Source organism: Xanthomonas sp. NCPPB 3959, assembly GCF_056675575.1.
Window position 1 is genome coordinate 1 of sequence record NZ_JBWWVR010000001.1, and the last position, 230,686, is coordinate 230,686.

Below are 230,686 nucleotides of genomic sequence, written 5' to 3' on the forward strand. Positions count from 1 at the left end.
TGCGATGGTGGGCGGGCAAGGGCCCTGCAGCCAAGGTGGGTGGGCAGGGGGCCCGCAGCCAAGCCCCAGATCATCGGCCCTACAGACAAGCCGAAAATCATCCGCTCCGCCCTACACACCGGCGCGCAGTCGTTTTGCCAACCGCTATCAGCCAACGCGCCTAATCAGCGCCCGTCGCGCAGACGGCTGTGGCGATAGCCGTAGCCGAAATAGACCACCAGCCCGACCAGCGTCCACACCCCCATCAACATCCAGTTGTGCAGCGTCATCGCCGACAGCAGGGCCAGACAGCTCAATACGCCGGCGCTGCAGATCAGCCAAGCCACCGGCATGCGGAACGGACGCGGCAGTTCCGGGTGGGTGCGGCGCAGGATCAACACGCCCGCGCACACCGCCGCGAACGCGATCAGCGTGCCCATCGAGGTCAACTCACCCAATACATCCAGCGGGAACACCGCCGCCAGCAAGGCAATGCCGACACCGGTGATGACGGTATTGATATGCGGGGTGCGGTACTTGGGATGGATGCGGGTGAAGATCGATGGCAGCAGCCCATCGCGCGCAATGATCATGAAGATGCGCGGCTGCCCGATGATCATCACCAGCACCACCGACGACAGCCCGATCAACGCACCCACTTCCACGATCACCCGCAACCAGGCCAGCTGCGGATGCGCCGCCACCGCGGTCACCACCGGCTCGTCGGTACCCAGCAAGGTGTAGGGCACCAGCCCGGTCATCACCGCGGCCATCGCGATGTAGAGCACGGTGCAGATGACCAGCGACAGGATCATGCCGATCGGCAGATCGCGTTGCGGGCGGTGCGATTCCTGCGCCGCCACCGACACCGCCTCGAAGCCGATGTAGGCGAAGAACACCATCGCCGCACCGCGCAGCACGCCTTCCATGCCGTACTTGCCCGGGCCTTCGTTGGCCGGGATGAACGGGTGCCAGTTGGCGGTGTCCACGTATTTCCAGCCCACCCCGATCACTAGCAGGATCAGCCCGGTCTTGAGGATCACCATGGCCATGTTCATCGCCGACGACTTACGGATGCCCACGTAGCACAGCCAGGTCAGCAGCAGCACGATACCGGCCGCGGGCAGGTTGGCGATCGCACCGGTGCGCTGCAGCTTGCCGTCCAGCGGTGCGCTGACCAGGGCGGCCGGCAGATGAATCCCGAAGTGTTCCAGCAGGCTGAGGAAATAGCCGGTCCAGCTGACCGCCACGGCTGAGGCGGAGACGCCGTATTCCAGCACCAGCATCCAGCCGATGAACCAGGCCGCCAGTTCGCCGAAGGTGGCGTAGGTATAGGTGTAGGCGCTGCCGGAGACCGGCACCATCGCGGCGAATTCGGCGTAGGCCATCGCGCAGAACGCGCAGCACACGGCCGCCAGCACGAACGACAGCATGATCGCCGGGCCGGCATGGTCGGCGGCTGCCTGGCCGGTGATGACGAAGATGCCGCCGCCGATCACTGCGCCAATGCCCAGTGCAGTCAATCCCCACGGCCCGAGCGCGCGTTGCAGGCCCAGCCCGTCGGCCGCCTCATGGCTGGCGTGCGGGTGTTTGGTGGCCCAGAGTTGCTTGAACATGCAGCGGTTCCTGTTGAATCCCTGCACATGGCGGTGCGGGCGTTTGCGAGGGGTTCGCATTACCAAATCCCCGCACGTGGAGGTGCGGGCTCTTGCGAGGGACTCGCAATTACACCTTACGGGCCAGACGGCTATGGCGGATGCCGTAACCGAAATAGATAAACAGACCGATCACGGTCCAGCCCACGAACACTTTCCAGTGCTCCTGGAAGGCCTGGAAGAACAGGAACAGGCAGGCCAGCGCGCCCAGCGGGCAGATCACCATCGCCAGCGGCACCCGGAACGGGCGCTCCAGCTCGGGCTTGGTGAAGCGCAAGACCATCACGCCGGCGCACACGGTGGCGAAGGCGAGCAGGGTGCCCATCGACACCAGTTCGCCCAACACGCTGAGCGGGATCAACCCGGCCAGCAGCGCCGCGACCACGCCGACGAAGATCGTACCGACATAGGGCGTGTGGAACTTCGGATGCACCCTGCCGAACAGTTTGGGCATCAACCCGTCCTTGGCCATGGTGTAGAAGATGCGCGGCTGCGCCATCAGCATCACCAGCACCACCGACGACAGGCCGGCGATCGCACCGATCTCCACTGCGGTCTTGAGCCAGGTCAGTTGCGGGTGCGCTTCCAGTGCGGTGGCCACCGGCTTGGCGGTGCCAAGCTGGGTGTAGGGCAGCAAGCCGGTCAACACGGCACAGACAATGATGTAGATGACGGTGCAGACCGCCAGCGACACCAGGATGCCGATCGGCATGTTCTTCTGCGGATCCTTGGTCTCGCCGGCGGAGGTAGAGACCGCGTCGAAACCGATGTAAGAGAAGAATACGATGGACGCCGCGCGGAATACCCCGTCCCAGCCGAACTTGCCCGGCCCGGTGTTTTCCGGGATGAAGGGGTGCCAGTTGGCCGGGTCGATATACGAAATGCCGAAGCCGACGAACAGGCAGATCACCACCACCTTGATCGCCACCACAATTGCATTGGCGAACGCCGACTGGGTGACGCCGACGTAGCACAGCATGCTCACTGCAGCCACGATCAGCACGGCCGGCAGGTTGATGAGGTTGCCGGAGCTGACGAAGTTATGGCCGTCCCAGGACAATGGCGCACCGGCCAGTTCCGCCGGGAACGGTAATCCGAGCGTGCCGGTCAAAAAGCTGATCAGGTAGGCAGACCAGCCGACGGCGACGCTGGAGCCGGCGAACAGGTATTCCAGCACCAGACACCAGCCGATGAACCAGGCGATGCCCTCGCCGAGCGTGGCGTATGAATACGAATAGGCGCTGCCGGACACCGGCATCATCGCGGCAAACTCTGCGTAGCACAGGCCGGCGAACGCGCAGGCGATGCCGGCAAACACGAACGACAGCATCACCGCCGGTCCTGCGTGGTTGGCAGCGGCCTGGCCGGTCAGCACGAAGATGCCGGCGCCGATCACCGCGCCGATGCCGAGCATGATCAGGTGCTTGGCGGTAAGGGTGCGTTGCAGCGTGGCCTCGCCTTGCAGGCTGCCTTCGACCGGTTCGCCCGCATCGACACGTCCGGCGGGTTCGATCGGTTTGACCCTCAACAAAGACTTCAGCATTCGGTACATCCCTAAGTGGCAAAGCTAAGGCGCAGGCGCCCGGACAAAGGTGGTGCGCCGCATCCCGGTGGGACAGGCAAGCGGCCTACCTTGCCAAAGCTACACGCTCACGACAAGCACGTACGCAGCATGAACGACGATAATGGTCGCTTGGCCCGCAACGGGCGACCGAGAACGACAGATGGTGGATGCGACGCTGCAACAGCAATTGGCTGCCTACCGCGCACGCTGGCCGGACGAAGCCGAGCTGGCCGAGCAATTCGCGCAACTGCTGGACGATGCCAGTAATCCATTCGTGCGCGAGCGTGTCGAAGGTCATTTCACCGGTTCTGCGTGGGTGGTCAGCGCCGATGGCACGCGCACGTTGCTGACCCATCACCGCAAGCTGCAGCGTTGGCTGCAACTGGGCGGACACGCCGACGGCGACCGCGATCTGGCGCAGGTCGCTTTGCGCGAGGCGCAGGAGGAGTCTGGATTGAGCGGGCTGCGCCTGGCCGAGACGGCAATCTTTGACCTGGACCGGCACTGGATTCCTGCAAGGGGCGAGGTGGCCGGGCATTGGCATTACGACGCGCGCTATGTGGTAGTGGCCGGCGCGGACGAGGCGTTCGAAGTCAGCGAAGAGTCGCTGGCGTTGGCGTGGCGGCCGATCGCAGAGCTGCTTGCCGAGCCGGAGCTGGATCCGTCGATGCGGCGCATGGCAGAGAAATGGGTGGCGCGCGCGAGTTAAGCGGCTTATTAAAGCCTCTCCCACCGGGGCGATAAGGTGCTGCCCATGCGCTACGCGCGCGCCTTGGAGCGCCCGCACCGCAGCGCGGGCAGGGGCGCGGAGCGGGGTTGGGGAGTGTGCGAACTCAGGCGCGGCCTAGCCGGCCTATTGCTTACTGGCTTCGGTGAGGGGCAGCAGCGCGGCCGGGGATCGGCTCCTCGGCTCGGTCAGACATCCTGTCTGACTCGCCGCCGCGGCACATCCATGTGCCGCTCTCCGCCAATCCCCAGCCACGCTGCTGCCTCGGCAAGTCGTTGCCATGACCTTTGTAAGGTCTTGAGTGAGTTAATGGGGCGTTGCTTGAAGCCCCTCTCCCTTTGGGAGCACTGCTCGTCAATTGCTGGCTTCGGTGAGGGGCAGCAGCGCGGCCGGGGATGGGCTGCTCGGCTCGGTCAAACATCCTGTCTGACTCGCCGCCGCGGCACATCCGTGTGCCGCTTTCCGCCAATCCCCGGCCACGCTGCTGCCTCGGCAGATCATTTCAATGACCTAAAGAGGTCTCGAAGAAACTCATTGACGCCTTGCTTTAAGCCCCTCTCCTGCGGGAGAGGGGTTGGGGTGAGGGTACGGCGAAGCCGTTGCCTGTCAGGTCGATGATTCACCCTTGTTGGCGCGTGGCGACGCGTTCGTCATGGCCGACCTCTGAAGCTGCCCGTGGCGCCCCTCATCCGGTGCTGCACGCTCTTCTCCAGATGGAAGAAGGGATCAACTCAATACAAAATCCGCGTCCGCAACGTCCCTTCGATCAACGCCAATCCTTCTTTCAACGCAGTGGCCTGCGCCTCGCTGGCGCTGACATCGATCACCACGTAACCCACTTTGGCGTCGGTGCGCAGGAACTGGCCGTCAATGTTGACGTTATGGCGCGAGAACAGCTCGTTGATCTTGGACAGCACGCCCGGCACGTTGCGATGGATATGCAGCAAGCGCAGGCTGTCGGGATGTTCGGGCAGGGTGACCTCGGGGAAATTCACCGCCGACAAGGTGCTGCCGTTGTCGCTGTAGCGCACCAGTTTGGCCGCCACTTCGACACCGATATTGTCCTGCGCTTCCAGCGTGCTGCCGCCCACGTGCGGGGTCAGGATCACGTTGTCGTGTGCAATCAACGGGGACTCGAACGCATCGCCGTTGCCCTTGGGCTCGATCGGGAACACGTCCACTGCCGCGCCGCCGATCTGGCCGGAGGTCAGCGCCGCATCCAGCGCGCCGATGTCGATAACGGTGCCGCGTGAGGCGTTGATCAGATGCGCGCCATGCTTCATGCGGGCAATTTCTGCGGCGCCGATCATGTCCTTGGTGGACGGCGTTTCGGGCACGTGCAAGGTCACTACGTCCGAGCGTGCCAGCAGGTCGTTCAGATCGATCGCCGCACGCGCGTTGCCCAGCGACAGTTTGGTTTCGATGTCGTGGAAGATCACCTGCATGCCCAAGGACTCGGCCAGCACACCGACCTGCGTGCCGATGTGCCCGTAACCGACGATGCCCAGCACCTTGCCACGCGTTTCGTGGCTGCCAGCGGCCGACTTGGACCAGCCGCCGCGATGGCATTCGGCGTTTTTCTGCGGAATGCCGCGCAACAGCAAGATTGCCTCGGCGATGACCAGTTCGGCCACGCTGCGGGTATTAGAGTAGGGCGCGTTGAAGACCGGGATGCCGGCCAGTTCGGCCGCATCCAGATCGACCTGGTTGGTGCCGATGCAGAAGCAGCCAATGGCGATCAAGCGCTTGGCATGCGCCAGCACCTCGGCACTCAGTTGCGTGCGCGAGCGGATGCCGACGATGTGCGCTTCGGCGATGCGCGCCTTGAGTTCGTCTTCCGGCAACGACTTGGCATGCAGTTCGATCTGCGAATAACCGGCGGCGCGCAGCACATCCACGGCGGTCTGGCTGATGCCTTCCAGCAACAGGACGCGAATGTCCTGCTTGGGAAACGAGGTTCTCTTCGGCGACATGAGGGGCGTACTGCAGCAATCGGGTCGGCAACTATGCCAGATGGGGTGCCGGATTTGGCGGCCGCAACGCAGTGTTTGCGCAGGCAAAGTCCTTGCGGTGCAACGGTTTCAGCTGAATCCAACACTGCAGCGTCAGTACGTGCGGCTGCTGGACGAGGCTGGCGCACACTGGCAGGCTGTGCGGTTCCTACCGCAGCGCCGCGTGCCATGACCGATCCCCGCATCCTTTCGTTGCAACAGGCCGTGCCCGCGTTGCGTTTGAAGACTGAGCCAGCCGACCTGGAGCATTACGGCCGCGACTGGACGCGGCGCTGGACGCCCAACCCGCTCGCGATCGCCTTGCCCGGTTCAGTGGACGAAGTGCAGGCCGTGGTGCGCTGGGCAAATGCGCAAGGCGTGGCAGTGGTGCCGTCGGGCGGGCGCACTGGGTTGTCCGGCGGCGCGGTGGCGGCTAACGGCGAGCTGGTGCTGAGCCTGGAGCGTCTGAACAAGCCGCTGGAGTTCAACGCGGTGGACCGCACGCTCACCGTGCAGGCCGGCATGCCGCTGGAAGCGGTGCACAATGCCGCACGCGAGCATGGGCTGGTCTACCCGGTGGATTTCGCTGCGCGTGGGTCGTGTTCGATCGGCGGCAATATCGCTACCAATGCCGGCGGCATCCGGGTGATTCGCTACGGCAATACGCGCGAATGGGTGGCCGGCTTGAAGGTGGTCACCGGCGCGGGCGAAGTGCTCGAGCTCAACAATGCGCTGGTGAAAAATTCCAGCGGCTACGACTTCCGCCATCTGATGATCGGCTCCGAAGGCACGCTCGGCATCGTGGTCGAAGCGACGCTGCGGCTGACCGACCCGCCGCCGCCGAGCAACGTGATGCTGCTGGCGCTGCCGTCCTTCGATGTATTGATGCAGGTGTTTGCCGCGTTCCGCGCGCAGCTGCGTCTGGAAGCGTTCGAATTCTTCACCGACCGCGCGCTGGAACACGTGCTGGCGCATGGCGCACAGGCGCCATTTGCGGAAGTCCACCCCTATTACGTGGTCACCGAATTCGCTGCCGGCGACGAGGTGCAGGAAGCCGCCGCGATGGCCGCGTTCGAGACCTGCATGGAGCAGGGCTGGGTCAGCGACGGCGTGATCAGCCAGAGCGATGCGCAGGCCGCGCAACTGTGGCGCTTGCGCGAAGGCATTACCGAAGCATTGGCGCGCTACACGCCCTATAAAAACGACGTCTCGGTGCGTATCTCGGCAATGCCGGCGTTTATGGCCGAAACGCAGGCGTTGTTGCATGACGCCTATCCGCATTTCGATGTGGTGTGGTTCGGCCATATCGGCGACGGCAATCTGCACATCAACGTGCTCAAGCCGGATGACATGACGCAGGCCGATTTCGTTGCTGCCTGCGACCACGTCACCAAGCTGCTGGCGCAGGCCTTGCAGCGTTTTAGTGGCAGTATTTCTGCCGAACACGGGATCGGGTTGGTCAAGAAGGCGTACCTGTGGAGCACGCGCTCTGCGGCGGAAATCGCCTTGATGCGCGGCATCAAACATGTGCTCGATCCTCATCTTTTGCTGAATCCCGGCAAGCTGTTCGAGATGGACGAGCTGCCCGGCACCACGCGCGCCGGTTAGTCTCTCACCACCTTCACATGGAATCGATACGCCGATGATGCGCTCTCTCGTGTTTTGCGCTTTGACGCTGCTGCCGCTGGCAGCTTTCGCAACCAGCCTGGCCGGTACCTCGGCGGGTGCATCGTCGGCCGGTTCGTCCGACAGCAGTAGTTCGGGTGACGACAAAGTGGTTGCCGATGCGCGCGAAGACGCGGCCGGCTTCGTCGCCAGCGATGGCGCCATCCGTGGCGCGCGTCTGGAAGCGGCGCTGCTGCAACTGCGTAGCCGCAACGATGCGGCGCGGCTGTCCAGCGACCTGCAACTGGCTCAGTCCATCCTGGCCCAGTGAGTTTGCGCCGCTGGTGCGGGTGGCTGTGGTTGGCCGCCGTGATCGCACCGGCGGCGCAGGCCGAGTTGCATGTTGAAGTTGTTCCGTTGGACCTCAGTCCTGCGCAGATCGCAGCAACGCATGTCTTAGTTGAACAGGTGGCGCAGCGTCTGCCGTCAGGGTGGACGCAGCGCATCACCGCACCGATCCAGCTGCAATGGCGCATGGATCTACCGGCGCACGTGCATGGTCGTGCGATAGGTCAGCGCGTTCTGCTCGATCGCGCATTGCTGCAGGCGTGGAGCGCGCAATCGGCGACGGCGCAGGCGGATATCGGCGCACCGGCCACGCGCGCGGCAATGGCCGCCGTGGTGCACGAGCTGGCACATGTGCTCGATCGTGGCCCGCAAGGCGGGTTGTCGCGCGATCCGCGTCTGCGCGATCTGGCTGGCTGGCAGGTGCGTCCATGGCGGCTCGGGCGTGGCGAAAATCAATTTAGCGATCGCAGCCCCGACGACTACGAACGGCGTAGCCCCGCCGAGTTTGTTGCGGTGAATCTCGAACATTACGTGCTGGATGCCGACTATCACTGCCGGCGCCCGGCGCTGTCTGCCTGGTTCGGCGAGCAGCTTGGCGCGCCACGCGAGGTGGTCGCCTGCGACACGACGCTGCCGTACCTGCAGGCTGATAGCGATGCCGGTGCGATGTCGCTGCTGAAACTGGATCCGTCGCGCGTGTATGCGGTGGATTATCTGCTTGCTGAAGGCAACGAGCAGCCGATGAGTCGCTGGGGCCACAGCATGTTGCGTCTGGTGATCTGTGCGCCTGGCCGTATACCTGGTCCGGATTGCCGCATGGATCTGCAGTATCACCGCGTGCTGTCGTTCCGCGCCTTTGTCGGCGATGTGCAGATTTCCAGCTGGCGCGGGCTGACCGGCTCCTATCCGTCGCGGTTGTTTGTACTGCCGTTGAATCAGGTCGTCGACGAATACACCAAGGTCGAACTGCGCGCTTTGTCGTCGGTGCCGCTGAAGCTCACGCCCGAGGAAATCGCCGCGCTGCTCGCCCGCGTGGCGCAGGTGCATTGGAGCTACGACGGGCGCTACTACTTCATCGGCAACAACTGTGCGGTGGAGACCTTCAAACTGCTGCACGACGGCGTGCCACGCCTGGCCGCAGCCAGGTTGTCGTCGATCACCCCGCGCGGTGTGCGGCATCGCCTGCAACGCGCCGGCATCGCCGACATGCAGGTGCTGGACGACCGTGCGCAGGCGATCCGCCAAGGCTATTACTTCGAATCGGTAGCCGCGCATTATCAGACCATGTTCGAGGTGATCCGCCGCGGCATGCCGGTGCCGCAGACGAGCGTGGAGCAATGGCTGGATGTGCGACCGGATGCACGCGCGCAATGGGTCGACCAAGGCGGTTTGCGCGAAACCGCAGCGGCCTTGCTGCTCGAACAAGCTGCATTGCGGCGACAGGAATTGCTGGCGCGCGATGCGCTCAAGCGCCTGCTGCAACCGGGTGCTGCCGGGCGTGACGTTGTGCAAGGCCAACTGCAGGCGTTGTTCGCGCGGCAGGCGCAACTCAGTCACCCGGCCACGCTGCTGGGCACTTCCGGTTACGGAGTGCCTCAGGCAGACGAGCAGCAACAACTGACCGCACGCGTGGCGCAAGAAAGTGGCGTGTTGATCGATGGTTGGAAGCAGCTGCAAGCGCTGGGCCGGCAGCAATTGCCGGCCGACGTGCGCATTGGATTGGAGCAGGGCGAGGCGAATGTGGAGCGCTTGCGCGCGCGACTGCGCGTGCTTGCGCGCGGCGACGCGGCGGCCGACAAGGTGCAGTCGGATATGGGCATGCCGCTGGAAGCGCAATAGTGACCCGGACTCCCGGGTTAGCTGAGCAGTACAAGCCCCTCTCCCCTCGGGAGAGGGGTTGGGGTGAGGGTACGGGGCGAAGCTCTCGTGTCGGTCCAGCTGCACGAGGCTCCCGTACCCTCATCCGCCCCTGCGGGGCACCTTCTCCCGATGGGAGAAGGGCTACACCGGCATACCTCAGCCGGCTGGTTTCAGATCCGCTTGCACCGAATACCTGCGCAGCCACTGGCTGATCTGCGCATCGCTGCGGTACTGCCGCATTAGCTTGGCCAACCGCGCCGGTGCCGGTGTGCAGAACTGCGCAATCGCCACTTCTATCTCGTGTCGACGATCGGCGTCGTACGGCTCTTCCCCAGCGAAGTGCTCGCAGGTGTCGTAGTCCTCCACCAGCGTGCGCACATCCTCCGGCATGCCGCACAGGCCCGGGGGATGTTGCAGCCATTCGTCGTCCACCTTGGCGTCGGTGCAGGCCACCGGCGTGGGCTTGGATGCGGATGTCGGCGCCGGGGCGGGTTGCTCCGTGCAGGCGGTCAGCAACCCCAGCGTCAAGGCAACCACCAGCGTGCGCATCAGTCGGCGCGGCCTGCGAATTCGCCGGTGGTGGTGTTGACCAGCACGCGCTCGCCGTTGGTGATGTACTCGGGTACCATGATTTCCAGGCCGGTGTCGAGCTTGGCCGGCTTGGGGCGCTTGGTGGCGGTGCCGCCCTTGAGCTCGGGTGGAGTTTCGATCACTTCCAGCGTCACCGTCTGCGGCAACTGCACCGCCACCGGCTGGTCGTCGATCACCTGCACGTAGATGCCGGTCAGCCCGTCGGTGATGTAGCCGGCATCGGTGCCGATCACATCCGCATCCAGCGTGTACGGGGTGAAGTCCTCGTCGTCCATGAACACGAACGCCTCGCCGTCCTTGTACGAAAACGTGGACAGACGACGCAGCAGCTCCACTTCCGGGAGGTTGTCGTCGGCATCGAAGCTGGCGTCTGTTTTCACTCCGCCCGGCACGCTGTACATGATGAAGCGGAAGCGCACGTTGCCGCCGCGGCCCTGTGGCGAGCTGCGTTCGATGTCGCGGATCTGGTAAATGCCGCCGTTGTATTCGACGACGTTGCCTTTCTTGATGTCGTTGGCTTTCATGGATTGAGTCGGAGATTAGTGATTGGGGATTCGGGATTGGCAAAAACAGGATTGCGGCAGGCGGGCAGGGTGTGGCGATACGTGCTGTTACCAATCCCCAATCCCGACTCACTAATCCCTGCTACTTGGGCGCCAATCGCACGCCGCCGTCCAGGCGAATCACTTCGCCGTTGAGATAGCGATTGCGCAGGATGAAGGCGACGGTGTCGGCGTATTCGTCGGGTTGGCCCAGGCGCGAGGGGAACGGGATCGACGCGGCCAGCGATTGCTGCACGGCCTCGGGCATGCCGTCCACCATCGGGGTCCAGAACACACCCGGCGCGATCGTCATCACACGGATGCCGAAGCGCGCCAGTTCGCGTGCCATCGGCAAGGTCATGCCGACCACGCCACCCTTGCTGGCAGCGTAGGCAGCCTGACCGATCTGGCCTTCATAGGCGGCCACTGATGCGGTGTTGATGATCACTCCGCGCTCGCCGTCGTCGCCGGCGGCGTTGTGCTGCATCACATCGGCCGCTGCCTTGGCCACATTGAAGCTGCCGACCAGGTTGACCAGCACAGTGGTGCGGAAGGTCGCCAGCGGCATCGGTGCTTCCTTGCCCAACACGCGGCCCGAGCCCAGGATGCCGGCGCAGTTCACCGCAAGGTTGAGCCCGCCAAGCGCCTGCGCGGCCTGCGCCACGTTGGCGGCAACCTGCGCCTCGTCGGTGACATCGGTGGCGAAGTAATGCGCGTTGCCGGCACCGAGCAGCGCCAGAGCCGTCTCGGCCTTGTCGGCATTGACGTCGAACAAGGCGACCTTGCCGCCGTCGGCAACGATGCGCTGCGCCACGGCCAGGCCCAGGCCGGACACGCCGCCGGTGACAATGGCAAGAACAGAAGATGGCTGCATGCGGTGGTTCCCCGGGAAACGTTGGATGCCGATGGAGGCGGGCGGCGATCGGTGGGCGAAGCGGTCGGCAATTCTAGCCGAAGCGTCCAGGCGATCGCCCTGGCGGCAGGGGGAGTGAGTAGGCCGTGGGCGAGCTGTTGCGTCAACGCCTCAGCCAGCCGCCGCCAATGCCTTGCCGACCTTGCTGCCGGTCTCGCGGCCGAGCAGTTGCGCCAGCCAGCGGCCGGTGCGGGCGAGGGCAGCCAGATCGATGCCGGTTTGCATGCCTAATCCGTGCAGCAGATAGACCACATCTTCGCTGGCCACATTGCCGCTGGCGCCCTTGGCATACGGGCAGCCGCCGGCGCCGGACACCGCCGCATCGACCACGCGCACGCCTTGCTCCAGGCAGGCGGCGATATTGGCCAGCGCCTGGCCGTAGGTGTCGTGAAAATGCACCGCCAATGCCTGCATCGGCACGGCTTGCGCCACGGCGGCCAACATCTGGCGCGCCTTGACCGGCGTGCCGACGCCGATGGTGTCGCCCAGCGAAATTTCATAGCAGCCCAACGCGTACAGCCGCTGCGCGACATCGACCACGTCGGCCACCGGCACGGCGCCTTGATACGGGCACCCCAGCACGGTGGAGACGTAACCGCGCACGCGCACACCGTCGAGCGCGGCCTGTTCCAGGACCGGGCGAAAGCGCTCGATCGATTCGTCGATACCGGCGTTGGTATTGGTGCGATTGAAGGCTTCGGACGCCGCAGTGAACACCGCCACTTCCTGCGCGCCGGCCGCGCACGCCCGCACATAGCCCTGCAGGTTCGGCACCAGCACCGGATAGGCAATCCCCGGCGCCTGCGTGATGCCGGCAAACACCTCGGCCGCATCGGCCAGTTGCGGCACCCAGCGCGGGCTGACGAAGCTGGTTGCTTCGATGCTGCGCAGGCCGGTGGCCGAGAGTTGATCGATCAAGGCGATCTTGTCGGCGGTCGCGATCGGTTGCGCTTCGTTCTGCAAGCCATCGCGCGGGCCGACTTCGACAATGCGCACGAACGCGCTCATGCCATGTCCTCCGGCACCCAGGCCGGCGCGCGCTTGTCGAGAAAGGCACTCAGTCCTTCCTGCCCCTCGGGCGAGACGCGCAGGCGCGCGATCCACGCGGCATTGGCCGCATCGATGGCATCGCGGTCGGCAGGCGGCAACACCGAACGCACCAGGGATTTGGCGCTGGCCGCCGCCAGTGGTGCGGCCGCCAGCAGCAAGCGGACCTGCCGCTCCACCGCGATGTCCAATTGATCGGCGGCAACCAGTTGATGCAACAGGCCCAGCAACTGCGCCGTGCTGGCGTCGAAAATTTCGGCAGTGGCGAACCAGCGCCGCGCCTGGCGCGCGCCGATCGCTGCAATCACATACGGCGAAATCACGGCCGGCAGCAGTCCGAGCTTGCTCTCGGTCAGGCCGAAGCGCGCCTCGGTGCAGCCGACGGCGATATCGCAGCACGCCACCAGGCCCACACCGCCGCCGAACGCGGCGCCATTGACGCGTGCGATGGTCGGCTTGGGCAATTCGTCGAGCGTGCGCATCAAACGTGCGAGCGCCAGTGCATCGGCAGCATTCTCGGCCTCGCTGGCGCTAGCCATGCCGCGCATCCAGTTCAGGTCCGCGCCGGCGGAGAAGGCGCCGCCTGCACCGGTGATCACGACCACCCGGATCTGCGCCGCCTGGCCGGCTTGCTGTAACGCCTCGGTGAGCGCGTTGATCAAGGTCGCGTCGAAGGCGTTATGCACCGCCGGGCGGTTCAGACGTAGCGTGCGGACCGCTCCCCGGTCCTCCACGATCAAGCCGGTGTCCTGCATTGCGTCAACGTCCATGAATGGGATGCGAACCATGATAGCGGCACCGCTCGCCCGAGCCATGACGCGGTGCGTCGATGCTAGAATTGAGAACCATTCCTAACAATCAGGCCGTCTTTGTGACGTTGTCCGACATGCCTTTGCATCGCGCTGCCATCGTGGACTCGGTAGAGGATCGTCAACCCAACGACACGATCGCCCGGCGCCTGCGCGAACTGGGCTTTGTCGCCGGCGAAGAAGTGACGGTGCTGGCGACCGGGCCGGTTGGACGCGAACCGTTGCTGGTGCAGGTCGGTTACACGCGTTTTGCATTGCGTCGCAGCGAGGCCGCGCGCGTGCAGGTGCGCATCGAAGGAGCACTGGCATGAATGCGGCAAGCGCTCCGCTGCGCCTGGCCTTGGTCGGCAACCCCAACAGTGGCAAGACCGCGCTGTTCAATCAGCTGACCGGTAGCCGGCAGAAGGTGGCCAATTACACCGGCGTCACCGTCGAGCGCAAGGAAGGGCATTTCCGTGCGCCGTCCGGGCGCGACTTCGCGGTGCTGGATCTGCCCGGCGCCTACAGCCTGCAACCGGCCAGCCTGGACGAAGCGATCACCCGCGATCTGTGCCGTGGTTTCTATCCGGGCGAGCCGGCGCCGGACGTGTTGGTGTGCGTGATGGACGCGACCAACCTGCGCCTGCATCTGCGTTTTGCGCTGGAGCTGCGCGAGTTGGGCCGGCCCATGATCGTGGCCTTGAACATGGTCGACGCCGCCCAGCGCCGCGGCATCGTCATCGATCTGCCGGCGCTGGAACAAGCGCTCGGTGTGCCGGTGGTCGAAACCGTGGCGGTACGCCGCGGCGGCGCCAAGGCGCTGGTGGAGCGCATCGATGCGCAGGCCGCGCATCTGGCCGCACCGACCGCGACGCCGCCGGCCGGCGGTAACTATCACGCGCAGGTGCGGCAGATCCTGAGCGCATCGGTGACCATGCCCACCCGCACCTCGCGCGTGGACGACGCACTGGACCGCTGGTTACTGCATCCGATCTGGGGGTTGGTGACGCTGGCGGTGGTGATGTTCCTGATCTTTCAGGCGGTATACGCCTGGGCCACTCCAGTGATGGACCTGATCGATGTCGGCACCGCGATGCTGGGCGAGTGGGTGGGCACCACCCTGCCGGAGGGCCCGCTCAACAGCCTGCTCAAGGACGGCATCGTCACCGGCCTGGGCGGGGTGATCAAGTTCCTGCCGCAGATCCTGATCCTGTTCGCCTTCATCCTGGCGTTGGAAGAATCCGGTTATCTGCCGCGCGCGGCGTTTTTGCTGGATCGCATGATGGCCGCGGCCGGCTTGTCCGGGCGCTCGTTCATTCCGTTGCTGTCGAGTTTTGCGTGTGCGGTGCCGGGCATCATGTCCACGCGCAGTATCCAGGACCCGCGCGACCGGCTCGCCACCATCATGGTCGCGCCGTTGATGACCTGTTCGGCGCGCTTGCCGGTCTACGCGTTGTTGATCGGCGCCTTCATTCCGCAGAAGACCGTGTGGGGCATCTTCAATCAGCAGGGGCTGATCCTGTTCGCGCTGTACGCCGCGGCCATCGTCAGTGCCTTGCTGGTGTCGTGGACGATGAAGAAGTGGCGGCGCGACAAGAGCGAGCATCCGTTGATGCTGGAGCTGCCGTCCTACCGGGTGCCGCAATTGCGCGATCTGGCGCTGGGTTTGTGGGAACGTGCGGTGATCTTTCTCAAGCGCGTCGGCGGCATCATTCTGGCGCTGACCGTGCTGCTGTGGTTTCTGCTGTCGTTTCCGGCAGCGCCAGCCAATGCGACCTTGCCAGCAATCGACTACAGCTTTGCCGGCCGCATCGGGCATGCAATGTCGACCTTCTTCGCGCCGCTGGGCTTCAACTGGCAGATCTGTATCGCGCTGATCCCGGGCCTGGCCGCGCGCGAAGTGGCGGTGGCATCCCTGGCCACGGTCTACGCACTGTCGGCCGCAGATGACGATGCTGCCGCGCAAGCCTTGTCGCCGCTGATCAGCGATGGCTGGTCGCTGGCCACCGCACTGTCGCTGCTGGTCTGGTACATCTACGCGCCGATGTGCATCTCCACGCTGGCGACCATCAAGCGCGAAACCAACTCGTGGAAGCAGATGACCATCAGCGCGGTGTACCTGTTCGCGCTGGCCTATCTGGCCTCGCTGGTGACCTACCAAGTGGCCGTGCTGCTCGGAGCCGGCTGAGATGGATCTCTCGCTCACGCTGCAATACGTGGTCATCGCATGCGCAGTGCTGCTGAGCCTGTGGGTGGTGTTGAAGAAGCAGTTCCCCAGCGTCTTGCGGCGCATGCGTGGCGCGCTGGCGATCGGTCTGCTGCGCGAGGGGCGACCTGCGTGGATGCACACCTTGGGGCGTCGCGTTGCACCACCGGCGACGCAGGGCGCTGCGGCCTGCGGTGGTTGCGACAGTTGTGGGCCCACGCCGCCACGTAGTCACTAACGCGCCTGGTCCTCTACACTTGCGCGGCCGCAGGATGCGGCGGTACAGGGGATAGGCGATGCGTTTGTTGGTGTTGTTGGCAATCTTGGCCGCCGTTGCGGGCATCTATAACTACGGCGGCAATGCGCTGGACGAAACGCAGGTGCGCGATTTCTACGCTGCGCACGATAAAGCGATGCTGAGCCAGGACGGCGAGGCGCTGTGCGCGATGACCGCGCCGGAATTCGAAATGGTGGTGTTGTACCGCATGGACTCGCACCAGAAGCGGCAGACCGCCACACGCGAGAAATACTGCAAATCCAATGGCGAATGGGCGCAGGTGCTGGGTCAGATGCGCCATGTGGCACCTCCGGAAGAGTTGATCGACTACAAGCATTCGATCACCAAGATCGAAATCGCGCCCGATGAGGCCTCGGCCATGGTCGAGACGCGCGCCACGCTCGGTTTGCCGGGCCTGCGCATGACCTTCCGCTCGCGCGACAAGGTGATCCGCAAACGCTGGAAGACCTTGATCGAACGCAGCGAAGGTACTGCCTGGGTTGGCCCGGCGTACGAATAAGCGCAGCTGGCAACATCGCCTGCCATCGTCGGGCCGGCGCCATCGCTGCGCGCGTGACGATTGCCTTGGTGGCTGGCGCGAACGCGTGTACATCGGCGTCGCCGCAGGACGATGTCGCTAGCGCCAGCGCAACGCGAGAAGGCGCATCGCGACACGTGGCGAGGGTGGATGCACCGGTAACGCCGGCATTTGCCGAGTGCCGTCGTCAACGCTGCAGTGCACAGCGCCTCGGCCACAGGCCTTCGCTATGCTTGACCGATGACGACCTCCTTCCAGATCTCCCGACGTGCGCAGGCGCTGACCAGTTCGGCGATTCGCGAAATCCTCAAGATCACCGAGCGACCGGAGGTGATTTCCTTCGCCGGTGGCTTGCCGTCGCCGGCCACCTTTCCGGTGGAGCGCATGCGTGCGGCCAGTGATCAGGTGCTGCGCGATGCGCCGCAGGCGGCATTGCAATACGGCCCCACCGAAGGCTATGCGCCGCTGCGCGAATGGGTTGCCGCACGCCTGAGTCGCGACGGCGCCAGTATCCGGCCCAGCCAGGTGCTGATCACCACTGGCTCGCAGCAGGGTCTGGATTTGCTCGGCAAAGTTTTTATCGACGAAGGCAGCAAGGTGCTGGTGGAAACGCCGAGTTACCTGGGGGCGTTGCAGGCATTTTCGTTGTTCCAGCCGGCGTTCGTCGGCATGCCGTCGGACGAGGACGGCGTGGTGGTGGATGCGCTGGATCCGGCGATGCTGGCCGATGCGCGCTTTCTGTATTGCCTGCCGAATTTCCAGAATCCTACCGGGCGCCGCTTGCCGTTGGCGCGGCGTCAGGCCTTGGTCGCACGCGCAGCTGAAGCGGGCGTGCCGATCGTCGAAGACGATCCGTACGGCGAGCTGTACTACAGCGGCCAGCCGTTGCCGAGCCTGCTCTCGCTCAACCCGGAGGGCGTGATCTATATGGGCTCGTTCTCCAAGGTGCTCGCGCCCGGGCTGCGACTGGGCTATGTGGTCGCACCGGAGGCGGTGCTGGGCAAGCTGATCCAGGCCAAGCAGGCGGCCGATCTGCACACCCCGTCGTTTACCCAGCGCCTGGTCTACCAGACGCTGCAGGACGATTTTCTGGAGACGCACATCCCGCAAATTCGCGCGCTCTACGCGCGCCAGTGCAGCCTGATGCTGGAAGCGCTGGATCGCCATTTCCCGCCACAGGTGCAATGGAACCGTCCCGAAGGCGGCATGTTCCTGTGGGTGACCCTGCCTCCCGGACTGGATGGCACCGCACTGCTGGCGCGTGCGATCGCGCGCAATGTCGCTTTCGTGCCTGGTGCGCCGTTCTACGCCACCTTGCCGCAGACCAATACCTTGCGGCTGTCGTTCGTCACTGTGCCGGGCGAGAAGATCGATGCCGGCATCCGTATCCTGGGCGAGGTGCTGCGCGAAGCGCTGGCCGAGTTACCAGGGCAAGGCGCATAACCTCGGCCAGCACGCCGCTGCAAAGCCCACCGATCGCGACAACGCCGGCCCTGCTCGGCGCTTTTGCGATTTTCGACTCCCCAATCCCGACTCCCCAATCCCGGCTATCTTGTACAACCCACATCGCCTAGCTAGCCTGCCGCCATGACAACGTCTCCTGTGAAAGTTCTGATCCACGGCGCCTCCGGGCGGATGGGCAAGGCATTGCTGCGACTGGCCGCTGAAGACGAGGGCTTGCACGTCGTCGGTGCGGTGGTGGGGCGTTCGCCGTCGCAACGCGTGGTGGATGGTGTGCCGTATTTCGCCGCCAGCGAACTCGGCGGCGCGCCGGCTTTCGATGTGGCGATCGACTTCAGCCTGCCGCAAGGCTTCGCACCGATCCTGGCCTTGTGTGCGCAACGCGGCAAACCGCTGGTGTCCGGCACCACCGGGCTGGACGATGCGCAGCGTGCCGCGTTGCTCGACGCTGCAGGCAAGATCCCGTTGGTGTGGGCGTCCAACTTCAGTCTAGGTGTCGCGGTGCTCACCGAGCTGGTGGAGCGTGCCGCCGGCAGCCTGCCGGGCTGGGATTGCGACATCGTCGAGGCGCATCATGTGCACAAGCAGGACGCGCCATCCGGCACCGCACTGACGCTGGGCGAAGCGGCCACCGGTAGCGGCGCGCAGCCGCGCTTCGCCAGCCTGCGTGCCGGCGATATCGTCGGCGAACACACGGTGCAGTTCACCGGGCTGGGCGAGCGGGTGGAACTGATTCACCGCGCCAGCAACCGCGACATCTTTGCGCGTGGTGCGCTGCATGCGGCCAAACGGCTGATCGGCAAGCCGGCCGGCAGCTATCGGGTGCGTGACCTGGTGCTGTAACCCGGCGCGCAACCGCGCATGAATGGCGAGCTGCTCTAGCAGCGCATTCACCTCGCTGTTGCGATGTCACTGCGGCATCGGGCGCTCTTCAGGCTGGCATGCCGGGGCACTTGCCTTTACAATTCTCGCTTGCCCGAACCAGCGTCGGACCGGTCCTCAGCACCGCGTCCGCGCTTTGCTGCAACCGGAATTTGGCCGGAAGCGCATCGGAGTCCCAGGCAGCCAGAGCGAGACCCCACGTGACCCAACCCGCAATCCTTGTCCTCGAAGACGGCACCGTGTTCGAGGGCGAATCCGTAGGCGCCAACGGGCTTTCCGTCGGCGAAGTGGTGTTCAACACCGCCATGACCGGTTATCAGGAAGTCCTGACCGATCCGTCCTATGCCCGCCAGATGGTCACGCTGACCTATCCGCATATCGGCAACACTGGTTTCACCGATCAGGACGACGAGGCCACAAAGATCTGGGCCGCCGGCCTGATCGTGCGCGATGTGCCGCGTCGTCCCAGCAGCTGGCGTAGCGAAGTGGCTTTGCCGGAATGGCTGCAGGCCCGCGGTGTGGTGGCCATTTCCGGCATCGACACCCGCAAGCTGACCCGCCTGCTGCGGCAGAAGGGCGCTCAGAACGGCGCGCTGATGGCCGGCGAGATAGACCTCGAAAAGGCGCTGGAAGCGGCGCGCAGCTTCCCCGGTCTGAAGGGCATGGATCTGGCCAAGGTGGTTTCCACCGAGGCCAGCTACAACTGGCAGGAAGGCTCGTTGGATCTCAATTCCGACACCTTCGCGCGGGCCGAGCTGAAATACAAAGTTGTCGCGTACGACTACGGCGTCAAGCTCAACATCCTGCGCATGCTGGCCGATCGTGGTTGCGACGTCACCGTGGTGCCGGCACGCACGCCGGTGGCCGAGGTGCTGGCGATGCAGCCCGATGGCGTGTTCCTGTCCAACGGCCCGGGCGATCCGGAGCCCTGCGATTACGCAATCGCTGCGATCCAGGAATTGATCTCCAAGAAGGTGCCCACCTTCGGCATCTGTCTGGGCCATCAGCTGCTGGCGCTGGCCGCCGGCGCCAGCACGGTCAAGATGACCACCGGCCATCACGGCGCCAACCATCCGGTGCAGGATCTGGACGGCGGACGGGTGATGATCACCTCGCAGAACCATGGTTTCGCGGTTGACGAAAGCACGTTGCCGGCCAATGTGCGGGTGACCCATCGTTCGCTGTTCGATGGCACCAACCAGGGCATCGCACTGACCGACGCCCCGGCGTTCTCGTTCCAGGGCCACCCGGAAGCCTCGCCAGGCCCGCGCGACGTGGGGCCGTTGTTCGATCGGTTTACTGCGTTGATGGCCGAGGCAAAGTCTTGATGCGGGTGTGCCTGCTGCTGGCGCTGTCCTGCACGGTGGGCGCAGTGCATGCTGCGCCGGCCAGCGATGGCGCGGTCAAGACCCTGGTGACCCGGTTGGGTATGGGCGGGCTTGGAACCGACATGGCCGAATTGACGGTCAAGAGCACGCCATCCTTGAGCGCGCTGAATGATGCGCAGCGCGTCTGCGCGCGCAAGCCGATCCAGGACATGATCGACCAAGGCTTTCGCAGCTCGATGATCACCGGTCTCGGCGACGACGGCGAGCAGGTGGTTGCCGATTGGGCGCGGTTTCTGGATACCTCCGCAGGCAAGTCGCTGGCGAGCGCGTTTGCCGGGTCCAACGCGCAGACGATCGCCGACAGGGCCGGTGCAGGCCTGGACCAGAAGGCACGTGCCGAGCTGGACACGTTCCTGCGCAGCCCCTCCGGCGCCCGTCTGATGGCCGCGCTGGATGCCGCCTCGCCGATGCCCGACGACCACGAAGCACGCATGGCGAAAGACCTGAAGGCGCAGTGCGGAATCGTGCTGACCGCCGATGACGTTTCCTGATCGACAGCGTCCGATCACTCCCCATATTTGTCACGCTGTCCAGACTTAGAGAAGACAATGCCAAAGCGCACCGACCTAAAAACCATCCTGATCATCGGCGCCGGCCCGATCGTCATCGGCCAGGCCTGCGAGTTCGATTACTCCGGCGCGCAGGCGTGCAAGGCGCTGCGCGACGAGGGCTACCGCGTGGTGCTGGTCAACAGCAATCCGGCCACGATCATGACCGACCCGGACATGGCCGATGCGGTCTACATCGAGCCGATTAACTGGCAGACGGTCGAGAAGATCATCGCCAAGGAAAAGCCCGACGCCCTGCTGCCGACCATGGGCGGGCAGACCGCGCTGAATTGCGCGCTGGATCTGGCTGACCACGGCGTGCTGGAGAAGTACAACGTCGAGCTGATCGGCGCCAAGCGCGAAGCGATCCGCATGGCCGAGGACCGCGAGCTGTTCCGCGTGGCGATGGGTGAGATCGGCCTGGATTGCCCCAGGGCCGAAGTGGCGCACACGCTGGAAGAAGCGCTGGATATCCAGACCCGCGTCGGCTACCCGACCATCATCCGCCCCAGCTTCACGTTGGGCGGCAGCGGTGGCGGCATCGCTTACAACCGCGAAGAGCTGATCGAGATCGTCGGCCGTGGCCTGGAGCTGTCGCCGACCACCGAAGTGCTGGTGGAAGAATCGGTGCTGGGCTGGAAGGAATTCGAGATGGAAGTGGTCCGCGACACGGCGGACAACTGCATCATCGTCTGCGCGATCGAAAACCTCGATCCGATGGGCGTGCACACCGGCGACTCGATCACCGTCGCTCCTGCGCAGACCCTTACCGACAAGGAATATCAGCGCCTGCGCGATGCCTCGATCGCGGTGCTGCGCAAGATCGGTGTGGATACCGGCGGCTCCAACGTGCAGTTCGGCATCAGCCCGACCAATGGCCGGGTGGTGGTGATCGAAATGAATCCGCGTGTGTCGCGTTCGTCGGCGCTGGCCTCCAAGGCCACCGGCTTCCCGATCGCCAAGGTTGCCGCCAAGCTGGCGGTGGGCTACACGTTGGACGAGTTGAAGAACGAGATCACCGGCGGCCTGACCCCGGCCTCGTTTGAGCCGTCGATCGACTACGTGGTCACCAAGATTCCGCGCTTTGCCTTCGAGAAATTCCCGCAGGCCGATGCGCGTTTGACCACGCAGATGAAGTCGGTGGGCGAGGTGATGGCGATGGGCCGCACCTTCCAGGAATCGCTGCAGAAAGCGCTGCGTGGCCTGGAAACCGGCAAGATCGGGCTGGACCCGACCGGCCTGGATCTGAGCAGCGAAGACGACATCGCCGCGCTCAAGCGCGAGCTCAAGGCGCCGGGCCCGGAGCGCCTGTTCTACGTCGCCGATGCGTTCCGCGCCGGTATGAGCGTGGCCGATATCTACGCGCTGTCGTTTATCGATCCGTGGTTCCTGGATCAGATCGAAGAACTGATCAGCCATGAGCAGCAGCTCGCCGACGACGGTATGGCTTCGCTGGATGCCGCGCGTCTGCGCACGCTCAAGCGCGCCGGTTTCTCCGATGCGCGCCTGGCCGAGTTGACCGGCACCAACGAAGAATCGGTGCGCACGCTGCGCCGCGCGCTCAAGGTGCGCCCGGTCTACAAGCGCGTGGATTCGTGCGCGGCCGAATTCGCCACCAGCACCGCATATCTGTATTCGACCTACGAGGACGAATGCGAAGCGCTGCCGACCGATCGCGACAAGATCATGATCCTGGGCGGTGGCCCCAACCGCATCGGCCAGGGCATCGAGTTCGACTACTGCTGCGTGCATGCGGCGCTGGCGCTGCGCGATGACGGTTACGAGACCATCATGGTCAACTGCAACCCGGAAACCGTCTCTACCGATTACGACACCTCCGACCGACTGTACTTCGAGCCGTTGACGCTGGAAGACGTGCTGGAAATCGTCGAGCTGGAAAAACCCAAGGGCGTGATCGTGCAGTACGGCGGCCAGACTCCGCTGAAGCTGGCGCGTGCGCTGGAAGCCAATGGCGTGCCGGTGATCGGCACCTCGCCCGATTCGATCGATCTGGCCGAAGACCGCGAGCGTTTCCAGCAACTGGTCGACAAGCTGGGCCTGAAGCAGCCGCCGAACCGCATCGCGCGCAATTCGGAAGAAGCCTTGGTGCTGGCACGCGAGATCGGCTATCCGCTGGTGGTGCGCCCGAGCTATGTGCTGGGCGGTCGTGCGATGGAGATTGTTTACGGCGAGTCCGACCTGGCGCGCTATGTGCGCGATGCGGTCAAGGTCTCCAACGATTCGCCGGTGCTGCTGGACCGCTTCCTGGATAACGCGGTGGAAGTGGACGTGGACATCATTGCCGACAAGGACGGCAACGTGCTGATCGGCGGCTTGATGGAACACATCGAAGAAGCCGGCGTGCATTCGGGCGATTCGTCGTGCTCGCTGCCGCCGTATTCGCTCTCGCCCAAGACCCAGGCCGAGCTGCGCCGTCAGGTCGTCATGCTGGCCGAAGGCTTGAACGTGGTCGGGCTGATGAACACGCAGTTCGCGGTGCAGGTCGATGAGGCCGGCGACGATGTGGTGTTTTTGCTGGAAGTGAACCCGCGTGCCTCGCGCACGGTGCCGTTTGTGTCCAAGGCCACCGGCATGCCGCTGGCCAAGATCGCCGCACGCTGCATGGCCGGCAAGACGCTGGCCGAGCAGGGCGCCACCAAGGAAATCGTGCCGGACTACTACTCGGTGAAGGAAGCTATCTTCCCGTTCGCCAAGTTCCAGGGCGTGGACCCGATCCTCGGGCCGGAGATGCGCTCCACCGGTGAGGTGATGGGCGTGGGCCGCAGCTTCAGCGCCGCGTTCGCGCGCGCGCAGGAAGCCGGCGGCATCAAGGCGCCACCAGTGGGCAAGGCGTTCGTGTCGGTGCGCGACCCGGACAAGAAGCGCGTGCTGCCGGTGGCGCAGGCGCTGGTGGAGCGTGGCTATACGTTGGTCGCCACACGCGGCACCGGCGCCTGGCTGCAGGAAAACGGGTTGAGCTGCGAAATCGTCAACAAGGTCGCCGAAGGGCGCCCGCATATCGTCGATTCGATCAAGAACGGCGAGATCGTGTACATCGTCAACACCACAGAAGGTCGCGCCGCCATCTCCGACTCGTTCTCGATCCGGCGTGAAGCGCTGCAGCATCGCGTGACCTATTCGACCACTGTCGCCGGCGCCAAGGCGCTGGTGCATTCGCTGGAATTCCGCGGCACCGGCCCTGTGTGGTCGCTGCAGGAACTGCACAAGGAGCTGCAAGCATGAGAGCACCCATGACCGCGAAGGGCGCCCAGCGTCTGCGCGAAGAACTCGATCAGCTGAAGTCGGTCAAGCGCCCGGCGGTGATCAGCGCGATCGCCGAAGCGCGTGCGCACGGCGATCTGAAAGAAAATGCCGAATACCACGCCGCGCGCGAGCAGCAGAGCTTTATCGAAGGCCGCATCAAGCAGCTGGAAGGCGAGCTCTCGCATGCCGAGATCATCGACATCACCAAGCTGTCGGCCGGCAACAAGATCGTGTTCGGCGCCACGGTGACGCTGGCCGACACCGAGACCGACGAAGAGAAGCGCTACCAGATCGTTGGCGATCTGGAAGCGGACATCAAGCTGGGCATGATCGCGATCTCCTCGCCATTGGCACGTGCGTTGATCGGCAAGCTGGAAGGCGATTCGGTCACCATCGACGCGCCGGCCGGCCAGCGCGAGTACGAAGTCGTCAGCGTTGCCTATCTAGATTGATTGCCTGGACTGATCCACTGCCATTGATCGACGCCACCGACCGATGACGACCGCAACGCTGCTGCTGCCGGAAACACGCCGTCTACCCGGCGAGTTGGGCGACACGCCGGTGGCGCGTGCGCTTGCGCGTGCCGACCAGCAAAGCACCGAGTCCGGCGAGGTGGCGCAGTTGCAACGCCACTTCAGCTTGACGCCTGCGCAGTGGCCGGTGGCCGCGCTGACCCGTCAGCTCGATGCCGGCGATGCCGCCGGTGCGACCTGGGTACGTGCCGATCCGGCCTATGTGGTGCCGGACATGCAGGGCGCGCGGTTGATGGGGTATGGCGAGGCGCTTGGTCCCACGGCAGAAGATCTGGAGGTGTTGTTGCCGATCCTCAAGCCGATGTTCGGCGATGCCGGGTTTCTGCTGGATGCGCCAACGCCCTCGCGCTGGTATCTGCGGCTGTCGCCGGATGCCAAGCTGCCGGAATTCGCGCCGCCGGATCTGGCGATCGGCGACGACTTGTTCGAGCATCTTCCCGCCGGCGATGTCGGCCGGCGCTGGCGCGCGCTGTTGACCGAAGCGCAGGTGCTGCTGCATCAACATCCCTGGAACGAAGGCCGCGTGGCCAGTGGCAAACCGGCGATCAATTCGCTGTGGTTCTGGGGCGGCGGCGTTCTGCCGCATGCGGTGAGTTCGCCGCATCGGCAAGTGCGCAGCCGTGAGTCGCTGCTGCGTGCGCTGGCCCTGGCGGCCGGTGCCGATGCGCAGGGCGAACAACGCGTGGATGCCTTGGTGGATCTGCGTCATCTGCGCTCGCTGCAGCAATTCAGCGACGACGCGGTTGCCCCGTTGCTGGCGGCGATGGCGCGTGGCGAGTTGGATCGGCTGGTGCTGGATTTCCAGGACGGGCAAACCGTCTCGCTGACGCACGCGCAACGCTGGCGTTTCTGGCGCAAGCCTCGCTTACAGCTGGCGCAATGACGTCCACTCTGCAGATCGTCCGGCGCCCGCCCGGGCAGGCCGGCAGTTGGCCCGATGCCATGTTGCCGCTGTTGCGCCGCATTTATGCCGCGCGTGGTGTCACCGATACGCACGGCGCGCATCCGCGGTTGGGGCAATTGCTGTCGCCGGAGTTGTTGCATAACAGCGACGTTGCCGCCGAGCTGCTGGCCGATGCGATCGCACACCAGCGCCGCATCCTGGTAGTGGGCGATTTCGATTGCGATGGCGCCACCGCGTGCGCGGTTGGCGTGCGCGGCTTGCGCATGCTCGGCGCGCTGGATGTTCATCACGCAGTGCCCAATCGCATGGTGCACGGCTATGGCCTGTCGCCTGCGCTGGTGGACGAACTGGCCGCGTTGCAGCCGGATCTGCTGGTCACCGTCGATCACGGCATCGCCTGTCACGCCGGTGTGGCCGCAGCCAAGGCGCGCGGTTGGACCGTGCTGGTCACCGACCACCATTTGCCCGGCGAGGTGTTGCCGCCGGCCGATGCGATCGTGGATCCGAATCTGGCCAACGACACCTTCCCGAGTAAATCCCTGGCCGGCGTCGGGGTGATCTTCTACGTGCTGCTGGCATTGCGCAGTGTGTTGCGCGCGCGCGGCGCATTTGCCGAGCGCGCCGAACCGGATCTGTCGGTGTTGCTGGATCTGGTCGCGGTCGGCACCGTCGCCGATCTGGTGCCGCTGGACACCAACAACCGTGCGCTGGTCTCGGCCGGCTTGCGCCGCCTGCGCGAGGGCAGGGGCTGTATCGGACTGCGCGCCCTGATCGATGCCAGCGGTCGCGATGTGGCGCGCCTGAGCGCCAGCGACATCGGATTCGCGCTCGCCCCACGCCTCAATGCCGCGGGCCGGCTCGAAGACATGGCCTTGGGCATCGAGCTATTGCTCAGCGAAGACTGGAGCCGCGCACGCGAGATCGCCGGCACCTTGGAGGAGATCAACGCAGAGCGCCGCGCGGTGCAGCAGTTGATGACCGACGACGCCGAGCAAGCCGTCACCAAGGTGGTGCTGGATGCCGATGGCGCATTGCCGATCGCGGCCTGCCTGTTCGATGCCGAGTGGCATCCCGGCGTCATTGGATTGGTCGCTTCTAAACTCAAGGACCGCCTGCATCGCCCGGTGATCGCGCTGGCGCCGGCCGAGCCGGGCAGCAGCCTGTTGCGCGGCTCGGCGCGGTCGATTCCCGGCCTGCATATCCGCGATGTGCTGGCGGCGGTGGATGCGCGCCACCCGGGCCTGATCCAGAAGTTCGGCGGGCATGCGATGGCGGCCGGGTTGAGCATGGATCACGCCGCGCTGGCCACGTTTGAACAGGCATTCCGGTCGCAAGTGCAATCGATGGTGGATGCCTCGCTACTGCACGCCGAACTGCACAGCGATGGCGAACTGGCCGCGCACGAACTCGATCACCTGCATGCCGAAGCACTGCGCGTGGCCGGGCCGTGGGGGCAGGGCTTTCCCGAACCGTTGTTCGATGGTCGGTTCGAAGTGCTGCAGTGCCGCGTGCTCAAGGAGCGCCATCTCAAGTTGACGCTGCGTTGCCCCGGGCGCGCCGAACCGCTCAATGCGATCCACTTCAATGGCTGGCGCGGCAGTGAGCCGGGTCGCATGGTGCGGCTGGCCTATCGCCTGGTCAGCGACGATTATCGCGGCGGCACGGCGGTGCAATTGATCGTCGAACATTGCGAGCCGGCAACCGTCACTGGCTGATCTGCGGGCTCAGCGTTCTTTCTACGTTTTGTTGGCTGCACCTGGCCTCATCTGGAGGTTTCCAAGCCGCGTTGGTCGAGGGCGCGGTGTCCTCACCGCACCGCTCGCGGGACACGCCGTGAATCCGTCCGTGTAGGGCGCTGAGGGTACGGTTCTAAGCGCGCGGCTGTCAGTCGCTGGCTTCGGTAGGGGCGGCAGCGCGGCCGGGGATCGGCTCCTCGGCTCGGTCAGACATCCTGTCTGACTCGCCGCCGCGGCACATCCCTGTGCCGCTCTCCGCCAATCCCCGGCCACGCTGCCGCCTCGGCTTGTCGTCTCCATGACCTGATCAAGGCAAGCCGATTGGTCATCTTGTTTTCCAGTGACCCACGCGATTCGCGATGGCAAGTCTGTAGGTGCTTTCTCGAAGGCCTGTGGGAAGCTGATCGGACGCGCCGTGATCCGAGAAACACGCGTCATGCTCTGCTAGCAACCACGCACACCGACCATCTTCGATGGTCCTTGCCCGCCCACCGTCGCGGGACCTTATGCGGCATGGATGCCGCATAAGAGCCTACACGGATGTACTTGCGGCGTGTCCTGCGATGGTGGGCGGGCAAGGGCCCCGCAGCCAGACCGCAGCCCAGCCGCTCTGCACTGGAAGGCGCAGTCACAGGTGGCATGTGCGCGGTGGTGTGCGGCAAGTGGCGCACGCCTGATAGCTGCGAAATAGTGTCGTTCGCCGCTTCAAAGCGTCTTGCAAGACAGTGCAAGCGCACACGCGCACTGTCCTCGCCTCGATCAAGGTGACTTCTTGACCTCGGTCACCAGCGTCGGCAATTCCCACGCGCCGCCCGCGGCCACCAGCCGGCACAGGCCGGAGGTGGATTTGGAGGTCGGCACAAACCGGCGGCCGTCCCAGGTCCAGCTGGCCTGGCTGTAGCAATCGCCCAGACCTCGCCCCTTGTGCGATGCGAGGATGGTCGCCTCATCCAGATCGCTGGCCTGGGTGGTGATCAAGGTGGGCGCGAACGGCGTCCGTGCGTTGATGACCCAGTAGCCGGTGCCGACGTTGTAGGCGCCCATCCAGCAATCGGTCGAGACCAATAATTTGTCGCTGCTGAGCCGGGTGATGGTCAATGGCTCCGCTGCATCGCTGGCTTCCAGCCCCTTGCATTCGTCGTTGGCCGGCAAGCTGGCACGCAGCGCCTGATAGAGCGCCGGCAGTTTGCCCAGGCGCGCATCGGCCGCTTGCGGCGCGGCGAGTTTGGCTTCGCGCACCTGCGGTACCGGCACGGCCGGCAGCACGGCGGCTTCGTCGCGATCGCCCTTGCGCACCAGCGCACCACGCGTGCCCAGCCGGCCCTGGAATTCGTCCATCTTCAGCAGCACCGCCGCCGCGCCGCGATCGGACAGCTGCCAGCGGCGGCCATCGTTGCCCACCGCCACGATCGTGCTGCTGCGGGTCAGCGCGGCCAGCAGTGCGGTGACCTGCGCGTTGGTCAGCGGCGCGGTGCCGCTGTCGCGATTCAGCGCCAGCTTGCCCAGATCGCGCTGGTCGATGCGCAATGTGAGCGACGCCGGCATCTTGACCTCGTCGTACTGGCCCAGCATCAACTCGGCCGTCACCGCTTGCCCGGCGCCGGCCTTGCGGGTCAACAGCACCGACACCGGCGTGCTGTCGCCTTCGTCCCGCTGGTAACCGGCAGCGCGGCAGGTGCGGGTGTTGTCGCAGGCGATGGTCCAGTCTTCATGGTCGAAGGCGATGCCGACCGGGGCCTCGGCAAGGGCGGCGACGGGCGTCAGCAACAAAGCGGCGGCAAGCAGGGTGGGGCGCATGGTGTTCTTCGAAAGAGCGTGTCCGGCGCGCATCTTGCGTTGCTGCGGATAGGCCGTCCAGTCCATCGCGCGCCAAACAGCGCCATCGGTGCGCAATGCGTTCATGACGGCATCGGCATGACGTCGACCTGCCTCGCCGAACGCTGCGTGCGCCCACGCAGTCCGAACAAGGGGCGTAGCCAGCGCACGCGGCGGATCGCACATTCATGCAGTGCCAGACAGCCGATCACGGTAGCGGCAATCACCAGCGCCGGCTCCAGCCAGGCATTCAAGTGCAACGGCATCAGCCAGTAGAGCACCACGATGATCAGGCTCTGATGCAGGATGTACCAGGGAAACACGGCTTCGGTGCAGTACGGCAGCCAGCGGAACGGACGGTTCAAACTGTGCCTGGCCCAGCCAAGAATCGTCAGCAGCGCCAGCCAGGTGTAGGCGGCACGTGCGCTATGTTCGATCGTCTCCCACGGCAAAAACGCAGTCAGCGTTGCACCCAGTTGCGCCGGTTGTCCATGGATGCCGACATAACGGATTGCCAGTTCGGTGCCGATCGCCAATAGCGCGGTGCCGAGTGTGAGCCACCGCAGCCGCACCGCCCAAGCCCAGAAGCGCTCGCGACGTGCCAGCAGGTACCCCAGCACAAACAGCGGGAACGATTCGGCATGCACGAACCAGTCGCCGACCAGCGCGTGGGTCGGCGGGTGGCGCGGCATCACCCACAGCACGCAGAACGCTTCCCACAGGATCGGCAACAGCAGCAGTGCCGGTACCGCCAGCGCAGCGGGCAAGCGAGGCAACGCGGCCAACCGCAGCCGCGTTGTCAGCGACACCAGCGCCATCAACGCGACGGTATAGGGCAGCAGATAGGCCAGATACCACAGATGGTTCCAGGTGATGCCGTGCTCCCAGCCATCGAAGCTGCCGGCCGGCCACGGCCGCACCTGCCAATAGCGCAGCAAGAAGGTTCCGAATCCCGGACTGACCTTGCCGTTGCTCACGCCCTGGCAATAGGCCTGCACCGCAACCACCACGAACATGCCGAACAGCAACGGCGGCAGCAACCGCCCGCAGCGCTGCAGCGCGAAACGCCAGGGCCGGGCCTGCGGCCGCGCCAGCCCGATCGCAATGCCGGAGATCATGAACAGCAACGGCATCCGCCAGCGATTGAGCACGATCATCGGCCACTGCAACCATTGTGCGGTGTGCACGCTCTTGAGGTGGAAATCCCAGTCGGCCACATAGGCCATGCCCACGTGATAGAGGATCAGCAGTGCAAAGGCGAAGACGCGCAAGGCGTCGATATCGTGGCGGCGCTCGGTCATGGTCGTGTCGGTTGAAGGCATGCCTGCATCCTCGGCAGATCCGGCGCTACCCAGCTGTACCAAGGGTGGCAACGCTGTCCCTGAGTGACCAGTTGCGGTACTGCAGGGACGAACCGGGGACGGCAGGCGGGCGGTTTGCCTAGAATGCGCGGATGAATTCACCAGCATCCGGGGCCATTCCACCCGATACCGGCAGCAACGCCAGCGCGGGCAAGCGCTGGGTGGCGTTGATCTGGCTGCTGGTTTTCTATGGCAGTGCGCTCGGCAACACCGCGACCGCATGGCTGGCGGCGCGTCGCGATGGTCAGCCGTTGCTGCTATGGCAGGTGCTGACCTGGGAGCTGAGTAGCGCAACCGCCTCGTTACTGCTCCTGCCGCTGTTGCTCTGGCTATGCCGGCGCTGGCCGTTGCATGCCGATGTCTGGCAGCGGCGCATTCCGCTTTATATGGCGGCCGGGCTGGTCTGGTGGTTGCTGCACGTCAGCGGCATGGTGCTGCTGCGCAAGCTGGTCTATCTCGCGGTGGGGGCGCACTACGACTTCGGTGGCTGGCGCTTGCAGTGGGTGTACGAACTCTCCAAGGATCTGCGCACCTTCGCCTTGCTGGTGGCGCTGCAACACACGCTGGCCTGGTATGGGCGGCGTCGGCAGGGCGAGGCGCATCTGCTGGCCGCGCCGGACGAAGGCGCGCCGGTGGAGCCGCTGGATCGCCCGCGACGCTTTCTGGTGCGTAAGCTGGGACGCGACTTCCTGGTCGCCACCGCCGATATCGAATGGGTCCAGGCTTCGGGCAACTACGTCAATCTGCACGTACGCAGCCACGACTACCCGCTGCGCAGCACCATGGCCGCGATTGAGGCCAAGCTCGATCCGGCCGTGTTCGTGCGTATCCACCGCAGCTACCTGGTGAAGCTGGCACGTGTGCAGGCGATCGAACCGCTGGAATCCGGCGATGCCCGCGTGCACCTGACCGATGCAACGGTACTGCCATGCAGCCGCCGCTATCTGGCTGCGTTGCGGACAGTGGCCGGGCAGGCGCCCGTCGCGCAACGTGTCGAGGCTGCACCGGCTGGCTGAGTGGAGCGGCGCCGATCGTATGCAATGCCGCCTTTGTCCGGCCTGGGTCAGTCAGCGCCCCGGCACCTGACCTGTGCGCCGGCCCGGCTGCCGACTGCAGCGGCCGGCGCTTATCGATGCTTGCTGTGCCCGCAGAACGCTGCGACCCGGCATGGCCACCGCCGCGTTCCGCCGCCGCCGCCCGCTTGCTAAACTACCGGGCTTGTTTGCCGGAAGTCCGTCATGATCGAAACCAATCCGATCCGCCAGCGCATCACCGATCTCAACGATCGCGTGCTCTCGCTCAGGGGGTATCTTTGACTACGACGTCAAGAAAGAGCGTTTAGAGGAAGTCACCCGGGAGCTTGAAAACCCCGATGTGTGGAACGATTCCGAGCGCGCGCAGGCCCTGGGCCGCGAGCGCTCGATGCTGGAAAAGACCGTCATCGGCATTGCCGACGTGCTGGCCGGCCTGGCCGACGCCGCCGACCTGCTGGAGCTTGCCGAAAGCGAGCAGGACGAAGACACCGCAGTGGCGGTGCTTGCCGACCTGGACAAGTATCAGGTGCACGTCGAGAAGCTGGAATTCCAGCGCATGTTCTCCGGCCAGATGGACGGCGCCAATGCGTTCGTCGACATCCAGGCTGGCGCCGGTGGTACCGAGGCACAGGACTGGGCCGAAATCCTGTTGCGCATGTATCTGCGCTGGGCCGAGTCGCGCGGCTGGAAGACCGAGCTGATGGAAGTGTCCGGCGGCGAAGTCGCGGGCATCAAATCGGCCACCATCCGCATCGAAGGCGAGTTCGTCTATGGCTGGTTGAAGACCGAAATCGGCGTGCACCGGCTGGTGCGCAAGTCGCCGTTCGATTCGGATAACCGCCGGCATACCAGCTTCACCTCGGTGTTCGTGTCGCCGGAAGTGGACGACAACATCGAGATCGACATCAACCCGGCCGATCTGCGCACCGACGTGTATCGCTCCTCCGGTGCCGGTGGTCAGCACGTCAACAAGACCGAATCGGCGGTGCGTATCACGCATATTCCGACCAACACCGTGGTGGCCTGTCAGACCGGCCGCAGCCAGCACCAGAACCGCGACAACGCGATGAAGATGCTGGCCGCCAAGTTGTACGAGCTGGAAGTGCAGAAGCGCAACGTCGAACGCGACGCGCTGGAAGCCACCAAGTCCGACATCGGCTGGGGCAGCCAGATCCGCAACTACGTGCTCGACCAGAGCCGCATCAAGGATCTGCGCACCGGCATCGAGCGCAGCGATACGCAGAAGGTGCTCGACGGCGATCTGGATGAATTCGTCGAGGCCAGCCTGAAGGCCGGTCTGGCGGCAGGCTCCAAACGCCTGGATGCCTGATCGCTGTGCGAGGTCGATGTGACTGCGCGCATCGACCTCGCACAGCCTGCGGCCGCAATGCGTCCTGATCGTGCAGCGGCTGCAGATTGCCCAACAGTCGACACCGCTGCACCGCGCAGTCGTCACAGTCCCACCGTAAAACAAAGCAGGAACCGGCAAGCCGGTTCCTCACTCCCCACCGGGCACGCGCCCGACCCACAGCAGATCGATTCCCGCCATGACCGAGCAGACCCCCGCGCCGCAGATCCCCGCCGACGAGAACAGCCTCATCGCCGAGCGTCGCGCGAAACTGGGCGCGTTGCGCAGCCAGGGCATCGCCTATCCCAACGATTTCGTGCGCGAACAGTTCGCCGGCGACCTGCAGGCCGAATTCGCCGATGCCGAGACCTGGACCCCCGAGGCGTTGGAAGCCAGCGCTCGCACGGTCAAGATGGCCGGCCGCCTGATGGCCAAGCGGGTGATGGGCAAGGCGAGTTTTGCGCAGATCCAGGACGAATCCGGGCGCGTGCAGCTGTTTCTGCAGGGCAATGTGCTCGGCGATGCCTACACCGCCTTCAAGGGCTGGGATGTTGGCGACATCGTGGCAGTGGAGGGCGGGCTGACCCGCACCAAGACCGGCGAGCTGTCGGTCAAGGCCACTGCGCTGCGCTTGCTGACCAAGTCGCTGCGCCCGCTGCCGGACAAGTGGCACGGCCTGTCGGACGTGGAGCAGCGCTACCGGCAGCGCTATGTCGATCTGATCGTCACCCCGGAAGCGCGCGAGGTCTTCATCAAGCGCTCCAAGATCATCCGCGCCATGCGCGCCTGGCTGGACGCGCGCCGCTTCCTGGAAGTGGAAACGCCGATGATGCATTACATCCCCGGTGGCGCCACCGCCAAGCCGTTCACCACCCACCACAACGCGCTGGATCTGGATCTGTATCTGCGCGTGGCGCCGGAGCTGTATCTCAAGCGGCTGGTGGTCGGTGGGCTGGAGCGCGTCTACGAGATCAACCGCAATTTCCGCAACGAGGGCGTGTCGACCCGGCACAACCCCGAGTTCACCATGCTCGAACTCTATGAGGCCTATGCCACGTACCACGAGATCATGGACCTGACCGAGCAGGTGATCCGCGACACCGCGCAGTCGGTGCTGGGCACCACCCAGGTGAACTGGGATGGCGCCGACATCGACCTGGCGCCGGCTTTCCGGCGCTGGCGCATGGATGAGGCCGTTCGCCATCACAACCCGGACATCAGCGCGGCCGATTGTACCGATCGCGCTGCGCTGCTGCGCCATTGCGAGCGCCTGAAGATCAAGGTCAAGCCGTCGTACGGCTGGGGCAAGCTGCTGCTGGAAATCTTCGAAGCCACCGTGGAGCACACCTTGGTGCAGCCGACCTTCATTACCGATCATCCGGTCGAAGTGTCGCCGCTGGCGCGTTCCAGCGACACCGAGCCGGGGTACACCGATCGCTTCGAGCTTTTCATCAACGGCAAGGAACTGGCCAACGGCTTCTCCGAGCTCAACGACCCCGAAGACCAGGCCGCGCGCTTCCAGGCGCAGGTGCAGGCCAAGGAGGGTGGCGACGACGAAGCGATGCATTACGACGCCGATTACATCCGTGCGTTGGAGTACGGCATGGCGCCGACCGGTGGTCTGGGCATCGGCATCGACCGCCTGGTGATGCTGCTGACCGGCAGCACCTCGATCCGCGATGTGCTGCTGTTCCCGTATATGCGTCCGGAAGCCTGATGCTCTGCGCCGTCGGCTCGCCGACGGCACAGATACTGCATATGCTTGAGCGGAGCCCCGAATGGCGTATCGTCGGGGGAGTCGGCAGTACCGTCGGCGTTATCGCTTTCCCGTTCTCGAGACAGAGGAGCAACGGCTATGCAGGATGTTTTAGGGAATCCGGTCGGTGTATCGTCGACGGATACATGGGGAAGCTGGTCGGAAAAGGCGGATCTGGGATTGAACATCGTTATTGTCGATGACCAGATGTCTGCGCGGACGATGCTGCGTCACGTCATCGAAGACATCGCACCGGAGTTGAAGGTCTATGACTTCGGTGACCCGCTCGACGCGCTTGCCTGGTGCGAAGCCGGACGCGTGGATCTGCTGCTACTCGACTATCGCATGCCGGGCATGGACGGCCTGGAGTTCGCCCGCCGGCTACGGCGGCTGCCAAGCCATCGCGATATTCCGATCATCCTGATCACCATCGTCGGTGACGAACCGATTCGTCAGGCCGCACTGGAAGCGGGCGTGATCGACTTCCTGGTCAAGCCGATCCGCCCGCGCGAACTGCGCGCGCGCTGCGCCAATTTGCTGCAGCTGCGTCAGCAGAGCGAAAGCGTCAAGCAACGCGCGCTGTCGCTGGAACAGCGCCTGCTGGCCAGCATGAACGAGGTCGAAGAGCGCGAACGCGAAACCTTGTCGCGGCTGGCGCGCGCCATCGAGTACCGCGACTCGGGGACCAGCGCGTTCCTGGAGCGCATGTCGCATGTGGCCGGCCTGATCGCCGAGCAACTCGGCCTGTCGGAAGAAGAGGTGCGCATCATCGAGATGGCCGCACCGCTGCACGACATGGGCAAGATCGCCATTCCCGATTCGGTGCTGCTCAAGCCGGGCAAGCTCACCGACGACGAGATGAGCATCATGAAGCGGCATCCGCGCATCGGCTACGAGCTGCTCAGCGGCAGCCAGAACCGCTTCATCCAGGTCGGCGCCCTGATCGCGCTACGTCACCACGAACGCTACGACGGCACCGGTTACCCGGACGGACTGGTGGGAGAGGCGATTCCGCTGGAAGCGCGCATCGTAGCGGTGGCCGACGTCTTCGACGCCCTGCTGTCGCCGCGCCCGTACAAGGAGGCCTGGACCATGGACGCTGCGCTTGCGTATCTGTACGCCCAACGCGGCCGCCTGTTCGACCCGCGCTGCGTGGATGCGCTGCTACGCGGCCGCGCGCAGCTGGATCAGATCTGCGGGGAGTTCTCGACCGCATCGGCACGACCCGGGGTGTGAAGTGAAGGCGGTGCTTGGCCAGCTGCGCGCTCGACTCGCCCGGCGTGCCGACAGCGAGCATGGTCAGGCGCTGGTGCGCATCGTGTTGATTCTGCTGATCCTGGTCTATGCGCTGACCTTCGCTCAGCAGTGGCAGGTCTCCAGGCACCAGCTGCAGCAGCTGTTCTGCCTGATCGCCATCGGTCAGGGGATGGCGCTGGTGCTCTTTGGCTGGATTGTTGCAAACCCACAGCGCTCGCATCTGCGTCGCACGCTAGGGATGCTGTCCGATTACGGCTTGATCGGGCTGGCGATGACCTGGATGGGGGCGCCAATGGCATTCTTGTATGTCGTGTTGCTTTGGATAACGATCGGCAATGGGCTGCGGTTCGGTAGCGAGGCTCTGCACAACGCAGTGGCCATGGCCACGCTCAGCTTCGGCACAACGCTGGCCAACAGTAGCTATTGGCAGGGTCGGCTTGGCTTGGCGATCGCGCTGCTGGGTGCGTTGATCGTCATTCCTATGTCATTGTTGCGTACGCTGCGCGAGCACGACCAGGCGATCATTGAGCCACCGCCCGCTGCAGGTGTCGACGCTGCGACGCAGCACGGAAGGATCCCAACCCCATCGACGCCACCGCGCGTCTGAGGCGTCTATGAAGTTTCCACTGCCATGGTTGAAGCAACGTCTGTCAGGACGGGCGGACACGGAGCACGCGCAAAATCTGGTCCGTATCATCATCACCACCCTGTTTATTTCTTACCTGGGCTGGCGCTACCAACATACGCACGGCGACACGCTGGTTGCCACTTGGTTGATCCTGGTGGGCGAGCTGGTGGTGTCGCTTGGCCTGATGGTGGCGATCCTGCTGCGACCGCAGGTGTCCCACACGCGGCGCCTGATCGGCATGCTGCTGGATTACACCTGCACCGGTGCCATCATGGCGATCCAGGGCGAGCCTGCCTCACCGTTGTACGCAGTGTGCATGTGGGTGACCATCGGCAACGGTCTGCGCTACGGCAGCAACTATCTGCGCGCCGCTACGGCAATGGGCAGCCTGTGCTTCCTCAGCGCCATCCTGATTTCACCTTATTGGAAAGCCAATCCATACCTGAGCTGGGGCTTGTTGCTGGGCCTGATCGCCGTGCCGCTGTACTTCGATTCGCTGTTGCGTGCGATGACACGGGCGGTGCGCGAGGCGCGTCATGCCAATCAGGCCAAGAGCCGTTTTCTGGCCAATATGAGTCACGAATTCCGCACGCCGCTCAATGGGCTGTCGGGCATGACCGAAGTGCTGGCAACCACGCGCCTTGATGCTGAGCAGAAGGAGTGCGTCAACACCATCCAGGCGTCGGCACGCAGCCTGCTGTCCCTGGTCGAAGAAGTGTTGGACATTTCAGCGATCGAGGCCGGCAAGATTCGCATCGACCAGCGCGATTTTTCGCTGCGTGAGCTACTCGGCGCGATTGGACTGATCCTGCAGCCGCAGGCCAGGGCGCGAGGCTTGCACTACAGCACCCAGGTTGCTGCCGACGTTCCCGATTTGCTTAAGGGTGACAATGGTCATCTGCGGCAGGTACTGCTCAACATCGTGGGCAATGCCGTCAAATTCACCGAGCAAGGCCATGTGCTGCTGCGGATCACGCGAGTGTCCGCCGGCAGTGCACTGCGACTGCGGTTCGATGTGGAAGACACCGGCATCGGGGTGCCGCTGGATATGCGGTCGCGGCTGTTCGACGCGTTCGAGCAGGCCGACGTTGGCCTGTCGCGGCGTTATGAGGGGACCGGGCTTGGCACCACCATCGCCAAGGGGTTGGTGGAGGCAATGGGCGGCAGCATCGGGTTCAAGGAGAACCAGCCCAGCGGTAGCGTGTTCTGGTTCGAACTGCCGATGGCGATCCGCGCACCTGTGCAGGCGGCACCCGCACAGGTGTCTGGCGGCGCACTCGTGGGAACGCAAGACGAACTGGAAGCCTCCAACGTCATCGCGTTCTCCAATCCATTTCTGCGTCATCGCGCGCGCGTGCGCAGCATGCGCATGTTGGTGGCCGACGACCACGAAGCAAACCGCATGGTGTTGCAGCGGTTGCTGGAAAAGGCCGGGCACAAGGTGAGGTGCGTCAACGGCGCCGAGCAGGTGCTGGACGCAATGGCTGAAGAAGATTTCGATGCGGTCATCGTCGATCTGCACATGCCGGGCATGAGTGGTCTGGACATGCTCAAGCAATTACGGGTAATGCAGGCCAGCGGAATGCGTTATACCCCGGTTGTGGTACTGAGTGCCGATGTCACGCCCGACGCGATTCGTACATGCGAACAAGCCGGCGCGCGTGCGTTCTTGGCCAAGCCGGTTGTTGCAGCGAAGTTGCTGGATACCTTGGCCGATCTGGCTGTCAGTACGCGGCTCTTGGTCACGCCGACAACAAGTGTGCAGATCCCGGACATGTTCGATGGTGTGCTCGATGCCAGTGTGCTGGACGAGCTGGCTGCACTGGGTATGGGAGATGAGTTCGAACACCAGTTCGTGCGTCAGTGCCTGGAAGACGCGCAGAACTGCGTCGGTGCGATCGAGCGTGATGGAACCCGTTCGGATTGGGAGCAGTTGCGTGAGAGCGCGCATGCATTGCGTGGCGTTGCCAGCAACCTGGGTCTGGCGCAGGTTGCCGGTAGCGGGGGCGAATTGATGCGCATGGCCGACTGGCAATTGCAGGCAGAGTGGCGGCAGCGGCTGTCTGCGTTGCGCGGCCAATTGCAGGCCGGAAAGGACGCACTCGACGCACGCGTGAAGCGCGCCAAGGACGAAGAGTGCTCCCCCCGTAATAGCGAATAGGGCGGCCGGCGCATCAGCCGGCATCGAGTCCCGAGCGGCGCGACTGCGCTCGTACCAGTCGGTCCATCGTGCGCAGCGATTTTTCGCCCAACTGCATCGCTGTATCTACCCAGATCTCGGTGATGCGCATCATCTCTTCCAGCGGTACGGCGGTGGTCATTTCGCGTACCTGCTGCATCGCTGCCCATGCGTGCGGCGTACGCTTGCTCTCACGGATCACCTGTTCCACTGCAGCCACACCCTGGCCGCGTGGGACCACGCGATCGATCAGCCCCATGGCGAGCAGTTCTTCAGCCGAGTACAGATTGCCATTGAGCATGATCCGCTGCGCCAATTGCGGGCTGACGCGCTGGCACATAAAAGAGTAGGCACCCATGCCCGGGAACAGATCGAACAGGACTTCGGGCAGCCCCATCATCACGCCTTCCTCGGCAATGATGGTATGGCAGCTCAATGCCGCCTCGAAACCGCCGCCCAGCGCATTGCCCTGGACCAGAGCGATGCTGTGCGCACGTGCGCCGAGGCCAACGTGAAACGCGTGCACCCCGCGCACGCAACGCTGCGCGTAGTCGAGCAAGCGGGCGCGATCGCCTTCGCGAATCAACTGGCAGAACAGCGCCAGATCACCGCCAAGGTTGAAAACGTCGCTGTCCGATGCCAACACCACGTGTGGGGACGTCGCACCGGCATGGAGAAGGCGCTGGCCGAGCTCGACCTGGTAGCCGGTGATGTCGTCGACCAGGCGCGAAGAGAAGCAGGCGCGACCTGGATTTATGGCCAGATCGGCATGCATGTGAATCCAGTAGACGTCGCGTTGCAGTTCTTCGATGACGCGTAGGGTGGAACCGATCGTGGTGCGAACAAAAGGTTGAACTGCAGACATGGTGGTTCTCCGTGAAGACCGTCCGGCCGGCCGCCTTACGGACGGAGAGTGAGAGGAACGAGGAGCGTGCGCCGACAGCTGATTCTATGCGTGCAAAAGCAAGCGCCCGCAAGGCCTTGCGGCATTGCGGGCGCGAGATGATGGCTGAACGGCCTCGATCCTGCGATGGCAGGTAGGATTACCCCTTCGGCGCGTCCCGCAGCTCGCGACGCAGAATCTTGCCGACGTTGGTTTTCGGCAATTCCTTGCGGAATTCGATCACGCGCGGCTGCTTGTAGCCGGTCAGGTTGGCGCGGCAGTGCGCCTTCACGGCCTCGGCGGTCAGGGCAGGGTCCTTCTTGACGATGACGGCCTTGACGATCTCGCCGGACTTCTCGTCCGGCACGCCCACGGCGGCCACTTCCAGTACGCCTGGCATCTCGGCGATCACGTCTTCGATCTCGTTCGGATACACGTTGAAGCCGGAGACCAGAATCATGTCCTTCTTGCGATCGACGATATAGACGAAGCCTTGCTCGTCCATACGTGCGATATCGCCGGTGTGCAGCCAGCCCTCGGCGTCCATGACCTTGGCGGTTTCTTCGGGTTTCTTCCAATAGCCCTTCATCACTTGAGGGCCCTTGATGCACAGCTCGCCGATCTCGCCGATCGCCAGCTCCGCACCGGCGTCGTCCTTGATGCAGGCATCGGTGGACGGAATCGGCAGGCCGATCGAGCCGTTGTAGTCCTTCAGATCCATCGGGTTGATGCAGGCGGCCGGCGAGGTCTCGGTCAGGCCGTAGGCCTCGACCAGGGTCAGGCCGGTGACCTTCTTCCAGCGTTCGGCGACCGAGCGTTGCACCGCCATGCCGCCGCCGAGGGACATCTTGAGCGAGGAGAAGTCGACCTGATCGAAACCGGGCGTATTGAGCAGGCCGTTGAACAGCGTGTTGACGCCGGTGAAGGCAGTGAAGCGGGTCTTCTTCAATTCCTTGACGAAGCCGGGCATGTCGCGCGGGTTGCTGATCAGGTGATTGCAGCCGCCGATCTTCATGAAGACCAGCCCGTTCGCCGTCAGTGCGAAGATGTGATACAGCGGCAGCGCGGTGATCACCACCTCGTGGCCTTCTTCCAGCTTGCCGGTGCTGGCCAGCCACTGGTGCGCCTGCTGCATGTTGGCGACCAGGTTGCGGTGGGTCAGCATCGCGCCCTTGGCCACGCCGGTGGTGCCACCGGTGTATTGCAGGAAGGCGATGTCGTCGGACTCGATCTGCAGCGTCGGAACTTTGTGTTTGCGGCCCAGCGCGAGCGCGTCACGGAAACGGATCGCGCCCTTGAGGCGATACTCCGGCACCAGCTTCTTGACGTACTTGACGACGAAGTTGACCACCGCCGCTTTCGGGAAGCCGAGCATGTCGCCCAGGCCGGTAGTGATCACCTGCTTGACCGGGGTGTCGGCGATGACCTGCTGCACGGTGGTACCGAAGTTGTCGATGACCACCAGTACGCTGGCGCCGGAGTCGATCAGCTGATGCTTCAGCTCGCGCGGGGTGTACAGCGGATTGACATTGACCACGGTCAGGCCGGCACGCAGGATGCCGAACGTGGCGACCGGGTACTGCAGGCAGTTGGGCATCATCAAGGCGACGCGATCGCCTTTTTTCAACTGCAATTCGCCAAGCAGATAGGCGGCAAACTGCTCGACCAGCTGATCGGCTTCGCGGTAGGTGATGGTCTTGCCGAAGCTGTGATACGCGGGGCGATCGGCGAAGCGCGCGACCGACGTGGCGAACACTTCCGCAACGGTGCGGAACTGCTCAAGATCGATCTCGGCGGCGACGCCGGCCGGATAACTCTGTAACCAAGGACGTGCCTGATTCATCTGCCCCCCTCCAGGGTGTTCGGTGCGTGACGCGGTGTGTTCCACGGCACGACTGCAAGTGGCAGCATACCGTCATGCATGTAAAAGGCGAAGTGTGATGCAGGGCAGCATTCAACTGCGATGGCGATACTGGCTCGCCGTACTGTGCATGCTTGCGCTCATCGGTTGCGCACGGCCTGCGCCGGAACAACGTTTGCGCGCGACGCTGGAGCAACTGCATCAGGCGATCGAAGCACGCGAGATCGGCGATGCGATGGCGCCGGTGGCCGAGGATTTCGTCGGCGAACAAGGACTGGACGCAGCCGGTCTGCGGCGATTGATGCAGCTGCAGATGCTGGGCAATCAACAGATCGGCGTGACCTTGGGGCCGGTGGATGTGCAACTGCGCGGTGACACCGCAAGCGTGCGTTTCACTGCGTTGCTGACCGGTGGCAGCGGGCGCTGGCTACCCGAGCAGGCACAGACGTATCAGGTGACCACCGGCTGGCGATTGCAGGGCGGCGACTGGCAGCTGTATCACGCGCAGTGGGAGCCGACCGGGCCTTGAGCGCTTGCCTGAAACGACACTCCCGCCAAGCGGCGGGAGTGTCGTTGAACGTGTGAAGCGCAATGCGCTGGGCGATCAGGCCGCTTTGCGTGCAGCCAATTGGCGTAGCACGTACTGCAACAAACCACCGTGCTTGAAGTACTCCACTTCCTTGGGCGTGAGCAGCAGTACCTTGACCTGGAACTGCTTGACGCTGCCGTCGGACTTCTTGGCATCGACGGTGGCGCGACGGCTGGCGCCATCTTGCAGGCCGGTGATGTCCAAGACCTCGGAGCCATCCAGACCCAGCGTCTGCGCGTTTTCGTTCTCGAGGAACTGCAGCGGCAGCACGCCCATGCCGACTAGGTTGGAGCGATGGATGCGCTCGAAGCTCTCGGCAATCACCGCCTTGACGCCGAGCAGGTTGGTGCCCTTGGCCGCCCAGTCGCGCGATGAGCCGGTGCCGTATTCCTTGCCGGCCAGCACCACCAACGGCACGCCATCGGCCTTGTACTTCACTGCCGCGTCGTAGATCGCCAGCTTTTCCGGCTGGCCACCGTTGGCGGGGTAATACAGCGTGTTGCCGCCTTCTTCGCCGCCGAACATCAGGTTCTTGATGCGGATGTTGGCGAAGGTGCCGCGCACCATGACATCGTCGTTGCCGCGACGGCTGCCGTAGCTATTGAAGTCGGCCGGCTGCACGCCGCGCTCCTGTAGGAAGCGACCCGCCGGCGAATCCTTCTTGATGTTGCCGGCCGGGGAGATGTGGTCGGTGGTGATCGAGTCGCCGAACAGGCCCATGATGCGCGCGCCGTGCACGTCCTCGACGTGGCCGACCTGCATGGTCATGCCGTCGAAGTAGGGTGGGTTCTTGATGTAGGTCGAGGCCGCGTCCCATTCGTATAGCGCACCGTCCGGGGAGGCGATGGTGGTCCAGCGGCTGTCGCCCTTGAACACGTCGGCGTAGTTCTGCTTGAACATTTCCGGGCCGACGGTGGCGGCGATGGTGTCGCCGATTTCCTTGTTGCTCGGCCAGATGTCGCGCAGATACACCGGCTGTCCGTCGCTGCCGGTACCCAGCGGCTCGGTGGTGAGGTCGATGTCGGTGGTACCGGCGATCGCATACGCCACCACCAGCGGCGGCGAGGCGAGGTAGTTCATCTTCACTTCGGGATGCACGCGGCCTTCGAAGTTGCGGTTGCCCGACAACACCGAGGACACCACCAGATCGTCCTTGGCGATCGCTGCCGAGACGTCGTCCGGCAGCGGGCCGGAGTTGCCGATGCAGGTGGTGCAGCCGTAGCCGACCACGTAGAAACCGAGTGTTTCCAGATCGGCGAGCACGCCGGCCTTGGTCAGGTAATCGGTGACCACACGCGAGCCAGGCCCGAGCGAGGTTTTCACCCATGGCTGCGCCTTCAGGCCCTTGGCCGCCGCATTACGCGCGAGCAGGCCGGCGCCGAGCATCACCGCCGGGTTGGAGGTATTGGTGCAGGAGGTGATCGCGGCGATCACCACCGAGCCGTCGCGCAGCTGCCAACCGGCGCCGCTGTCGGTGGCGCTCTCGGCCTGAGCGGCCTTGGCACCAACTGCGGTCCCGCCGCCGCCTTCGTTCTTCAGGCGGTCTTCCTGCTTGATATCGGTTGCGCGCTTGCTGCGCGCATCCACGAACGGCTTGAGGCTCTCGCGGAAGTTGGTCTGCATGTCTTCCAGCAGCACCCGATCCTGCGGCCGCTTGGGGCCGGCCAACGACGGCTTGACCTCGCCCATGTCCAGCTCCAGCGTGGCGCTGTATTGCGCCTGCGGAGTATTGGCGTCGTGCCACAAACCCTGCGCCTTTGCATAGGCCTCGACCAGCGCAATCTGTTCCTCGCTGCGGCCGGACAGGCGCAGATAGGTCAGCGATTCTTCGTCGACCGGGAAGATGCCGCAGGTGGCGCCGTATTCCGGTGCCATGTTGCCGATGGTGGCGCGGTCGGCCAGCGGCAGATGCTGCAAGCCTTCGCCATAGAACTCGACGAACTTGCCGACCACGCCGGCCTTGCGCAGCATCTGGGTGACGGTGAGTACCAGGTCGGTGGCGGTGGCGCCTTCAGGCATCTTGCCGCTGAGCTTGAAGCCGACCACCTGCGGAATCAGCATGGACGACGGCTGCCCAAGCATTGCCGCCTCGGCCTCGATCCCGCCAACGCCCCAGCCCAACACGCCGATGCCGTTGATCATGGTGGTGTGGCTGTCGGTGCCGAACACGGTGTCCGGATAGGCAATCTGGGTCCCGTCCTTGTCCGCGCTCATCACCACGCGCGCCAGGTTTTCCAGGTTCACCTGATGGACGATGCCGGTGTTGGGCGGCACCACCTTGAAGTTTTCAAAGGCCTTCTGACCCCAGCGCAGGAAGCCGTAACGTTCCTGATTGCGCTGGAATTCGATTTTGCCGTTGAGGTCGAGCGCATCGGCCGAGCCGAACACATCCACCTGCACGGAGTGGTCGATGACCAATTCAGAGGGAATCTGCGGGTTGATCTGGTCGGCGTTGCCGCCGAGCTTGACCACGGCATCGCGCATCGCGGCCAGGTCGACCACGCACGGCACGCCGGTGAAGTCCTGCAGCACCACGCGGGCCGGCATGAAGGCGATCTCGATATCGGGCTCGGCCTTGGGGTCCCATTTGGCGACCGCCTCGATGTGGTCCTTGCCGACGGTGACACCGCCGTCTTCATGCCGGAGCAGGTTCTCCAGCAGGATCTTCATGGAATAGGGCAGGTGGCCGATATCGAAGCGCTCGCCCAGCTTTGGCAGGCTGTAGTACTCGTAGCGCTTGCCGTGGACCTCAAGCGAGGTGCGGGTGGAAAAGGAATCGCTCATGCATCACTCCTATGGCAGCAGGCTTTAGGTTTCTTCTGAACAGTGTGACTAATTCAGTGTGTACGTTCGGTTGCAAGACTCGGTATGTGGCCTTGAGTACGACAAGTCAAGTATGTAGAATCGCTGCATACTTTATGCCGGGGCCAGCTTCATGGAAGCCACAGTTGCCGAACGCGGGCAGATCACGCTGCCCAAAGCCGTACGCGATGCCCTGGGCCTGACCAAGGGCACCACGCTCAAGATCGAGCTCGACGGCGGCCGCATCATCCTGCGCAAGGACGTCAGCGAGGCGCTGCGCAAGGTGCGCGGCAAGTTCAAGCTGGTCGACGGCCTGACCAACACCGACGAAGCCATGCGCGCCATCCGTGGCCGCGCGCCCGGGGATCCGTTCGACCCATGATCGCCCTGGATTCTTCGGTGCTGCTGGACATCCTGATCGGCGATGCGGTCTACGGCGAGGTGTCGGAGATCTGCATCGGTGATGCGCTGGCGCGTGACGAGGTGGTGGTCTGCGATGCGGTGGTGGCCGAGGTGCTGGCCATGCTCGATACCCAGGTCGACCTGATGGAAACGCTGGCCTCGATCGGAGTGCGTTACGAAGCCACCCAGGAAGCGGCGGCGGTACGCGCCGGCCATATGAACAAGCGCTTCCGCGCTCGTGGCGGCAAGCGCGAGCGGGTGGTGGCCGATTTTCTGATCGGCGCCCACGCGATGCTCCAGTGCGATGGGCTGATCACCCGCGACGAGGGCTTTTTTCGCGACTACTTCAAGGGTTTGAAGATCGTTGTTCCCAAACCCGCAAGCTGATCCGCACGCATCCACGTTTCGCATTTACACATTCACGTTTTACACATTCACACGTTGTCTTTTCGGAGAATCCGCATGTTGGAAGCCTATCGCCACCACGTTGCAGAGCGCGCCGCGCTCGGTATCCCGCCGCTGCCGCTGACCGCGCAGCAGACCGCCGAGGTCATCGAGCTGCTCAAGGCCCCGCCTGCGGGTGAAGCGGAGTTCCTGGTCGAGCTGCTCAGCCAGCGCGTGCCGGCCGGCGTCGACGACGCTGCCAAGGTCAAGGCCTCGTACCTGGCCGCGCTGGCGTTCGGCACCGAGACCACCGCACTGATCAACCCCACGCGTGCGACCGAGCTGCTCGGCACCATGCTGGGCGGCTACAACATCCAGCCGCTGATCGATCTGCTCGACAACGCCGAGCTGGGCGCCACCGCCGCCGAAGCGCTCAAGCACACCTTGCTGGTGTTCGATGCCTTCCACGACGTGCAGGAAAAGGCCGAGGCCGGTAATGCGCACGCCAAGGCCGTGCTGCAGAGCTGGGCCGAGGCCGAGTGGTTCACCAGCAAGCCGGAAGTGCCGCAGAGCCTGACCGTCACCGTGTTCAAGGTGCCGGGCGAAACCAACACCGACGACCTGTCGCCGGCCCCGGATGCGACCACCCGCCCGGACATCCCGCTGCATGCGCTCGCGATGCTCAAGAACGCGCGCGACGGCGCGGCGTTCGTGCCGGAAGAAGACGGCAAGCGCGGCCCGATCCAGGCCATTGCCGATCTCAAGGACAAGGGCCATCTGGTCGCCTATGTGGGCGATGTGGTCGGTACCGGTTCCTCGCGCAAGTCGGCGACCAACTCGGTGCTGTGGTGGACCGGCGAGGACATTCCGTTCATTCCGAACAAGCGCTTCGGCGGCGTGTGCCTGGGCGCGAAGATCGCGCCGATCTTCTACAACACGATGGAAGATGCGGGTGCATTGCCGATCGAGCTGGACGTGTCGCAGATGGAGCACGGCGATGTGGTCGAGCTGCGTCCGTACGACGGCAAGGCGCTGAAGAACGGCCAGGTGATCGCCGAGTTCGCGATGAAGTCGGACGTGCTGTTCGATGAAGTGCGCGCCGGTGGCCGCATTCCGCTGATCGTGGGCCGCGGCCTGACCGCCAAGGCGCGCGAATTCCTGGGCCTGCCGGCGTCGGATCTGTTCCGTCTGCCGATGGTGCCACCGGATACCGGCAAGGGCTTCTCGCTGGCGCAGAAGATGGTCGGCCGCGCCTGTGGCTTGCCGGAAGGCGAGGGCATGCGCCCGGGCACCTATTGCGAACCGAAGATGACCTCGGTGGGCTCGCAGGACACCACCGGCCCGATGACCCGCGACGAGCTGAAGGACCTGGCCTGCCTGGGCTTCTCGGCCGACCTGGTGATGCAGTCGTTCTGCCACACCGCCGCTTATCCGAAGCCGGTGGACGTCAAGACCCACCACACCTTGCCGGAGTTCATCTCCACCCGTGGCGGCGTCTCGCTGCGTCCGGGCGACGGCGTGATTCACAGCTGGCTCAATCGCATGCTGCTGCCCGACACCGTCGGCACCGGCGGCGACTCGCACACCCGTTTCCCGATCGGTATTTCGTTCCCGGCCGGCTCCGGTCTGGTGGCCTTTGCCGCCGCCACCGGTGTGATGCCGCTGGACATGCCCGAGAGCGTGCTGGTGCGCTTCAAGGGTGAGATGCAGCCGGGCGTGACCCTACGTGACCTGGTCAACGCGATCCCGCTGTATGCGATCAAGGACGGTCTGCTGACCGTGGCCAAGCAGGGCAAGAAGAACATCTTCTCCGGCCGCATCCTGGAGATCGAAGGCTTGCCGAATCTGAAGGTGGAGCAGGCGTTCGAGCTGTCCGATGCCTCGGCCGAACGTTCGGCCGCAGGTTGCACCGTGCACCTGGACAAGGCGCCGATCATCGAATACCTGACCAGCAACATCACCCTGCTGCGCTGGATGATTGCCGAAGGCTACGCGGATGCGCGCACGCTGGGCCGCCGCATCAAGAAGATGGAAGAATGGCTGGCCGATCCGCAGCTGCTGCAGCCCGATGCCGACGCCGAGTATGCCGCCGTCATCGAGATCGATCTGGCCGATATCCACGAGCCAATCGTGGCGTGCCCGAACGACCCGGACGACGTCAAGACGCTGTCCGAGGTTGCCGGTGCGGCGATCGACGAGGTGTTCATCGGTTCGTGCATGACCAACATCGGTCACTTCCGTGCCGCTGCCAAGTTGCTGGAAGGCAAGCGCGATATCCCGACCCGCTTGTGGGTTGCGCCGCCGACCAAGATGGACGCCTCCGAGCTGACCAAGGAAGGCCATTACGGGACCTTCGGTGCAGCCGGCGCACGCATGGAAATGCCGGGCTGCTCGCTGTGCATGGGCAACCAGGCACAGGCACGCGAGGGCGCCACGGTGTTCTCCACCTCCACGCGTAACTTCCCGAATCGTCTTGGCCGCAACACCAACGTGTATCTGGGTTCGGCAGAGTTGGCCGCGATCTGCTCGCGTCTGGGTCGCATCCCGACCAAGGACGAGTACATGGCTGATGTGGGCGTGATCAAGACCAGTGGCGATCAGATCTACCGCTACATGAACTTCGATCAGATCCAGGAGTATCAGGATGTCGCCGATACCGTCGCGGCCTGATCGAGCTGCTTGATCTCGTGTTCGAAAACGCCCGGCAATGCCGGGCGTTTTTCGTTATTCGGGCGGTCACTTCGCTTTGCCTGCACGATGCCGGAAATTAAAGCCAATAGCAGTTAACTCGCCTGTCGCGTTGCAACAAAAATCTGAAGTGCAGGGGACTAGAGTGGCGCCGCTCCCATGGCTCTCATGATTTCCAATGCCTATTTGCACGATCGCTGGTCAAACGCTGCACTACGCACAATACGGTCAAGGGTTTCCGGTTCTGCTTGGCCACAGCTACCTCTGGGATGCGGCCATGTGGGAGCCGCAGATTCACGCGCTCTCGCAGTACTATCGGGTCATCGTTCCCGAGCTGTGGGGACATGGGCAATCGGCGGCACTGCCAGCCGGCACGCAGACGGTTGGCGATCTTGCCGAACAGATGCTGCTATTGCTGGATGCGCTGGAACTGCCGCAATGCGCGGTGGTCGGTTTGTCGGTCGGTGGCATGTGGGGCGCGGAGCTTGCGTTGCTTGCGCCGGAGCGTGTGCGCAGCCTGGTGCTGATGGATACGTTTCTGGGTGCCGAGCCGCAGGCGACTCAGACGCGTTATTTCGGCTTGCTGGATGCGATCGAGGCGGCGGGGCAGGTGACGCCTGCGTTGATCGAGGCAATCGTGCCGATCTTTTTCCGTCCCGGTATCGATCTGAGCTCTGCGTTGCCGGCTGCGTTTGCGCAGCGCCTGGCGGCGATGTCGGCCGAGCAGCTGCGCGCATCGGTGGTGCCATTGGGCCGGTTGATCTTCGGGCGTGCCGATCGGTTGGAGGCGATGTCGGCGCTGAATCCGGCAAACACGTTCTTGTTGGGTGGCGAATACGATATTCCGCGCCCGCCGGAAGAGCTATGGCTGATGGCCGAAGTGATCGGCTGCGATTACGAGTTGGTGCCCGATGCCGGGCATATCGCGTCGCTGGAGAATCCGGCGTTCGTCACCGCACAGTTGTTGGGATGGTTGAAGCGGACAGTGGGGCAAGGTGTTGGCATGGTCGCTGAGAGCTACGCTTGAAGGCAGCGCTTAGACGAAGGCGTCGGTCAGTGCAGCAGTGCATGGATGAAGCCCGTACCCTCACCCCAACCCCTCTCCCGCAGGGAGAGGGGCTTTAGTTCCCTTCTCCTACGGGAGAAGGTGGCGCGAAGCGCCGGATGAGGGTACGAGTTACTTGAGTGCCACCAGCCCAAGCGCGATCAGAACTTCAACGATTACGGTCTACGCAACGGCCGAGGCTGAAACAGCTGTCAAGGTTGAGGCAGCAGCGAAGGCTGAAGTAAATCGCTGAGGCTTCAATGCTCTAAGGCTGCGCACCCAACCAGGCTTCCAACGCCGCAGCCGGCAACGGCCGTGAGAACAGATAGCCCTGCAGCACTTCGCAGCCCAGGTCGGCGAGGAACAAGCGCTGCGCCTCGTTTTCCACGCCTTCTGCAACCACGTGCTTGCGCAGATGTTCGCCGATGCGCAACACCGAGGTGGTGAGCGCGCGAGCGTCTTCGCTGTGTTCGATGTCGCGCACGAAGCTCATGTCCAGCTTGAGTTCGTCGATCGGCAGGCGGTGCAGATGGCTCAGGCTGGAATAGCCGGTGCCGAAGTCGTCCAGCGACAACGAGATGCCGGCCTCGCGGATGGCGTGCAGGTTTTCCAGCACGCCGGGTTGCCCGGAGAGCATCACGCTTTCGGTCATTTCCAACGTGAGATCGGAGGGCAGCACGCCCATGTCGGCGATGAGTCTGAGCAGGTCGCTGAGCATGCGCGGACTTTCGAAACTGCTGGCCGACAGATTCACCGATACACGGGCCACCGGCACGCCGCGTTGGCGCCAGTCGGCGACCTGCTGGCAGGCGCGGCGCAATACCCAATCGTTGAGCTGCGGCATCATGCCTTGTTCTTCGGCCACGGGCAGAAACCGTGCCGGCGACACCGCGCCGAGTTGCGGGTGGTTCCAGCGCAGCAGTGCTTCCACGCCATACAGCGCGTGCGGTGCGGCGCTGTGCAGCTGCGGTTGATAGTGCAGTTGCAACTGGTCGCGGCCGATGGCCTGGCGCAGCTCCGCTTCCAGCGCAACGCGCTCCTGCGCCATGCGATTCATGTCGGCGCTGAAGAAGCGGAAGCGTCCGCCGCCTTCCTGCTTGGCGCGATTCATCGCCAGATCGGCATGCCGCAACAGGATGTTGATGTCGCGACCGTCCTCGGGAAACATCGCCACGCCCACGCTGGCAGACGGATGCACGGTCATGTGGCCGACCGGCAACGGCACGGCGATGGTGCAGAGCAGACGCTCCGCGGCGGCGCTGGCCTGTTCGGCACTGCATTGCGGCAGGGCGAGCGCGAATTCGTCGCCGGCCAGGCGCGCCAGCATGGCGGTGGCGGTGAGTTGTTCGCCGATGCGTAATGCGATGTCGCGCAACAGGCCATCGCCTGCGGCATGGCCCTGGCTGTCGTTGATCAGCTTGAAGCGGTCAATGTTGATGAACATCAACGCGGCCGGTTCGCTGGCGTATTCGGCCTGCGTCAACGCCTGCTCGGCGCGTGCGCTGAACATGATGCGGTTGGGCAGGCCGGTCAGCGCATCGTAGAACGCGAGCTGATGCACGCGTTGGCGGATCTGTTCGCGTTCCAGCGCCAGCGTGCACAACTGTTGGCACAGATCGGTGAGCCGCACATGCCAGGTATCGGCACGTTGCGCCTTGCGGTAATACAGCGCGAAGGTGCCGAGCACGCGCGAGCTGTTGGAGCGGATCGGCGTGCTCCAGCAGGCGCGCAAGCCCATCGGCAGCAGCAGGTCGCGGTACGGTGCGAACAGCGGGTCGGTGGCGATATCTTCCACCATGACCGCGCGGCCACGCCAGGCGGCGGTGCCGCAGGCGCCCGCACCGGGCGCGATCTTCAACCCGTTGACCGCATCGGCGTATTCGGGCGGCAGGCTGGGGGCGGCCAGCGAATGCAGGCAGCCCTGGTTGTCCGCGCTCATCACCGTGGCCAGCACGTCCGGCGCGATGCGTTCGACCTCGGTGCAGATCAAGGTCATCACGTCGATCAGCGGACGCTCCTGCACCAGCGCCTCAAGCACGCGGTGCTGCAGCACCTCGTGCATCTTGGTGTCGGTGATGTCGGTCAGCACCGCCACGTAATGCGATGGGTTGTGCCTGGCGTCGTAGATCGGATTGAAGTTGAGCGAGATCCACAGCGGCGTGCCGTCCTTGCGATAGACCAGCAGGTCGGCCTGGGTCTGCTGCAAGGCGTCGGCGCGATCGCGGATGCGCGCCACCTCGCTCTGATCGCTTTGCGCGCGGGTGAGCACGTCCGAGGGACGCTTGCCGACCAGTTCGGCCTCGGTATAGCCGAACATGCGCTGGAAGCCGTCGTTGGCATACAGCAGATGCGATTGCAGATCGCAGATCAGGATCGCACTGCTGCTGCCATCCAGCGCTTCGGCCAACAGGCGCGAGCGCGTGGCATCGGGGCGTTCGTCGGGTTTGACCATGCCGGCAGTGACCGGGCCGGCCTTGATCGACGGTGTGTCGAGTGCGCCAAGTGCTGTCGCGCTATCTACCGTTGAATCCGCAGCAGCGACCGGCGTGGTTCCCGGTGCGCCGGGAACCTCCGCCTGGTCGGTCGGAGACGGGGGCAGGGCGCTCATGCCGGATCAACGTGCCTGCGCCGACAGCGCGATCAAGCGCTCGGCAACGCGGTCCAGCGGCACCACTTCCTGCGCGGCGCCAAGCTTGTAGGCGGCACCGGGCATGCCCCACACCACGCTGCTGGCTTCGTCCTGCACCAGCGTGGGCGCGCCGGCCTGCAACATTTCCAGCAGGCCGCGTGCGCCGTCGTCACCCATGCCGGTGAGGATGGCGCCGACCGCGTTCGGGCCGGCGTTGGCGGCGACCGAGCGGAACAGCACGTCCACCGCCGGCTTGTGGCGATTGACCGGCGGGCCGTCGTCGATGCGGCAGCGCCAGCGGGCACCGTCGCGGATAATGCGCAGATGCTGGCCGCCGGGCGGCAGATAGGCGTGGCCGGGCAGGATCGCTTCGCCATCGCTGGCTTCGCGCACCGACATGGCCGAGTGACGATTGAGACGCTCGGCAAAAGCGGTGCTGAAGCTGGCCGGCAAGTGCTGGGTCATGACCACCGCCGGTGCATCGGCGGGCATGTGTTCGAGCACCACGCGCAGGGCTTCAGTGCCGCCGGCCGAGGCGCCGATGGCGATCAGGCGGTCGGTGGTACGGAAGCGCAGGGCGCTGCCGGCCACCGGCGCAGCCTGCATGTCCAGGGTGACCTTGGGCGCGCTGGGGCGATTGAGCGCGCTGACCTTGGCCTTGGAGGCCATCTTGACCTTGCTGACGATTTCTTCTGCATAGCCTTCCAGCCCGCGTGCGACATCGATCTTGGGCTTGGAGATGAAATCCACCGCGCCCAGCGACAAGGCCTGCAAGGTGGTGTCGGCGCCACGCTCGGTCAGCGATGAAATCATCACCACCGGGGTGGGGCGCAGGCGCATGAGGTTTTCCAGGAACACCAGGCCGTCCATGCGCGGCATTTCCACATCCAGCGTGATCACGTCCGGATTGAGGCGTTTGATCTTTTCGCGCGCCAGGATCGGGTCGGCGGCCGAGCCGATCACTTCGATGCCGGCATCGCGCGACAGGATCTCGGTCAGCATCTGACGCACCACCGCCGAGTCGTCGACGATCAATACGCGAACAGGGGTTTCCAGCGTCATTCGAACAACTCCACTCCACCGGTGACCGGTGCTTTGGACAGACGGGCGCGCACGGCAGATTCGGTAGCGGCGACTTCGGCTTCGTGTGCGTGCGGCAACCGCTGCACGACAACGCGTCCGGTCGTCGGGAAGAACCAGACCTTGCGCGGATGGATGCCGCACAGATCTTCGGCAATGATGGGGATGTGCTCGGCCAGCAGGTATTGGCGCACGAACTCGGCGTTGCGGGTGCCCACCGGGTTGCTCGTGAAGCCCTTGAGCACGTTGGCGCCACCGAAGACCTTGGCTTCGATCCGCTTGCGATGCGCGCCGCGCTTGAGCATGTCGTTGATCAGCAACTCCATCGCATAACTGCCGTAGCGCGCGGGTGCGCCATCGCCAACCTGGCCTTCCGGCAGCAGGAAATGGTTCATGCCGCCGATCTTCAACACCGGGTCGCGAAGACAGGCCGCAACGCACGATCCCAAGGTGGTCGTCAACGCGGTGTCGTCGTCCACCACCAGGTATTGGGTGGGCAGCAGCTTGGCGGTGATGGTCTGGAACCGCGAATCGCGGTAGCGCATGACATCGTCGACCTGCGCAGCGGTACTCATGTAGCGGCTCCCGCGCGCGGAGCACGCCGATACAGCGTGCGCCCGCACGGCTGGATCAGGTCGGCCGCGTGCAGGTAGTTCTCCGAGTGCCCGGTATAGAGCAGGCCGTCATCGCCCATGTGGCTGACCAGACGCGACAGGATGCCGCGCTGGGTGGGCTTGTCGAAATAGATCATCACGTTGCGGCAGAACAGCGCCGCATACGGGCCGCCGACGTCGTAGCGCGGCGACAGCAGATTCAACTGCTTGTATTCGATGAGCTGGCGCAGCGCCGGAATGACCCGGCACTTGCCTTCGTTGGGGCCGCTGCCGCGCTGGAAATACTTGCGCTTGATCGATGCATCCAGCGAGGCGACGCGGTCGATGGCGTAGACGCCGCGCGAGGCGGTTTCCAGCACCTGGGTATCGACGTCGGTGGCGATGATGCTCACCGGTGGCGTCAGCGAGCCGAAGGCTTCGCAGGCGGTGATGGCGATGGAGTAGGGCTCCTCACCGGTGGAGGCCGCACACGACCAGATCTTCAGCGGTGCCTGCGAGGCACGCTTTTGCAGTTCTTCGCGCAGCTTGTCGAAGTGATGCGGCTCGCGGAAGAACGAGGTCAGGTTGGTGGTCAGCGCGTTGGTGAACGCCTGCCATTCTTCCTCGTCGTTGCCTGCTTCGAGCTGGTCGATGTAGTCGCGGAAAGAGCGCAGACCGAGCACGCGCAGACGACGCGACAACCGGCCATACACCATGTCGCGCTTGGCCGGAGCCAGGGCGATGCCGACACGCTGATAGATCAGATCGCAAACGCGTTTGAAATCGCGGTCGCCAAAATCAAATTCGCGTGTGTCTGAAGCGGAAGTCGAGGTGGTCGTCATATCCGTACGCGTCGTTAGCTAGTACTGGATATCGGCCATGTGGTCATGCAACTGAAGCACCAATCTGCGCCGTCGCGGAAGGTTGGGGCCGGTTGCCGAGTATTTGTCCCGCATGACGCTGCGGCTTGGCGCCGGCAGCAGGGGATGACGGCGCAGATGCGCGTCGCAACAGAGGCAGAAATACACCGTAGAAACACACCGCCCCGGCTTGGCCGGGGCGGTGTGGGTGACAGCGGTGAATCAGAACTCTTGCCAGTTACCGTCGGCCAGTGCGGCCTGCGGCTTGGCCTGGCGCGAAGGCGCGGCCGTTGCACGCGCAGCCGGTTTGGCAGCGGGCTTGGCTGCGACCGGACGTGAGGCCACGGCCACCGGGCGCGCGCGTGCGACCGGTGCGGCAGGCTCGTCCAGCTTGAACACCGAGACTGCTTCGGCCAGGTGACCGGCCTGCTCTTCCATCGAGCGTGCGGCGGCAGTGGCTTCTTCCACCAGCGCGGCGTTCTGCTGGGTGGTTTCGTCCATCTGGGTGATGGTCTGGTTGACCTGTTCGATCCCGGCCGACTGTTCCTGCGAAGCGGCAGAGATCTCGCCCATGATGTCGGTCACGCGCTGCACGCTGGCCACGATATCGGCCATGGTCGCACCGGCCTTGCGCACCAGTGCCGAGCCTTCGGCGACCTTGTGCACGGAGTCGTCGATCAGTCCCTTGATCTCCTTGGCCGCACCGGCCGAACGCTGCGCCAGCGTGCGCACTTCCGAGGCCACCACGGCAAAGCCGCGGCCCTGTTCACCGGCACGGGCGGCTTCCACCGCTGCGTTCAAGGCCAGGATGTTGGTCTGGAACGCGATGCCGTCGATGACGGAGATGATGTCGGCGATCTTCTTGGACGAGGCTTCGATGCCGGACATGGTGGCGACCACCTGCGAGACCACTTCACCGCCTTGCGAGGCCACACCGGTGGCGCCGATGGCAAGCTGGTTGGCCTGACGGGCGCTTTCGGCGTTCTGCCTGACGGTGGAGGTGAGCTCCTCCATGGAGGCGGCGGTTTCTTCCAGATTGGCTGCCTGCTGCTCGGTACGATGCGACAGATCCTGATTGCCCGAGGCGATCTCGCCAGCCGCCGAGTTGATGGCGGTGGAGGAGACCTTGATGCGCCCGACGATGTCGGCCAGCTGCTCGGCGGTGGCATTGGCATCGTCACGCATCTGCGCGAACACGCCGCTGAATTCGCCGTGCATGCGCACGGTCAGATCGCCACGCGACAGCGCCGACAGCAGCGAGGAAATCTGCTCCAGGCTGGCAGCGTTGGCATCCAGCAAGCCGTTGAGTTGCTGCGCCAGCTGCAGGAAGAAGCCCTGCTTGCCGTCGGTTTCCACCCGGCCGCTCATGTCGCCGCTGGCAGCGGCACGCACGATACGGGCGACTTCTTCTTCGACCTGGACTTCGATGGTGCGGTCGCGCCATTCGCAGACATCGCCGGTGCTTTCGTCCTGCTCGTTCTTGATGACAGTGACGGTCTGCATCATCACGAACTCGCCGTAGCGTTCTTCAAAGCTGGTGATGCCGTCGCGTTCCAGTGCTGCGATGGCCTTGCGCACGGTCGTCTCGGGCAGGCCGAGATAACTGATGTGCTGACCGATGATCTTGCTGGCTTCAAAATCCGACGATGCCAGACGGATGCTGCCTTCGTAATGCGCGACGAGCTTCATGAACGCTTCGTTGGCGTAGATGATGATGCGATCGGTATCGGTGATGAAGGTGGCGGTGGAGGACTTGTCCAGCGCGGTGCGAATGCGCAGGTTTTCGTCGGCAATCTTCTGGTCGCGTTCGATGCGTTCCTTCAGATCGCGCTGCATGCGCTGCATGGAGCGCATCAGTTCGCCCACTTCGTCCTGGCCCTGCACGTTGATCTGACCATCGAGTTTGCCGCCGGCGATTTCGGTGGCGGTGGAGACCGCGCCGCGCATGCTCTTGACGATGGAACGGGCGAACAGAAACGCCAGACCCAGGCCACCAGCGATGCCGAGCAGCAACACCACCATGCTCAAGGTGACCGAGGTGGCGTGGACCTTCTCGGCCTTGCTCTTGGCCGCCTGCGCCAGGCGGTTGTCTTCGACGATCAACGCGGCCAGCGAATCCTTGGCCTTGTTGTGCAGGGTGCGGGTTTCGCCGACGAAGGTGTCGACGGCATCGTCGGGCAGATTGAGTTCGAGCATTTCGTTGACGCTGGCGTAGGAAGCCGAGGCCTTCTTCCAGTCTGCCACGAAGCTCGCAAACAGCTTCTTCTGCTCCGGGCTTTCGATCAGGCGGGGATAGCCCTTGATCGTCGCTTCGATTTCGCCATCGAGCCGCTTGGCGCGGAGCTTGGCTTCCTGCTTCACCGCGTCGCTTGCGCGCACCAAACTTTGATAAGAAGCATTACGGTATTCGCCGAGCATGCCGCGCAGGTCGCCTGCTTCGCGCACGCTGGACATGGTGTTGCCGGCCAGGTCACTGGTGACGTTGTTGAGCGAGGCCAGACCCGAATAAGCGATGATCCCCTGCACCAGCAAGATCAGCAGCACGATGCCGAATGCCAGCATCAGCTTGGGCATCAATTTCAGATTGTTGATCCATTGCATTGACACGATTCCCCGTAGAAGTCAGTCCGCATAAGCGCAAACAGCAGATCGCCACGCGCGAGGGCGTGGCGATGTGCGAGGCGATTACTTGATGGTGGCGAGCTTCAGGCTGGCCGGCGAGCTGACTTCGATTTCGGCACGCGAGCTGTCGCGCTGGATCTTGCCGAGGACACAGACGTCCTTGCCTTCCAGGGATTCGGGAGCAAAGCTGAACTTGCCGCGGTTGGCGCCGTCGATGCGGGCCGAGAAGGTGTGGCGCGGGAACATGCCACCCATGTAGAGGAAGGTGGGTTCGCCTTCCGAGCTCTGCGCGTACTTGGCCTTTTCGACCTTGCCGCACACCATGCCGTCCTTGCCGACGAAGCGGGTGGCCATTTCCGGCGGAATCATTTCCTGCGACTGAGCCGAAAGCGTGGGAGCAACGATGACGAGAGCAGCGACGGGGAGGAGCGAGAGCAGGAACTTCATTGGGATTCTCCAGAATCAAAAGTCGAACGGTGACCCGTTTAAGTGCGCGGGCTTCTATTCAGCTATCGGCTAGCTGCCGTTCAACTTGAATCTAAAAAACGTGATTCCTATCTCACTTCACTCTAGGCGCACGTCTCGTGTCGGGAAGCTCCCGACACCAGATGGTCGTAACCGCGACTGCCGGCACCACTGCAGCCCCCAGGCGGGTTTGCTGCGTGCAGAAAGTCGTCGTGTAGCGCGCTACACGACGACTTTCGTGCTCTGACTAAGCATGCATAACGAGCGCTTGTTACGTGCCTTGATCGCTATACGTCAGGCGGCTTCTTCGGCCAATTGCTGCTGACCGAGTTCGGCGCTGTCCAGCAAGGTTTCGATATCCAGCAGGATCAGCATGCGATCGTCCTGGGTACCGATGCCCGAGATGAAACGGGTGTCGACGGCGGCACCGAATTCCGGCGTCGGGCGGATCTGGTCGTCGTTGAGCGGGATCACGTCGGAGACGCTGTCCACCACGATGCCGACCACGCGGTCTTCGACGTTGAGCACGATCATCACGGTGAAGGCGTCGTAGCGCGCTTCTTTCAGCCGCAGCTTCAGGCGCAGGTCGATCACCGGCACGATGGTGCCACGCAGGTTGATCACACCCTTGATGTAATCGGGAGCGTCGGGCAGACGGGTGACCGAATCGTAGCCGCGGATTTCCTGCACTTTCAGGATGTCCACGCCGTAGTGTTCTTCGCCCAAGGCGAAGCTGAGGAATTCACCACCGGTGCCGGTGGCAGTGCTTTTGTCGTTCATGGAAACTCCGGGCGTTGCGGCTGAGTGTCAGATTGCTGAAGAAATGCGGCAGAAGCGTGCGAAAAAGAGTGTGGAAGAGGTTGCCCTAGCAACATCGGCGCAGCGCACGGCAACTTTAGCGGTGCGCTGTGCACGGTACGGGCGGGTTCAGAACACGCCGCTCTTGCGCGCGTTGCGCTGGCGGTCGACGCGAAAAATATAGCGTTGAATGGTTTCGTCGGCGCCACGCGGCAGATCGCTGAACTGCATGCCGACACGGAAGCCTTCGCTGCCGTTGGGCAGGGACTGCTTGTATTGGCTGCAGACGGTGAGCGGTAGCGTGATCGGCGCGGTGTCGGGCAATTGCAGCGTGCAATTGCGGTAGGTGCGTTGCGGTTCGAGCAGCGGCATGCCGTCCGTGATCGCTACCGCCAGGCCGCCGCTGCTGATGTCGATCACGCGCAGCTGCAAGTTGAGCGTGCCGCCCTGTGCGTCGTCTTGACGAATGGTGCAGATGGGCGAATCGGTGATCGGCGTTTCCAGCCGGTACGATTCGCGGCGCTGCATGTGATACATGGCGTCGGGCAATGCAGCGCGGAAGGCGACGTGGATGTCGCGTTCCAGCCGGTCGGGCGTTTCCAGACGGAAACGAATATTGACCCGTTCCAGTTGCGCGTAGCACAACAGATACTTGGCATCTTCGATGGCGCGGTTGGAAGCCTCGTTATGGCTGCCGTCCAGAATCACACAGTCGTCGTCTTCGTCCACTTCGAGCACGGCGGTGGGCACGGCCATATCGCGGCCGGCCACGTGCATGGTCACCACGGCGCGTTGGTCGAGCAGCTGGCGCAGCAAGCCACGGATCTGCCGTTTGTTGCGCAGCAGATAGCGCTCGTCGCCTTCGGCAAGGTGATCGGCGTCGTGGTCCAGCTCTGAGGTATCGCCTTGGGACATGAGCACCAGCACAGTGGATGCGGGAATGCGCCCGGACGGTTGTCCCGGCGTCGCCTTGATATCGGCGGCAAAACCAAATCTTTAAGAGCGGCTCATAAATCGACTGCGGCTTGGTTGCAGGGGCCTTGCCCGCCCACCGTCGCGGGACACGCCGCAAGTACGTCCGTGTAGGCTCTTACGCGGCATCCATGCCGCGTAAGGTCCCACGACGGTGGGCGGGCAAGGACCAGTGGAGATGGTCGGTGCGCATGTTTTCAAGCAGCCGACCAACTTTCTGGTGCGGTGTCCTCGCCGATTGCGGGACCATGTGGCGGCATGGATGCCGCCACTGAGCCTCCAGGGACGGATTTACGGCGTGTCCCGCGAGCGGCGAGGGCACCGCGCCCTCGACTGACTAGGCTTGGGCGCATTTAGACGCCGCCACAACTCGAAACTTTGGTTGTCTCGCTAAGTGATTGGACTGTGCAGACAGGTCGTGCTGAGCGGCGAGGGCACCGCGCCCTCGACTCACCGAGCGTTTGACTTACATCAGTGGTAGGCGTGGCGTGCATTGGCCAGCAGGGTGCTCAACTGGTCCTGCTGTTCCAGACGGAACACTGCCACTGCGTCCACCAACTGCGCGGCCTGGTCTTCCATCGAGCGCGCTGCGGCAGTGGCTTCTTCCACCAATGCGGCGTTCTGCTGGGTGGTTTCGTCCATCTGAGTGACGGTCTGGTTGACCTGGGTGATGCCGGCGGCCTGCTCGCGCGAGGCGCTGGTGATCTCGCCCATGATGTCGGTGACGCGCTGCACCGAGCTCACCACCTGCTGCATGGTGTTGCCGGCCTCGGAGGCGAGTGCGGCACCGCTACCGATGCGTGCGACCGAGTCTTCGATCAGGTGCTTGATCTCCTTGGCGGCGCCGGCCGAGCGCTGGGCGAGGCTGCGCACCTCGGAGGCGACCACCGCGAAGCCGCGGCCCTGTTCGCCGGCACGTGCGGCTTCCACTGCGGCGTTCAAGGCCAGGATGTTGGTCTGGAAGGCGATGCCGTCGATGACGGAGATGATCTCGGCGATCTTCTTGGACGAGGTGTCGATGTCGGCCATGGTGGTGACCACGCGGCCGACCACATCGCCGCCCTTGGCCGCCACGCCGGCTGCGTCCAGCACCAGGCGGTTGGCCTGGTCGGCGTTGTCGGCGTTCTGCTTGACGGTGGCGGTGAGCTCTTCCATCGAGGCGGCGGTTTCTTCCAGCGCAGCGGCTTGTTGCTCGGTGCGACGCGACAGGTCGCTGTTGCCGGTGGCGATTTCGCTGGCGGCGGAGTTGATCGCCAGCGAGGAGTCCTTGATCCGGCGCACGATGCCGGCCAACTGGTCGGCGGTGGCATTGGCGTCGTCGCGGATGGTGGCGAACACGCCTTGCAGGTCGCCGTCCATGCGCGCGGTCAGATCGCCTTGCGACAGCGACGACAGCAGCGCGGACACGCGCGACAGGCCATCTGCATTGTTGTCCAGCAGCACGTTGAGTTGCTCTGCTAGAAGCAGCAGGAAGCCTTGCTTGCCCTGGGTGCCGACGCGCTCGCTCAGGTCGCCAGCGGCGGCCGCCTGCACGATACGCGCGACTTCTTCTTCGACCTGCACTTCCTGGGTGCGGTCGGCCCACTCGACCACAAAACCCATGCGCTCGCCGGCCGCGCCCAGCACCGGGTTGACCACCAGCCGCATGGTGCGGCCGCCGACATGGATCTGCGCGGTATGCGTGCCGGTGAGTTGATCGAGCATGCGTGCCTGATGCTCGGGCTTGCGATGGAACTGGTCGATGCTGGCATTGATCAAGGCATCGGCATCGAAGTGGGGCAGGTCGCGGCGCAATTCGTCCTGCACGCTCTTGAGCATGCGCTGCAGCGGGCGATTGACGTAGATGATGCGGCGATCGGCGTCGGCGATCATCACGTTTGTGCTGACGTCGTCCAGTGCGGTGCGCACGCGCAGCGCTTCGCTGGCAATCAAGTGGTCGCGTTCCAGACGTGCGCGCAAGTCGTCGCGCATGGTGCGGGCGCTGAGCAGCAGGCGGCCAAGTTCGTCGTGCCGGTCGATCTCGATCGGGTTGTCCAGGCGGCCGGCCGCGACATCGCCGAGCACGCGCTCCACCGCCAGCAACGGGCGGGTAACCATCTTGCGTGCCGCCACAAAGACCACCGCGATGCACAGCGCCAGCACTACCAGCGAGAACAGCAGCATGCTGCCCATCAGCTCGTCCAGCGGGCCGTCGATGGCGCTGCGCGGCTGGGTGCCGATCACCGCCCACTGCCACGGCGCATAGCGCTGGGCGGTGACTTCGAATGCCTGTGCAGTGCCCTTGGCGTCGCGCAACTGCAGGTTGGCGCTGGGCTGCTTGCCATCCAGTACCGATTGCAACAGCGCCTGCTGCTCGGCCGGTACCAGTGCCGCCAGGGTGGCCGGGGTGCCCGGCGGGGCGGCGATGACCTGGCCCTGATGTTCGCCCGGGGCCATGTCGACGATGACGAAGTAGCCATCCTGGCCGAGCTTGGTGGTGCCGACCTGCGCCTTGAGCGCGGCCAGGCCCTGGGTGTAGTTGCGACCGACGAACAGCGCGCCGATCACCTCGCCGGCGGCATTGCGCAGCGGCTGGTAGTGGGTCATGTACTGCTCGCCGAACAGCTGCGCCTGGCCGGTGAAAGGCTTGCCTTGCGACAACGCGGCGTAGGCCTTGCCCTTGCGGTCGAGCAGGGTGCCGATCACGCGTTCGTTCTGCTTGTTGCGCAGCGAGGTGGTGATACGCACGAAGTCCTCGCCGGTGCGCGCGAAGATCGTGGCGACACCGCCGGTGGCCTGCGCAAAGCGGTCCACCGCGTTGACATTGAGGTTGAGCGCCTGCTTGCCGGCGCGCAGGGACGGGGTGGCCTGCTCGCCGATGGTGACGGTGCTGGCGGTATCGAGCGTGCGTGCGCCGCTGGGGAGCATGTCGTCGAACACGCTGCCCAGGCGCTGGGTGCTTTCGGTCAGGGTGACGTCGTACATCGCCACCGACTGCTGCATCAGCCGGGTGCTGGAGCGCAGTTCGGCCTTGACCTGGGATTCGATATCGCCAGCGGACTGGCGGTAGATGGTCAGGGCCAGCAGGCCCAGCGAAATAGCGATGACCAGGGTCAGCAGCGCGGAGAGCCGGGTGCCAACAGAAAGCCGGTTGAAGGAATGCATGAGGAATCGACCTTGCCCGGGGGAGGGCGTTACGGATGCGTGAAGTCGATAGCGGCCGTCTATGCTCAAAATTGATGTTTTATGTTGAATTAGGCACAAATTGTCGCGTTCGCTTGGTTCCAGAGCAGGGGTGCAAGATTGCTATTTGTTAAGAATCGGTGAGTTTTCACGATGAGGAAGCGTCTGCATCCAGCATGGTCAGGCGTTGATGTGAAGAACATCTCGGCACAAAAAAAGGGCCGCCTCCCTCGCAAGGAAGCGACCCTCAAGATTCGTTGACCACGAATCAAACTACTCTCGAATGGTGTTCTTGGATGCGGCGTGTGTTGCGGGTTGCGGTGTGTGTGTCTTAGAACTCCTGCCAGTCGTTCGGCCCGGCCGCCGCGGTCGCCGTGCCGATGGCGGTGCGACGTGGCGGGGCGATGCTGGTGGCACCGACAGCCGGACGCGCAGCGAAGCGTGCATTGACCGGCGCAGCGACCATCGACGATGGCTGACGTGCCACCGGGCCTTGCTCGACGATCTTGAACACGGCCACCGCTTCGGTGAGCTGCTGGGCCTGTTCTTCCATCGCGCGGGCGGCGGCGGTGGCTTCTTCCACCAATGCGGCGTTCTGCTGGGTGGCTTCGTCCATATGGGTGACGGTCTGGTTGACCTGCTCGATACCGGCCGACTGCTCCTGCGAGGCGGCGGAAATCTCGCCCATGATGTTGGTGACGCGCTGTACGCTGGCGACGATCTCGGCCATGGTCTTGCCGGCCTGGTCCACCAGCTGCGAGCCGTCGGCCACACGCTGCACCGAGTTGTCGATCAGGCTCTTGATCTCCTTGGCGGCGGCGGACGAACGCTGTGCCAGCGTACGTACTTCGGAGGCGACTACCGCAAAGCCACGGCCCTGGTCGCCGGCACGCGCCGCTTCCACCGCCGCGTTCAAGGCCAGGATATTGGTCTGGAACGAGATGCCGTCGATGACGCTGATGATGTCGGCGATGCGCTTGGACGAGGCTTCGATGCCGCTCATGGTGTCGACCACCTTGCTGACCACGGCGCCGCCCTGTGAGGCCACGCTTGCGGCGCCGATGGCGAGCTGATTGGCCTGGCGTGCGCTTTCGGCGTTCTGCTTGACGGTGGAGGTGAGCTCTTCCATCGAGGCGGCGGTTTCTTCCAGGTTGGCGGCCTGCTGTTCGGTACGCTGCGACAGATCCTGATTACCGGCCGCGATCTCGCTGGCGGCGGCATTGATCGAGGTCGCCGAGTGCTGGATGTGCCCGACGATGCCGGCCAGCTGGGTGGAGGTGGCGTTGGCATCGTCACGCATCTGGGCGAACACGCCCTTGAAATCGCCGTCCATGCGCGCGGTCAGATCGCCTGCGGCGATGGACCGCAAGATGCCCGACAGCGACTGCAGGCTGCCGTCGGCGGTGGCCATCAACTGATTGAGGCTCTCGACCATCACGCGGAAATCGAACTGGAACTGCGCCGCATCGCCGCGTGCGCTGAAATCGCCATTGGCCGCGGACTGCGCTAGCTGCTTGATCTGCTGATTCATCGACGCCAGGTTTGTTTTCACCTGCGCCATGGTGTCGGTCAGCATGGCTTTTTCGCCGGGCAGCGCGTCCATGTCCTGGCTGAGGTCGCCGATCGCATAGCGGCCCATGATCTGCGCCAGGCGCTGTGTGAGCTGGATGTGGCTGTCGACCAGCGCGTTGGTGTCGCCGGCCATACGGCCGTAGTCGCCCGGGAATGCGCCGGCATCCATGCGGAAGCTGATCTGGCCGCTGTCGTGGCGCTTGGCCATGTCCAGCTGCGCCGTGATCAGGTTGCGTACCTGCGATTGCATCTTGTCCATCGCCTGCAGCAGGCGGCCGGTTTCGTCGCTGGCCTCGCTGTGCACTGCGTTATCGAGCTTGCCCTCGGCAATGGCCTCGGCAGCGCGGGTGGCACGGTTCAACGGGCCGGTAAGGCTGCGGGTGATCATCCAGGCCAGCAGGGCGCTCAGCAGCACCACGGCAACGCCGCCGCCGATCAGCATGCTGCGGCCACGCGCCATCGAGGCGCTGGCCTGGTCATAGGCCAACTGGCTGCTCTTGCGCTGCGCGTTGGAGTAGGTGCGGATCGCATCCTGCCAGCGCTGGGTGGCCGGCGCTGCGCGTTCGAGCAGGATCGGCATGGCCTGGTCGACCTTGCCGGCCATCCCCAGCTCGCGGACCTGCTGGTTGTGCGACAGCGCCTGCTCGCGGGTCAGATCCAGCGCGTTGCGCAGTTGCTGGTCGTGCGCATCGGCAGGAAACGCGTAGAGCTTTTCGCGCAGATCCTTGTAGCGGATGCGCTGGGCATCGATCACTTCGGCGAACTGCCGGTTTTGCTCGTCGGTGGTGGGCAGCACGATGTTGCGCAGATTCAACGAGATGGTGGCATTGGCGTCCAGCATGTCGGTGGCGTACTGGATCATCGCCATGTTGCGGTTGACGATGGTGTCCAGACGCTCGCGCGCCTGGCTGAGCGTATACAGGCCGGCGGCCACCAGCGCGCACGAGAGAAGGATCAAAACGCCAAAGGCCAGCGAGAGGCGCTTGCCGACGTTGAAGCGGTGCAGGAAGGAGTTCATTGAGGGACCTGAGCGGATGTGCCGTTGGGGTGGCATGACGTACAACGCAGCGCTGGAGCATTGCGTCAGGCGTCATGCCTTGTGTGATGCATCGGTCAGATAACGGCGTTAGGCGCGCTGCATTGAGGCAAGCAGAACTTGCTGGTAAAGCCCGGTCTCAGCCACGTGATCGCCATGTGTAGAGCGGGTAGGGAATTGGTGGGGAGGTGTCAGGAATACCCTGAAAAAGCAGCCGTAAATGGCGGTTTTGACCCCAGCTTGGCGCGGGGTGATGTGTACGATGTGAAGTACGATTTCACGCTTGCCGCAGTGTCTGCGGGTTGCGTGCAGGCAGCGATGTCGCGCATAACGCAAAACGGCACCGCAAGGGCGGTGCCGTGGTGAACATCTTGCAGATGCAGATGCAGATGCAGATGGTGCAGATGCAGACTTACGTGAGCGCGTGCTTGAGACGTTTGCGCAAGGCGCAACCGTCTCAAGCGCGTTGTGGCAGCGCTGAGGCGCACTTAAAACCGCATTGCCGCCAGCGGTGGGGCGTGGCTCAGAACTCCTGCCAATCGCTCGGGTCGGCCGCTGCTGCCGAGGCGCCAGTCACGCTGCGACGCGGCGGAGCAACGCTGCCGGCACGTGCGGCCGGACGCGCAGCGAAGCGGGCATTGGCCGGTGCCTTGGCAATGGCAGAGAGCTGACGCGCCACCGCGGTGTGCTCGGCGACCTTGAACACTGCAACCGCTTCCGTGAGCTGCTGGGCCTGTTCTTCCATTGCGCGTGCGGCGGCAGTGGCTTCCTCCACCAGTGCGGCGTTCTGCTGGGTGGTTTCGTCCATCTGGGTCACGGTCTGGTTGACCTGTTCGATGCCCGCGTACTGCTCCTGCGAGGCCGACGAAATCTCACTCATGATGTTGGTGACGCGCTGCACGCTGGCCACGATTTCGGCCATGGTGGTGCCGGCCTGGTCGACCAGGGTGGCGCCCTGGGTGACCTTGCTGACCGAGTCGTCGATCAGGTGCTTGATCTCCTTGGCCGCACCGGCCGAACGCTGCGCCAGGGTGCGCACTTCGGAGGCCACCACTGCAAACCCGCGGCCTTGTTCGCCGGCGCGCGCCGCTTCCACCGCGGCATTCAAGGCCAGGATGTTGGTCTGGAAGGCGATGCCGTCGATGACGCTGATGATCTCGGCGATCTTCTTCGACGAACCCTGGATGTCGGCCATGGTGGTGACCACCCTGGCCACCACATCGCCGCCTTGCGAGGCCACGGCAGCGGCGCCGATGGCGAGCTGATTGGCTTGACTTGCGTGTTCGGCGTTCTGCTTGACGGTGGAAGTGAGTTCTTCCATCGAGGCGGCGGTTTCTTCCAGATTGGCGGCCTGTTGCTCGGTACGCTGCGACAGATCCTGGTTGCCGGAGGCGATTTCGCCCGATGCCGACCCAATCGCATTGGCGGCCAGCTGGATGCGGCCCACGATGCCGGCCAGTTGTTCGGCGGTGGCGTTGGCGTCGTCGCGCATCTGGGCGAACACGCCCTGGTACTGGCCGGTCATGCGGGCGGTGAGATCGCCGGCAGCGATCGACTGCAACAAGCTGGAGAGCGACTGCAGATTGCCGTCGGCGGTGGCCATCAGGTGGTTGAGGCTTTCCACCATGATGCGGAAATCGAACTGGAACTGCTCGGCATTGCCGCGTGCGCTGAAGTCGCCATTGGCGGCGGCCTGCGCCAGCTGCTTGATCTCCGCATTCATTGTCGACAGGTTCAACTTGACCTGATTCATCGCGGTGGTAATCGCCGCCTTTTCGCCCGGCAACTGCGGCATGTCTTCGCTCAAATCGCCGATCGCGTAACGCTCCACCAGGTGGATGGTCTGCATCTTGACCTTGATGTGCGCGGCGACCAATTCGTTGGTGTCGGTGGCCATGCGGCCGTAGTCGCCGGGGAACGCGCCGGCATCCATACGGAAGCTGATCTGTCCTTCGTCGTGGCGCTTAGCCATGTCCAGCTGTGCGCTGATCAGATTGCGTACCTGGCCCTGCATGCGATCCATGGCCTGCAACAGGCGGCCGGTTTCGTCGTTGGACTGCGTACGCACATCGTTATCGAGGTTGCCGTTGGCAATCGCTTCAGCGGCGCGGGTGGCCTGGGTGAGCGGGCGCACCAGGCTGCGGGTGATCAAAAAGCCCAGCAATACGCTGAACAGCACCACCGCCAGACCGCCACCGATCAGCAGGGCACGGCCGCGCGCCATCTCGGCAGTGGTTGCGACGTAGGCCTCCAGGGTGCGTTGACGCTGCAGCGCCGAATAGTCTGCCAACGCGTTCTGCCACTGCTCGGTGGCCGGTGCGGCCTTTGCCAGCAGCAGCGTGAGTGCTTCATCGGGCTTGCCGGTCAGGCCCAGCTGCGCGACCTGCTCGTTGGCCTTGGCGGCTTCTGCGCTGGCCAGGTCGATCCGGTTGCGGATCTCGGTGGCTTGCGGCGAGGCGGAAAATTCGTACAGCTTGTCGTGCGTGTGCTGATAGCTCTCGAGCTGCTTCTTGATGATGGCGTAGAAGCGCAGATTGTCTTCCTGCGTGGTCGGCAACACGATATTGCGCAACTGCACGGCGATGACCGAGGTGGCATTGGTCATGTCCTGCGCGTGCTGCATGATCGTGATGTTGCGATTGACCACGGTGTCCATGCGGTCGCGCGCCTGCGCCAGCGTGTAGAGGCCTGCGGCGACCAGCCCGCATGACAACAGGATCAGCGTGCCGAAAGCGAAAGTCAGGCGCTTGCCGACGTTATACCGTTGAAGAAGAGCGATCATTGTGGGGTCTCGAGGCAGTGGCAAGAAGGACAAGACGCGTCGGCGCGGACGCGTTGGGCACTAGGTGAGGTAACGCGAGGCTGGGCATGGAGCGAGCCGATCGTCGGTGCATGTGATACGTCGTCACGACGCGACCGAGTGCAGGGCAGGTATGCATGCTTGGGATCTGTAACGGCCGGCTTGCTTGCCGCTTGATTCGCAAGGCCCATTACGTATGGGTGGCCGTCATTGAAGTGACGTGGATGTGCACAACCTGCCCGGAAAGCCCGGTGGGGCGCGATATCCAGACACGCGCCGATGGCAGCGGATTCACTTCGTGATCACGCTTTCAAAAAGCACTGCGAAGGTGCCGAATTGCAAAAAGCTGTGTAAAAGCACCGATTGAGCGTGGATGCACGCTAGCTGTTTCGGCGTACTGGCGTGCGGCATCAGACCGATGGATGCAAGACCGCGTGCAATGGACTCACGCCGTCACGCCGTCACGCGGCGCGACCAAGCCGGGCGGGTGTGGCGGCTGCCTGTAACTGAAACACCGAGACAGCATCGCGCAGCTGCTGCGCCTGTTCTTCCATCGAACGTGCGGCGGCGGTGGCTTCTTCCACCAGCGCGGCGTTCTGCTGGGTGGCCTGGTCCATCTGTGCGATGGTCTGGCCCACCTGCTCGATGCCTTGCGACTGCTGCTGCGAGGCTTCGCTGATCTCGTGCATGATCTCGGTGACGCTGCGCACCGAGTTGACGATGTCCTGCATGGTGCGGCCGGCCTGGCCGACCAACTGGTTGCCGTGTTCGACCCGGCTCACCGAATCGTCGATCAGCTGCTTGATCTCTTTTGCAGCACCGGCCGAACGTTGTGCCAGCGTGCGCACCTCGGAGGCGACCACCGCAAAACCGCGCCCCTGTTCGCCGGCACGCGCCGCTTCAACCGCTGCATTCAAGGCCAGGATATTGGTCTGGAAAGCGATGCCGTCGATGACGCCGATGATGTCGGCGATCTTCTTGGAGGCGGCCTGGATGCCGGCCATGGTGCCGACCACTTGCCCGACCACCTCGCCACCTTGCGAGGCCACGGTTGCTGCGCCAACCACCAGCTGATTGGCGCGGCGTGCATGCTCGGCGTTGTTGCGCACGGTGGAGGTGAGTTCTTCCATCGAGGCGGCGGTTTCTTCCAGATTGGCCGCTTGTTGCTCGGTACGCTGCGACAGATCCTGGTTGCCGGAGGCGATTTCGCTGGCGGCATCGTTGATCGCGTCGGTGGAATGCTGGATGCGCCCGACGATATCGGCCAACTGCATGACGGTGGCATTGGCATCGTCGCGCATGCGTGCGAACACGCCGTGGAAGTCGCCATGCATGCGGGTGGTGAGATCGCCGGCGGCGATCGCCTGCAGCACGCTGGAGAGCGAGGTCAGATTGGCGTCGGCGGTGGCCATCAGTTGATTGAGGCTGTCCACCATTGCGCGGAAGTCGTATTGAAAGCGCTGCGCATCGCCACGCACGCTGAAATCGCCGTTGGCGGCGGCCTGCGCGAGCAATTTGATCTCGCTGTTCATCGCCGCCAGATTGCCCTTGACCGTGTCCATGGTGTCGCTGAGCACGGCCTTTTCGCCGGGCAGGCGATCCATGTCCTGGCTCAGATCGCCGATGGCGTAGCGCGACATGATCTGCGCCAACTGCATCATCACCGCGATGTGCGAGCCGACCAACGTGTTGGTCTCGCGCACCATGGTGGCGTAGGCACCGGGGAAGGTTTCGGACTGCATGCGATAGCCGATCTGGCCGGCGTCGTGGCGCTGCGCCATCTCGCTCTGTGCGGCCAGCACGGCCTGCAGCTGTTCCTGCATCTGACGCATGTTGTCGAGCAACTGGCCGGTTTCGTCGCGGCTGGGCGCGACGATGCCCTCGTCCAACCGGCCTTGCGCGATGTTGGCGGCCACCGCGGCGGCGCGGCGCACATTGCGGGTGAGCTTGGACAAGGTGTACCAGCCCAGCGCTGCAATCAGCACGGCCAGCACCGACAGGCCGGCGATCGCTTGCCACATCGCAGTGCGGGCTTCGACCAGGTGACGCTCGGACTGGCGCTGCAAGGCCTGCAACGACACGCCGCTCAAGTCCTGCATGGCCTGGCCGAGATCGTCGAGCGCGGCATTCCAGCGCGTATCGGCCTGTGCATCGCTGCCTTCCAGCGCGCTGCGCAGTACAGCCAATGCCGCGTCTGCACGCGCCGCTTCGGTTGTTGCTGCTGTGGCCAGGGCGGGGTCCGGGTGTTCCAGCAAGCCCATCGCCTTGTCCAGCTCATGGCGAAAGCGCAGATGGTTGCGTGCGAGCTGGCCCAGTTGTTCGCGCAGCATGGCGCGGCTGTCGGCTGCCTGCGACGGGTCGTTGGCGGCGTCCAGCCGGGTCAGCGACTCGGTGGCATCGGGGCTGTAGATCAGCGTGGAGACCACCAGGTGGTAGCTCTCGATATACGGGGTGTAGACCAGTTGGCTGTCGTCGCGCAGTGCGTCGAGTGCGGCAAACGCCTGCTCGCTCACTGCGGCATAGCCGTCCGCGGCAACGCCAGCGACATGGCGTTTTTGCAAGGCAAGCAATTCTTTCTGGCTGCGTTCGAAACCGGGCATGCGCGCGGTGGTAGCGAGCAGCTGTTGCAGATCGCGATTGGCGCGTTGCGCGGCGCTACTGGCGGCGCTGCCGCTGTCCACATGTGCGGCGTGCAGGTCGGTGATCAAACCCAGCATCTGCCCGAGCGGGGCATAGCTGCGCAGTTCGTTGCTGCTGATGGCCACACTTTCATTGAGCTTGCCGCGATAGAGCAGCACCGGGATGACCATGCCTGCCAAGGCGAGCACACCGATCGCGCCGAGCTTTCTTGCGATTGCCAGATCGTCCCAGCGGCTGCTCCAGCGGCGCGGGGAGGGGTGGGCAGTCTGAGTCGACAGCGCGGGCGAAGTGGTCATTGATGCTTCTCGAAGGCGTACGCAACCTATCGGCCAATAGCTGCTATGCCTTGAGCCGGCCGGCACGATGGCCGGCCGGCTCCATTCAGTCAAAATTCCTGCCAGCTGCTGTCGTTGCTGGGTGCGGTGACCACGGCACGCGGCTTGGACGCGGCGCTGCGACCGGCTGCGGCGACCTTGGCCTTGACGGCCGTGGTCACTGCCGGGCGCAGCACCGCAGCGCGTACCGGTGCCTGGGCATAGGCGGTATCGGTCTTGAACACCGCCACTGCGTCGGTGAGCTGGGTGGCCTGGTCTTCCAGCGCACGTGCGGCGGCAGTGGCTTCTTCCACCAATGCGGCGTTCTGCTGGGTGGTTTCGTCCATCTGGGTGATGGTCTGGTTGACCTGTTCGATCCCGGCCGACTGTTCCTGCGAGGCGGCGGAAATCTCGCCCATGATGTCGGTCACGCGCTGCACGCTGGCCACCACTTCGCCCATGGTCTTGCCGGCGGTGTGCACCAGTGCCGAGCCTTCGGCGACACGTTCGACCGAATCGTCGATCAGGCCCTTGATCTCCTTGGCCGCCGCAGACGAACGCTGTGCCAGCGTGCGGACTTCCGAGGCCACCACCGCGAAACCGCGGCCCTGTTCGCCGGCACGTGCCGCTTCCACCGCTGCGTTCAACGCCAGGATATTGGTCTGGAAGGCGATGCCGTCGATGACGGAGATGATGTCGGCGATCTTCTTGGACGAGGCTTCGATGCCGCTCATGGTCTGCACCACCTTGCCGACCACGTCGCCGCCTTGCGAGGCCACGCTAGCCGCGCCGATGGCGAGCTGGTTGGCCTGGCGCGCGCCTTCGGCATTCTGCTTGACGGTGGAGGTGAGCTCTTCCATCGAGGCGGCGGTTTCTTCCAGGTTGGCGGCCTGTTGTTCGGTGCGCTGCGACAGATCCTGGTTGCCGGCGGCGATCTCGCTGGCGGCGCCCTTGATCGAAATCGCCGAGGCCTTGATCCCGCTGACGATCTCGGCCAGCTGCGTGGCGGTGGCATTGGCATCGTCACGCATCTGCGCGAACACGCCGCGGAAATCGCCGCTCATGCGTGCGGTGAGATCGCCTGCAGCGATCGACTGCAACAGGCCGGACAACGCCTGCAGGTTGCCGTCGGCGGTGGACATCAGGTGATTGAGGCTTTCCACCATCACACGGAAGTCGTACTGGAAGCGCTCGGCATCGCCGCGGGCGCTGAAGTCGCCATTGGCGGCCGATTGGGCCAGGTGCTTGATCTCGGTATTCATCGCACCGAGATTGACCTTGACCTGCGCCATGGTGTCGCTGAGCACGGCCTTTTCGCCGGGCAGCTTTTCCATGTCCTCGGACAGATCACCGATCGCGTAGCGGCCCATGATCTGCGCCAGACGCATCTTCACCGCGATGTGCGAGCCCACCAGGTTGTTGGTGTCGTGCGCCATGCGGCCGTACTCGCCGGGGAAGGCTGCCGCATCGATGCGGAAGCTGATCTGGCCGTCGTCGTGACGCTTGGCCATGTCGGTCTGCGCGCTGAGCAGGTTGCGCAGTTGCAGCTGCATCTTGCTCATGGCCTTGAGCAGGCGGCCGGCTTCGTCATTGGCCTGCGTGTTGACGTCGTTGTCCAGGTTGCCGCCGGCAATTGCTTCTGCGGCGCGGGTGGCGCGGCTCAACGGCTGGGTGAGGCTGCGGGTGATCAGCAGGCCCAGTGTACCGCTCAGCAGCACCACCAGCAGCGAGCCGCCAATCAGCAGCTTGCGTGAGTCGTCCATGGATTGCAGCGCGTCAGCGGAGGCCTCGCCGGCCAGCTTGTCCTGCAGATCGATGTTTTCGCCAATCTTGTCCTGCCATTGCTGCATTGCCGGTGCGGCCTTGGTCAGCAGCAGGGGCAGTGCCTCGTCGCTGTGATTGGTCATGACCAGATCGATGACCTTGTCGTTAAATCCCTTGGCGATCTCACGGCGACGATCGATTTCCGCCCGGATGGCCTTGCCTTCTTCGGAGGGCGGAATTGCATACAAGGTTTCGCGTGCCTTGAGGTAATCGGCGCGCGCACCTTTGATGATCTCGATGAATCGGAGGTTGTCTTCGTTGGAGGTCGGCAGCACGACATTACGGATCTGCATCGAAATGATGTAATTGGCATTCATCATGTCGTTGGACAGCCGGATCTTCTCCATGTTCTGGTGCACCAGATGGTCCACGAGTGCGCGTGCAGAGGTCAGCCCACGATAGCCGATGAAGGCGATAATCCCTGACAACACGATCAGCACAGCAAAAGCCGCCGCCAATCGAGGGCCGACGTTGTAGCGTTGGAGAAGTGCGGTCATGACAGATCCTGGATGGCGTTATGCGATGAAAGGGAGCGACCGAGTAGCGCCGACCACTTGCTGTATGCCGTGTCGCTATGCGCAGTAACGGCTCGCCATGCCAATTACTTAATACCTCAATAGCGTAAATATATAAGTCAAGTCATGCTTGTGAAAATGGCGTCGCCAACTAAATCGTTTTGCGGCCCGGATTAAAGGTTTCCAATTGTCGATCACGCCGAACGCGACCGTCGGCTAATCAATACATAAGTAAAATATTATTATCGATATGCGTTTATTCTCGCCTCATGGCTGAGTCTGCTTATGAAAAATTGCGGCAATAAAAAAGCCGCGCTCCCGAAAGAGCGCGGCTTGGACTGCAGCGACTTGTATGTCGACGATCTGCGCGTTTAGAACTCCGCCCAATCCGACTCGTTGGACGGCGCCGCTGCGGCGGCAGTACGTGCGGTCGACCGTGCGGTAGCCGGCTTGGAGGCAGCCAGCTTGGACACCGATGACCTGGCAGCGGGCTTCTTGGCAGCAGGCGCAGTGCTGGCAGCCGGGCGCTTGGCGGTGATGTGGCGCACCACCGGGGTGGCGCGTGTCACTGCTTCCAGCTCGGCCGACAGCCTGAACAGCGCGACCGCTTCGGTGAGCTGCTGCGCCTGCTCTTCCATCGAGCGTGCGGCGGCGGTGGCTTCTTCCACCAGCGCGGCGTTCTGCTGGGTGGCCTCATCCATGTGGGTCACGGTCTGGTTGACCTGCTCGATGCCGGCCGACTGCTCCTGCGAGGCGGCGGAAATCTCGCTCATGATGTCAGTGACGCGCTGCACCGAAGAGACGATCTCGCTCATGGTGCTGCCGGCCTGATTGACCAGTGCCGAGCCTTCGGCCACCTTGCTCACCGAGTCGTCGATCAGGCTCTTGATCTCCTTCGCTGCGCCGGCCGAACGCTGTGCCAGCGTGCGCACTTCCGAGGCGACCACCGCAAATCCACGGCCCTGCTCACCGGCACGCGCCGCTTCCACCGCCGCATTCAAGGCCAGGATATTGGTCTGGAAGGCGATGCCATCGATGACGCTGATGATCTCGGCGATCTTCTTGGACGAGGTCTCGATGCCGGACATGGTGGTGACCACCTGGCCGACGACGCTGCCGCCATGCGAGGCCACGCCTGCCGCGCCGATCGCCAGCTGATTGGCCTGGCGCGCGTGTTCGGCGTTCTGCTTGACGGTGGAGGTGAGTTCTTCCATCGAGGCGGCGGTTTCTTCCAGATTGGCCGCCTGCTGCTCGGTGCGCTGCGACAGGTCGTTGTTGCCCGCGGCGATTTCGCCTGCGGCAGTGTTGATGGCCAAGGTGGAATGCTTGATGCGGCCGACGATGTCGGTCAGGCGCTGGGTGGTGGCATTGGCATCGTCGCGCAGGCGCGCGAACACGCCGTGGAACTCGCCATCCATGCGCGCGGTGAGATCGCCCTCGGCCACTGCGCCGAGCAACTGCGACAGCTTGCCCAGATTGCGGTCGCTGACTTCCATCATCGAGTTCAGATCCGACACCATCACCGCGAAGTCGTACTTGAAACGTGCTGCGTCGCCACGTGCGCTGAAATCGCCGGCGGCGGCGGCCTGCGCCAATTGTTTGATCTCGGTATTGATCGACAACAGGCTGGCCTTGGCCGCATCCATCGCTTCATGCAGGATCGCGCGGCTGGCCGGCAGACGGCGTGCGTCCTGGGTCAGGTCGCCCTGCGCATATTGATTGAGGATGCGCACCGAATCGGTGATGGCATCCAGATGCTCGAAGATCATCGTGTTGATGCCGCCGGCCAGGTTGCCATACACGCCTGGGAAATCTTCCGGCATGCGGTGGGTGATGTCTTCGGCCGCATGCAGGTGCGACATGCGGGCGGTTTCGTCGCTGAAGCGGCGCAGCATCTGCGTCATGCCACCGGTGGCCTCCAGCATCTGGCCGATTTCGTCGTTGCTGGTCTTGCTGACCTGCACGCTCAGATCGCCACGCGAGACCGCCTTGATCGCGCCCAGTGCCTTGGACAGCGGGGTGGTGATGCTGCGTGCGATCAACCAGCCGAAGGTGACCGACAACGCCGCCATCAGCAGCGTGCCGAGCAGCAGTACCGCGCTGGTGAGTTTGAACGAGGCTGCGCTGGCGGTCACCATATCGCTCAGTGCCTTGGACTGCTGCGCATAGAGCTTGTCGACCGAGGCGAACAGTTCCTTGCGGATCTCGCCGGACTGCTTGCGCGAAAATTCCATTGCCGCGGCACGGTCTGGATCTGTGTAGAGCTTGCGCAGTTGCTGGTTGGCCGCGAAGTAGCGTGCGCTGGCATCGGTCAGCTTGGCGTACTCGGCCTTCAACGGCGAGGCGGCGCCGATCTTGGTATCCAGGACCTTTTGCGTTTCGACGTATTTGGCCTGGATCTCGTCCATGCGCTTGAAGAACATCGCATAGCGTTCCGGATCGTCGAGATTGACGAACTGGCCCACTTCATAGACGCGGAATTCGCCAGCGAAACCACGCAACTCGGACAGGCGGCTCAGCACCGGCACCACGTCCTGATTGATCAGGTCGGTTTCCTGCTGCATCTGCTTCATGCGTGAAAAGCCGAGTCCACCCAGCAGGGCAGTCAGCACGGCGCTCAGGCAGAAGGCAAACATCAGTTTGCGGCGGATCGGCCAGTCGTTGAACTTGTTCATTATTTACCTCGGAGTTACGCAGAGACGTTGTCCAGCACGCTAGCGGCCCGGCCGGAAGATTCTTTATTCATGAAGAAGAACCGGTCATGCGGCACGCGCTGTTTCCATAGTCCAGGCTGCTGCAATACGCAGTTTCGATAGGGCAGGGCATGCGTTACGGTCGCGCGCGCAGCGCAGCGCACGCGACCGGTGCAGGGGTCAGAAGTCCTGCCACTGACTGTCGTTGCCGGCGGTTGCCGCAGGCGTACTGTTCGATCGACGTGACGAGGCCGGTGCACGCGTCGCGGTAGCGGTTGCGCGCTTGGCTGCGGCGCTGGCCGATTTTTTCGTGAGCGCGACAACGGCAATGCCGGGCGTCGTCTCCAGCGTGAAGCGCGCCACTGTCAGCGCCAGTTGCCCGGCCTGCTCTTCCATGGTGCGTGCGGCGGCGGTGGCTTCTTCCACCAGCGCGGCATTCTGCTGGGTGGCCTCGTCCATCTGGGTGATGGTGCGGTTGACCTGTTCGATGCCGGACGACTGTTCCTGCGAAGCCGCTGCAATCTCGCCCATGATGTCGGTCACGCGCTGCACGCTGGCCACGATATCGGACATGGTGGTGCCGGCCTGGTGCACCAGCAGCGAGCCTTCGGTCACCTTGCCGACCGAGTCGTCGATGAGGTGTTTGATCTCTTTTGCCGCGCCGGCCGAACGCTGCGCGAGCGTGCGCACTTCGCTGGCGACGACGGCGAATCCGCGGCCCTGTTCGCCGGCACGCGCGGCTTCCACTGCCGCGTTCAAGGCCAGGATATTGGTCTGGAAGGCGATACCGTCGATGACGCTGATGATCTCGGCGATCTTCTTGGATGACACCGCGATTGCCGACATGGTGGTCACCACGTTCGCCACCACCGCACCACCTTGCGAGGCGACACCGGCTGCGCCGATGGCCAGCTGATTGGCCTGGCGCGCGCTTTCGGCATTCTGCCTGACGGTGGAGGTGAGCTCTTCCATCGAGGCGGCGGTCTCTTCCAGATTGGCCGCTTGCTGCTCGGTGCGCTGCGACAGATCGTTGTTGCCGGCGGCAATTTCGCTGGATGCGGTATGGATGCTGCCGGCGGCCTGCTGGATGTGTCCGATCACCTGCGCCAGTTGCTCGGCGGTGCTGTTGGCATCGTCGCGCATGCTGGCGAACACGCCTTGAAAATCGCCATGCATGCGTGCACTCAAATCGCCCTCGGCCAGTGCGCTGAGCAGGCGCGAGACCTCGGCGATGCTGCCTGCATTGGCATCGAGCAAGGCATTAAGCTGCTGCGCCAACTGCAGGAAGAAGCCATGCTTGCCGGCACTGTCGATGCGCTTGGACAGGTCGCCGGCGGCCGCGCTGCGTACCACGTCGGCAACGGCGATTTCGACCTGCGCTTCGGCGCTGCGGTCGCGCCATTCGCAGACAAACCCCAGGTGTGCGCCGGCCGCGTCGCGGATCGCCGAGACATCCTGCACGATGCAGGCGGCGCGATACTGCACTTCGCGCTGCGCCGAGCCCTGGCGGTCCAGGCGTTGATAGATTTCCGCGTCCTGCGCGTTGCCCACTTCCAGCTGCGACACCGGTTGGCCGATCAATGGTGCAGCGCGGTCGAAGGCGGGCGCGCAGGCGTGGATATCGTCGGCGTAGGTGTGCAGCAAGGTCTTCAGCGCGTTGTTGGTGTAGATGATGGTCAGATCCGGATCGGCGATGTACATGCCGGTGGAGGCGTTGTCGAGCGCGGTGCGGATGCGCAGGTTTTCGGCGGCGATGCTGCGCTCGCGCTCCAATCGTTCGCGCAGATCGCGCTGCATGCGTGCCAATGCCGCCATCAGACTGCGTGCGTGTTTGGCGGCGACCGGAATCGGTTGGTCCAGGCGGCCCTCGGCGATGTGTTGTGCGGCGGCCATGGCCAGCTGCGGCTCGCCGCCGAGCAGGCCGAACACCGAGCGCAGAATCCAGCCAGCCGCCAGCGCCAGACACACGAACGCGAGCACCACCGCGCCGCCTTGTTGCCACATCACCCGCTGGCTGTAGTGCTCGGCCTGGCTGCGGTTGGCCGCGTTCAAGGCCAGGATGCGCTCGCTGATCGCGCCCATGCGGGTTTCGAGCTGGCCGAATTTATCGTTGAAATCGGCGTAGGCCGCGCCGCTGTCGGCATGCGTTTCGGCCAGCGTCATCACCTGATCGGCCGCGGCGATGTAGGCCTGCAAGGTCGGCGTCACCGCTTCCAGCTCGCTGCGCAATGCCGGATCGAGCGGCAACGTGCGGTTGGCCTCCAGCGACTGGCGAAATTCTGCTGCGTGTTCGCCCAGCGAGGTGCGTGCGGCGGCAATGGCGGCATCGTCCTGCCTGGATGCGGCAAGCAGCGCGGCAGTGACATCGCCGCGCAAGGCGTCATGCATCATGTCCGCCTGCATGTGGTTGCGCAGTGCATCGGAAGAGATCACCTGCGCGGCGATCGCCGCAAGCAAGCCGCGTTGGCCGTTGTAGCCGACGCCACCCAGGGCGAGCAGCGCCAGCGCAGCCACCAGTACCAGAATGCCCAACATGTGCATGATTTTCATTGTGCGGCCTGTTTCAGAAGCGGAAAGACAAACCCACGCCGAGTGCGTGATCCGGTGAGCGCTGGTTGAGCCCGCGGCTGTACACCGCGTCCAATTGCACATCGTTGCTCAGCAGCCAGGCCGAGCCGACATCGAGCAGTGCGACGGTGCCGCCGTTCTCGCTGCTGGCGATTTGCGGCAATGCCACTTCGACGAAGGAGCGCACGCGGTCATTCCAGGCCTTGCCGAGCACCGCGCCGAAGATGCCGGCGGTGTAGCCATGGCCTTGCCCGTCGTCGTCCCGGATCACGCCGGGCATCATGCCGGCCGAGATGCTGTCGCTGAGATCCCACTCGGCCACCAGCCGGAACGATGGCCGCGCGCCATGCCCGCGCAGGGCGCGTGCGCCGCTGGGCAGATCCACATGCAGCAGCCAGGCCAGCGAGGTCTTGCCGCTGTCGGAACTGGCCAGATGGTGTTTGATGCCGAGCGCGACATCGGACATGCCGCTGAGCTTGGCTTCGCCGGGTGCGTCGATGCGCTGCCAGCCATCGGTTTCCAGCCGCAATTCCCAGGTCTGACCCAGGCCGTAGCGGAACAAGGTGGGCGTGGCGTAGCCATCGACCGCGTCATCGCGTTCCCACGCGACGCTGGTTTCCACCTGCAGCCGGCGGTCGCCGACGGTCAGGCTGGACTCGACGAAATCGGGGCGGTCGGTGGCGATCGGATCTTCGGCGCGGGCATGGCCGACGACGCCGAACAGGATGAGGCAGCTGGCAAGAATACGTGGCTTCATGGCGACCCCTGAAACGCGCGAACATCCGGAACGCATACGTCTGCTTGCACTGTCTGACAACAGCGCGCATGCGGTGCTAGAGCGGCTGTTGCGGTGGGGCGCAGGCAGTCGATGTCCTCCTCGCTAGCGGCAACGGCGGATGAATCTTGATGCGTGGCCGATGGACGGAGCTGTAGTCGGGGAGGGCGTCTGCCACGTGCCGGCCGTGCAGCGTGCGCGCTGCCTGGATCAATCCATGCTGCGGCATGCATCCAGTTGACGAGTGCAACCGGATGTCGCTACGCACACGCGTGTGCGCATGCACCGAACGCCGGTCTCAGAATTCGTGCCACTGACTGTCGTTGCCTGCGTTGCTGGACGTCTTGCCTGCCGCGTGAGGCTGCGGCGCTGCCATGTGCTTGCGGGCTGTTGGCGCACGTTTGGGCGATGGCGCAGCGCCGACGGCCGGTTTGACGCTCGATTTGACGCTCGATGTGCCGACCGATTTGGTGGTGGATGCAACCGGCTTGGGCCTGGCTGCCTGCGTGAGCTTGAACACCGCCACCGCGTCGGTCAGCTGGCCGGCCTGTTCTTCCATTGCACGCGCGGCAGCGGTGGCTTCTTCCACCAGCGCCGCATTCTGCTGGGTGGCTTCGTCCATCTGGGTGACGGTGAGGTTGACCTGCTCGATCCCGCTGGATTGTTCCTGCGAAGCGGCCGAAATTTCGCCCATGATGTCGGTGACGCGCTGCACGCTGGCCACGATTTCACTCATGGTGGTGCCTGCCTGGTGCACCAGCGACGCGCCCTGCGCAACCTTTCTCACCGAGTCGTCGATCAGCTGTTTGATTTCTTTTGCCGCGCCGGCCGAACGCTGTGCGAGCGTGCGTACCTCGGAGGCCACCACCGCAAAACCACGGCCCTGTTCGCCGGCGCGCGCCGCTTCCACCGCCGCGTTCAAGGCCAGGATATTAGTCTGGAAGGCGATGCCGTCGATGACGCTGATGATCTCGGCGATCTTCTTGGACGAGGTCTGGATACCGGACATGGTGGTGACCACCTGCGCCACCACCGCGCCGCCATGCGAGGCGACATCGGCTGCGCCGATGGCCAGCTGGTTGGCCTGACGCGCACTTTCCGCATTCTGCTTGACGGTGGAGGTGAGTTCTTCCATCGAGGCGGCGGTTTCTTCCAGATTGGCCGCCTGTTGTTCGGTGCGTTGCGACAGATCGTTGTTGCCGGCGGCAATTTCGCTGGCGGCCGCATTGATCTGCGTGGCAGAGGTCTGGATGCCGGAAACGATCTCGGTCAACTGCGCCACGGTGGCATTGGCATCGTCGCGCATGCGCGCAAACACGCCCTGGAAGTCGCCATCCATGCGCACGCTGAGGTCGCCTTCGGCCAGCGCGCTGAGCAGGCTGGAAATACGCTCCAGTCCTTGCGCGGTGGTGTCCAGCAAACCGTTGAGCTGACGGCCGAATTCCAGATAGAAGCCGTGCTTGTCGTCCAGTGCCAGGCGCTGCCCGAAGTCGCCCATCAAGGCGGACTGCACCACTGCAGCGACTTCTTGTTGCGTGCTGACCTCGGCGCTGACATTGCGCCACAGCAACATGCTGCCGCTGCGATGGCCATCAGCCGCGTATAGCGGGGTCATGGTCAGGTCCAGCGTCACCGGACCGAAGGTGTAGCGTTCCAGGGAGGTGGACTGCAACTGCTGCAGGCGCTGCAAACGCGCCTTGCCGTCAGCGTCGGTGCCGAACACATAGTCCAGCGGTTTGCCGACCACCGCATCGGCGCTGAAGCCCTGCTGGCCCTTGGCATGAAACGCCGCTTCGCCGCATTTCAACGAGGTATGCAGCGCTTCGGTGATGAACACCGCGTTGTGCTGTTCGTCGGCGAGCAGCACTTCCATCTCCGAATGCTCCAGCGCGGTGCGGATGCGCAGGTTTTCGTTGGCGATCTGCGCCTCGCGCTCGATGCGCTGGCGCAGGTCGGTCTGCATGCGCTGCATGGCGCCCATCAGGCGGCCCACCTCATCCTGGCGCTGCGCGGCAATCTGGTTGTCCAGCTTGCCGGCGGCAATGGCACCTGCCACCTTTGCGGCGGCATCCAGCGGCCCCACCACCTGACGGCGCAACAGTGCAAACAGCGCAATGCTGAGCACCAGCGCCGAGCCCAGGCCGACCGCCAGAATGGTCCACAACAGGCGATGTGCCTGCTGCATGATCGCCGCATACGGCACCACCACACCCAGCGCAAAGCGCTCCTGTGCCTGGCCGATCTGCAACGGCACATAGGCGCTGACCGTGCCGGCTGCATCCGGCGTGAAATCCAGATAGTCCTTGCCGGCCCTGGTCGCCTCCAGCATTGCGCGATAGTCGGCGCCGTCGGCCGGCTTGCCGATCCGCGCAGCGTCACGCGAGGCCAGAATCACCCCGGCAGGCGAGATCAGCTCGACATACCCGTCGTCCATCGGACGTAGCGCACTCAGGCGTTTCTGCAGCGCGGCCAGGGCGAAATCCACCGAGACCACGCCCACATACCTGCCCTGATCCATGATGGGCGTGGACAAGGTGGTCATCAGCACCGGCTTGCCGCCGATCTGGTAATCGTAGGGGCCGGCAACGATCTGCCGGCCCAGCTCGCGGGGTTTGAGGTTCCAGTCGCCGTCGCCGGGTTTTTCGTAACCGACCAACGGTTCGCGGATCAGCGACTGCCCGTTATAGGCCCAGTAGGTCATGAAACGACCGGTGTTGTCGTGACCCTTGGCATCGACATAGTCGCCGTCCTTGCCATCGAAGGCCTGCGGTTCCCACAACGTCCCCATGCCCACCCATTCAGGATGGTTCTGCAACTGGTCGTGCACGATCGCCGCCGCCGCATCGCGGCTCACCCCACCATGGGCACGCTGCGCCAGCAAGGCGCTGGCGACCGACTGGCCGGTGGTGAACGCCTGCCCCAGCTCGTTGCCGATCTGCTCGGCCTGATAGCGTGCCGCGTTCTGCATCGTGGTCTGTGCCGAGGCGATCAACGCGCGACTGCTTTGCCAGTAGCTGATCGCCGCAGTCAGACCGAAACACAGCAAGGCAGCCACTGCGGTGCCCAGCATCAGGCGGTACGCCAGACTGCCGCCGGAGCGAGATTGCGTGGAAGACACGGTCATGGGAGTCGCTGCGAAAGAAAGGGGTGACTGCTGAAGGCGACGATGTGGATGTTGCTCAGCCGGTGGCGAGCAGGGCTCCTGCGCGTGCGTCAACGCGGCTGTGGCTGCGCTGTGCCGGAACCGCTGCGCTCACCCGGAAGCTGGACACCGCCTCATCGAGCTGCTGCGCCTGCTGCTGCATGGCATTGGCAGCGGCGGTGGCTTCTTCCACTAGCGCTGCGTTCTGCTGGGTGCTCTCGTCCATCTGGGTGACGGTGAGATTGACCTGCTCGATGCCGGCCGATTGTTCCTGCGAAGCGGCAGAGATCTCGCTCATGATGTCGGTCACGCGCTGCACCGAGGACACGATCTCGGCCATGGTCTTGCCGGCCTGATCCACCAGCGCCGAGCCCTGTGCCACCTTGCCGACCGAATCGTCGATCAGATGCTTGATCTCTTTCGCCGCGCCGGCGGAACGTTGCGCCAGCGTGCGTACTTCGCTGGCGACCACCGCAAACCCGCGGCCCTGTTCGCCGGCACGCGCCGCTTCCACTGCCGCGTTCAAGGCCAGGATATTGGTCTGGAACGCGATGCCGTCGATGACGCTGATGATTTCGGCGATCTTCTTGGACGAGGTCTGGATACCGGACATGGTGTCCACCACCTGGCTGACCACGTGTCCGCCTTGTGATGCCACCGATGCCGCACCGATCGCCAGTTGATTGGCCTGACGTGCGCTCTCGGCGTTCTGCTTGACGGTGGAGGTGAGTTCCTCCATCGAAGCGGCGGTTTCTTCCAGATTCGCAGCTTGTTGCTCGGTACGCTGCGACAGGTCGTTGTTGCCGGCAGCGATCTCGCTGGCCGATCCGGTGATGGAACTGGCCGCTTGCTGGATGCGTCCGACGATGCCGGCCAACTGGGTTGCAGTGGTGTTGGCGTCATCGCGCATGCGTGCAAACACGCCGTGGAACTGGCCGTCCATGCGCGCGGTGAGGTCGCCCTCGGCCAGCGCGGCCAGCAGCTCGGACAGCTTACCCAGGTTGCGGTCGCTGACCTCCATCATCGCGTTGAGGTCGTTGATCATGCGTGCCGAATCGTGCTTGAAGCGTGTGGCATCGCCGCGCTGGCTGAAGTCGCCATTGGCCGCAGCCTGGGCCAGGCGCTTGATCTCGGTGTTGATCGCCAGCAGGCTGGCCTTGGCCGCATCCATCGCTTCGTGCAGCACGGCACGCGTGCCGGGCAGGCGTGCGGCGTCGCGCGACAGGTCGCCCTGCGCGTATTCGTTGAGTACCCCGATCGCATCGATGATGGCGTCCAGGTGTTCGAAGATCATGGTGTTGATGCCGCCCGCCAGTTCGCCGTAGACACCGGGGAAATCGGTCGGCATGCGATGGCTGACGTCTTCGCCGGCGTGCATGTGCATCATCACCTTGGTCTGCGCGGAGAAGCGCTCCAGCGTGTGCACCATTTCGTCGGTGGCCTTGAGCATCTGGCCGATTTCATCGCTGCCGTGCTGGGCGGTGCGCACGCTCAGATCGCCACGCGCCACGCCCTTGATGGCGGCAAGCGCACGCGACACCGGCTCCAGAATCGAGTTGCCGATCAGCCAGCCCACCAGCAGATTGATCAGCACCAGCACGCCACCGGCCATGGCGACAATGCCGGTGAAGGCCAGCGCCTGCGCCTGGGTGTCGTCCAGATACACGCCGGTGCCGATCACCCAGCCCCACGGCTTGTACAGCGCCGCGTAGGAGGTCTTCTGCACCGGCTCTTTTTCGCCGGGCTTGGCCCAGGCGTAATCGACGTAGCCGCCGCCAGCTTGCGCGGCAGTGACGAATGCCGGAAAGATGCGCTTGCCGTCCGGGCTCAGCACATCGTTGAGCGGCTTGCCGTTGAGATCCGGGCGGGTGGGGTGCATCAGCATCACCGGCGCCTGGTCGGTGACGTAGATGTAATCCACACCGCCGCGTGCGCGCATCGTCGACAAGGTGGCCAGCGCTCTGCTCTTTGCGGTTGCCACATCCATCTCGCCCTTTTCGGCGCGCTCGGCGTAACCATTGACCACCGCGATCGCCATTTCGATCTGGCTCTTGAGCCCATCGCGGCGCGTGTCGGTGAGATCCACGTACTGCATGCGCGCGGCGATGACCGCCAGCGCGATGATGCCCAGCGCCACCAACGCAGTCTGGAACAGGAACTTGCGCTTGAGCGGCACGTTGGCCAGCGTGTTTGCGATCGTGGTCTTAAACGTCATGGCAGGTATCCAGTGAAAGGATGTGTGACCGGGATATGTCGGATAGCGACCCGATTGCAGAAATGTTGAGCGTTGCCCGACGGCTGGTGTGTGGGTGATTTGCAGTGCTTTTTTGAAGCCATTCTTTGAATGCCATTGCTGGTCCCGCGCCGGTACATGACCTGGCAAGTCTGCGGCGGGTTACGCGCACCGTCAGGCCGCGCAGCGCACGTCGCACGCCGACCTGGACGTCAGGTCGCGTGGATCGGCGCAGCGTGGGGGCTGGCTGGAATGGGCTTGCGGTGCCGCCACGACCGAGGAGTGGCGGGGTAGGCGTTTTGCGGATGCGCAGTAGTTTTGTTAGCCGCTCTTAGTTGCGCTGCGTGCTGCTGACGCTTGCCACGGACTGCTGCAGGTTCTGCAATTCGCTCCACAACTGGTGGCGGGTATCGCCGTCGTGGCCGAGCGACAAGGCTTGTGCGGTTTGCAGATCGCCATCGTGCAGGGCGCGATTGGCCTGACGGTGTTGCGCCAGATACTGGCCCAACTGCTGCTGCACCAGCGCAAACTGCCGTGCCTGTTCGCCCTGCGGTGCAGTGGCCTGGAAGTAACCGGCATGCCGCGCGATACGTTGACGCAGATTGCCCAGACGCTCGTCATAGGCATCGATGCGTGCGAGGTCATGCGAGGCGGCAAGCTGCGCACGCTGGTCGTCGCGCAATTGCACCAGATCGATGGCAAGCGACTGCAGCGCGCTCACCGGGACGTTGTCCAGAAGCACCGAGACCGGCGCCGCCGGTGCGGCGAACGACGGGGGCAACGACACACCGGCAGCCAGCAGCGCGACAACGAGCATGGAGCCCAGCATGTGGCGGGCAGAGCGTGTGGAATTGGCGGTGTGCATGCGGAGTTCCTTCGACGTAGCGCGGGCAAGACTGCCCTCATTGCTCTGTGTATCGGCCGCAGAAGCTTGCGCTTGATCACCTTTCGACCAACGGCAGTGTTGGGGGAATCTCAGGGGTGTTGCGATGTGGCCGGGGTGTTGCGACGTGGGGTATGTCTGCCGGTTTTTTGCCAGATAGCAAAACGCCCCGACAGGAGCGGGGCGTTTTGAGGGGCAATGACAACGTGAGCGAAGCGTCTAGTAGCTTTGACAGCATTGCGCGTGATTGGCGGTTGGTGATTGGCCGCGGCGCCTTACCCTCAGCCCAACCCCCGCTCCGCGCCCCGGCCCGCGCTTGCGGCGCGGGCGCTCCAAGGCACGCGCGCCTATGGCGCGCAAGCTGTGCCTTGTCGCCCCGGCGGGAGAGGGGCTATGAACCCTTCTCCCTGCGGGAGAAGGTGGGCGCGAAGCGCCGGATGAGGGTACGGGCGCAGCCTCGTGCACTAAAAAGCGCGTCGCTGGAACTGGCAGAGCAGTCGGTGGACAACTTAATTGGCACAGGGCTTCGCTCCGTACCCTCACCCCAACCCCTCTCCCGGCGGGAGAGGGGCTATGAACCCTTCTCCCTGCGGGAGAAGGTGGCGCGCAGCGCCGGATGAGGGTACGGGCGAAGCCTAGTGCGCTTAAAGCCTTGTGAGCAAAAGTGCTCTTTGATGCCTAAACCCGTCAGATGCCTAAACCCACGTCCTATGCCAAAGCACCGTCAGACGCTTAAACCACCACCAGACGCCGCGGGGCAGGGGTGCTCGTTGTCGAAGGCAGCGCAACGTTCGGCTGGATCTTGAAGATCGCCACCGCATCGGACAGCTCACCAGCCTGTTGTTCCATCGCACGCGCGGCGGCACTGGCTTCTTCCACCAATGCGGCATTCTGCTGGGTGGCCTCGTCCATCTGCGTCACGGTGAGGTTGACCTGTTCGATACCGGCGGATTGCTCCTGCGAGGCGGCGGAGATCTCGCCCATGATGTCGGTCACGCGCTGCACGCTGGCGACCACTTCGGTCATGGTGGTGCCGGCCTGATTCACCAGCAACGCGCCTTCGGCGACCTTGCCGACCGAATCGTCGATCAGGTGCTTGATCTCCTTGGCCGCACCAGCCGAGCGCTGGGCCAGCGTTCGCACTTCGGAGGCCACCACCGCAAAACCACGACCCTGATCGCCCGCACGCGCCGCTTCCACGGCGGCGTTCAAAGCCAGGATGTTGGTCTGGAAGGCGATGCCGTCGATCACGCTGATGATGTCGGCGATCTTCTTCGACGATGCCTCGATGTCGGCCATCGTGGCGACCACCTTGCTCACCACTTCGCCGCCTTGCGAGGCGACGCTGGCTGCGCCGATCGCCAACTGGTTGGCCTGGCGGGCGCCTTCGGCGTTCTGCCGGACAGTGGAGGTGAGTTCTTCCATCGACGCGGCGGTTTCTTCCAGGTTGGCCGCTTGTTGTTCGGTGCGCTGCGACAGGTCGTTGTTGCCAGCGGCAATGTCGCTGGCAGCGGCATTGATCGACGTGGTGGCGTGCTGGATGCGCCCGACGATGCCGGACAACTGCTCGGTGGTGGCGTTGGCATCGTCGCGCATCTGTGCGAACACACCGTGGAACTGGCCGTGCATCCGCTCGGTCAGATCGCCGGCGGCAATCGCCTGCAGCACCTTGGACAGCGCGCCCAGATTGCCGTCGGCGGTGGCCATCAGCTGGTTGAGGCTCTCCACCATCGCAAGGAAATCGTACTGGAAGCGCTGCGTATCGCCGCGCACGCTGAAGTCGCCATTGGCGGCGGCCTGCGCCAGCAATTTGATTTCGCTGTTCATCGCCAAGAGATTGCGCTTGACCGCATCCATGGTGTCGCTGAGCACGGCCTTCTCGCCAGGCAGGCGGTCCATGTCCTGGCTCATATCGCCGATCGCATAGCGCGACATGATCCGTGCAAGCTTCATCTTCACCGCAATATGCGATTCGACCAGTGCATTGGTGTCGCGCACCATGCTGCCGTATTCGCCGGGAAACGCCGCTTCGTCCATGCGGAAGCTGATCTGCCCGCTGTCGTGGCGGCGGGCCATGTCCTGCTGCGCCGCGGAGACGGCTTTGAGCTGTTCCTGCATGCCACGCATGCTGGTCAACAACTGGCCGGGTTCGTCGCCGGGCTGCGGGCCGATCGGGTTGTCCAGGTTGCCATGCGCGATCGCTTCGGCCACTTGCGTGGCTTGGGTCAATGGACGCACCAGACTGCGCGAAATCAACCATGCCAGTGCGGCGGCCAGAAACGCCGACAGCAGGCCGAAGGCGATCAGGGCGCGGTTGGCCAGCGCAACACTGCCCAGGATGGCGGCTGCACCGGCGGCGTTCTGCTGGTTCTGCAGTTCCACTGCGGCGGCAATCGCGTTGGAGCGTCGCTCCAGCAGCGGCTGTGCTTCACCGCTCAACAGCTGCTTGGCGCCGTCCAGATTGCCGTCGCGGATCATGCCGAGCAGGCGGTTGTTGGTGGCGCGGGCGGCGGTGAGGCTGTCTTCGATGGTCTGGCGTGCACGCATGCCATCTGCAGTGGTCGGTAGGCGTTTCAGCGCAGTCCACAACTCGGCGTAGTGCGCGCGATTGGCCTTGAGCTGCGCATCGATCGTGGGCTGTTGCTGCGGCGTGGCCAGCATGAAGTCGCGGATATAACGTTCGCCCAGCATATTGCTCTCGCGCATCTGGTTGAGCAGCTGCGCCTTGCGGTTATTGATCTCGATAATGATGGAGACCTGGTTCTTGACCGTCTTGAATTCGTATAACGCCAGGCTGGTGGAGCCGGCCAATAAAACGATCAACAAGGTGAAGGCCAACGCCAGGCGTCGCCCGACATTGAGCGAATGCAGAAATTTCATGGTGTTCTCGGGGAGGAGGGAGGAAAAGAGGTACAGCGGTAGCGTTCGCTGGCGGGTTTTCTTGAGCTGATGCGCGTTCTTCGATGCGTCTGCGTTCATCGTCGCTGCGGCGGGTGCGCTGCGTATGAGGCGTTGCGTTGCGTCGTGCAATGAAGGGCGGCAACGGCGGCAGTGCCAGCGTGTGGCGAGTGGGTGCGTGGTAACGACAAAGCCCCGGCATCGCTGCCAGGGCTTTGTCGTTACCGCACAACATCGGCGGCCTTCGCGGTTTGGAGCGGCTAACAAAACTACGTCACGCCAGCCTACTGCAGGCCGGCTGATCTGCTGTCTGGCTGCAGGGCCCTTGCCCGCCCACCATCGCGGGACACGCCGCAAGTACGTCCGTGTAGGCTCTTACGCGGCATCCATGCCGCGTAAGGTCCCGCGACGGTGGGCAGGCAAGGACCAGTGGAGATGGTCGGTATGCATGGTTTTAAACAATGCAACCAGCAGACTCTCTGGTGCGGTGTCCTCGCCGATCGCGGGACCGTGTGGCGGCATGGATGCCGCCACCGAGCCCCCAGGGACGGGTTCACGGCGTGTCCCGCGAGCGGTGAGGGCACCGCGCATTCGACCCACTCAGTGTTTGATCTGGACTTCTGACTGCATCCACCAAGAGACGGCCGAGAAAACCACTGCAGTCACTGACAGGCGCTCGCTAGGTTTTGTTAGCCGCTCTTAGTGCCTTCTTCTGCGGCTTTGCGTCTTACGCCGCCTGCGGCACTTTCAACGAACGCACCAGGCCACCGATGTCCACGATCAGCGAGACCCGTCCATCGCCGAGGATGGTGGCGCCGGAGACGCCCGGGATACGGCGATAGTTGTTTTCGATGTTCTTGACCACGACCTGCTGCTGGCCAAGCAATTCGTCCACTTCCAGCGCGATCTTCTGGCCGTCGCCCTCGACCACCACCACCAGCGATTCCTTGGAGGACTGTTGCCCGCCGAAACCGTAGTAATTGGTGAGCGACAGGATCGGCAGATATTCGCCACGCACCCGCAGCACCCGGCCGTCGCCGGCCATCGAGCGGACATCTTCCGGCGCCGGCTGCAGCGCTTCGAGCACGTAGGACAGCGGCAGGATCAGGGTTTCGCCGGCCACCGACACGGTCATGCCGTCCAGGATGGCCAGGGTCAGCGGCAGACGGATCAGCACGCGGGTACCGCTGCCGGCGCTGCTTTCCAGCTGCACTTCGCCACCCAGGCCCTGGATGTTGCGGCGGACCACGTCCATGCCCACGCCACGACCGGACAGATCGGTGACTGCGTCAGCGGTGGAGAAGCCCGGTGCGAAGATCAGATCCCACACCTGCGCATCGGTCGGGTTGTCCGGCACGGCAATGCCGCGTTCGGCCGCTTTTTCCAGGATCTTGGCGCGATTGAGGCCACGGCCGTCGTCGCTGACTTCGATCACGATGTGACCGCCCTGGTGCGATGCAGCCAGGGTGATGGTGCCGGTCTCGTCCTTGCCGGAGGCGCGGCGCGCATCGGGCATTTCCAGACCATGGTCGATCGAGTTGCGCACCAGGTGCACCAACGGATCGGCAATCTTTTCGATCAAGCCCTTGTCCAGTTCCGTGCTTTCGCCAATCGTGCGCAGACGCACCTGCTTGCCGAGGCGGCTGGAGAGGTCGCGCACCAGACGCGGGAAGCGGCGGAACACCGCATCGACGGGCAGCATGCGCACGCCGATGACCGCTTCCTGCAGATCGCGGGTGTTGCGTTCGAGCAGATCCAGACCGGCAAACAACTGTTCGGCATGCGCCGGGTCCAGGCCGGTGGAGACCTGCTTGAGCATGGCCTGTGTAATGACCAGTTCGCCGACCAGGTTGATCAGGGCATCGACCTTGTCGACGCTGACGCGGATGGAGCTTTCGGCTTCGGCAGCGGCGGCCTTGGCAGGCGTGGCAACGGCGGCCGCAGGTTCTGCAGCGGCGGTTGCTGCAACCGCGACGGCGGCAGTGTCGGCCGCGTCCACCGCCAGGCTAGGCGGCGGGCCGGGCACGGCCATCGGGCGGATGTCCAGCTCGCAATCGTCCACCACCCAGGCAAAGGTGTCTTCGATCTTGCTGCGCGGAATCTTGCCGATCAGGCCCAGATCCCAAGCCAGATAGGCTTCCAGCGGATCGATGTTTTCAAAGCCCGGCATGCGCTCCAGACGGGCGGCAATCTGCAGCGGGCCCAGGTGCTCGAGCTCGCGGATGATGCGCAGCGGATCGTTGCCGCTCATGAACAGCGACGGCGCCGGGGTAAAGCCGATGTGCCAGGCTTCGGGTTCTTCTTCCTTCGGCTTGGCAACGACTGCAGCTACCGGTGCTTCGCCAGCCAGCACCGCGTTCAAGCGGGTGTGCACGGCCTTGACCGCAGCCGGGTCGGCCGGGGTGCCGTGTTCGGCTTCGCGCAGCAGGGCGCGCAGTACGTCGACCGAGCCGAGCATGGCATCGACCGCATTGGGGGCGAGCTGGCGCTTGTTGGAGCGCAGTTCGTCCAGCAGCGTCTCCAGCACGTGGGTCAGGCCGGCGACGGCCTCGAAACCGAAAGTGGCAGCGCCACCCTTGATCGAGTGCGCAGCGCGGAACACCGAGTTGATGATTTCCGGGTCGCGGTTGCCCTCTTCAAGGGACAGCAGCCCGGCCTCCATCGCGTCGAGCCCTTCACGGCTTTCCTCGAAAAAGGTGGCGTGGAAACGTTGCAGGTCCATGCTCATGGGTGCGAAATCCGATGGTGAAGCGAGAGAGAATTAACCCAGAACTTTCTGGACGGTGGCGATCAGCTGTTCTGGATTGAACGGCTTGACCAGCCAGCCGGTGGCACCGGCAGCTTTGCCTTCGGATTTCTTGTCGGCCGCCGATTCGGTGGTGAGCATCAGCATCGGGGTGAACTTGTAGTCCGGCAGTTGGCGCAGTTCGCGAATCAGCGAAATGCCGTCCATGTTGGGCATGTTCACGTCGGTGACCACCGCGTTGAAGCGCTGGCCCTTCGCGCGGCCCAGCGCAACGGCGCCGTCTTCGGCTTCTTCGACGGCAAAGCCGGCAGAGGTGAGGGCGAAAGAGACCATCTGGCGCATTGACGCCGAATCGTCCACCACCAAGATACGTGCGCTCATGCGGCGTTCTCCACAGATTTCAGGTTGTCATTGGATGCGGAAAGTCCGAGCGCGTCGGTGACGCCGAGCAGACGGGCCGCATCTCTAAAAGTGTCGTTGCAGCCATCGAACTCGGTGTTCAACCCGGCCTGGCGGCGGGCCTGCACGAAGGCGCAGAGCAACTGCACGCTGGCGGTGTGGATGCGGCGGACTTCACCGGCGTCAAGCACCAGATCGCCATCCTCCGCGAGGACTGCGGCTAGCTTTTGCTTGAGGTCGGTGCTGGTCTCGATGCCGAGATCCTCACCCAATGTCACTGTGCTCATCGTTGCTCCGAACGGACGGTTCTATGCGTACTAACGGCGGGGGGCGGGAAAGCTTTAACGTTGAATCGCTGCGCGTGCATGCGCGCGTCAGCTATGCGGCGCATCAATGCAGCAGATGGCTGGCATCGAGCAGGATCATCGGCTGATGACCCAGGCGCGCGACGCCGCGGAACAGGTTGTTCGAGATGCGGCACAGGCGTGCGTTGTCCGGTGGCTCGATCTGCTGATCGGTGAGGCTGGTGACGTCTTCCACCGCCGACACGCGCAGACCCATGGTTTCGCCGTTTTCTTCCAGCACCACCACGCGGGTGTGCAGATCCATGTCCACCGCCGATGCTCCGAGATGGATACCCAGATCCATCACCGGTACCACCTGGCCACGCAGATTCATGATGCCGAGCATCGCGCTGGGGGTGCCGCGCAATGGCAGCAGCGGTACCGGCAAGACCACTTCCTGCACCTTGAGCAATTCGAGTGCATACGTCTGTTCGCCGCAGCGCAGGCGCAGCCAACGCGTACTGCGTTCGGCCGCGCGCCGTTCGGCATGGATGCGCTCGGCCTGGCCGGGCGCCAGCAGCGCCTCAAGGCCTTGCGGATAGATCGATGGCGGTGGCGCGCGGTGCGGCGCGATCGGTGCTTGCGCCGGGCGCGCCGGTGCCGGCGCGGCTGGTGCGGCAAGACCGAAGGCCGGGTCCGCATCCATCTCCGACAACAGATCGGCAGCCAGCAGATCGGCACTGGAGGCGGCGGTACCGAAGGCCGGGTCTGCGTCCATTTCGGCCATCAGATCGGCCGTGCTCATGAACGGGCTGGGCGCGGCGGTGGCGAAGGCGGGGTCGGCATCCATCTCGGCCAGGAAATCGGCGGCGATGTCTGCAGCGCTCGGCGCGGCAACGACTGGCGGTCCGAAGGCCGGGTCGGCATCCATTTCGGCGAGGAAATCGGCGGCGATGTCTGCAGCGCTCGGCGCGGCGACGACCGGCGGGCCGAAGGCCGGGTCGGCATCCATTTCGGCGAGGAAATCGGCGGCGATGTCTGCAGCGCTCGGCGCGGCGACGACCGGTGGACCGAAGGCGGGGTCGGCGTCCATTTCGGCCAGGAAATCGGCGGCAATCGCTTCGGCGCTGAGCACGGGGGCGATTGTTTCCGGCACAGCGACAGCCTGCACGGGTGGCTCTGCCAGCGCGAGGTCTGCGTCGGTGTCGGCAAGCGCCGGTGCCGCGGCGATGTCGGCAGTCGCCACCGCAGCGGTGACAGCAGCGGCAGTGACGGCAGCGGGGATCTCCACGCCGGCATCGTGCAGCAGGCCTTCCAGATAATCGTCGAGCTCACCGTTGGCGGTGTGGTTGCTCATGCGGCTTGCTCCATGGGCATCGCGTCATCGGCCAGCACCCATTCCAGCGCGCGGCGATAAGCAGACAGGCCACGGCCCTGATAGTCGCCGCCGGTGGCGGGAACGGTCAGCGCCGCAGCGTTACAGATACGGGTATCCACCGGCACCGCGTCTTCCCAGACCACGGCGCCATAGGTGGCCTGCATTTCCTTGAGGGTTTCGGTGCCGGCGCGGGTGCGGCGGTCGAACAGGGTCGGCAGGATCGACACCGGCAACGGACGGCGACGCGAGCGCTGCACCATGTCGGCGGTGCGCACCATGCTGGCCAGGCCATGCAGGGCGAGCGGCTCGGCCTGGGTCGGCACCACCACGCGGTCGCAGGCGGCCAGGGCATTGATCATCAGCAGGCCAAGGGTCGGCGGGCAGTCCAGCAGGATGTAGTCGTGTTGGCCGGCGTGGCGGGTCATGGCGTTCTGCAGGGCCAGGCCCAGACCGGGCTGATTGGCGCTGCGACGTTCCAGCGTGGCCAGTGCCGCTTGTGCGCACACATAGGACAGGCCGGGGATGCTGCTTTCGTGCAACAGGCTGGCCAGATCGCTCGGCGGGGTGCCGAACAGGTCCAGTACCCCGCGCGGCGGCGGGTCCACCGCCACGCCGAACGCGCGGGTGAGCGAGGAGTGCGGATCGAGATCGACCAACAGCACCCGGTGGCCGAGCGCGGCCAGGCCGCGACCCAGTGCCAGCGTCGTGGTGGTCTTGCCCACGCCGCCCTTTTGGTTGGCGATTGCCCAGATACGCATCTCACTGCACTCCTTGAATTACGGCGGGGACGGAACTTGTGCCGCTTTCGGTGGTGACGGCCGTTTGGCCGCCGTCAGACTTGGGAAGCTTCGGCGCCCCGGCGGCGGTCGCATGCATCTGCGATGGCGGATCGGGTGCGAGTGAGCCAGCCGAATCAGCGAGGATGATCAACACCACGCGCCGGTTCGCATTCCGTCCCGCCTCAGTGCTGTTATCGGCACGTGCGCGGAATTCTCCATAGCCCACCATCGCCAATCGCTGCGGGGCGACACCGTCGTCGGCAAACAGGTGCACCACGCTGGCGGCACGCGCGGCCGAGAGTTCCCAGTTGGAGGGAAACTGCGCGGTGGCGATTGGCTGGTTATCGGTATAGCCCTCCACGCGCACGCCGTTGGGCGCATCGCGCAGCACCGAGGCAAGGGTGGACAGCGTGTCGCGGGCGGTGCCGGCCAATGCCGCCGAGCCGGTGCCGAACAAAATGTCGCTGTTGATCTCCACTTCGATCCACAGATCGTTGCGGCGGATGGTGATGAGTTTCTTGTCGATCAGCGGCGCCAGCGTCTTGCTCAGCTGCGCGGCCACCGCGTCCATCTGCCGCTGTGCACGCGCCAGTTGCGCCTGGTTGCGCAGCGACACCGGCATGCGCATCTGCGCGGCCATCGATGGCAGCAGGGTGGGGTCGGTGGGGCCGTTGGAGGCGGCCATCGGTGCGCCGGCCTTGATCACCGAGGGGCGGTCGTAATCGGCGCCCAAGGTCTGGGTCTTGCCGATCTGCACCGGGCTGGCCGCATTGGACGAGCCACCGAACGCAGTGGTCAGCGCCTGCGCCATGACCTTGTACTTGCCCTCGTTGAGCGAGGAGATGGCGTACATCACTACGAAGAACGCCAGCAGCAGCGTCATCAGATCGGCATACGGAATCGCCCACGCTTCGTGGTTGCCATGTTCTTCGTGATGTTTGCGACGGCGGGCCATGACGGGCTTAATGCAAGTATCCGGCCAATTTCGATTCGATGTTGCGCGGGTTCTCGCCCTGGGCGATCGCAATCAGCCCTTCGATCGCCATTTCGCGCTCGTTGGTGCTGCAATGGATGACGCTCTTGAGCTTGGCGGCGACCGGGAGAAACAGCAGATTGGCCGAGGCGATGCCATAGATGGTGGCGGTGAACGCAGCCGCGATGCCGTGCCCGAGCATGGCCGGGTCGGCCAGATTCTTCATCACCGCCATCAGGCCCAGCACCGCGCCGATGATGCCCAGCGTGGGTGCGTAGATGCCCATGCCTTCGAACACCTTGGCGGCGGCAAGATCCTGACGCTCCTGGTTGTCCACTTCGATCTCGAGCATATGCCGCATGGATTCGGGCTCCACGCCATCGACCAGCATCTGCAAGCCTTTGCGCAGAAACGCGTCGTCCTGGCGCGGGAGCTGGTCTTCCAGGCCCAGCAAGCCCTGGCGGCGGGCGATGTTGCTCCATTCGACGATGCGCGCCAGCAGCTGCGGGCGGTCGCTGGCGGGCGGCTGGATCACCCAGCGCAGGATCTTGAAGGCGCGCCGGAAAACTGCCGGGGAGGTGTGCAGCAAAATCGCCGCCACGGTGCCGACGATCACGATCAGGAAGGCAGCCGGCGACCACAGCGACGAAATCCCGGCGCCTTTCAACACGCTACCGCCCACGATCGCCACGATCGCGAGCAGCAGTCCGATAATGCTGAGTCTGTCCATGCAAGCGGTATCGGCCCAGGCGCGGCGGACTTGATAGGCGCGCTTGGTTGAAGCGCCAGAAAGTTGTCGTTTTGGGCTGAAGGCCCATTTCCTGCTGGCTTAAAGCCCCTCTCCCGCCGGGTCGAGAAGGCACAGCTTGCGCGCCATGGGCGCGCGTGCCTTGGAGCGCCCGCGCCGCAAGCGCGGGCCGGGGCGCGGAGCGGGGGTTGGGGTGAGGGTACGGTTTTTCAGGGTACGACCAGGCCCTCGCCTGCTAGTCGCCGGCTTCGGTAAGCGGCGGCAGCCCGGCCGGGGATCGGCTCCTCGGCTCGGTCAGACATCCTGTCTGACTCGCCGCGCGGCACATCCTCGTGCCGCTCTCCGCCAATCCCCGGCCACGCTACCGCCTCAGTACGTTGTTGCTGTGACTTCGAAAAGGCATGAACGCGGTGATGAAGAAGTTGCTTGAAGCCCATCTCCCGTCGGGCGAGAAGGCACGATTTGCGCTCCATTGGCGCGCGTGCCTCGAAGCGACCGCGCCGTAAGCGCGGGCCGGGCCGGGGCGCGAGGATTGGGGTGAGGGTATGGATCACCCTTGCGTTATTACGCGATGCGTAATATATTCCGTCTGACGTAATGAGGGTGATCAGGATGATCCAGTCGTTTCGATGCAAGCACACACGCGCCTTGTTCGAAGGCGCTAGCCCGCGGCAATTCCGGTCCATGCAGGCAGCGGCCGAACGGAAGCTGCAATTGCTGGATTCGGCGCAGACGCTGGAGTTCTTGCGCAGCCCGCCGGGCAATCGGCTTGAGCTGTTGGCGGGTACGCGTGCAGGTCAGCACAGCATCCGCATCAATGACCAATGGCGTGTGTGCTTTGTCTGGACTGACGCCGGCCCCGAGCACGTTGAGATTGTCGATTACCACTGAGGTGTTGCCATGCGACTCACCAACAAACTGCGCGCCATCCATCCTGGCGAAATCCTGCGGGAAGATTTCATGCTGCCGCTGGGGCTGACCATCAACGGCCTGGCGCGGGCGCTGGATGTACCGGCAACGCGCATCCACAGCATCGTGCATGGCGAGCGTGCCATCAGCGCCGATACCGCAGCGCGGCTTGCACGCCACTTCGGTGGCGATGCGGCGTCCTGGCTCGCGCTGCAGGCCACGTATGAACTCAAGACCTTGCCCAACCGCAGCGAGATCGAGCGCAACGTGCAGCCGCGTGTGGCGGCCTAGGTTCTCGGCGAGGCGACGCGTGGAAACGACAAAGGCCGCAATACGCAGCCGTTGTCATCAACATCATGCGACCAGGATCGTAATGCCGATTCCCGATTCCCGATTCCCGATTCCCGAATCCCGAATCCCCAAAATCAATGATCGCTGGAGCGCAATCCGTCCACATCCAGGATCAGCGCCATGCGGCCGTCGCCGATCAGGGTGGCACCGGCATAGCCGGGTAGGCCGCGCAGGGCGCGCGGTAGTGGTTTGATCACCACTTCCTCGCGGCCGCGGACCTGATCCACCACCAGGCCGAAGCGGGTTTCGCCGGCCTGCAGCAGCACCACGGTCAGCAGCGGCGGTTGCTCGGCGGGCACGCCCAGCCAGCGGCGCAGATCGATCAGTGGCAGGGTGTGCGAGCGACGGTCCAGGACGGCGCGGTCGTCGAACCAGCCCAGCGAGGTCTGCGGGGCGTGCAGCACCTCCACCACGCGGGCCAGCGGTAGTGCATAGACCGCTTCGCCGGCCTGCACCAGCAGGATCGCCAGGGTCAGCGGCACGCGGATCATGAAGCGGCTGCCGCGGCCCAGTTCGGACTGGATCTGGATCTGCCCGCTGAGTTCGCGGATGCGCGATTGCACTACGTCCATGCCCACGCCACGGCCGGAGATGTCGGTGACTTCGGCCTTGGTCGAAAAGCCCGGCATGAAGATCAGATGCAGGCATTCGTCGGTGCTCAGCCGGGCGGCGGCTTCGGCGTCGATCAGGCCCTTGTTGCGGGCGATTTCGCGCAGGCGCTCGGGGTCGATGCCGGCGCCGTCGTCCTGGATTTCGATGCTGACGTAGTCGCCTTCGATCGCCACGATCGCCAGCACCAGTCCGATGATGCTCAATCTGTCTATGCAAGCGGTATCGGCCCAGGCGCGGCGGACTTGATAGAGCCAGATGGTTGAGAGCGCCAGAAAGTTGTCGTTTTGCGGCATGGGCCGCTTCCACTCTGGCGTCGATGCATGGTTGACAGGTCATCGGCGCATGCGCTTCCGACCAATGCGTGTCATCAATGCTGCAGCAGGCCCCGCCGCCCTTGCGCGTGTACCCAGGCAACAAGCGCGCGCATGTTCGGTGTGGCGGTCGCGTTGGCGATGGCCGCCAAGCGGCGTGTGGTGGGCGATGCCCTCACGTCGATCCAGTCTATTGCTGAGCTCGGTTTCAAATAGGGTGTGTGCTGGCGCTTCGGCAAACCGCTTGCGTCCGGTTGCGGGCAAGGGTGTGTTGCTTGCAGCAATCACGCTGCTGCAGCCGGCGACGCAGCAGGCCCTACCGTGCCGTGTGCAAGCGTGGCCGGCCGGCCGCCCATCGTGGACGGCTTGCAACGCCGCTGGTCTGTTGCGCGGCAGAATGCGCTGCCGCATGGGCTGTGCTACTTAGCTTTCCACGCCATTAGAACGATCTAATGGCATCTGCATGGGGAAGCGGGCGCAAGAGGAGGGGGCGGGTTGCCGCAGCGGCGCCGGATAGTTTTTGTGTCACTTCGCGCAGCGTTCCTAGCCGATCGTTGGATCGACAGACATCCGCCGCAGCCAATCACCTTTGGGAGAGCACGATCGAAATGAACTGCATGCCATTCGCACGCCATCGCAGCACGCTGTCCGCCGGTATCGCCATTGCCTTGTTCGCGAGCGCCGTCTCTACCGCCGCCGCCCAGCAGGCCGACGGCACGCCGGCGCCCACGGGCCAGGCCGAGGTGCAGGCCACGGACCTGGACGCGGTGACGGTGACCGGCTACCGCTACGCGATCGAAAAAAGCCTGGAGCAGAAGCGCAACGCCAACGCCGTGGTCGATGTGATCACCGCCGAGGACGTGGGCAAGTTCCCCGACAAGAACGTGGCCGATGCGCTGCAGCGCGTGCCCGGCGTGGTCATCAGCCGCGACGGCGGCGAGGGCAAGAACGTCAGTGTGCGCGGCCTGTCCTCGGAGCTGGTGCTGACCGAATTGAACGGCAACTACATCGCCACCGCCGAGTCCAACGGCGACCCGACGCGCTCGTTCAACTACACGCTGCTGCCGTCGAACCTGCTGGGCAGCGCGGAGTTGTACAAGACCCCGGAAGCGCGCATCGACGAAGGCGGCATCGGCGGCACGGTGATCCTGCAGACGCGGCGCCCGCTGGAACTGGAGCCAAACTCCGGCTTCGTCTCCGCCGAGGGCACCTGGTCCGATACCAGCAGGAAGACCGACGGCCAGTTCTCCGGCTCGTACGCGTGGCACGACAAGGACAACCGCTTCGGTGTCTTCGTTGGCTACACGCAGCAGAAGCGCACCGCACGGACGCTCGATGCCAGTACCGAGAGCTGGCAATGGTACGGGCGCGACGAAGTCGGCCCGGCGGTCGACGTGAACGGAAATCCCTCGGACTTCAATGCCAACTGGTGGGGCGGTACCGGTTTCTGGACCCAGGACGGCAATTACTCCACCGGTTTCATGATGCCGACCGCGGTCAGCCTGGGCGCCAAACGCGAGGAACGCGAGCGCAAGGGTGGGCAACTGACCTTGCAGTTCAAGCCGACCGACGACCTGACGCTGACCGCGAACTACTTCCGCTTCGACCTGTCGCAGGACTCGCAAACCAATACCATCAAGATTCCCGAGTGGAACATTGCCCGTTACAACGGCGACGGCAACTGGCGTGGCGGGCGTCTGCTCGACCGGCTGCAGTTCGATCCCAGCGGCACCATCGTCACTGGCGCCGCCTACAGCCTGCGCCCGGGCAAGACCTACTATTGCAGCGAGGCGCAGGCCGCTGCGGCCGGCCTGCCGCCGGGCGGCTGGGGCTCGGACGACTGCACGGTGCCGACGCCGCAGATTACCGGCAGCTACAACATCGAGAAATCGCAGTCGCAGACGGTGGACCTGGGCGGCGAATGGCGTGGCGAGCAGGTGGACGTGGCGTTCAAGGCCGGCCGCACCTGGGCCAAGGGCGGGCCGGAGCTGCAGTTTTCCCTGCCGATCAAGCCGCGCCTGCAGAACGCCGACGGCAGCTGGACCAACGCCAACTTCGCCAGCGCCTGGGACCTGACCGGCACGCCGAGCATGACGTTCTCGCCGGAGCTGATGCAGAACCTGCGCGACGGCATCCTGCAGGTCGACCTGGGCTCGACCGGCTCGTCCTGGACCCGCAACACCAACCAGCAGCAGTACGCGCAGATCGATACCACCTGGCATTTCGACGGCGAGGTCTTCGACTCGCTGCAGTTCGGCATCAAGCGTCGCGACGGCGGCATCCACCGCAGTACCGGCAACAACTACTGGGTGTGCCCAGGCACCGCCCCGGGTGACTACGACAACCGCTACTGGAACGGGCGCTGCAATGCCATCGCCACCCAGTTCTCGCCGGGCCTGCTGTTCGCGCAGGACAACCTGGCCGGTGGCGTCAATGCCAGCGCGTTCCCGGCGATCAACTTCCCGGGCTACATCGGCTACTTGAACCAGACCTACGGCGCGATGCAGACCCGCAGCGAAGACAACTTCGTCTACAACGTCGACGAGGAGATCTATTCCACCTACCTGCAACTCAACTTCCACACCGAGCGGCTGCGTGGCAACGTCGGCCTGCGGCTGGCGCGCACCGGCCAGCGTGCCGATTCCACCGACAAGGTGACCGCCTACAACGACTACTTCTTCGATGGCGCCGACGGCAATCCGCTGGCCTGCCAGCAGGGCGCCGCCATGCCCAGCGGCGCGCCGGCCGACACCTATTGCGGCACCGAAGGCTACTGGCGTTTGTCCGACAGCGTGCAACGCACCGAGTCGTTCGTAGTCAGCGGGCTGGACCGCAACTACACCGACGTGCTGCCGAGTTTCAACCTGGCCTACGACCTGACCGAGAACCTGCTGCTGCGCGCGGCAGCAGCAAAGGTGATCGCACGTCCCAGCTACAACGACATCGCCGCGCCTGGCAGCCTGGAGTTTTACAGTCCCGAGTACGTGGCCGACCGGCGCCTGACCGGCGGTGCCAGCGAGCAGGGCTGGTACGGCTCGGGCAGCAACAAGAACCTGGAGCCGTACAAGGCCAACCAGTTCGACCTGGGGCTGGAATGGTATTTCCAGCCGGGTTCGGTGGCAGGTGTGGGACTGTTCCGCAAGAACGTGGAGAACTTCGCGGTCGACGTGATCAGCGACGTCAACATGATGGTCGACGGGCAACCGGTCACCGTGCAGAACTACAGCACCCAGGCCGGCGGCCAGGACGCGGTGTCGCAGGGTGTGGAGCTGTACGCGCAGCACACGCTGCCGTCCGGCCTTGGTGTGCAGTTCAACTACACCTACAACGATGCCAGCAAGGCGGCGGTGCGGCTGGAAGACGGCACCGAGGCCGGCAAGACCTCCATGCCGGGCAGCGCCAGAAACCAGACCAACCTCACCGTGTTCTACGAGACCGACAGCCTGCTGCTGCGCGCCTCGTACAACCGTCGCGGCGAGCTGGTGCAAGGCCTGGTCAACGGGTTGAACGTCTTTGAGGAGCCGTACTACCAGATCGATCTGAACGCCGCGTACAACATCACCCCGGCGCTCAGCCTCACCGCCTCGGTGCTGAACCTGACCAAGCAGGAGTCCCGCTCGCACCTGGGCGAGGACACCCGCGCCCGCTTCTATACCGGCGGATACGCAGGCCGGCTGGCGTACCTAGGGCTGACCTACAAGTTCTAGGTCCCAGTGTGTCGCGCCCATACCTGCCGCGTGGCGGTGTGGGCGCGATGGTTCGGCGACGGCCGGGCTGTAGTGGAAGTGACCTGGAACTGTTATTTCAACCCTGCGCGCGCAATCAACAGCGGGGGTCAGTGTCCACATCGCGTACAGCTCCCACATAATGGCTGAAGTAGCCAAACGTGGCCGCACGTAAATACTTCGGCGAAAGCGCTTGCAGTATCTCGCCGAATGCCAGCTTGCCAATTGCACGCGGCGGAAGCCCTCGCGCGTGCTCAAGGCGCAGGATCATCGCCGCCGCGATCATAGCCAGCCCGAGGCCGACACAATCGGCGTCTGCCACGGCAGCGCACCACCCATTGCCTTGATGCCTTGTCGCAGCGCCGTACCAAACGTCAACATACCTACCAGCCAAGCCAGCGCCATGCCCGCACGCTGCGGCGCCCACTGCACACCATTAGCTTCATGCTGATCGGGTAGATGCCGGCAAGGCACAGCCCTACTGAAAAGTGCTCGTGCTGGATGCGCCTTCTTTTTGACGCTATGTGCGTGGGCGATGTCGGGCATGACACCGCTGGCACAAAATGTCGGATTCCCCACAGACAAGACTGCTACATCTCGGTATTGTCCAAACTGGAAATCTTCATGCATGGAAAGCAAACGGGGTAATAAAGTGCTTCCTTCTGCGTACTTATTAGCATGGCCGTTTGGTCCGGGTGTGAAAATCGGCAACCTTTTTGGCATCCGGAATTGCGTGCTGTTGCTGCCGTCGCATCAAAGCGGCTCAATCTTGCGAGGCCTGATTAAAGGCATCAACACGGTAATTGCACCTATGACATCGACGATGCTAGAGGTTCGCTGCCTTGCTGGGCTCGCTTCGTTTGTCGGAATGTGCCTGCAACACAAGCTATCAATTTTGCTCAACATTAATAAGCGTAGTCGTCGGCGACTGGAATCGCTTCGAGAAGGACGTGGGCGAAGCCTTATGCCAACGCTGCACAATATAGGGGGATGGCGCCGACGGCAGCATAGACCAGGGAAGACAGCCGCACCTTTGTACAATGCAAGTAATAAAAACAGTAGCACGTGGAGCTAAGCGTGTTGCAAGGCATGACAGGTTCGGACCCTCCAGAAGGACCTTCAACTCTCGAGCTGTCAAAGAAGAATAAATAATTTATAAGTGCTACGCAAAAAGGAAAAATAGTGGAAATTGAAAATAAAGTTGCGTCGATGAATTTTGATGCCGTCATTTCATCGCCGGATGAGTCGGTAGACATGAAGTCAGGCTTAGATACGTTGCAGGGCATTTCGGATGCTACGAGAAAAATTGGCGAGACACTTCTAACGAAAAAAGTTCCTCAAAGGTTGCATCATGGTAGTGCGGTGCGTACCAAGCTTAAGCAAAGTTTCAAAGGCTCTTATGGACAGATTTTTAGTTTGGAGTTCCATGATTCAGATTTGAAAAAAGAACTAAGAAAGCTTGGCCGAGAGAATTTTGTCGAGCTGATGAATTATTTTATTGGTGAGTCGCTTTATGAAATAAATAGCGACTTGTCAGAGAAGTCACAACATCACCTGGAAAAATTGGGTAATGTGACTGAAGATCTAATAAAGAACTTAAGAACCTCTTGCATGGAAAATATCCATGAAGTCCCTGTCAAATTTGGCTTTGACGTCAAGCTAAATTACAGAAAAACTAGATCTGAAAAAATTGAGATCGGAAGTTTCACAAAAGAAACTGCATTGGTGTTACAGGCAGAGCCAACAGATGAAGAAGTTGAGATAAGGGCTGCAATAACTAGGCTTAACATAAACACCGGGAACGGCCGACTAAAGCCGGAGGAATCCGCTGAAACCTATGCGTTCGGATTTTCAAGTGCTTATGCGGAAATAAGAATGGAGGCCAAAAAGATATTCTCAGAGAATCTGAACTATAACAATGGAATTCCCGAGGAGAAATGGAGGGTTATTAGGTTGAGACTAAATCCTGTTAGATTGAAGGATAGGAGAATAATTAAATATATAGTAATTGGATACTTCAATGATTGACAGGCGAATCCTTATTGCGGCTTTAGCCGTTGCTGCAGTGCTGGGTGCATATACAATCAACTTTCATTTGAGTGACATTTCCCCTAAAGCAGAGGTTTGGGGTCAATTTGGAGATTATATTGGTGGAACCTTAAATCCCATACTTAGTTTTATATCGTTACTTCTGATTGTTAGGTCTTTAGGGTTACAAAACGAATCTAATAAGGCGTTTCGGGATGAGCTTTATCAATCAAGAAAAAGTGAGGATTTGAAATCTTTTGAGAACAAGTTTTTCAAGATGATTGAAGTGCAATCGGCGAAATTTCAAAGATTCAAAATAAACTCATGCGATGATGTTGCTGAAAAATCAGTATTTAGTGCTGAAGCGGTAGTGGCGATTGAAGACGAGATAAGTCGCTTAAGGAGCAATTCTTCAAGTGATGAAGAAATTGCCACTTTTTTGAAAACGTGCGATGAACAAGATCAAATATTTGGATCGGTTAGGACTTTTTACACATGCGCTAAGTTCATTGTCGATCACCTCAGTGATTCAAATGGATTCAGCCAAAAAATTAGGCTTGATTACATGAGAACCCTAATTAACTTTACTGATTTCTCGTTAATACGCTTGAACATGATGTCGATACAATTTCTAGACTATGAGGCTAGTAGATACCTCAGGGCATGCGGGGAATTTAATGATATTATGGTGGAGGTTGGGCTTTCATATACGTCATACTAAAATGCGATAGAGGGCTGTTTCCAAACAAAGTGGAAAAAGCCTTCGTTCAAGCTGGGAATAATGGGGTCAGGTTCTTAGGTACCCCACATTTTTTTACGCCACCAGCGTCATCTGCTCGCGTACTGCGTCGGGCAGTGTGCGCAAGCGTTCTAGCCAGCGTGGAAATTACCGTGATAGGGTCAGGTGCACTTATCAGGCGACGGCGTTCGGCTTGCGTGGCTCTTATGGAACTGCGCCAGCGGCGCACACAGCCGCGCGAGACCCGCCAGCGTGTGTTGACACGCCAGACGGTGTACTTGCAAGCTAGGTCCAAGGAGCGTCGAAACTCCTCACGTAGCGGTACCCACCTCCGTCAAACCGGTGGGTTTTTTGTGCCTGCATCCTGCAGGTACAAGCCGACGCAATGCCTGCGTCGGGAGGGCGGCTAATACAACACCCGCAAGGGGAATATGCCCGCCGGCTACGTGCGGTTTCGAACCTCCCGACATCCCGTCGCCGTTGGCGGCGGTTCTTGGGTTGTTCCAGGAGGGCGTTGCCATGTCTACCGCACCATCCATGCCGGCTTCGGTGCCGGGTTATCTGTTGCCAGCTTCCGCCCACAGCTTGCTGAGCGAGGTAGGCGAAGTGCTGCGCCGGCTGGCCGCACGCGCGGCCGTTGAGCAGGCCAGCGACGATCTTGCGCAGCAGTTGCTCAACCAGCCCGGCGTGTTGTCGCAGGCCTTGCATAGCCTTTCTGCACGCATCGACGTGGCGTTGCAGCAGTGCGTCGCTGCACCCAGCGCTACCCGCCGCCAATCGGAGGCGCCATGACACGCCACCGCCCACCCACCACATCTGCCAGCACGCGGCCCACCCGCACGCCTGCGCGCCCCACGCCGCCCAAGCGGGTGCAGTGGGTCGTTGTGGAACCCGACCGCACCAAGCTGCCACCGATGCTGCCACCCGACCCGGACGCCTTCCCGCAAGGCCCCGGCACGCTGCGCGCACCCCGCCGAGCCCGCCGCCCGCGCCAATGCACCGTCAGCTACACCCACTACCCCGGCGCCCACGACCACGCCGGCGACCAGCACGTGCCCCACGTCCGCCTCAGCGGCTTGTGGCTGGAGCAATTGGGCTTTGCCATCGGCACCAAGCTACGCATCACCGCCAGCGCAGGGCAGCTGTTGATGGAGGTGTTGCCTCCGGTGGAGGTGCCGGCCAAGGCGCGCAGCGTACGGCGATGATGCTGCGGCTGCCAGCCCCCTTGCGATTGACCTGAAATAACGGTTCCAGGGTCACTTCAAAAGAACGGGGTCAGATTCACTTAAGGAAGTCAAACTGACCCTGAGGTTTGGACCCGTTATTCGACAAATAGCTGCCATTGTTGAATGGCCGGGATTGGTGGAATGCGGAAAGGCTGGTTTCGAAGCAGCTAAAGCGATTCCCGACGCTTAGCCGTATCACCAAACCGGCGAGAGATTTCTGTCTTGCGAGGTGGAGACACCATACAACGTCGCGTATGCGGACAGGAAGCATCCGTCCAAATAGGGTGATAACCTCTGCATGGCTCAAACGCTGATGTTGGAGTGAGGAGTAAAAATGGTCGCCTCCATTAAACGCCGCACTGTTTTGGCTGCGGCATTATCCATGGCCCTGCCGATGCGTAGCTTTGCCAAACCCGGAATTGAAGCTGATAGCGTGTCCTCGGCCCTTCGCCGTCGCGTAGCCGAGGAAAAGCAGGGCACCGGGGCCGTACTGGGGGTGGTACGCGCAGGCGAATTGAAGACCTTCCACTACGGAACGGTTGGCCTAGGTAAACTCCAACAGCCGAATGATCGGTCAGTATTTCAGATCGCCTCGCTAACCAAGATATTCACGGCACTATTACTTGCTGATTGTGTTCAGCGGGGTGAAGTGAATCTCGTCGATCCACTATCAATGTACATTGCAGTTCCTCCCGCCACCTTCGACGGGAATGAGATCACGCTTCTCGATTTAGCCACTCATACGAGTGGGCTACCACTTCGGCCATCCAGTCGCACCGGCCTCAGTCAAGATAACCCCTACGCCGGCTACACCGAGAGGGATCTTTGTGCTGATTTAGGTCGTGTCCATCTCACGCGCTTACCGGGGTCGAGTTTTGAATACTCGAATTTTGACTATGCGTTATTGGGTTACGCGTTGTCACAGCGCCTTGGCAAAACGTATGTTGACCTCTTGCGAGCTCGCATTCTTGAACCGCTTCGTATGGACGAGACTACGCTTACTCTATCAACGGAGATGCAGCACCGGGAAATTTGGGGTTACGATGCGGACTTCCACTCGGCTCAACCCTGGGAATTTGGTGCGCTTGCGCCGGCAGGCGGCCTTTTTTCGACGGTGAAGGACCTGTCGAAATTCATGACACTTTGGACAAACAAAGAAAGCGGTCCCCTCTCGCGGGCGGCTTCAATGATGCTGACCGTAGATAGGCCCGGCGATAATACCGATACCAGAATGGGTATCGGCTGGCGGAAGGTCCACCCGGATGGCCAGAGCATAGCTTGGAGCAATGGAAATGGCGGCGGCGTTCGTAGCTTCATGGGCTTCAACGCCGACACGCGCGTCGCCGCAATCGCGTTTATCAACAAAACATCGGGTTTTGGAGTTGACGATATCGCGCTTGGGATGCTTGCGCCAGCTGGCTCGCATGTTCCCCCGTTTTTCTAAACCCGGGCTGGTTTAAGATGCTTAAATATTAGCTGTAAATAACGGTTCCAGGTTCACTTCCACGGCAGCCTGACCGTCGCCAAACCATCTCCCCATGCCTGCGCGCGTAGCGGCATAGATCGGCAGCGATGCAGGTAGTGAAACAACAACGGCCGCAGTACGCGGCCGTTGTCGTTAGATCAGGCAGTCAGGATCGTCTTGACGATTCCCGATTCCCGATTCCCGATTCCCGATTCCCATCCCCAATCCCCAATCCCCAATCCCCAATCCCAAAACTCAATGATCGCTGGAGCGCAGCCCATCCACATCCAGGATCAGCGCCATGCGGCCGTCGCCGATCAGGGTGGCGCCGGCGTAGCCGGGCAGGCCGCGCAGGGCGCGCGGTAGCGGTTTGATCACCACTTCCTCGCGGCCGCGGACCTGGTCCACCACTAGGCCGAAGCGGGTTTCGCCGGCCTGCAGCAGCACCACGGTCAACAGCGGCGGTTGTTCGGCCGGGACGCCCAGCCAGCGACGCAGGTCGATCAGCGGCAAGGTGTGCGAGCGGCGGTCCAGCACGGCGCGGCCGTCGAACCAGCCCAGCGAGGTCTGTGGTGCATGCAGCACTTCGACCACGCGGGCCAGCGGTAGTGCATAGACGGCTTCGCCGGCCTGCACCAGCAGGGTCGGCAGGATCGCTAACGTCAGCGGCACGCGGATCATGAAGCGGCTGCCGCGGCCCAGTTCGGACTGGATCTGGATCTGCCCGCTGAGTTCGCGGATGCGCGATTGCACCACGTCCATGCCCACACCACGGCCGGAGATGTCGGTGACCTCGGCCTTGGTCGAGAAGCCCGGCATGAAGATCAGATGCAGGCATTCGTCGGTGCTCAGCCGGGCGGCGGCTTCGGCGTCGATCAGGCCTTTATTGCGAGCGATTTCGCGCAGGCGCTCGGGGTCGATGCCGGCGCCGTCGTCCTGGATTTCGATGCTGACGTAGTCGCCTTCCTGCTGCGCGGACAGACGCACGTGACCACTGCGCGGCTTGCCGGTGGCTTCGCGCAGGGCAGGGGATTCGATGCCGTGGTCGATCGCGTTACGCACCAGATGCACCAGCGGATCGGCCAGGGCTTCGACCAGGTTACGGTCCAGTTCCGTCTCGGCGCCGATCAGTTCCAGTTCCACTTCCTTGGACAAGGTGCGCGCGACATCGCGGGCCACCTTGGGGAAGCGCGAGAACACCTTGCTGACCGGCTGCATGCGGGTGCGCATGACCGCGGTCTGCAGGCGGGCAGTGGCGATATCCAGCACGCTGACGGCGCGATCGAGTTCTTCGTCGCGCAGGCGGGTGCGCAGGGTCTTGAGACGATTACGCGACAGCACCAGTTCGCCGATCAGGTTGACGATGGCGTCCAGGCGCTTGGTGTCCACGCGCACGGTCTGTTCGGCTTCGGCACCTTTTGCGGCGGCTTTGGGTGCGGCTTTGGCGCCGGGTGCCGGTGCATGGCCGTCGTCATGGGCAGGTGTGGCCACCGCAGCCAATGCGGCTTTGGGCGCGGCCTTGACCGCCGGCGGGCCGCTCTTGGCATCGAACTGCGCAATCAGCGAGGCCGGTGCATGCGGCACGGTTTCGCCCGAGCCCATCGCATCCAGCATCGCCTGCAGATAATCCAGCGACTGCTGCGCGGCATCGAAGTGATGCGCCTGCAACACCGCCTGGCCGGAGCGTGCCATGCCGAGGGTTTCTTCAGCGGCGTGGCACAGCTCCACCATGGGCTTGATCGCCAGAAAGCCGGCGCCGCCCTTGAGCGTGTGGAAGCCGCGGAACACCGCGTTGAGCTGGTCGGCTTCGTCCGGTGCCTGTTCCAGCGCGACCAGCTGTTCGCCGAGGCGATCCAGGATTTCCTGGGCCTCGACGATGAAATCGGCAGCAATATCGTCTGGAACAGCACTCATGGTTACAACCCCAATCCGGACAGCAGGTCATCGGCGTCGTCCTGCGACACCGCGTGACGGTCCAGGCCCTTGACTGCAGGACCGGCAAGACCGCCGTCGTCTTTCTTCGGCTCGGTGCTCTTCGGCGGCAGGCCGAGTGCGCCGAAGCCTTCGTGCACGCGCCGCACGATGCCGGCCACGCGACGGATGATCTGCCCGCTCAGGTCCTGGTAGCTCTGCGCCAGCGACAGTTCGGTCAGGTTGTGGCGCATCTTGTCCATCAGCGCGCCCTGGTCCTGATTCAGACCACCGTCGCGCAGCTGGTTGGCCAGCTCACGGCATTCTTCGACCAGATCCAGCGTGCGATGGCTGGCCTTTTCGGTCATTTCCACCACGTGGTCCAGGCGCGAACACGCATCGTCCAGCTCGCCGGCTTCTTCGGGCACGGTGGGCAATTCGCCCAGCGCCTGACCGAGTTCGCGTGCGAGCCGGCTCAGGCCCTGCATCATCGGACGGGTGCGCAAGGCGGCGAGGTGGTCGACCTCGCGCTTCCATGCGGCTTCGTCACCGCTTTCCAGTGCATCGAGCGCGCCTTGCAGGCGGTCGATCAAGGCAGCGCGTTCGGCATTGGTTTCCACGGTGGCGTTCATCAGGCGGTCGCCGCCAGACGTTCGAACACCTTGCCCAGCTTTTCTTCCAGCGTCTGCGCGGTGAACGGCTTGATGATGTAGCCGTTCACGCCGCACTGGGCGGCTTCGATGATCTGCTCGCGCTTGGCTTCGGCGGTCACCATCATCACCGGCAGGTGCTTGAGCTTGGCGTCGGCGCGGATGTTGCGCAGCAGGTCGATACCGGTCATGCCGGGCATGTTCCAGTCGGTGACCACGAAATCGAACGGGCCGGCCCGCAACGCAGCCAATGCGCTGTTGCCGTCTTCGGCCTCTGCGGTATTGGTGAAACCAAGATCGCCCAACAGATTCTTGACGATACGTCGCATCGTCGAGAAGTCGTCCACGATCAAAATCCGCATGTTCTTGTTCACATCAAGCTCCTAACACTAAAAAATACGCGAAAAAATCATTCGTCAATTTCGACACCGGCATCGGCCAGTTCGAAGACCTTGAGGCGGCCGCGCAGACGCACCACGGCCTGGCCGTGGATCTGGCAGACGCGCGATTCGCTGACACCGAGCACGGCGCCGATTTCCTTCAGGTTCAATTCCTGTTCGTAGTACAGCGACAGCACCAGCTGCTCGCGCTCGGGCAACTGGCCGATGGCCTTGCCCAGCTCGCGGCCGAACTCGCCACGCTCCATCATCTGCTGCGGGTTGGGGCCACCCTTGGCGGTGGTGTCCAGCTCGCCGTGATCTTCGATCCGCGACTCCAGGCTCAGCACCTGGCCGCGCGCGGCGTCTTCCATCAGACGCAGGTAATCGGGCAGCGGCATTTCCATCGCGGCGGCCACTTCGGTGGCGGCGGCGGCGCGGCCGGTGTTCTGTTCGATCTTGCGTACTGCAGCAGCAGCGTCGCGGGCACGGCGGTGCACCGAACGCGGTACCCAGTCGCCTCTGCGAATCTCGTCGATCATCGAGCCGCGGATACGGATCGAGGCATAGGTTTCGAACGAGGCGCCCTGCTCGGAGTCATAACTGCGCGAGGCTTCGATCAGGCCGATCATGCCGGCCTGGATCAGGTCGTCCACTTCCACGCTCGCCGGCAGGCGCGCGGCCAGATGGTGGGCGATGCGGCGCACCAGATCGGCGTGCTGGGTGACGATGTCGTTGGCGTTGTTGCGTTGCACTGCACGGTACTGCGCGGTGGCCGTCGTTGCGGTTGCGGTAGCGGTGCTCATGCGGCGACCCCCCGTTGGATGATGCGTTCGACAAAGAACTCGACGTTGCCGCGTGGCACGGTGGGGGCCTGCCAGCGCGAGGTACGCCGCGCGATTTCTGCGATGGCCAGCGCCGAGGGGCTGGCGGGGTAGGCCTTGATGACCGGTTGCTGGCGCTGTACCGACAAACGCAACCAGTCGTCCTGTGGCACGTGGCCGAGGTAGTTCAGCGACACGTCGCCGAGGAATTTTTCGCAGACCCGCGACAGCTTGTCGTACAGCAGGCGGCCTTCGTTGGGGTCGCGCACCATGTTGGCGATGATCTGCAGACGGTCCACGCCGCGTTCGCGCGAGAGCACCTTGATCAGCGCGTAGGCGTCGGTGATCGAGGCCGGTTCGTCGCAGACCACCACCACGGTGTCCTGGGCGGCCTGGCAGAAGGTCAGCACGCTGTCGGTGATGCCGGCGGCGGTGTCGATGACCATCACGTCTAGGTCGCGTTCCAGCTCGGAGAACACGTTGACCAGGCCGATGTGCTGGGCCGGAGCCAGTTCGGCCATGTGGCGGCGACCGGAGGCGGCCGGGACCACCAACACGCCACCGGGGCCTTCGATGATCACTTCATCCAGCGTGCAGCGGCCAGCGATCAGGTCGGCCAGGGTGTACTTGGGCGACAGGCCCAAGACCACGTCCAGGTTGGCCAGGCCAAGGTCGGCGTCGAGCAGCAGGGTGCGCTTGCCCATCTCGGCGAGGGCCACGGCCAGGTTGGCGGAGATGTTGGTTTTACCCACGCCACCCTTGCCACCGGTCACGGCAATGGTGCGCACCGGGCCCAAGGGCTCGGGACGGGTCGCCGTCAGGGGGAAGGCGTTGGTCAGCTTGGCGTATTCACGCGACTGCATGGTTGTGCTCCGGAGTACAGGGCTTATCGGCAGCGCGCCGCAAATCTTCAAGGCGAAGAACGAGACTGGCGGCATTGGCGCGGTGCAGGTCGTCGGGGACCCGCTGTCCGTCAGTCACCCAGGTGATGGGCATTTGATGGTCAACCACCACCGACAAGGCGCTGCCGAAGCGGCCGGTCTCGTCGAGTTTGGTCAGCACCACGCCTTGGGGTTTGGCGTGGGCGAAGCGGCGTACGACCTCGTCGAGGTCGGAAAAATGGGCGTTGGCCGGCAGCACCAGCAGCGAGGTGACCTGGTGCGCGGCGCGCAGCCAGTTCAGCTGTGCGGCCAGGGCGCGGTCGCGCTGACCCATGCCGGCGGTGTCGATCAGCACCAGCTTGTAGTCGCGCAGGCGCTCGAGCAGTTCCAGCAGGCTCTCGGCGCTGTCGGCCTCGTGCACCGCGATGCCGAGCTGACGGCCGTAGCTGTGCAGCTGCTCGCGGCCGCCGACGCGCTGGGTGTCGGTGGTGACCAGGGCCACGTCGCGCGGGGCGTGCTGGGCGGCGAAGCGCTGGGCGAGCTTGGCGATAGTGGTGGTCTTGCCGGCACCGGTCGGGCCGACCAGGGCGATCACGCCGCCGCGTTCCAGCGGGTCGATCGGAGCCACCGGCAGACGCTTGGACAGCAGGCCCAGCATCAGCCCGCGGCCGCGGTGCAATTCGGTATCGGCCGGGATCTGCAGGGCCACATCGCGGATCAGACCGGCATCGAAGCCGTAGTCGTCCATCAGTTCCAGGGCCTGCGCACGCACCGGGGAGCCACGCAGGCGCTCGTCGGTGAGGCGGTTCATTTCGCGCTCGATCATCTGACGCATCAGCGCCAGCTCACCGCGCAGCTGCTTGAGTTCTTCGTCGTTCTGCGGCACCGGGGCGGCGGCGACCGGTACTGCGGCCAGGGCGACCGGGGCGGCCACCAGCGGCGGCAATGCGGCCGGCGGCAGGATCTGCGGCAGCGCGTCGTCCATGTCGAAGCCGTCGTCGTCCTGCTCGTCGTCGTCCTGCCCGTAAGAGGCGTGGGTGGCGAGCGCGGCGGCCATGATCGGCGTGCGTGCCTGCACCGGGGCAGCGTGCACCGGAGCCTGTACCGGTGCGGTGGTCAGGAAGTCGGCGAACAGCTGTTCCGGCACTGCCGACAGCGCATGTTCCTGGCGCGGTGCGGCGGCAACTGCAACGGCGTGGGCCAATGCTTGAGCGGCGGCAGACGGGGCGGCGGCAGTCCGCACCGGTGCGGCGACCGGCGCCGAGCGCGGCACGTTGACCGGCTGGCGCAGCGCCATCGCGGCGATCATGTCGTCTGCAGCGCTGGCAACACGCTGACGCTGGCTGCTGCCGGTGTCACCGGCCGGCTTCAGCGGGGCGTGGAACGGCGCGGCTGTCCGGGCCGGGGCCTGCTGGGCCGGCGCCTGTTCGATCTGTGCCGCCGCAGCCGCCGCAGCCGACGGAGTCTCGGAGCGCGCGGTTTCCAGAGCGCGCTGCACGAGTTCTTCGTCGTAGTTGCTGGCAGCGACGATCTCGATGCCTTCGGCGGTACGGCGGTTGGACAGGATCACTGCGTCCGGGCCGTGTTCTTCACGCACCATGCGGAATGCGGTGCGCATGTCCGGGGCAACGAAGCGTTTGATTTTCATGCGAAGTGCCTCCAGGAACGGGACCCGCCGGACGCCGGACGGGTGCGCGATGAATGTGGGTGTGTTGCCAGCGTCATGAGTTGCCTGTCCCGTTCGGTTGTTCCAAGTGCTGCTGCTCGCCCCGCAGTGATCAAGCTGACTGCGGTCTCGCCAGAGCTAATGCACGCGGCGTGCCAAAACGCGGTGCCGGGGTTCCGGCGCGGGAATCTGGAAGGTTGGGACAGACTGGAGCTGTGCGATCGGCCCGGCTGCAAGATTTCAAGTCACTGGTTTAATTGACTTTTCTCTAGGGGCGCGCTGCGTTGGCATCCACTGTGCGGGTGGATGCGCTGGCGGGTGGGAGGTCGAGCGTGGAGCGCCCGCAAAGCCTCGAAACCGCCAGCGTCGTGCAATCGATTGGAGGTTTGGACGAGTGGCGGCTTTCCGACGCTGGGTGCGGTGGTCGGTCGCCTGTCTGCAGCGAGAGGGCCGGGCGCGGGTGGGTTCGTAGGAGCGCACCCGGGCGCGATGGGCCCTCCCGGTAACGCCCTCGCGACCAAGGTCGCTCCTACAGTGATGTCAGCAAGCTTTTCTGGTCCGCAGCACGTCGCGTGTCGTAGGAGCGCCCTTGGGCGCGACGGGCTGTCCCGGTAGAGCCCGTCGCGCCCAGGTGCGCTCCTACGAGGTGCGTCAGGCTCAGCTGATCGTGCCGACCAGCTTCAGGCGCTTGTCTTCCGGCACTTCGCTGTACGCCAGTACCGACAGGGTCGGCACGCTATGGCGGACCAGGCGGGCCAGCGCTGCGCGGACCTGGCCAGGTACCAGCACCACCGCCGGTTCGTTGCGGGCTTCCTGCTTGCCGACGCAATCGGCCAGGCTCTGGTGCAGGCGCTCGGCCAGGCCGGGTTCCAGTGCCACGCCATTGCCGTGGGTGGATTCCTGCAGCACGCGCTCCAGCTGCGGGGCCAGCGTGTAGACCGGCAGCTCGGCCGACATGCCGGCGATTTCCTGCACGATGAAGCGACCCAGCGAGGTGCGCACCGCGGCGGTGAGGGTGGTGGGGTCCTGGCTGTGCGGGGCGTGCTCGACCAGCGCTTCGACGATCTTGCGCAGCTGGCGCACCGGGATGCGCTCGATCAGCAGGTTCTGCAGCACCCGCACCACCACCGACAGCGGCAACGCCTTGGGGGTGAGGTCTTCGACCATCTTCGGCGCGGTCTTGGCCAGGGTCGCCAGCAGTTGCTGCACTTCCTCGTGGCCGAGCAGTTCCGGGGCGTGTTCGCGGATCAGGTGCGACAGATGGGTGGCGATGACGGTGGCCGGGTCGACCACGGTGTAGCCCATCGATTCGGCATAGGCGCGCTGATGCGGCTGGATCCAGGTGGCGTCCAGGCCGAATGCCGGGTCCTTGCCGGGGATGCCGTCGAGCTGGCCGAGTGCGCCGCCCGGGTCCAGCGCCAGTTCGCGATCGGGATAGATTTCCGCAGTGGCCACCGGCACGCCGTGCACCAGCAGGCGGTAGGCGTTGGCCGACAGCTCCAGGTTGTCGCGGATATGCACCGGCGGCACCAGAAAGCCGATGTCCTGGGTGAGCTTGCGGCGCACGCCCTTGATGCGCGCCATCAATTCGCCGCCCTGGTTCTTGTCCACCAGCGGGATCAGCCGGTAGCCCACTTCCAGGCCCAGCGGGTCGATCGGGCGCAGCTCGTCCCAGCTCAGCTCCGAACTGGCCTGGGCGGCGGTGGCCGCCGCTGCGGCCTTGGGGTCGGTGGCGGGGTCGCCGGTGGGCGGGATGACCAGGCTGCGCTTGTACATTTTCCAGGCGATCACGCCCAGGATCAGGCCGAGCGTCAAAAACGCGACGTTCGGCATGCCCGGCACCAGGCCGACCAGGCCCAGGATGGCCGCAGCCACCGCCAATGCGCGGTGCTGGCCGAACACCTGGCTGATCATGGCGCCGCGCATGTCCTGCGCACGCGAGGCACGGGTCACCAGCAAGGCCACCGAGGACGACACCAGCAAGGCCGGCAGCTGCGCCACCAAACCGTCGCCGATCGACAGCAGGGTGTAGGTGGAGGCGGCATCCACGAAGCTCATGCCGTGCTGGAACATGCCCACCGCCATGCCGCCGATGAGGTTGATGAACAAAATCATGATGGCGGCGATGGCATCGCCGCGGATGAACTTGTTGGCGCCGTCCATCGCGCCGTAGAAGTCGGCTTCCTCGCGCACTTCTTCGCGGCGGGCCTTGGCTTCCTCACGCGTCAGCAAACCGGCGTTGAGGTCGGCGTCGATCGCCATCTGCTTGCCGGGCATGGCGTCGAGGATGAAGCGCGCGGTCACTTCCGACACGCGCCCGGCACCCTTGGTGATGACCACGAAGTTGATGATGGTCAGGATCGCGAACACCACGATGCCCACGGCGTAATTGCCGCCGATGACGAACTGGCCGAACGCCTCGATGACCTTGCCGGCCGCAGCGTGGCCGTCCTGGCCGTTGATCAGGATCACACGGCTGGAGGCGACGTTCAGCGCCAGGCGCAGCATCGTGGTCATCAACAGCACGATCGGGAAAATGGTGAATTCCAGCGGGCGCTGCACGTAGATCACCGCCAGCAGCACCATCAGCGAGATGGCGATGTTGAAGGTGAACAAGGCATCCAGCACCGGTGCGGCCAGCGGCACCATCAGCATGGCCAGCATGGCCATCAGCGCCAGCGGGGCGCCCAGGCCGTTGCGCAGCAACTCCATGATGCGACGTGCATTCAGCGGTGCGGGTTGGGCGCTCATGCGCTGGCTCCCTTGCCGAACTCATCCACTTCGAGGGAAGGCAATTCCGGCATCGGGCCGCCGTTCCAACCACGCAACTGGTAGACGTAGGACAGCACCTGGGCCACGACCGAATAGAGTCTCACGGGAATTTCCTTGCCAATTTGAGCTTCTCTATACAAGGCGCGTGCCAAAGGCGGGGCGGTGACGATCGACACCCGGTGCTGTTCGCAGACTTCGCGGATGCGGAAGGCCATTTCGTCCACGCCCTTGGCCACCACGATCGGGGCGCGCATCTTGCCGCCCTCGTACTTGAGCGCCACCGCGTAGTGGGTCGGGTTCATCAGCACCACGTCGGCCTTGGGTACCGCTTCCATCATCTGGCGCTGCGACATCTGCATCTGCATCTGGCGGATGCGCCCCTTGACCTCCGGGCTGCCCTCGCTCTCCTTCATCTCGCGCTTGATCTCTTCGCGGGTCATCTTGAGCTTCCGCATCCAGTTCCACTTCTGGTACGGCGCGTCGATGGCAGCCAGCAGCACCAAGGCCCCGGCGGTGTAGAACAGCAGGCTCTTGGTGAAGTCCAACCCGTTGCCCACGGCCTGTTCCAGCGGCTGGTTCACCAGCGAGCGCAGGCCGTGCAGGCCCTTGGAGATGCACAGGCTGGCGGCCAGCCCGACGAACAGCAGCCGCAGCACCGACTTGACCAGCTCGGCCAGGCTATTGCTGCCCCACATGCGCTTGATCCCGTTGGCCGGGTTGAGCTTGTTGAGGTCGGGCATGATCGCCTTGCCGGAAAAATGCAGACCGCTCATCAGCAGCGGGCCGGCCAGGCCGGCGGCCAGGCAGATGCCGATCAGCGGCACCATCACCCACAGCAGTTGCAGCAGCAGGTCGCCGAAGTGGCCGAACAGCGCCATCGGGTTTTCACGCATTTTCGGGTCCGGACTGAGCGCGGTCTTCATCCAGACGCTGGCGCCATCGCCGATGCCGCGCGCCAGGGCCATCAGCGCGAACACGCCGGCGCCGAACACGGCGGCAGTGGACAACTCGCGCGACTGCGGGATGTTGCCCTGCTCGCGGGCTTCGCGCAGGCGTTTTTCGGTGGGAAGCTCTGTACGTTCGCCGCCGTCTTCGGACTCGGACATGGAGGTGCCGGTGACTTGTCAGCCCTGCCTCATGCAAGCGGCGTTCCAGTTGGTGGGGCGGGGGATTGGGGGGGCGGGAATCGGGATTGGGGATTCGGGACGCAGCGGCCGCGCGTGGAGCCGCTGGCGGGGTGTTGTAGTTGGGTGGTTAGCGGGAGGGCCGCAGGTCGGGAATCGGGCGCGATGGCTGACCAACTGCAGGCTGGTGCTCGGCTCGGATGGCGGGTCGTCGAGCGTGGATGCAGGTCTACGGTCGTTTTTTGATGCTTTTGCTCAGCTGGCCTGGCGTTGCGCACCATCGCGCTGGGCGACCACCGTGGCGATAAAGCGCTCTGCGTCCATTGGCCGGCCCAGCAGATAGCCCTGCAACTGGTCACAGCCCAGCCGTTCCAGGGTGTTGCGCTGGGCGGTGGTCTCCACGCCCTCGGCCACTACCTGCAGGCGCATGGTGTGGGCCAGCGCGACGACGGCTGCGACGATGGCGATGTCTTCGGGGCAGGTGTCCATCGCCTGCACGAAGCTGCGGTCGATCTTGAGTTCGTGCGCGGGCAGCTTGCGCAGGTAGAGCAGGTTGGAATAGCCGGTGCCGAAATCGTCGATGGCGATACGCACGCCCAGCGCGTTGAGCTGGCCGAGCGTGCGCAGGCAGGCGTCGGCATCGCGCATGGCCATGGTTTCGGTGATTTCCAGGGTGAGCTGGCCAGGCGGAATCAGATGCTCGGCCAGGGTGGTGGCTACTTCGTCCAGCAGGCTGGGCGAGGCCAGCTGCGTGGCCGAGAGGTTCACCGCCACCCGCCAGTCGCCATGCCCGGCCTCGCGCCAGGCGCGCATCTGCCGGCAGGCCTGCTGCAGCACCCAGCTGCCGAGCGGTCCGATCATGCCGCTGCGTTCGGCCAGCGGGATGAAGCTGTCCGGTGGCACCAGGCCGCGCTCGGGATGTTGCCAGCGGATCAGCGCCTCGGCTCCGATCGGGCGGCCATCCTCGGCGCAGTATTTGGGTTGGTAATGCAGCACGAACTGGCCCAGCTCCAGCGCGCGCGGCAGGTCCTGCAGCAGCTGCAGGCGCTCGCGGGTGGTACCGGTCATCGAACGCTCGAAGAAGCTGTAGCGGTTGCGCCCGGCCTGTTTGGCGTGGCGCATCGCCGCATCGGCATGCGTCATCAGCTGATGCTCGCTGCCGGTGTCTTCCGGTCCGGCGTCTTCGGGATATAGCGCAATGCCGACGCTGCTGCTCAGGCGCAGCTCCTGGTCGCCGACCAGGAACGGCACCGCCAGCGCCTGCAGCAGATGCGCGGCGATCGCGGCGGCGTCCTCCGGGTCGGCGATGTCGGACACCAGTGCGAACTCGTCGGCGCCCAGCCGCGCCAGGCTGCCGTTGGCGCGGCGGTGCGCGCTCATGCGCCCGGCCACCGCCACCAGCAGCTGGTCGCCGAACTGATGCCCGTAGCCGTCGTTGACCGCCTTGAAGCCATCCAGATTGATCAGCATCACCGCGAAGCGCTGCCCGTCGTGCTGGGCGCGATCGATGCTCTGCAGCACGTGTTCGTGCAGCAGTACGCGGTTGGGCAGGCGGGTGAGCGGATCGTGCAGCGCGGCCAGCACCAGCTCGGCATTGGCCTGCGCCAGCGATTGCGCCAGCACATCGGTGCGCTGCTGGAAGCGCCGCGACAGCACCGAGATCACCAGCGCCAACACCAGCAAGGCCAGCGTCACTACCACCACTACTGCGGTCAGCCATGACAATGGCAACTGCGCACCGGTTGTGGCGACGCAGAGACTCGCTGGTGCGAGATGCGCGGCAGCCGTGCCGTCGGCTCGGATGCAGCGCGCACGCATGCACGGCGGTTGCGGCACATCGCGCACATCGGCCCGGCAGCCGTTCGCGGCACTGGGGTGATGGGAGTGACTGCTCATGCCACCGACGACTCAGGCTCCTCCGGTTCGATGCGATTGCGTCCGTACCGCTTGGCCCGGTACAGCGCCTCGTCGGCACGCGCCAGCAGCGTGGCCGCCGTGTCGCCGATCCGGAACCAGGCCACACCGACCGAGCAGGTCACCGGTAGCGGGCGGGCGGTGCCCACTTCGTACGGGGCCACGCTGAGCTTTTCGTGGATGGCGCGCAGCCGGTGCTGGCTGTGTTGCGACATGCCCGGCAGCAACAGCAGCAATTCTTCGCCGCCGTAACGGCCCACGCGGTCCGAATCGCGCAGGCAGGCGGTCAGCCGCGCGCCGACCTTGGCCAGCACCGCATCGCCGACCAGATGCCCATGTTCGTCGTTGACCAGCTTGAAGTGGTCCAGGTCGATCAGTACCACCGCCAGCGGATGCGCACCGTGGGCACAGGCCTGCAGTTCTTCGGCCATCGCCTCGAGCACGCCGGAGCGATTGAGCAGGCCGGTCAGCGCGTCGTGGCTGGCCTTCAGTGCCAGCGCCGCGCGGGCGCTTTCCAGCTCGCGTTTTTCGCGCTCCAGCTGATAGGTGCGCTCGGCGACCAGCTCGGCGAGCATGCGCTCGCGCGCCACCAGATGACGGTGCCGCCAGCGCCACAGACCGGCCAGCAGGGCGCTGCCGATCAGCAGATACAGCGCGATTGCCGGCGGGCTGCGCCACCACAGCGGCGCCACCGCGAACGGCAGGTCGGCGATCGGCGAGGTGGTGCGTCGGTAGCGGTCCAGCAGCTGCACCTGCAGGCGGAAATGCCCGGACGGCAGCGGCGGTTGGTCGATCGACAGGGTGTCGCTCTGGATCCATTCGTTGTGCAGACCGAGCAGGCGATAGCGCACCGTGAGCCGGCTGGGGTCGTCGTAGACCTCCATGCTGGACAGCTCGATATGCAACGGCCTGTCGCTCCAGGCGAGCAACTGGCCGCGCTGCACCGGCACGCCGCCGCGGCTGACGCTGTCGATACGCACGCTGGGCTGGCGCTGATCGAACAGGCGCGCCGGGTCGCGCAGATGGCTCACCCCGCGCGCGGTGCCGATCCACACCGAGCCATCGGGATCTTCGGCAAACGCCGCTTCGGACACGTCGTCCCACAACAGCCCCTGCGACTGCGACAGATGCGCCCAATGCTCGCCGTCGTAGACCTCCACGCCGCGTGCGTGACCCACCCAGACCCGGCCGACGCTGTCGCCGCGTAACTGGTACACGCTGACGTCGGCGAGCGCTTCATCGCTGACCGCCTGCAGATCCACTTCTTCGTCCAGCAACAGGCCGTGCCATAGCCCGGCGCGATAGAACGCCAGCCACACTTCGCCGCTGTCGCTGATATGGAATTTGCTGATCCACGGGTCGGAGGCGCCGCCATTGACCTTGACCTTCACCTTCGACCAGTGCGCGCCCTGCAGCCGAAACAGGCCATTGGCGCTGGACACCCACAACGTGCCGTCGGCAGTCTGCTGGATATCGGTGTAGGCGATGGCCGGCATCTGGCTCACCATGTGCAGCGTGCCGCCGTCCAGCGGCCGTTCGAGCGCAAACAGGCCACCGGCAGTGAGCACCCACAGCCGGCCCTGGCGGTCGATGATCAGACGCCGCCCGGTACGCGGAAGTTTGGCGATCTCGGCGCTGCGGCCATCCGGCCAGTTGCGGCGCACGAAGCCGGCCGAGTTCAGCGTCCACAGGCTGCCGTCGGCACTGCGCGCCATGCCCACGATCTGGATCCCGGAGTGGGGTAATGCAGGAACGAAGCGCCCCTTCGGGTCGGCCTGGCGACCCACGCCATGTTCGTTGCCGACCAGCAGCGCGCCCTGCGCATCGCGGGCGATCGACCAGGTCGGCGCAACCGGCATGCCTTGCGAGGCGTCCCAGTTCTCGATCCACTCGTAGCCGGCCCAGCGCACCAGGCCTTCGCCGTCCACGGTCATCCAGATATCGCCGTCGCGGTCCACCACGATGGCATCGCTGCTGCCCGGCGGCAGCCCGTTCTCGGTGCCGAAACTGCGCCACTGGCCGTTTTCCCAGCGCACCAGTCCGTCGTTGCGGCGCACCAGCACCCGTCCCTCGCGGTCGAGCACCAGCGGCGCCTGCTGCCCGACGGTGCTGCCATCCAGCAACGGCAGCGGCCGCACGCTGAAGGTGGCCGCGCCCGGTGCCCGGTAGAGCAGGGTGCCGGTGCCACGTACCCACAATGCGCCGTCGTGGTCGCGCAGCACGCTGTACCAGCGATCTTCCGGCACACCTTGTTCGGGCCCGTACACCTGCACCTTGCGCTGCGCATCGATGGCGCATAGCCGCTTGGCACAGCCGGCCCACAAGGTGTCGCCGTCCACCGACAGGCTCAACACCTTGGACAACTCGGGCACGCGCACGCGGGTGGCGGTATCCAGCAGCGGCTCGCTATGCCAGCGGCCGTTGCCGCGTGCACTCAGCCGCTCCAGCGTGCCGCCGTTGGCCAGCACCGTGCCCCACGGCGGGCTGGCCAGCAGCATGCCTTCCTGCAGATGCTCGGCCTCGTACGGTGCAAGTCTGCGGAAGCCGTGTTCGTTGCCGACGAACAGCGCCTGGAAGCCGGCCACCCACAACGTACCGTCGGCGGTTTCGGTCATCGAGCTGATCGATTCGTTGCGCAGGCCATCCAGCACCACCTGCTGAAAGCTGCGCCCATTGAAGCGATACAGGCCGCTTTCGGTGCACACCCACAGCAACGTGGCGCGGGTCTGCAGCAGGCAGGTGCCGGCCAGCCCGAGCAGGCCCTGGTCATGGGCGTAGCGGCGAATGCTTGCGGTCTGCGCGCCGGCCAGATCGGCCAACGACAGCAACGCCAACAGCAGCACCGCGGCAAACGGCGCGCGCCGGCTCGACGACCTCCACTGGCGGTACTCACACCCCACGAGCGTTGCACTCTCCCACGCGTCGGCAGGTGTGGTCCGCGCCCTTGAGCGGGTGTCTCACGCTTGCCATGGGCGGCCCCCATAGTAGGCCGCAGTAAACCGACTAACGGCTGTTCACGCGTGTTTCTTTAATGCGCGCAGCAACACGATGGCGTGATTGCCACTCGGCAGTCGATTGCATACGAGCTCGACAGGCGCTTGTATCGGTTTGCAGGCAGCGCAGTTAGATCGAGTTGTGCGTTCACTGGAACGCTGCTTTCAACGTATTTCAAGGCGCTTCGGCGCTAACGCTCAACTGTCAGCAGCGTGCTCAGACGCGGTGTGGTCGTAGTCGATGCGATTGCGTCCACTGCGTTTGGCGCGATACAGCGCCGCGTCGGCGCGCGCCAGCAACTGTTCCAGGGTTTCGCCCGGCTGAAACCAGGCCACGCCGACCGAGCAGGTCACCGGCAGCAGGCTGCCGTCGATCGGGTAATCGCCGCAGATGCCGCGATGCAAGGCCTGCAAACGATGCGTGGAGTCGGCATTCAGACCGGGCAGCAGCGCCAGCAATTCCTCGCCACCGTAGCGGCCAATGCGGTCGTCGCCGCGCACCAACGTATCCAGGCGCCGCCCGACCTCGGCCAGCACCGCATCGCCGGCCAGATGGCCGTGTTGGTCGTTGACCAGCTTGAAGTGATCCAGATCGATCAGCACCACCGCCAACGGCTGCGCCTGGACCGTGGCACGCGCCAGCATGCCGCGCAACGCGTGCAAGATGCCGGCGCGATTGAGCAGGCCGGTCAGCTCGTCGTGGGTGGCCTTGAGCGCCAGTTCGGCGCGCGCGACTTCCAGCTCGCGCTTGTCCTGCTCCAGTTCGGCGGTGCGTTCGGCCACCAGTTGCTCCAGCTCGCGTTTGCGCCGCAGCAGTTTGCGCGTGCGCCAGCGCAGCAGCACGATCACGGCTGCGATGCCCAGCAGCACGTAGCCGATCAACGCGGGAATGCCACGCCACCACGGCGGATGCAGCACAAAACGAAAGCGCGTGATCGGGCTGCTACTGCGTTGATAGGCATCCAGCACCTGCACTTCCAGCGTGTAGGTGCCGGGCGGCAGCAGCGGATAGGTCAGGTGGCTGAGCGAGGTGGTGGTCCAGCGCGCCTGATGGCCTTCCACCCGGTAGCGGAAGCTGATCCGGTCGGCGCCGCCTTCCACGCCGGGCGTGGCCAGGTCGATATCCAGCGGAATGTCCGACCACTCCAGCGCCGCCCCGGCGCGTACCGTCTCGGTGCCGCGCCGCACGTGCGCGATCTCCACCTGCAGCGGTTGTGCGGCGAACAACCGCTGCGGGTCGAGCAAGTGGCTCAGCCCGCGGCTGCTGCCGATCCACAGGCTGCCGTCGTCGTCTTCCAGAAACGCGTTGGACGACAGGTCGTCCCACAGCAGACCCTCGCTGCGCGTGATACGCGACCAACGGCCTTGCTGATACAGATCCAGCCCCTGGCTGCTGCCGACCCACAGCCGGCCCTTGCGGTCGTGGCGCAGGATGAAGGGCATCACCTTGGAGATCAGCGGGTCGTCGACCGTCTGCACCGACACACCGCCGTCGGCTTGCAGGCGACCGTGCCACAGCCCGGCTTCGCGCAGCGACAGCCAGATTTCGCCGTCCGGTGCGAAGTCGATCTGAAACATGTCCTGGCTGGGCAGCGAGCCGCGCACCGGCACGCGCACCCATTGCGCGCCCTCGCGGCGATACAGCCCGTCGCCGGTCGCCGCCCACAGCCGCCCCTGGCGGTCGACATCGATGTCGCCGACAAACTTGCCTTGCAGCGCAGGCTCGAAGTTCAGCGCATAGGGCGGGGTGGTCTGACCGCGTGCCAGCCCGCGCGGGGTCGAGATCCAGACCGAACCGGCGTTGTCGAACAACAACTTGTAGCCAGGCCTGGGCATGTCCATCACCACGCGGGTCAGCCCGGTGTGCGGATCGCGCCGGGCAATGGCGCCGGAAAAGTACGACACCCAGGCCGCGCCATCCGGTGCTACCGCAAGGCTGAGCGTTTGCGACAACGGCTTGCCGTTTTCCAGCAGCCACGGCTGGGCACGCTGGGCATGCCGGGGCAGCAGGGCGGCGCCGCCATCGGCACCAACCGCCAGCATGCCGTTGGGCAGGCGCTGCATCGCCCAGGTCGGCGCCGATGGCATGCCTTGCGGCTCGGTCAGATGCTCGATGCTGCCGTAGCCGAGCAGGCGTTGCACCCCAAGCCCACGGGTGCCGATCCACAAGGTGCCGTTGCTCTGCAACAGCAGTGGGCCGACCATGGCATCCAGCTGCAGGCCCTGGTCGGGGCCGATGTCGTGCCAATGGGTGCCGTCCCAGCGCACCAGGCCATGATCGGAGCGGGTCAGCATGCGTCCGCGCGCATCTTCCACCATGGTGGTGGCGCCGGACATGGTGCTGAAGCTGCTGTGCGCGCTGGCCGGATGGGTTTGGAAGCGGCGCGCGCCCGGCTCGCGCGACACGATGGCGCCGCCGCCACGCAGCCACAGCCGACCGCCACGTTCGCGAAAGATCACCCGCCAGCGGCGCGCTGGCACGCCATCGGCTTCGGAGAGGGATTCGACCACCTTGCCGGCTGCATCTAACCGGCAGACGCCAGCGCCGCACGACGCCCACAGAAACTGCCCATCGGCCAGCAGGGTGCTGCCCGATGGCTGCAGGATTCCATCGGGCGTTCGCAGCGGCAGCGGTTGCACCTGCCATTGCTTGCCCGCGCCCGGCGTCACCGCCAGCAGCGCCCCTGCGCTGATCACCGCGACCCCATCGCGGTAGGCGGCGATCACATTGCCGGCATCGGCGCGAATGCGCTTGCCCTCGCGCAGCACCTGGACGAACTGCTCGCCGTCGCGCACGAACACGCCATTGGCGGTGGCCACCCACAAGCGCCCGGCGCTATCCAGCGTCAGGCCGCGGGTGAAGCGCGCGTCCAGGCCCTGATCCTGGCCGACGGCAATGAAGCGCTCACGCTCGAACCGGTGCAACGCCAGTTCGGTGGCCACCCACACCACACCACGGCGATCCTCGACCAGACCGGTGATGGTCATGCCTTGCAGGCCATCGGCCTGGGCGTAATCGCGGAAGCTGTAACTCTGCGCCTGCACGCTCGCGATACTGGTCAGGCCGGTCACAAGCAGGCAGAGCCATGCCCATGGCGCAATGCTGCGCACGGCAGAACGGGCGAACAGCGCAGACACGTTGGGCATCGGTTCCCGCAGGCGTGGCAGTGAGGATGTGATGACTGGCGATTGGCGTCGTCAGTGATCCTGTGGCGTTGACGGCTTGCCGGCCAAAAACTTGAGGCAGTTCACACTTACGTCGTCAATGCTCTGGCGGCGTCGAACGCAGTGTCGAACATGCGCTGCACGGGCGGTGCGAATTCGCTGGCGAAACTGGAAAGCAGAAACAGGCCCAGCAATACCGTCAGCGGCAAGCCCAACTGCACCGGATTCAACGCCGGCGCCGCCTTGGCCAATGCGCCGAAGGCCAGGTTGACCGCCAGCATCGCCACCATCATCGGCAACGCCAAGGTGAGCCCGCCGCGCAGGATCTGCAGGAACAGCGTCGGCGCCACTTCTGCAAAGGCGGCCGCATCCGGCACTGCGGTGCCGATCGGCAAGGCCTTGTAGCTGTCCACCAACAGCGAGATCACCGCCAGGTGCCCGTTGGCCGCGAAGAACAGCAGCCCGAACCCGATGTAGAACCACTGTGCGATCACGCCGGACGTCACCCCGCGCAGCGGGTCGGACATCTGTGCAAACGACAGACCGGTGGATTGCGACACCAGCTCGCCGGCCAACGCGCCGGCTTCGAAGATCAGTTTGAGCATGAAGCCCATGCTGGCGCCCACCGCCAGCTCGCGTGCCACGCTGAGCACCGCCTGCGCGGTAAAGCCGTCCCACTCCGGTACCGGCGGCAGCAGCGGCGCCAGCACCATCGACAAGGTGCCGGCCAGCATCACCCGCACCCGCCCGGGCACCGCACGCGTGCCGATCAACGGCATCGCGGTCAGCAACGCGCCGGTGCGCAGCATCGTCCACATGATCGCCCCGACCATCGCGAACGCGCGCTGGCCATCGATCACCATCTGGGTGGCAGCATCCATCCGGTCTGACCCGCTAACCGATCAGATGCGGAATGCGCTGGAACAGCGCAATGGTGAACTCCACCAGATGCCCCAGCAGCATGCTGCCGGTGGCAAACAAGGTGGCCGTCAGCGCCACGGCTTTGGCGACGAAGGCGATGGTCGGTTCGTTCAACTGGGTGGCAGCCTGCACCACACCAATCACCACGCCGACCACCAGCACCGCCAGCAACATCGGCCCGGCAATCCACAGGACGGTGACCAGGCCACCACGCAATTCAGTCAGGGCGATTTCAGGGCTCATGGAGTGGTCTGATGCAAGTGGGGTGCCAAAGGACGGGAGTGGGGAGTCGAAAATCGAGATTGCGAATTAGAGAAATGAGCTCTGAGCTGGTGCAACGGTGTATGAGCTGAAGATATGAGCTGAAGAACGTGAGGTCTGCAGAAACTAGCCCCTCTCCAGCGGGAGAGGGGTTGGGGTGAGGGTACGAGGCGAAGCCACGCGTGGTGTCTGGCTCCGCCAGCTCACTCATTGCTCAGTAGTGGGCTTCGGCCTCTATTGGCTGCTCGGCCTCGAGACCCCATGCCGAATCGGCAAGCCGGGTAGACATCCCGGCAGAGCGGCGCGCATGCAAGCCTCGTGGCTACGACGCATTGAAGCTCGCTGCCAGCGTGCCCACCACCAGCACCCACCCATCCACCAAAATGAAGAGCAGAATCTTGAACGGTGCCGAGATCAACATCGGCGACAGCATCATCATGCCCATCGACATCAGCACGCTGGCGACCACCAGATCGATGATCACGAACGGAATGAAGATCAAAAAGCCGATCTCGAAGGCGGTCTTCAACTCGCTGGTCACGAACGAGGCCACCAGCACCGGGAACGGCACTGCGTCCGGGCCGGCGTACTTGCCGTCGCCGGCCATGCCGGCAAAGGTCATCAGATCGGTCTCGCGAATCTGCGCCAGCATGAAAGCGCGTAGCGGCTGGGTGGTGAGCGTCCAGGCGGTGGAGAAATCGATCTGGCTGTTGAGGTACGGCGACAGGCCGGCGCCCCACATCTTCTGCCACACCGGCATCATCACTAGCGCGGTGAGGAACATCGACAGGCCCAGCAGCACCTGATTGGACGGGGTCTGGCCGGTACCCAGCGCCTGGCGCAGCAGGCCCAGCACGATGGTGATGCGGGTGAAGGCGGTCAGCACCAGCAGCATCGACGGCAGCAGGGTGATCGCCGTCATCAGCAGCAAGGTCTGCAGCGGCAGGCTCACCGGTTGGTCGCCGATGCGGCCAACGCTCACGTTCGGCAACGAAGGCAACTGATTGGCGCCGGCCGGAGCGGGCGCCGCAGCGGGAGCGGCGGCCTGGGCCATCGCAGGCAAGGCGGCAGGTGCGGCGGCGGCCAGCAGCGGGCAGCTCATCACCAGCAGGATCAGGATCAGGCGCAGGCTGCGCCCCCAGCGATTCCAACGACTGAACATGTCACAGGTCCTTGCGCAGCTTCTGTGCCAGCAGCTGGGCGAAATTGGGGAGTTGCTTGAAGTTGGGCAGGGTGGGGGCCGGCGTGGGCGGTAGCGGTTCGGGCAAGGTGTGCAAGGTGCTGATGCCGCCGGCGGTGACGCCGAGCAACAACTGCTGGCCGTTCACCTCCACCACCACCACGCGTTCCTTGGCACCGACTGCCAGGCTGGTCACCACACGCAGGCCCTCGGTATTGCGGAAACCACTGCCGGGCAGGCGCTTGAGCAACCAGCCCAGGCCGACGATCAGCGCAAGCACCAACAGCAATGCAAAGACTGCGCCAAACAGGCTGGGCGAGGACGGTGCCTGCGCGCCGACCTGGCTGGCCTTGGCCGCGACCGGCGCGGCAGTGGCCAGCAAGCCGATCACCGCAGCCTCCGGATCCGTTCGCTGGGGCTGACCACGTCGGTCAGGCGGATGCCGAAGCGGTCGTTGATGACGACGACTTCGCCATGCGCGATCAAGGTGCCGTTGACGTACACGTCCAGCGGCTCGCCGGCGCCGCGTTCCAGTTCCACCACCGAGCCCTGGTTGAGCTGCAGCAGGTTGCGGATCGGGATGCGCGCGCGGCCCACTTCCAGCGACAGCGTCACCGGCACGTCCAGGATGACGTCCAGGTTGAGGTCGGTGGCATTGAGGTCGCGCTCGGGCTGCAGGCTGTCGAAGGTGGCGGGCGCGGCGTCGAGGATGTCGGAGTTGATCATTTGCTGGGGTCCTGGGATGGAACGGCACGCGGGGCTTGCACGCCGGGCGGGCGTACGGCGGTGATCTTGACGGCGTTGTTGCCATTGGAAACGCCGAATTCGCCGGTGAACAACGGGATTTCTTCCACGCACAGCGGCACCTGTGCGGGCAGGTCGATCGGCAGGATGTCGCCGATTTTCAAACCGGTGAGCTGGCGCAGACTCATGCGCTTGCTGGCCAGCACGCTGGACAGGGTGACCTCGGCAGTGTCCAACTGCTCGCGCAGCATCACGTTCCAGGAGTCGTCGCGGTCGTTGCGGTCGCTCTGGATGCCGGCATCGAGCAATTCACGGATCGGCTCCAGCATCGAATACGGCAGGGTGATGTGGATCTCGCCGCCGCCGCCTTCCAGCTCCACATGGAAGCGGCACACCACCACGTACTCACGCGGGGTGACGATATTGGCGAAGTGCGGGTTGATCTCCGAGTTGATGTACTCGAAGTCCACTTCCATCACCGGCGCCCAGGCTTCCTTCAGATCGGCGAAGGTCTGCTTGAGCATCAGCTGCACCACGCGCATCTCGGTGGCGGTGAATTCGCGACCTTCGATACGGGTGTGGTAACGGCCGTCGCCACCGAAGAAGTTGTCCACCACGGTGAACACCAGAGTAGGTTCGAACACGATCAGGCCGGTGCCGCGCAGCGGTTTGAAGCGGATCAGGTTGAGGTTGGTCGGCACGTACAGCGAGTGCATGTACTCGTTGAACTTGACCAGGTCGATGCCGCGCACCGACAGGTCGGCCGAGCGCCGGATCAGGTTGAACAGGCCGATGCGCCACAGCCGCGCGAAGCGCTCGTTGACCATTTCCAGGGTCGGCATGCGCCCACGGATGATGCGGTCCTGGCTGGACAGATCGTATTGGCGTGCCTCGCCGGGCAACGGCTCCGGCTCGGTGTTGACCACGCCCGAATCCACGCCGTGCAGCAGGGCATCGATTTCGTCCTGGGAAAGCAGATCGCTGACGCTCATGGGCAGGCCTTACTGGGTAACGAAACTGGTGAACAGCAGTTCTTCGACGCACTTCTTGCCGGTCTCGCTGGTCATGACCTTCTGCGCTTCGACCAGGGCGGCTTTCTGCAGCTTCTGCTTGCCGACAAGGTCGGCCACGTCGGTGGCCTTGGTCTGCGACAGCAGCATCAGCAGATGCGCGCGGATGGCCGGGGCGTTCTCAGTGATGAGCTTGAGTTCTTCCGGGTCGCGGGTGACCAGCTGCACTTCGACCTGCAGGTACTGCGGGCCATCGCCAGGGTCGGCCAGGTTGACCACGATCGCCGGGTCCATCGGGAAGTACTGGGCCGGCTTGGGCACTTCGGCGACCTTGGGTGCGGCGTGCTTGCCGCCTTTCTCATCGCCCTTGTGGCCGAAGAAGAACCAGGCGCCGCCGCCAGCGGCCGCAAGTACCACCACACCGATGGCGATCAGCAGGATGGACTTCTTGCCACCCTTCTTCTTTTCGCCTTTCTCGTCTTTGTCTTCGGTCTTCTTGGGTTTTTCGGCGGCTGCCACAGTCTGCTCCAGGGGAATGCTCACCCTGTGGATGCAATTGGCATGCCAAAACCGTGACGGTTTCCTGGCGCGGCCTGCGCGCTAATACGAACACCCCCGCAGGCCTTGCGCTGCGAGGAATATGAGGCGCGTCGACATGGCGCCGATGCGCGTTTTTCAGCGTCGCCGGGGCCAGCCCGGCGCAGAACGTCAGGCGTAGGCGTCCAGCAATCCACGCTGGCGTAACACCACCGACGGAATTCCGACGGGCGGGCTGTCGTCCAGGGTGAGGCCGTTGCCATCGCGCCCACTGCCGTTGCGGTTGCTGGCCTGGCCCTGCTGTTGCTGGCCCACATCGGCCTGGCCCAGCTGGAAGCCGTTCTGGCCGAGCATTTCGCGCAGCCGCGGCAGGCTTTGTTCCAGCGCCTGGCGCACCTCGGCGTTGGCCGAGGTGAAGCTGGCGCTGACCTTGTCGCCATCCAGATGCAGACGCACTTCGACCGGGCCCATCTCGTTCGGGGTCACCTTGATATGCGCATGGCCGATCTTCTGGTCGGCCAGCCAGCTCATACGCGCGCCGATGGCATCGTCGAAGTTGTCGCTGCCCATTTCCGGGGTCGGGGTGGGCGAGGCGCTGAACACCGGCGCCGGATCCTGCAGGCGACCGAGCGTGGCGGCCGTGGTAGTCGGCAATACGAACGCCGGGGCGTCCGGCGCTGCGGGGGCAGCGGAGTCGTCGGCGCTTGGGTCCAGTGCCTTGGTGGCCATGCTCATCAGCGCGGCGGTCTGGGCGTCGCCGCTCAAGGCGGTGACGGAAGTGGGCTTGGCGCCCGCGGCGGCGGCCGGTGCCAGTGCGCCCAACGAGGGCAGGGCGGTGCCGGCGGTTGCCGTGGCGGTAGGTGCAGCAGCGTCGGTGGGCAGGGCGGTTGCACTCGCCGTGCCGCCCGCTGCCCCGGCCATGCTGGCGGTCAGGGCCGCTGCCGCGGCAGCCAGCACCTCGCCACCGGGCAGGGCTTGCGCCAGCAGGCCCATGCCGAAGCCGCCCAGACCTGGCGGCGGCCAGGTGGAATCGGTCGCGGTGGCTGCCTCGGCAGGTGCGTCTTCGCTGGCGGTCGCGGGTTTTGCGTTCTTGCCGGTCTTGGCGGTGCCTGCGGCAGAGCTGCTCTCGGCTGTAGTTGATTCTTTGGTGGAGCCGGACTTGGCGGGCTTTGCAGCCTTGCTGTCGCCCTCCTGCGCACGCGGCCGTGCAGTGGCATCGCCGGCTGCATCGTCGCCGTTATCGTTGTCGTCGCGCTGCTTGTCGGACTGGCTGGGCTTGGGCGCGGCCTGCTTGGCCGGCACGCGCTCGGGCGCCTGCGGCGGGGCCTGGTTGGGCGTGTTGGCCGGATTGAGCATGCGCGCGAACTGGTCCTGGCCGGCGTCCGGCTCGGACGACGGGTCGCTATAGCTGGACTTCTTGCCGATGCCGGCAAGCGCGCCAAGGCCGGCGGCAAAAGCGGACAGGGGATTCATGCGGATTCTCCGTGGGTATCTTCGCTGCGGGCCAGGCGCGAGCGGCGCGCGCCGAGGTCGTCCATCTCACGCTGGTCGCGGCGTTCGATCACCTTGTTCTCCTGTGCGCGGTAGCTGGCCGCCAGTTGCTCCAGCACCTGTTTTTCGCGGCTGGCAAGCAGCAGGCGGGTGCGTTCTGCCTCCACCTTGTTGCGGTTGCTTTCCACGGTCTGCGCCTGCTGCAGCACGGCGCTGTCCAGCCGGTCCAGAAAGGCGCGGCGGTTGGTCAACGCCGCGGCGCTGGTGCCGGCCATATGGCTGTTGGCGTATTCCTCGGCGTAGCGGCGCAGTTCTTCCAGACGCGACTGGTGCGTGTCCAGCGCGCGCTGACGCTCGGCCAGATCGCGCGCGACCTGGTCTTCCTGTTCCTGGGCGCGGCGCAGCAGGGGGTCGATCCGTTTGGACTGCATCATGGATTAGTTCTCGGGTTCGACCAGCCGCTGCAACGCGGACAGGCTGTCGGGCAGGTGGGCGGCCTTGTGGACGTCCTGTCCAAGGAATTCGACGATGTCCGGCCAACGCGCCAAGGCTTCGTCGGTGGCCGGATCGCTGCCGCGCTGATAGGCGCCGATGGCGATCAGATCGCGATTGGACGAATACGCCGAGAGCAGCCGCTTGAGCTTGCGGATGCGCAGACGCCAGGTGTCGTCGGCGATGTCCTGCACCACACGGCTGACCGAGGATTCGACATCGATGGCCGGGTACAGGCCGCTGTCGGCAACCCGACGCGAGAGCAGGATGTGGCCGTCGAGAATGGCACGGGCGGCGTCGGCGATCGGGTCCTGCGGGTCGTCGCCTTCGGTCAGCACGGTGTAGAAGGCGGTGATCGAGCCGCGGCCCTTGGCGCCGTTGCCGGCACGTTCCACCAGCGCCGGCAATTTGGCGAACACCGACGGCGGGTAGCCGCGGGTAGTGGGCGGCTCGCCCACCGACAGGCCGATCTCGCGCTGCGCCTGGGCGAAACGGGTCAGCGAATCCATTAGCAGCAACACGTTCAAGCCCTGGTCGCGGAACCATTCGGCGATGGCAGTAGCGCGGTAGGCGCCATGCAGACGCGCCAACGGTGGGCGGTCGGCCGGGGCGGCCACGACCACGGCGCGGCGCAGGCCTTCTTCGCCGAGGGTGGTTTCGACGAAATCGCGTACTTCGCGGCCACGCTCGCCGATCAGCCCGACCACGATCACGTCGGCCGAGGTGAAGCGGGTCATCATGCCGAGCAGTGTCGATTTACCGACGCCGGAGCCCGCGAACAGGCCCACACGCTGGCCGCGGCCGATCGGCAGCAGCGCGTTGATCGCCCGCACGCCGACGTCCAATGAGGTAGTGATGGGCTCGCGCGCCAGCGGGTTGATCGACACGCCGGCCATGCTGACGCTGCCTTCGCCGCGGATCGGGCCCTTGCCGTCGAGCGGGGTGCCGTCGCTGTCGATGACGCGGCCGAGCAGGCCTTCGCCCACTTCCACGCCGCCGCGGCGCCGCGAGGGCACCACGCGGGCATTCGGGAGCAGGCCATGCAGCTCGGCGCTGGGCATCAGATAGGTGCGTTCGCCGGCAAAGCCGACCACTTCGGCATCGACCCAGCCGCCGTCGACTTCGACCTTGCAGGTGGCGCCCATCGGCGCCTCGCAGCCGGTGGCTTCCAGGGTCAGGCCGACCGCGCGGCGCAGGATGCCTTCGCGGATCAGGGTGCGGCCGGCAGTGGGCTCCAGTCCCAGCCCGCTCAGGCGCGTGGCCAGGCGCAGGTTGCGCGCGTCCAGCCAATCGGCCGGGGCTGGGGTGGCTGCCAACACGTCGCTCACAGGCCCGCTCCGGATTTGCGCATGACGCTCTCCAGCGCGGCCCGCAGGCGCGCATCCAGGGTTCCATCCACGCGCACGCTTTCGGCGTGCACGCGCAGGTCGCCGCGGCTCAGGCTCAGGTCCGGGGCCACGCGGGTGGTGCTGCTGGGCGCCAGATGCGGCAGCAGCGCGGTGATGTCGTCCGGGTGCAGGCGCACTTCCACTTCGCGACCGGCACTGCCGACCGCGTCGATGGCTTCGTGCACCAGATCGGCCAGCAGCTGCGGTTCGACCTGGTAGGCACGCCCGACCAGGGAACCGGCGATGCGCACGGCCAGCTCGCCGAGCGCGCCAACCACTTCATTCTCCAGCCGCGCCAGCGGGCGGGTGAAGTTGTCCAGGATGCCGTCGATCTGCGCAGTCAACCGGCGCACCTCGGACTGGCCCTGGGCGAAGCCTTCGGCATGCCCGCGCTCCAGACCTTCCTGACGGGCGGCGTCTTCGATGGCCTGGATCTCTTCCAGGGTCGGCGGGCGCAGCACCGGCTCATAAATCGCCGGTTCGTCGAAGTCGGTTTCCGGCAGCGCCGGCGCCATATGCAGGTCCGGGGCCAGCCAACGGGTGACGATGTCGTTCATACCATCGCCTCCGCACCGGCGCCGCCCAGGCTGATGGCGCCTTCGTCAGCCAGGCGGCGCACGATGGTGAGGATTTCCTTCTGCGCCGCTTCCACGTCGGCCAGGCGTACCGGGCCACGCGCTTCCATGTCTTCGAGCAGGATTTCGGCGGCGCGCTGGGACATGTTGCGGGTGATCTTCTCGCGCACCTTGGTGTCGGCGCCGCGCAGGGCCAGGCCCAGGCGCTCGCCGGAGACTTCGCGCAGCAGCGTCTGCAGGCCGCGGTCGTCCAGGTCCACCAGATTGTCGAACACGAACATCAGGTCCTGGATCTTGCTGGCCAGGTCGGCGTCGATCTTGCCGATCTCGCCCAGCACACCCTGCTCGGGGCCGGTGTCGAGGAAGTTGAGGATATTGGCAGCGACCTTGATGCCGCCCACGTTGGACGACTTGAGGTTCTGGTTGCCGGAAAATTGGCGCTCCATGATGTCGTTGAGCTCGCTCAGCGCATTCGGCGGAATGCCGTCCAGCGTTGCGATGCGCAGCAGCACGTCGGCGCGGGTGCGCTCGGGCAGCAGCTTCAGCGCTTCAGCGGCCTGGTCGCTGTCCAGATGCGCCATGACGATGGCGATGATCTGCGGGTGCTCGTTGCGCACCAGATCGGCGACCGCGCGCGGGTCCATCCACTTCAGGGTGTCCAGACCGGTCGTGTTGCGGCCGAGCAGGATGCGGTCGATCAGGCCACCGGCCTTGTCGGCGCCGAGTGCCTGGATCAGCACGTTGCGGATGTAGTCGTCGGCGCCCACACCCAGCGAGGTCTTGCCGGCCAGCTCGCCGTTGAAGTCGTCCATCACCCGCTCGACCTGGTCGCGCGAGATGCCGGTCATCGTGGCCATGGCGATGCCGATCTTCTGCACCTCCTTGGGGTCCATATGCTTGAGCACTTCGGCGGCGTCGCTTTCCCCAAGCGACAGCAACAGCACGGCGGCGCGCTGTACTCCGGTCATCGGCGGTGTTTCAGGCTTCACTGGCGACCCATCCCTTTACGACTTGTGCGACACGTTTTGAATCGGCTTTAACGGCTTCGCGTGCGACCCGCATGCGTTCTTCGTAGGCGTCCGGCAGTGCGATCGGGACTTTCTTGTCCTGACCGAGCTGGGCGGTGTCTTCTTCCAGGCGCGGCATCAGGTCGTCGTCATCGACCATCCGCACATCCGCACTCTGCGGAGTGCCATCCTTGCCGCCCTTGCCTTGCTTGTCCTTGACCACGGTCACGCCGGTGAGCTGACGCAGGGTGGGGCGCACCACACCGAACAGCAGCGCCAGCACCACCACCGCACCGACCAGCAGGCGCAGACCGTTCTGCACGCGCGGGTCTTCCCACCACTTCGGGCCTTCTTCGCCGGCCACCGCTTCACGCACGAACGGGGCATTCATCACCGACACCGTGTCGCCACGGGCCGCGTCGAACCCCACGGCCTGCTTGACCAGGCCCTCGATGCGGGTGAGCTCGGCGGCGGTTAGCGGCTGCTCGACGATCTTGCCCTTGGCACCGGGGCGCGGCACGTTGTCCAGCAGCACCGCCACCGACACCCGCTTGATGCGGCCGGCCGGCTGACGGGTGTGTTGCAAGGTGCGGTCCAATTCGTAATTGCGGGTGGCGCTCTTGGAACTTTCGGTCGGCGCGGCAGGCGCGGCGGCCTGGCCATTGGCAGCGGCCGGTGTGCCCGGTGCGCCGGCAGTGGCGTTTGCTGCCGGGGCCGGCGGCTGGCCGGGGCTGTTGCTGGTGGCGCCCGGGGGACCTTGCGGGCCGGTGGCGCTGGTGCTGGTGTCGTTGATCTGCTCGCTGCGCAGCTTGGCCGGCTCGCCGTTGTAGAGTTCGCGGGCTTCTTCGACCACCGAGAAATCCATGTCCACGCTGACTTCCGGGTTGACCCGGCCGGCGCCGGTCATCGGCTCGAGCAGCTCGCGGATGCGCTGGTTGTAGGAGCTCTCCTGGCGACGCACCTGTTCGAACTGGGCGGCGTGCTGGGCGGCGTCGCTGTTGGGGTCGGCGATGGAGAGCATGCGGCCGCTCTGGTCGACCACGGTCACGCGCTCGGGTGTCATGTCCGGGATGCTGGAGGCGACCAGGTTGACGATGGCGTCGACCTGATTGCGTTCCAGACCCTGGCCGCCGCGCAGCTCCAGCACCACCGAGGCACTGGCCACATCACGCTGGCGGGTGAAGGCGCTGGGCTTGGGAATGGCCAGATGCACGCGGGCCTCGCGCACCGGGCGCAGGGTGCCGATGGTGCGCGACAATTCGGTTTCCAGGGCGTGCTGGTAACGGGCGTTTTCCACGAACTGGCTGACGCCGAAGCCGGGGTCTTTTTCCATCAGCTCGAAGCCGCCGCCGGTCTCTTTACCGGTCAGGCCGGAGCCGGCCAGCTTCAGGCGGGCATCGTACAAACGGTCCTGCGGCACCGAGATGGCGCCGGTGTTCTGGTCGATCTTGTACGGGATCTGCGCGGTACGCAGCAGGTCGGCCGCTTCGGCATTGCCCTTGTCGTCCAGGCCGGTGTACAGCGACTGATAGCCGGGTTTCTGCGACCAGTAGAACACCGCCAGACCGGCGCCCACCGCCAGGGCGATCATCGCCATCATGGTCAGCTTGCGGGTGATCTGCAGGCTGCGGACACGGTCGAACCATTGCCCGGCCTTTTCGGCGTTCTGGTTGATGTTTTCTTTGGAAATCGCGAGTGCCATGTGTCGTTAACCCTTACAGCGGCATGTTCATGACGTCCTGATAAGCCTGGACGAGACGGTTGCGGACTTCCACGGTGGCGCGGAAGGCCACCTGGGACTGCTGAGAGGCGACCATGACCCGTGCCAGATCGGCACTGGGGTCGCCCATTTCGAATGCTTTGGCCAGCGCGCCGGACTTCTGCTGGGCCTCGTTGACGCCGCCGATGGCGCCGCGCAAGGTCTCGCTGAAGCTCGGTGCCTGGGTGGCCGGGGTGCCCTGCGTGCCGGCCAGCCCCTGGATCTGATTACCGCGCGCCGCATCGCCCACCGCGCCCATGGGGCCTTGGCCCATCTGCGTCTGGTAGCTGCGGATCTGCGAGAGGATGGAGGTAACGGAATCGCTCATGGGTGCGGTCAGCCAGGGAGGCATCCACACCAATGCAAGCGGCGTGCCGAAACCGCGCCGGGATTCCGGCGCCGTGGCAGGGAGGACTGCCGTAGCTGGGCTGAGTGTGATCTGCGGGCGCAACTTTCTCTGCGCTAGCGAGGCGGGCACCTACTGTTGAGTCGGGTGCTTCTCTAGCCGGGCCTTGTCGACAGGGCGCGCGTTTGTTCAGCCGGTTTGTCTAGCAAGACGCGGGCCTGTCTGGCGAAGAGCGACTGATCTGCGGCTTGGCGGCAGGGCCCTTGCCCGCCCACCGTCGCGGGACACGCTGCAAGTACGTCCTTGTAAGCTCTTACGCGGCATCCATGCCGCGTAAGGTCCCGCGACGGTGAGCGGGCAAGGACCAGCCGAGATAGTCGGTGTGCAGGGTGTAAGCAATGCATGACGTGCTTCTGATGCGCTGGATCTCTGTAGTTGCGGCCCGTACTCGCAAGCCAATGCAACCCGCGAGATGGCCCGCCTTTTACTTGGCTACCGACCAACTTCCTGGTGCGGTGTCCTCGCCGATTGCGGGACCGTGTGGCGGCATGGATGCCGCCACCGAGCCCCCAAGGACGGGTTCACGGCGTGTCCCGCGAGCGGCGAGGGCACCGCGCCCTCGATCTACTGAGCTTGACTGCATCTAATAGACAAAGCTGCGATTCGCAATCCAGGGTTGTTGTGTCCCGATGTAGTTGGTCAGCACGGATAGATCAATTGCAGGGCGGCGGATCTGCGAGTTTGCTGCAGGGCCCTTGCCCGCCCACCATCGCGGGACACGCCGCAAGTACGTCCGTGTAGGCTCTTACGCGGCATCCATGCCGCGTAAGGTCCCGCGACGGTGAGCGGGCAAGGACCAGTCGAGACGGTCGGTGTGCATGGTTGCAAGCGGGCATGAGGTGCGTTGTTCTGATAACCGCGCGCTCGACCAACCAGGCTTTTGATCTATTCGTTTGACTGTAGCTAAACGACGCTACGACTCGATAACTCTGCGGCTGTGAGCTGATTGAGTCGGCGGGCTTGGTTTCGATGACAACGTGTCCTAACAGTAGTGCATGCACCCGCGCACTTGACCAGCTAATCCGGCAACCACGCCTCACGCCACTGATCAAGATTCCTGCCGGTCAACATCCAGTCGCGGCGAACGACTTCACGCAATGCCGCGCCCTTTGCCGCCGCAGCGGCCGGGTCGGCAAGGTGCTCCCGGATCGCGCCGATCCAGTCGCGGTAGCGATTTTTCACCAGCGTCACCGGCAGGTTGCCTTGGTAGCAGCGCACGTCGCTGGCGATCACCGGGTAGCCGCAGGCACCGTATTCGAGCAGGCGCAGGTTGCTCTTGCACTCGTTGAACAGGTTCTGCTCTACCGGCGCCAGCGCCAGGTCCAGATCCAGCGCTGCCAGCGCGGCGGGATAGTGATCGATCGGCACGCCGGGCTGGAAGTGATGGATGTGCTGGCGCAGCGCGAACGGGTACATCCCCATGAACACCCAGTCGACCTCGTCGGCCAGCTCGCGCACTACATCTGCGATCAGTTCCAGGTCGCCGGTGTGGCTGGCGCCGCCAGCCCAGCCGATGCGGGGGCGGCGGCCGCGTTCGAGCGAACGCTCCGGCAATACGTTCCACCAATGCGCCGGCAGGCGGTTTTCGGCCACGCGGATGTCGCTGTGCAGCCCGGCGAATGCCTCGGCCAGCGCCGGTGTGGAGACCACGAAGCGGTCCACCATGCCCAGCCCGCGCCGCACGGTCTTGAGGATGTCCTTGGGCATGTGCTCGCGGTGGGCATTCTTCAGCGGCAGGTTGGGCAGGTAGTCGTCGAGCTCGTAGACCTTGAATGCGCGCGACAGCGCCTTCATCCGCCGCATCGCTTCCAGCCGCGGCTCGCCGACCTGGCGTTGCAGGATCACCACGTCGGGATCCTGGCGCGCCAGCTCGCTGATCTCCAGATAGCCGTTGAACAGCACGCCCTCGACCATGCCGGCTTCGCGCAAGGCGCGCAGCGGCTGGATCACCCGATAGTGGCCGCAGCCTTCGATATCGGCCGGCAGCGCGATCACGCTCGGCAGCGGCCGCCACGACTGCAACGGGCGCCAGCTGGCGCGCGGGTCGGCCAGTTTGAAGCCGGCGCCGGGATCCAGCGAAAAACCCGGGTTGTATGCCGGGTCGTTGGCCATCACCGGCAGCCAACGTGCGTACATCGCCTCTTCGTCGAGAGCGCTGGCCGGCGCCGCTTCGGGCGGGTCGATCAACAACCGCGCGCGCGCAGCGTAGACATTGAGATAGCCGGCCTGCTGCAGGCGCAGGCACAGATCGACATCGCTCCACTGCGCCAACGCCGGCTCCTGCGCAAAGCCGCCGGCATCCAGAAACAGCTGGCGCGGCAGCATCAGGCATTCGCCACTGAGTGCGCTGTAGTTTTGATCGAGTTGCAGCCGCTGCAGGTAGCCCGATTCGTCGAACGCGGCCCCTTCGAATGCGCGTGTTGCCGGTGCACCCAGGCCCAGCAGCAGACCGGCGTGATGCACGGTACCGTCGCCGCGCAGCAACTTGCCAGCCACTGCGCCGACCTCTGGCCGCAGCGCGTGGTTGAGCAACTGCGCCAGCCAATCGGCCTTGATCGCTGCCGCGCCCGCTGCCAGCCACAGCAGCACGTCCCCACGTGCCTGCTCGGCTGCGGCATTGCAGGCCGCCTCGCGCGAAGGTTCACCCTCAAAGTGCAGCACGCGGATCTGCTGCAGGCCCAGGTTGTCGATGCCCGTCAGCCAGTCGCGTAGCGCCGGCTCGGCGCTGTCGCCGCGATCCAGCAACAGCAACTCATAGTGCGGATAGGCGGTATTGGCGAGCACGCTTTCCAGGCAGCGCTGTACCTGCGCCAGGCGTCCATCCACCAACACAAGAATGCTAACCAGCGGCTGCTGCGCGTGCTGATAATCCACTGCATGACGACCGGAGCCGTTGCTGCTCACCACCGCGTCCATATAGCCGCGGGTGGCGAGATGGCGGATGATGGCGCGTTGTTCGTCTTCGTCGCTGTGCCGGGCGGTGGTGGCCGATGCCACCAGCAAGGGTTCGGCGATATGCTGGATGCAGGCCAGGCCGTGGCGTTCGACCAGCCCAAGTTGGTAATCCAGTTCGAAAGCGTCGCCTGATCCAGTAGGAAATCCGCCATCGGCCAACAGAGTGCCTTGCCGGAACAGCCAATGCCGCGACAGCGTGGACGGCGCACTCAACAGCATGTCCAGATACAACGCCGGCCGCATCGCCAGCCCCAGCTGACCGTCGTCCAGCGCGACCACTTCATCGGCGTAGACGGCCTGGCAATCGTCCGGCAGCGCGAGCATCTCCAGCGCCAGCATTAACAGGCCGCTGGCGGTGAACAGGCTGCCGGCTTCGACCAGCAGCACCCAGTCGATGGACTCCTGCGTGGCATTGGTTTGGTTGAGTGTCGCTGCCAGGCCGTGCGGGCCAATCAGCACACCGCGCTCGCCGTGGTCGGCGACCTGCTGCGGCGAGCTGCTGAAAACCCAGGTCTGCTGATTCCGATAACACGCCACCGCCGCCAGACTGGCCTGAGTTGCGGCCACCGCTGCCGCATCGCCATTGCTGTCGATCAACATCACTGCGATCCGCGGGCCGCCTGCATGCGCCTGCAAGCGCGCCTCGATCAGTGAGCGCTGGACATTGCTGGGATGGCGCACGCCCAACCACGTGGACGGCGACACACGCTCGGCCATGCCGGCGCTTTGCATCAGCGCATTGACCAGATCCACCGACTTGAACACCCGCGCCTTGTGCGGGCTGAGCGGGGCCACGCGCACCTGGCGGTTGTCGCCGTTTTCGCGTCGCCAGCCGAGTTGGCGGATGCCTTGGCGCAAGTCTTCATGGCCCTGATCGCCGATGCCGGGTTGATCGCGGCCGGCCTGACTGAACTGCGCGCTGGACACGCGAAAATGCGTGAGCGTGCTGGACAGCAGGGCCAGGTTGCCGTGACGCAGCAGCTTGACGTAGATCGCCAGATCGCCAACCCAATGGATGGCCTTGCCGTTCAACATCATCAGCTCGCCACCCAGCGCCACCAGGTCGGTGCGCCGTGCAAGCACGCAACTCGGCTCGCCGATAAAGTTGATGGCGTGGTCGGCCAGGAACGACACCAGCTCCGGCCCGTCGATCAGCACGTCCTCGCCGAACGGGAAGCTGGTGGCCAGGATGTCGGGCAACGGCGCACCGTCATCGTCGATCCGCAGCCGGCGCGAGGACGCCAGCGCCGTGCCGGGGTTACGTTCCATTGCGCTGACCAGCTGTGCGATGCAGTCCGGCTGCAGCACATCGTCGTCGTGCAGGAACTTGACGTACTCGCCCTGCGCCAGGCCGATGCCCTTGACGGTGCTGGCGAGTTCACCGAGGCGGGTGGCATTGCGGTGGTAGCGGATCGGAAATGGGGCGTCAGCCAGCCTCGACGCCAACACGGCCTCGATGGCACCATCGGTGTTGTCGTCGCAGATCACCAGCTCCAATGCCGTGTAGGTCTGCGCCAGCACGCTATCCAGCGCCTGCGCAAAATAGCGCGGCTTGTAGGTGGGCATGACAATGCTGACGAGGGCGGGGTAACTCATAGGGTTTGTCAGTCTCTAATTAAAATTGAACGACTGTGACGTCAAGCTCACGCTTGACAGAATGACGGTGAGGTGAGATTTTCGATTCGCGAAGTTAATCGTTTAAAAGTAGTAAGAAAATCCTGATACGTATTCTCACGTCCACAATAGGTCAAAAAATGATTGCGAAAATTGCTCTTTTTACAGTGCTTGTTCTGGTTGCGGGCAACTCGAAGGCATGGACGCTAGTATATGAAACTGATGCAAATGGCAATGTTGTTTCGGGATCGCTGCGAAGCCTAAGAACTGCTGTGGACGCTGGTGCGAGTGTCAAGGTGCTGGTCCCGGCACCCAACATACACGTATGGACTGTGCAGTGCACACATACTTCTTTGAGGCTTGATGCTTCACAGGCCGTAGTCTGTATGAGTGAAACCGATCTTGTTGTTGATGTGACAGTGGGGAGTCAATTTGCTGTGGTTTCGTCTCCTTTGCAATCACACCATTATCTCCTGAATACGTTGGGTCAATATGCTTTGGCTGCTGTAAACATTAAAACAGGGGATTTGATTTCAAACACTTCTACGATTCGTCCTATGCGCTGGTATGTAGAGTAATAGTATTTTAAGTTCAATGTAATTGATCCGGAATTTCATTGTCTGCCTTAGGAAGGCGCCCAGCACACTTCACGGAGTCGGATTAGAGCTACGCTTCGTGGAAGGTGAGTTTGCTGTTGGAGACGGCGAACGACGCAGGCGCGTTCGCCGGAGCATACCAAAGGGGCGCTCTAGAGCGGTTTCGTGGTCGTGTGGCTCTTTCGATCTGCCCAGCGGCGCTGACTGACCGAATATCCTCAGAAAAATGGCGATCAGCGGGCAGGCGTTGGCGTGTTCGGTTTCTCTGGCGTCGGCGGTACCGCAGGCCGACGATTATGCTTTTTGAATATCGTTGTCTACTCTGTTCATTACTGCTCTGCTGGCGTGTCGGTTAACGACTGGGCGCGCAGCGCCTGCTCCACGCGCTGCACGTCCGCCGGCGTATCCACGGCAATCGACTTGTCACTCATCTGCACCATGCGCACCTCAAAGCCCAGTTCCAGAAAACGGAGGATCTCGATGTCTTCGATTTCTTCCAATGTTGTCTTGCAAGATACCGACGCAAATGCCAGCAACGCCTGCTTGGGAAACGCATACGCACACACCTGCCGCCAGGCACGCCGGAACTCGCCTTGCTTGGTGATCGGGATCGACGCGCGCGACATGTATAACAGGCGCCCGTCAGGGCGTACGACCACCTTGGGCACGCTCGGATTACGGAATTCGTCGATGTTGGCCACCGGGCAGTAACCGTTGATCACATCATTCGGCGCCGCTACCGCCGCATCGATCAGCAAGCGAACGTCTTGCGGATTGAATAGTGGGTCATCGCCTTGCACATTGATGTAGGTATCCACATCCAGCTGCTGCGCGACCTCGGCGACACGATCGGTGCCGGTCAGGCAGTCGCTTGAGGTCATCAAGGTGCGGATGCCGGCCTGCTCGCAGGTGCGTTGAATCACATCGCAGTCGGTGGCGACCAGAATGTGCTCGGCCGGCGCGGCCTTGGCGCATTGCTGATAGGTACGCACGATCATGGGCACGCCGCCCAACTCGATCAGTGGTTTTCCGGGCAGCCGTGAGGAATCACGTCGCGCCGGGATGATGATGGCGTAAGTCATAGAAGCCTCCTGGCAACCGATGGCATTGAGTGGCGAGGGTGGCTCAGCCGACTCTGCCTTGCCAAAAATCGGTGGAGTTGAGATCCAGCCGGCTGACTGCCTCGGCAGCCTCCAGCACTGCATCGCTGTCGGTGAACAGCCGGTTCCACAAGTCCATCGAGAAACCGTAGCTGTTGTCGCGAGCCACATTGAACAATGGGACGAACTTCAACGACGACCAGCTCAGATGCGGCTCCAGTGCCAGCAGACGTGACTTTGCAAAACGGTAGCTATCGACCAGGGTTTCGGCCGGGAATCCAAGCCGGCGTGCGTAGTCCTTCCACAACGACGATTCGAAGGCGTATTGGCTGAGTTCTTGAAAATGCCGATTTGGCGCAAGTTCGTTCATTGGAGACAATTCGTCGTCCGCATAATTTGCCGGTCGCGGATCCTCTGGCATCGACCACAATGCCAGCATGTCCTGTGTCCTACCAAGCATCGCTTTCTCGGTGAAATGGAACGGGATGTTTCGCCACCCTCCTGCTAAAGAAATTGCGATCTTTCCTTGATTACGTTTACCTCTAAAGTTGGCATTGATGGCGTCATTGGTTGAGCCGGTCAGCACGTTATCGCTACGGCACCGCACCGCAAATTCGATACCTTGCTCGGCAAGATGCTCGGCGCCCAGACGCGCGGAGCGCAGCACCGCATTGCGGTAGTGCAGGCCAAGATTGTCCGGCTGAGGAACCAGGATCAATGCATCCAGCCAAGGCCGGCAGCGGTCGAGTAGCGCGCTTGGTTGATGGTCCCAGGTCACCATGCACTGATACGTCCAAGGGAAGCGCAGGCGATTCCAGGCCAGCACCAATGGCGTAAATTCGAACGCGAGTCCCTGCACGAAAATGCCCGTGTCTGGTGACTTCAGTCGACGCGATAGTTGCAACTCCGGTAGCAAACTGGAGAAGTCCTGCAGCTCCTGCAGCAGCGGGATGCTGCCTTGATCGTAATCGACCGCACGCACTGTACGGAAACGACCATGTACCTTTGCAATTTGATTCATCACCTCCGGCGAGTGATTGGAAAAAATGACGATCAGCACATCGTCGATTGATTCCTCCTCCAGCGCCGAAGGTGATCTGACTGGTACGCCATGGACGGTCGTACCCTGATTCTCCGGCCGCGGGCAGATGGTGTACTGCAAGTTCAGCTGTTGGCTGACGCAAGGATAAAAGTCGCGGAAAAACTGCCCCGCGCCCCAACCGATTAGCTTGGTCTTGGCTGGATCCAGTCCTGGATACTTTATACTGGCTCGTGCGATGGAACCGGTAGCTAGCGCCATGATGATGCTTCCTTATTTTCTTTGCAGATTAAGCATAGCAGTCGCAGTGCAACCTCTAAATGTGGCTTCGCATAGACAAGGCAGGCTTTGCTCGTCAGGGCAGGCTGCTTGTTCATTGATTGCCTACAGCCGCCGGGGTCGGCAGCTTGGAAATCGTCAGTTCCAATCCGGCTGGCCCTGGTCGGTCGCAATGCAATGACAGTTGCGGCATGGGAAACAGCTGCAGGCATTGCAGGAGATCGGCAGGACGTTTGATGCGTACCTTCGCCAGCAAAACGTCCGTGTTTGCGTTGAGCCATTCAAGTAGGGCGACCGGCTGCTCTACATCCAAACGAACGAACTTGTTTGTTGCATCGCTTTTAGGCAGTGGCGCAGTACCGATTTGGTTCTGAATGATCTTTGTAGTGTCCGCACTGAAGCTGGACAGGGCAGGCACAATGCCGAGGCTGCCGAACAGCAGTGATAAGCGCTTGCCCTCGGCAAGCGCTTTGTCTGCAGTAAACGAAGAAAACCCGTAATCGAATGTGCCGATGTTGTCTGCGACTAACAGCTGTTCGAGAAACGCGCTGCGGGTATCGGCGATCTCCCAGATCAGGCCTTGCTTCGCGCATGCCTTGAATGCATCAGTCTGCGGATTTCTGTTGCGGAAGAATGGATGCTCGGACACCTCGGCGCTGACGACATCGGCCAACGCCGACAGCAACCCACTCTGTAAAAACAGTAGATAGCCCAAAAACGTACGGTTGGACAGCGCATCGGGCCATGTTCCGGTCCAGGCCCGTAGCGTTTCGCAAACGTCATCGTCGAAGGCTTGCGGAACGGTGATTGGCCCCAGCGTACGTGTGGTGCCACGACTAGCCAGATGTGCCGCATAGTTGCGCAGCAACTCGCCTTGGTCGACAAGGCGCATGCCATGCTCGCGGATGTGGCGCAGCCACAACGTGCGGTGCACGCCATTCTTGATCTGCAATACCACGTTGATTTGCGCGAGGTCGTCACGTGCTAGGAAATCGTTGGTGCTCATCAGCGGAATGCTATCGACGCTATCAGTTAGAAGCACGTCGTGCACGATCGCCATCGCTGTCAACGGAAACTCCGAGTCCATCAATGCGCGCTTGAGAACGGTCGATGCCGGTGACGCGTAATCCCAGCCAATGAAAACCAGTGTGTCGGGCTTGCTCAATGTCTGCCTCACAGTGGCTTCTGGAAATAGTAGGTCTGCGTGTCGCCGAGTTGGCCTTCGCGTAATGTTCCGCTCAGTGGACTGTGGTGATTCGTTGCCACCACCTTGCCGCTGGCACCGACAATCGTGCAATCAGCACCATGCCAACTGATCAAGTTGAGCTGATGTTGGCGACCAAGTTGTAACATTTCATCTACGGTGAAGTGCTTGTAATGCCAAGCGTAGGGATTCTTCGCCAGATCAATGACGCTAGCATTTGGCGCTGAAATGATTAGCCGGCCGCCTGGCTTGAGCGCATGCACCATCAAGCCGAAGAACAGTGCGCCATTTTCCACGTGCTCAATGGATTCCATGGAGACGATAAAATCGAAATGCTCGGCAGGCAGCGCGAACGGGAAGAACTTGTGGGCAAACATCACGTTGAGGTCGACATAAGTCTGCGAGGCGCGGGCAATCGACTCGCCCGAACCATCAATGCCGATGATAAAACAGGGCAAACCTTGCGCCAATAAATGAGTGCCGTAGCCGCCGCCGCAAAAAATATCGGCACCCAACAACGGCCCAGGCAAATCAATTAGCGATTGACGCGCGAATTCATACCGAGCCATGTGGTCCGGCGGGATATCATCAATCTTAAGGGCAATGACCCTTTCACCACTATCGAGCGCGAAATCACGATCAATCAATCCCATAAAATCGCTCCTTCTGATCGTCGCCGCACTGGCGCATGATCTTGAACTTCAAAATTAAAATCGGCGTGTTATTGATTACGTCAGAATATGTGCGCCTTCTGGCATCAATGCATCGAAAAACGAACGGTCTTGCAATCTCGCCGGCAGCTTCCCTCCAAGCAACCATTCACAGTGCTTGCCTACCTGGCTCTTCGGTGCGGCGAAAGTGCCAGCTCCCAGAGTCGAGCCTGAGCCTATCTGCACCTGGTTCGCCAATACGACCCCTGCGCGCAAGGTCACGCAGCTTCCAAGCTTGACGCCATGGTCCAGGATCACTTGTCGATCTAACCAACTGCCCATACCTAACACACAATCCTTAGCGATATTGCAGCCGGCGCCGACGTGGACATTGCCCATCAGGCGTACGTTGCTTTCGATGACTGCGTTTGGTGACACCAGGTTGTATGTTTGATAACCGGCCAGCCTGATGTCTGCGATCAGTTTTTGGCGCGCGTAATTGACCGCGCGCTCATCCAGCGCCACGAAGACCTCTGTATCCTGAGCACTATAAGAGCCGCATAGAAGCCCTAGTTCGAAGTTATAGCTATCACTGCTGGACAACGAAATATACATACAGCCAGGCTGAAGTTGCTCGGCTAGTTCAAAGGCTTCGTCGAGCGCGCGACCATGTCCCACAACGACGCGTACCGTCATGACTGCTCTCCCAGCACATGCGTGCGATACCAAAGATGCTGGCTGACCAGATGCTCTTCGTAATCGCCGTGCATGAACTGTCGCGACTGTGGGCCGATGCCGCTTTGCAGGCGCTCCAACACTACCGTGTCTTCCGCGATCACAGTACGTTCGCCGCGAATCAAACTACTGAGCAGAGCAGTGAAATTTGTGCGTTGCTCCTTACGCCGGGCCGTCATCATCCACAAGTGGTAGTCGGTTTCACCTGGCGCGACTGGCTCGTATTGCTGTAGCAAAAAATGCTCGCCACGTATGCTGCAGAAGTTCACGTTCGGGTAGACGAACCAGTTGTAGTAGATGTGCTCGCTGCCATAGGTGTCGCAGAGTTCGCGGAACCAGGAGGTGTGCTCTTGCAACGGTGCCTTGGTGGGATAACTGAGCGCGCTAAGCGCCGGCGCTTGAGCTTGTTGTATCAGTTCCTTTACTAACGACGGCGCATCGCTAGCTGCGCCAGTCGATCTCACAGGTGCAGTCATTGCTGGCAGAAAGGTCTTTGGATGCACAAATGGAACGTGGTTGTAGTCCTTCACGTTCTCCATGTTGAGCTTCCAGTTGTAGCGGACCCGGTGACGGCTGTAGATGACTTGTGTATCCAGGTGCGAAGATGCCTCGCGCAATTGGGTCAGAAACGTGTCAGAAAACTGTTCCTGCAGCGCAAGGGGGTGCTCGGATAGATTGACGAATAACAATCCGCCCACTTCCTCTATATGCAGCTTGTGCAGGCAGATGCGTTCGCGTTCCTCGGCATCGAACCGGTACAGCTCCTGATTCGGTATTGCACGTAATTCGCCCTCGGGTCCAAAAGACCATGCATGATAAGGGCACACCAGTGGCCGCTGGCCGGCGCTACTGGTCTGAATTGCGGACAGCCGATGCGGACATTGATTGACGAAAGCACGGATGCCTGCCGTCGTGCGCTGCACCAGCACTGGCACGCCAGCGGTCGTTCGGGTGAAGAACTGATTACGCTCGCGCACCATCGAACTAAAGCCGGCGAAGTTCCACAGCCGGCTGAAGATCCGCTCACGTTCCAGCGCAAAGGTCTCGACGCTGGTGTAGTGCTGTGCGCCCAGTGCGTGGCGTGTCATGCGGAGCACCTTGTTGCGGTCATCGGCAGCATTGGCTGGTTCATGCTTGCGCTCGCGGCTTGTTGAAGATCGAGCGGGCCGGGTTGCCGATCACGGTCTGGCCGGCCAGCACATCGTTGAACACCACCGAGCCCATACCGACCACGGCGCCTTTCCCGATAGTAATGCCGCGCGCGATCAATGCACCCGTGTTGATCACCGCGCTATCGCCGACGGTGACGTTGCCGGCCAGTACGCAGCGCGGCCCAATATGTACGTAGTCGCCAATGCTCACGTCATGGCCGATCAAAGTGTCCTGGTCGATGAAGCCGTACGCGCCGATGTTGCAGTCCACACCGCAGTTCACGTCGTAACCGAAGTAGGTTGGGCCGTAGACTGTGCGCGCCCCAAGCGTGCAACGCGTGCGTATAGAAATGAACTCCGCGCCCTTCGCTAGTAGTGGTGTGACTTGCTGTTCCCGCATCGCCGGGTCGCCGATTGCTGCAACAAACAGCAGGTCGGATGTCGGGACAAAGCTCTGTGGATTGCCCAGCCATGGGTAATACAGCACAGGGGAGACGCTGTCCGCGCCGCGCTCGTCGAGAAATCCGGCAATGACCCAGTCGATCCCATGCCCGTAATCCACTTGCAGCTGTGCAAGCGCCTGTCGCCCCAGCCCGCCGGCGCCCACGATGACAACGCGTTTCATGATCGGTTCCTTACTCAGCTGATGGTCAAGCCGCCGTCCATCACCAGGCTGGTGCCGGTGATCCAGCGGCTGGCGCCCGACAGCAGAAAGATGGCGGCATTGGCCACATCGTCAGGCTGCCCGAAACCCAACGGATAGTTGTTGCGTTCGGCTTCCAGTGAGCCGACGACTTGCGCGGTGGCACCCAACAGCGGTGTGTCGACGAGCGCAGGCGAGAGGCAGTTGACGCGGATGCGGCGCTTGATGACTTCCATCGCCAGGCAACGCGAATATGCAATCAGCGCCGCCTTGGACGCAGAGTACGCGCCCACTCCAGCGACACCGATATGCGCAGCGATGGAGGCGATGAACAGAATTGCGCCGTCGGCAGCGATCAGATTTCGCTTGAGCAAAGCCTGGGTAAGCAGCACCGGTGCATCGACATTGGTCGACTGAACCTCGTGCAAATGCGCTTCGCTGACCATGCGTGCCGGACACAGCCGCGAAATGCCGGCGCTATGCACCACACCTTGCAGCGGTGCAATCAATGCTGCGACCAGCGCGTCGCGCTCAGTTGCGACAGTCAGATCGGCGCGCACAGCTTGATGCGGCAATTCCGAAATCGCTTGTAGCTCGCTCAACGTCGCTTCCAGACGCTGCGCATCACGTCCGGTGACGATCAACTCGCCGCCTATGCGCGCGCAACTCAGCGCAATGGCTTTGCCCAGGCCCGAACTGGCACCGCTCACCAGGATGCGCTTGCCCGTCAGGCTGAAAGGATTGAAGGGAGTATGCTCGTTCACGTGGTCTCGTTATTCCGGAAAAGACAGGTGCGACTACAGTGCTCAAGACTCGATCAAATCAGGAAACACCGCACCATCGATGTCCACCAGGCAGGTGCCCCACGACAGGCCGATGCCGAAGCCGCACAGCAACACGCGCTTAGGTCCGGATTCCAGTTCCTTGTTGATGCGCGCGGTCATGGTCACCGGCAACGAGGCGCCGCTGGTATTGCCGAAGTCGCGCAGCGTGGAGGGAACTTTTTCCACCGGCAGGCCGAGCTTCTTGCGGATGGTTTCGTTGATCATGCGGTTGGCCTGGTGGAACACGAAGTAGTCGATGTCCTCCTTGGCTATACCTGTGTAGTCGAGCAATTTCTGCACTGCCGGTGGGATGCGCTGGGTAGAAAAGCTCAGTACCGCCACGCCATCGAGAATCAGGTCCACGCCACGGCGCCATGGGCCGTTGGGTTCTTCGCGGAACGGAATCAGGTGCTGCATGGCGACCGGTTCGCGGTGGCCTCCCACCGGCAGGATGATCGCCTTATAGCCACTGCCGTCGCTGTTGAGATCGAAGTGCATCGGCGGCGCGTCGGCGCTGAATTCCAGCGCGGTGGCGGTGCCGGAATCGGAAAAGATCGGGTCTTCCAGCGTGGCGCTGCGGTCGCCGACCAGCAGCAGCCCTTTTTTGACGCCGCCGGCGGCGATCATCGAGCCGAGCAGATTGATGCCGAACGGGTAGGCCGAGCAGCCCAGGTTGACGTCGAAGGCGACCGTGGCGTGCGACAGCCCCAGCCGATCCTGCAGGATGATCGCGGTGGCCGGAATCGGGTAATCCGGCGACTGCGTCACTACGATCAGTGCATCGATCTCCTCGCGCTTCCACTGCAGTTTTTCTAGCAGCACCTGCGTCGCATCAAAGGCCAGGTCGGAGAAGCACTGCCACTCCGAGGCCATGCGGCGCGTCTCGATCCCGATGTTGCGCACCAGGCGCTCGCGCTCGGAACGGATCTGCGGCCGGCAATCGGTGAGGTTGGACACGACCCGCTTCGGCACGCATGTCGCCATGCCGGCAAAGCGAACATTGTGCAGCGTGGAGGTCGGCATGGTGCTTACGCCTCGGTCAGTTTGTAGAGATCGCCGACAGTGATGGCCGTGGTCAGGTCCTCGCCGGTGATGGTCTTGCCGTATTCCATATCGAACATCACGATCACGCCCAGCGCGGCCAGCGAATCCCATTCCGGGAGTTCGAGCAGCACGGTGTCGGTGGTGACCTCGACCGGCTCCTGAAAGTCGGTGGCGGAGAGGAAGTTCTCGATAAATGTTGCCTGGGTCATGCGATCTCGCCTGGTTGCCTGTTGAAGAAATGGGAGTCTGAAGTGCAGGTGCAGCGTGTTGCCGTCATGTTGCCTGTTGGCCGGCGATCAGATCGGCAATGGTATCGACCTGGTCGTGGGTCAAGCCAGGAAAGATCGGCAAACACAACACCTGCGCCGCCACCGAACGCGCCACCGGCAGCCATGCCGGTGCAGACGAGGGCAGGGCGCGATACATCGGGAAATCGCTGATCAACGGATAGAAGTAACGCCGTACCAGAATGCCGTGCTCGCGCATCAATTGGTATAGCGCATCGCGCGCCAGCGGGTAATCGTCCTGCACCAGAATCGGAAAATACGCGTAGTTGGCAGTGGCGTGATCGGGCCGGGCAACGCAGCGGATGCCGCGAATGTCGTTCAATCGCTGCCGGTACTGCGCATCGATGGCGCTGCGCTGCGCGATGGCGTGATCGATGTGCTTGAGTTGCAACAAGCCGAACGCCGCGCTGATCTCATTCATCTTGCCGTTGATGCCCGGTGCAACCACCGTGGTTTCGTCGACGAAGCCGAAGTTCTTCAGATGCCCGATGCGTTGATAGGTTTTTTCATCCGGGCAGATAATCGCGCCGCCTTCGAAGGTGTTGAACACCTTGGTGGCATGAAAGCTCAACACACTCAGATCGCCATGGCGCAGGATCGAGCCGCCGGCATCGCGCACACCGAAGGCGTGCGCCGCGTCGTAGATCACCTTGAGGTTGTAGATATCGGCGATGCGCGTGATGGCGGCGGTGTCGCAGGTCGTGCCGTAACAATGCACCGGCATGATGGCGGTGGTCTGCGGCGTGATGGCCGCTTCGATCTTGGACGGGTCCATGTTGAGCGTCACCGGGTCGATGTCTACAAACACCGGGGTGATGCTTTTCCACAGCAGCGAGTGCGCGGTGGCCACGAACGAGTAGGGCGTGGTGATCACTTCACCGGTGATGCGCAGCGCCTGCAATGCCGTGATCAACGCGGTGGTGCCGTTGGTCAGCAATGCCAGATGCGACACGCCCAGGTAGTCGCACAGTGCGCGCTCGAGTGCCCGATGCATCTCGCCACCGTTGCTGAGGATGCGGCTGGTCCAGATCTGCTCCAGATAGGGCAGAAATTCTTCCAGCGGCGGCAGCAGCGGACTGGTGACGGGTATGGTCATCAAACACTCGGCAAGTGGAGTCGGCACGTCGATGTCGATTCCGTTCGCAGCCGATGACTGCGAACGGAGTGATCCTGCTGAAGCAAGCGCTGTGCCAGCAGACGTGGCCGGCGCGCTGGTCCTAGTTCGCCAGCTCGGTTTGCTCGCGATCGATGCCGTACTTGCGCAGCTTTTCCACCAGCGTGGTGCGGCGCAGGCCGAGCAGCTGCGCGGCGTGCGCCACCACGCCCTGGGTACGTTCCAGCGCTTCGTTGATCAGCGCCAGCTCAATGTTGGCCATGTGACCACGCAAGTCGATGCCATCGTCGGGCAGGCTGGACGCGGTGGCCGGTTCGGTGGTGGCCGATTTGGGCTGCAACGTCACCACATTGCTCGGCAAGGTGCTGACCTCTGCGGGTGCGGCAACCAACGCCGGCTCGGGCGGAAGTTCGAGCGCCGTGGCCGCGGCAAAATCGCCGCGATAGCGTGCCGGCAGATCCTGCACGCGCACCAGACCGCCCGGGTGCAGCACCGCCAGGCGCTCCACCAGATTGGTCAGCTCGCGTACGTTGCCCGGCCAGTCGTAGCTGCGCAGCGCCTGCAAGGCTTCGTCGGCAAAGCGCACTTCGCCGCGCCCGGTGCGCGCCAGTTGCCCGGCGATGGTCTGCACCAGAATGGCCAGGTCGTCCACGCGTTCGCGCAGCGCCGGCATTTCGATCGGAAACACGTTGAGGCGATAGAACAGGTCCTCGCGGAACTGGCCATCGCTGATGCGCGTTTCCAGATTGCGGTGGGTGGCGGCGATCACCCGCACGTTGCAGCGGATGGTCTGGCCACCGCCCACGCGCTCGAAGCTGCGTTCCTGCAGCACGCGCAGCAGCTTCACCTGCATCGGTAGGCTCATGTCGCCGATTTCATCGAGCAGCAGGGTGCCGCCCTCGGCCATTTCGAAGCGGCCCTTGCGGGTGCTCAGGGCGCCGGTAAAGGCACCTTTTTCGTGGCCGAACAGTTCGCTTTCCAACAGGTCCGGCGGAATCGCGCCGCAGTTGATCGCCACAAACGGCCCATCGCGCCGTGGCGAGTGCTGGTGGATGGCGCGCGCGACGACCTCCTTGCCGGTGCCAGATTCGCCCAGCACCAGCACGGTGGTGTCGAACGCCGCCACCTGGTCGATCAAGCGGCGCAGACGGGTCACCGCCTCGCTATTGCCGGTAGGGCCGGTGTCCTGCTGCACGCCGGCCTGATGCTCGGCATCCAGCCGCTTGAGGCTGGCACGGCGCAACAAGGCTTCCAGCTGCGCGTGACGCAGCGGCGTGTCCAGCGTCCAGACGTTGGCTTCGTGCAGCCCGTGCGTCTGCGCGAACGCGCTCGGGCTGCCTTCCATCAGCAGCACCGGTGGCGGCAGCTTGGCATCGGCCAGCCAGTCAAAGAACTTGTCGGCCTGTGCAGCATCCTGCGCCGAGCCCACCATCACCGCCATCCACTCATCGTGGCGATGACGGCCAGGATTGATGTCGGCGCCGTCGGTGACCCAGCGTGGATTGAAGTCCATAAACTCGAGCAGTGACACTGTGCGCTCGGCGCGCACGGCATCGCTGTCGATCAACAGAATGCGGGACTCACTCATTCCTGGCTCCTTCCGTCAGGCCCTCCAGGATTGGCATGACTTCCTGGATATAGGACAGCTTGCTAACAAAATTGTCAGCACCCGCGCGAAGGGCATGTTCACGATGCTCTGCATCGTCAAAGTGGCTCGCGATGACAATATACGGCGGATCGTCCTGCGTCTTGATCAGACGGGTCGCCTGCAACCCGCCCATCTCCGGCATGGCCAGGTCCATCAACACGACATTGGGGCGCAGCGACTCAGAGCGCTCGATCGCTTCCAGTCCATTGGCGGCACTGCCCACGATATTGAGCCACTCCACTTTGCGAAAATGACGCATCGCAGCGTTGATGAAGCCCTCGTGGTCGTCGACCAGCAGCACGGTGAGTTTGCTCATAGTAATCCTTATCCTGCCCGGGCAAGCAGCGGTTTGTTGATGCGGCGGCGCTCGCGTGCCGGGGCGATGTCGAGTTGTTCGCGGTACTTGGCCACAGTGCGACGGGCAATGTTAACGCCCTGACGCGACAACAGCCCGGCGATGGCTTCGTCGGCCAGCGGCCGGCCGGCCGGTTCGCTTTCGATCAGTCTGCGCACCATCGCCTTGACTGCCTGGCCGGAGACGCTGGCGCCTTCCAGACGCACGGCAAAGAAATGCTTGAGCTCGAAGGTGCCGCGCGGGGTCTGGATGTATTTACCGGTGGTAATGCGCGAAATCGTCGATTCGTGCATGCCGATCTCATCGGCAATTTCCTTCAGCGTCAGCGGTGCCATGGCTTCTTCGCCACGTACCAGAAACGCAGCCTGACGCTCGACGATGGCGCGCGTGGCACGCAGCAAGGTCTCGTAGCGCATCGACAGGCCACGGGTCAGCCAGCGCGCCTCTTGCAGCATGTCGCGCAGCGGCTGGGCGGCTTCGCCGGCCTCGGCCAGTGCGCGCTCGTGCACGGGATTGATGCTCACGCGATGCGTGGTGGCCGGATTCAATGCCACGCGCCAGCTGCCATCGGCATGCCATGCGAGCACATCGGGAATCACGCTGGCGTTGCTTTCCTGCAGCAGGTCGTCGCCCGGGCGCGGTTGCAGCGAGAGGATCAGGCGCACCGCTTCGCGGGCGTCGTCGAGCTCGGCGTCGTGCGCGCGTGCCAGCAATGCGTAGTCGTGGCTGGCCAGCAATTCCAGATCGCCCGACAAGATGCGCGCAGCCAGATGGCGTGCCGGCACGCGGCCGGGCAGGGCGCTCAGCTGGGCCTGCAGACACTCGCGCAGATCGCAAGCGGCCAGGCCGGCCGGGTCGCCGTGCAGCAGGCGCTGACGGATCGCTTCCACTGCCTGCACGGTCATACCCAAGCGAGTGGCGCCGAGCTGCTGCAGGGTCGCCAACGCTTCGCTCAGATAGCCGGCGTCGTCGGTCTGCTCCAACCAGAACGCGGCAGCCGCCAACGCGGCCTCGTCCAGGTCCAGTGCCAGTTCGCGCAGGATGCGCACATGCGGGTCGGTGGATTCGCCAGCGGCCACGCGCTGCATGCGGTCGTCGTCGCCATCGTTCCAACTGCTGCTCTGCACGTCCCACATCGTGCTCTCGGGCAACTCGTCGAACGCGGCGATATCGGAGGCGCCATCATCGCTGGTCGCGACGTCGTCGCTGCTGTCGGCCAGTTCTTCCAGCTCCAGCAGCGGATTGGTTTCCAGCGCGCGACGGATTTCCAGCTCCAGCTGCATGCCGTCCAATTGCAACAGACGGATCGACTGCAGCAACTGCGGGGTCAGGTGCAGTTGCTGGCCAAGCTGGGCGGAAATGGTCGTCTTCATCGAAGCGCTTCCGTAAAGGCGCCGCACACAGCGGCGATGGAACGCATCTTGCAGGACAACGCGACGGGTTTCTAATCAGGGAGTGGTGTGAGGTGACTCATGATATTCCTGACAGTATGTCGGGAAATTCCTGACACTACAGGCGGACTCAAGCATGCCCGCCGGAATCCCGTCACTGTTTTGGCCTTCAACGGCCTGCAGACGCTCGCAACCGAGCGAACGCCTCAGACCAGCTCGTTGTGATGTTTGGCCGCCAGCAGCACCAGGTCGTTGGCACGCCGACAGCCGAGCGATTCCATCATGCGCGCGCGGTGTGTCTCCACCGTCTTGACGCTGATGCCCAGGTCGGCGGCGATTTCCTTGTTGCTCTGGCCGCGGCCGATCTCGCGCAGGATCTCGCGTTGACGCGGGGAAAGCGCGGCAATGCCGACCGGTTTTTCGCGGCCCAGCATCGGCGCGATCATCTTCGACGAAATCTGCGGGCTCAAAAACACCTGGCCGGCGGCTGCAGCACGCAGCGCCAGTTCCAGTTCGAGCGGCGCGGCGTCTTTGACCACGAAACCGACCGCGCCGCGATCCAGCGCGTCGCGCACATGCACCGGGTCGTCGTGCATCGACATCATCACCACATGCGTACGCGGCGCGGCGCGCAACACATCGGTCATGGCATCCAGGCCGCTACGGCCGGGCAGGGACAGATCCATCAACACCAGATCGGGTCGGTGCAGGGATGTCATATCCAGGGCTTGTTGCGCATTGCTGGCCTCGCCAACGACATCGATGCCGGCGAAGGTTTGCAGCAGCCTGGAAAGGCCGGCACGTACAAGGGTGTGATCGTCGACGATGATGACTCGCACGGCGCAGAAGAGACCTTTTTTCAGTAAAGGGCACCTTAGCCGACCCGGCGCCTCGCGCCAACAGGCGGCGTCAGCGCTGGCGGCGGGCGTCAGCGATCTGACGGCGATGCAGACGGAACAGATGGCGTTCCAGTGCGTCCTGCAGGCCGGGCGAGAGCGGCGCAAACAGCAGCCACAGCCAGTGATCGTGGCCATCGTGGGCGCTCGCCAACACCTCGGCGGGCAGCTGTACCAGTTCAGGAAGCCAGTCGGATGGCTGCAGGCAAACGCTGCCAATCGTGCCTGGCGGCTGGCTGCTTGCGCAACTCAGGCGGATCCCTCGGACCGACCAGCGCACCGTGCCCTGGATCAGGCCGGTGTCGGCTTGCCGCACCAGGCGGCCGATCAAGGCCAGCATAAGGTCGAGTTTGGCATCCATGCGCTGCACCAGCAGCGGCAGGTCGCCGCGGTCTTCGCTGGTTTCTTCGCTGCGCAGATCTTCCACCTGGCCCAGGCTGCGCAGCAAGGTTTCTGCGGCGCTGTGCGAGCCGGCATCGCTACCGGCGCGAAAACCGGCCGGCAGACGCAATTCGCAGCTGAGCGTGTCGGCGAACAGCGCGGCATCGGCGGATGGCGCGAGTGTGCCGAGCGTACTCATCAGATCCGTCCGACCCGGGCGTAGGCACGGCTGGCCGTCGATGAGGTGCGCTGTGCGCGGATCAGATCCAGCAGCTTGCGACGACGCTCGAGCATCATCCGCATCAAATCCTGCTGCATGGTGTGCAAGGTCTGCAGCGCGTCGCGGTCCTGGCTCAGGTCCACATGCTCGGCATACTCGCGCAAATGCAGATCGTGGCTGTCCAGCAGGAACGGCATCACCTCGAACTCCTCCTGCGCCATGGCGAGGCGGATATCGGCGATTTCGGCTTGAAGGCTTTGCGCGCTATGCATGGCTGGACTCACGAGACGGCAGAAAGGCCGCGTTGTTCGAGGGGGATGGAGTTCCACGCCGAGTCGATTTCGCTGAGCAGTTCCAGCGCTTCGGTCAACGCAGTTTCGTCGTTATGCAGATTGGCTGCGGTCAGGCGCTGCATGACGTAGTCGTACAGTGCCGACAGGTTACCTGCGATCTCGCCGCCGGCTTCGTGATCGAGCGAGCCGTTCAAGTGACCGACGATGGCGCAGGCTTCGCCGATGGCCTTGCCCTTGCGCGCCTGGTCGCCCTGCGCCAGGCAGGCCTGGGCCAGACGAATGCGCTGGCAGGCGCCGGCAAACAGCAACGACACCAGCTTGTGCGGGTCGGCTTCGGTCACGCTGGTGGACACGCCGACCTTGCGGTATTGCTCGGCATATTGGCGATTGGAACCGTACATGGATGACTCCCTCAATTGGCTGGCCTTCGCGGGTCCCGGAGCGGGGTGCTCCTGCGACAACGCTCCTGCCAACAGGCAAGGCCGACATCACGATAGGTACTACTTGTATCGGCAACATCGGCGTACGACTTGAGGACTGCGATCACGAAAATCAGCTTGTCAGCAGGCTGCTGAGCGAACTGGTACTGCTTTGCAGCTTGCTGATCATGGTTTCCATCGCGGTGAACTGCGCGGTATAGCGATCGCTGAGCTTGACCATGCGTGCGTCGAGGTCGTCCAGGTCGGACTCATAGCCCTTGATCTGCTTGTTCAAGCTGTCCGAGCGCAGGGTCAGGGTGCCATTGGTGACGTTGACGTTGCTGTCGAGCAGCTTGGTCATGGTGGAGCCGTACTTGCTGTCCTTGCCGAACACCTCGGCGGCGGCACCGCCGTCGGCGGCGATGGCGGTGTCGAACTTGCCACCGTCAAAGCTCATCACGCCATCCTTGTCGATGGTCAGGCCGAGCGATTTGAGTTCGTTGATGTTGCCGCTGACCTGGCCGCGCAACTGCTGCTGCAGGCCACGTACCAGCGAATCGCCGGTCAATGCCGAGGCGGTGCGGGTGGCAGCGTCGTAGCTGGTGCTCTTGGCCAGCAGCGTGTTGGCGGTGTTGTAGGCCGCCGCATAGGCAGTGAGGTTGGCCTTGAGGCCGCTGGTGTCTGCTGCAACGCCCAGCGTGACCTTGGTGCCTTCAGCGGCCTTGGTGAGGTTGAGCACCACGCCCGGCACGATGTCGGTGATGGTGTTGGAGCTGGAGGTGCGCTCGAAGCCATCCACACGCACCAGCGCGTCGGCCGCGGCCACGGACTGGTTCAAGCCGCCGGTGACGCCGGGGCCATAGGTGAGGCTGCTCAGGCTCGGGTCGCTGGCACTGACGGTCAACGCGCCCTTGGTGCCGGAGTCGACCGCGTTGAAGACCAGATGCTGACCATCGTTGGCGGTGACCACGCTGGCGGTGACGCCCTTGCCACCGGCTGCCTTGTTGATGGCTGCAGCGATGTCGGTGAGCTTGTCGGTGCCGGTGATGTCCACCGTGATGCTTTTGTCGCCATAGCCGATGGTCAGCGTGCCGCTGCCGACAGTGGCATCGGCAGTGAACGCACCGGAGGCCAATTTCTGAGAGGCGGCCAGCGAGACCACTTCCACCGAGTAGTTGCCGGGGGCGGCCGAACTGGTGGTGGTGGCGGTGAAGCCGGCATCGGTCGGCACGGTCGCCTTGTAGGCGTTGGTGTCGGCGCTGCTGACGACCTTGTCCAGCGCAGATTTGAGCGTGGTCATGCTGCTCTTGATCTGGCTGATTGCCGACAACTGGGTCGTCGCGGCGGTCCCGGCCTTGTTGATACGGGCCTGCTCCGGGTCTTTCTGCCGGGAGACCAGGGTGGACACCACAGTTGGGATGTCCAGACCGGAGCCGGAAGTGCTGATCACCGATGCCATGTTGCATTCCTCGTCTGGGCGTCCACAAAAGATGGACGCATGGGATTACGAGACGGGTATCGGCCGCATCCGGGGGGACTTTAGCGGCGGCGACGCGTTTCGCTCACGTGGAGGGGTTAATGCAATTTCCATGCCCGAGCTGCGTCAAGAAACCCGCGCCACCCCGCGTGCCGCGCCCTCGGGTCGAATCTGCGGCCAAAAAAAAAGCCCCTCCGAGGAGGGGCTTTTGGACTTGCTGCGAAGCGCTGCTGATTTACTGCAAAAGTTACTGCAGCAGGCTCAGCACGTTCTGCGGAACCGACTTGGCCTGGGCCAGCATCGCGGTACCGGCCTGCTGCAGGATCTGCGTGCGGGTCAGCTCGGCGGTTTCCTTGGCGTAGTCGGTGTCGCGGATACGGCTACGCGAGGCCGACAGGTTTTCCGAGGTTGCGCTCAGGTTGGCGATGGTGGAGGTGAAGCGGTTCTGCACCGCACCCATGTCGGCGCGCGAGGAGTTGACCGCGGTCAGCGCCTTGTCGACGATTTCCAGGGCCTTCTGCGAGCCGGAGAACGTGGAGATATCCAGGCTGCTCAGGGTCGAAGCGGTGGAGCCTGAAGCGGCCGAAGCGGTCTGGATGCCGGCGCCGACGGTGATGCCGGTGGCGCTGGAGGTACCGGCCGACAGCGAGGTGAAGTCCTGGCCAGCCTTCAGCGATTCGATCTGCACCGTACCGTCGGACTTGATCGAGGCATACATGCCGGTCTGGTCGAGCTTGTCGTTGATCGCCGCAGCAACCTTCTTGTTCACGTCGGCTGCGGTGTCGCCGGCGCCGACCTTGACGTCAGCGATGGAGACGCTCTTGGCCGAACCGCTGGCGTCCTTGAACGACAGGCTGATGCCGCTGACCGAACCAGAAGCGGTGGCGGTGCCGGTCACGCCAGCGCCGGAGACGGCGGCGGCGAAGTTGGCCTTGCCCAGCGAATCGACATTGGCGTCGACGATGCTGTTGATGCCGATGGTCTGGCCGGCGTCGGCGCCGACCTGGAACAGCGCGCCGGAGAAATCGCCGTTCAACAGCTTGGTGCCGTTGAAGTTGGTCTGGTTGGCAACGCGGTCGATTTCAGCGGTGAGCTGCTTGACTTCGGAGTTCAGCGCGTCACGGTCGGTGGACGAGTTGGTAGCGTTGGACGACTGCACCGACAGCTCGCGGATACGCTGCAGGTTGCTGCCGATTTCGACCATCGCGCCTTCGGCGGTCTGGGCCAGCGAGATACCGTCGTTGGCGTTGCGCGAGGCAACGTCCAGGCCGCGGATCTGCGTGGTGAAACGCTCGGAGATCGCCAGACCCGCGGCGTCGTCCTTGGCGCTGTTGATGCGCAGACCCGAGGACAGACGCTGGATGCTCGTCGACATGCTCGCGCTGCTGGTGTTGAGGTTACGCTGAGCGTTCAGCGACATTACGTTGGTGTTGATTACCTGTGCCATTTTGATTTCTCCTAAGCGATTTTTCCGGCAAGGGGGACTTGCCCGGAGCCTCCGCAGGGGGGCCATCAAGTTGGCCGTTGCCGCTGCTGAGATGAATAACGGCGTTGCGTCGGGAACCTTTAGCGAAATCCAGTATTTTTTTACTGTTTTTCTGCATCGGGACGAAATACGGAAACGTTGTGTATCAAGGGGTTTGGTTTATTCGGCAGCACCCCGCAGATCTTTAGCGCTGGTATAACTTTCTACAAATAAACTCCGTCCGCCTGGCGCACTGCTCACGCGCAGGAGCGAAGAAAAACCCTGGTTTTCTACTGCAAAATCAGCGGAGCAGGTTGAACAACGACGACGACTGCATCTGCTGAAAAATCGTTTGAGCGGCCTGCAACGAGGCCTTCTCAAGTTCGTACTGCCCAAGCGCCGAGGCGTAATCCAGATCGCGGATCGACGACAGGGTGGTCTTGAGCGTGACTTCGTTGGATTCGAGCAGCGAGTTGGCGTTATCGATCGCCGACAACTGCGCGCCGCCCGAGGCGCGTGCATCGATCATCTTCGACGAGGCCTGGCTGATGTCGCGCATTGAGGTCTGCAGCGTATTGATCATCGCTGCCTTCTGCGGCTGGGTCAGGGTGTCGGAGTTGAGTGCGCCGACCAGGTCGTCGATGGTGGAGAACACGTCCTTGGTGGTGGAGGCACCGATCTGGAAACTGTCGCCCACCGCCGGCGCGCCGCTGATGCGCATGCGCACGCCGGCGGCGGTGATGTCTTCGCCATCCTTGTAGGTGCCGGTGCTGACCAGTGCATTGGTGCTGTCGCGCACCTCATAGGTGTTGGCGGCGGTGAACTGCACGCTGTAGCTGCCGCCATTCCAGCTGCCGGTACTGGCATCGCGGCTGAAATCCAGCAGCAGCCCGGTGCCGGTATTGGTGTTGGCGGGGTGCGCGTCCACAGTGCCGTCGCCGGTGCGGATGCGCATGAAGATTTCGCTGCCGGGCAGGGTGTCGCTGACAAAGGTGTCCGGCGCCACTTCGACCTGCTTCTGGGTCTGGTCGCCGTTGTAGACGACGCCGCCATTGCTCTTGATGAACGGTGCGCTGCCATCGGCGGTGCCGCCGAACAGATAGCGCCCGGTGCCATCGGTGCTGTTGGCCAGACTCACCATGCTGTCGCGCAGTGCAGTCAGTTCCGAGGCGATCGCCTTGCGGTCGTCGGGGCTGAGCGAGGAGTTGTTGGCCTGCACCGCCAATTCGGTGACGCGCGCCATTTTGTCGCCGGCTTGCGACAGGGCGTTTTCCTGAAGGCCAAGCCGGTTCTGCACGTTGTTGGCGTTCTCGCCGAACCGTGTGATGGCTGCCAGGGCGCGATCCAGGCCCACCGCGGTGCCGGCGGCGACCGGGTCGTCCTTGGCTGTGACCAGGCGCTGCCCGCTGGCGAGCTGGGCCTGGATCTGATTCAGCCGCGACTGCTTGGCCGTCATCGACGACACCGACTGGCTGTACATCATGCTGGTAGAGATACGGTCGGTCATCAGCGTACGGCGCCCAGAATGGCTTGGAAGATGGTGTCGGCGGTGGAGATCATCTGTGCGGCAGCCTGATAGGCCTGCTGCAGTTTCAGCATGTCGGCGGCTTCCTCGTCGAGGTTGACGCCGGAAATCGAATCGCGGCTGGCCTGCGCCTGGTCGTTGATGACCTTCTGCGCATCGGCCGAGTAACTGGCTGCACGCGCAGCCGAGCCCACCGAGGTGGTCAGGCCGGACAGCGCGCCATTGAGCGTGACCGTGCCGCCATTGAGCGCCTTGGCGTCTTCCACCTTGGCCAGCAGTTTGGCGTTGCCGTTGTCGCTGGAGCCGGCGCCCATCGGGCCAACGCCGAAGGTGTCGCCGGCCTTGGGCGCGCCATCCAGCGCAAAACTCCAGCCATTAGCGCTGATGGTCTGGCCGGCGGTGTAGGGAAACGGGCCGTTGCCATCGATGGTGTACTGGTTGGCGTCGATGAACTCGACCGACGACGGCGTTAGCAGCGCAGGGTTCTGCGCATTGGTGACCTTGACGTCGCTGATCTTGCCGGTGCCCAGGTTGGCGAGCGTGGCGGTGGCCTTGACCGGCGTTGCCGCGGCAATCCGCGAGGGGTCGGTGATGGCCACCGAGATGCTGCCAGCCAACCCTGCGGTGGGCTGCAGCAGGAATTTGTCGCCGTTGGCCGGGGTGCCGCCGACCACCAGGCTGACACCGTTGAGCACCAAGGGATCGCCTGTGCTGCCGGTGCCGGTGATCGGCACGGCGGCGCCGGTGTCGGCGCGGGTGGCCTTCCACGCCGCACCGTCGAAGCTGAGCGTGACGTTCTGCCCGTCCACCGCGCTCATGTTGCTGAAACTGGCGCTCAGCGAGGCGGTGCCGGTGTTCTTGGGATTGGCAGCGGTGGTGGGCGAGCCGATGTTGAAGAAGTTGCCGCCCATCGCGCCGTACAGGTCCATGCCCTGGGCGTGACCGGCGTTGAAGGTGCTGGCCATGCCCACGGCCAGGCGCCCCAGTTCGGCCTGGGTCGGTTCGAGCACGCTGCTGCGGAACTCCAGCAGACCGCCCATCTGCCCGCCCAGTGAGTTGGCGCTGAGGCTGACGTTCTGGCCCTGGGTCTGCAACGCCACCTGCAGCTTGGTCGGCTGATACGGGTCGGCCACGGTGGTCAGTTTTGCCGCCGTGGTCCCCACCACCAGCGCCTGGCCGCCGGCGGTGAAAACATTCATGAAGCCGCCGTCCTGGATCACCGCAGTGCCGCCGGTGAAGCCGACCAGCTTGGACACCAGCGCATCGCGTTGATCGAGCAGATCCGGCGAGGCGTTGTCCACGCTGTTGCCGATGGTGCCGTTGATCTTGGCGATCTGCTGGGTCAGGCGATTGACCTCGTCCACCGAGGAAGTCAGCCCGCTGTTGACCTCGTTGCTCAGGCTGTCCATCTGCCCGTTGAGCTGCTTGAAGCGGGTCGCCAGCGAGTTGCCGCTGTCGAGCATGCTCTGCCGCTCGGCGGTGGAGGAGGCATTGGACGACACCGCGCTGGTGGAGTCGAAGAAGTTCGACCACAGCCCGGCGACATTGGTGGCGGTGTTGGAGTACAGGCTGTCGACGCGATTGGTCAGCGAGGACAGCTGCTGCAGGCGCGAGAGCTCGCCGCCGCTGTCGAGCAGCCGCGAGATGGCCAGCTGGTCGGCCACCCGACCCACGTCGGTGATCTTGGCGCCATTGCCCACGAACGCGTAGCCCATGTCGGTGGGCGTGCGCGTTGCAAATTCCACACGTTGGCGGCTGTAGCCTTCGGTATTGATGTTGGCGACGTTATGGCTAACGGTCGACAACGCCCGTTGGAAGGCGATCAGCGCACTGGTCCCGGTGGACATGATGGACATGGGCGTTTACCTCAACGACGGATGGTGCCAAGCCCGGCGGGCTCGGCGGTGCTGGCGTAGCGGTTGGACAGGTCGGCCGCCGCGTTGCCGATGGCGGCCACCGCGCGGTCGATGGTCGGACCGTTGGCGATCGCTGCGATCTTGGCTGCGTAGCCCGGATCGGTGGCGTACCCAGCCTGTTGCAAGCCGCGTGCAAAACCCTTGATATCGGTGCCGGCCTGCAGCGCAGACTGGTAGCGACTATTGTTTTTCAGCAGCCGCACGTAGTCGGCAAAGCTCTCTTCGGCCGAGCCGTAGGCACGGAAATCGGCGGTTTCGGTGGTTTTGACGCCGTTGACGTACTCGTGGGTGCCGGTAGTGACCTTGTCGCCGCTCCAGCCGGTGGCCTTGATGCCGAACAGGTTGTTGGAATCGCCGCCATTGCCGATACCGCGACGGCCCCAGCCGGTTTCCAGCGCGGCCTGTGCGACCAGCGCACGCGGATCCACGCCCAGTTCACGCGCGGCTTTCTGCGCATGCGTCCAGATCTTGGCGACGAAGCCTTCCGGGGTGCGCTCGCCCAGGCTGGCGGCGGCGCTGCTGGCCGCGCTCGCATTGACCGCGGCACTGGCATCGGCGGCATCGCTGACAGCCACATCGCTCCAGCGATCGTTGGCCGACGGCCAGCTCAGTGCGGCCGCATCGTCGCCGCCGGACTCGCCACCGCCGGTACGCCCGGCGATCAGATCCAGCACCTGGCTCATGCCGATCCCGGTCAGGCCGCCTGCGCCGATGCCTGCAGCGGTGCCGACAGCTGCGCCCAGGCTCGCACCGACGCTGGTTGCCGCGCCATCGCGTGCCGGCAGCGGCAACGAGGCATCGCGCTTGCCGGCCACCAGTGCGTAGGCCTTGGCCGCATCGGCGGTGCTCAGCGAGGTGTTCAACGCCGGGCCGCCAGTGTCGCCACTCAACTGCTTGGAGATCATCGCCGACAGACCCAACCCCTTGCCTTCGGTCAGCGCCTTGGCCATCTGCTGGTCGTACATTTCGCGGAACATCTGGTTTTCACCCGGAAACATCGGGTCGCCGGAGCTCGCATCGCGCATGCTCTTGACCAGCATCTGCGCGAACTGTCCTTCGAGCTGACGTGAGACCTTGTCGATCTTTGCGGGATCGGCCTTGGTGCTCGGGTTGAGATCAATGGGCGAGGCTGCGATACGCATGTCAGATGACCTCTAGCTCCGCCGTCAGCGCGCCAGCCTGCTTCAGAGCTTCGAGAATGGCGACCAGGTCGCCGGGAGCCGCGCCCACTTCGTTGACTGCGCGCACGATCTGATCGAGCGTGGTGCCGCCTTCGAACTTGAACATGCGGCTGCCTTCGGAGGTGGCCGTGATGGTCGATTGCGGCGTCACTGCCGTACGGCCGCCACTGAAGGCACCCGGCTGGCTGACATTGGTGTTTTCGCTGATGGTCACGGTGAGCGAGCCATGCGCGATCGCCGCCGGCATCACCCGCACCAGCTGGCCGATGACCACCGTGCCGGTGCGTGCGTTGACCACCACCTTGGCCGGCGCGTCGCCCGGAGAGAGTTCGACGTTTTCCAGCCGCGCCAGCAGGCCGATACGGGCGCCCGGATCGGTGGGCGAGCGCACCGACACGGTGACGCCATCGACCGCACGCGCGGTGCCGGCGCCGAAGCTGTTGTCGATCGCCGCGACCATGCGCGAGACGGTGGTGAAGTCGTTCTGATGCAGGTTGAGCGTGATCTCGCCGGTGCCGGCAAACACGTCCGGCAATGCGCGTTCGACCGTGGCGCCGTTGGGAATGCGACCGACGCTGGGAATGTTGACCGACACCCGCGAGCCGTCCTTGCCCTGCGCGCCGAAGCCACCGACCACCAGGTTGCCCTGGGCCATCGCGTAGACCTGGCCATCGGCGCCTTTCAGCGGGGCCATCAGCAGCGAGCCGCCACGTAGCGACACCGCGTTGGCGATCGAGGAGACGGTGATGTCGATCGGCTGGCCGGGCTTGGCAAACGGCGGCAATTCGGCGTGGATGGCCACGGCCGCGACGTTTTTCAGCTGCGGATTGACGTTCGCCGGAACATTGACGCCCAGCTCGCCGAGCAGGTTCTTCAAACTCTGCACGGTGAAGGGCGCCTGGCTGGTGCGGTCGCCGCTGCCGTCCAGGCCAACCACCAGGCCGTAGCCGACCAGCGCGTTGCCGCGCACGCCGCCGACCTGGGCGAGATCCTTGATGCGCTCGGCCGAGGCCGGCGCGGCGATCGCGCAGACTGCGACAGCGGCAGCGAGCAGACGGAAGGGCAGGGAAGACAGATTCATGGTCGCAGGCTCAGTAGGGCGACAAACGGGAATTGAAGAAGCGGCTCAGCCAGCCCATCGCGTTGGACTGCGCGATCGCGCCGCGGCCGCCGTAGGCGATGCGTGCGTCGGCCACCTTGCTGGAGGGCACGGTGTTGTCCGGGGCGATGTCGGCGGCGCGCACGATGCCTTGCACCTGCACCAGTTCGTCGCCCTGGGTCAGACGCAGATTCTTCTGCCCCTGGATCACCAGATTGCCGTTGGGCAGGCGCTGCATCACGGTGACGGTCACGCTGCCCTGCATGCGGTTGCTCTGCGCGGTGTTGCCCTTGCCGGCAAAGCTGCGGTCGCCGCTGGTGGAGTTGCGCAACACGTCGGTGCCATTGACGGTGAGCGGCACGCCGAGCAGCGTGGGCGTGCTCATGTCCACGGTGTCGGCCTTGCTGACGCTGGTGTTGGCGGTGGACGAGGCGGTGGTGCTTTCCACCAGGTTCACGGTCAGCAGATCGCCGACATCGCGCGCACGGCGGTCGCCGTACAAATTCAGGCCCGGGCCGGCGGCATAGATGGCACCGGCAGTGGGCTGCGCCACCGGCGCGACCACCGGCACGATCGGCGCCAGTTCGGCAAACGGCCGCACATCGCCGGCTGCCACGCAGCCACCCAGCAGCGCGCTGCAGGCGAGGGCAAGACCCAGAGAGGAGAGAGAGGGCAGGCGTGACATGGCGTGAGTTCCTGAGAGGGCGACGAGCGGCGAGCCGATCAGACGTTGTTGTTCAAGTAACCGAGCATCGAGTCGGTAGTGGAGATCGCCTTGGCATTCATTTCGTAGGCGCGCTGGGTCTCGATCATGCTCACCAGCTCTTCCACCGTATTGACGTTGCTGCCTTCCAGCGCGCCCTGCACGGTGGTGCCCAGGCCGTTGAGGCCGGGAGTGCCGTTCTGCGCGGGGCCGGAGGCGGTGGTTTCGACGAACAGGTTCTCGCCCTTGGACTGCAGGCCCGAGGGATTGATGAAGTCGGTCAGCGTCAACGCGCCGATTTCCTGTGCGGCGGCCTGGCCGGCCAGGGTCACGCTGATGGTGCCGTCGTTGCCGATGGTCAGCGACTGCGCGCCTTCGGGCACCTGGATGCCGGGCTGCAGCGGGTAGCCGCTGTTGGTGACCACTTCGCCCTGCGCATTGATCTGGAAGGTGCCGTCGCGGGTGTAGGCGGAGGTACCGTCGGGCATCTGCACTTCAAAGAAGCCGCGGCCGTTGACCATCACGTCGAGCGCGCGGCCGGTCTGCTGCTGGCTGCCCTGGTCGAAGCCCTTGAAGGTGGAGACCACGCGCACACCGGTACCCAGCTGCAGGCCGGTCGGCAACTGCGTCTGCGCGGAGGTGGAACCGCCCGGCGCACGCACCTGTTGATACAACAGGTCTTCGAACGCAGCACGATCGCGCTTGAAGCCGGTGGTATTGGTATTGGCCAGGTTGTTGGAAATGACCGACATGCGCGTCTGCTGCGCATCCAGTCCGGTTTTGGCGACCCACAAAGCCTGATTCATGACCCGATTCCTCGTTAGACCCGGGGATGTGTTCCGGGCACGGCTGGGTATATGCACGTGCCGTGCCAAACCCGCGCCGGATTTTTGCCGGCTGTGCGCTGGATCACGCGGAGTGGGGCGCGGCGGCCTGCGCGGGGCAGGGCTGGCTGCAGGTGGGTAGGAGCTAGGCGGAAGCGGTGGAAACTTGCGCTGCAGATCAGGCGCGGTAGATCGGTTGCCGGTCAGAGCGGCTAATAGAACGTGGCGGGGCTTGCTGACGAGGAGCGCAGTAGTGGTTCGTTGGTTGCATTTTGTTGGATGCAGTCAGAAGCCAGATCAAACGCTGGGTCGGTCGAGGGCGCGGTGCCCTCACCGCTCGCGGGACACGCCGTGAATCCATCCGTGGAGGCTCGGTGGCGGCATCCATGCCGCCACACGGTCCCGCAATCGGCGAGGGCACCGCACCAGAAAGATTGCTGGTCGCTTTGTTGAAAGCCATGCACACCGACTATCTCGACAGGTCCTTGCCCGCCCACCGTCGCGGGACCTTACGCGGCATGGATGCCGCGTAAGAGCCTACACGGACGTACTTGCGGCGTGTCCCGCGACGGTGGGCGGGCAAGGACCCCGCAGCCAAGCCACAGAGTGAGCCACTTTTAGCCGTTCAAAAGAGAGTGCAGGGACGTACTTGCGGCGTGTCCCGCGATGGTGGGCGGGCAAGGGCCCCGCAGCCAAGCCACAGAGTGAGCCACTTTTAGGCGCCCAAAAGAGAGTGCAGGGACGTACTTGCGACGTGTCCCGCGACGGTGGGCGGGCAAGCGCTCTGCAGCAAAGCCACAGAGTGAGCCACGTTTAGCCGTTCAGCCGCATCATCGAATTGGCCGATTGTGCGTTGTCGTCGCCGTTCTTGATGATCTTGACCTGCATTTCGAACTGACGTTGCAGCTGGATCATTTCCACCAGCGCGCCGGCGGCGTCCACGTTGCTGCCTTCCAGCATGCCGCTGTTGATGGTCTTGCCGGTGGCGATCTGGAACGCCTGCGCCGGGTCGGTGCTGGTATTGCGCATCAGCCCGTCCGGGCGCCGCGTCAAACGGTCGGCGGGGGCATCGACCACCTTCATCTTGCCGACGATGGCCATGGTCTGCGGGCCTTCGCCCTGCGGAATAATCGAAATGCTGCCGTCGCTGCCGATTTCCATCGCCTGGTGCGGCGGAATCGTCATCGGGGCGCCGCCTTCATCCAGCACCGCATGCCCATTGGCGGTCACCAGCTGGCCATTGGCGGTGAGCGCCAACTCACCGTTACGGGTGTAGGCCTCGCTGCCGTCGGGCGACTGCACCGACAGCCAGCGGTCCTGTTGCAGCGACACGTCCAGCGGATTGCCGGTGACCTGTTGATGGCCCTGGCTGCGATCGAAACCCTGGTCCACATGCAGCGCATCGATCCGCGACGGATAGCCCTTGCCCTGGATCTTGAACGCCTCGGTGTTGGCCAACGCGGCCTTGAACCCCACCGTATCGACGTTGGCGAGATTGTGCGACACGGTGCCCTGCGCCTGCAGGGAAGCGCGGGCACCGGTCATTGCAACGTAGAGGGCTTTGTCCATGGGGCACCGGGATTCGAGAGTCGGGATTCGGGATTCGTAAAAACAGGGTTGCTGCGAGTGGAGAGAAGGGAGGCTGGGCCGGTATCCGAATGACGCAATACCGGCTCTTGCCAATCCCTAATCTCCAATCACCAATCCCGGCTTATCGGATATTGATGATCGTCTGGGTGACCTGGTCCTGGGTCGAGATCATCTGCGAGTTGGCCTGGAAGTTGCGCTGGGCCACGATCATGTTCACCAGCTGCTCGGTCAGATCCACCGTGGAGGCTTCCAGCGAGCCGGATTCGATCTGGCCCAGATCCGAGGTGTCCGGTGCGCCGATGCGGGCGGCGCCGGAGGTGTAGCTTTCGGCCCACATGTTGTTGCCCTGCGACTGCAGGCCCTGCGGGTTGACGAAGCTGCTCAGCGCGACCTGGCCCAGCGCCTTGTCGGCACCGTTGGAGTAGCGCGCGAATACCACGCCGCTGGTGTCGATGCTGATCTCGTTGAGCTTGCCGCTGGCGTAGCCGTCCTGGCGGGTGTCGCGCAGTGCGAACGCCTCGCCGTACTGGGTGGAGCCAGTGACGTTGAGCTGCATGTTCAGCACGCCGGCGCCGGTGCTCGGGGTGAATGGGTCCATCGCGATGATGCCGTTGGCCGGAGTGGTCAACGCACCGGTGTCGGAGAACTGCAGCGCGGTCGGGGCACCGACCGCGGCGCCGTCCACGTAGTTGTGCACCTGCCATTCGTTCGGGTTGGCGGTCTTGACGAAGTAGGAGGTCTGCACATGGCTGACGCCCAGCGAATCGTAGACGTTGATGCCGCCGGTGGAATGACTATAGGTCTTGTCGTCGGCCGGGTTGAACGGGGTGACCGTCGGCGCGGTGGCATTACCGGGCAGGGTGAAGGCCAGGTTGACCGTGGAGGTCGACTTGGGCGGGCTGTCGGTGGTCAGCAGTTGCAGGTCCGACAGGCGGCCTACGTCGAAGCCATTGCCGCTGGGATTGGGCGCGAATACCTGCAGGCGTGCGCCCTGCGGGTTGATCACATACCCGTTGGCATCGGTCTGGAAGTTGCCGGCGCGGGTGTACATCTTGGCGCCGTTGGAGGACACGGCGAAGAAGCCTTCGCCGGAGATCGCCAGGTCCAGGCTGCGCCCGGTCGGGTCGATATTGCCCTGCGAAAACTGCTGCGCCACATTGCTGACGCGCACGCCCGAACCCACCGCATTGCGCGACAGACCATAGCTGGTGCTCTGGAACATGTCGGCAAACTCGGCACGCGATTCCTTGAAACCAGTCGTGTTGACGTTGGCGATGTTGTTGGAAGTCACGTTCAGATCGGCATTGGCTGCGTTGATGCCGGACAACGAGGTATTGAAAGCCATGGATGAGGTCCTTTAAGTGTCGGTTGCCGGCTCAGCTGACGCGGAGCACGTTGGCGAGCGGGGAAGTGCCTAGCCCGGTCAGGTTGAGATACAGGCCGTCGGAGCCGATCGTGACGCTGTCCACCGGTGCGTCCACGTAGGTGGCTAGTTTGCTTTTGGCACCGGCGGTGTCGGTCTGGGTGGCGGTGACGCCGTATTTGCCCGCTGCCATGCGGTTGCCGTTGGCATCGGTGCCGTCCCAGGCGAACGACACTTCACCGGCGGCGCTGGACGGCACGCTGAGCTGTTTGACGAAGGTGCCGTTGGCGTCGGTGATTTCGAAGTTGACCGTGCCGGCCGCTGTTGAGGCGACCACGCCCTTGGCCGAGTTGGTGGCGTCGATGGACACCTGCGCCGACGGCACCAGCACGTTGTGGCCGACCAGCGCCGCGCCCTTGAGCACCTGATCGCTGCTTTGCGATGCAGAAAAATTGCTGACCTTGGTATTGAGATCGCCAATGCCCTGCACGGTGGAGAACTGCGCCAACTGGCCCAGAAACGCGCTGTTTTCCATCGGTTTGAGCGGGTCCTGGTGCTGCAGCTGCTCGGTCATCAATTTGAGGAAGTCGGCCTGGCCGAGCGCTTCTTCCTTCTTGGCGACGGTGCTGCTGGTGCTCAGGCCGAGCGTTTTATAGAGGTCACTGCCGATCGTGCTCATCTGGAAAGGTCCGTTAGTAAAGGTCAGCTAAGAAGGGTCAGCGACCCATCGTGAGAGTCGCGAGCGCCAGTTCCTTGGCGGTATTGAGCATTTCCACGCCGGCCTGGTAGTTGCGCGAGGCCGAGATCATGTTGACCATCTGCGCCACCGGGTCCACGTCGGGCGAGAACACGTAGCCGTCGGCATCGGCCAGCGGATGGCCGGGCTCGTAGCGACGGATCGGCGGTGCGTTGGTGGTGGTGATCTCCTTGACGTTCACCGAGGTCAGGCTGGGATCCTGGCGGTTCTGCTGGGCCTGAAAGATCGGCTCGATCGGCTTGTAGGTCGCCTCGGCCGAGCCTGCGACAGAGTCCGCATTGGCCAGGTTGGAGGCGATCGTGCTCAGCCGGACCGATTGCGCATGCAGCGCAGAGCCGGCCACATCGAAGATGGGAAGATTGCTCATGACTTATTGGCCAGTGATCGCGGTGAGCATCGAGCGCACCTTGGATTCGAGGAAGCTCAGCGAGGCGCGATATTCCAGCGCGGCGCGGCCGTAGGCTGCACGTTCGGCGTCGGCATCGACGGTGTTGCCGTCCAGGCTGGGCTGATCGGACTCGCGGGTGATCTGGAACGGGTTGAGCCCTCCGCTGCTGCCGATTTCGTAATGCTTGGCGTCGGTGGTCTGCATCAGACTGCCGTCGCGCACGCCTTCGGCGGATTTCAGCGCGGCCTCGAAGTCCATGTCCTTGGCCTTGTAGCCAGGGGTGTCCACATTGCTCAGATTGCTGGCAATGAGCTTCATGCGCTGCTCGCGCAACGGCAGAGCATCGCCGTGGATGCCGAGGAAGGACGAAATGGAGTTGGACACGGTGCTCTCCCGCGAAGTGTTACCAGGGAGAAAGCAAAGTTTGTGCCAATCGAGGTGGTACGGGCCGCAGAACGCGGAGAATGATCGGCGCTGCCGACGAACGGCGCCTTGGCCGTCGGCGAAACGCGATGGACCTGTGTCCGTCACGACGTTGATTCAATCAAGCGCGCCAAGCCGAAGGTTTGGCATCACCTGAGGCGGTCTGGCGTCGGCAGGTGTCACTTCAAAAGCGCGTCGACGCACTGACCACTTCTATGCCGCGAAGCTTTTTGCAGCCCGGCGCGACGCCTTGTTGCTGCTATCGGCTCGGATCCAGCAGCCGATTGGCCTGATCAGGCCGCTTCGGCGACCACTTTCAGGCGCGCCAACACATAATCGGCCAATTCGTGGGCGCTGTACTTGGCCACGAAGGCATTGGCGCCGACCTGTTCGACCATGGCGTTGTTGAACACACCCGACAACGAGGTATGCAACAGCACGTACAGGCCTTGCAGCCCCGGCGTGCGCCGGATTTCCGTCGTCAGCGTATAGCCATCCATCGCCGGCATTTCGATGTCGGAGATCACCATCGCGTAGCGGTCGGCCGGATTCTCGCCTGACGCTGCAACCTGCAAGAGATGGTCCAGCGCCTGGCGGCCGTCCGACAACAAGGTTGCCGCGACGCCGAGTTGGTCGAGCACGCTGCGGATCTGCTGACGCGCCACGCGCGAATCGTCCACCACCAGTACCTGGAACTGGCGGTCGTAGGCGACCAGCTGCAGCGAGGGATCCAGCTGCACGTCCTTGCTGACCTTGGCGATGTCGGCAAGCACGCTTTCCACGTCGATCACCTGGATCAATTCACCCTGGAAGCGCGTCACCGCCGTCAAATAAGTGGCTTCGGCGCCAAGTTCCGGCGGCGGATGGATGTCTTCCACCGCAATATTGACAATGCGCTCCACGCCGCTGACCAGAAAGCCCTGCACCGAGCGGTTGAATTCGGCCACCACCAGATAGCCAGGGCCGTTTTCGGAAAGCGTGTCGCGCTCCGGATGGCCGATGGCCAGGCCCAAGTCCAGCACCGGCACCGAGCGCCCGCGTACGTCGGCAACGCCGGCGAACTCGGTCGGCAGGCCGGGGACCTGAAACAGGTCCGGGCGGCGCAGCACTTCCTGCACCTTGAAGACGTTGACGCCAAAAAGCTGGCGCCCGCCCAGCCGGAACAGCAGCAGGGCCAGTCGATTGTGGCCAGCCAGACGGGTGCGCTGGTCGATGCGGTTGAGCAGATCGTGGGTCATGGGGCAGATATCGACAGGGTGGCCCAATAACTTGAGGGGGCTTTGCAGGCTGCGGAGTGCCACCGGGATTCGGGAATCGGAATTGGGGATTCGCTCAAGCGCTGGGATGGGGTGATTTGGGATTCGGGATTGGCTCAAAGGCGTGCACTAGCGAGTGGTCAGGCCGCTGCTGCTTCTGCGTCCTTGAAAGCTTTAAGTGACAGTTGGTCGGATAGATGCAGTGGGTGAAAGGGCCTTGGCAACGGGTAAACGAATCACCAGCAAAGCCGCCTTTGCGAATCCCCAATCCCGACTCCCCAATCCCCCGCAAAAAAAACCGGCACACCTCTTGCACTGTCTGTTCCGTCTTCCTCCGGATCTGGTCCCATGCGCCTGCTACTGCTTGTCATTTTGTTGGCTGCCGCTCCGGCCTGGGCCCAGAGCTACCAGTCTGTCGATTCCATCCGTGCTGCCGCCCTGGCCACCGTCGGCCCCGATGCCGAGGCCGAGGCTACGCTCGATCCGGGCCTGCGCATGCCGGCGTGCCCGATTGCGCTGCAGGCGCAGCCCACCGGGACCAACACGGTCGAAGTGGCCTGCCCGCAGCCGGCCGGCTGGCGTCTGTTCGTGCCGCTCAAGGTGCGCCGCAATCAGGACGTACTGGTGTTGCGCCGGGGCATCAGCGCTGGAGAAACCATCTCGCTGGCCGATATCAGCATCGAGAAACGTGATGCCGCGCGCATTGTCGGTGCGGTACTGGCCGATCCGGTGGCTGCGGTGGGCAAGACCGCCCGGCGCATTCTGCCGGCCGGGTCGTTGCTGTCGTCGAACGATCTGGTCACGCAGCGGCTGGTGCGGCGCGGCGATACGGTGCCGCTGGTGTCGCGCAACGGCGGTCTGGAAGTGCGCATGAGCGGTCGCGCCTTGTCGGACGCCGGCGAGAACGAGCGCGTCTCGGTGGAAAACTCGTCCTCGCGCCGGGTGGTGCAGGGGATCGTCGAAGCGAGCGGGACCGTTGTGGTGTCGAGATAGAAATTCGCTATAAAGTTTTTTTTTGGCATGCCGTTATCCCCTACGACCTGTAGAGGAGTTCCTGACATGACCCAGAAAATCGAAGGCAATCTACCGACCGCCGCCACCCTTCGTACCGCCGCCACAAGCAGCAAGATCGCTTCGGCCGGTGAAGACCGCGCGTCCCCGATTGCAGCACTTCCGCCCACCGACAGCGTCAAGCTGACCGGCGAGGCTACCAACCTGCAGAACTTGCAGCGCACGCTTTCGCAGTCCTCGGCGATCGACACCGGTCGCGTCCAGGCCGTGAAGGAGTCGTTGCAGAACGGCAGCTATTCCATCAACCCGGATGCCATCGCCAGCCGCATGATGGATCTGAATCAGCAACTGGCGGGTTAATTCCCAGCCGAAAGGATGAACGTGAACGAGTTCCTGCAACGTCTCAGCGACGCGCTGGCCGGCGAACGCCAGGCATTACTCGAGAACGACATCGATGGGTTGATGCGGCATACGCAAGACAAGCTCTCGGCACTGCGCGCGCTCGAAGCGCGAATGCCCGAAGGCGAAGAAGCGCGTCTGCGCGAACTGGCCGAAGCCAATCGCGCCAACGGCGCGCTGCTGGCACGCCGGCGTCGCGAAGTGAACTGGGCACTGCGTCACCTGGGCCGCACCGAGAGTGCACCGTCCTATGACGCCAAGGGTCAATCGAGCGTACTGCGCGGCGGACGTTCGCTGGCAGTGGCTTGAGCGATTAACCTCGCGTAGAGCGTGTGTGCGCGTTGTCCAGCGCACATGCGTCGCGCAATCCGATCTGCCGCACGTGCCAGATCGTGGCGTTGCGCAATACGGCGCGTAGGCGGTTGGGCGTATATTGACGCGTCTTCTACGCCGCCTCTTCCCGTGACTGCCAAGTTTTTTCTCAATCAGACCCTATTGCCGTCTTCGGACATGCTGCGCGCCTTCGGCGATCAGATGCTCGAGGGCGTATTGCTGTTCCGCGCAGACGGGCAGCTGATTCTGGCCAACGCCATCGCGCGCCAAAGCCTGTGCAAGGAAGACCCCGACGACGATCGCAATCTCGGCGAGCGGATCTCGCAGGTCTTGCCGTCCGATGCGCTCAATCAGGCGCGTAGCAAGGGCACCTGGACCGGCAGCCTGCCGGTCGGCGACCGCGTGGTCATCGCGCATCTGTACTACAACGAAGAGCAGGGCGTCGGGCACTTTCTGGCGTTGTTCCACAACATCGAAGGCCAGCAGGATTACGAGCGCGAGCTGCAACAGCGCCACGCCGAATTGCGCCAGGCCTACCTGCGTTTGAATGGTGCACAGGACAAACTGCTGCAATCGGAAAAGATGGCCTCCATCGGCCAGCTCGCCGCGGGCGTGGCGCACGAAATCAATAATCCGATCGGTTACGTGCACTCCAACCTGGGCAGCCTGCAGGAGTATCTGCGCAGCCTGTTCACGCTGATCGAAGCCTACGAGCGCGCGCTGCAGGCGCCGGATCCGAAGGCGCTGATCCCCGAAATCGACGAGATCCGCAACCGCGCCGATATCGACTTCATCAGCCGAGATCTGCCGCAGCTGATGGCCGAGTCGCGCGAAGGCATCGAGCGGGTGACCCGCATCGTGCGCGACCTCAAGGACTTCTCGTATTCGGACCGTTCCGAGTCGTGGAAGATGGTGGACCTGCACGCCGGCCTCGAATCCACGATCAACATCATCTGGAACGAGCTCAAGTACAAGGTGACCCTGGAGCGCAATTACGCCGAGCTGCCGCTGGTGGAATGCCTGCCCTCCGAGCTCAATCAGGTCTACATGAACATGCTGCTCAACGCCGGCCAGGCGATTGTCGAGCGCGGCACGATTATCGTGACCACCGGCCGCGAAAGCACCGATGGCACCGAGCAGGTCTGGATCCAGTTCCAGGACACCGGCGCCGGCATCGCCCCGGACTTGATGCAACGCATCTTCGACCCGTTCTTCACCACCAAACCGGTCGGCAGCGGCACTGGTCTGGGCCTGTCGATTTCCTACGGCATCATCAACAAGCACCACGGCCGTATCGACGTCGAAAGCACACCGGGGCAGGGCGCGAGTTTTCGCATCGTGTTGCCGGTGCGGCAGCCGCGGTAGCGCTTCGCGCTGGGATTGGTGATTCGGGATTAGGGATTGGCAAGAGCAGCTTTGCGGCGCGCTTGCCGTTTGCCTGCTTTAGCAAATCCCCGGTTGCAGCTCCCGACTATCGCTGCCGGCTTTAACCAATCCCCAATCCCGAATCCCTACTCCCGGCCGTTCCGCAACTCATCGTGCGTGCGGAAGGCCTGACGGATGTGCTCGCGCAGTTCGTCGTCGTTCCAGGGCTTGGTCAGGAAGCGGTAGATCGCGCCGCGGTTGATCGCCTCGGTCACGGTGGCCAGATCTGTGTAGCCGGAGAGCACCAGGCGCACGGTGTCGGGGTAGAGCATCTTGACCCGGCCCAGGAACTCGGTGCCGCTCATGTCGCTCATGCGCTGGTCGGAGAGGATCACCTGCACGTCGTTGGTGGCGAGCAGGTCGAAGGCATCGCGCACATTGCCGGCGGCCAGGATCCGGTAGCCGTCGCGGCGGAACAACCGCACCAGCGAGCGCAGCACGTTTTCTTCGTCGTCCAGCAGCAGCAGCGTGCGGTCGGGGCGGCTTTCGGCAAACGATTCCGGGCGCAGATAGCGGCGACGTAACGCCATGCCTGCCGACTCGGCCGACATCGGTTCGCCGAACAGATAACCCTGGAAGATGTCGCAATCGTTGCGACGCAGAAAGCCCAGCTGCGCCTGCGATTCCACACCGTTGGCGATCACCGTCATGCCGAGCTGGTGGCCCATCGCGATGATCGCGCGCGCAATCGCCGCCTCGCGGCTGCCGGCTGGTGCGCTCTTGATGAAGCTGCGATCGATCTTGAGTCGATCCACCGGATACCGCACCAGCGCACTGAGGCTGGAATCGCCGGTGCCGAAGTTGTCCAGACTCAGGCTGATGCCTTCGTTGCGCAGGTTGGCCATCGTCTCGTGGACGAAGTTGACGTTGTTGGTCAACGCGCTTTCGTTGATCTCCAACGTGACGAATTGCGCCGGCACGCCAGCGGTCTGCAACATACCCATGACTTCGTTGAAGAAGCCCGGGCGCAGCAACTGCAGCGTGGACACATTCACCGCAATGCTGAAGTCGTCGAACCCCTGGTCGCGCCACAGACGCGCCTGGCGCACCGCGTTCTGCAGCACCCATTCGCCGATCTGCACGATCACGCCCAGGCGCTCGGCGGTGCGCATGAAACGCTCCGGCACCAGCATGCCCAGCGTCGGCGATTGCCAACGCAGCAAAGCCTCCATGCCCACGATGCGGCCGTCGCGTGCGCTCACCAGCGGCTGATAGCGCAGACGCAGCTCGCCATGCGGAATCGCATCCACGATCTGCCGCGCGATGATGCTTTCGCTATGCGCACTGGTGGTCGAGTTGCGCGTGTACAGCCGCACCGTGTTGCCGCCTTCGCGCGCGGCCTGGTAGCTGGCTTCCTCGGCGTAATCGAGCAGGATCGACAGCGAGCTCGAGTGTTCCGGGCACAGGCTGATGCCGACCTTGCCGGTCATGAACAAGGTGTACGGCAACACCGATAACGGCAATTCCAGCTGCTGGCGGATCTCTTCGGCGAAATCTTCCGGCAGTGGCGTGTCTTCGCGACGCACCGCCACCACCACCATTTCATCGCTGCCGTGACGCCACAACTTGCCGCGCGCGCCAAGGAAATCCTGCAGCCGGCGCGCGACCAGCGTCAGCGCCTGATCGCCGACCTCGGCACTCATGTTCTCGTTGATCGAGGCAAAGTGATCGATATCGATATGGAACACCATCAACGGCGGGCCGCCGGATGCAGCAGCGTCCACCAGATGCAGCAGTTCGGGATTGCCTGCACCCAGGCGCGTGGGTTTGACGATTTCCAATCCAGGCGGAATAACCGGGCTCCACATGACTCAACGTCCACCATCGTCGTGGACGGACTCGCCGACCGGGTGATAGGGCAGGCGCAACGTCACGCGCGTGCCTGCTCCGGGGGCTGATTCTATCGCGAGCGCGCCGCCGACGGTTTGCGCACGCTCACGCATCACGATCAGCCCGAGACCGCGCGGGCCTTCGGGTTCGAAGCCATCGCCGTCATCGCTTACTTCCAGGCGAAAGCTCTGGCTGTCGATCGTCTGCAGGCTCATGCGCACTTCGCCCGCGCAGGCATGCCGCAACGCATTGGTCAGGCTTTCCTGCGCGATGCGAAAACACGCCTGTTCGATTTCGTTGCCGGGGCGTACGTCCAGGGCCTGGATATCCAGTTCCAGATGCACCTGCGAGGCGCGGAACAACATCGAAGCCTGCCAGCGCAGCGCCGCTTCCAGACCCAGTGCATCGAGTTGTGGCGGGCGCAACAGCATCGACAGATTGCGCAGCTTGGTCACCGTGCTGTCGGCCAGCGACACCACCTCGAGCAGATCCTCGCGACGCGCGGCCGGGTCCAGCTCGTCCAGCGCGGCATGTGCGGATAGCTTCATCGCGGTGATCGCCTGGCCGATATCGTCGTGCAGATCGCGCGAGATCGCGCGGCGCTCGTCTTCCTGCAACGAGAACAACCGCTTTGCCATCGCCTGCAGTTCGGCATTGCTTTCGGCCAGGGCGTCGCGCATACGCTCGGGTTCGCTCAAATCGCGCACCACCAGCAATTTGCAGGCGCGCCCGCCGTAGCGGATATCGCCAGCCGACAAGCCAGCATAAAAGGTGCTGCCATCGCGACGGCGCATCGCCCGTGCGCTGGACACCGGTTCGTTGCGGTCGCTGCCTGCGCGCAGATACTCGCGCACGATTGGCAGATCATGCTCGCCGACCAGCGTCTGCAACGGTTCGCCCAGAATGGTCTCGCCCTGGAAGCCGAACTGCGTCGAGCCTGCCGCATTGGCATACATCACGTGCTCGTCGGCCAGGATCAGCACACCATCGGGTAGCACACGCACCAGCTCGCGGAACTGCTCCTCGCGCTCGCGCAGCAGGCGCCGCGATTGTTCGCGCTCGCTCACATCCTGCAGCGTGCCGTGGATATGGCGTGCGCCGCTCGTCGTGGTGACGCTCTCGGCACGCAGGTGCACGGTGCGCGGCTGCGAGTCGCCGCCAGTGAGCGGTAGCAGCACATCGATCTGCACCTGCCCACCGGTACACATGTCTTCGATCATCCGTTCGATGCGTGCCTGGGTGGCGGTATCCGAGGCGGTCAGCAATTCTTCCAGCCGATGTTCACGGCGATGCATCGGCACGCTGCGGCCCAGCAACCGATACACCGCCGGCGAATAACGGCCCAGGCCGGTGGCGCGATCCAGCTGCCACGAGCCCAGCCGCGCGATGCCTTGCGCTTCTTCCAGCCGCTCAAGCGCTTCGTCGCGCAGATGCTGCGCCTGGCGCTCCTCGCTGCGGTCCACGGTGACCACCAGGCGGGCAGGGCCGCTGGCCAGATGCAGCTGATTGCTGCGGATCTCGACATGGCGCGGGCCGCTGCGGGTCAGCAGATCCTCGTGCAAGGTGCAGGTGTCGTCGCCCTTGGCGCGGATCTGGGTGATGATTTCTTCCAGGCGCACGCCGTCGGCATTGGGCCAGATCGCCTGCAATGTCTGCTGCAGAAACTCGTCGCGCTCCCAGCCGAAGAATTCCAGCGCTGCCGGGTTGGCATCCAGGATGCGCAGCGTGGCCAGGTCGTAGATCAGGGCGGGGCTGGGCAGGGCCAGGAACTTGGCCTGCAGCAGTGCCTCGGACTGCGCCAGCTGGGCGTGCTCTTCCACGATCAGCGCGACAAAGCGGCGCAGTACCAGGTGGATCACGATGCTCGATACCACCAGAAAGCTCGCATCCGACCAGCGCTCGGGCATGGCGGCGCCGGCCAGGTGCAGCAGCCGGTTGCCCAGCAGCAGCCACACCACACCGGTCAGCAGATACAGCCCTGTTAGCGTCCACAGACCCTGTTGCAGGCGTTCGGCGAGGCGAAGTCGGGAGACGGGGGCGGACGAAAACGCGGGCGCGGCAACGGGATCAGGCATGGGTCCGCGAACGACCTTTGGAGCGGGCGATGCAGCCATCTTAGCCGTAACTCGGCCCGGTTCGGTCGTGCCGCAAACAGGTACCTCAACTAATCGCCAAAACGGCCGTTATCCATTGCGACTCCGAGGCAGGGGTCGATTCTTCGGAGTGTTCCAGAGTGGACTCAGGCGTCATTGCAAGCATGCTGCAGCACCCGTTGACCTCAGCGGTGGTGTTGTTGGATGCGCATGGTCAGCCTCTGGCGGCCAACCGCGTTGCGCAGTCGCTTGGATTGCCGGCAACCCTGGGTGCCTATGCCGAAGTTCTGGAAAGCAGCCGAGCCCAGGTGGCCGATAACGGCGGCATGGCGGCATGCGTGCTGCCGGGCACCGGCGGCGGGCGTCTGGAAGGTTGGTTGCGCGCAGTCTGCGACGAACACGGCCAGGTGATGGCCTTCACTCTGAGCATTCCCGAGCCGGTGGGCGCCGATGGCACCAGCCGTTGGGAAATGGGTCTGGACAGCGCCGATCACGGTTTGTGGGATTGGGATATTCCTGCCGACGTGGTGTACCGCTCGGAGCGCTGGACCCGCATGCTCGGTTACTTGGAGCAGCCGCTGCCGAATAATCTCACCGCCTTGTCCGGGTTGATTCACCCCGACGACCACGCGCTGGTCAGTGCCGCCGTACAGGCGCACCTGGATGGGCGCACCGATACCTATGTGGCCGAATTCCGCTTGCGTCAGAGCGACGGCCAGTGGCGCTGGATCCTCGATCGCGGCCGCGTGGTCTCGCGGACCGCCGACGGCCGCCCACTGCGCATGGTCGGCACGCATACCGACGTGCATCACCACAAATTGCTCGAGCAGCAGCTGCGCGAGCAGCAGGCCCAGCTCGAAGATGCCCAGCGTATCGCCAGCATGGGCAGCTGGAGCTTGGACACGCTCAAAGACGCGTTGTGGGTCTCGCCCGATTTCCTGCAGCAGCTCGGCATGACCCAGGTACGGCTGCAGAGCATTCGCGACATCCTGCGTCTGCTCGGCCGGCCCTCGATTGCGCAGCTGCGCAGCGCCTGGCGCAAGATCAAGCACGAAGGCATGCCGATGCATTTCGAGCTGGAAATCAATGGCCTTGTCGGCATCAATCCGCATCATCTGCGGGTGTGGGCACAGCCGGTCTTCGATGGCGACGGCACCATGGTGCGCCTGCTCGGCCAGCTGCAGAACGTCACCGAGCAACGCCAGACCGACGCGCTGATCCGCTGGCGCACCGAGTTGCTCAACCGCGTCTCCGCGCTGGGCAAGATCGGCGGCTGCGAGATCGAGGTCGACACCCGGCGCATGCAGTGGACCGAGGAGTGCTATCGCATTCACGGTCTGCGTAAAGAGAACATCACCCTGGAGCAGGCGCTGTCGCTGTACACCCAGGATTCGCGCGACGCCTTCGAAGCGGCGCTGCTGCGTATTTCCGATGGCGGCCTGCCCGAGCAGCTGGAGCTGTGTTTCTACCGCAACTCCGGCCAGCGCGTGTGGGTGCAGGTACTGATCGAACTGGACCGTCGCGAAGGCCTGCCGCCGCGTTTTGTCGCCCTGTTCCGCGATGTCACCCGCGAACGCGAAGCCAACGAGCGCATCGAGCTGCTGGCGCACTACGACCGTCTGACCGGCTTGCCGAATCGCTTTCTGCTGCGCGAGCAGGCAGAGAACGCGATTCGCGAAGCGCATGAGCGCGGTCAGGTGCTGGCGATGCTGCTGATCGATCTGGATGGCTTCAAGAGCATCAACGATTCGTTCGGCCATGCCACCGGCGACAATTTGCTCAAGCTGGCGTCTTCGCGCCTGCATCAGCATCTGCGCAACAGCGATCTGTTCGGTCGCTTCAGCGACGACGAATTCATCGTGCTGCTGCGCGATCTGGGCGAGCCGGAAGATGCCGGCCACGTCGCACGCAAGTTGATCAGCGCGCTGGGCGAGCCGCTGCGCAAGGACCACGTCACCCTCAAGCTCGGTGCCAGCATCGGGATTGCGCTGCAGGGCGATGGCCTGTCGGATTTCGATAGCCTGCTGCGCGCCGCCGATGCGGCGATGTACGCGGCCAAGGAATCCGGCCGCAACACCTTCCATTACTACAGCCAGGACGTGCTGCTGCGTGCGCAGCGCCGCCTGGAGCTGGAGCACGCGCTGCAGGGCGCGCTCGAGCGCGAAGAATTCACGCTGGTCTACCAGCCGCTGGTCAACACGGTCGGCGATACCTCGCCGGCGATCGAAGCGCTGATGCGCTGGAATCGTCCAGGTCATGGTCCCTGCAGCCCGGTCGAGTTCATTCCGATCGCCGAGGAATGCGGCGAAATCGTGCGCCTTGGCGAATGGGTCATCGGTGAAGCCTGCCGCCAGGCCGTTGTCTGGGACCGTGCCGGGCTCAATTTCAGCCGCATCGCGGTCAATGTGTCTGCGGTGCAGCTGCGCGAGCGCGGCTTTGCCGAGCGTGTGCTGGAAATCTGCCGCGACAACGGTTGGTCGCCGTCGCGGCTTGAGCTGGAACTGACCGAGTCCGCATTGATCCGCGATTCGGATTCGCTGCGCCGCTGTTTCGAGCTGTTCGAACAGAACGGCGTGCTGCTGGCGGTGGACGACTTCGGTACCGGTTTTTCGAACCTGCACTATCTCAACCGGTTCCCGGTGCAGCGCCTGAAGATCGACCGCAGCTTCGTGCAAGGCATGCTCGACGACGCCAACACCGCTGAAGTCACCCAGGCCATCGTGCATCTGGGCCATGCGCTGGGCATGCAGGTGGTCGCCGAAGGTGTGGAAACGGTGCAGGAAGACGCACTGCTGCGCCTGCAGGGCTGCGACGAGATCCAGGGTTACTTCTACTCGCGCCCTTTGTCGCCACGCGACATGGCGCAGTGGCTGCGCGAAGCCGAAGCCGGCATGCGGCTCGGTGCGCGGTTGGTCATCGCCAACTGACCTAGTGTGTGGCATCGCTCGCATTCAGAGCGGCTGACAAAACTGCTGCGAAGTCGCCAGGCGGGTGCGGCCGGCATCTAACACTCGTGCATTCCGGTTCGTCCGCGCCTTCCACGCCCATCCTGATGACTGCTCGCTACATTTCGTTAGCCGCCGCTAGTCAATCAAGGGCGTGATGCCCTCACCAGCGCCAAGCAGCAAATCAGCGCTCTACAACTGATCTATCCGCGCAAACCAACCACTCTCCACGACAAGCGAGCTATCGAGTCGTAGCGTTATTTGGCCAAGGTCAAAAGTTGAGTCAGTCGAGGGCGCGATGCCCTCACCGCTCGCGGGACACGCCGCAAGTACGTCCATGTAGGCTCGGTGGCGGCATCCATGCCGCCACACGGTCCCGCAATCGGTGAGGACACCGCACCAGCGCGTTGATCGGTGGCCCAGGTAAAAGCATTCCCGATGCTCGACTTGCGTTGGGATGCTGATCGGACGAGCCGTTATCCGAACATTGCGCGCGGTGCATTGCTTGCAAACATGCACACCGACATTTTCGACTGGTCCTTGCCCGCCTACCGTCGCGGGACCTTACGCGGCATGGATGCCGCGTAAGAGCCTACACGGACGTACTTGCGGCGTGTCCCGCGATGGTAGGCGGGCAAGGGCCCTGCAACCAAGCCGCAGATCAGCCGCTCTACGACCGATCTATCCGCAGTCTCCAACGACGTGAAGACAACCGAGATGTCGAGTCATAGCAAGCAGCGCTTAGATGCAAACAAACGCTTGGTCAATCGAGGGCCCGCAGCCAAGCCGCAGATCAGCCGCTCTGCAACACCACATTGCGAGCGTCTAATACCCCCAAGAAAGCCGAGATCTCACGGCTTTTTATCGCGAGCAAGCACCCAGCTCGCAAGCGCACTCGCGCAAGATGTCGCGCACTACATCATTGCCATGACATCGCATCGATCGAAGCGTCAAGTTGTGTTGTGTCGCAGAAGTCGCAGAGCAGGCGGGAAGGGGAGACGTCACCCTGATGCTGCAATCGAAAGATGCTGCGTGGTTCAGAGCCAGGCTTGTCGGCACTGCCTAACCCATAATCGATAACTCAGGCAGTCATGACAACCAGCGGGGCGCCTGCCGAGGCACGCCCCGCCGTTTCGACATCAGCGTCCTGACACGCCGACCGCAGTACCGTCCAGGCCCAGATCCCAGGCCACGGTGGCGAACAGCAATTCTTCTTCGCTGCTGCTACGGCGCGGATGGATCAATGCCTGTACCTCCGCACGTGCTGCACATTCCAGCCGTTCCAATGCAGCCGGCATGCGCACGCGTCGCGGCGTGGGCCGGGCAGCATCGCTCTGCGCGATGCGCTCGGCCTGTGCGGCCGCAACGACGGCTGATTCCAGCACGGCGGTGGGTCTATCGACGGTCGGGGTGAGAAGCGTCATGAGCGGAACACCAGGTCGTTGCGGAACGACAAATCCCCGGGAGGCCGGGGAATGTCGGGATCAGAAGCTGCGGGCAGGCATCGGTCTTAGAACAACTCGACCGTGCCGGCACCCATGCCTTGCTGTGCCACCGGCTTGTGCGGCGGGCGTTCCCATTCCACGCGCATATCGCGCAGGCGGGTGGAAACCTTCTGCAGCGCGGCGACCAGATCGCTGTCGTACACGCCGCCATTGCGATGCAGCAGTTCCTGCAGCGCCACCGCTTCACGGTTGATCGCGGTGAGGCGATCGAGGTGAGTGTGGATGCCGCTCAGCGTCTGCGTGGCGATATCCTCGAACTGCAGGGCACGCACCGCTTCGGCCACGCTACCGTCGATGGAGCGAGCGCACTCGGAGATTTCGCGCATGCCATCGCCCAACGAGGCGTTGATCTGAGCGACGTTCTCCAGCATCGCCGCCGATTCATGGCGCGCCTCGCGGGAACGATCCATGTGGCGCGAGGCCAGCTGCGAGACCGTTTCACGCACCTTGGAGATCGATTCCTTGGAGCTGTGCGCCAGCTTGCGGATCTGTTCGTTGAAGGTGGTGGAACGCTCTGACAGATTGCGCACCTCGTCGGCGACCACTGCGAAGCCACGACCGGCTTCACCGGCACGTGCTGCTTCGATGGCGGCGTTCAAGGCCAGCAGGTTGGTCTGGTCAGCGATCGACTTGACGTCTTCCAGCAGCGCGAAGATGCCATCCAGGTGCTGCGCCATCTCATCGATGTGATGCACCGTGTTGGTACTTTGGCCGCTCACCTGTTCCAGCGCTTCCACCAATTGCTCCATGCGGGAGCTGGCGTGCTGGGCGAAGCGGGCGACGTCGACGCCGGCGCTGCCATCGTCACCGGCACGGTCGACGATGCGGGCCAGTGCCTGGCTTTGCTGACGCGACTTGCGGTTCATCGCTTCGAAGCTGCCACCCAGACCGGACACGGCCTGGCGGATCAGTTCGCGGGCACGCTCGACTTCCGAGCGCGAACCGTCGACTTCGTTGCTGACGAACGTACGCAGTTCGTTGAGCAGTTGGTCCTGCTCGCGCAGGATGCGGGTCTGGTCAGGATTGCGCCGGAACTGGGAATACGTCACCCAGGCAGCGAAAACCAACCAACTAAGGGTCATGGTCGCCAGGATCGCCCAGCGCACCGAAGCGGGCCAGTCGAATCCGACAGCGAAGGGAAACAGCAAGGTCAGAGCCAAAGGGGCGGCTAGACGGATCAGTGGACGTGAATACATGGGCGTTCTCGGCAGAGTCACGGTTGCTGTATCGGCCGTACCCCCTTTGTCTTTAGCGACGATCGCCACATCGTCTCGCCCGTTCAACCGCTGTTGACGCGCGCCAGCGGCCGCTAGCGCGTGTGGCAAAGCATGTTTGTCGCGGAGTTCAACGCAGCGCGCGTTCCACCGCTTCGAGCATTGCGCGCTTGGCAAACAAGAAATCCCACAGGCTGCCACCCATTTGCCGCCACAACACCGCCGAGCGGACCGCTGCCAGCAGCAAGGCGCGGATTTCTGCCACCACGCCGGCCTGGCCCAGATAATGCGGGTTGCCTTGCACCATCACCTTGGGGCGCAAGTGGCTGATGGTCTGCGCATACAGCGCGCCCAGCGCGCTCAGCACGTCGGGGTGGCCACTGTCGCCCAGGGTCTGTGCCTGACGCGCCGCAGCCTCGATCCCGTTGGACACGGTGGTGACGGTGGCGGTGTCGCGCACGAAGCGGCGCTCAAGTTGCAGCACCGCCAGCGCCAGGCGCGGCAACACCTCGTCCTGGCCCTGATTGCGGAAATAGTTATGCAGCAGCCGCAGACCCGGCGCCAGGTCGGTTGGCGAGCCATACACGGCCTCCGGCGAGGAGGCATCCACCCGGAACACGCTGTCCATGGCGGTGCGCACCGTCGCAGCCTCCGAATGCCCGGTTTCGGCGATCCGCCGCACCTGCTGCAAGGCCTGGGCGACGCCGGCCAGCGCCAGCACGCGGTGATCCATGGAAGAACTCATCAAGCCACTACCTCGGGTAAAAAAGAAGATCCCGCCAATTGGCGTTCCATCGGTGCATCGGTGGCCGCAATGACTGCGCCCCCTAAACATTCTTCGCCGTCGTACAGCACCAGCGACTGTCCCGGCGTCACCGCACGCTGCGGCCGCTCGAAACGCACCTGCACGCTGCCATCGTCCTGCACCTCCACCGTGCACGGTTCATCGGGCTGCCGGTAGCGCGTCTGTGCGGTGCAACTGAAGCTGCGCGCCGGCGGCGCCCCGGTGACCCAATGGGCCTGCTCGGACTGTAGCCAGTGCGATTGCAGCAGCGGGCTGTCGCGGTCCTGATCGACGTACAGCACGTTGCTCGCCACATCCTTGCCCACCACATACCACGGCGCCGCAGCACGCCCACGCACGCCGCCGATGTTCAGGCCTTCGCGCTGACCCAGGGTGAAATAGAACACCCCCGGATGTTCGGCGATGCGTTGCCCCTGCGGGTCGCGGATCTCGCCGGTGCGCGCAGGCAGATAACGGCCCAGAAACTCGCGAAAATCGCGCTCGCCGATGAAGCAGATGCCGGTGGAATCCTTCTTGGCATGCGTCGGCAGATTGGCGTCCTGGGCGATCCGGCGCAGCGTACTTTTTTCCAGATCGCCGATCGGGAACAACGTTGCCGCCAGCTGGGTCTGCCCCAGTTGGTGCAGAAAATAACTCTGGTCCTTGCCGCGGTCGGCACCACGCAACAGGCGCCAACGCCCGCCGCTGTGCGTAACCCGCGCGTAGTGACCGGTGGCGATGCGTTCGGCACCCAGCGCCTGGGCCGCATCCAGGAAATGCTTGAACTTCACTTCACGGTTGCACAGCACGTCCGGGTTGGGCGTGCGTCCGGCTGCGTATTCGGCCAGAAAATGCTCGAACACACCGCCCCAGTACTCGCTGGAAAAATCGCGGAAGTGGAACGGAATGCCGAGCACCCCGCACACCGCCACCGCATCGCGCCGGTCGTCCTCGGCGCGGCAATCGCCGCTGCCGTCGTCGGCCCAGTTCTGCATGAACAGCCCGGCGATGGACTCGCCTTGCTGGGCAAGCCGCCAGGCGGCCACCGACGAATCCACGCCGCCCGACACGCCAACGATGATGCGCGGCGTACTCATGCGACGTGCTGCACCAACGCCAAAGGATAGCGCTGACCGGCCAGATAATCTTTCACCACTTCCCACACCAGCGGACTGCGTAGCCGGCCGGCCGCGCTGCGCAGTTCTTCCGGGGTCATCCACAGTGCGCGTACCACCCCGGTATCGAGGCTGCGCTCGGGGTGGTGGGTCAGCGCATCGGCGACGAAGGCAAAGCGCAGAAAACACTGGCCGCTTGGCGCAACCCACTGGTAGGTGCCGATGAACTGGGTCAGCTGCACATCCCAGCCGGTCTCTTCCAGGGTCTCGCGCACCGCTGCGTCCAGCAAACTTTCGTTCGGCTCCAGATGTCCGGCCGGCTGATTCAATAGCAGGCGGCCGCCGATGGTCTCCTCCACCTGCAAAAAGCGCCCGTCGCGCACCACCACGGTGGCGACGGTGACATCCGGGTGCCAGCGTTCTACAGGCGTGTTCATCGACATTGGCTCCGGCGGATGGAAAACCGGCGCGCAGCACCCGCACTCGCCACGATCACAACCCGTCTCACAGCTCGGCTCAAACGATCAGGCGTACCAAGCGGCGACGCGGATCGTTGCGTAGTGGAGGCGCACGACGGTGCCAGTGGCAGCGCGGTCACGGAATCGGTCATCAAGGGCCAGCCAGGGAATCGGAGACAAATTGTGCGGGCCGCGGCGCAAATCGTCCAATGCGCGCAACGATGAACCGTATAATGGCCACATGCCTCGTAATACTACGCACGAACACGATCACGGCCTGATGGTCGAAGCCAGCAAGCCTGAAGTGGCGCCACCGCCGCGTTATCAGGTGCTTCTGCTGAACGATGACTACACCCCGATGGACTTCGTGGTGACCGTTCTGGAGCAGTTTTTCAACCTGAGCCTGGAGCAGGCGACCCAGGTCATGCTGCACGTCCATACCCGTGGGCGCGGCGTCTGCGGGGTCTACAGCCGCGAGGTCGCCGAGTCCAAGGTGGCGCAGGTCAACGAGTTTTCGCGGATGAACCAGCACCCGCTGCTGTGCACGATGGAGCAAACCTGAGTTCGGTCAGGGATCATTCCAGCAGCGCAACACTGTGGCTGCAATCACATGCTAACGCCGTCTGAACATACCTATCCGATAGGGTTGTGGTAAATCCCAACAAAAGCCGCATATTGTTGGCAACAGCCGTTCGGAGTTACCAATGTTCAGCAAAGACCTAGAGCAAACCATCGGCCAGTGCTACAAGCGAGCACGCGAGGCGCGTCATGAATTCATGACCGTTGAGCACCTGCTGCTCTCGCTGCTGGACAACCCTTCCGCCCAGGCCGTCCTCAAGGCCTGCGGTGCGGACCAGGTGCGTTTGCACAACGACCTGGAACAGGCGATCGAGGCCTCGGTCTCGCGTCTGGCAGAAGACGATGGCCGCGATACGCAGCCGACCCTCGGCTTCCAGCGGGTGCTGCAGCGCGCGGTCTATCACGTGCAGTCCTCGGGCAAGAAGGAAGTCACCGGCGCCAATGTGCTGGTCGCGATCTTCGGCGAAAAGGACTCCCACGCGGTGTATTTCCTGAATCAGCAGGACATCACCCGCCTGGACATCGTCAATTACCTCTCGCACGGCATCGCCAAGCTCGGTGAAGACGGTGAGCAGCCGTCCGCGTCCGATGGCGAGCCCAAGAGCGAAGGTGGAGAAGGCGAGGCCAAGGGCGATGCGCTGGCCGAGTTCGCCACCAACCTCAACGAGCAGGCCCGTAACGGCAAGATCGACCCGTTGGTCGGCCGTGCCGACGAAATCGAGCGCACCATCCAGGTGCTGTGCCGTCGGCGCAAGAACAACCCGTTGTACGTGGGCGAGGCCGGCGTGGGCAAGACCGCGATCGCCGAAGGCCTGGCCAAGCGCATCGTCGACAACGACGTGCCGGAAGTGCTGGCCGAAGCGGTGATCTTCTCGCTCGACCTGGGCGCGCTGGTGGCCGGCACCAAGTACCGCGGCGACTTCGAAAAGCGTCTAAAGGGCGTGCTGGCGGCGCTGAAGAAGGTGCCGAATGCGGTGCTGTTCATCGACGAGATCCACACCATCATCGGTGCGGGTTCTGCGTCGGGCGGCACCATGGATGCGTCCAATCTGATCAAGCCGGCGCTGTCGTCTGGCGAGCTGCGCTGCATCGGTTCGACCACGTTCCAGGAATACCGCGGCATCTTCGAAAAAGACCGTGCGCTGGCGCGTCGCTTCCAGAAGATCGACATCGTTGAGCCGACCGTGGGCGAGACCTTTGAAATCCTGCAGGGCCTCAAGCCCAAGTATGAAGCGCACCACGGCGTGACCTACGCCGACGACGCGCTTCAGGCCGCCGTGGATCTGTCGGTCAAGCACATCGGCGACCGCTTGCTGCCGGACAAGGCGATCGACGTGATCGATGAAGCCGGTGCCCGTCAGCGCCTGCTGCCGGAAGGCAAGCGCAAGGAGCTGATCGATATTGAGGAGATCGAGACCATCGTTGCCAAGATGGCGCGGATTCCGGCCAAGCAGGTCAGCGCGACCGACAAGGACGTGCTGCAGCATCTGGAGCGCAATCTCAAGATGGTGATCTTCGGCCAGAACCCGGCGATCGAGACGTTGGCCGGCTCGATCAAGCTCGCACGCTCGGGACTGGCCAATCCGGAAAAGCCGATCGGCAACTTCCTGTTTGCCGGCCCCACCGGCGTGGGCAAGACCGAAGTGACCAAGCAGCTTGCGCTGCAGCTGGGCATCGAGCTGGTGCGCTTCGATATGTCCGAGTACATGGAAGCGCATTCGATCAGCCGCCTGATCGGCGCGCCTCCGGGCTATGTCGGTTTCGACCAGGGCGGCCTGCTGACCGAGAAGGTGGTCAAGACGCCGCATTGCGTGCTGCTGCTGGACGAGGTGGAGAAGGCGCATCCGGACATCTTCAACATCCTGTTGCAGGTCATGGATCGCGGCATCCTCACCGACACCAACGGGCGCGAGGCGAACTTCAAGAATGTGATCCTGGTGATGACGACCAATGCCGGTGCCACGCAGGCATCGCGGCGCTCGATCGGCTTTACCAAGCAGGATCATTCCACCGATGCGATGGAGTCGATCCGTCGTGGCTTTACGCCGGAGTTCCGCAACCGCCTGGACGCGATCGTGCAGTTCCAGCCGCTGGGCTTCGACCATATCCTGCGGGTGGTGGACAAGTTCATCATCGAATTGGAAATGCTGTTGCAGGAAAAGCACGTCTCGCTGTCGGCAACCCCGACCGCGCGCGACTGGCTGGCCCAGCATGGTTTCGATCCGCTGATGGGTGCACGGCCGATGTCGCGCGTGATCCAGGAGAAGATCAAGCGCCCGCTGGCCGACGAGTTGTTGTTCGGCAAGTTGATCGCCGGTGGCCGGGTCAACATCGACGTCAAGGATGGCGAGCTGGTGGTGGAAGCGCATCCGGAACCGGAGCGTTTGCTGCCGGCCACTGTCGACTGACCGCTTTGCGGTCTTGAAACGAAAAAGCCGCTCATTCGAGCGGCTTTTTTGTGTCTGCGGCATCTATCGCGCTCGTCTCCGCCACACAAATCGCAGGCACGACAAAAAGCGGCCAATGGCCGCCTTGCGTCTCACACCAGAACCGCTTACTTCATGCGGTAGGTAATACGACCCTTGGTCAGGTCGTAGGGAGTCATCTCAACTTTGACCCGGTCGCCGGTCAGGATGCGGATGTAGTTCTTGCGCATACGGCCGGAGATATGGGCGATGATTTCATGCCCGTTTTCCAGCTTGACCCGGAACGTGGTGTTGGGGAGCGTCTCGCTGACGCTGCCTTCGAATTCAATGGAGTCGTCTTTCGACATGTAATCCTGTGCAATCACGGCTGGCCCGGAAGGGCCGTAAGGGACAGCATTTTACGCTCCATCTCCCCCCGGTGCAAATTTTATGTTAAGCGGACTTCAGCGAGCGCGCTGGCAAGCCGCTCGCCGTAGCGTTCGGACCAGTTGCCGGGTAGCGCAAGTTGGGCGACCTGCAGCCGCACCTGCTGCAGGAACTGCGCGCGTGGCAGGCGCTGCGCGCCGAGGCGCATCAGGTGCGGGTTTTCCACCTGCGCATCGATCAGCGGCCATCCGCAGCCATGCAGATACTCAGCGAGTGCTGCCAGCGCCACCTTCGAGCCGCCGCTTTCGGCACTGAACATGCTTTCGCCGAAAAACATCTGGCCGATCGCCACGCCGTAGATGCCGCCAATCAAGCGCGCACCATCGAACACTTCCAGCGAGTGCGCGTGGCCCAGGCGGTGCAGTTCGATGTAGGCCTGCTGCATCGGCGTGGTGATCCAGGTGCCGTGCTGGCCTGCGCGCGGTACCGATGCGCAAGCGTCGATCACCTGCGCAAAGGCAGTGTCGGCACGCACGGTCCAGGTGCTGCTGCGCAGTTCGCGCCGAAAGCGCGAGGACAGATGCACGGCATCGGTACGAAAGACCGTGCGCGGATCCGGGCTCCACCACAGGATCGGTTGGTCGTCAGAGAACCACGGGAATACGCCGTGCGCGTACGCATTGAGCAACCGCTGCGGCGACAGATCGCCGCCGAGTGCGAGCAAGCCGTCCGGCTCGCGCAAGGCGTGTTCGACGGGCGGAAACGGCGCGGCAGAATCGGCGTCAAGCAGGTAGGGGAGGGGGCGCGACATGCGGGGAGTTTAGAGCCTGCCATGCGGTTCGCACTGAGGACGGCTGTCAATCGGCTGCACTTACCTGACGACATCGTCGTGTGTTGTCAGCGACTCTCAGCCGAAGAGCGCAGTGCGCTCTCGCAGCCATCAAGTACGCATGACGACTGCGTCCGCCGCGACGCGTCAGGCGAGCGGGTCAACCGCGCGGCATTAATCACGGAATGGGCTGTGCTCGAACAGCTCACGCGCATGTTGGGCGACAGCCTCGCGCTCATCCGCGCACCATTGCGCCAGCGGTTCGCGAAAGGCAGGGTCGGCGATCCAGTGGCGGCTACGCACCAGCGTCGGCAAAAAGCCCCGCGCGATCTTGTGTTGGCCCTGAGCGCCTGGCTCGAACCGGCTCAGGCCTTCGCGCAGGCAGTATTCGATGCCCTGGTAATAGCAGGTTTCGAAGTGCAGCCCCGGTAGCGCTTCGCCGCCCCAGTAGCGTCCGTAGAGCGTGTCGTGGCCGCGCAGGCACAGCGCGCCGGCAATTGGGTGTCCGTCCAGTTCGGCCAGAAACATCACCAGTTGACGTGGCAGGTGCCGGGCCAGGTGTCGCAGGAATTCCGGCGTCAAAGCCGGCGAGTTGCCGTATTCGTTGAAGGTCTTGAGGTAGAAGCCATACATCGCGTCAAGATCGGCAGCGCTGGCCTCGTCGCCGTGCACCACACGCAACTGCACGCCGGCGCGCTGCACCTTGGCACGCTCCTGGCGGATGTTCTTGCGCCGCTTGTGATCCATCGCTGCCAGGAAGCTTTCGAAATCGCTCCAGCCGCTGGCGTTGTGCCAGTGGTATTGCAGATCGTTGCGCTCCAGCCAGTCGGCATCGAACGCGGCGTCTTCGTCGACTGGGTAGAAATTCACGTGGGCCGACGACAGACCGCTGCGCTCCACCAGTTCACGCATCGCCGCGAGCAGCTGCGGCCGCCATTGCGCCGCGCCAAGCAGGCGCGGGCCGGTCACCGGCGAGTAGGGCACGCCGCACAGCCACTTGGGGAAGTACTCCTGCCCGTAGCGCGCATACGCATGTGCCCAGGCGTGATCGAACACGAACTCGCCATGCGAGTTGTTCTTCAAATATCCCGGTGCAGCGGCAACCAGCGTGTCGCCGTCCCACAACGTCAGGTGCAACGGGTTCCAGCCCCAATCCGGGCGTAGGCAGCCCTCGCGTTCGAGACCTTGCAGGAAGGCGTAGGACACGAAGGGATGCGTGCCGTCGTGCAGCGCATCCCAGGCGCCGGCCGGAAGCTCGTCCAGCCGGCGGCACCAGCGGGCGGTCACGCTCATGCGTGCGGCCCGTGGGGAGCGAGGCTGCCCGCACGGCGCGGCCGGCGGTCAGCCACCTCAGGCGCTCTTGTCGAGATAACGCTCGGCATCCAGCGCGGCCATGCAGCCGAAGCCGGCCGAGGTGATCGCCTGGCGGTAGTGCTGGTCGGCCACGTCGCCGGCAGCGAACACGCCGCTGACCGAGGTCTCGGTCGCCGCGCCGTTCAGGCCGGAGCGGATTTCCAGGTAGCCGTTGTTCATCGCCAGCTGGCCGTCGAACAGCTGCGTGTTGGGGTGATGGCCGATGGCGACGAAAAAGCCGTGTGCCACGATCTCGCGGGTGCTGCCGTCGAGGGTGGACTTGACCCGCACGCCCGTGACGCCGGCATCGTTGCCCAGCACTTCGTCGATGGCGTGGTGCCAGACGGTTTCGATCTTGCCCGCGGCAACCTTGGCGAACAGCTTGTCCTGCATGATCTTTTCGGCGCGCAAGGTGTCGCGGCGGTGCACAAGGTAGACCTTGCGGGCGATGTTGGACAGGTACAGCGCTTCTTCGACTGCGGTATTGCCGCCGCCGACCACCACCACGTCCTGGTCCTTGTAGAAGAACCCGTCGCAGGTGGCGCAGGCGGAGACGCCGCGGCCCTTGAAGGCTTCTTCGCTGGGGATGCCCAGGTACTTGGCGGTGGCACCGGTGGCGATCACCAGCGCGTCGCAGGTGTACTCGGCGCCGTCGCCGCTCAGCCGGAACGGGCGCTGCGAGAGATCGGCGGTGTGGATGTGATCGAAGATCACCTCGGTCTCGAAGCGCTCTGCATGTGCCTGCATGCGGCTCATCAGGTCCGGGCCCATCAGGCCATGGGGGTCGCCCGGCCAGTTGTCGACCTCGGTGGTGGTCATCAGCTGGCCGCCCTGCTGCAGGCCGGTGATCACCACCGGCTTAAGGTTGGCGCGCGCGGCATAGACCGCGGCGGTCCAGCCGGCCGGGCCGGAGCCCAGGATCAGCAGGCGGGAATGCTTGGCGGGACTGGCAGATGAGGCGCTCATGTATACTCGCGATCTAGGAAAAGGCAGGGCTGGCGCATGAATTCGCGCCCCTGTGGCGGCATAGAGTGGCGGTCCCCACCCGGTGAATCAAGGCGGCGCGATGGAACTGCATGAACCGCAGATGGCATGGTCCACCCAGTACGCGTAGTCGACGCCGCCTTGTGCGGCGTTTTTCGTTGACTGGCTGGTGCCAAGGCAAGCAGTGAAGTTCAACAGCTGAAACTGTGGCGTCAGTCGTTTATTATCAATCACTAACAGCATATTTCTAAGGTCTGGCTACAGGTGGCAAAGCAGGTTCCCGAACGCAGTAAGCCCGCAGAGGGCAAACCGTCCTCGCGCAAGACGGCGGTGGCGGACAATCCGCGTCGGCAGAAGCTCTGGCGCGATCTGGCATTGATCGCGGTGGCGCCGTTGCTGCTGTATCTGCTGGCCAGCCTGTTCACCTATTCGGCGGCCGATCCGGGCTGGTCGCAGACCGGCAGCGTGGTCGCGCCGGTACACAACATGGGCGGCCGGGTCGGTGCCTGGACCGCCGACGTGCTGCTGCAGCTATTCGGTTATGTGGCCTTTCTGCTGCCGGTGGTGCTGGGCGCGGTGGCCTGGATCGCCTTGTTCGGCATGGACAAGGAAGGGCAGGCCGAGGCCGATCTGGGGCCGGCGCTGCGCCTGGTCGGCATGGTGGGGTTCCTGATTTCTTCGACCGGCTTCCTGCATCTGCGCCTGTTCACCGGTGATGTGGCCGGTGCCGGCGGCATCCTGGGGCGGTTGGTCAGCAATTCGCTGAGCGCCGGGTTCGGTGCGCTGGGTGCGAACCTGTTCGTGATGGTGCTGTTGCTGGTGTCGATCACGCTGGCCACGGGGTTGTCGTGGTTTGCGCTGATGGAACGTATCGGTAAGGGCGTGCTGGCGTTGGGGCCGCTGATGCAGCGCAAGACCCACCAAGCCACCGAGTGGCAGCAGACCCGCGTGATGCGCGAAGAGCGCGAGGAAGTGCGCAAGGTCGATGCGGTCAAGCAGGCCAAGCGCGAGCCGGTCAAGATCGAGCCGCCGCCGGCACCGGTGGTGGAAAAGAGCGAGCGCGCCAAGCGCGACACCCAGATTCCGATGTTCCAGGGCGTGAGCACCGATGGCTCCGATCTGCCGCCGCTTGCCCTGCTGGACGACCCCAAGCCGCAGGCCAAGGGCTATTCGGAAGAGACGCTGGAGACGCTGTCGCGGCAGATCGAATTCAAGCTCAAGGACTTCCGCATCGAGGCGCAGGTGGTCGGGGCCTATCCGGGTCCGGTGATCACGCGCTTCGAGATCGAGCCGGCGCCGGGCATCAAGGTTAGCCAGATCAGCTCGCTGGACAAGGACATCGCGCGCGGGTTGTCGGTCAAGTCGGTGCGCGTGGTGGATGTGATTCCGGGCAAGTCGGTGGTGGGCCTGGAGATCCCCAACGTCACCCGCGAGATGATCTTCCTGTCCGAGCTGCTGCGCTCCAAGGAATACGACAAGTCGGCCAGCCCGCTGACGCTGGCCCTGGGCAAGGACATCGCCGGGCGCCCGACGGTGGCCGATCTGGCGCGCATGCCGCACTTGCTGGTGGCCGGTACCACCGGTTCGGGCAAGTCGGTGGCGGTCAATGCAATGGTGCTGAGCCTGCTGTTCAAGGCCTCGCACAAGGAACTGCGGATGCTGATGATCGACCCGAAGATGCTCGAACTGAGCGTCTATCAGGGCATCCCGCATCTGCTGGCGCCGGTGGTCACCGACATGAAGGAGGCCGCCAACGGCCTACGTTGGTGCGTGGCCGAGATGGAACGCCGCTACAAGCTGATGAGCGCGGTGGGCGTGCGCAACCTGGCCGGCTTCAACAAGAAGATCAAGGACGCCATCGACGCCGGCCAGCCGATGATGGACCCGCTGTTCAAGCCCAATCCCGAATTGGGCGAGGCGCCGCGGCCGCTGGAGTCGCTGCCGTTCATCGTGATCTTCATCGACGAATTTGCCGACATGATGATGATCGTCGGCAAGAAAGTCGAAGAGCTGATCGCGCGTCTGGCGCAGAAGGCGCGTGCGGCTGGTATCCATCTGATTCTGGCCACGCAGCGGCCGTCGGTGGACGTCATCACCGGCTTGATCAAGGCCAATATTCCAACCCGTGTGGCGTTCCAGGTCAGTTCCAAGATCGATTCGCGCACCATCCTGGATCAGTCCGGGGCCGAGGCGTTGCTGGGCAACGGCGACATGCTGTACCTGCCGCCGGGCACGGCGCTACCGGACCGCGTGCATGGCGCCTTCGTCAGTGACGAAGAAGTACATCGTGTGGTCGAGCATCTCAAGGCGAGCGGGCCGGTGTCCTACGTCGAAGGCGTGCTGGACGAAGTGCAGACCATGGGCGACGGCACCGTGGTGGGTGCGACCGGCCTGCCCGAAAGCAGCGGCGGTGGCGGCGACGAATCCGATCCGTTGTACGACGAGGCCTTGCGCATCGTCACCGAAACCCGGCGCGCCTCGATCTCCGGCGTGCAGCGACGCTTGAAGATCGGCTACAACCGCGCCGCGCGTTTGATCGAAGCGATGGAAGCGGCCGGCGTGGTCAGCCAGCCCGAGCACAATGGCGACCGTACCGTGCTGGCACCGCCGCCGCCCAAGTAATCGGCAACCGGCAACGCGGCGCGTGTCGGCTTACGCATGGCGCCGCGTTCCGGGCTTAGGGGCGGCTAACAAGCCGTGGCGAGAGGCTGCGTCCCGCAATCGGCGAGGACACCGCACCAGACAGGTTGCTGCCTGGTTTTGTCGGCCGCTCTTATCCGGATTGCGTGCGCGTATCCGCAGACACATGGATGCGGCGATGTTGGAGGCCGGTGCCTGACGCTGCGGCGCACACCGGCTACCCTGTTGAGCAAGGGCCGCTCCGGCCCGTCGTGATCGAGACCCATGCTGCGTCGTCCTGTGTTGCTGCTTCTGCTGCTGATCTCATTGCCGCTGCTGGCTCAGGCCCAGCAGCAGGCCGCGCCTGCCGCCGCTGCGGCACGCACGCAGGCCGACACCAACTACAGTTTCGTGCGCTATCGCGCCGACTACGAAGTACGTGCCGACGCCAGCAGCGTGGAAACCGACGAATACGAGATCCTGCTCAAGACCAAATCGGCAGTGGAGCAGTTCAGCCAGGTGCGGCTGAGCTATAGCGAGAAGATGGAAACCCTGGAGGTGCTGCAGGCCTATACCGTCACCGCCGAAGGACTGCGCCAGGACGTAGCCGCCGACAAGATCTATACCCAGGAAAGCTATTCCAGCGCGGCGGCAGCGATGTACGCCGACCGCAAGGTCAAGGTGGTGGTGTTCCCGAATCTGGCGCCGGGTGCGCGCATCGTCTATCGCGTGCGGCGTGCGCAGAACACCCCGTACTTCCCCGGTTATTTCAGCCTGTGGGAAACCTTCAGCGTGTTCGCGCAATACGACGATGCAGTGGTCACGCTGGTGGCGCCGAAGGCCTTGCCGATGCATTTATCGGTGCGCGGGCTGCAGGGCGGCACCAAGCCGCTGGTGCGCGGCGATCAGGCGCGCTGGGAATGGCGCTATCAGCGTGCCACGCCGATGAAGAACCAGAACTGGAGCGCAGCGACCTGGGAGTTCAGCCCGACCTTGATGGCCAGCACCTTCGACAGCTGGTCGCAGATGGGCCTGGCCTACCACGTCAAAGGCGGCCGCGCTGCTGCGGTGACGCCAGCGATCCAGTCGCTGGCCGATGAGGTGACCCGCAGCATCGACGACCCGCGTGCGCAGGCGGCGGCGTTGTACGCCTGGGTAGCGCGCAATATCCGCTACGTGGCGGTGTACCTGGGCAACGGCGGGCTGGAGCCCAACAGCGCCGACAGCATCCTGGCCAACCACTATGGCGACTGCAAGGATCACACCGTGATCCTGGAAGCCTTGCTGGCCTCCAAGGGCATCGCCAGTACGCCGGTGCTGATCGGCGCCGAGGGCGGGCCCACGTTGCCGCCGATTCCGGTGCTTGGTCGTTTCAACCATGCGATCACCTATATCCCGGCGTTCGATCTCTACGTGGATTCGACCAACCCCTACGCGCGCTTCGGCCAGCTGCCGGCCGGCGATCTCGGCGCGCCGGTGGTGCATACGCTGGACGGCAAGGTCACGCACACCCCGCCCAATGACCGCAAGGTCAATCGCTACGTCGCGCGCACCGAGTATCGCTTCACCCCGCAAGGCGGCCTGCAAGGCATGACCATGCTGGATAGCGGGCAGACCGGCGAGGTGGGCTTGCGTGCGATGTTCGTGCAACTCAACGCGCAGAACCGCAATCGCATCGAAGAATCGATCATTGCCCAGTCCGGCTTCGACGGCACCGGCGATCTGCTGATCCAGGGCGACCCGCTGGATCTGGATGCGCCATTCAATTACCGCTACACGTTCCAGGCCAACGATGCGGTGGATTTTTCGGTGGTCGGCGGCATGACCTTGCCCGATATGCCCGGTGCCGAATCGACACGCGGGATCTATACGACCACCTCTGCCGAAGACAATCTGACGCCGTTCTACTGCAACGACAGCGTGCGCGAAGAAACCTATGTGGTGAGCTTCCCCGCGACGGTGCCGATCATCGCGATCCCGCGCAGCAGCACCTTTCGCAATGCCGCCGGCGAGTACGCGGTCGAGTGGACGCGCCAGGGGCAGACGGTAACTGCGGTGCATCGGCTGCAGCGTGCCGCAGTGCGTGGGCCGCAGGCGCTGTGTCAGCCGCAGGATTACCGCGCATTCCGCGAACTCTACCAACAGGTGCGGCGCGGGTTTCGCGGGCAGATCGTGTATGGCGATCTGTCCAGGGTGCAGACGGCGCAGTGAGATGGATTGGTTTGTCGCAACCGCGATCCGAGCGCGGCAGGCGATAGCGCTCGCCCATTCATCTATGAAGTATCAGAATCCACGCATTCCCTCTTGGAAGACCGCGATGCATCGCCAGCTCCGTTATGCCGTCCTCGCCACCGCCCTGTTCGCCAGCACCGCATTTGCCGGTGCACGTCAGGAGCTGGATACGTTCACGCGCGGCCTCAAAGGGCTGGACGGGCAGTTCAGCCAGCAGGTCTCCGATGCCAATGGCCGAGTCAAGGAAAGCTCGAGTGGGCGGGTGGCATTGTCGGCGCCGCGCCAGTTCCGTTGGGAATACGCCAAGCCCTACAAGCAGCTGATCGTTGCCGACGGCAAGAAGGTGTGGGTGTTCGACCCGGACCTGGAGCAGGTCACCGTGCGCGCGCAGGGCAGCGAAGAACAGAACAGCCCCTTGGTCGCCTTGATCGATCCGGCACGGCTGGACAAGCAATACGACGTCAGCGAAGAAGCCGCGCCGCGTGATGGGCTGCAGTGGTTGTCGCTGACGCCCAAGGTGGATACCGAAGCCAGCTTCCAGATGGCCTCGCTGGGATTTGGCAAGGAAGGTCTGGCCAAGATGGAAGTGGTGGACGCGGTCGGCCAGCGCACCGCCATCAGCTTCAGCGGCTGGAAGCGCAATCCTGCCTTCGCTGCAGACACCTTTCGCTATACGCCTGGCAAGGGTGTGGACGTGGTCGGCGACGCGCAGTAAGCCCTCGCTAGACGCATCCGCACTGACAACGGCCTTCTTCGCAGAAGGCCGTTTGCTTACGCGATACAATGACGCGTGGCACGAACCAAGCTCCCCATCGCTCCCGAAGCCGATCTGCTCAGCGTAGACGGCGAGCATCTGCGCCCGCTGGCCGAGCGCATGCGTCCGCGCACCCTCGACGAGATGGTCGGGCAGAAACGCCTGCTGGCACCCGACAGCGCATTGCGACGCGCGGTGGAATCCGGTCGCGTGCATTCGATGATCCTGTGGGGGCCGCCCGGTTGCGGCAAAACCACCTTGGCGCTGCTGCTGGCGCATTACTCGGATGCCGAATTCAAGGCGATCTCGGCGGTCTTGTCGGGATTGCCGGAAGTGCGCCAGGTATTGGCCGAGGCCGCGCAGCGCTTTGCCAGCGGCCGCCGCACGGTGTTGTTCGTCGATGAGGTGCATCGCTTCAACAAAGCGCAACAGGACGCGTTTTTGCCGCATATCGAGCGCGGCACGATCCTGTTCGTCGGTGCGACCACCGAAAATCCATCCTTCGAATTGAACTCCGCATTGCTATCGCGTTGCCGCGTACATGTGCTGGAAGGCGTCTCGCCGCAGGACATTGTCGAGGCCTTGCAGCGGGCCTTGCATGATTCGGAGCGCGGGCTGGGGCAGGAGACCATCCAGGTCAGCGATGCCTCGCTGCTGGAAATCGCCAGCGCGGCCGACGGCGATGTGCGCCGTGCATTGACGCTGCTGGAGATCGCTGCGGAACTGGCGACGGGCGAGGGCGGCGAGATCACCCCGCAGACGCTGCTGCAGGTGCTGGCCGACCGCACCCGTCGCTTCGACAAGAACGGCGAGCAGTTCTACGACCAGATCTCGGCGCTGCACAAATCGGTGCGTAGTTCCAATCCCGATGCCGCGCTGTACTGGCTGACCCGCATGCTCGATGGCGGCTGCGACCCGGCGTATCTGGCGCGGCGGCTGACCCGCATGGCGATCGAGGATATCGGCCTGGCCGACCCGCGCGCGCAGAGCATGGCACTGGAAGCCTGGGACATCTACGAGCGTCTGGGCAGCCCGGAAGGCGAGTTGGCGTTCGCGCAACTGGTGCTGTATCTGGCCAGCACCGCCAAGTCCAATGCCGGCTACGCGGCCTTCAATCAGGCCAAGGCCGAAGTGCGCGTCACCGGCACCCAAGAGGTGCCGCTGCATCTGCGCAATGCGCCGACCAAGCTGATGAAGACGCTCGGTTACGGGCAGGATTATCAGTACGACCACGACGCCGAAGGCGGCATTGCGCTGGATCAGACCGGCTTCCCCGATGCGATGGGCGAGCGGGTCTTTTACAACCCGGTGCCGCGCGGGCTGGAGATCAAGCTCAAGGAAAAGCTCGATCGTTTGCGCGCGGCGCGCGAGCAGGCGCGTGCCGACAAGGCCCGCAAGCCGGCGGGATAAGCGGTGACAACGCTGGATAGCATCGCGCCCTGGAACTGCACGCCGTCTGGACTAGGGGGATGTGTTTACTAACCCTGCCGGCACGGCATTCTGTGCCCGGCGAGTGTTTATCGACTTGAAGCCAGCGAGAAAACGAACGCGTGGCCACTGAGCGGACGCGGCCGATGCTCGGTACGGCGTCACCACTCGTACAATCCTGCTTGAGCGCGCCGTTTGATGACCCGATGCGAGCTCGCCACGTTTTATTCGCAACTAGCTTTCAGGAATGACAATGCACGACACGCACTTGCAGACGCAGCCAATCCATTGCGGAAAGCGCGCATGAGCGCTCCGGTGTGGTGGCAGCAATTGCTGCTGGCGATGACCGGCGGTGCGCTCGGATCGGGCCTGCGCTTTGCCATTGGCGCGTCCTTGCTGCAGCGCTTCGGCACAGGATTTCCATGGGGCACCCTGACCGTGAACCTGGTCGGTTCGTTCGTCGCCGGTGTGCTGCTGGTGTGGCTTGATGCGCGCGGGCCATCGAGCTGGCCGCTGCGGGCCTTGTTGATCGTCGGTGTGATCGGCGGGCTGACCACGTTCTCGTCGTTGATGATGGAATGCCTGGTGTTTGCGCGCACCGATCGCTCCGCGATGATCGGCGTGTATCTGGCAATCACGCTGGTGGCCGGCTTGGCCTTGGTGTTTTTGGGTGCACGCACCGGTCAATGGTTGGTGGCGCGCTGAAAGTAAAAGAGGGCGTGCTTTCGCACACCCTCTCGATCACTGCATATCGATGTAAAGCGAGATCGTGACAACATCCCGATCGCGCGCCAGGCAGCGGCTTACAGCGCTTCGATAATGCCCGCCGCGCCCATGCCGGTGCCGATGCACATGGTGACCATGCCGTATTTCTGCTGCCGGCGACGCAGGCCGTGCACCAGCGTTGCGGCACGGATCGCGCCAGTCGCGCCCAGCGGGTGGCCCAGAGCGATCGCGCCGCCCAGCGGGTTGACCTTGGACGGATCCAGTTCGCTGTCGCGGATCACCGCCAATGCCTGCGCGGCAAAGGCTTCGTTGAGCTCGATCCAGTCGATCTGGTCCTTGGTCAGGCCGGCCTGCTTGAGCGCCTTGGGAATCGCCGCGATCGGGCCAATGCCCATCACTTCCGGACGCACGCCGGCCACCGAGAAGCTGACAAAACGGGCTAGCGGGGTCAGGCCGTAATCCTTGATCGCCTGCTCCGACGCCAGCAGCACCGCACCGGCGCCGTCGCTCATCTGCGAGGAGTTGCCGGCGGTGACGCTGCCGCCGAACTGGCCGTTACGGAACACCGGGCGCAGCTTGGCCAGGCCTTCGAGCGAGCTGTCCGGGCGCGGGCCTTCGTCGGTGTCGACCAGGCGCTTGCGCAGCGCGATGACATTGCCTTGCAGGTCAGGCTGGTGCGAGAGAATTTCGTACGGAGTGATCTCATCGCGGAACTCGCCAGCGGCGATCGCAGCGATGGCTTTTTGATGCGAAGCGAGCGCAAACGCGTCCTGATCCTCGCGCGAGACCTTCCATTCCTCGGCGACCTTCTCGGCGGTGATGCCCATGCCATAGGCGATGGCGACATGGTCGTCGGCGAACACGTTCGGCGACATCGCGACCTTGTTGCCCATCATCGGCACCATCGACATCGACTCGGTGCCGCCGGCCAGCATCAGGTCGGCATTGCCCAGACGAATCTGGTCGGCCGCCATCGCCACGGCCTGGATGCCGGACGAACAGAAGCGGTTGATGGTCTGGCCGGCCACGGTGTTGGGCAGGCCGGCCAGCAGCACGCCGATGCGCGCCACGTTCATGCCTTGCTCGCCCTCGGGCATGGCGCAGCCGATGATGGCGTCGTCGATCCGCGACAGATCGATGCCCGGCGCCTGCGCCACCACCGCGCGCAATACGTGCGCCAGCATGTCGTCGGGACGGGTATTGCGGAACACGCCCTTCGGCGCCTTGCCGACCGGCGTACGGGTGGCGGCAACGATGTAGGCTTCTTGAATCTGCTTGCTCATGGCTATCTCCGATAGCCGGGATTGGGGATTCGATATTCGGGATTCGTCAAAGCGAATTCCGGTGTCCGAATGGTCCTGCCCGGCGGATGAATTTGGTGGAAGCGAGAATGTCAGAGGGCAGGGGAGCCGCAGTTACGAATCCCCAATCCCGAATCCCGAATCTCAGTTCCTCAGCGGCTTGCCCGTCTTGAGCATGTGCCCAATCCGCGCCTGGGTCTTTTCCTGCTGGGCCAGTTCGACGAAGTGCTTGCGCTCCAGCTTGAGCAGCCATTCTTCGTCGACCAGCGCGCCGCGATCCACTTCGCCGCCGCACATGACCGTGGCGATGCGGGTGGCGATTTCGTAGTCGTATTCGCTGATGAAGCGGCCTTCCAGCATGTTGACCAGCAGCATCTTGAAGGTGGCGATGCCGACGTCGCCGGCGACCTGGATGCGGCGTGCCGGCAGCGGCGCCCGGTAGCCGCCTTCGGCCAGTGCGCGCGCTTCGGCCTTGGCGATGTGCAGCGCTTCGAAGCTGTTGAACACGATCTTGTCGGTGGCGCGCAGCAGGCCCAGTTCCTGGGCATTGACCGCAGAGTTGGAGACTTTGGCCATCGCGATGGTTTCGAAGGTCTTCTTCAGCTCGGCGAACACATCGCCACCCGGGCCGGCGGCAATCGATGCGCGCACGGCGATTTCCTTCAAGCCACCACCGGCCGGCAGCAGGCCGACGCCGGCCTCGACCAGGCCGATGTAGCTTTCCAGCGAGGCCACGGTCTTGGCGCTATGCATCTGGAACTCGCAACCGCCGCCCAGCGCCAGGCCGCGCACGGCCGAAATCACCGGGACCTGCGCGTACTTGATGCGCTGGCTGGTGGCCTGGAAATTGGCGACCAGCGCTTCGAACGCATCGACCTTGCCGGCCTGCAGCAGACCCAATGCACCGGCCAGATCGGCACCGGCGGAGAAGGGTTCCTTCTGCTGCCAGATCACCAGCCCGGCGAAGTCTTTCTCGGCGCGGCCCACCACTTCCTGCAACCCGTTGAGCACGTGATCGGAGACGGTATTCATCTTGGTCTTGAAGCTGACCACGGCGATATCGTCGCCGTCATGCCACATGCGCACGCCGTCGTTTTCAAACACCATCTCGCCCGGGGAGAACTGCTCGCCCAGCAGCGGATCCGGGAAGCGCTGACGCTTGTACACCGGCAGTGCCGAGCGCGGCAGCTTGGCATCGCGCGCCGGGCTGTACGAGCCTTCGGCCGCATGCACGCCATCGCGGCCGTCGAACACCCAGTTCGGCAACGGTGCGCTGCTCATGCTTTTGCCGTTCGAGATGTCTTCGGCAATCCACTGCGCCACCTGCTTCCAGCCGGCGGCCTGCCAGGTTTCGAACGGGCCAAGCGACCAGCCGTAGCCCCAGCGGATCGCCAGATCCACGTCGCGCGCGGTTTCGGCGATGTCGGCCAGATGGAAGGCGCTGTAGTGGAACAGATCGCGGAAGCTGGCCCACAGGAACTGTGCCTGCGGGTGCTGGCTTTCGCGCAACCTGGCGAACTTTTCGGCCGGGTTCTTGATCTTGAGGATCTCGATCACTTCCGGTGCGGCAGTGCGATCAGCGGCGCGGTAATCCTGCTTCTGCAGGTCCAGCACCACGATGTCCTTGCCGACCTTGCGGAAGATGCCGGCGCCGACCTTCTGGCCGAGCGCGCCCTTGGCGATCAGCGCGTCGAGCCACTTCGGCGACTTGAAATACGGGTGCCACGGATCCTCGGGCAGGGTGTCGCCCATGGTTTTGATCACGTGCGCCATGGTGTCCAGGCCGACCACGTCCGAGGTGCGGTAGGTCGCCGACTTCGGGCGGCCGACCAGCGGGCCAGTCAGGCCGTCCACTTCATCGAAACCCAGGCCGAATTCCTGCGTGTGATGGATGGTGGCCAGGATCGAGAACACGCCGATGCGGTTGCCGATGAAGTTCGGCGTGTCCTTGGCATACACCACGCCCTTGCCAAGCGTGGTGACCAGGAAGCTTTCCAGCCCTTCCAGCACCGCCTTGTCAGTGCCCTTGGCCGGAATCAGCTCGGCCAGATGCATGTAACGCGGCGGGTTGAAGAAGTGCACGCCGCAGAAGCGGTGGCGCAATTGCTCGGGCAGCACGTCGGAGAGCTTGTTGATGCCCAGACCGGAGGTGTTGGACGCCAGCACCGCATGCTCGGCCACGAACGGCGCGATCTTCTTGTACAGGTCCTGCTTCCAGTCCATGCGCTCGGCGATCGCCTCGATGATCAGATCGCAATCGCGCAGCTGTTCGAGACCACTCTCGTAGTTGGCCGGCGTGATCGCCTCGGCCAGGGATTTGCTGGCCAGCGGGGCAGGGCTGAGCTTGCCGAGGTTGGCGATGGCCTTGAGCACGATGCCGTCGGCCGGACCCTCCTTGGCAGGCAGGTCGAACAGCACGGTGTCGACACCGGCGTTGGTGAGGTGCGCGGCGATCTGCGCGCCCATGACGCCGGCACCGAGCACGGCGGCGCGACGGACTAGCAACGGATTGGACATAGCAATTAGCCTCTTGGTGGAACGTTTACGGTGTGGAATGAGCGCGGAAACCGGGTTCCGCGAAACGAATCAGTTCGCGCGCGGCGCGCGCACGGTGGTCGGCCTCGCTGACGCCGGCCGGGCGCTTGATCAGCCCGAAGTCGGCCATCGCATAGGTCAGCGCACCGGCCAGAAAATCCAGCCGCCAGTACAGCTCTTCCTTGCTCAGGCCCGGCACGCAGGCGGCGATGGCCTTGCCGAATTCGCGCAGCACATGGCCGTAGTGATCGGACAGGAACTTGCGCAGGTTGTCGTTCTTTTCGGCGTAGGCACGTGCGATCACGCGCACGAACGCGCCGCCACTCTGGCGGTCCTGCGCCATCGCCAGGGCAGGCTCGACGAAGGCCGCCAGCACCGCGGTGAGTTCGCCCGGATGCGCACGCTTGGCAGCTTCCAGCTGCTGCAGACGCGCGGTGGTCATCTCGTCCATGCGGCGGCGGAATACCTCGTTGACCAGGTTTTCCTTGGAGCCGAAGTGGTAGTTGACCGCGGCGATATTGACGTCGGCTTGGGTGGTCAGCTGGCGCAGCGAGGTGCCGGCGAAGCCATGCTGTGCGAACAGCTCCTCGGCCGCGCCGAGAATGCGGTCCTTGGTGGAGAAGTGAGCGGGCTTGGGCATGCGCAGGGGTGGAACTCAATCAAACGATTGTTTGAGTCTACGGGCTGGAGACTGCGCCGGTCATGCGGCAATGCAGCACGATTCAGGAGGCGGTGTGCAAAGGTCTTCACTAAGAGATAGAATTGACCATCGCAAAGAAGCCTAAGCCCGCGTTTTGACGCGGGTTTTTTTCATGATAACCTCGGGTCTTCAAGTGGCCCGCCCAACGGAGATCTTCCCATGGCGCTGGAGCGCACCCTGTCCATCATCAAGCCCGATGCCGTCGCCAAGAACGTCATCGGCGAAATCTACAGCCGTTTCGAAAAGGCCGGCCTGAAGATCGTGGCCGCCAAGTACAAGCAGCTGTCGCGTCGCGAAGCCGAAGGCTTCTACGCCGTGCACCGCGAGCGTCCGTTCTTCAATGCGCTGGTCGAGTTCATGATCTCCGGCCCGGTGGTGATCCAGGCGCTGGAAGGCGAGAACGCCGTTGCTGCACACCGTGACCTGCTGGGCGCGACCAATCCCAAGGACGCTGCGCCGGGCACCATCCGCGCCGACTTCGCCGATTCGATCGATGCCAACGCCGCCCACGGCTCGGATTCGGTCGAGAACGCTGCCAACGAAGTCGCGTATTTCTTTGCCGCTACTGAAGTGGTCTCGCGCTGAGGCCGAGAGAGTCGAATCGTGAATGAGGTCGTGATCCCCTCCGTGCTGCAGGACGTCCCTGTCCGTACCCCGGAACTGCGCAAGCAGAACCTGCTCGACCTCGACCGCGAGGGACTGGAGCGCTTCTTCGCCGACACGCTCGGCGAAGCGCGTTACCGTGCCCATCAGGTGATGAAGTGGATTCACCATCGCTACGTCACCGACTTCGACCAGATGACGGACCTCGGCAAGGCGCTGCGTGCGAAATTGCACCAGCACGCCGAGGTCCTCGTCCCGACCGTCGTGTTCGACAAGCCTTCCACCGACGGCACCCACAAGTGGCTGCTGGCCATGGGCACCGATGGCAAGAATGCGATCGAGACGGTGTATATCCCCGACAAGGGCCGTGGCACGCTGTGCGTGTCCTCCCAGGTCGGCTGCGGCTTGAACTGCACCTTCTGTTCGACCGCGACCCAGGGCTTCAACCGCAACCTCACCACCGCCGAGATCGTTGGGCAGGTGTGGGTAGCGGCGCGCCATCTGGGCAACGTGCCGCACCAGCAGCGTCGTCTCACCAATGTGGTGATGATGGGCATGGGCGAGCCGCTGATGAATTTCGACAACGTCGTGCGCGCGATGAGCGTGATGCGCGACGATCTGGGCTACGGCCTTGCCAGCAAGCGGGTGACGCTGTCGACCTCCGGCCTGGTGCCAATGATCGACCGGCTCTCGACCGAAAGCGATGTGTCGCTGGCCGTTTCGCTGCATGCCGCCAACGACGCGCTGCGCGAGAGCCTGGTGCCACTGAACAAGAAGTACCCGATCGCCGAGCTGATGGAGTCGTGCGCGCGCTATCTGCGCGGCAACAAGAAGCGCGATTCGGTCACCTTCGAATACACCTTGATGAAGGGCATCAACGATCAGCCGGAGCATGCGCGTCAGCTGGCCCGCTTGATGCGTCAGTTCGACAATGCGGTGCAGTCAAAGGATGCGGGCAAGGTCAACCTGATTCCGTTCAATCCGTTCCCGGGCACGCGCTACGAGCGTTCTGGCGAGACGGAGATCCGGGCTTTCCAGAAGATCCTGCTCGACGCGCAGGTGCTGACGATGGTTCGCCGCACGCGTGGCGACGATATCGACGCCGCGTGCGGACAGCTCAAGGGGCAGGTCATGGACCGTACCCGTCGCCAGGCAGATTTCCTGCGCACACTGGAAGGCCAGGCCGATCGCGATGCGGCAGCGTGATCTCGCGTTAATGGCGGCTGTGGCGATCGCGCTTGGCGCAGTCGGCTGCGGTGGTCGTAATGCCAAGGCCGGGAGTGTGGAACAGGTAGCGCCGAGTTACGATTTCCGTGACAGCGCAGCAACGCGTGATCGGATTGCATTGGAGCAAAGACTTGGTCTTGCGAACAATCGCCTGCAAAGTGGTAACTATGCCGCCGCCGAACAGTTGGTGCGTGAGGTTCTAAAAAAAACGCCCAATTCGGTTGATGCGTTGATGTTTCTGGGTGTGATTCAGCAGGGGCAGGGTAATCCGGCAGCAGGTGAGACGTATCGCCGTACCGCTGAACTCGCGCCCCAACGTGGCGATGTGTTGAACAATTATGGTGCTTGGCTGTGTGCGAACGGCCAGGCACTGGAGTCTCTGGCCTGGTTTGATCGTGCGCTGCAGGATTCTAACTACCCACCGGCACCGGCTTTGGCTAATGCGGGTGGATGCGCGCTGCAGTCTGGGCAATCGGAGCGCGCTGTACGCGATCTCCGTAAAGCGTTAGAACTGGATCCGGTCAGCGCATATGCGCTCGAATCAATGGCGCGCTACGAGGCCGGGCGAAAGACCTATTTCGAAGCCCGTGCGTTTATCGAAAGACGTCTTGCGGCTGCACCGGTCACTGCTTCCGTGTTACAACTCGCCATTCAGATTGAGCAAGGGCTCGGCGACAAGGTAGCCGCCGGCCGTTACCACCAGCGGTTGGTCAAGGAATTCCCTGACGCAGCGACCGCCAACCCCGGGGCCAATGCATTGTGATCAATGATTCCCATCCGAACCCTTTCGAGCAGGAAAAGGGCTGCGGACAGCATTTGCGCGAAGCGCGCGAAGCAGCAGGTCTGAGCGTGGAAGATGTCGCCGGCAAGCTGCGCATGCCGGCACACGTGGTGCGTTCGTTGGAGCAGGAAGAGTGGCAGCGTCTGGGCGCGCCGGTCTTCGTGCGCGGCCAGCTGCGCAGTTATGCGCGTCTGCTGCATGTGGACCTGGAGCCGCTGTTGCTGCAGGCAACCATTGCGCCGGTCGAACCGGTCACCCTGGTCAGCCATACGCATACCCCGCGTGCGCGCCGCATTCTCGAAAGCACCGCGCGCAAGGCGATGTATGTCGTCATCACCGGTGTGTTTGCCGTACCGGTCTGGTATGCGACCCGCTCGCATCTTGATGGCAACGCGCCGAGTACGGTGTCGCTGGACAGCATGCCGGAAGCGGCAAACACCGGCACATCCGCCGCGGGTGCAACGCAGCCGGCCAATGCGCCACGCGAGCAACCCGCGCCGTACATCGCGTCGATGACGCCGGTGCCGCGGGCCACGCCCGACGTGGAGACGCCTACAGCTGCGGCCGCCAGTGGCGGCAGTTTGTCGTTGAGTTTCAGCGGCGACAGCTGGGTGCAGATCCTGTCACCGGATGGCAGCGCGGTCGAAAAAGCGCTGGTGCGTGCCGGCGAACGTCGCAGCTATTCGCCCGGGCAAGTGGGTCGCATCGTGCTGGGCAATGCGTCGGCGGTAGAGGTTCAGCAAGGCGGCAGTATCGTCGATCTGAAACCGTTCCAGCGCGCTAACGTGGCCCGTTTTGCGGTATCCTCCGACGGCTCCGTGGTACCTGCTTCCGAGTGAAGCGGACTGCGGTTTTTCATTTTTCCCTATTGATGTTCCGCGCCTCCGGGACGACGGAGCGAGAGTACGCATGGCGATCGACGATCTGCTGGACGAACACGAACAAGGCGAACGCGTTCGTTCCTGGTTGAGAAAGAATGGCGCGGGTCTGGTGGGCGGCGTGGTGGTTGGCCTGGCCCTGATCCTGGGCTGGCAGTGGTGGCAGAAGCACACCAACACCCAATCGGTGGAAGCCAACACCCGTTACGAGGCGGTGGTGAAGTCGATCCAGGGCAAAGACCTGGACAAGGCCGCCAAAGAGATCGTAGCGCTCGACGACGGCAAGGGCGGTATTTACGCCGAGCTGGCTGCGCTGCGTCTGGCCAAGGCACAGGTGGATGCCGGCAAGCACGCCGAAGCGATCAAGACATTGCGCGACGTGCCCGCCGAAGGCGAGCTCAAGCAGATCGTGCAGCAGCGCCTTGCGCGCGTGCTGACCGAAAGCGGCAAGCCGGACGAAGCGATCAAGCTGCTGGCCGATGCACAGGACCACACCAGTCTGGAGATCCGCGCCGATGCGCTGGTTGTGCAGGGCAAGCCGGATGAAGCGCGTGCGCTCTACGCCAAGGCCCTGACCACGGTGGATGTGGCCTCGCCGCAGCGCCGTTTGCTGGAAACCAAGCTAATGGATGTGGGCGGCAAAGTGCCCAATCCGGCGGAGCCGATTTGATGAAGCAGGTTGATATGTACAAGCGCATTGCATTGATCGCCCTGATGGGCGTGTCGTTGGCGGGTTGCAGCACGGTCAAGGGCTGGTTTGCCGGGAAGGATGCTGCTGCCAAGAAGGCGCAGGAACCTGCCGAACTGGTCAAGTTCGAGCCCTCGGTCAAAGTGGACAAGCTGTGGTCCACCGGCGTCGGCAAGGGCGAGGGCCATATCGGTGTGCGTCAGCGCCCGGCCGTGGCCGATGGCAAGGTGTACGCCTCGGCGATCACCGGTGGCGTGGAGGCATTGGACCTGCAGACCGGCAAGCGCGTGTGGGAATACAAGCCCAAGAAAGAAGAGCGCAACGATCGCAAGTTCAAGCAACGCCTGTCCGGTGGCCCCGGCGTTGGCGAAGGTCTGGTGGTGATCGGTACGCTGTCTGGCGATGTGATTGCGTTGAACCAGGCCGATGGCACGGAAAAGTGGCGTGCCAAAGTACCGAACGAGGTCATCGCTGCACCGGCCATTGCGCAGGGTTTGGTGCTGGTGCGTAGCAACGACGGTCGCGTCAGCGCCTTCGACGCGACGACCGGCGAGCGCCGCTGGTTCCATGCCGAGGAAGGCCCGACCCTGTCGGTGCGCGGCAATGCGCCGATCGTCACCGGCCCGGGTGTGGTGTTCGTCGGCAATGACAGCGGCACCTTGAGTGCGCTGGCGTTGCAGGACGGCCGCCCGTTGTGGGAACAGGCCATCGGCGTGCCGGAAGGCCGTACCGAGCTGGAGCGCATGTCCGACGTGGATGGCGCACCGGTACTCGACGGCACCACGCTGTACGCAACCAGCTTCAAGAACGAAACCCTCGCACTGGAAGGCCCGAGTGGCCGTCCGCTGTGGACGCGCGATCACGGCGGTGCCGGTGGCGTTGGCGTGTCGTCCAGCGTGGTGGTGGTGTCGGATAACGCCGGTTCGGTGTGGGGTCTGGACAAGAGCAGCGGTGCAGCGATGTGGTCGCAGGCTGCGCTTGCACGTCGCTCCCTGACCGGTGTGGCCATCCAGGGCGATTACGCCGTGGTTGGCGATTACAAGGGTTATCTGCACTGGCTGAAACTCAGCGATGGTGCACTGGCCGCGCGCGCTCGCGCTGGACGCGACACGCTGCTGGCGCAGCCGATCGTCGTGGATGGCATTCTGTTGGTACAAAACACCGATGGCGATATCACCGCCTTCCGGTTGGCACAATAAGGACTTTGCGATGCTGCCCCTGGTCGCCCTGGTTGGACGGCCCAATGTCGGCAAGTCCACCATTTTCAATGCGCTGACGCGCACCCGTGACGCGCTGGTCCACGACCAGCCCGGCGTCACCCGCGACCGTAACTACGGGGTCTGCCGTCTCGACGAAGAGCGCCCCTTCATCGTCGTCGATACCGGCGGTATCGCCGGTGACGAGGAAGGTCTTGCCGGCGCCACCGCGCGTCAGGCACGTGCCGCTGCCGGCGAAGCCGATCTGGTGCTGTTCGTGGTCGATGGCCGCGAAGGCGCCTCCTCGCTCGACGACGAGATCCTGGCCTGGCTGCGCAAGCTGGCGCGCCCGACCGTGCTGGTCATCAACAAGATCGACGGCACCGACGAAGAAACCGTGCGCTCGGAGTTCGCGCGCTATGGGTTCTCCGATGTGGTGGCGTTGTCTGCCGCGCATCGGCAGGGCATCGACGAGTTGCTCGAAGAAGTCGGTGCGCGCTTGCCTGCCGAAGGTGCCGGCGAGCTGCTGGATACCGACCCGGCGCGTGTGCGCATCGCCTTTGTCGGCCGCCCGAATGTGGGCAAGTCGACGCTGGTCAATCGCCTGCTCGGCGAAGAACGCATGATCGCCTCGGAAGTGCCGGGCACCACGCGCGATTCGATCGCCGTGGACATGGACCGCGACGGGCGTCAATACCGCTTGATCGATACGGCCGGCCTGCGTCGCCGTGGCAAGGTCGAGGAGGCGGTGGAGAAATTCAGCGCGTTCAAGACGCTGCAGGCGATCGAACAATGCCAGGTCGCGGTGCTGATGCTCGATGCCGGCGAAGGCGTCACCGATCAGGACGCGACCATTCTTGGCGCGATCCTGGACGCTGGCCGCGCGTTGGTCGTGGCGATCAACAAGTGGGACGGGCAGAGCGACTATCAGCGTGCGCAGGCCGAAGACCTGCTGTCGCGCAAGTTGGGCTTTGTCAGCTGGGCCGAGGCGGTGCGGATCTCCGCGCTGCATGGCTCGGGCATGCGCGAACTGTTTCAGGCGATCCACCGCGCGCATGCCTCGGCGACGCATGAATTCAGTACCAGCGAAGTCAACCAGGCGCTGGAAATCGCCTACGAGACCAATCCGCCGCCGAGCATCCGTGGTCACGTCTCCAAGCTGCGTTACGTGCATCCGGGTGGCGCAAATCCGCCGACCTTCATCGTGCATGGCACGCGCCTGAAAGTGTTGCCGGAATCGTACAAGCGCTATCTGGAAAACTTCTTCCGTAAGCGTTTCAAGCTGGTCGGCACGCCGGTGCGTTTCATCTTCCGCGAAGGTGCCAATCCGTACGAGGGCAAGAAGAACACGCTCACCGAGCGGCAGGTGGCGCGCAAGCGGCGTTTGATGAAGCACGTCAAGGGCAAGTAGGCAGGCTGCCGCGCTGGGCGTGGCGAGCCATCTTCGACGAGCTGGCATGCATGGCGTGCTAGCTCAAGCTTGGGTCGAGTAATTCGCCTGGAAGCTGCCGTGTTCGCGCGGTTCGTGCTGGCCGGAGTGCCGGCCATGCTCTCTGACGGACAGGTGATCGTGCTGGTCGCCGCTCTGAGCCGGCATGGCGCACTGGTATCCTGCGCGCCATGACCGACTATCCCTCCCGCATTCCGTATGCGCAGGCGCTGCAGATTCTGCAGGCCGTTGCGGCCAACAACCGTCCGCCCGATGAGAACATCGCCACCGCGCGTGCCGATGGGCGGATTTCCGCTGCCGATCTGATTGCACCGCTGGCACTACCGCCATTCGCCAACAGCGCGATGGACGGCTTTGCGTTGCGGCATGCCGATGTCGCTGACGGCGATGCGTCGTTGCAACTGGTCGGCGAACAATTCGCTGGCGAGCGTTGGAGCGGCACGCTCAGCGCAGGCCAATGTCTGCGCATCACCACCGGCGCGCCGCTGCCCGATGGCGCCGACACCGTGATCCCGAAGGAAGATGCAGACGAGCGCGATGGTGTTGTGCGTTTCCGCACGATGCCTGCGTTGGGCGCGGCGGTGCGTCTGGCCGGCAGCGACGTGCGCGCGGGCGATCTGGTGATCCAGAGCGGGCAGGTGTTGACGCCTGCCCGCATCGGGTTGGCGGCGGCGCTCGGGCTGTCGCGGCTTGCAGTGGCACCAAGGCCGACTATCGCGGTGCTGGCCACCGGCGATGAGTTGGTGGAGCCTGGCATGCCGCTGGGGCCGGGGCAGATCTACAACAGCAATCGCGACATGTTGATGGCGCAGCTACGGGCCCTGGGTTACGCGCCGACGGCATGGCCGACCTTGCCGGACGATCCGCAGCGGATCCGCACCATGCTGGAAGATGCAGCCGCTGCATTCGATGTGGTGATCACCTGCGGCGGCGTCTCGGCCGGGGAAAAAGACTATCTGCCGCAGCTGATTGGCGAACTGGGCCGCATCCACTTCTGGCGCGTGCGCATGCGCCCGGGCATGCCGGCGGTGCTGGGGCAGATCGGCCGCTGTCTGGTGCTGGGTTTGCCGGGCAATCCGGTGTCGGTGCTGGCGACGCTGATCGCCTACGGTGTGCCGCTGCTGGATGGCTTGCAGGGACGCAGCGAACCGCGTCCGGTGTGGCATGCAGCGCTGGCAGGCCCGTGGGAAAAGCGCCACGAACGCCTGGAGTTTTTGCGCGGACGGCTGGAGTGCGGCGAGGACGGGCGGTTGACCGCGCTGCCGCATCGCGGCGATGCGTCGCATCTGTTGCGTGGTGCGGCCGATAGCAATGCACTGATCGTGTTGCCGGAGCCGGCACGACGCTTCGAGGCAGGCGAGATCGTGCGGGTGATTCCTTACGCGCTTTGATCGCTCACTGGAGCAGTGGCGAACAACACGTGGCGGTAGCTCTCACGCGCGCGTGCGGCAAGCGTGTAGGTGGCAGGTCGAAGCGCTGCGGCCGGGCTGGTGTGCCATGACGCCCGCTCAGGCCTGGCTGACGCTACGCAGTCGATTTAAGTGCCGCTTTCAGCCGACTGCGCTGCCGCAGAACGCGGCGTAGTCGGCATAGCCGGGGAACGCGGTGCCAGGCGCGCAGACCGGGCAATGCGGATCGGGTGGCAGACGGATTTCGCGAAAGCGCATGGCCAAGGCATCGAAGCTGAGCAGGCGCCCGGTCAGGCTGTCGCCGATGCCCAGCAGCAACTTGATCGCTTCGCTGGCTTGCAGCAATCCGATGACGCCAGGCAGCACGCCGAGAACGCCGGCGTCGGCGCAGCTGGGCGCAAACTCCGGCGGTGGTGGTTCGGGAAACAGGCAGCGATAGCAGGGCGCATGACCGCGGTTGCGGCCGGCATCGAACACACTCAATTGCCCTTCGAACTGCTGCACTGCGCCGTAGACCAACGGTTTGCCGAGTTTGACGCAGGCATCGTTGAGCAGATAACGCGCAGGAAAATTGTCCGCACCGTCGATCACCACATCCACGTCCTGCAGCAATGCTTCGACATTGCTGGCGGTGACGCGTGTCTGCAGCGCGTCGACCTGCACGCGTGGGTTGAGTGCGGCGATGCGCTGCGCAGCCGAGGCGACTTTCGCGATGCCCACGCTGTCTTCGGTGTGCAGAATCTGGCGCTGCAGATTGCTGCGATCCACCATATCGTCGTCGGCGATGCGCAGATGGCCAACACCGGCAGCGGCAAGGTAAAACGCAGCCGGCGAGCCAAGCCCGCCCGCGCCGACCAGCAAGACGCGCGCGCGCGCCAGCCGCTGCTGGCCTTCCAGACCGACCTGCGGCAGGCGTAGATGGCGCGAATAGCGCTCTAGAAAATCCTGTTCGTCCGCCGGCAGCGTGGGCCGCACCAGCGGCAGGCCGTCGTTCGTCCACGCGGTGGTTCCGCCGAGTACCGAAGACACCGCTGTATAGCCGTGCGCACGCAGCACCTCGGCCGTCTGCGCAGAGCGCTTGCCGCTTTGGCAGATCACTACGATCTCGCGTGTGTGCTCGGGCAGATGCCGTGCGGGTGCAGTTTCCAGATCGCTCTGCACGATGGCCAGTGCGCCTTCGGCCTGGCCGCTGGCGCGTTCGTGCAGTTGCCGGATATCGATCAACAAGGCGCCCTGCATGGCACGAGCGCGGGCGTCGGCGGGAGTGATGTCGTGGCTGCTCATGCCGCTATTGTCGCGCAAACACCGATACGGCGATGTGCTGGCTGACGGCGTTGGCATCAGGCTCACCGAGGTCGCGGTAGCGTGGAGGCAAAAGGAGACAGTCATGACACCTGAGATCGATGCGCAACTGAAACACCTCGCCGACGAATTGCCCGATATCCGACGCCAGCACCCGGATGATTTCTGGGATGTCTTCCATGCACGTGCGGAGACGATCACAGCGAAGGCCGATTCGACAGAACAAGCCGCACAGATCGTCAAGCGGATCGACGAGATGCTTGCGGCCCATCAGCTCGGGCCTGCGGACCCCGGAGCTTGAGTAAGCGTTTCGCGTTGCAAGGCCGATAAAACTGGTTTGGCAGTGCTTGCTGCTTCGGCATTCACTGCTGAGCTAACTGTGCGGCATGGCCTTCACATGGGCGGGTACGCAAAGGCTTCACCTCGCTTGAGCATCGGCTTCATGCGGCTGCAGCCATTGTCGTTACCTTACGCAAAGGGCCGCTCGCATCCCCATGTCAGCCACCACACGCAAGATCGCCACCTTCAACGTCAATGGCATCCATAGCCGGCTGCCACATCTGCTGGAATGGCTGCAGCGCGAGCAACCGGATATCGTCGGCTTGCAGGAGCTCAAAGCCACGCAGGAGGCGTTTCCGGAACAGGCGATCCGTGACGCCGGCTATGGGGTGATCTGGCAGGGCGAGAAGTCGTGGAATGGTGTGGCCCTGCTTGCACGGGGCGCAGACCCGGTGGAGATTCGTCGCGGCCTGCCGTGGGACCCAGGCGATAGGCAAAGCCGCTATCTGGAAGCTGCGATTCACGGCGTGGTGGTGGCGTGTCTGTATCTGCCCAACGGCAATCCGCAGCCGGGACCGAAGTTCGATTACAAGCTCGCCTGGTTTCAGCGCTTGATCCGCCATGCCAAGACCTTGGTCGAATTGCCGCATCCGGTGGCCTTGATCGGCGATTTCAACGTGGTGCCGACCGATGCGGATATCTACGACCCCAAGGGTTGGCGCAAGGATGCGTTGCTGCAGCCCGAAAGTCGCCAGGCATATGCAGCGCTGTTGCAGCAAGGCTGGACCGACAGCTTGCTGGCCGTGCATGGCGATACACCCATCTACACGTTCTGGGATTATTTTCGCCAGCACTTTGCGCGTGACCGCGGTTTGCGTATCGATCATCTACTGCTCAATCGCACGCTGGCGCCCGGCTTGCAGGATGCCGGCGTGGACAAGTGGGTGCGCGCCCTGGAGAAGGCCAGCGACCATGCGCCGACCTGGATCAGCGTGCGTGTGCCGGATGCAGTTGCAGAGACAGTGGTGGATACCGAGGCTGCGTCGAAGCCGCGCAAGCGTGCAGCTGTAAAAAAAACGCCTGTGCGCGCAACGGAAAAGAAAAGCGCATCGAAGGCCGCCGCCAAGAAGGCCGCAGCAAAAAAAACGCCACCCCGCACTACCAAGCCGCGCAAGGCAGCCAAGCGCGTCAGCTGATGCCACGCAGCTGGCGATGCTTGATCCGTTGCAGCACATAGCCGGTGATGGCGGTCAGCAGGATCAGTGCATTGCTGACGATAAACACCGCATTCCCGACCAGATAGCTGTAAACGATAAACAACACCGAGGCGCTGATCTGACCGACAAACAACCAGCGCGAGACACCCTGTGCCGCAGGCGACTGCCATTGCTTGTAAATCTGGCGGATCAAGGTGGCGATCAGAACGGCGCTGGCGAGCCAGCCAACAAGGTCGACGAATTGCATGGTGTGCAAAGATAAAAAACTGCCTGCAAGTGTGCGGCGCAGCGTGTTGACGATGCGTTCGAGCAGCGTCGAGCGCTGGGGTGATCGCGTGATCGGTCACTGGTGCATTCGCCGTCGCAACGCTGTCGCGGCATGCCTGTACCAGCCGCGCTGGAGGCCGGTATCCTAGCCAGGTCATCCATCGGTCGGCAGTCGCCTTGCTCATGATCAGCTACGCCGAAGCCCTTGCACTGATCCATCAGCAGGTCGCCACGCTTGCCAGCGAGTGGGTGGACAGTGCGGATGCGCAAGGCCGCGTGCTTGCGCAGGCATTGTCGAGCCCGGCCGAGCTGCCGGCTTTCGACAACAGTGCGATGGATGGATTTGCGCTGGTCACCGATGGCCGTGGCGCAATGACCGCAAGTGAGCACACGGTCGGTGGCACCGTTGCCGCAGGCGAAGATGCGGGTGGGATTACGGCAGGCGCCGCCTGGGAAATCATGACCGGTGCCGGCTTGCCTGCAGGTGCGGATGCCGTGGTGCCGATCGAACAGGTGGAGCTGCTGGCGCATGACGGCGCACGCCCCAGCCGCATCCGGCTGCTCGCCGATGTGCGCGTGGGCCAGCACATTCGCCGACGCGGTGAAGATGTGGCCTTGCACGATCGCGTGATCGAGGCCGGTACGGTGCTGCGCGGTGCGCATCTGATGCTGCTGGCCGGGCTGGGCTGCGCGCGGGTGCAGATGGTGCGGCGCCCGCGTGTGGCCTTGATCGCGACCGGCCGCGAATTGGTCGGCGATCCTGCGCAGCCGCTGCAGCCCGGCCAGATCCGCGATGGCACCAGCAGCTATCTGCTCAGTCAGTTGCATGCAGCCGGTGCCGAACTGGTGTGGCGAGGGCAGGTGGGCGATGACGCTGCCGCCTTCGATGCGGCGCTCGCGCAAGCGCGACATGCGGGAGCCGACGTGATTCTGAGCACCGGTGCGGTGTCGCGTGGTCGCTACGATTTCGTGCCGGATGCGTTGGCGCGACATGGGGCGGCGTTGCTATTTCATAAGGTGGCGGTGCGGCCAGGCAAGCCGGTGTTGTTGGCGCGCTTTGCGGACGGCGCGCTGTATTTCGGTTTGCCGGGCAACCCGATGGCCAGCGCCGCCGGGCTGCGTTTTTTTGTCGAGCCGGCTTTGCGTGGTTTGCTGGGCATGCCCATAGAGCGCGGTTTGCGTGTTGCGCTGCACACACCGATGCATGCACGACCGATCTGGCGGCAGCACCTGCGCGCGCGTTTGAACTGCAGCGATGCCGGTGTGCTGTGCGTGCAGATCTTGCCGCAGCAAGAGTCGTTTCGAGTGGCGCCGTTGTTGCAGGCCAATGTGTGGGCGGTGCTGGAGCCGCAGGACGATGGCGCCGCGCCCAGTACGACGGCGCAGGTGTTCGGCCTGGGGCATCTGCAGCCGGCTGCACCGGCGATTGCGCCATGAGCGTGTGCCGGCACGCAGCGCGACGCAGTGCCTGCGAGCAGACGGCATGACCGCCACAAACCCGTGGATCGGTGTGGTGCTGGCCGGCGGCCGTTCCTCGCGCATGGGCCAGGACAAGGCCCTGCTGCCGTGGCGCGGGCGTCCATTGGTTGCGCATATGCAGGCATTGCTGCGCGATGCCGGCGCGCTGGATGTAGTGATTAGCGGCGATCGTCCGGGCTATGCCGGGATTGCCGATGCGCAGCCGGATCTGGGGCCGCTGGGCGGTCTGGCCAGCGTGATCGATCATGTGGCCGATGCAACGACACTTGTGGTGGTACCGGTCGACATGCCGCTGCTGTCCAAACCATTGCTGGAGCGACTGCTGGCGCCACCACCGCAACGCTGCGCCGCTTTCGAAGACGAGATGTTGCCGATGCGTCTGTGCGTGGATGACGTTGTGCGTGAGGCGCTATCGGCATTGATGGCCGGCGCTGCATCGTCACGCTCGCTGCGCGCCTTGCAGCGTTCACTGCAATGCCATCGCGTGGCTGTCACCGCCAGCGAACGCGGCGCGTTCGTCAATTGCAATACGCCCGAGCAGTGGAGTCAGCTCAGTCATGAAAATCCAGATTGAAGGTCAGCAGCTGCGCTTTCGCATCGACGAAGCCGAATTGGCCGAGTTGCTTGCCGGGCGCACGGTCGATAACGAAAGCCGCTTGCCGAGCGGGCAGGGCGCGCGATTGGTGCGCCACAGCGTGAGCCTGACCGGCGGTCACGCGGCCTGCAACTGCGCCACCGATCATTGGCAGTTGTCGGTGCCGCGCGATGCGCTGGAGGAGCATGCACGGCAGTTGCCCAGCCGCGACGGGCTGAGTTTCAGCTTCGATGCCGGGGCTGGCCATGCCGAACACACGGCGTTACGCGTGACCTTCGATATCGACGTGCGCGACAGTGCGCGCAAGCGGTTTCCGAAAGCGTGATCCAGCTGCGGCCGCAGCTGCGTGCCGCTTATGCGTTGGCGTGCATGTGCATGGCAATGCCGGGCACGCGATCACACGCCAGGCCCCGCGCATGCAGCGCTGCTTCAATCGCAGCAGCATCGGCATCGCTGTAGCCGGCGCCGCTGCGCAACGCGACCACGTGCAGTCCTTCTGTCGCCAGTTCCAGCAACAGATGCCGTTGTGCATCGGCATCGCGCGGCAAGGCGCGGCGTGAGGCATCGCGACGCGCCAGTTCCAGCACCGCATCGGGGATGTCGTCGCCGATCAGCAGCACGTCGGCCAGATTCATCGCGCGTAGCGCTTTCAAGGTGAGCAGGCCGGGATCGCCCGGGCCGGTGCCGACCAGTTGCACGCTGCCACGCGCCGGCACCGCGCCGGCATCGTCCAGTGCCGCGGTGAACGCGGTTTCGGCGGCGTCATCGTTGCCGGCCTGCAGCAGCAGCGGCACGTCGCCATCGATGACGCGATCGAACCAGCGCCTGCGCCGATTCATATCGGGGAACTGGCTGCGGATGCGCTCGCGGTGACGCGCAAATAGTCCAGCGAAGCGGCCGACCGAGGCATCCAGCTCGCGCTCCAGCCGTTCGCGCAGACGCCGTGCCAGCATCGGGGCAGCGCCTGCGGAGGAGATGGCGATGACCAGCGGGTCGCGGTCCACGATCGCCGGCACCTGGTAGGTCGACAGCTCTGCATCGTCCACCACATTGACCAAGCGCTGACGCGCGCCGGCGGCAGTGGCGACACGTTGATTCAAGTCCGCGTCGTCGGTGGCGGCGACCACCAGCCACACATCGTCGATCCAGGCTGGATCGAATTCGCCGCCCAACTGCTCGAAGCGACCGGCTTGCATCAACACATCGAGTTCCGGCGAGAGCGCATGCGCATACAGACGGATCTGCGCGCCGGCCTTGAGCAGGGCGAGCACCTTACGCGTGGCAACCTCGCCACCGCCGATCACCAACACGGGGCGCGCTTGCAGGTTTGCGAACAACGGGAACAACGGCATCAGACGGACTCCGAAAAGATGACTCGCACCGACAGCATGTTGCATGGCACCATCCAGCCACGTCCACGCCTCGCCGCCGCCAATGCGTGTTTTGCTGGTCAACGATACCGAAAAGCCGATTGGCGAACTGCGCCAGGCATTGACGCGCGCCGGTTATACGGTGCTCGACGATGTGGCCTCGGTCGGTGCGTTGCTGCATGCGGTGCAGAGCCAGCAGCCGGATGTGGTGGTGATCGATGTGGACTCGCCTTCGCGCGATACCTTGGAGCAACTGTCGATGCTGCACGCGCATGCGCCGCGCCCGGTGGTGATGTTTTCCGGCGATGGCGACGATGCGTTGATCCATGCGGCCGTTGGCGCCGGTGTCACTGCGTATGTGGTTGATGGCCTGGCACCGGCGCGGCTGGCGCCGATCGTGCAAGTGGCGCTTGCCCGATTCGCGCAGGAAAGCAGCATGCGCAAACGTCTGGACGATGTGCAGCAAGCGCTGCAGGACCGCAAGCAGATCGATCGCGCCAAGGGCCTGCTGATGGAAAAACGTGGGCTGAGCGAGGCCGACGCCTACGCGGCGCTGCGCCAGCAAGCGATGAAGCAGGGCGTCAAACTGGCCGAAGTGGCGCGACGCATCGTGGCCATGGCCGAGTTGTTGGGATGAACACATGAGCCAAGCCAACCTCCCCGTATTGCACGTGGCCTACATGCCGCTGATCGATTGCGCACCGCTGATCGCGGCGCAACGGCTGGGCCTGGACCGTGCGCATGGCTTGCAGTTGGAGCTGCAGCGTCAGGCGTCATGGGCCGGCGTGCGCGACCGTCTGCTCGCCGGCGAGGTCGATGCGGCGCATGCCTTGGCCAGCCTGGTGTATGCGATCGATCTCGGCATTGCCGGGCCGCAATGCCCGATGGCGTTGTTGATGACGCTCAACCACAACGGCCAGGCGATCACGCTGGCACCTGCGCTCGCGCAGGCCTTGGCTGATGGTCACGCGTTGCCGCAGGTGCTGACCGGTCTGGGCCGCCGTGCGGTGTTTGCGCAGACCTTTCCCACCGGTACGCATGCGTTGTGGCTGTATTACTGGCTGGCCGCGTGCGGGGTTGACCCGATGCGGGATGTGGATGTGCTCAGCATTCCGCCGCCGCAGATGCCCGAGGCCTTGGCTAGCGGGCTGGTCGATGGCTATTGTTCCGGCGAGCCATGGGCCGCAGTGGCCGAGGCGCAGGGCAGCGGTCGCCGCGTGATCCGCAGTGGGGAGTTGTGGGCGGGCCATCCGGAAAAAGTGCTGGCCTGCCGGCGCGAGTTCGCCGCGCTGCAACCGGAGTTGACCGAGCGCCTGACCGCCTGCGTGCTGGAAGCCTGTCGCTGGCTGGATACGGCGCCGGGCAATCGTGCGCAGTGTGCGCAATGGTTGGCCGAGCCGCAGCATATCGGTGTGTCTGCCGCGCATCTGGCTGCGTGTCTGGACGCCGATGTCGAGATTCATGCGAACGCTGCGACGGCGCTGGCCTTTCATCGCAATGGTGCGGTGAACATGCCGTGGCTGTCGGATGGCGAGTGGTTCCTGACCCAGTTTCAGCGCTGGGGCTGGCATGACATCCACGACGACGACATCGCGCGGCTGCGCGACATCCATCGGCTGGACAACTATCGTCGCGCGGCAGCCCGCGTGGGTGTGGCTGTGCCGGACGACGATCATCGCAGCAATCGGTTGTTCGATACGCTCCAGGGCGAATGACTACATGACCGTGTTAGCGCTGTGCTGGAGCGCGTTACCGGCAAGGCAACCGGCATGGACCCGCATACACTACGAACTCTTGCGCATGCTTGCACTCGCCTGACGCCTGACGCCTGACGCCTGACGCTTGACGCTTGAGTTGGTTGTGGAGCTATCGATCTGTGGCTTTGCTGGAGGGCCCTTGCCCGCCCACCATCGCGGGACACGCCGCAAGTACGTCCATGTAGGCTCTTACGCGGCATCCATGCCGCGTAAGGTCCCGCGACGGTGGGCGGGCAAGGACCAGTCGAGTTGGTCGGTTTGCATGGCTTTTAACAAAGCAGCCAGGAAACTCTCTGGTGCGGTGTCCTCGCCGCTTGCGGGACCGTGTGGCGGCATGGATGCCGCCACCGAGCCTCCACGGACGGATTCACGGCGTGTCCCGCGAGCGGCGAGGGCACCGCGCGCTCGACTAACTATGCTTTTGACCTAGACATTCGATCGGTGTGCACGCGTGCTAGATGAGGCTTCCGAGCACCAGCCGTGCAGGAGTTTTGTTCGGCGCTATCAGGCGTGCCAATCGGCAGAGCAGGTGGTACACGACGCACGCTGTTGGTGCATTGCTGCACGAAAGACGGGAATGGTGGGCTGCACTGGCGTGTCGACAGGCCGTCGTTAAGTGGGATGCGCTGCATCCAAACCACTATTTTTCAATGACTTGTATTGCCGTGATGCTCAGGTGAGCAAGTTGGCACGTTGATTGCGTAGTGATTACGTGCAGGTGCAACGGCGTGCCTGCAACAACACGAACACGATGCAGTGGATCAACGGCGATCCGCACGCATCCAGGACAACGGCGTCCTTCCGGTTTTACCGGAGGGGCGCCGTTTTTTTTTGGCCATCGCATTCGAAGAGGTCTCTATGCAGCGCTCGTTCTGGCGATCCGGGCACACGCCCACCTTGTTCGCATCCTTTCTGTATTTCGACCTGAGCTTCATGGTGTGGTATCTGCTTGGTCCGCTGCAGGTGCCGATCGCGCAAGCGCTCGGACTGGATACGCAGCAGCGCGCCTTGATGGTGGCGGTGCCGATTCTGTGTGGGGCAGTGTTGCGGCTGGTGCTGGGCATGCTGGCCGACCGCATCGGTGCCAAGCGCGCTGGCGTTGTCGCACAACTTGCGGTGATTGCCTCGTTGTTCGGTGCATGGCAGTTGGGCGTGCACAGCATGGGGCAGGTGTTGTTGCTGGGCGTGTTGCTCGGCATTGCCGGCGCCTCGTTCGCCGTGGCGCTGCCGCTGGCCTCGCGCTGGTATCCGCCCGAGCATCAGGGCACCGCGATGGGCATCGCCGGTGCGGGGAATTCGGGTACGGTGCTGGCTGCATTGTTCGCACCGATGCTGGCGTTGGCGTTCGGTTATCAGAACGTGTTTGGGCTAGCGTGCATTCCATTACTGCTGACGCTGATCGTGTTCGTCTTGATCGCGAAAGAAGCACCCGCGCCGGTCGCGCGCAAGCGCTGGGCCGACTATGGCCGCGTGCTGGTGGGCAACCGCGATGCGTGGCGCTTCATGATTTTCTACTCGGTGACGTTTGGTGGGTTTTCCGGGTTTGCCAGTGCCTTGCCTGGCTACTTCCACGATCAGTTCGGCTTCGATGCGCGCACTGCAGGGTGGGCGACGGCTGCCTGCGTGTTGGCGGGGTCGGTGATGCGTCCGCTGGGTGGCGTGATTGCCGACCGCGTCGGCGGCACGCGTGCCTTGCTTACGGTCTATCTGTTGGTTGCCGCGTTGGTGGGCATCGCAGGTTTCGGTGCCGGCGGCGCGATGGTGACGCTGGCGTTGTTCGTGTTGACCCTGCTGTGCCTGGGCGCCGGCAATGGTGCGGTGTTTCAACTGGTACCGCAGCGGTTTGCGCAGGACATCGGGGTGATGACCGGCTTGATCGGCATGGCTGGCGGCATCGGCGGATTTGCGCTTGCTGCAGGCTTGGGCGTGCTCAAGCAGCACACCGGCAGCTATGCGATCGGCATGTGGTTGTTCGCGGCCTTCGCACTCGGTGGTTGGGCGCTGCTGGCCGGGGTCAAGACGCAATGGCGTAGCGAATGGACCACCGCTGGCGCGGCGCGCGTCTGAACATGTCGACAGGAATCCAGGCAATGAAGCAACCCAGACTCGTCGTCATCGGCAATGGCATGGCCGGCATCCGCACCGTGGAGGAACTGCTCAAGCTGATGCCGGGCATGTACCAGATCACCGTGTTCGGCGCCGAGCCGCATCCCAACTACAACCGCATTCTGTTGTCGCCGGTGTTAGCCGGCGAGCAGGAGTTCGACGATATCGTGCTCAATCCGTTGCAGTGGTACCAGGACAACGGCATCCACCTGCACTTGAACAAGGAAGTCACGCGCATCGATCGGGTACGTCGCCGCGTGATTGCCGCCGATGGCACCGAGGCCGAATACGACCGCTTGTTGATCGCCACCGGTTCGGTGCCGTTCGTGTTGCCGATTCCCGGTAACGACTTGAAGGGTGTGATCGGATACCGCGATATCCAGGACACGCGCACGATGATCGCTACCGCGCGCACCAAGCAGCACGCGGTGGTGATCGGCGGCGGTTTGCTCGGTCTGGAAGCGGCCAATGGCCTGAAAGTGCGCGGGATGGACGTGACCGTGGTGCACCTGGCCGGTTGGTTGCTGGAGCGTCAGCTCGACCCGGTGGCTGGTGGTTTGTTGCAGCAGGCGCTGCGTGCACGCGGACTGGAGTTCAAGCTGAGTACTGCGACCAGTGCGCTGCTGGGCAATGCGCAGGGCGAGGTGATCGGCGTGAAGTTCGCCGATGGCAGCGAGATCCCGGCCGATCTGGTGGTGATGGCGGCGGGCATTCGCCCGAACACGCGGCTTGCCGAAGAAGCCGGCATCCATTGCTCGCGCGGCATCGTGGTCAACGACAGTCTGCAGAGCTTCGACCCGCGTGTGTATGCGGTGGGCGAGTGCGCGAATCATCGTGGTATTGCGTACGGCCTGGTGGCGCCGTTGTTCGAGCAGGCCAAGGTGTGCGCGAATCATCTGGCGCAGTTCGGCATCGGCATCTATCGCGGTTCGGTGGCCTCGACCAAGCTCAAGGTCACCGGCATCGATCTGTTCTCGGCTGGCGATTTCATGGGTGGCGATGGCTGCGAGGAGATCGTGCTGTCCGACCCGGCTGGCGGGGTCTACAAGAAACTGGTGATCCGCGACGACGTGCTGGTCGGCGCATGCCTGTATGGCGACACCAGCGATGGAGGCTGGTATTTCAAGTTGCTCAAGGACGGCACGCCGATCCAGGCGCAGCGCGATCAATTGATCTTCGGCGAAAGCGCGTTGGGCGATGCCGGCACCGGCGGGCAGGACCGTGCGAGTGCGATGGCTGATAGCGACGAGGTCTGCGGCTGCAATGGCGTGTGCAAGGGCACGATCGTGAAAGCGATCAGCGAGCAAGGCCTGTTCACCGTCGACGACGTCAAGAAGAACACCAAGGCGGCGAGTTCGTGCGGGTCGTGTACCGGGCTGGTCGAGCAGATCCTGATGAACTGCCTGGGTTCCAACTTCCAGGAAACCCCGAAAACCAAGGCGGTTTGCGCATGTACGGACCTGAGCCATGGCGAAGTGCGGCGCGCCATTCGCGAACACAAGTTGCTGACCCATGCGCAGGCCTACGCCTTCATGGAATGGCGCACGCCCAACGGTTGCGCCACCTGCCGGCCGGCGATCAACTACTACATGTTGTCGACCTGGCCGCATGAGGCGATCGACGACCCGCAATCGCGTTTCATCAACGAGCGTGCGCACGCCAACATTCAGAAAGACGGCACATTCTCGGTGATTCCGCAGATGAAGGGCGGGGTGACCAATGCCAGCGAGCTGCGCCGCATTGCCGATGTGGCCGACAAATATGCGGTGCCGATGGTCAAGGTGACCGGCGGCCAACGCATCGATCTGCTCGGGGTCAAGAAAGAGGATCTGGTGGATGTGTGGCGTGATCTGGGCATGCAGTCCGGGCATGCCTACGGCAAGTCGATCCGCACGGTGAAGACCTGCGTGGGCAGCGAGTTCTGCCGCTTCGGCACCCAGAACAGCACGCAGATGGGCATCGATCTGGAAACCATGCTGGCCAATATGTGGAGCCCGCACAAGGTGAAGCTGGCGGTGTCCGGTTGCCCGCGCAACTGCGCCGAATCCGGCATCAAGGATGTGGGCATCATTGCGGTGGATTCGGGCTGGGAGCTGCATATCGGCGGCAATGGCGGGATCAAGACCGAGGTCGCCCGTTTCCTGGTCAAGGTGACTACCGCCGACGAAGTGCGTGAGTACACCGGTGCGTTCTTGCAGCTGTATCGCGAGCAAGCCTACTACCTGGATCGCACCGTGCACTACATCGCACGCGTGGGGCTGGATTACATCCGTGCACAAGTGGTCGATGACGCGGCCAACCGACGTGCGCTGTACGAGCGGCTGCTGTATTCGCTGGAAGGCCTGGTCGACCCGTGGAAGGCGCGCATCGCGGGCGAACGCCGGCAGGAATACCAACCGCTGCGCATCGCTGCGCCAGCTGTAACGGTGGAGGAATGAGCATGCAGCAAAGCGCGTGGATCCGCGTGTGTGCATTGCAGGAGCTGCCTGCATTGGGCGCGCGCGTACTCGATATTGACGGCATTCCGCCGATTGCCTTGTTCCGCACTGCCAGCGATCAGGTGTTCGCGCTGCGCGACCGTTGCCCGCATAAGGGCGGGCCGTTGTCGCAGGGCATCGTGGCCGGCGAAACCGTGACTTGCCCGTTGCATGGGTGGGCGATTGCCTTGCAGAGCGGCCAGGCCTGCGCACCGGATGTGGGCTGCGCGCCGCGTTACCCGGTCAAGGTGGAAGCCGACGCGGTGTGGATCGTGTTGCAGCCGGTGTCGCAACCCGACGCAATCGCCGAGCCAGCCGCATGAGCGAAGGTCTGCAGCCCGCATCAAGCGGCGAGGCGATGCAGCCGCACATGTCCTCGCCGATGCATCGCATCACACGTTCGACCTGCTGCTACTGCGGCGTTGGCTGCGGGGTACTGATCCACAGCGAGCACGACACCAATGGTGAGCGCATCGTCGGGATCGAAGGCGACCCGTTGCATCCGGCCAATCACGGGCGCTTGTGCAGCAAGGGCCTGGCGTTGCCGCAGACGGTTGCCAGTACGCAGGGGCGCGTGCTTGAACCCAAGCTGCGTCGTCATCGGCAGGCACCGCGTGCGGCGGTGAGCTGGGATCAGGCGTTGAGCCACGTCACCAACAAGCTGGCGGCGATCATCGAGGAGCATGGCCCGGATGCGGTGGCGTTCTATCTCTCCGGGCAGTTATTGACCGAGGACTATTACGTCTTCAACAAGCTCGCCAAGGGCTTGCTCGGCACCAACAATATCGACACCAATTCGCGCCTGTGCATGTCCAGCGCGGTCACCGGCTACAAGCTCGCCCTGGGCGCCGACGGCCCGCCGACCTGTTACGAAGATCTGGAGCTGGCCCAGACGGTGCTGTTTGCCGGCAGCAACATGGCGTATGCGCATCCGGTGCTGTTTCGCCGGTTGGAAGAGGCGCGCGCACGCAATCCCGAAATTCGCTGGATCGTGATCGATCCGCGTCGCACCGACACCGCGGCCATGGCCGACCTGCACCTGGCGATCGAGCCCGGAACCGACGTCGCACTGTTCAACGGCATGCTGCATCACCTGATCTGGGAGGGTCTGGTGGATGCGCGTTTCGTTGCGGCGCATACCGAGGATTTCGACGCCCTCAAGCACATGCTGCGCGAATACACCCCGCGCATGAGCGCCGAGATCTGCGGGATCTCGCATGAGGACCTGGTGCAGGCGGCCGAGTGGTTCGGGCGCAGTCCGGCGGCGTTGTCGCTGTATTGCATGGGCTTGAATCAATCCGCGCATGGCACCGACAAGAATCTGGCCTTGATCAACCTGCATCTGGCGACGGGGCAGATCGGCAAGCCTGGCGCCGGACCGTTTTCGCTGACCGGCCAACCCAATGCAATGGGTGGGCGCGAGGTCGGCGGCATGGCGACGATGCTGGCGGCGCATCGCGAGATCGGCAATGCCGACGACCGTGCGGAACTGGAACGCCTGTGGAACTTGCCTGCCGGCCGTCTGAGCGCCACTGCAGGCACGCCCGCGGTGCAGTTGTTCGAGCGCCTGCGTGCCGGCACGTTGAAGGCAGTGTGGATCGTGTGCACCAACCCCGTGCATTCGATGCCGGAGGTGGAGGGCATCCGCGCCGCACTGGAACAGGCCGAGCTGGTGATCGTGC

The 230,686-nt window shown here is 63.9% G+C and carries 182 protein-coding genes, 1 other RNA gene and 4 pseudogenes (1 of these 187 cut by a window edge); 69 read left to right on the top strand and 118 right to left on the bottom strand.

What is annotated here, in order from left to right:
* Positions 1–164: 164 nt before the first annotated feature.
* Positions 165–1,595: an amino acid permease gene (locus AC1KVG_RS00005; RefSeq protein WP_481093120.1), complete on the bottom strand. Its 1,431-nt coding sequence runs from the start codon at positions 1,593–1,595 to the stop codon at positions 165–167.
* A gap of 109 nt (positions 1,596–1,704) precedes the next feature.
* Positions 1,705–3,177, bottom strand: coding sequence for an amino acid permease (locus AC1KVG_RS00010; protein WP_481093121.1), 1,473 nt, complete (start codon positions 3,175–3,177; stop codon positions 1,705–1,707).
* Positions 3,178–3,319: 142 nt separating this feature from the next.
* Between AC1KVG_RS00010 and AC1KVG_RS00015 the strand changes: the two genes are divergently transcribed.
* Positions 3,320–3,907 (top strand): NUDIX hydrolase, encoded by a 588-nt coding sequence (locus AC1KVG_RS00015; protein ID WP_481093122.1) that lies wholly within the window; start codon positions 3,320–3,322, stop codon positions 3,905–3,907.
* 749 nt (positions 3,908–4,656) lie between these two features.
* Here AC1KVG_RS00015 and serA read toward each other — a convergent pair.
* On the bottom strand, positions 4,657–5,898 hold the full coding sequence (gene serA, locus AC1KVG_RS00020) for a phosphoglycerate dehydrogenase (protein ID WP_481093123.1): 1,242 nt from the start codon (positions 5,896–5,898) through the stop codon (positions 4,657–4,659).
* Between the two features lie 207 nt (positions 5,899–6,105).
* On the opposite strand from serA, the gene AC1KVG_RS00025 reads away from it, so the two are divergent.
* The 3 genes from AC1KVG_RS00025 to AC1KVG_RS00035 are packed head-to-tail and all read left to right on the top strand — an operon-like array spanning position 6,106 to position 9,708.
* A complete protein-coding gene (locus tag AC1KVG_RS00025; RefSeq protein ID WP_481093124.1) occupies positions 6,106–7,524 on the top strand; it encodes an FAD-binding oxidoreductase in 1,419 nt (472 codons plus the stop codon).
* Between the two features lie 34 nt (positions 7,525–7,558).
* The gene (locus tag AC1KVG_RS00030) at positions 7,559–7,852 is read left to right on the top strand and encodes a DUF2388 domain-containing protein (RefSeq protein ID WP_006451514.1); all 294 of its coding nucleotides are present in this window, start codon (positions 7,559–7,561) and stop codon (positions 7,850–7,852) included.
* Positions 7,849–9,708, top strand: coding sequence for a DUF7844 domain-containing protein (locus AC1KVG_RS00035; protein ID WP_481093125.1), 1,860 nt, complete (start codon positions 7,849–7,851; stop codon positions 9,706–9,708). The genes AC1KVG_RS00030 and AC1KVG_RS00035 overlap by 4 nt, the downstream gene beginning before the upstream one ends.
* A 177-nt stretch (positions 9,709–9,885) precedes the next feature.
* On the opposite strand, the gene AC1KVG_RS00040 is transcribed toward AC1KVG_RS00035, so the two are convergent.
* From AC1KVG_RS00040 to AC1KVG_RS00060, 5 genes are all read right to left on the bottom strand, one after another.
* Positions 9,886–10,278 (bottom strand): hypothetical protein, encoded by a 393-nt coding sequence (locus tag AC1KVG_RS00040; protein ID WP_481093126.1) that lies wholly within the window; start codon positions 10,276–10,278, stop codon positions 9,886–9,888.
* Positions 10,278–10,844: an elongation factor P-like protein YeiP gene (gene yeiP, locus AC1KVG_RS00045; RefSeq protein WP_055823478.1), complete on the bottom strand. Its 567-nt coding sequence runs from the start codon at positions 10,842–10,844 to the stop codon at positions 10,278–10,280. Before yeiP ends, AC1KVG_RS00040 begins: the two co-directional genes overlap by 1 nt.
* A gap of 121 nt (positions 10,845–10,965) precedes the next feature.
* Positions 10,966–11,736 (bottom strand): SDR family oxidoreductase, encoded by a 771-nt coding sequence (locus AC1KVG_RS00050; RefSeq protein WP_481093127.1) that lies wholly within the window; start codon positions 11,734–11,736, stop codon positions 10,966–10,968.
* A 150-nt stretch (positions 11,737–11,886) separates the two neighbouring features.
* The gene (locus tag AC1KVG_RS00055; RefSeq protein ID WP_481093128.1) at positions 11,887–12,783 is read right to left on the bottom strand and encodes a hydroxymethylglutaryl-CoA lyase; all 897 of its coding nucleotides are present in this window, start codon (positions 12,781–12,783) and stop codon (positions 11,887–11,889) included.
* Complete coding sequence (locus tag AC1KVG_RS00060) at positions 12,780–13,577, bottom strand: enoyl-CoA hydratase-related protein (RefSeq protein WP_481093440.1); 798 nt, start codon at positions 13,575–13,577, stop codon at positions 12,780–12,782. Before AC1KVG_RS00060 ends, AC1KVG_RS00055 begins: the two co-directional genes overlap by 4 nt.
* 116 nt (positions 13,578–13,693) lie before the next feature.
* Between AC1KVG_RS00060 and AC1KVG_RS00065 the strand changes: the two genes are divergently transcribed.
* The 12 genes from AC1KVG_RS00065 (at position 13,694) to recJ (ending at position 27,326) form a co-directional block, all read left to right on the top strand.
* Positions 13,694–13,942 carry a FeoA family protein gene (locus tag AC1KVG_RS00065; protein ID WP_104549454.1) on the top strand — a complete coding sequence of 83 codons (249 nt, stop codon included), beginning with the start codon at positions 13,694–13,696 and terminating at the stop codon, positions 13,940–13,942.
* Positions 13,939–15,798 (top strand): ferrous iron transporter B, encoded by a 1,860-nt coding sequence (feoB, locus tag AC1KVG_RS00070; protein ID WP_481093129.1) that lies wholly within the window; start codon positions 13,939–13,941, stop codon positions 15,796–15,798. The genes AC1KVG_RS00065 and feoB overlap by 4 nt, the downstream gene beginning before the upstream one ends.
* A gap of 1 nt (position 15,799) precedes the next feature.
* A complete protein-coding gene (locus tag AC1KVG_RS00075) occupies positions 15,800–16,054 on the top strand; it encodes a DUF6587 family protein (protein ID WP_481093130.1) in 255 nt (84 codons plus the stop codon).
* Positions 16,055–16,112: 58 nt separating this feature from the next.
* Positions 16,113–16,613, top strand: coding sequence for a hypothetical protein (locus AC1KVG_RS00080; protein ID WP_055823490.1), 501 nt, complete (start codon positions 16,113–16,115; stop codon positions 16,611–16,613).
* 258 nt (positions 16,614–16,871) lie between these two features.
* On the top strand, positions 16,872–18,074 hold the full coding sequence (locus tag AC1KVG_RS00085) for an aminotransferase-like domain-containing protein (RefSeq protein ID WP_481093131.1): 1,203 nt from the start codon (positions 16,872–16,874) through the stop codon (positions 18,072–18,074).
* A 144-nt stretch (positions 18,075–18,218) separates the two neighbouring features.
* Positions 18,219–18,935 carry a 4-hydroxy-tetrahydrodipicolinate reductase gene (dapB, locus tag AC1KVG_RS00090; RefSeq protein WP_074057557.1) on the top strand — a complete coding sequence of 239 codons (717 nt, stop codon included), beginning with the start codon at positions 18,219–18,221 and terminating at the stop codon, positions 18,933–18,935.
* Between the two features lie 239 nt (positions 18,936–19,174).
* The gene (gene carA / locus AC1KVG_RS00095) at positions 19,175–20,302 is read left to right on the top strand and encodes a glutamine-hydrolyzing carbamoyl-phosphate synthase small subunit (RefSeq protein ID WP_481093132.1); all 1,128 of its coding nucleotides are present in this window, start codon (positions 19,175–19,177) and stop codon (positions 20,300–20,302) included.
* The gene (locus AC1KVG_RS00100) at positions 20,302–20,853 is read left to right on the top strand and encodes a hypothetical protein (protein WP_481093133.1); all 552 of its coding nucleotides are present in this window, start codon (positions 20,302–20,304) and stop codon (positions 20,851–20,853) included. The genes carA and AC1KVG_RS00100 overlap by 1 nt, the downstream gene beginning before the upstream one ends.
* A 57-nt stretch (positions 20,854–20,910) precedes the next feature.
* Positions 20,911–24,153 (top strand): carbamoyl-phosphate synthase large subunit, encoded by a 3,243-nt coding sequence (carB, locus tag AC1KVG_RS00105; RefSeq protein ID WP_023903844.1) that lies wholly within the window; start codon positions 20,911–20,913, stop codon positions 24,151–24,153.
* 8 nt (positions 24,154–24,161) lie between these two features.
* A complete protein-coding gene (greA, locus tag AC1KVG_RS00110) occupies positions 24,162–24,626 on the top strand; it encodes a transcription elongation factor GreA (protein ID WP_172453391.1) in 465 nt (154 codons plus the stop codon).
* A 43-nt stretch (positions 24,627–24,669) separates the two neighbouring features.
* Entirely contained in the window at positions 24,670–25,590 is a 921-nt protein-coding gene (locus AC1KVG_RS00115) for a phosphoglycerate mutase (protein ID WP_317062816.1), read from the top strand.
* Positions 25,587–27,326, top strand: a complete 1,740-nt coding sequence (gene recJ / locus AC1KVG_RS00120) for a single-stranded-DNA-specific exonuclease RecJ (protein ID WP_481093134.1) — start codon at positions 25,587–25,589, stop codon at positions 27,324–27,326. The genes AC1KVG_RS00115 and recJ overlap by 4 nt, the downstream gene beginning before the upstream one ends.
* A 780-nt stretch (positions 27,327–28,106) precedes the next feature.
* Here recJ and AC1KVG_RS00125 read toward each other — a convergent pair.
* Both AC1KVG_RS00125 and AC1KVG_RS00130 read right to left on the bottom strand, forming a co-directional pair.
* On the bottom strand, positions 28,107–29,144 hold the full coding sequence (locus AC1KVG_RS00125; protein WP_481093441.1) for a DUF1176 domain-containing protein: 1,038 nt from the start codon (positions 29,142–29,144) through the stop codon (positions 28,107–28,109).
* Positions 29,145–29,245: 101 nt separating this feature from the next.
* Positions 29,246–30,463, bottom strand: coding sequence for an acyltransferase family protein (locus AC1KVG_RS00130; RefSeq protein WP_481093442.1), 1,218 nt, complete (start codon positions 30,461–30,463; stop codon positions 29,246–29,248).
* Between the two features lie 152 nt (positions 30,464–30,615).
* Here AC1KVG_RS00130 and AC1KVG_RS00135 point away from each other — a divergent pair, with 152 nt between their 5' ends.
* The 6 genes from AC1KVG_RS00135 (at position 30,616) to rpfC (ending at position 38,707) form a co-directional block, all read left to right on the top strand.
* A complete protein-coding gene (locus AC1KVG_RS00135; protein ID WP_481093135.1) occupies positions 30,616–31,539 on the top strand; it encodes a LytTR family DNA-binding domain-containing protein in 924 nt (307 codons plus the stop codon).
* A 222-nt stretch (positions 31,540–31,761) separates the two neighbouring features.
* Positions 31,762–32,887 (top strand): peptide chain release factor 2 gene (gene prfB, locus AC1KVG_RS00140; RefSeq protein ID WP_104591659.1). Its coding sequence is split into 2 segments (ribosomal slippage): positions 31,762–31,836 and positions 31,838–32,887, totalling 1,125 coding nucleotides; the frame shifts between segments, so codons are not numbered across the junction.
* Positions 32,888–33,104: 217 nt separating this feature from the next.
* Positions 33,105–34,622, top strand: coding sequence for a lysine--tRNA ligase (gene lysS / locus AC1KVG_RS00145; RefSeq protein WP_481093136.1), 1,518 nt, complete (start codon positions 33,105–33,107; stop codon positions 34,620–34,622).
* Positions 34,623–34,760: 138 nt separating this feature from the next.
* Positions 34,761–35,897 (top strand): cyclic di-GMP phosphodiesterase response regulator RpfG, encoded by a 1,137-nt coding sequence (rpfG, locus tag AC1KVG_RS00150; protein ID WP_006451240.1) that lies wholly within the window; start codon positions 34,761–34,763, stop codon positions 35,895–35,897.
* Between the two features lie 10 nt (positions 35,898–35,907).
* Positions 35,908–36,525, top strand: coding sequence for an RpfH protein (locus AC1KVG_RS00155; protein WP_481093137.1), 618 nt, complete (start codon positions 35,908–35,910; stop codon positions 36,523–36,525).
* 7 nt (positions 36,526–36,532) lie between these two features.
* The gene (gene rpfC, locus AC1KVG_RS00160; RefSeq protein WP_481093138.1) at positions 36,533–38,707 is read left to right on the top strand and encodes a sensor histidine kinase RpfC; all 2,175 of its coding nucleotides are present in this window, start codon (positions 36,533–36,535) and stop codon (positions 38,705–38,707) included.
* A 13-nt stretch (positions 38,708–38,720) separates the two neighbouring features.
* On the opposite strand, the gene rpfF is transcribed toward rpfC, so the two are convergent.
* Both rpfF and rpfB read right to left on the bottom strand, forming a co-directional pair.
* Positions 38,721–39,590 (bottom strand): diffusible signal factor synthase RpfF, encoded by an 870-nt coding sequence (gene rpfF / locus AC1KVG_RS00165; protein WP_268211683.1) that lies wholly within the window; start codon positions 39,588–39,590, stop codon positions 38,721–38,723.
* Positions 39,591–39,768: 178 nt separating this feature from the next.
* A complete protein-coding gene (gene rpfB, locus AC1KVG_RS00170; protein ID WP_481093139.1) occupies positions 39,769–41,451 on the bottom strand; it encodes a fatty acyl-CoA ligase RpfB in 1,683 nt (560 codons plus the stop codon).
* Positions 41,452–41,548: 97 nt separating this feature from the next.
* Here rpfB and AC1KVG_RS00175 point away from each other — a divergent pair, with 97 nt between their 5' ends.
* Positions 41,549–41,998 carry a nuclear transport factor 2 family protein gene (locus AC1KVG_RS00175; RefSeq protein WP_481093140.1) on the top strand — a complete coding sequence of 150 codons (450 nt, stop codon included), beginning with the start codon at positions 41,549–41,551 and terminating at the stop codon, positions 41,996–41,998.
* 75 nt (positions 41,999–42,073) lie between these two features.
* Here AC1KVG_RS00175 and acnA read toward each other — a convergent pair whose 3' ends face one another.
* Positions 42,074–44,842, bottom strand: a complete 2,769-nt coding sequence (gene acnA, locus AC1KVG_RS00180; protein ID WP_481093141.1) for an aconitate hydratase AcnA — start codon at positions 44,840–44,842, stop codon at positions 42,074–42,076.
* A gap of 151 nt (positions 44,843–44,993) precedes the next feature.
* Between acnA and AC1KVG_RS00185 the strand changes: the two genes are divergently transcribed.
* The 4 genes from AC1KVG_RS00185 (at position 44,994) to AC1KVG_RS00200 (ending at position 49,361) form a co-directional block, all read left to right on the top strand.
* Positions 44,994–45,242: an AbrB/MazE/SpoVT family DNA-binding domain-containing protein gene (locus AC1KVG_RS00185; protein WP_002806474.1), complete on the top strand. Its 249-nt coding sequence runs from the start codon at positions 44,994–44,996 to the stop codon at positions 45,240–45,242.
* Positions 45,239–45,649, top strand: a complete 411-nt coding sequence (locus tag AC1KVG_RS00190) for a type II toxin-antitoxin system VapC family toxin (RefSeq protein WP_006451233.1) — start codon at positions 45,239–45,241, stop codon at positions 45,647–45,649. Before AC1KVG_RS00185 ends, AC1KVG_RS00190 begins: the two co-directional genes overlap by 4 nt.
* A 75-nt stretch (positions 45,650–45,724) precedes the next feature.
* Positions 45,725–48,316 (top strand): bifunctional aconitate hydratase 2/2-methylisocitrate dehydratase, encoded by a 2,592-nt coding sequence (gene acnB / locus AC1KVG_RS00195; protein ID WP_074057548.1) that lies wholly within the window; start codon positions 45,725–45,727, stop codon positions 48,314–48,316.
* A gap of 196 nt (positions 48,317–48,512) precedes the next feature.
* Positions 48,513–49,361 carry an alpha/beta fold hydrolase gene (locus AC1KVG_RS00200; RefSeq protein ID WP_481093142.1) on the top strand — a complete coding sequence of 283 codons (849 nt, stop codon included), beginning with the start codon at positions 48,513–48,515 and terminating at the stop codon, positions 49,359–49,361.
* 283 nt (positions 49,362–49,644) lie between these two features.
* Here AC1KVG_RS00200 and AC1KVG_RS00205 read toward each other — a convergent pair whose 3' ends face one another.
* The 8 genes from AC1KVG_RS00205 to AC1KVG_RS00240 form a co-directional block, all read right to left on the bottom strand.
* Positions 49,645–51,987 carry a putative bifunctional diguanylate cyclase/phosphodiesterase gene (locus AC1KVG_RS00205; RefSeq protein WP_481093143.1) on the bottom strand — a complete coding sequence of 781 codons (2,343 nt, stop codon included), beginning with the start codon at positions 51,985–51,987 and terminating at the stop codon, positions 49,645–49,647.
* A gap of 6 nt (positions 51,988–51,993) precedes the next feature.
* The gene (locus tag AC1KVG_RS00210) at positions 51,994–53,070 is read right to left on the bottom strand and encodes a protein-glutamate methylesterase/protein-glutamine glutaminase (RefSeq protein WP_006448344.1); all 1,077 of its coding nucleotides are present in this window, start codon (positions 53,068–53,070) and stop codon (positions 51,994–51,996) included.
* On the bottom strand, positions 53,067–53,663 hold the full coding sequence (gene cheD / locus AC1KVG_RS00215) for a chemoreceptor glutamine deamidase CheD (protein ID WP_481093144.1): 597 nt from the start codon (positions 53,661–53,663) through the stop codon (positions 53,067–53,069). The genes AC1KVG_RS00210 and cheD overlap by 4 nt, the downstream gene beginning before the upstream one ends.
* Entirely contained in the window at positions 53,660–54,523 is an 864-nt protein-coding gene (locus AC1KVG_RS00220; protein ID WP_023903866.1) for a CheR family methyltransferase, read from the bottom strand. Before AC1KVG_RS00220 ends, cheD begins: the two co-directional genes overlap by 4 nt.
* A gap of 240 nt (positions 54,524–54,763) precedes the next feature.
* A complete protein-coding gene (locus AC1KVG_RS00225) occupies positions 54,764–57,142 on the bottom strand; it encodes a methyl-accepting chemotaxis protein (RefSeq protein WP_481093145.1) in 2,379 nt (792 codons plus the stop codon).
* 84 nt (positions 57,143–57,226) lie between these two features.
* Positions 57,227–57,610: a hypothetical protein gene (locus AC1KVG_RS00230; RefSeq protein WP_005993867.1), complete on the bottom strand. Its 384-nt coding sequence runs from the start codon at positions 57,608–57,610 to the stop codon at positions 57,227–57,229.
* 312 nt (positions 57,611–57,922) lie between these two features.
* Positions 57,923–58,408, bottom strand: coding sequence for a chemotaxis protein CheW (locus AC1KVG_RS00235; protein ID WP_006451575.1), 486 nt, complete (start codon positions 58,406–58,408; stop codon positions 57,923–57,925).
* A gap of 147 nt (positions 58,409–58,555) precedes the next feature.
* Positions 58,556–59,341, bottom strand: coding sequence for a flagellar brake protein (locus AC1KVG_RS00240; RefSeq protein WP_043889772.1), 786 nt, complete (start codon positions 59,339–59,341; stop codon positions 58,556–58,558).
* 199 nt (positions 59,342–59,540) lie between these two features.
* Between AC1KVG_RS00240 and AC1KVG_RS00245 the strand changes: the two are divergent.
* A pseudogene (locus AC1KVG_RS00245) lies at positions 59,541–59,735 on the top strand (hypothetical protein); the annotation flags it as partial.
* 134 nt (positions 59,736–59,869) lie between these two features.
* On the opposite strand, the gene AC1KVG_RS00250 reads toward AC1KVG_RS00245, so the two are convergent.
* The 20 genes and pseudogenes from AC1KVG_RS00250 to AC1KVG_RS00345 form a co-directional block, all read right to left on the bottom strand.
* Entirely contained in the window at positions 59,870–62,542 is a 2,673-nt protein-coding gene (locus AC1KVG_RS00250; protein ID WP_481093146.1) for a methyl-accepting chemotaxis protein, read from the bottom strand.
* Positions 62,543–62,891: 349 nt separating this feature from the next.
* Positions 62,892–65,150, bottom strand: coding sequence for a methyl-accepting chemotaxis protein (locus AC1KVG_RS00255; protein WP_481093147.1), 2,259 nt, complete (start codon positions 65,148–65,150; stop codon positions 62,892–62,894).
* A 541-nt stretch (positions 65,151–65,691) separates the two neighbouring features.
* Positions 65,692–67,950 (bottom strand): methyl-accepting chemotaxis protein, encoded by a 2,259-nt coding sequence (locus AC1KVG_RS00260; RefSeq protein WP_481093148.1) that lies wholly within the window; start codon positions 67,948–67,950, stop codon positions 65,692–65,694.
* A gap of 479 nt (positions 67,951–68,429) precedes the next feature.
* Positions 68,430–70,904, bottom strand: coding sequence for a methyl-accepting chemotaxis protein (locus tag AC1KVG_RS00265; protein ID WP_481093149.1), 2,475 nt, complete (start codon positions 70,902–70,904; stop codon positions 68,430–68,432).
* 89 nt (positions 70,905–70,993) lie between these two features.
* Complete coding sequence (locus AC1KVG_RS00270) at positions 70,994–73,243, bottom strand: methyl-accepting chemotaxis protein (protein WP_481093150.1); 2,250 nt, start codon at positions 73,241–73,243, stop codon at positions 70,994–70,996.
* Between the two features lie 389 nt (positions 73,244–73,632).
* Positions 73,633–75,936 carry a methyl-accepting chemotaxis protein gene (locus AC1KVG_RS00275; protein WP_481093151.1) on the bottom strand — a complete coding sequence of 768 codons (2,304 nt, stop codon included), beginning with the start codon at positions 75,934–75,936 and terminating at the stop codon, positions 73,633–73,635.
* Between the two features lie 198 nt (positions 75,937–76,134).
* A complete protein-coding gene (locus tag AC1KVG_RS00280; protein WP_481093152.1) occupies positions 76,135–78,504 on the bottom strand; it encodes a methyl-accepting chemotaxis protein in 2,370 nt (789 codons plus the stop codon).
* Positions 78,505–78,517: 13 nt separating this feature from the next.
* Positions 78,518–79,279, bottom strand: a complete 762-nt coding sequence (locus AC1KVG_RS00285; protein ID WP_115038898.1) for a transporter — start codon at positions 79,277–79,279, stop codon at positions 78,518–78,520.
* A 316-nt stretch (positions 79,280–79,595) separates the two neighbouring features.
* Complete coding sequence (locus AC1KVG_RS00290; RefSeq protein WP_481093153.1) at positions 79,596–82,421, bottom strand: methyl-accepting chemotaxis protein; 2,826 nt, start codon at positions 82,419–82,421, stop codon at positions 79,596–79,598.
* Between the two features lie 55 nt (positions 82,422–82,476).
* A complete protein-coding gene (locus AC1KVG_RS00295; RefSeq protein ID WP_481093154.1) occupies positions 82,477–84,654 on the bottom strand; it encodes a methyl-accepting chemotaxis protein in 2,178 nt (725 codons plus the stop codon).
* A 349-nt stretch (positions 84,655–85,003) separates the two neighbouring features.
* Positions 85,004–85,537: a hypothetical protein gene (locus AC1KVG_RS00300; RefSeq protein ID WP_255085281.1), complete on the bottom strand. Its 534-nt coding sequence runs from the start codon at positions 85,535–85,537 to the stop codon at positions 85,004–85,006.
* Positions 85,538–86,299: 762 nt separating this feature from the next.
* A pseudogene (locus AC1KVG_RS00305) lies at positions 86,300–88,435 on the bottom strand (methyl-accepting chemotaxis protein); the annotation flags it as partial.
* A 745-nt stretch (positions 88,436–89,180) separates the two neighbouring features.
* Positions 89,181–91,181, bottom strand: coding sequence for a chemotaxis protein CheA (locus tag AC1KVG_RS00310; RefSeq protein ID WP_006448511.1), 2,001 nt, complete (start codon positions 91,179–91,181; stop codon positions 89,181–89,183).
* Between the two features lie 33 nt (positions 91,182–91,214).
* Complete coding sequence (locus AC1KVG_RS00315) at positions 91,215–91,580, bottom strand: response regulator (protein WP_002806565.1); 366 nt, start codon at positions 91,578–91,580, stop codon at positions 91,215–91,217.
* The gene (locus AC1KVG_RS00320) at positions 91,577–91,885 is read right to left on the bottom strand and encodes an STAS domain-containing protein (protein WP_023903904.1); all 309 of its coding nucleotides are present in this window, start codon (positions 91,883–91,885) and stop codon (positions 91,577–91,579) included. The genes AC1KVG_RS00315 and AC1KVG_RS00320 overlap by 4 nt, the downstream gene beginning before the upstream one ends.
* A 103-nt stretch (positions 91,886–91,988) precedes the next feature.
* A complete protein-coding gene (locus AC1KVG_RS00325) occupies positions 91,989–93,239 on the bottom strand; it encodes a chemotaxis protein CheW (RefSeq protein ID WP_481093155.1) in 1,251 nt (416 codons plus the stop codon).
* Positions 93,236–94,018, bottom strand: a complete 783-nt coding sequence (locus tag AC1KVG_RS00330) for a ParA family protein (protein ID WP_317060719.1) — start codon at positions 94,016–94,018, stop codon at positions 93,236–93,238. The genes AC1KVG_RS00325 and AC1KVG_RS00330 overlap by 4 nt, the downstream gene beginning before the upstream one ends.
* Position 94,019: 1 nt before the next feature.
* A complete protein-coding gene (gene motD, locus AC1KVG_RS00335; RefSeq protein ID WP_023903906.1) occupies positions 94,020–94,994 on the bottom strand; it encodes a flagellar motor protein MotD in 975 nt (324 codons plus the stop codon).
* Between the two features lie 7 nt (positions 94,995–95,001).
* A complete protein-coding gene (locus tag AC1KVG_RS00340; RefSeq protein WP_006452732.1) occupies positions 95,002–95,742 on the bottom strand; it encodes a flagellar motor protein in 741 nt (246 codons plus the stop codon).
* A gap of 582 nt (positions 95,743–96,324) precedes the next feature.
* Entirely contained in the window at positions 96,325–96,693 is a 369-nt protein-coding gene (locus tag AC1KVG_RS00345; RefSeq protein ID WP_430544135.1) for a hypothetical protein, read from the bottom strand.
* Here AC1KVG_RS00345 and AC1KVG_RS00350 point away from each other — a divergent pair.
* Positions 96,661–96,960, top strand: a complete 300-nt coding sequence (locus AC1KVG_RS00350) for a HigA family addiction module antitoxin (RefSeq protein ID WP_023903908.1) — start codon at positions 96,661–96,663, stop codon at positions 96,958–96,960. The two genes, AC1KVG_RS00345 and AC1KVG_RS00350, sit on opposite strands and share 33 nt — an antisense overlap.
* A 134-nt stretch (positions 96,961–97,094) precedes the next feature.
* Here AC1KVG_RS00350 and AC1KVG_RS00355 read toward each other — a convergent pair.
* Positions 97,095–97,796: pseudogene (locus AC1KVG_RS00355) on the bottom strand (chemotaxis protein CheA); the annotation flags it as partial.
* Positions 97,797–98,551: 755 nt separating this feature from the next.
* On the opposite strand from AC1KVG_RS00355, the gene AC1KVG_RS00360 reads away from it, so the two are divergent.
* On the top strand, positions 98,552–101,650 hold the full coding sequence (locus tag AC1KVG_RS00360) for a TonB-dependent receptor (protein WP_481093156.1): 3,099 nt from the start codon (positions 98,552–98,554) through the stop codon (positions 101,648–101,650).
* Between the two features lie 300 nt (positions 101,651–101,950).
* Here AC1KVG_RS00360 and AC1KVG_RS00365 read toward each other — a convergent pair whose 3' ends face one another.
* Positions 101,951–102,298 (bottom strand): hypothetical protein, encoded by a 348-nt coding sequence (locus AC1KVG_RS00365; protein WP_349791268.1) that lies wholly within the window; start codon positions 102,296–102,298, stop codon positions 101,951–101,953.
* Positions 102,299–102,850: 552 nt separating this feature from the next.
* On the opposite strand from AC1KVG_RS00365, the gene AC1KVG_RS00370 reads away from it, so the two are divergent.
* The 5 genes from AC1KVG_RS00370 to AC1KVG_RS00390 all read left to right on the top strand — a co-directional run bounded on the left by AC1KVG_RS00370 (position 102,851) and on the right by AC1KVG_RS00390 (position 107,105).
* Positions 102,851–103,696, top strand: a complete 846-nt coding sequence (locus AC1KVG_RS00370) for a hypothetical protein (protein ID WP_481093157.1) — start codon at positions 102,851–102,853, stop codon at positions 103,694–103,696.
* The gene (locus AC1KVG_RS00375; RefSeq protein WP_349791272.1) at positions 103,689–104,417 is read left to right on the top strand and encodes a hypothetical protein; all 729 of its coding nucleotides are present in this window, start codon (positions 103,689–103,691) and stop codon (positions 104,415–104,417) included. The genes AC1KVG_RS00370 and AC1KVG_RS00375 overlap by 8 nt, the downstream gene beginning before the upstream one ends.
* 537 nt (positions 104,418–104,954) lie before the next feature.
* On the top strand, positions 104,955–105,227 hold the full coding sequence (locus AC1KVG_RS00380; protein ID WP_180316312.1) for an XAC0095 family protein: 273 nt from the start codon (positions 104,955–104,957) through the stop codon (positions 105,225–105,227).
* Positions 105,224–105,640 (top strand): SymE family type I addiction module toxin, encoded by a 417-nt coding sequence (locus AC1KVG_RS00385; protein ID WP_481093158.1) that lies wholly within the window; start codon positions 105,224–105,226, stop codon positions 105,638–105,640. The genes AC1KVG_RS00380 and AC1KVG_RS00385 overlap by 4 nt, the downstream gene beginning before the upstream one ends.
* Before the next feature lie 355 nt (positions 105,641–105,995).
* The gene (locus AC1KVG_RS00390) at positions 105,996–107,105 is read left to right on the top strand and encodes a serine hydrolase domain-containing protein (protein WP_481093159.1); all 1,110 of its coding nucleotides are present in this window, start codon (positions 105,996–105,998) and stop codon (positions 107,103–107,105) included.
* A 276-nt stretch (positions 107,106–107,381) separates the two neighbouring features.
* Here the strand turns inward: AC1KVG_RS00390 and AC1KVG_RS00395 are convergent, their stop codons facing one another.
* The 26 genes and pseudogenes from AC1KVG_RS00395 to AC1KVG_RS00520 all read right to left on the bottom strand — a co-directional run bounded on the left by AC1KVG_RS00395 (position 107,382) and on the right by AC1KVG_RS00520 (position 141,725).
* Positions 107,382–109,040, bottom strand: coding sequence for a chemotaxis protein CheA (locus AC1KVG_RS00395; RefSeq protein ID WP_055826896.1), 1,659 nt, complete (start codon positions 109,038–109,040; stop codon positions 107,382–107,384).
* 2 nt (positions 109,041–109,042) lie between these two features.
* Positions 109,043–109,669: a protein phosphatase CheZ gene (locus AC1KVG_RS00400; protein ID WP_006450905.1), complete on the bottom strand. Its 627-nt coding sequence runs from the start codon at positions 109,667–109,669 to the stop codon at positions 109,043–109,045.
* Positions 109,669–110,061: a chemotaxis response regulator CheY gene (gene cheY / locus AC1KVG_RS00405; RefSeq protein WP_002813536.1), complete on the bottom strand. Its 393-nt coding sequence runs from the start codon at positions 110,059–110,061 to the stop codon at positions 109,669–109,671. The genes AC1KVG_RS00400 and cheY overlap by 1 nt, the downstream gene beginning before the upstream one ends.
* A gap of 35 nt (positions 110,062–110,096) precedes the next feature.
* Positions 110,097–110,870 (bottom strand): RNA polymerase sigma factor FliA, encoded by a 774-nt coding sequence (locus AC1KVG_RS00410; RefSeq protein ID WP_023903918.1) that lies wholly within the window; start codon positions 110,868–110,870, stop codon positions 110,097–110,099.
* Entirely contained in the window at positions 110,867–111,751 is an 885-nt protein-coding gene (locus tag AC1KVG_RS00415; protein WP_006451802.1) for a MinD/ParA family protein, read from the bottom strand. The genes AC1KVG_RS00410 and AC1KVG_RS00415 overlap by 4 nt, the downstream gene beginning before the upstream one ends.
* On the bottom strand, positions 111,738–113,417 hold the full coding sequence (flhF, locus tag AC1KVG_RS00420; RefSeq protein ID WP_481093160.1) for a flagellar biosynthesis GTPase FlhF: 1,680 nt from the start codon (positions 113,415–113,417) through the stop codon (positions 111,738–111,740). The genes AC1KVG_RS00415 and flhF overlap by 14 nt, the downstream gene beginning before the upstream one ends.
* A 675-nt stretch (positions 113,418–114,092) precedes the next feature.
* Positions 114,093–116,186, bottom strand: a complete 2,094-nt coding sequence (gene flhA, locus AC1KVG_RS00425; RefSeq protein ID WP_023903920.1) for a flagellar biosynthesis protein FlhA — start codon at positions 116,184–116,186, stop codon at positions 114,093–114,095.
* Entirely contained in the window at positions 116,183–117,313 is a 1,131-nt protein-coding gene (gene flhB, locus AC1KVG_RS00430) for a flagellar biosynthesis protein FlhB (protein ID WP_115038909.1), read from the bottom strand. Before flhB ends, flhA begins: the two co-directional genes overlap by 4 nt.
* A gap of 273 nt (positions 117,314–117,586) precedes the next feature.
* Positions 117,587–119,122 (bottom strand): annotated as a pseudogene (locus AC1KVG_RS00435) (putative bifunctional diguanylate cyclase/phosphodiesterase); the annotation flags it as partial.
* A gap of 101 nt (positions 119,123–119,223) precedes the next feature.
* Entirely contained in the window at positions 119,224–122,145 is a 2,922-nt protein-coding gene (locus AC1KVG_RS00440) for a ligand-binding sensor domain-containing diguanylate cyclase (RefSeq protein ID WP_481093161.1), read from the bottom strand.
* A gap of 291 nt (positions 122,146–122,436) precedes the next feature.
* Entirely contained in the window at positions 122,437–125,385 is a 2,949-nt protein-coding gene (locus tag AC1KVG_RS00445; protein WP_481093162.1) for a ligand-binding sensor domain-containing diguanylate cyclase, read from the bottom strand.
* Between the two features lie 107 nt (positions 125,386–125,492).
* Positions 125,493–126,284 carry a flagellar biosynthetic protein FliR gene (fliR, locus tag AC1KVG_RS00450; RefSeq protein WP_006449774.1) on the bottom strand — a complete coding sequence of 264 codons (792 nt, stop codon included), beginning with the start codon at positions 126,282–126,284 and terminating at the stop codon, positions 125,493–125,495.
* A gap of 13 nt (positions 126,285–126,297) precedes the next feature.
* A complete protein-coding gene (locus AC1KVG_RS00455; RefSeq protein ID WP_005917968.1) occupies positions 126,298–126,567 on the bottom strand; it encodes a flagellar biosynthetic protein FliQ in 270 nt (89 codons plus the stop codon).
* Between the two features lie 340 nt (positions 126,568–126,907).
* Positions 126,908–127,747: a flagellar type III secretion system pore protein FliP gene (fliP, locus tag AC1KVG_RS00460; protein ID WP_481093163.1), complete on the bottom strand. Its 840-nt coding sequence runs from the start codon at positions 127,745–127,747 to the stop codon at positions 126,908–126,910.
* Position 127,748: 1 nt separating this feature from the next.
* Positions 127,749–128,156, bottom strand: coding sequence for a flagellar biosynthetic protein FliO (gene fliO, locus AC1KVG_RS00465; RefSeq protein ID WP_481093164.1), 408 nt, complete (start codon positions 128,154–128,156; stop codon positions 127,749–127,751).
* Positions 128,153–128,491 carry a flagellar motor switch protein FliN gene (fliN, locus tag AC1KVG_RS00470; protein WP_006449777.1) on the bottom strand — a complete coding sequence of 113 codons (339 nt, stop codon included), beginning with the start codon at positions 128,489–128,491 and terminating at the stop codon, positions 128,153–128,155. Before fliN ends, fliO begins: the two co-directional genes overlap by 4 nt.
* Complete coding sequence (fliM, locus tag AC1KVG_RS00475; protein ID WP_023903929.1) at positions 128,488–129,501, bottom strand: flagellar motor switch protein FliM; 1,014 nt, start codon at positions 129,499–129,501, stop codon at positions 128,488–128,490. The genes fliN and fliM overlap by 4 nt, the downstream gene beginning before the upstream one ends.
* Before the next feature lie 9 nt (positions 129,502–129,510).
* Positions 129,511–130,062 (bottom strand): flagellar basal body-associated FliL family protein, encoded by a 552-nt coding sequence (locus AC1KVG_RS00480; RefSeq protein ID WP_006449779.1) that lies wholly within the window; start codon positions 130,060–130,062, stop codon positions 129,511–129,513.
* 165 nt (positions 130,063–130,227) lie between these two features.
* A complete protein-coding gene (locus tag AC1KVG_RS00485) occupies positions 130,228–131,529 on the bottom strand; it encodes a flagellar hook-length control protein FliK (RefSeq protein WP_481093165.1) in 1,302 nt (433 codons plus the stop codon).
* Positions 131,526–131,981 carry a flagellar export protein FliJ gene (gene fliJ / locus AC1KVG_RS00490; protein WP_006449781.1) on the bottom strand — a complete coding sequence of 152 codons (456 nt, stop codon included), beginning with the start codon at positions 131,979–131,981 and terminating at the stop codon, positions 131,526–131,528. The genes AC1KVG_RS00485 and fliJ overlap by 4 nt, the downstream gene beginning before the upstream one ends.
* A 3-nt stretch (positions 131,982–131,984) precedes the next feature.
* Entirely contained in the window at positions 131,985–133,367 is a 1,383-nt protein-coding gene (fliI, locus tag AC1KVG_RS00495; protein WP_006449782.1) for a flagellar protein export ATPase FliI, read from the bottom strand.
* On the bottom strand, positions 133,364–133,984 hold the full coding sequence (locus tag AC1KVG_RS00500) for a FliH/SctL family protein (RefSeq protein WP_481093166.1): 621 nt from the start codon (positions 133,982–133,984) through the stop codon (positions 133,364–133,366). The genes fliI and AC1KVG_RS00500 overlap by 4 nt, the downstream gene beginning before the upstream one ends.
* Entirely contained in the window at positions 133,981–134,970 is a 990-nt protein-coding gene (gene fliG, locus AC1KVG_RS00505; protein WP_006449784.1) for a flagellar motor switch protein FliG, read from the bottom strand. Before fliG ends, AC1KVG_RS00500 begins: the two co-directional genes overlap by 4 nt.
* Positions 134,971–134,980: 10 nt before the next feature.
* Positions 134,981–136,711 carry a flagellar basal-body MS-ring/collar protein FliF gene (gene fliF / locus AC1KVG_RS00510; protein ID WP_023903933.1) on the bottom strand — a complete coding sequence of 577 codons (1,731 nt, stop codon included), beginning with the start codon at positions 136,709–136,711 and terminating at the stop codon, positions 134,981–134,983.
* A 13-nt stretch (positions 136,712–136,724) separates the two neighbouring features.
* Positions 136,725–137,096 (bottom strand): flagellar hook-basal body complex protein FliE, encoded by a 372-nt coding sequence (gene fliE, locus AC1KVG_RS00515; protein ID WP_006449786.1) that lies wholly within the window; start codon positions 137,094–137,096, stop codon positions 136,725–136,727.
* Between the two features lie 1,095 nt (positions 137,097–138,191).
* The gene (locus AC1KVG_RS00520) at positions 138,192–141,725 is read right to left on the bottom strand and encodes a glycosyltransferase (RefSeq protein ID WP_481093167.1); all 3,534 of its coding nucleotides are present in this window, start codon (positions 141,723–141,725) and stop codon (positions 138,192–138,194) included.
* Positions 141,726–141,883: 158 nt separating this feature from the next.
* Here AC1KVG_RS00520 and AC1KVG_RS00525 point away from each other — a divergent pair, with 158 nt between their 5' ends.
* Positions 141,884–142,321: a hypothetical protein gene (locus AC1KVG_RS00525; RefSeq protein WP_184408581.1), complete on the top strand. Its 438-nt coding sequence runs from the start codon at positions 141,884–141,886 to the stop codon at positions 142,319–142,321.
* Positions 142,322–142,668: 347 nt separating this feature from the next.
* Here the strand turns inward: AC1KVG_RS00525 and AC1KVG_RS00530 are convergent, their stop codons facing one another.
* From AC1KVG_RS00530 to AC1KVG_RS00600, 15 genes are all read right to left on the bottom strand, one after another.
* Complete coding sequence (locus tag AC1KVG_RS00530) at positions 142,669–143,421, bottom strand: 3-deoxy-manno-octulosonate cytidylyltransferase (RefSeq protein WP_481093168.1); 753 nt, start codon at positions 143,419–143,421, stop codon at positions 142,669–142,671.
* 43 nt (positions 143,422–143,464) lie between these two features.
* The gene (locus AC1KVG_RS00535; protein ID WP_481093169.1) at positions 143,465–144,739 is read right to left on the bottom strand and encodes a hypothetical protein; all 1,275 of its coding nucleotides are present in this window, start codon (positions 144,737–144,739) and stop codon (positions 143,465–143,467) included.
* Positions 144,740–144,851: 112 nt separating this feature from the next.
* On the bottom strand, positions 144,852–145,922 hold the full coding sequence (locus tag AC1KVG_RS00540) for a hypothetical protein (protein WP_481093170.1): 1,071 nt from the start codon (positions 145,920–145,922) through the stop codon (positions 144,852–144,854).
* A gap of 8 nt (positions 145,923–145,930) precedes the next feature.
* On the bottom strand, positions 145,931–146,614 hold the full coding sequence (locus AC1KVG_RS00545; RefSeq protein WP_115038918.1) for a class I SAM-dependent methyltransferase: 684 nt from the start codon (positions 146,612–146,614) through the stop codon (positions 145,931–145,933).
* A 75-nt stretch (positions 146,615–146,689) separates the two neighbouring features.
* Positions 146,690–147,307, bottom strand: a complete 618-nt coding sequence (locus tag AC1KVG_RS00550) for an LbetaH domain-containing protein (RefSeq protein ID WP_115038919.1) — start codon at positions 147,305–147,307, stop codon at positions 146,690–146,692.
* Entirely contained in the window at positions 147,304–148,434 is a 1,131-nt protein-coding gene (locus AC1KVG_RS00555; protein ID WP_481093171.1) for an aromatic ring-hydroxylating oxygenase subunit alpha, read from the bottom strand. Before AC1KVG_RS00555 ends, AC1KVG_RS00550 begins: the two co-directional genes overlap by 4 nt.
* Before the next feature lie 40 nt (positions 148,435–148,474).
* Positions 148,475–149,122, bottom strand: a complete 648-nt coding sequence (locus AC1KVG_RS00560) for an acetyltransferase (RefSeq protein WP_115038921.1) — start codon at positions 149,120–149,122, stop codon at positions 148,475–148,477.
* Positions 149,123–149,136: 14 nt separating this feature from the next.
* Positions 149,137–149,904, bottom strand: a complete 768-nt coding sequence (locus AC1KVG_RS00565) for an SDR family NAD(P)-dependent oxidoreductase (protein WP_481093172.1) — start codon at positions 149,902–149,904, stop codon at positions 149,137–149,139.
* A 42-nt stretch (positions 149,905–149,946) separates the two neighbouring features.
* Positions 149,947–150,987, bottom strand: a complete 1,041-nt coding sequence (locus AC1KVG_RS00570) for a ketoacyl-ACP synthase III (RefSeq protein ID WP_115038925.1) — start codon at positions 150,985–150,987, stop codon at positions 149,947–149,949.
* Positions 150,988–150,992: 5 nt separating this feature from the next.
* On the bottom strand, positions 150,993–151,217 hold the full coding sequence (locus AC1KVG_RS00575) for an acyl carrier protein (protein ID WP_006452276.1): 225 nt from the start codon (positions 151,215–151,217) through the stop codon (positions 150,993–150,995).
* Between the two features lie 64 nt (positions 151,218–151,281).
* A complete protein-coding gene (locus AC1KVG_RS00580; protein WP_481093173.1) occupies positions 151,282–152,391 on the bottom strand; it encodes a DegT/DnrJ/EryC1/StrS family aminotransferase in 1,110 nt (369 codons plus the stop codon).
* Between the two features lie 121 nt (positions 152,392–152,512).
* Positions 152,513–153,997 carry a sigma-54 dependent transcriptional regulator gene (locus tag AC1KVG_RS00585; RefSeq protein ID WP_255085293.1) on the bottom strand — a complete coding sequence of 495 codons (1,485 nt, stop codon included), beginning with the start codon at positions 153,995–153,997 and terminating at the stop codon, positions 152,513–152,515.
* Positions 153,990–154,373, bottom strand: coding sequence for a response regulator (locus tag AC1KVG_RS00590; RefSeq protein WP_005997154.1), 384 nt, complete (start codon positions 154,371–154,373; stop codon positions 153,990–153,992). The genes AC1KVG_RS00585 and AC1KVG_RS00590 overlap by 8 nt, the downstream gene beginning before the upstream one ends.
* Before the next feature lie 8 nt (positions 154,374–154,381).
* Positions 154,382–155,785 carry an RNA polymerase factor sigma-54 gene (rpoN, locus tag AC1KVG_RS00595; protein WP_481093174.1) on the bottom strand — a complete coding sequence of 468 codons (1,404 nt, stop codon included), beginning with the start codon at positions 155,783–155,785 and terminating at the stop codon, positions 154,382–154,384.
* A gap of 224 nt (positions 155,786–156,009) precedes the next feature.
* Positions 156,010–156,588, bottom strand: a complete 579-nt coding sequence (locus AC1KVG_RS00600) for a response regulator (protein ID WP_229014455.1) — start codon at positions 156,586–156,588, stop codon at positions 156,010–156,012.
* On the opposite strand from AC1KVG_RS00600, the gene AC1KVG_RS00605 reads away from it, so the two are divergent.
* A complete protein-coding gene (locus AC1KVG_RS00605) occupies positions 156,532–156,669 on the top strand; it encodes a hypothetical protein (RefSeq protein WP_481093458.1) in 138 nt (45 codons plus the stop codon). The two genes, AC1KVG_RS00600 and AC1KVG_RS00605, sit on opposite strands and share 57 nt — an antisense overlap.
* 43 nt (positions 156,670–156,712) lie before the next feature.
* Here the strand turns inward: AC1KVG_RS00605 and AC1KVG_RS00610 are convergent, their stop codons facing one another.
* The 17 genes from AC1KVG_RS00610 to AC1KVG_RS00690 all read right to left on the bottom strand — a co-directional run bounded on the left by AC1KVG_RS00610 (position 156,713) and on the right by AC1KVG_RS00690 (position 173,961).
* A complete protein-coding gene (locus AC1KVG_RS00610; protein WP_481093175.1) occupies positions 156,713–157,279 on the bottom strand; it encodes a PilZ domain-containing protein in 567 nt (188 codons plus the stop codon).
* Entirely contained in the window at positions 157,279–157,572 is a 294-nt protein-coding gene (locus AC1KVG_RS00615; protein WP_176340894.1) for a hypothetical protein, read from the bottom strand. Before AC1KVG_RS00615 ends, AC1KVG_RS00610 begins: the two co-directional genes overlap by 1 nt.
* A gap of 8 nt (positions 157,573–157,580) precedes the next feature.
* Complete coding sequence (gene fliS / locus AC1KVG_RS00620; RefSeq protein ID WP_023903949.1) at positions 157,581–157,994, bottom strand: flagellar export chaperone FliS; 414 nt, start codon at positions 157,992–157,994, stop codon at positions 157,581–157,583.
* A 151-nt stretch (positions 157,995–158,145) separates the two neighbouring features.
* Positions 158,146–159,471 (bottom strand): flagellar filament capping protein FliD, encoded by a 1,326-nt coding sequence (gene fliD / locus AC1KVG_RS00625; protein WP_115038937.1) that lies wholly within the window; start codon positions 159,469–159,471, stop codon positions 158,146–158,148.
* Positions 159,472–159,736: 265 nt separating this feature from the next.
* A complete protein-coding gene (locus AC1KVG_RS00630) occupies positions 159,737–160,936 on the bottom strand; it encodes a flagellin (protein ID WP_115038939.1) in 1,200 nt (399 codons plus the stop codon).
* A gap of 319 nt (positions 160,937–161,255) precedes the next feature.
* Positions 161,256–162,461, bottom strand: coding sequence for a flagellar hook-associated protein FlgL (flgL, locus tag AC1KVG_RS00635; RefSeq protein ID WP_481093176.1), 1,206 nt, complete (start codon positions 162,459–162,461; stop codon positions 161,256–161,258).
* Entirely contained in the window at positions 162,461–164,335 is a 1,875-nt protein-coding gene (gene flgK / locus AC1KVG_RS00640) for a flagellar hook-associated protein FlgK (RefSeq protein ID WP_481093177.1), read from the bottom strand. Before flgK ends, flgL begins: the two co-directional genes overlap by 1 nt.
* 11 nt (positions 164,336–164,346) lie before the next feature.
* Positions 164,347–165,537 (bottom strand): flagellar assembly peptidoglycan hydrolase FlgJ, encoded by a 1,191-nt coding sequence (flgJ, locus tag AC1KVG_RS00645; protein ID WP_006452265.1) that lies wholly within the window; start codon positions 165,535–165,537, stop codon positions 164,347–164,349.
* A 1-nt stretch (position 165,538) separates the two neighbouring features.
* The gene (locus AC1KVG_RS00650) at positions 165,539–166,657 is read right to left on the bottom strand and encodes a flagellar basal body P-ring protein FlgI (protein ID WP_006452264.1); all 1,119 of its coding nucleotides are present in this window, start codon (positions 166,655–166,657) and stop codon (positions 165,539–165,541) included.
* Between the two features lie 10 nt (positions 166,658–166,667).
* On the bottom strand, positions 166,668–167,360 hold the full coding sequence (gene flgH / locus AC1KVG_RS00655) for a flagellar basal body L-ring protein FlgH (RefSeq protein ID WP_104550400.1): 693 nt from the start codon (positions 167,358–167,360) through the stop codon (positions 166,668–166,670).
* A 38-nt stretch (positions 167,361–167,398) separates the two neighbouring features.
* Positions 167,399–168,184 (bottom strand): flagellar basal-body rod protein FlgG, encoded by a 786-nt coding sequence (gene flgG / locus AC1KVG_RS00660; protein WP_006452262.1) that lies wholly within the window; start codon positions 168,182–168,184, stop codon positions 167,399–167,401.
* A gap of 831 nt (positions 168,185–169,015) precedes the next feature.
* Positions 169,016–169,771, bottom strand: coding sequence for a flagellar basal-body rod protein FlgF (flgF, locus tag AC1KVG_RS00665; protein ID WP_006450210.1), 756 nt, complete (start codon positions 169,769–169,771; stop codon positions 169,016–169,018).
* A gap of 142 nt (positions 169,772–169,913) precedes the next feature.
* Positions 169,914–171,137 (bottom strand): flagellar hook protein FlgE, encoded by a 1,224-nt coding sequence (gene flgE / locus AC1KVG_RS00670; protein ID WP_023903960.1) that lies wholly within the window; start codon positions 171,135–171,137, stop codon positions 169,914–169,916.
* A gap of 31 nt (positions 171,138–171,168) precedes the next feature.
* The gene (locus tag AC1KVG_RS00675; protein WP_481093178.1) at positions 171,169–171,834 is read right to left on the bottom strand and encodes a flagellar hook assembly protein FlgD; all 666 of its coding nucleotides are present in this window, start codon (positions 171,832–171,834) and stop codon (positions 171,169–171,171) included.
* Between the two features lie 37 nt (positions 171,835–171,871).
* A complete protein-coding gene (gene flgC / locus AC1KVG_RS00680) occupies positions 171,872–172,279 on the bottom strand; it encodes a flagellar basal body rod protein FlgC (protein ID WP_023903962.1) in 408 nt (135 codons plus the stop codon).
* 3 nt (positions 172,280–172,282) lie between these two features.
* Positions 172,283–172,684 (bottom strand): flagellar basal body rod protein FlgB, encoded by a 402-nt coding sequence (gene flgB / locus AC1KVG_RS00685; RefSeq protein ID WP_023903963.1) that lies wholly within the window; start codon positions 172,682–172,684, stop codon positions 172,283–172,285.
* Between the two features lie 332 nt (positions 172,685–173,016).
* Positions 173,017–173,961, bottom strand: coding sequence for a chemotaxis protein (locus AC1KVG_RS00690; protein ID WP_006450205.1), 945 nt, complete (start codon positions 173,959–173,961; stop codon positions 173,017–173,019).
* 366 nt (positions 173,962–174,327) lie between these two features.
* Between AC1KVG_RS00690 and flgA the strand changes: the two genes are divergently transcribed.
* The 4 genes from flgA (at position 174,328) to AC1KVG_RS00710 (ending at position 177,087) form a co-directional block, all read left to right on the top strand.
* Positions 174,328–174,972 carry a flagellar basal body P-ring formation chaperone FlgA gene (flgA, locus tag AC1KVG_RS00695; protein ID WP_006450204.1) on the top strand — a complete coding sequence of 215 codons (645 nt, stop codon included), beginning with the start codon at positions 174,328–174,330 and terminating at the stop codon, positions 174,970–174,972.
* A 66-nt stretch (positions 174,973–175,038) separates the two neighbouring features.
* Positions 175,039–175,350 carry a flagellar biosynthesis anti-sigma factor FlgM gene (gene flgM, locus AC1KVG_RS00700; protein WP_006450203.1) on the top strand — a complete coding sequence of 104 codons (312 nt, stop codon included), beginning with the start codon at positions 175,039–175,041 and terminating at the stop codon, positions 175,348–175,350.
* A 15-nt stretch (positions 175,351–175,365) separates the two neighbouring features.
* The gene (locus AC1KVG_RS00705) at positions 175,366–175,698 is read left to right on the top strand and encodes a flagellar protein FlgN (RefSeq protein ID WP_006450202.1); all 333 of its coding nucleotides are present in this window, start codon (positions 175,366–175,368) and stop codon (positions 175,696–175,698) included.
* A 153-nt stretch (positions 175,699–175,851) separates the two neighbouring features.
* The gene (locus AC1KVG_RS00710; protein ID WP_023903966.1) at positions 175,852–177,087 is read left to right on the top strand and encodes an ATP-binding protein; all 1,236 of its coding nucleotides are present in this window, start codon (positions 175,852–175,854) and stop codon (positions 177,085–177,087) included.
* 146 nt (positions 177,088–177,233) lie between these two features.
* On the opposite strand, the gene AC1KVG_RS00715 is transcribed toward AC1KVG_RS00710, so the two are convergent.
* Entirely contained in the window at positions 177,234–178,955 is a 1,722-nt protein-coding gene (locus tag AC1KVG_RS00715; RefSeq protein ID WP_006450200.1) for an EAL domain-containing protein, read from the bottom strand.
* A 3-nt stretch (positions 178,956–178,958) separates the two neighbouring features.
* Positions 178,959–181,091, bottom strand: a complete 2,133-nt coding sequence (locus tag AC1KVG_RS00720) for a sensor histidine kinase (protein ID WP_080949677.1) — start codon at positions 181,089–181,091, stop codon at positions 178,959–178,961.
* Positions 181,092–181,210: 119 nt separating this feature from the next.
* Between AC1KVG_RS00720 and AC1KVG_RS00725 the strand changes: the two genes are divergently transcribed.
* Both AC1KVG_RS00725 and AC1KVG_RS00730 read left to right on the top strand, forming a co-directional pair.
* Positions 181,211–183,997 carry a bifunctional diguanylate cyclase/phosphodiesterase gene (locus AC1KVG_RS00725; protein WP_481093179.1) on the top strand — a complete coding sequence of 929 codons (2,787 nt, stop codon included), beginning with the start codon at positions 181,211–181,213 and terminating at the stop codon, positions 183,995–183,997.
* 75 nt (positions 183,998–184,072) lie between these two features.
* Positions 184,073–184,149, top strand: a non-coding RNA gene (locus AC1KVG_RS00730) — sX9 sRNA.
* 1,005 nt (positions 184,150–185,154) lie between these two features.
* Here the strand turns inward: AC1KVG_RS00730 and AC1KVG_RS00735 are convergent.
* From AC1KVG_RS00735 to AC1KVG_RS00755, 5 genes are all read right to left on the bottom strand, one after another.
* Positions 185,155–185,439, bottom strand: coding sequence for a hypothetical protein (locus AC1KVG_RS00735; protein WP_481093180.1), 285 nt, complete (start codon positions 185,437–185,439; stop codon positions 185,155–185,157).
* 86 nt (positions 185,440–185,525) lie between these two features.
* Positions 185,526–186,803, bottom strand: a complete 1,278-nt coding sequence (locus AC1KVG_RS00740) for a methyl-accepting chemotaxis protein (RefSeq protein WP_176340961.1) — start codon at positions 186,801–186,803, stop codon at positions 185,526–185,528.
* A gap of 61 nt (positions 186,804–186,864) precedes the next feature.
* On the bottom strand, positions 186,865–187,479 hold the full coding sequence (hflD, locus tag AC1KVG_RS00745) for a high frequency lysogenization protein HflD (protein WP_481093181.1): 615 nt from the start codon (positions 187,477–187,479) through the stop codon (positions 186,865–186,867).
* The gene (gene mnmA, locus AC1KVG_RS00750) at positions 187,479–188,615 is read right to left on the bottom strand and encodes a tRNA 2-thiouridine(34) synthase MnmA (protein WP_481093182.1); all 1,137 of its coding nucleotides are present in this window, start codon (positions 188,613–188,615) and stop codon (positions 187,479–187,481) included. Before mnmA ends, hflD begins: the two co-directional genes overlap by 1 nt.
* Complete coding sequence (locus AC1KVG_RS00755; RefSeq protein ID WP_023903973.1) at positions 188,612–189,070, bottom strand: NUDIX hydrolase; 459 nt, start codon at positions 189,068–189,070, stop codon at positions 188,612–188,614. The genes mnmA and AC1KVG_RS00755 overlap by 4 nt, the downstream gene beginning before the upstream one ends.
* Before the next feature lie 262 nt (positions 189,071–189,332).
* Here AC1KVG_RS00755 and clpS point away from each other — a divergent pair, with 262 nt between their 5' ends.
* Together clpS and clpA are read left to right on the top strand one after the other, a co-directional pair.
* Positions 189,333–189,653, top strand: coding sequence for an ATP-dependent Clp protease adapter ClpS (gene clpS, locus AC1KVG_RS00760; RefSeq protein WP_043889778.1), 321 nt, complete (start codon positions 189,333–189,335; stop codon positions 189,651–189,653).
* Between the two features lie 142 nt (positions 189,654–189,795).
* Positions 189,796–192,078: an ATP-dependent Clp protease ATP-binding subunit ClpA gene (clpA, locus tag AC1KVG_RS00765; RefSeq protein WP_115038957.1), complete on the top strand. Its 2,283-nt coding sequence runs from the start codon at positions 189,796–189,798 to the stop codon at positions 192,076–192,078.
* 146 nt (positions 192,079–192,224) lie between these two features.
* Here the strand turns inward: clpA and infA are convergent, their stop codons facing one another.
* From infA to trxB, 4 genes are all read right to left on the bottom strand, one after another.
* Positions 192,225–192,443 carry a translation initiation factor IF-1 gene (gene infA, locus AC1KVG_RS00770; protein ID WP_002813418.1) on the bottom strand — a complete coding sequence of 73 codons (219 nt, stop codon included), beginning with the start codon at positions 192,441–192,443 and terminating at the stop codon, positions 192,225–192,227.
* 80 nt (positions 192,444–192,523) lie between these two features.
* Positions 192,524–193,273 carry a leucyl/phenylalanyl-tRNA--protein transferase gene (gene aat / locus AC1KVG_RS00775; RefSeq protein ID WP_481093183.1) on the bottom strand — a complete coding sequence of 250 codons (750 nt, stop codon included), beginning with the start codon at positions 193,271–193,273 and terminating at the stop codon, positions 192,524–192,526.
* A gap of 192 nt (positions 193,274–193,465) precedes the next feature.
* Positions 193,466–194,584 (bottom strand): GNAT family N-acetyltransferase, encoded by a 1,119-nt coding sequence (locus AC1KVG_RS00780; protein ID WP_481093184.1) that lies wholly within the window; start codon positions 194,582–194,584, stop codon positions 193,466–193,468.
* Positions 194,585–194,641: 57 nt separating this feature from the next.
* Positions 194,642–195,610 (bottom strand): thioredoxin-disulfide reductase, encoded by a 969-nt coding sequence (gene trxB / locus AC1KVG_RS00785; protein WP_233380508.1) that lies wholly within the window; start codon positions 195,608–195,610, stop codon positions 194,642–194,644.
* Between the two features lie 282 nt (positions 195,611–195,892).
* On the opposite strand from trxB, the gene AC1KVG_RS00790 reads away from it, so the two are divergent.
* From AC1KVG_RS00790 to crcB, 5 genes are all read left to right on the top strand, one after another.
* Positions 195,893–198,250: a DNA translocase FtsK gene (locus AC1KVG_RS00790; RefSeq protein ID WP_481093185.1), complete on the top strand. Its 2,358-nt coding sequence runs from the start codon at positions 195,893–195,895 to the stop codon at positions 198,248–198,250.
* A gap of 282 nt (positions 198,251–198,532) precedes the next feature.
* On the top strand, positions 198,533–200,458 hold the full coding sequence (locus AC1KVG_RS00795) for a DUF3857 domain-containing transglutaminase family protein (RefSeq protein WP_481093186.1): 1,926 nt from the start codon (positions 198,533–198,535) through the stop codon (positions 200,456–200,458).
* A gap of 64 nt (positions 200,459–200,522) precedes the next feature.
* Positions 200,523–201,194, top strand: coding sequence for an outer membrane lipoprotein periplasmic chaperone LolA (gene lolA / locus AC1KVG_RS00800; RefSeq protein WP_481093187.1), 672 nt, complete (start codon positions 200,523–200,525; stop codon positions 201,192–201,194).
* A 159-nt stretch (positions 201,195–201,353) separates the two neighbouring features.
* The gene (locus AC1KVG_RS00805; RefSeq protein WP_481093443.1) at positions 201,354–202,643 is read left to right on the top strand and encodes a replication-associated recombination protein A; all 1,290 of its coding nucleotides are present in this window, start codon (positions 201,354–201,356) and stop codon (positions 202,641–202,643) included.
* 321 nt (positions 202,644–202,964) lie between these two features.
* Entirely contained in the window at positions 202,965–203,366 is a 402-nt protein-coding gene (crcB, locus tag AC1KVG_RS00810; protein ID WP_268211629.1) for a fluoride efflux transporter CrcB, read from the top strand.
* A 98-nt stretch (positions 203,367–203,464) separates the two neighbouring features.
* Here the strand turns inward: crcB and AC1KVG_RS00815 are convergent, their stop codons facing one another.
* The 3 genes from AC1KVG_RS00815 to AC1KVG_RS00825 all read right to left on the bottom strand — a co-directional run bounded on the left by AC1KVG_RS00815 (position 203,465) and on the right by AC1KVG_RS00825 (position 207,863).
* On the bottom strand, positions 203,465–204,670 hold the full coding sequence (locus AC1KVG_RS00815) for an acetyl-CoA C-acyltransferase (protein ID WP_023903984.1): 1,206 nt from the start codon (positions 204,668–204,670) through the stop codon (positions 203,465–203,467).
* Between the two features lie 162 nt (positions 204,671–204,832).
* Entirely contained in the window at positions 204,833–207,205 is a 2,373-nt protein-coding gene (locus tag AC1KVG_RS00820) for a 3-hydroxyacyl-CoA dehydrogenase/enoyl-CoA hydratase family protein (RefSeq protein WP_481093188.1), read from the bottom strand.
* A gap of 25 nt (positions 207,206–207,230) precedes the next feature.
* The gene (locus AC1KVG_RS00825; RefSeq protein WP_006448733.1) at positions 207,231–207,863 is read right to left on the bottom strand and encodes a TetR/AcrR family transcriptional regulator; all 633 of its coding nucleotides are present in this window, start codon (positions 207,861–207,863) and stop codon (positions 207,231–207,233) included.
* Between the two features lie 219 nt (positions 207,864–208,082).
* On the opposite strand from AC1KVG_RS00825, the gene ndk reads away from it, so the two are divergent.
* From ndk to AC1KVG_RS00865, 8 genes are all read left to right on the top strand, one after another.
* On the top strand, positions 208,083–208,508 hold the full coding sequence (ndk, locus tag AC1KVG_RS00830; protein WP_006448732.1) for a nucleoside-diphosphate kinase: 426 nt from the start codon (positions 208,083–208,085) through the stop codon (positions 208,506–208,508).
* An 18-nt stretch (positions 208,509–208,526) separates the two neighbouring features.
* Complete coding sequence (rlmN, locus tag AC1KVG_RS00835) at positions 208,527–209,732, top strand: dual-specificity RNA methyltransferase RlmN (RefSeq protein WP_023903986.1); 1,206 nt, start codon at positions 208,527–208,529, stop codon at positions 209,730–209,732.
* 10 nt (positions 209,733–209,742) lie between these two features.
* Positions 209,743–210,516, top strand: a complete 774-nt coding sequence (locus AC1KVG_RS00840) for a tetratricopeptide repeat protein (RefSeq protein WP_043889214.1) — start codon at positions 209,743–209,745, stop codon at positions 210,514–210,516.
* Positions 210,513–211,373, top strand: a complete 861-nt coding sequence (locus AC1KVG_RS00845) for a RodZ domain-containing protein (RefSeq protein WP_481093189.1) — start codon at positions 210,513–210,515, stop codon at positions 211,371–211,373. Before AC1KVG_RS00840 ends, AC1KVG_RS00845 begins: the two co-directional genes overlap by 4 nt.
* A 70-nt stretch (positions 211,374–211,443) precedes the next feature.
* Positions 211,444–212,082, top strand: a complete 639-nt coding sequence (locus AC1KVG_RS00850; protein WP_023903989.1) for a YfgM family protein — start codon at positions 211,444–211,446, stop codon at positions 212,080–212,082.
* Positions 212,082–213,299, top strand: coding sequence for an outer membrane protein assembly factor BamB (gene bamB / locus AC1KVG_RS00855; RefSeq protein ID WP_074057500.1), 1,218 nt, complete (start codon positions 212,082–212,084; stop codon positions 213,297–213,299). The genes AC1KVG_RS00850 and bamB overlap by 1 nt, the downstream gene beginning before the upstream one ends.
* Before the next feature lie 10 nt (positions 213,300–213,309).
* Positions 213,310–214,707 (top strand): ribosome biogenesis GTPase Der, encoded by a 1,398-nt coding sequence (gene der / locus AC1KVG_RS00860; protein WP_006448726.1) that lies wholly within the window; start codon positions 213,310–213,312, stop codon positions 214,705–214,707.
* 209 nt (positions 214,708–214,916) lie between these two features.
* Positions 214,917–216,137, top strand: coding sequence for a molybdopterin molybdotransferase MoeA (locus tag AC1KVG_RS00865; protein WP_481093190.1), 1,221 nt, complete (start codon positions 214,917–214,919; stop codon positions 216,135–216,137).
* 159 nt (positions 216,138–216,296) lie between these two features.
* On the opposite strand, the gene moeB is transcribed toward AC1KVG_RS00865, so the two are convergent.
* Positions 216,297–217,439, bottom strand: coding sequence for a molybdopterin-synthase adenylyltransferase MoeB (moeB, locus tag AC1KVG_RS00870; protein ID WP_481093191.1), 1,143 nt, complete (start codon positions 217,437–217,439; stop codon positions 216,297–216,299).
* 103 nt (positions 217,440–217,542) lie between these two features.
* Here moeB and AC1KVG_RS00875 point away from each other — a divergent pair, with 103 nt between their 5' ends.
* Together AC1KVG_RS00875 and xth are read left to right on the top strand one after the other, a co-directional pair.
* Positions 217,543–217,758 carry a hypothetical protein gene (locus AC1KVG_RS00875; protein ID WP_043889779.1) on the top strand — a complete coding sequence of 72 codons (216 nt, stop codon included), beginning with the start codon at positions 217,543–217,545 and terminating at the stop codon, positions 217,756–217,758.
* Positions 217,759–217,951: 193 nt separating this feature from the next.
* Positions 217,952–218,932 (top strand): exodeoxyribonuclease III, encoded by a 981-nt coding sequence (gene xth, locus AC1KVG_RS00880; RefSeq protein ID WP_481093192.1) that lies wholly within the window; start codon positions 217,952–217,954, stop codon positions 218,930–218,932.
* Here xth and AC1KVG_RS00885 read toward each other — a convergent pair.
* On the bottom strand, positions 218,925–219,200 hold the full coding sequence (locus AC1KVG_RS00885; RefSeq protein ID WP_006448719.1) for a hypothetical protein: 276 nt from the start codon (positions 219,198–219,200) through the stop codon (positions 218,925–218,927). The two genes, xth and AC1KVG_RS00885, sit on opposite strands and share 8 nt — an antisense overlap.
* 203 nt (positions 219,201–219,403) lie before the next feature.
* Here AC1KVG_RS00885 and AC1KVG_RS00890 point away from each other — a divergent pair, with 203 nt between their 5' ends.
* The 3 genes from AC1KVG_RS00890 to AC1KVG_RS00900 are packed head-to-tail and all read left to right on the top strand — an operon-like array spanning position 219,404 to position 221,619.
* Positions 219,404–220,657: a molybdopterin molybdotransferase MoeA gene (locus tag AC1KVG_RS00890; protein ID WP_481093193.1), complete on the top strand. Its 1,254-nt coding sequence runs from the start codon at positions 219,404–219,406 to the stop codon at positions 220,655–220,657.
* Between the two features lie 46 nt (positions 220,658–220,703).
* Positions 220,704–221,273, top strand: coding sequence for a molybdenum cofactor guanylyltransferase (locus tag AC1KVG_RS00895; protein WP_481093194.1), 570 nt, complete (start codon positions 220,704–220,706; stop codon positions 221,271–221,273).
* Positions 221,257–221,619 (top strand): hypothetical protein, encoded by a 363-nt coding sequence (locus tag AC1KVG_RS00900; protein ID WP_006448716.1) that lies wholly within the window; start codon positions 221,257–221,259, stop codon positions 221,617–221,619. The genes AC1KVG_RS00895 and AC1KVG_RS00900 overlap by 17 nt, the downstream gene beginning before the upstream one ends.
* A 28-nt stretch (positions 221,620–221,647) precedes the next feature.
* On the opposite strand, the gene AC1KVG_RS00905 is transcribed toward AC1KVG_RS00900, so the two are convergent.
* On the bottom strand, positions 221,648–222,646 hold the full coding sequence (locus tag AC1KVG_RS00905; protein ID WP_043889215.1) for an NAD(P)-dependent oxidoreductase: 999 nt from the start codon (positions 222,644–222,646) through the stop codon (positions 221,648–221,650).
* An 82-nt stretch (positions 222,647–222,728) separates the two neighbouring features.
* On the opposite strand from AC1KVG_RS00905, the gene AC1KVG_RS00910 reads away from it, so the two are divergent.
* The 6 genes from AC1KVG_RS00910 to AC1KVG_RS00935 form a co-directional block, all read left to right on the top strand.
* Positions 222,729–223,301 carry an ANTAR domain-containing response regulator gene (locus tag AC1KVG_RS00910; RefSeq protein WP_023904001.1) on the top strand — a complete coding sequence of 191 codons (573 nt, stop codon included), beginning with the start codon at positions 222,729–222,731 and terminating at the stop codon, positions 223,299–223,301.
* A 4-nt stretch (positions 223,302–223,305) separates the two neighbouring features.
* The gene (locus AC1KVG_RS00915) at positions 223,306–224,379 is read left to right on the top strand and encodes a CmpA/NrtA family ABC transporter substrate-binding protein (RefSeq protein ID WP_481093195.1); all 1,074 of its coding nucleotides are present in this window, start codon (positions 223,306–223,308) and stop codon (positions 224,377–224,379) included.
* A 939-nt stretch (positions 224,380–225,318) separates the two neighbouring features.
* Positions 225,319–226,488 (top strand): nitrate/nitrite transporter, encoded by a 1,170-nt coding sequence (locus tag AC1KVG_RS00920; RefSeq protein WP_481093444.1) that lies wholly within the window; start codon positions 225,319–225,321, stop codon positions 226,486–226,488.
* 23 nt (positions 226,489–226,511) lie between these two features.
* Positions 226,512–228,965 (top strand): nitrite reductase large subunit NirB, encoded by a 2,454-nt coding sequence (nirB, locus tag AC1KVG_RS00925; RefSeq protein ID WP_481093196.1) that lies wholly within the window; start codon positions 226,512–226,514, stop codon positions 228,963–228,965.
* Positions 228,962–229,327, top strand: a complete 366-nt coding sequence (gene nirD / locus AC1KVG_RS00930; protein WP_481093197.1) for a nitrite reductase small subunit NirD — start codon at positions 228,962–228,964, stop codon at positions 229,325–229,327. The genes nirB and nirD overlap by 4 nt, the downstream gene beginning before the upstream one ends.
* Positions 229,324–230,686: the start of a nitrate reductase gene (locus AC1KVG_RS00935; protein WP_481093198.1), read on the top strand. The gene runs 1,436 nt beyond the window's last position; 1,363 of the gene's 2,799 nt are visible here — the first part of the coding sequence; the start codon lies at positions 229,324–229,326; the stop codon falls past the right edge of the window. Before nirD ends, AC1KVG_RS00935 begins: the two co-directional genes overlap by 4 nt.

Coding starts and splice junctions, on each gene's coding strand:
- AC1KVG_RS00885 (WP_006448719.1), bottom strand. CDS start 219,200: ATGCAATTCGTCGACCTTGTTGGCTGGCTCGCCAGCGCCGTTCTGATC.
- AC1KVG_RS00115 (WP_317062816.1), top strand. CDS start 24,670: ATGACGACCGCAACGCTGCTGCTGCCGGAAACACGCCGTCTACCCGGC.
- AC1KVG_RS00080 (WP_055823490.1), top strand. CDS start 16,113: ATGCGTTTGTTGGTGTTGTTGGCAATCTTGGCCGCCGTTGCGGGCATC.
- fliM (WP_023903929.1), bottom strand. CDS start 129,501: ATGAGCGTCAGCGATCTGCTTTCCCAGGACGAAATCGATGCCCTGCTG.
- AC1KVG_RS00040 (WP_481093126.1), bottom strand. CDS start 10,278: ATGCGCACGCTGGTGGTTGCCTTGACGCTGGGGTTGCTGACCGCCTGC.
- AC1KVG_RS00815 (WP_023903984.1), bottom strand. CDS start 204,670: ATGAGCAAGCAGATTCAAGAAGCCTACATCGTTGCCGCCACCCGTACG.
- AC1KVG_RS00560 (WP_115038921.1), bottom strand. CDS start 149,122: ATGAAACGCGTTGTCATCGTGGGCGCCGGCGGGCTGGGGCGACAGGCG.
- fliP (WP_481093163.1), bottom strand. CDS start 127,747: ATGTTCAGTCGTTGGAATCGCTGGGGGCGCAGCCTGCGCCTGATCCTG.
- greA (WP_172453391.1), top strand. CDS start 24,162: ATGACCGCGAAGGGCGCCCAGCGTCTGCGCGAAGAACTCGATCAGCTG.
- AC1KVG_RS00445 (WP_481093162.1), bottom strand. CDS start 125,385: ATGCCCAACGTGTCTGCGCTGTTCGCCCGTTCTGCCGTGCGCAGCATT.
- lysS (WP_481093136.1), top strand. CDS start 33,105: ATGACCGAGCAGACCCCCGCGCCGCAGATCCCCGCCGACGAGAACAGC.
- serA (WP_481093123.1), bottom strand. CDS start 5,898: ATGTCGCCGAAGAGAACCTCGTTTCCCAAGCAGGACATTCGCGTCCTG.
- AC1KVG_RS00350 (WP_023903908.1), top strand. CDS start 96,661: ATGCGACTCACCAACAAACTGCGCGCCATCCATCCTGGCGAAATCCTG.
- AC1KVG_RS00500 (WP_481093166.1), bottom strand. CDS start 133,984: ATGAACGACATCGTCACCCGTTGGCTGGCCCCGGACCTGCATATGGCG.
- AC1KVG_RS00315 (WP_002806565.1), bottom strand. CDS start 91,580: ATGAGCGCACGTATCTTGGTGGTGGACGATTCGGCGTCAATGCGCCAG.
- AC1KVG_RS00285 (WP_115038898.1), bottom strand. CDS start 79,279: ATGAAGCCACGTATTCTTGCCAGCTGCCTCATCCTGTTCGGCGTCGTC.
- AC1KVG_RS00295 (WP_481093154.1), bottom strand. CDS start 84,654: ATGACGTTTAAGACCACGATCGCAAACACGCTGGCCAACGTGCCGCTC.
- AC1KVG_RS00340 (WP_006452732.1), bottom strand. CDS start 95,742: ATGGACAGACTCAGCATTATCGGACTGCTGCTCGCGATCGTGGCGATC.
- AC1KVG_RS00360 (WP_481093156.1), top strand. CDS start 98,552: ATGAACTGCATGCCATTCGCACGCCATCGCAGCACGCTGTCCGCCGGT.
- flgK (WP_481093177.1), bottom strand. CDS start 164,335: ATGTCCATCATGTCCACCGGGACCAGTGCGCTGATCGCCTTCCAACGG.
- AC1KVG_RS00900 (WP_006448716.1), top strand. CDS start 221,257: ATGAAAATCCAGATTGAAGGTCAGCAGCTGCGCTTTCGCATCGACGAA.
- AC1KVG_RS00205 (WP_481093143.1), bottom strand. CDS start 51,987: ATGAGCGCCCTGCCCCCGTCTCCGACCGACCAGGCGGAGGTTCCCGGC.
- AC1KVG_RS00250 (WP_481093146.1), bottom strand. CDS start 62,542: ATGCATTCCTTCAACCGGCTTTCTGTTGGCACCCGGCTCTCCGCGCTG.
- crcB (WP_268211629.1), top strand. CDS start 202,965: ATGAGCGCTCCGGTGTGGTGGCAGCAATTGCTGCTGGCGATGACCGGC.
- AC1KVG_RS00185 (WP_002806474.1), top strand. CDS start 44,994: ATGGAAGCCACAGTTGCCGAACGCGGGCAGATCACGCTGCCCAAAGCC.
- clpS (WP_043889778.1), top strand. CDS start 189,333: ATGCCTCGTAATACTACGCACGAACACGATCACGGCCTGATGGTCGAA.
- fliS (WP_023903949.1), bottom strand. CDS start 157,994: ATGTACGGTTCCAATCGCCAATATGCCGAGCAATACCGCAAGGTCGGC.
- rpoN (WP_481093174.1), bottom strand. CDS start 155,785: ATGAAGACGACCATTTCCGCCCAGCTTGGCCAGCAACTGCACCTGACC.
- AC1KVG_RS00590 (WP_005997154.1), bottom strand. CDS start 154,373: ATGAGCAAACTCACCGTGCTGCTGGTCGACGACCACGAGGGCTTCATC.
- AC1KVG_RS00585 (WP_255085293.1), bottom strand. CDS start 153,997: ATGAGTGAGTCCCGCATTCTGTTGATCGACAGCGATGCCGTGCGCGCC.
- AC1KVG_RS00005 (WP_481093120.1), bottom strand. CDS start 1,595: ATGTTCAAGCAACTCTGGGCCACCAAACACCCGCACGCCAGCCATGAG.
- feoB (WP_481093129.1), top strand. CDS start 13,939: ATGAATGCGGCAAGCGCTCCGCTGCGCCTGGCCTTGGTCGGCAACCCC.
- AC1KVG_RS00545 (WP_115038918.1), bottom strand. CDS start 146,614: ATGGGATTGATTGATCGTGATTTCGCGCTCGATAGTGGTGAAAGGGTC.
- AC1KVG_RS00650 (WP_006452264.1), bottom strand. CDS start 166,657: ATGAATCTGTCTTCCCTGCCCTTCCGTCTGCTCGCTGCCGCTGTCGCA.
- carB (WP_023903844.1), top strand. CDS start 20,911: ATGCCAAAGCGCACCGACCTAAAAACCATCCTGATCATCGGCGCCGGC.
- AC1KVG_RS00225 (WP_481093145.1), bottom strand. CDS start 57,142: ATGCAATGGATCAACAATCTGAAATTGATGCCCAAGCTGATGCTGGCA.
- AC1KVG_RS00015 (WP_481093122.1), top strand. CDS start 3,320: ATGGTCGCTTGGCCCGCAACGGGCGACCGAGAACGACAGATGGTGGAT.
- AC1KVG_RS00675 (WP_481093178.1), bottom strand. CDS start 171,834: ATGAGCACGATCGGCAGTGACCTCTATAAAACGCTCGGCCTGAGCACC.
- flgF (WP_006450210.1), bottom strand. CDS start 169,771: ATGGACAAAGCCCTCTACGTTGCAATGACCGGTGCCCGCGCTTCCCTG.
- AC1KVG_RS00410 (WP_023903918.1), bottom strand. CDS start 110,870: ATGAGCACCGCTACCGCAACCGCAACGACGGCCACCGCGCAGTACCGT.
- AC1KVG_RS00905 (WP_043889215.1), bottom strand. CDS start 222,646: ATGCCGTTGTTCCCGTTGTTCGCAAACCTGCAAGCGCGCCCCGTGTTG.
- fliR (WP_006449774.1), bottom strand. CDS start 126,284: ATGGATGCTGCCACCCAGATGGTGATCGATGGCCAGCGCGCGTTCGCG.
- AC1KVG_RS00570 (WP_115038925.1), bottom strand. CDS start 150,987: ATGCCGACCTCCACGCTGCACAATGTTCGCTTTGCCGGCATGGCGACA.
- flgG (WP_006452262.1), bottom strand. CDS start 168,184: ATGAATCAGGCTTTGTGGGTCGCCAAAACCGGACTGGATGCGCAGCAG.
- fliE (WP_006449786.1), bottom strand. CDS start 137,096: ATGAGCGATTCCGTTACCTCCATCCTCTCGCAGATCCGCAGCTACCAG.
- AC1KVG_RS00275 (WP_481093151.1), bottom strand. CDS start 75,936: ATGAACAAGTTCAACGACTGGCCGATCCGCCGCAAACTGATGTTTGCC.
- AC1KVG_RS00485 (WP_481093165.1), bottom strand. CDS start 131,529: ATGAATCCCCTGTCCGCTTTTGCCGCCGGCCTTGGCGCGCTTGCCGGC.
- AC1KVG_RS00375 (WP_349791272.1), top strand. CDS start 103,689: ATGATTGACAGGCGAATCCTTATTGCGGCTTTAGCCGTTGCTGCAGTG.
- AC1KVG_RS00190 (WP_006451233.1), top strand. CDS start 45,239: ATGATCGCCCTGGATTCTTCGGTGCTGCTGGACATCCTGATCGGCGAT.
- AC1KVG_RS00025 (WP_481093124.1), top strand. CDS start 6,106: ATGACCGATCCCCGCATCCTTTCGTTGCAACAGGCCGTGCCCGCGTTG.
- AC1KVG_RS00615 (WP_176340894.1), bottom strand. CDS start 157,572: ATGCATAGCGCGCAAAGCCTTCAAGCCGAAATCGCCGATATCCGCCTC.
- der (WP_006448726.1), top strand. CDS start 213,310: ATGCTGCCCCTGGTCGCCCTGGTTGGACGGCCCAATGTCGGCAAGTCC.
- AC1KVG_RS00125 (WP_481093441.1), bottom strand. CDS start 29,144: ATGCGCCCCACCCTGCTTGCCGCCGCTTTGTTGCTGACGCCCGTCGCC.
- AC1KVG_RS00805 (WP_481093443.1), top strand. CDS start 201,354: ATGCGTCCGCGCACCCTCGACGAGATGGTCGGGCAGAAACGCCTGCTG.
- AC1KVG_RS00395 (WP_055826896.1), bottom strand. CDS start 109,040: ATGAGTGCTGTTCCAGACGATATTGCTGCCGATTTCATCGTCGAGGCC.
- AC1KVG_RS00055 (WP_481093128.1), bottom strand. CDS start 12,783: ATGAGCGCGTTCGTGCGCATTGTCGAAGTCGGCCCGCGCGATGGCTTG.
- fliF (WP_023903933.1), bottom strand. CDS start 136,711: ATGGCACTCGCGATTTCCAAAGAAAACATCAACCAGAACGCCGAAAAG.
- AC1KVG_RS00825 (WP_006448733.1), bottom strand. CDS start 207,863: ATGCCCAAGCCCGCTCACTTCTCCACCAAGGACCGCATTCTCGGCGCG.
- AC1KVG_RS00525 (WP_184408581.1), top strand. CDS start 141,884: ATGATTGCGAAAATTGCTCTTTTTACAGTGCTTGTTCTGGTTGCGGGC.
- AC1KVG_RS00280 (WP_481093152.1), bottom strand. CDS start 78,504: ATGAAAATCATGCACATGTTGGGCATTCTGGTACTGGTGGCTGCGCTG.
- AC1KVG_RS00100 (WP_481093133.1), top strand. CDS start 20,302: ATGCGGGTGTGCCTGCTGCTGGCGCTGTCCTGCACGGTGGGCGCAGTG.
- flgE (WP_023903960.1), bottom strand. CDS start 171,137: ATGGCTTTCAATACCTCGTTGTCCGGCATCAACGCAGCCAATGCCGAT.
- AC1KVG_RS00850 (WP_023903989.1), top strand. CDS start 211,444: ATGGCGATCGACGATCTGCTGGACGAACACGAACAAGGCGAACGCGTT.
- AC1KVG_RS00550 (WP_115038919.1), bottom strand. CDS start 147,307: ATGACGGTACGCGTCGTTGTGGGACATGGTCGCGCGCTCGACGAAGCC.
- hflD (WP_481093181.1), bottom strand. CDS start 187,479: ATGAGTTCTTCCATGGATCACCGCGTGCTGGCGCTGGCCGGCGTCGCC.
- AC1KVG_RS00895 (WP_481093194.1), top strand. CDS start 220,704: ATGACCGCCACAAACCCGTGGATCGGTGTGGTGCTGGCCGGCGGCCGT.
- nirD (WP_481093197.1), top strand. CDS start 228,962: ATGAGCATGCAGCAAAGCGCGTGGATCCGCGTGTGTGCATTGCAGGAG.
- AC1KVG_RS00230 (WP_005993867.1), bottom strand. CDS start 57,610: ATGAAGTTCCTGCTCTCGCTCCTCCCCGTCGCTGCTCTCGTCATCGTT.
- AC1KVG_RS00535 (WP_481093169.1), bottom strand. CDS start 144,739: ATGGCGCTAGCTACCGGTTCCATCGCACGAGCCAGTATAAAGTATCCA.
- rpfC (WP_481093138.1), top strand. CDS start 36,533: ATGAAGTTTCCACTGCCATGGTTGAAGCAACGTCTGTCAGGACGGGCG.
- flgA (WP_006450204.1), top strand. CDS start 174,328: ATGCGCCTGCTACTGCTTGTCATTTTGTTGGCTGCCGCTCCGGCCTGG.
- AC1KVG_RS00690 (WP_006450205.1), bottom strand. CDS start 173,961: ATGACCCACGATCTGCTCAACCGCATCGACCAGCGCACCCGTCTGGCT.
- AC1KVG_RS00310 (WP_006448511.1), bottom strand. CDS start 91,181: ATGAGCATGGACCTGCAACGTTTCCACGCCACCTTTTTCGAGGAAAGC.
- AC1KVG_RS00390 (WP_481093159.1), top strand. CDS start 105,996: ATGGTCGCCTCCATTAAACGCCGCACTGTTTTGGCTGCGGCATTATCC.
- AC1KVG_RS00890 (WP_481093193.1), top strand. CDS start 219,404: ATGATCAGCTACGCCGAAGCCCTTGCACTGATCCATCAGCAGGTCGCC.
- AC1KVG_RS00755 (WP_023903973.1), bottom strand. CDS start 189,070: ATGAACACGCCTGTAGAACGCTGGCACCCGGATGTCACCGTCGCCACC.
- flgL (WP_481093176.1), bottom strand. CDS start 162,461: ATGACCGACCGTATCTCTACCAGCATGATGTACAGCCAGTCGGTGTCG.
- AC1KVG_RS00385 (WP_481093158.1), top strand. CDS start 105,224: ATGACACGCCACCGCCCACCCACCACATCTGCCAGCACGCGGCCCACC.
- AC1KVG_RS00720 (WP_080949677.1), bottom strand. CDS start 181,091: ATGGCTGCATCGCCCGCTCCAAAGGTCGTTCGCGGACCCATGCCTGAT.
- bamB (WP_074057500.1), top strand. CDS start 212,082: ATGAAGCAGGTTGATATGTACAAGCGCATTGCATTGATCGCCCTGATG.
- AC1KVG_RS00175 (WP_481093140.1), top strand. CDS start 41,549: ATGCAGGGCAGCATTCAACTGCGATGGCGATACTGGCTCGCCGTACTG.
- xth (WP_481093192.1), top strand. CDS start 217,952: ATGTCAGCCACCACACGCAAGATCGCCACCTTCAACGTCAATGGCATC.
- AC1KVG_RS00075 (WP_481093130.1), top strand. CDS start 15,800: ATGGATCTCTCGCTCACGCTGCAATACGTGGTCATCGCATGCGCAGTG.
- AC1KVG_RS00330 (WP_317060719.1), bottom strand. CDS start 94,018: ATGCGTATCTGGGCAATCGCCAACCAAAAGGGCGGCGTGGGCAAGACC.
- infA (WP_002813418.1), bottom strand. CDS start 192,443: ATGTCGAAAGACGACTCCATTGAATTCGAAGGCAGCGTCAGCGAGACG.
- clpA (WP_115038957.1), top strand. CDS start 189,796: ATGTTCAGCAAAGACCTAGAGCAAACCATCGGCCAGTGCTACAAGCGA.
- dapB (WP_074057557.1), top strand. CDS start 18,219: ATGACAACGTCTCCTGTGAAAGTTCTGATCCACGGCGCCTCCGGGCGG.
- fliJ (WP_006449781.1), bottom strand. CDS start 131,981: ATGATGCAGTCCAAACGGATCGACCCCCTGCTGCGCCGCGCCCAGGAA.
- cheD (WP_481093144.1), bottom strand. CDS start 53,663: ATGAGTACCGCTGCGCAGGTCGACGATGTCATGCGCTACCGCGATTCG.
- AC1KVG_RS00910 (WP_023904001.1), top strand. CDS start 222,729: ATGCGTGTTTTGCTGGTCAACGATACCGAAAAGCCGATTGGCGAACTG.
- AC1KVG_RS00240 (WP_043889772.1), bottom strand. CDS start 59,341: ATGTCCCAAGGCGATACCTCAGAGCTGGACCACGACGCCGATCACCTT.
- AC1KVG_RS00520 (WP_481093167.1), bottom strand. CDS start 141,725: ATGAGTTACCCCGCCCTCGTCAGCATTGTCATGCCCACCTACAAGCCG.
- AC1KVG_RS00530 (WP_481093168.1), bottom strand. CDS start 143,421: ATGACTTACGCCATCATCATCCCGGCGCGACGTGATTCCTCACGGCTG.
- AC1KVG_RS00135 (WP_481093135.1), top strand. CDS start 30,616: ATGAATTCACCAGCATCCGGGGCCATTCCACCCGATACCGGCAGCAAC.
- AC1KVG_RS00915 (WP_481093195.1), top strand. CDS start 223,306: ATGAGCCAAGCCAACCTCCCCGTATTGCACGTGGCCTACATGCCGCTG.
- AC1KVG_RS00320 (WP_023903904.1), bottom strand. CDS start 91,885: ATGAGCACAGTGACATTGGGTGAGGATCTCGGCATCGAGACCAGCACC.
- AC1KVG_RS00415 (WP_006451802.1), bottom strand. CDS start 111,751: ATGCAGTCGCGTGAATACGCCAAGCTGACCAACGCCTTCCCCCTGACG.
- AC1KVG_RS00200 (WP_481093142.1), top strand. CDS start 48,513: ATGCCTATTTGCACGATCGCTGGTCAAACGCTGCACTACGCACAATAC.
- acnB (WP_074057548.1), top strand. CDS start 45,725: ATGTTGGAAGCCTATCGCCACCACGTTGCAGAGCGCGCCGCGCTCGGT.
- fliN (WP_006449777.1), bottom strand. CDS start 128,491: ATGATCAACTCCGACATCCTCGACGCCGCGCCCGCCACCTTCGACAGC.
- AC1KVG_RS00235 (WP_006451575.1), bottom strand. CDS start 58,408: ATGAACGACAAAAGCACTGCCACCGGCACCGGTGGTGAATTCCTCAGC.
- AC1KVG_RS00610 (WP_481093175.1), bottom strand. CDS start 157,279: ATGAGTACGCTCGGCACACTCGCGCCATCCGCCGATGCCGCGCTGTTC.
- AC1KVG_RS00345 (WP_430544135.1), bottom strand. CDS start 96,693: ATGGATGGCGCGCAGTTTGTTGGTGAGTCGCATGGCAACACCTCAGTG.
- yeiP (WP_055823478.1), bottom strand. CDS start 10,844: ATGAAAGCCAACGACATCAAGAAAGGCAACGTCGTCGAATACAACGGC.
- AC1KVG_RS00455 (WP_005917968.1), bottom strand. CDS start 126,567: ATGAGCCCTGAAATCGCCCTGACTGAATTGCGTGGTGGCCTGGTCACC.
- rpfF (WP_268211683.1), bottom strand. CDS start 39,590: ATGTCTGCAGTTCAACCTTTTGTTCGCACCACGATCGGTTCCACCCTA.
- AC1KVG_RS00630 (WP_115038939.1), bottom strand. CDS start 160,936: ATGGCACAGGTAATCAACACCAACGTAATGTCGCTGAACGCTCAGCGT.
- AC1KVG_RS00290 (WP_481093153.1), bottom strand. CDS start 82,421: ATGACCGTGTCTTCCACGCAATCTCGCTCCGGCGGCAGTCTGGCGTAC.
- AC1KVG_RS00820 (WP_481093188.1), bottom strand. CDS start 207,205: ATGTCCAATCCGTTGCTAGTCCGTCGCGCCGCCGTGCTCGGTGCCGGC.
- AC1KVG_RS00795 (WP_481093186.1), top strand. CDS start 198,533: ATGCTGCGTCGTCCTGTGTTGCTGCTTCTGCTGCTGATCTCATTGCCG.
- rpfB (WP_481093139.1), bottom strand. CDS start 41,451: ATGAATCAGGCACGTCCTTGGTTACAGAGTTATCCGGCCGGCGTCGCC.
- AC1KVG_RS00780 (WP_481093184.1), bottom strand. CDS start 194,584: ATGAGCGTGACCGCCCGCTGGTGCCGCCGGCTGGACGAGCTTCCGGCC.
- recJ (WP_481093134.1), top strand. CDS start 25,587: ATGACGTCCACTCTGCAGATCGTCCGGCGCCCGCCCGGGCAGGCCGGC.
- AC1KVG_RS00010 (WP_481093121.1), bottom strand. CDS start 3,177: ATGCTGAAGTCTTTGTTGAGGGTCAAACCGATCGAACCCGCCGGACGT.
- AC1KVG_RS00270 (WP_481093150.1), bottom strand. CDS start 73,243: ATGACCGCACTTCTCCAACGCTACAACGTCGGCCCTCGATTGGCGGCG.
- AC1KVG_RS00255 (WP_481093147.1), bottom strand. CDS start 65,150: ATGAACTCCTTCCTGCACCGCTTCAACGTCGGCAAGCGCCTCTCGCTG.
- flhA (WP_023903920.1), bottom strand. CDS start 116,186: ATGAGCGCCCAACCCGCACCGCTGAATGCACGTCGCATCATGGAGTTG.
- AC1KVG_RS00220 (WP_023903866.1), bottom strand. CDS start 54,523: ATGACGACCACCTCGACTTCCGCTTCAGACACACGCGAATTTGATTTT.
- AC1KVG_RS00030 (WP_006451514.1), top strand. CDS start 7,559: ATGATGCGCTCTCTCGTGTTTTGCGCTTTGACGCTGCTGCCGCTGGCA.
- fliD (WP_115038937.1), bottom strand. CDS start 159,471: ATGGCATCGGTGATCAGCACTTCCGGCTCCGGTCTGGACATCCCAACT.
- AC1KVG_RS00840 (WP_043889214.1), top strand. CDS start 209,743: ATGGCGGCTGTGGCGATCGCGCTTGGCGCAGTCGGCTGCGGTGGTCGT.
- AC1KVG_RS00085 (WP_481093131.1), top strand. CDS start 16,872: ATGACGACCTCCTTCCAGATCTCCCGACGTGCGCAGGCGCTGACCAGT.
- AC1KVG_RS00735 (WP_481093180.1), bottom strand. CDS start 185,439: ATGACGCTTCTCACCCCGACCGTCGATAGACCCACCGCCGTGCTGGAA.
- AC1KVG_RS00060 (WP_481093440.1), bottom strand. CDS start 13,577: ATGCAGGACACCGGCTTGATCGTGGAGGACCGGGGAGCGGTCCGCACG.
- flgC (WP_023903962.1), bottom strand. CDS start 172,279: ATGAGCAATCTTCCCATCTTCGATGTGGCCGGCTCTGCGCTGCATGCG.
- AC1KVG_RS00260 (WP_481093148.1), bottom strand. CDS start 67,950: ATGATCGCTCTTCTTCAACGGTATAACGTCGGCAAGCGCCTGACTTTC.
- flgM (WP_006450203.1), top strand. CDS start 175,039: ATGACCCAGAAAATCGAAGGCAATCTACCGACCGCCGCCACCCTTCGT.
- AC1KVG_RS00265 (WP_481093149.1), bottom strand. CDS start 70,904: ATGACCACTTCGCCCGCGCTGTCGACTCAGACTGCCCACCCCTCCCCG.
- mnmA (WP_481093182.1), bottom strand. CDS start 188,615: ATGAGTACGCCGCGCATCATCGTTGGCGTGTCGGGCGGCGTGGATTCG.
- AC1KVG_RS00300 (WP_255085281.1), bottom strand. CDS start 85,537: ATGCACACCGCCAATTCCACACGCTCTGCCCGCCACATGCTGGGCTCC.
- flhB (WP_115038909.1), bottom strand. CDS start 117,313: ATGTCCGAGTCCGAAGACGGCGGCGAACGTACAGAGCTTCCCACCGAA.
- trxB (WP_233380508.1), bottom strand. CDS start 195,610: ATGAGCGCCTCATCTGCCAGTCCCGCCAAGCATTCCCGCCTGCTGATC.
- rpfG (WP_006451240.1), top strand. CDS start 34,761: ATGCAGGATGTTTTAGGGAATCCGGTCGGTGTATCGTCGACGGATACA.
- flhF (WP_481093160.1), bottom strand. CDS start 113,417: ATGAAAATCAAACGCTTCGTTGCCCCGGACATGCGCACCGCATTCCGC.
- flgH (WP_104550400.1), bottom strand. CDS start 167,360: ATGTCACGCCTGCCCTCTCTCTCCTCTCTGGGTCTTGCCCTCGCCTGC.
- flgJ (WP_006452265.1), bottom strand. CDS start 165,537: ATGCGTATCGCAGCCTCGCCCATTGATCTCAACCCGAGCACCAAGGCC.
- AC1KVG_RS00210 (WP_006448344.1), bottom strand. CDS start 53,070: ATGACGCTGGAAACCCCTGTTCGCGTATTGATCGTCGACGACTCGGCG.
- AC1KVG_RS00050 (WP_481093127.1), bottom strand. CDS start 11,736: ATGCAGCCATCTTCTGTTCTTGCCATTGTCACCGGCGGCGTGTCCGGC.
- AC1KVG_RS00365 (WP_349791268.1), bottom strand. CDS start 102,298: ATGCATGAAGATTTCCAGTTTGGACAATACCGAGATGTAGCAGTCTTG.
- AC1KVG_RS00715 (WP_006450200.1), bottom strand. CDS start 178,955: ATGTGGAGCCCGGTTATTCCGCCTGGATTGGAAATCGTCAAACCCACG.
- AC1KVG_RS00555 (WP_481093171.1), bottom strand. CDS start 148,434: ATGACACGCCACGCACTGGGCGCACAGCACTACACCAGCGTCGAGACC.
- motD (WP_023903906.1), bottom strand. CDS start 94,994: ATGGCCCGCCGTCGCAAACATCACGAAGAACATGGCAACCACGAAGCG.
- AC1KVG_RS00705 (WP_006450202.1), top strand. CDS start 175,366: ATGAACGTGAACGAGTTCCTGCAACGTCTCAGCGACGCGCTGGCCGGC.
- AC1KVG_RS00400 (WP_006450905.1), bottom strand. CDS start 109,669: ATGAACGCCACCGTGGAAACCAATGCCGAACGCGCTGCCTTGATCGAC.
- ndk (WP_006448732.1), top strand. CDS start 208,083: ATGGCGCTGGAGCGCACCCTGTCCATCATCAAGCCCGATGCCGTCGCC.
- AC1KVG_RS00130 (WP_481093442.1), bottom strand. CDS start 30,463: ATGACCGAGCGCCGCCACGATATCGACGCCTTGCGCGTCTTCGCCTTT.
- AC1KVG_RS00580 (WP_481093173.1), bottom strand. CDS start 152,391: ATGACCATACCCGTCACCAGTCCGCTGCTGCCGCCGCTGGAAGAATTT.
- acnA (WP_481093141.1), bottom strand. CDS start 44,842: ATGAGCGATTCCTTTTCCACCCGCACCTCGCTTGAGGTCCACGGCAAG.
- lolA (WP_481093187.1), top strand. CDS start 200,523: ATGAAGTATCAGAATCCACGCATTCCCTCTTGGAAGACCGCGATGCAT.
- AC1KVG_RS00380 (WP_180316312.1), top strand. CDS start 104,955: ATGTCTACCGCACCATCCATGCCGGCTTCGGTGCCGGGTTATCTGTTG.
- aat (WP_481093183.1), bottom strand. CDS start 193,273: ATGTCGCGCCCCCTCCCCTACCTGCTTGACGCCGATTCTGCCGCGCCG.
- moeB (WP_481093191.1), bottom strand. CDS start 217,439: ATGAGCAGCCACGACATCACTCCCGCCGACGCCCGCGCTCGTGCCATG.
- AC1KVG_RS00575 (WP_006452276.1), bottom strand. CDS start 151,217: ATGACCCAGGCAACATTTATCGAGAACTTCCTCTCCGCCACCGACTTT.
- AC1KVG_RS00865 (WP_481093190.1), top strand. CDS start 214,917: ATGACCGACTATCCCTCCCGCATTCCGTATGCGCAGGCGCTGCAGATT.
- AC1KVG_RS00875 (WP_043889779.1), top strand. CDS start 217,543: ATGACACCTGAGATCGATGCGCAACTGAAACACCTCGCCGACGAATTG.
- fliG (WP_006449784.1), bottom strand. CDS start 134,970: ATGACCGGAGTACAGCGCGCCGCCGTGCTGTTGCTGTCGCTTGGGGAA.
- nirB (WP_481093196.1), top strand. CDS start 226,512: ATGAAGCAACCCAGACTCGTCGTCATCGGCAATGGCATGGCCGGCATC.
- AC1KVG_RS00325 (WP_481093155.1), bottom strand. CDS start 93,239: ATGAGCAACCACACCGCCAACGGTGAGCTCGACGATTATCTGGAAGGC.